This is a genomic window from Oceanobacillus salinisoli, from assembly GCF_009733865.1.
In the GTDB taxonomy this organism is placed as follows: domain Bacteria; phylum Bacillota; class Bacilli; order Bacillales; family Amphibacillaceae; genus Oceanobacillus; species Oceanobacillus salinisoli.
In genome coordinates, this window is the sequence record NZ_WOFB01000016.1 from 1 (window position 1) to 163,375 (window position 163,375).

139 protein-coding genes, 7 pseudogenes and 4 riboswitches are annotated in these 163,375 nt (G+C 37.6%); of the genes and pseudogenes, 42 read left to right on the forward strand and 104 right to left on the reverse strand.

Translation table 11 applies throughout. The features are described from left to right. Positions 1-675: 675 nt before the first annotated feature. Both GMJ66_RS11950 and GMJ66_RS11955 read right to left on the reverse strand, forming a co-directional pair. Positions 676-2,043 (reverse strand): hypothetical protein, encoded by a 1,368-nt coding sequence (locus tag GMJ66_RS11950; RefSeq protein WP_156290558.1) that lies wholly within the window; start codon positions 2,041-2,043, stop codon positions 676-678. A gap of 246 nt (positions 2,044-2,289) precedes the next feature. Continuing rightward, complete coding sequence (locus GMJ66_RS11955; protein WP_156290685.1) at positions 2,290-3,339, reverse strand: 2,3-butanediol dehydrogenase; 1,050 nt, start codon at positions 3,337-3,339, stop codon at positions 2,290-2,292. A gap of 153 nt (positions 3,340-3,492) precedes the next feature. On the opposite strand from GMJ66_RS11955, the gene GMJ66_RS11960 reads away from it, so the two are divergent. Further along, positions 3,493-4,077: a TetR/AcrR family transcriptional regulator gene (locus tag GMJ66_RS11960; protein ID WP_197046681.1), complete on the forward strand. Its 585-nt coding sequence runs from the start codon at positions 3,493-3,495 to the stop codon at positions 4,075-4,077. Positions 4,078-4,492: 415 nt separating this feature from the next. On the opposite strand, the gene GMJ66_RS11965 is transcribed toward GMJ66_RS11960, so the two are convergent. From GMJ66_RS11965 to GMJ66_RS12005, 9 genes are all read right to left on the reverse strand, one after another. After that, positions 4,493-5,296: an HAD-IIA family hydrolase gene (locus GMJ66_RS11965; RefSeq protein WP_156290560.1), complete on the reverse strand. Its 804-nt coding sequence runs from the start codon at positions 5,294-5,296 to the stop codon at positions 4,493-4,495. Between the two features lie 23 nt (positions 5,297-5,319). Beyond that, entirely contained in the window at positions 5,320-6,123 is an 804-nt protein-coding gene (locus GMJ66_RS11970; protein WP_156290561.1) for a sugar phosphate isomerase/epimerase family protein, read from the reverse strand. Then, positions 6,120-7,253, reverse strand: a complete 1,134-nt coding sequence (locus GMJ66_RS11975) for an ABC transporter ATP-binding protein (RefSeq protein ID WP_156290562.1) — start codon at positions 7,251-7,253, stop codon at positions 6,120-6,122. The genes GMJ66_RS11970 and GMJ66_RS11975 overlap by 4 nt, the downstream gene beginning before the upstream one ends. 11 nt (positions 7,254-7,264) lie before the next feature. Next, positions 7,265-8,089, reverse strand: coding sequence for a carbohydrate ABC transporter permease (locus GMJ66_RS11980; RefSeq protein WP_156290563.1), 825 nt, complete (start codon positions 8,087-8,089; stop codon positions 7,265-7,267). Next, complete coding sequence (locus GMJ66_RS11985; protein WP_156290564.1) at positions 8,079-8,993, reverse strand: carbohydrate ABC transporter permease; 915 nt, start codon at positions 8,991-8,993, stop codon at positions 8,079-8,081. Before GMJ66_RS11985 ends, GMJ66_RS11980 begins: the two co-directional genes overlap by 11 nt. Before the next feature lie 97 nt (positions 8,994-9,090). After that, on the reverse strand, positions 9,091-10,380 hold the full coding sequence (locus GMJ66_RS11990; protein ID WP_156290565.1) for an ABC transporter substrate-binding protein: 1,290 nt from the start codon (positions 10,378-10,380) through the stop codon (positions 9,091-9,093). 26 nt (positions 10,381-10,406) lie between these two features. Then, positions 10,407-11,312 (reverse strand): nucleoside hydrolase, encoded by a 906-nt coding sequence (locus GMJ66_RS11995; protein WP_156290566.1) that lies wholly within the window; start codon positions 11,310-11,312, stop codon positions 10,407-10,409. Positions 11,313-11,524: 212 nt separating this feature from the next. After that, positions 11,525-12,130: a glycerol-3-phosphate responsive antiterminator gene (locus tag GMJ66_RS12000; RefSeq protein WP_156290567.1), complete on the reverse strand. Its 606-nt coding sequence runs from the start codon at positions 12,128-12,130 to the stop codon at positions 11,525-11,527. Positions 12,131-12,234: 104 nt separating this feature from the next. Beyond that, positions 12,235-12,825: a TetR/AcrR family transcriptional regulator gene (locus GMJ66_RS12005; protein ID WP_156290568.1), complete on the reverse strand. Its 591-nt coding sequence runs from the start codon at positions 12,823-12,825 to the stop codon at positions 12,235-12,237. 172 nt (positions 12,826-12,997) lie between these two features. Here GMJ66_RS12005 and GMJ66_RS12010 point away from each other — a divergent pair, with 172 nt between their 5' ends. Further along, the gene (locus tag GMJ66_RS12010) at positions 12,998-13,768 is read left to right on the forward strand and encodes an SDR family NAD(P)-dependent oxidoreductase (RefSeq protein ID WP_156290569.1); all 771 of its coding nucleotides are present in this window, start codon (positions 12,998-13,000) and stop codon (positions 13,766-13,768) included. Between the two features lie 237 nt (positions 13,769-14,005). Here GMJ66_RS12010 and GMJ66_RS12020 read toward each other — a convergent pair whose 3' ends face one another. Further along, complete coding sequence (locus GMJ66_RS12020; protein WP_156290571.1) at positions 14,006-17,392, reverse strand: phosphodiester glycosidase family protein; 3,387 nt, start codon at positions 17,390-17,392, stop codon at positions 14,006-14,008. 456 nt (positions 17,393-17,848) lie between these two features. Between GMJ66_RS12020 and GMJ66_RS12025 the strand changes: the two genes are divergently transcribed. Together GMJ66_RS12025 and GMJ66_RS12030 are read left to right on the forward strand one after the other, a co-directional pair. Then, positions 17,849-18,982, forward strand: coding sequence for an Rpn family recombination-promoting nuclease/putative transposase (locus tag GMJ66_RS12025; protein ID WP_156290572.1), 1,134 nt, complete (start codon positions 17,849-17,851; stop codon positions 18,980-18,982). Positions 18,983-20,022: 1,040 nt separating this feature from the next. Further along, positions 20,023-20,140: riboswitch (SAM riboswitch) on the forward strand. Positions 20,141-20,363: 223 nt separating this feature from the next. Further along, entirely contained in the window at positions 20,364-21,764 is a 1,401-nt protein-coding gene (locus GMJ66_RS12030) for an LLM class flavin-dependent oxidoreductase (protein ID WP_156290573.1), read from the forward strand. 537 nt (positions 21,765-22,301) lie between these two features. Here the strand turns inward: GMJ66_RS12030 and GMJ66_RS21190 are convergent. The 4 genes from GMJ66_RS21190 to GMJ66_RS12050 all read right to left on the reverse strand — a co-directional run bounded on the left by GMJ66_RS21190 (position 22,302) and on the right by GMJ66_RS12050 (position 27,088). Beyond that, positions 22,302-22,505 (reverse strand): MaoC/PaaZ C-terminal domain-containing protein, encoded by a 204-nt coding sequence (locus GMJ66_RS21190; protein ID WP_156290574.1) that lies wholly within the window; start codon positions 22,503-22,505, stop codon positions 22,302-22,304. A 586-nt stretch (positions 22,506-23,091) separates the two neighbouring features. Next, on the reverse strand, positions 23,092-24,552 hold the full coding sequence (locus tag GMJ66_RS12040; RefSeq protein ID WP_156290575.1) for a CoA-acylating methylmalonate-semialdehyde dehydrogenase: 1,461 nt from the start codon (positions 24,550-24,552) through the stop codon (positions 23,092-23,094). A gap of 25 nt (positions 24,553-24,577) precedes the next feature. Beyond that, on the reverse strand, positions 24,578-25,714 hold the full coding sequence (ald, locus tag GMJ66_RS12045; protein ID WP_156290576.1) for an alanine dehydrogenase: 1,137 nt from the start codon (positions 25,712-25,714) through the stop codon (positions 24,578-24,580). An 18-nt stretch (positions 25,715-25,732) separates the two neighbouring features. Then, positions 25,733-27,088, reverse strand: coding sequence for an aspartate aminotransferase family protein (locus GMJ66_RS12050; RefSeq protein WP_156290577.1), 1,356 nt, complete (start codon positions 27,086-27,088; stop codon positions 25,733-25,735). Between the two features lie 208 nt (positions 27,089-27,296). On the opposite strand from GMJ66_RS12050, the gene GMJ66_RS12055 reads away from it, so the two are divergent. The 6 genes from GMJ66_RS12055 (at position 27,297) to GMJ66_RS12075 (ending at position 34,483) form a co-directional block, all read left to right on the forward strand. Continuing rightward, a complete protein-coding gene (locus tag GMJ66_RS12055; protein WP_156290578.1) occupies positions 27,297-28,943 on the forward strand; it encodes a PucR family transcriptional regulator in 1,647 nt (548 codons plus the stop codon). A gap of 669 nt (positions 28,944-29,612) precedes the next feature. After that, positions 29,613-30,902: a DNA methyltransferase gene (locus tag GMJ66_RS12060; protein WP_197046683.1), complete on the forward strand. Its 1,290-nt coding sequence runs from the start codon at positions 29,613-29,615 to the stop codon at positions 30,900-30,902. A gap of 13 nt (positions 30,903-30,915) precedes the next feature. Next, complete coding sequence (locus GMJ66_RS20720; protein WP_231514910.1) at positions 30,916-31,248, forward strand: DUF262 domain-containing protein; 333 nt, start codon at positions 30,916-30,918, stop codon at positions 31,246-31,248. A 397-nt stretch (positions 31,249-31,645) separates the two neighbouring features. Continuing rightward, positions 31,646-32,023: a hypothetical protein gene (locus GMJ66_RS20725; protein WP_231514911.1), complete on the forward strand. Its 378-nt coding sequence runs from the start codon at positions 31,646-31,648 to the stop codon at positions 32,021-32,023. Beyond that, complete coding sequence (locus GMJ66_RS12070) at positions 32,020-32,712, forward strand: MAE_28990/MAE_18760 family HEPN-like nuclease (RefSeq protein WP_156290580.1); 693 nt, start codon at positions 32,020-32,022, stop codon at positions 32,710-32,712. Before GMJ66_RS20725 ends, GMJ66_RS12070 begins: the two co-directional genes overlap by 4 nt. A 547-nt stretch (positions 32,713-33,259) precedes the next feature. Further along, complete coding sequence (locus GMJ66_RS12075) at positions 33,260-34,483, forward strand: YecA family protein (protein WP_156290581.1); 1,224 nt, start codon at positions 33,260-33,262, stop codon at positions 34,481-34,483. A 404-nt stretch (positions 34,484-34,887) separates the two neighbouring features. On the opposite strand, the gene hxlB is transcribed toward GMJ66_RS12075, so the two are convergent. The 3 genes from hxlB to GMJ66_RS12090 form a co-directional block, all read right to left on the reverse strand. After that, on the reverse strand, positions 34,888-35,448 hold the full coding sequence (hxlB, locus tag GMJ66_RS12080) for a 6-phospho-3-hexuloisomerase (RefSeq protein WP_156290582.1): 561 nt from the start codon (positions 35,446-35,448) through the stop codon (positions 34,888-34,890). Then, positions 35,449-36,090 (reverse strand): 3-hexulose-6-phosphate synthase, encoded by a 642-nt coding sequence (gene hxlA / locus GMJ66_RS12085; protein WP_156290583.1) that lies wholly within the window; start codon positions 36,088-36,090, stop codon positions 35,449-35,451. Between the two features lie 156 nt (positions 36,091-36,246). Next, positions 36,247-36,624: a winged helix-turn-helix transcriptional regulator gene (locus tag GMJ66_RS12090; protein ID WP_156290584.1), complete on the reverse strand. Its 378-nt coding sequence runs from the start codon at positions 36,622-36,624 to the stop codon at positions 36,247-36,249. A 168-nt stretch (positions 36,625-36,792) separates the two neighbouring features. Here GMJ66_RS12090 and GMJ66_RS12095 point away from each other — a divergent pair, with 168 nt between their 5' ends. Then, positions 36,793-37,323: a Uma2 family endonuclease gene (locus GMJ66_RS12095; RefSeq protein ID WP_231514912.1), complete on the forward strand. Its 531-nt coding sequence runs from the start codon at positions 36,793-36,795 to the stop codon at positions 37,321-37,323. Positions 37,324-37,473: 150 nt separating this feature from the next. Here the strand turns inward: GMJ66_RS12095 and acsA are convergent, their stop codons facing one another. The 4 genes from acsA to GMJ66_RS12115 form a co-directional block, all read right to left on the reverse strand. After that, positions 37,474-39,132: an acetate--CoA ligase gene (acsA, locus tag GMJ66_RS12100; RefSeq protein ID WP_156290585.1), complete on the reverse strand. Its 1,659-nt coding sequence runs from the start codon at positions 39,130-39,132 to the stop codon at positions 37,474-37,476. 12 nt (positions 39,133-39,144) lie between these two features. Then, positions 39,145-39,879 (reverse strand): ABC transporter ATP-binding protein, encoded by a 735-nt coding sequence (locus GMJ66_RS12105; RefSeq protein ID WP_156290586.1) that lies wholly within the window; start codon positions 39,877-39,879, stop codon positions 39,145-39,147. Positions 39,880-40,018: 139 nt separating this feature from the next. Next, positions 40,019-40,870 carry an ABC transporter permease gene (locus GMJ66_RS12110; RefSeq protein ID WP_156290587.1) on the reverse strand — a complete coding sequence of 284 codons (852 nt, stop codon included), beginning with the start codon at positions 40,868-40,870 and terminating at the stop codon, positions 40,019-40,021. A gap of 23 nt (positions 40,871-40,893) precedes the next feature. Then, positions 40,894-41,874: an aliphatic sulfonate ABC transporter substrate-binding protein gene (locus tag GMJ66_RS12115; protein WP_156290588.1), complete on the reverse strand. Its 981-nt coding sequence runs from the start codon at positions 41,872-41,874 to the stop codon at positions 40,894-40,896. A 426-nt stretch (positions 41,875-42,300) separates the two neighbouring features. After that, positions 42,301-42,410: riboswitch (SAM riboswitch) on the reverse strand. A 521-nt stretch (positions 42,411-42,931) separates the two neighbouring features. Between GMJ66_RS12115 and GMJ66_RS12120 the strand changes: the two genes are divergently transcribed. The 3 genes from GMJ66_RS12120 to GMJ66_RS12130 are packed head-to-tail and all read left to right on the forward strand — an operon-like array spanning position 42,932 to position 44,851. Continuing rightward, on the forward strand, positions 42,932-43,567 hold the full coding sequence (locus GMJ66_RS12120) for a zinc ribbon domain-containing protein (protein ID WP_156290589.1): 636 nt from the start codon (positions 42,932-42,934) through the stop codon (positions 43,565-43,567). Between the two features lie 9 nt (positions 43,568-43,576). Continuing rightward, on the forward strand, positions 43,577-44,512 hold the full coding sequence (locus GMJ66_RS12125) for a zinc ribbon domain-containing protein (protein WP_156290590.1): 936 nt from the start codon (positions 43,577-43,579) through the stop codon (positions 44,510-44,512). A 12-nt stretch (positions 44,513-44,524) separates the two neighbouring features. Further along, positions 44,525-44,851 carry a hypothetical protein gene (locus tag GMJ66_RS12130; protein ID WP_156290591.1) on the forward strand — a complete coding sequence of 109 codons (327 nt, stop codon included), beginning with the start codon at positions 44,525-44,527 and terminating at the stop codon, positions 44,849-44,851. A gap of 29 nt (positions 44,852-44,880) precedes the next feature. Here the strand turns inward: GMJ66_RS12130 and GMJ66_RS12135 are convergent, their stop codons facing one another. Beyond that, positions 44,881-45,552 carry an RDD family protein gene (locus GMJ66_RS12135; RefSeq protein ID WP_231514913.1) on the reverse strand — a complete coding sequence of 224 codons (672 nt, stop codon included), beginning with the start codon at positions 45,550-45,552 and terminating at the stop codon, positions 44,881-44,883. Positions 45,553-46,004: 452 nt separating this feature from the next. Next, entirely contained in the window at positions 46,005-46,172 is a 168-nt protein-coding gene (locus GMJ66_RS20440; protein ID WP_197046684.1) for a hypothetical protein, read from the reverse strand. Positions 46,173-46,487: 315 nt separating this feature from the next. Here GMJ66_RS20440 and GMJ66_RS21195 point away from each other — a divergent pair, with 315 nt between their 5' ends. Together GMJ66_RS21195 and GMJ66_RS21200 are read left to right on the forward strand one after the other, a co-directional pair. Beyond that, positions 46,488-46,595, forward strand: coding sequence for an IS3 family transposase (locus GMJ66_RS21195; protein WP_197046685.1), 108 nt, complete (start codon positions 46,488-46,490; stop codon positions 46,593-46,595). After that, positions 46,585-46,674: an IS3 family transposase gene (locus GMJ66_RS21200; protein WP_156290687.1), complete on the forward strand. Its 90-nt coding sequence runs from the start codon at positions 46,585-46,587 to the stop codon at positions 46,672-46,674. Before GMJ66_RS21195 ends, GMJ66_RS21200 begins: the two co-directional genes overlap by 11 nt. A gap of 59 nt (positions 46,675-46,733) precedes the next feature. Here GMJ66_RS21200 and GMJ66_RS12150 read toward each other — a convergent pair whose 3' ends face one another. Beyond that, on the reverse strand, positions 46,734-48,002 hold the full coding sequence (locus GMJ66_RS12150) for a Zn-dependent hydrolase (protein ID WP_156290593.1): 1,269 nt from the start codon (positions 48,000-48,002) through the stop codon (positions 46,734-46,736). 1,202 nt (positions 48,003-49,204) lie between these two features. Between GMJ66_RS12150 and GMJ66_RS12155 the strand changes: the two genes are divergently transcribed. The 4 genes from GMJ66_RS12155 to GMJ66_RS12170 are packed head-to-tail and all read left to right on the forward strand — an operon-like array spanning position 49,205 to position 53,634. Further along, positions 49,205-49,423 carry a hypothetical protein gene (locus GMJ66_RS12155; protein ID WP_156290594.1) on the forward strand — a complete coding sequence of 73 codons (219 nt, stop codon included), beginning with the start codon at positions 49,205-49,207 and terminating at the stop codon, positions 49,421-49,423. Continuing rightward, on the forward strand, positions 49,423-50,928 hold the full coding sequence (locus tag GMJ66_RS12160) for a sodium:solute symporter family protein (RefSeq protein WP_156290595.1): 1,506 nt from the start codon (positions 49,423-49,425) through the stop codon (positions 50,926-50,928). Before GMJ66_RS12155 ends, GMJ66_RS12160 begins: the two co-directional genes overlap by 1 nt. 31 nt (positions 50,929-50,959) lie before the next feature. Further along, positions 50,960-52,582, forward strand: coding sequence for an amidohydrolase (locus tag GMJ66_RS12165; protein ID WP_156290596.1), 1,623 nt, complete (start codon positions 50,960-50,962; stop codon positions 52,580-52,582). Further along, positions 52,579-53,634 carry a C45 family autoproteolytic acyltransferase/hydolase gene (locus GMJ66_RS12170; RefSeq protein ID WP_231514914.1) on the forward strand — a complete coding sequence of 352 codons (1,056 nt, stop codon included), beginning with the start codon at positions 52,579-52,581 and terminating at the stop codon, positions 53,632-53,634. The genes GMJ66_RS12165 and GMJ66_RS12170 overlap by 4 nt, the downstream gene beginning before the upstream one ends. 825 nt (positions 53,635-54,459) lie before the next feature. On the opposite strand, the gene argH is transcribed toward GMJ66_RS12170, so the two are convergent. From argH to GMJ66_RS12195, 5 genes are read right to left on the reverse strand one after another with little or no spacing between them, the layout of a single operon-like run. Further along, positions 54,460-55,857, reverse strand: coding sequence for an argininosuccinate lyase (gene argH, locus GMJ66_RS12175; RefSeq protein ID WP_156290597.1), 1,398 nt, complete (start codon positions 55,855-55,857; stop codon positions 54,460-54,462). Positions 55,858-55,911: 54 nt separating this feature from the next. Next, a complete protein-coding gene (locus GMJ66_RS12180) occupies positions 55,912-57,597 on the reverse strand; it encodes an ABC transporter permease (RefSeq protein WP_156290598.1) in 1,686 nt (561 codons plus the stop codon). Positions 57,598-57,604: 7 nt separating this feature from the next. After that, positions 57,605-58,702: an ABC transporter ATP-binding protein gene (locus tag GMJ66_RS12185; protein WP_156290599.1), complete on the reverse strand. Its 1,098-nt coding sequence runs from the start codon at positions 58,700-58,702 to the stop codon at positions 57,605-57,607. Between the two features lie 20 nt (positions 58,703-58,722). Further along, a complete protein-coding gene (locus GMJ66_RS12190; RefSeq protein WP_231514915.1) occupies positions 58,723-59,850 on the reverse strand; it encodes an extracellular solute-binding protein in 1,128 nt (375 codons plus the stop codon). Between the two features lie 17 nt (positions 59,851-59,867). Beyond that, positions 59,868-61,031, reverse strand: a complete 1,164-nt coding sequence (locus GMJ66_RS12195; protein WP_156290600.1) for an ROK family transcriptional regulator — start codon at positions 61,029-61,031, stop codon at positions 59,868-59,870. 368 nt (positions 61,032-61,399) lie between these two features. Here GMJ66_RS12195 and GMJ66_RS12200 point away from each other — a divergent pair, with 368 nt between their 5' ends. Both GMJ66_RS12200 and GMJ66_RS12205 read left to right on the forward strand, forming a co-directional pair. After that, complete coding sequence (locus tag GMJ66_RS12200) at positions 61,400-63,898, forward strand: NEW3 domain-containing protein (protein WP_156290601.1); 2,499 nt, start codon at positions 61,400-61,402, stop codon at positions 63,896-63,898. Positions 63,899-64,271: 373 nt separating this feature from the next. Next, positions 64,272-64,796 carry a gamma carbonic anhydrase family protein gene (locus GMJ66_RS12205; RefSeq protein WP_156290602.1) on the forward strand — a complete coding sequence of 175 codons (525 nt, stop codon included), beginning with the start codon at positions 64,272-64,274 and terminating at the stop codon, positions 64,794-64,796. Positions 64,797-64,864: 68 nt separating this feature from the next. On the opposite strand, the gene GMJ66_RS12210 is transcribed toward GMJ66_RS12205, so the two are convergent. From GMJ66_RS12210 to GMJ66_RS12415, 41 genes and pseudogenes are all read right to left on the reverse strand, one after another. Further along, positions 64,865-65,311 carry a hotdog fold thioesterase gene (locus GMJ66_RS12210; RefSeq protein ID WP_156290603.1) on the reverse strand — a complete coding sequence of 149 codons (447 nt, stop codon included), beginning with the start codon at positions 65,309-65,311 and terminating at the stop codon, positions 64,865-64,867. Beyond that, on the reverse strand, positions 65,274-66,314 hold the full coding sequence (locus GMJ66_RS12215) for an NAD(P)H-dependent flavin oxidoreductase (RefSeq protein ID WP_156290604.1): 1,041 nt from the start codon (positions 66,312-66,314) through the stop codon (positions 65,274-65,276). The genes GMJ66_RS12210 and GMJ66_RS12215 overlap by 38 nt, the downstream gene beginning before the upstream one ends. Positions 66,315-66,363: 49 nt before the next feature. Beyond that, the gene (gene paaX, locus GMJ66_RS12220) at positions 66,364-67,245 is read right to left on the reverse strand and encodes a phenylacetic acid degradation operon negative regulatory protein PaaX (RefSeq protein ID WP_156290605.1); all 882 of its coding nucleotides are present in this window, start codon (positions 67,243-67,245) and stop codon (positions 66,364-66,366) included. A gap of 19 nt (positions 67,246-67,264) precedes the next feature. Beyond that, on the reverse strand, positions 67,265-68,041 hold the full coding sequence (locus GMJ66_RS12225; protein WP_156290606.1) for an enoyl-CoA hydratase-related protein: 777 nt from the start codon (positions 68,039-68,041) through the stop codon (positions 67,265-67,267). Between the two features lie 21 nt (positions 68,042-68,062). Further along, on the reverse strand, positions 68,063-69,259 hold the full coding sequence (locus GMJ66_RS12230) for a thiolase family protein (RefSeq protein ID WP_156290607.1): 1,197 nt from the start codon (positions 69,257-69,259) through the stop codon (positions 68,063-68,065). A gap of 5 nt (positions 69,260-69,264) precedes the next feature. Then, positions 69,265-70,128, reverse strand: a complete 864-nt coding sequence (locus GMJ66_RS12235; RefSeq protein WP_156290608.1) for a 3-hydroxyacyl-CoA dehydrogenase — start codon at positions 70,126-70,128, stop codon at positions 69,265-69,267. A gap of 110 nt (positions 70,129-70,238) precedes the next feature. Beyond that, positions 70,239-71,756: an aldehyde dehydrogenase family protein gene (locus GMJ66_RS12240; RefSeq protein ID WP_156290609.1), complete on the reverse strand. Its 1,518-nt coding sequence runs from the start codon at positions 71,754-71,756 to the stop codon at positions 70,239-70,241. A gap of 16 nt (positions 71,757-71,772) precedes the next feature. Then, positions 71,773-72,546 carry an enoyl-CoA hydratase-related protein gene (locus tag GMJ66_RS12245; protein WP_156290610.1) on the reverse strand — a complete coding sequence of 258 codons (774 nt, stop codon included), beginning with the start codon at positions 72,544-72,546 and terminating at the stop codon, positions 71,773-71,775. Between the two features lie 12 nt (positions 72,547-72,558). Continuing rightward, positions 72,559-73,335: an enoyl-CoA hydratase/isomerase family protein gene (locus tag GMJ66_RS12250; RefSeq protein ID WP_156290611.1), complete on the reverse strand. Its 777-nt coding sequence runs from the start codon at positions 73,333-73,335 to the stop codon at positions 72,559-72,561. Beyond that, positions 73,328-73,630 (reverse strand): EthD family reductase, encoded by a 303-nt coding sequence (locus tag GMJ66_RS12255; RefSeq protein ID WP_156290612.1) that lies wholly within the window; start codon positions 73,628-73,630, stop codon positions 73,328-73,330. The genes GMJ66_RS12250 and GMJ66_RS12255 overlap by 8 nt, the downstream gene beginning before the upstream one ends. 2 nt (positions 73,631-73,632) lie before the next feature. Beyond that, entirely contained in the window at positions 73,633-74,157 is a 525-nt protein-coding gene (gene paaD, locus GMJ66_RS12260; RefSeq protein ID WP_156290613.1) for a 1,2-phenylacetyl-CoA epoxidase subunit PaaD, read from the reverse strand. 24 nt (positions 74,158-74,181) lie between these two features. Then, positions 74,182-74,973, reverse strand: a complete 792-nt coding sequence (paaC, locus tag GMJ66_RS12265) for a 1,2-phenylacetyl-CoA epoxidase subunit PaaC (RefSeq protein WP_156290614.1) — start codon at positions 74,971-74,973, stop codon at positions 74,182-74,184. Further along, positions 74,970-75,293: a 1,2-phenylacetyl-CoA epoxidase subunit PaaB gene (gene paaB, locus GMJ66_RS12270; RefSeq protein ID WP_156290615.1), complete on the reverse strand. Its 324-nt coding sequence runs from the start codon at positions 75,291-75,293 to the stop codon at positions 74,970-74,972. The genes paaC and paaB overlap by 4 nt, the downstream gene beginning before the upstream one ends. Before the next feature lie 35 nt (positions 75,294-75,328). Then, positions 75,329-76,309, reverse strand: a complete 981-nt coding sequence (paaA, locus tag GMJ66_RS12275; RefSeq protein WP_156290616.1) for a 1,2-phenylacetyl-CoA epoxidase subunit PaaA — start codon at positions 76,307-76,309, stop codon at positions 75,329-75,331. A 54-nt stretch (positions 76,310-76,363) separates the two neighbouring features. After that, complete coding sequence (locus GMJ66_RS12280) at positions 76,364-77,677, reverse strand: phenylacetate--CoA ligase family protein (RefSeq protein ID WP_156290690.1); 1,314 nt, start codon at positions 77,675-77,677, stop codon at positions 76,364-76,366. Between the two features lie 50 nt (positions 77,678-77,727). Continuing rightward, positions 77,728-77,970, reverse strand: a complete 243-nt coding sequence (locus GMJ66_RS12285; RefSeq protein WP_156290617.1) for a DUF362 domain-containing protein — start codon at positions 77,968-77,970, stop codon at positions 77,728-77,730. Between the two features lie 18 nt (positions 77,971-77,988). Continuing rightward, entirely contained in the window at positions 77,989-78,990 is a 1,002-nt protein-coding gene (locus GMJ66_RS12290; protein ID WP_156290618.1) for an NAD(P)/FAD-dependent oxidoreductase, read from the reverse strand. 1,385 nt (positions 78,991-80,375) lie between these two features. Then, positions 80,376-80,571: pseudogene (locus GMJ66_RS20915) on the reverse strand (hypothetical protein). Continuing rightward, the gene (gene dmpG / locus GMJ66_RS12295; protein ID WP_269321877.1) at positions 80,535-81,368 is read right to left on the reverse strand and encodes a 4-hydroxy-2-oxovalerate aldolase; all 834 of its coding nucleotides are present in this window, start codon (positions 81,366-81,368) and stop codon (positions 80,535-80,537) included. Before dmpG ends, GMJ66_RS20915 begins: the two are co-directional and overlap by 37 nt. A 2-nt stretch (positions 81,369-81,370) precedes the next feature. Further along, positions 81,371-82,253, reverse strand: a pseudogene (locus GMJ66_RS12300) (acetaldehyde dehydrogenase (acetylating)). A 14-nt stretch (positions 82,254-82,267) separates the two neighbouring features. Further along, positions 82,268-83,041, reverse strand: a complete 774-nt coding sequence (locus GMJ66_RS12305; RefSeq protein ID WP_156290619.1) for a 2-keto-4-pentenoate hydratase — start codon at positions 83,039-83,041, stop codon at positions 82,268-82,270. Positions 83,042-83,046: 5 nt separating this feature from the next. After that, a pseudogene (locus GMJ66_RS12310) lies at positions 83,047-83,894 on the reverse strand (FAD synthetase family protein). A gap of 37 nt (positions 83,895-83,931) precedes the next feature. Then, complete coding sequence (locus GMJ66_RS12320) at positions 83,932-84,411, reverse strand: flavin reductase family protein (protein ID WP_156290622.1); 480 nt, start codon at positions 84,409-84,411, stop codon at positions 83,932-83,934. A 503-nt stretch (positions 84,412-84,914) separates the two neighbouring features. Next, a complete protein-coding gene (locus GMJ66_RS12325; RefSeq protein ID WP_156290623.1) occupies positions 84,915-85,733 on the reverse strand; it encodes an alpha/beta fold hydrolase in 819 nt (272 codons plus the stop codon). Positions 85,734-85,871: 138 nt separating this feature from the next. Beyond that, the gene (locus tag GMJ66_RS12330; RefSeq protein ID WP_156290624.1) at positions 85,872-86,030 is read right to left on the reverse strand and encodes a hypothetical protein; all 159 of its coding nucleotides are present in this window, start codon (positions 86,028-86,030) and stop codon (positions 85,872-85,874) included. Next, positions 86,027-86,224 carry a hypothetical protein gene (locus tag GMJ66_RS12335; RefSeq protein ID WP_156290625.1) on the reverse strand — a complete coding sequence of 66 codons (198 nt, stop codon included), beginning with the start codon at positions 86,222-86,224 and terminating at the stop codon, positions 86,027-86,029. The genes GMJ66_RS12330 and GMJ66_RS12335 overlap by 4 nt, the downstream gene beginning before the upstream one ends. Positions 86,225-86,248: 24 nt before the next feature. Continuing rightward, positions 86,249-86,425 (reverse strand): hypothetical protein, encoded by a 177-nt coding sequence (locus tag GMJ66_RS12340; RefSeq protein WP_156290626.1) that lies wholly within the window; start codon positions 86,423-86,425, stop codon positions 86,249-86,251. Positions 86,426-86,490: 65 nt separating this feature from the next. Further along, positions 86,491-87,465 (reverse strand): catechol 2,3-dioxygenase, encoded by a 975-nt coding sequence (locus GMJ66_RS12345; protein WP_156290627.1) that lies wholly within the window; start codon positions 87,463-87,465, stop codon positions 86,491-86,493. 43 nt (positions 87,466-87,508) lie between these two features. Then, entirely contained in the window at positions 87,509-88,711 is a 1,203-nt protein-coding gene (locus GMJ66_RS12350; protein WP_156290628.1) for an acyl-CoA dehydrogenase family protein, read from the reverse strand. A gap of 550 nt (positions 88,712-89,261) precedes the next feature. Beyond that, on the reverse strand, positions 89,262-91,577 hold the full coding sequence (locus GMJ66_RS12355) for an arylsulfatase (protein WP_156290629.1): 2,316 nt from the start codon (positions 91,575-91,577) through the stop codon (positions 89,262-89,264). A 25-nt stretch (positions 91,578-91,602) separates the two neighbouring features. Then, a pseudogene (locus GMJ66_RS12360) lies at positions 91,603-92,567 on the reverse strand (formylglycine-generating enzyme family protein). 292 nt (positions 92,568-92,859) lie between these two features. Beyond that, positions 92,860-94,749, reverse strand: a complete 1,890-nt coding sequence (locus GMJ66_RS12365) for a XylR N-terminal domain-containing protein (RefSeq protein ID WP_197046686.1) — start codon at positions 94,747-94,749, stop codon at positions 92,860-92,862. 986 nt (positions 94,750-95,735) lie between these two features. Beyond that, on the reverse strand, positions 95,736-95,963 hold the full coding sequence (locus tag GMJ66_RS12375; protein WP_156290632.1) for a hypothetical protein: 228 nt from the start codon (positions 95,961-95,963) through the stop codon (positions 95,736-95,738). A 127-nt stretch (positions 95,964-96,090) separates the two neighbouring features. Beyond that, a riboswitch (cyclic di-GMP riboswitch) is annotated at positions 96,091-96,175 on the reverse strand. 205 nt (positions 96,176-96,380) lie between these two features. Then, positions 96,381-96,800 (reverse strand): VanZ family protein, encoded by a 420-nt coding sequence (locus GMJ66_RS12380; protein WP_197046687.1) that lies wholly within the window; start codon positions 96,798-96,800, stop codon positions 96,381-96,383. A 1,142-nt stretch (positions 96,801-97,942) separates the two neighbouring features. Further along, the gene (gene rihC / locus GMJ66_RS12385; RefSeq protein WP_156290634.1) at positions 97,943-98,857 is read right to left on the reverse strand and encodes a ribonucleoside hydrolase RihC; all 915 of its coding nucleotides are present in this window, start codon (positions 98,855-98,857) and stop codon (positions 97,943-97,945) included. A gap of 113 nt (positions 98,858-98,970) precedes the next feature. Continuing rightward, the gene (gene rbsK / locus GMJ66_RS12390; RefSeq protein WP_156290635.1) at positions 98,971-99,843 is read right to left on the reverse strand and encodes a ribokinase; all 873 of its coding nucleotides are present in this window, start codon (positions 99,841-99,843) and stop codon (positions 98,971-98,973) included. Between the two features lie 37 nt (positions 99,844-99,880). Then, positions 99,881-100,822, reverse strand: a complete 942-nt coding sequence (locus GMJ66_RS12395) for a nucleoside hydrolase (protein ID WP_156290636.1) — start codon at positions 100,820-100,822, stop codon at positions 99,881-99,883. 27 nt (positions 100,823-100,849) lie between these two features. Next, positions 100,850-102,079: a NupC/NupG family nucleoside CNT transporter gene (locus GMJ66_RS12400; protein WP_156290637.1), complete on the reverse strand. Its 1,230-nt coding sequence runs from the start codon at positions 102,077-102,079 to the stop codon at positions 100,850-100,852. A 140-nt stretch (positions 102,080-102,219) separates the two neighbouring features. Then, complete coding sequence (locus GMJ66_RS12405; protein WP_156290638.1) at positions 102,220-103,137, reverse strand: pseudouridine-5'-phosphate glycosidase; 918 nt, start codon at positions 103,135-103,137, stop codon at positions 102,220-102,222. Continuing rightward, positions 103,121-104,245 (reverse strand): carbohydrate kinase family protein, encoded by a 1,125-nt coding sequence (locus GMJ66_RS12410; RefSeq protein ID WP_156290639.1) that lies wholly within the window; start codon positions 104,243-104,245, stop codon positions 103,121-103,123. Before GMJ66_RS12410 ends, GMJ66_RS12405 begins: the two co-directional genes overlap by 17 nt. 206 nt (positions 104,246-104,451) lie before the next feature. Beyond that, on the reverse strand, positions 104,452-105,363 hold the full coding sequence (locus GMJ66_RS12415; RefSeq protein WP_156290640.1) for an EamA family transporter: 912 nt from the start codon (positions 105,361-105,363) through the stop codon (positions 104,452-104,454). Positions 105,364-105,711: 348 nt separating this feature from the next. Here GMJ66_RS12415 and GMJ66_RS12420 point away from each other — a divergent pair, with 348 nt between their 5' ends. Both GMJ66_RS12420 and GMJ66_RS12425 read left to right on the forward strand, forming a co-directional pair. After that, positions 105,712-106,797 carry a PfkB family carbohydrate kinase gene (locus GMJ66_RS12420; protein WP_156290641.1) on the forward strand — a complete coding sequence of 362 codons (1,086 nt, stop codon included), beginning with the start codon at positions 105,712-105,714 and terminating at the stop codon, positions 106,795-106,797. Between the two features lie 81 nt (positions 106,798-106,878). Next, positions 106,879-107,019 (forward strand): annotated as a pseudogene (locus GMJ66_RS12425) (IS3 family transposase); the annotation flags it as partial. Between the two features lie 20 nt (positions 107,020-107,039). Here GMJ66_RS12425 and GMJ66_RS12430 read toward each other — a convergent pair. After that, entirely contained in the window at positions 107,040-107,261 is a 222-nt protein-coding gene (locus GMJ66_RS12430) for a hypothetical protein (RefSeq protein ID WP_156290642.1), read from the reverse strand. A gap of 667 nt (positions 107,262-107,928) precedes the next feature. Between GMJ66_RS12430 and GMJ66_RS12435 the strand changes: the two genes are divergently transcribed. The 5 genes from GMJ66_RS12435 (at position 107,929) to GMJ66_RS12455 (ending at position 113,627) form a co-directional block, all read left to right on the forward strand. After that, complete coding sequence (locus GMJ66_RS12435; protein ID WP_156290643.1) at positions 107,929-108,384, forward strand: hypothetical protein; 456 nt, start codon at positions 107,929-107,931, stop codon at positions 108,382-108,384. 538 nt (positions 108,385-108,922) lie between these two features. Next, positions 108,923-110,107: a galactokinase gene (locus GMJ66_RS12440; RefSeq protein WP_156290644.1), complete on the forward strand. Its 1,185-nt coding sequence runs from the start codon at positions 108,923-108,925 to the stop codon at positions 110,105-110,107. After that, positions 110,104-111,099: a UDP-glucose 4-epimerase GalE gene (galE, locus tag GMJ66_RS12445; RefSeq protein ID WP_156290645.1), complete on the forward strand. Its 996-nt coding sequence runs from the start codon at positions 110,104-110,106 to the stop codon at positions 111,097-111,099. Before GMJ66_RS12440 ends, galE begins: the two co-directional genes overlap by 4 nt. A gap of 3 nt (positions 111,100-111,102) precedes the next feature. Further along, complete coding sequence (gene galT / locus GMJ66_RS12450; protein WP_156290646.1) at positions 111,103-112,581, forward strand: UDP-glucose--hexose-1-phosphate uridylyltransferase; 1,479 nt, start codon at positions 111,103-111,105, stop codon at positions 112,579-112,581. 8 nt (positions 112,582-112,589) lie between these two features. After that, complete coding sequence (locus GMJ66_RS12455; RefSeq protein ID WP_156290647.1) at positions 112,590-113,627, forward strand: aldose epimerase family protein; 1,038 nt, start codon at positions 112,590-112,592, stop codon at positions 113,625-113,627. Between the two features lie 218 nt (positions 113,628-113,845). Here GMJ66_RS12455 and GMJ66_RS12460 read toward each other — a convergent pair whose 3' ends face one another. From GMJ66_RS12460 to GMJ66_RS12490, 7 genes are all read right to left on the reverse strand, one after another. Further along, entirely contained in the window at positions 113,846-115,012 is a 1,167-nt protein-coding gene (locus GMJ66_RS12460) for an ROK family transcriptional regulator (protein ID WP_156290648.1), read from the reverse strand. Between the two features lie 222 nt (positions 115,013-115,234). Next, on the reverse strand, positions 115,235-118,384 hold the full coding sequence (locus GMJ66_RS12465) for a glycoside hydrolase family 2 TIM barrel-domain containing protein (protein ID WP_156290649.1): 3,150 nt from the start codon (positions 118,382-118,384) through the stop codon (positions 115,235-115,237). A gap of 82 nt (positions 118,385-118,466) precedes the next feature. Then, positions 118,467-119,294, reverse strand: coding sequence for a carbohydrate ABC transporter permease (locus GMJ66_RS12470; protein WP_231514917.1), 828 nt, complete (start codon positions 119,292-119,294; stop codon positions 118,467-118,469). Continuing rightward, positions 119,291-120,163: a carbohydrate ABC transporter permease gene (locus GMJ66_RS12475; RefSeq protein WP_156290650.1), complete on the reverse strand. Its 873-nt coding sequence runs from the start codon at positions 120,161-120,163 to the stop codon at positions 119,291-119,293. The genes GMJ66_RS12470 and GMJ66_RS12475 overlap by 4 nt, the downstream gene beginning before the upstream one ends. A gap of 74 nt (positions 120,164-120,237) precedes the next feature. Then, entirely contained in the window at positions 120,238-121,530 is a 1,293-nt protein-coding gene (locus GMJ66_RS12480; RefSeq protein WP_156290651.1) for an ABC transporter substrate-binding protein, read from the reverse strand. 671 nt (positions 121,531-122,201) lie between these two features. After that, a complete protein-coding gene (locus GMJ66_RS12485) occupies positions 122,202-122,609 on the reverse strand; it encodes a hypothetical protein (protein ID WP_156290652.1) in 408 nt (135 codons plus the stop codon). Positions 122,610-123,045: 436 nt separating this feature from the next. Beyond that, the gene (locus tag GMJ66_RS12490; protein WP_156290653.1) at positions 123,046-123,141 is read right to left on the reverse strand and encodes a putative holin-like toxin; all 96 of its coding nucleotides are present in this window, start codon (positions 123,139-123,141) and stop codon (positions 123,046-123,048) included. A gap of 541 nt (positions 123,142-123,682) precedes the next feature. On the opposite strand from GMJ66_RS12490, the gene GMJ66_RS12495 reads away from it, so the two are divergent. From GMJ66_RS12495 to GMJ66_RS12520, 7 genes and pseudogenes are all read left to right on the forward strand, one after another. Further along, positions 123,683-123,955, forward strand: a complete 273-nt coding sequence (locus GMJ66_RS12495; RefSeq protein ID WP_156290654.1) for a hypothetical protein — start codon at positions 123,683-123,685, stop codon at positions 123,953-123,955. A gap of 158 nt (positions 123,956-124,113) precedes the next feature. After that, positions 124,114-124,575 (forward strand): hypothetical protein, encoded by a 462-nt coding sequence (locus GMJ66_RS12500; protein WP_156290655.1) that lies wholly within the window; start codon positions 124,114-124,116, stop codon positions 124,573-124,575. 34 nt (positions 124,576-124,609) lie between these two features. After that, positions 124,610-125,671 (forward strand): extracellular solute-binding protein, encoded by a 1,062-nt coding sequence (locus GMJ66_RS12505; protein ID WP_231514918.1) that lies wholly within the window; start codon positions 124,610-124,612, stop codon positions 125,669-125,671. A gap of 90 nt (positions 125,672-125,761) precedes the next feature. Further along, positions 125,762-126,793, forward strand: a pseudogene (locus GMJ66_RS21205) (ABC transporter ATP-binding protein). Then, the gene (locus GMJ66_RS12515; RefSeq protein WP_231514921.1) at positions 126,786-128,243 is read left to right on the forward strand and encodes an ABC transporter permease; all 1,458 of its coding nucleotides are present in this window, start codon (positions 126,786-126,788) and stop codon (positions 128,241-128,243) included. Before GMJ66_RS21205 ends, GMJ66_RS12515 begins: the two are co-directional and overlap by 8 nt. 90 nt (positions 128,244-128,333) lie before the next feature. Continuing rightward, on the forward strand, positions 128,334-128,507 hold the full coding sequence (locus tag GMJ66_RS20740; RefSeq protein WP_231514922.1) for a hypothetical protein: 174 nt from the start codon (positions 128,334-128,336) through the stop codon (positions 128,505-128,507). A gap of 15 nt (positions 128,508-128,522) precedes the next feature. After that, on the forward strand, positions 128,523-129,371 hold the full coding sequence (locus GMJ66_RS12520; RefSeq protein WP_156290657.1) for a glycerophosphodiester phosphodiesterase family protein: 849 nt from the start codon (positions 128,523-128,525) through the stop codon (positions 129,369-129,371). Positions 129,372-129,439: 68 nt separating this feature from the next. Here GMJ66_RS12520 and GMJ66_RS12525 read toward each other — a convergent pair whose 3' ends face one another. The 3 genes from GMJ66_RS12525 to GMJ66_RS12535 form a co-directional block, all read right to left on the reverse strand. Beyond that, entirely contained in the window at positions 129,440-130,438 is a 999-nt protein-coding gene (locus GMJ66_RS12525; RefSeq protein WP_156290658.1) for a LacI family DNA-binding transcriptional regulator, read from the reverse strand. A gap of 746 nt (positions 130,439-131,184) precedes the next feature. Then, complete coding sequence (locus tag GMJ66_RS12530; RefSeq protein ID WP_156290659.1) at positions 131,185-132,672, reverse strand: sodium:solute symporter family protein; 1,488 nt, start codon at positions 132,670-132,672, stop codon at positions 131,185-131,187. 2 nt (positions 132,673-132,674) lie between these two features. Further along, positions 132,675-132,920: a hypothetical protein gene (locus tag GMJ66_RS12535; RefSeq protein ID WP_156290660.1), complete on the reverse strand. Its 246-nt coding sequence runs from the start codon at positions 132,918-132,920 to the stop codon at positions 132,675-132,677. An 888-nt stretch (positions 132,921-133,808) separates the two neighbouring features. On the opposite strand from GMJ66_RS12535, the gene bioA reads away from it, so the two are divergent. The 3 genes from bioA to GMJ66_RS12550 are packed head-to-tail and all read left to right on the forward strand — an operon-like array spanning position 133,809 to position 136,536. Beyond that, on the forward strand, positions 133,809-135,182 hold the full coding sequence (gene bioA, locus GMJ66_RS12540) for an adenosylmethionine--8-amino-7-oxononanoate transaminase (RefSeq protein WP_156290661.1): 1,374 nt from the start codon (positions 133,809-133,811) through the stop codon (positions 135,180-135,182). Further along, positions 135,163-135,909 carry a dethiobiotin synthase gene (gene bioD, locus GMJ66_RS12545; protein WP_156290662.1) on the forward strand — a complete coding sequence of 249 codons (747 nt, stop codon included), beginning with the start codon at positions 135,163-135,165 and terminating at the stop codon, positions 135,907-135,909. The genes bioA and bioD overlap by 20 nt, the downstream gene beginning before the upstream one ends. 21 nt (positions 135,910-135,930) lie before the next feature. Further along, positions 135,931-136,536 carry a biotin transporter BioY gene (locus GMJ66_RS12550; protein ID WP_156290663.1) on the forward strand — a complete coding sequence of 202 codons (606 nt, stop codon included), beginning with the start codon at positions 135,931-135,933 and terminating at the stop codon, positions 136,534-136,536. A gap of 361 nt (positions 136,537-136,897) precedes the next feature. Here the strand turns inward: GMJ66_RS12550 and GMJ66_RS20920 are convergent. The 10 genes and pseudogenes from GMJ66_RS20920 to GMJ66_RS12600 form a co-directional block, all read right to left on the reverse strand. Continuing rightward, a pseudogene (locus tag GMJ66_RS20920) lies at positions 136,898-137,039 on the reverse strand (HIRAN domain-containing protein); the annotation flags it as partial. Positions 137,040-137,217: 178 nt separating this feature from the next. Continuing rightward, positions 137,218-138,123: an N-acetylmuramic acid 6-phosphate etherase gene (murQ, locus tag GMJ66_RS12560; RefSeq protein WP_269321879.1), complete on the reverse strand. Its 906-nt coding sequence runs from the start codon at positions 138,121-138,123 to the stop codon at positions 137,218-137,220. A 33-nt stretch (positions 138,124-138,156) separates the two neighbouring features. Further along, positions 138,157-139,179, reverse strand: coding sequence for an ABC transporter ATP-binding protein (locus GMJ66_RS12565; RefSeq protein WP_156290664.1), 1,023 nt, complete (start codon positions 139,177-139,179; stop codon positions 138,157-138,159). Continuing rightward, positions 139,145-140,164, reverse strand: a complete 1,020-nt coding sequence (locus GMJ66_RS12570; RefSeq protein ID WP_197046688.1) for an ABC transporter ATP-binding protein — start codon at positions 140,162-140,164, stop codon at positions 139,145-139,147. The genes GMJ66_RS12565 and GMJ66_RS12570 overlap by 35 nt, the downstream gene beginning before the upstream one ends. 2 nt (positions 140,165-140,166) lie before the next feature. After that, positions 140,167-141,369 (reverse strand): anhydro-N-acetylmuramic acid kinase, encoded by a 1,203-nt coding sequence (locus tag GMJ66_RS12575; protein ID WP_156290666.1) that lies wholly within the window; start codon positions 141,367-141,369, stop codon positions 140,167-140,169. A 15-nt stretch (positions 141,370-141,384) separates the two neighbouring features. Further along, positions 141,385-142,218: an ABC transporter permease gene (locus GMJ66_RS12580; RefSeq protein ID WP_156290667.1), complete on the reverse strand. Its 834-nt coding sequence runs from the start codon at positions 142,216-142,218 to the stop codon at positions 141,385-141,387. A 25-nt stretch (positions 142,219-142,243) separates the two neighbouring features. Continuing rightward, positions 142,244-143,188 carry an ABC transporter permease gene (locus GMJ66_RS12585; protein ID WP_156290668.1) on the reverse strand — a complete coding sequence of 315 codons (945 nt, stop codon included), beginning with the start codon at positions 143,186-143,188 and terminating at the stop codon, positions 142,244-142,246. A gap of 58 nt (positions 143,189-143,246) precedes the next feature. Next, the gene (locus tag GMJ66_RS12590) at positions 143,247-144,839 is read right to left on the reverse strand and encodes an ABC transporter substrate-binding protein (protein ID WP_156290669.1); all 1,593 of its coding nucleotides are present in this window, start codon (positions 144,837-144,839) and stop codon (positions 143,247-143,249) included. A 14-nt stretch (positions 144,840-144,853) separates the two neighbouring features. Next, positions 144,854-145,918: a serine hydrolase domain-containing protein gene (locus GMJ66_RS12595; RefSeq protein ID WP_156290670.1), complete on the reverse strand. Its 1,065-nt coding sequence runs from the start codon at positions 145,916-145,918 to the stop codon at positions 144,854-144,856. A gap of 12 nt (positions 145,919-145,930) precedes the next feature. Further along, on the reverse strand, positions 145,931-146,779 hold the full coding sequence (locus GMJ66_RS12600) for a MurR/RpiR family transcriptional regulator (protein WP_156290671.1): 849 nt from the start codon (positions 146,777-146,779) through the stop codon (positions 145,931-145,933). Between the two features lie 292 nt (positions 146,780-147,071). Here GMJ66_RS12600 and GMJ66_RS12605 point away from each other — a divergent pair, with 292 nt between their 5' ends. Beyond that, positions 147,072-147,293, forward strand: a complete 222-nt coding sequence (locus GMJ66_RS12605) for a LysR substrate-binding domain-containing protein (RefSeq protein WP_269321880.1) — start codon at positions 147,072-147,074, stop codon at positions 147,291-147,293. Between the two features lie 566 nt (positions 147,294-147,859). Here the strand turns inward: GMJ66_RS12605 and GMJ66_RS12610 are convergent. The 11 genes from GMJ66_RS12610 to GMJ66_RS12660 all read right to left on the reverse strand — a co-directional run bounded on the left by GMJ66_RS12610 (position 147,860) and on the right by GMJ66_RS12660 (position 158,739). Further along, the gene (locus GMJ66_RS12610; RefSeq protein WP_156290673.1) at positions 147,860-148,594 is read right to left on the reverse strand and encodes an MBL fold metallo-hydrolase; all 735 of its coding nucleotides are present in this window, start codon (positions 148,592-148,594) and stop codon (positions 147,860-147,862) included. After that, positions 148,591-149,397: an ABC transporter ATP-binding protein gene (locus GMJ66_RS12615; RefSeq protein WP_156290674.1), complete on the reverse strand. Its 807-nt coding sequence runs from the start codon at positions 149,395-149,397 to the stop codon at positions 148,591-148,593. The genes GMJ66_RS12610 and GMJ66_RS12615 overlap by 4 nt, the downstream gene beginning before the upstream one ends. A gap of 10 nt (positions 149,398-149,407) precedes the next feature. Further along, entirely contained in the window at positions 149,408-150,217 is an 810-nt protein-coding gene (locus GMJ66_RS12620) for an ABC transporter ATP-binding protein (RefSeq protein WP_156290675.1), read from the reverse strand. Next, a complete protein-coding gene (locus GMJ66_RS12625; RefSeq protein WP_156290676.1) occupies positions 150,217-151,038 on the reverse strand; it encodes an ABC transporter permease in 822 nt (273 codons plus the stop codon). The genes GMJ66_RS12620 and GMJ66_RS12625 overlap by 1 nt, the downstream gene beginning before the upstream one ends. After that, on the reverse strand, positions 151,031-151,987 hold the full coding sequence (locus tag GMJ66_RS12630) for an ABC transporter permease (protein ID WP_156290677.1): 957 nt from the start codon (positions 151,985-151,987) through the stop codon (positions 151,031-151,033). The genes GMJ66_RS12625 and GMJ66_RS12630 overlap by 8 nt, the downstream gene beginning before the upstream one ends. A gap of 14 nt (positions 151,988-152,001) precedes the next feature. Then, entirely contained in the window at positions 152,002-153,567 is a 1,566-nt protein-coding gene (locus GMJ66_RS12635; protein WP_197046689.1) for an ABC transporter substrate-binding protein, read from the reverse strand. A 12-nt stretch (positions 153,568-153,579) separates the two neighbouring features. Next, the gene (locus GMJ66_RS12640) at positions 153,580-154,428 is read right to left on the reverse strand and encodes a MurR/RpiR family transcriptional regulator (protein ID WP_231514923.1); all 849 of its coding nucleotides are present in this window, start codon (positions 154,426-154,428) and stop codon (positions 153,580-153,582) included. Between the two features lie 9 nt (positions 154,429-154,437). After that, on the reverse strand, positions 154,438-155,133 hold the full coding sequence (locus tag GMJ66_RS12645) for an HAD family hydrolase (protein WP_156290679.1): 696 nt from the start codon (positions 155,131-155,133) through the stop codon (positions 154,438-154,440). Between the two features lie 491 nt (positions 155,134-155,624). Continuing rightward, positions 155,625-156,509: a DnaD domain protein gene (locus GMJ66_RS12650; RefSeq protein ID WP_156290680.1), complete on the reverse strand. Its 885-nt coding sequence runs from the start codon at positions 156,507-156,509 to the stop codon at positions 155,625-155,627. 108 nt (positions 156,510-156,617) lie between these two features. After that, positions 156,618-157,160: a sigma-70 family RNA polymerase sigma factor gene (locus GMJ66_RS12655; protein WP_156290681.1), complete on the reverse strand. Its 543-nt coding sequence runs from the start codon at positions 157,158-157,160 to the stop codon at positions 156,618-156,620. 448 nt (positions 157,161-157,608) lie between these two features. Beyond that, on the reverse strand, positions 157,609-158,739 hold the full coding sequence (locus GMJ66_RS12660; protein ID WP_156290682.1) for a YkvI family membrane protein: 1,131 nt from the start codon (positions 158,737-158,739) through the stop codon (positions 157,609-157,611). A gap of 503 nt (positions 158,740-159,242) precedes the next feature. On the opposite strand from GMJ66_RS12660, the gene GMJ66_RS12665 reads away from it, so the two are divergent. Together GMJ66_RS12665 and GMJ66_RS12670 are read left to right on the forward strand one after the other, a co-directional pair. Further along, positions 159,243-160,307: a C40 family peptidase gene (locus GMJ66_RS12665; RefSeq protein WP_156290683.1), complete on the forward strand. Its 1,065-nt coding sequence runs from the start codon at positions 159,243-159,245 to the stop codon at positions 160,305-160,307. A 1,066-nt stretch (positions 160,308-161,373) separates the two neighbouring features. Beyond that, positions 161,374-161,471: riboswitch (glycine riboswitch) on the forward strand. Positions 161,472-162,141: 670 nt separating this feature from the next. Then, positions 162,142-163,233 carry a PTS sugar transporter subunit IIC gene (locus tag GMJ66_RS12670; RefSeq protein WP_156290684.1) on the forward strand — a complete coding sequence of 364 codons (1,092 nt, stop codon included), beginning with the start codon at positions 162,142-162,144 and terminating at the stop codon, positions 163,231-163,233. The last annotated feature ends 142 nt before the right edge of the window (positions 163,234-163,375 follow it).

Here is a 163,375-nt window from a genome sequence, read left to right on the forward strand (position 1 = left end):
TTTTTTTGGATAGATACGGAACTTATATGCTTTGTTTACAATCATTATTTTCACCTCCCAGAAAGGAACGTTTGTTCTCATTATACTATACTAGAGATAATATTGGGAGATGAAAAATGGCGTTCAGTCGGACAATTGAGATAACTAAAACTATCCCTTGTCCGAAGGCGATTCATCCCCTCCCTACTCATTGGACTAAAGTCCTTCGCATTCCTTGAGGAAGGCGTATTCTCGCCTGAAATTGATAAAATTCTTCAAGGCTGATTTTTCTCTCTTGTGGCATACTCTTACATTCGCCTCCAGAACTTAATTTAAATTATTATAGCATAAATATCGGTAAGACTGATATTTATGTGGGACATAGGACCGGTAGAGGACACTGAAAAGCCGGTTTTATTTAGGATTAGTCATCACCGAATGCAACAATCCGTGTCTAATAGTTTTTCAGTGGTCTCGGACAGGTAACTTGTCTCATTATTTAGAGAGGACAAAAGGACAAGTGGACTTTTCTTCGTCCCTTCTGAATTCTGAGTTCATTCGGGCACCTAGAACCTTCCTATGTAACCTTTTGACTGATTCCCATGTTCATTCAGGCACGTTAAACCTATTTAGGCCAAAAAAGCACCTCTTTAGAAAAGGTGCTTTTTTCACCAGCCTATGCTCTACTTTCTTCCTCTAAACAAAAAACATCGCCATTCCAATCCCGACACTACCAAACACAAAGGTAAACAATAGATTCTGTAACGTTATTTTATATGGATTTTGGACAGTGTTCATCGCTGTAATAGTCACTGTTACGCCATATGTCGCAGAGGCGGATGTTGCTAGAGCGGCAACAATCATTACAATTCCAATCGCAGCTGGATTAATGAAGCCAAACAATGGTGTTAATACTTCCAGTAAAATGGCAATGGTACCAACCGGATGTATTCCGATCATAGCCATGACAAAATAGGTGACTAAAATAAGATATAGAATAATTACTGGGTAATCTGCGAAAATATGAAATGGTTCCTGTACGATATTTAACATATCCGTTTCATTTAAACTATTGGAAAAGAAGGAAAGTGAGATAAATAGAATGATAAAGTTCTGCTGGTGATTGGTCCGATTTTTCCATACTTCAAAACCAAACTTCTTAAACATCGTCCATCTTTTTATTAACATTGCCCAGATTGCTGAAAATGGCAGAATCACCAGTGTGACAGTTAATATGAAATTAAGATCAAACGTTTGATTGATAAATAGAATGGTACTCAAAAATAAACATAGAGCAAATAACAATTTGGCAATCCCAATCACAACACTTTTTACTGGGACCTGAGCTTCATCTTGTTCCACAGGTATGTAGGGAACGGAACGAAACTTCCACCAACCGATAAGAAGATCCCCACTCAGAACTAGCAGAGAAATCAACATGAGCCATGGTAAATAAAATAAATAGCTTACTCCTGTTGCTTCCACGGTCAAGGCAACCATTACTTCCATCGGACTCCAAATGAGAGCTATCGCAAAGGCACGTACGGTCGTTTGACTTATAAACGCATTACGCACTTTCGTCTTCATCTTTTTCATATTCTTGATAAGCATTTCCTGTGTTAATGTAACAGCGGAAATATTGAGGAACATCATTAGAATATAAGTGGTAATCGAGCTTCGTATGTACAAATTCCCGAGATGGTTCACGTTTCCTTTCATCAGTTCTTTCATTTGCGTGTCATACTTCCCTACATGGACAATACTATTAATCCACGGCAGGATAACAAGGTATGCAAGCAATGCCAAATTGGATGTAAAGAAGAGTGGAATCTCTCGAAAAGGAAGTCCTGCTGCCAGAAACATAATCGCTCCTGTTCCAATAAAAGCCCCTCCTAAGACCCGAAACAGGTTACTTGCCCAAATAAAGGAGATACCCATCATTGGAATCGCCAATAGACCAACAGCATATTCCAATGCCCGTACATCTGCGAATACATTAATTAGATAGAGAAGAAGAACCATAGAATAAAAGATATAAAGACGTTCGAAAATCCAGCTTTTCATAATATCTCTTCTTTCAATAATAAGAATATTTTAAAGGTTCATTCCTTTTATCATAAGAAGCATTTATGGATATGTCAAGGAAGTGGAGACGCAAGGACAGGCAGAGACCAATAAATAATTCGGTATCATTTAGGATTAGTTCCCCTTACCCCATTATGGTAAGCTTGGGCCAATCACTTGTCCGCAACCATTAAAAAAGCACCTTAAAAAGGTGCCTTTTTCAGTAGTCTTAAACCGCTACGTGTTTTACATTTCTCCACTTAATTGAACAAGAATTTTTGCTTGACTAAGGTCATTGGATAAGGAATGGAAACCTTCTTCTACAATATCATCTAGTTCTATTTTTTTCGTCATGATTGGACTGACATCTATTTTCTCATCCATTAGAATGGCAATCGATTTTTTAAATGTTTCGTGTTCATATCCTAAAGAAGAAGATAATTTAGCACCGGTCGTCATTAAGGAAATTGGGTTGAATTCGAAATCTCTGGCATGAATAGCAATGACTACTACATTTCCTTTTGGTTTGACGGTGTTAATTGCCTGGTCAAATGTTGGCTTAACCCCTGCTACTTCAAATGTTGCGTCCACCCCTTCCGGATATCTTTCTTTAATATAAGAAATAGCATCTACTTCTTTGGAATTAAGAGCTTGGGTTGCCCCAACTTCTTTTGCTTTTTGCAGTCGCTCATCCGATAAATCGAAAGCTAAAATCTCTTTAGCACCTGCCGCTTTTGCCGCTACAACCGCAAATAATCCAATTGGTCCACAACCAAAAATAGCAACTGTATCTCCTTCTTTAACTTCCCCTTCTTTTATTGCTTGAGCTGCTACCGACAATGGCTCTACTAGCGCTGCCTTGTCCAGTGGGAGCCCATCCGGAATGGACACTACATTCCCTTCTTGAGCGACAACATATTCAGCAAATGATCCATCTGCATGCAAGCCAGCTGAATAAAACTCATAATATCTATCAATTTCTGGAGAATGTTTTCCTGAAGTTACTACAGGATTTACAACAACTCTATCCCCTATTTTGAATTCGGTTACATTATTACCTACCTCTTCTACCACTCCTGAAAATTCATGACCTAATACAAGTGGTGCTTTTTCACCAGTTAATGCATTTGGAGTTTCGGTTTGTAGTAAAAGCGGTCCTATCTCATATTCATGTAAATCTGTACCACAAATACCCGACCAACTGACTTTAACTTTCACATCATGGTCCTTCACTTGCTTAACATCTCTTTCTTCTACTCTAACATCCTTTTGGTTGTACCAAACTGCAGCCTTCATTTTTCCACTCATGATGTTACCCCCTGAAATTTTATATAATCCATTTTCACTATATCATTAAAACTAAAAAATTCAGTAAACAAAATTAGTTTATTTGAGTGTTAAACAACAGTTATAATGATACTGTGGATTTACTTATAGGAGATGCATGTTATGGATCATAAAATAGATAGAAGAATTAGAAAGACTAGAATGGCATTAAAAAACGCGTATATTGATTTAATGGAGGAATACTCAGAAAAGGAAATCACCGTGTCGATGATTACGCAATATGCAGATTTAAACAGAGCTACTTTCTATGCCCATTATTCAAATAAAGCGGAGTTCCTTGAAGAAATTTTGTATGACACCCTAGAAGGGTTAAATGATGCAATCAAGAAACCTTTTGTACATCAGAATAAAATAGAAGTTAATACACTCACCCCTACAACGGAACGAATATTTACGTATATAGAAGACAATCAGAAACTCTTTTATGCGTTATATATTGGACAGAAAGATTTCAAGGTTCATTTGGAGAAACTATTCTACGACATCTTTTCAAAAGATATTTTTATTGAAACCGAATCTTTATATGGGGATGTAAACTATGAAATGTTTCTACACTACCAAACCAATGCAACTATAGGGCTTATTCTATATTGGATTCAAAGTAAATTTAACTATTCAGCAACATATATGATGAAACAACTAACCATCCTGTCCAATACAAAAGTGAAAAGTTTGAGGAAGTTTTGAAGTGTGGGGAGCGGTTCACGCGCTTCCACAATAATTAAAAAAAGCAGGGGATTTTTACCTCATGCTTCCTGAATGGATTTTAGTGCTTAGCAATTAATTTTTATGTGTTCTCGATTGTTTTTTCCTACTCCTATCGCGCGTTTTGCATGAGGCCTTGCACGTTTCTCCATCCCTGTCGCGCGTTTTGCACGAGGCCTCGCACGATTTCCCACCACTGTCGCGCGTTTTGCATGGTGCCTTGCTCGCTTTCCAACCCCTGTCGCGCGTTTTGCATGAACCCTCGCACGACTTACCACCTCAGCGGCTCTTTTCACTTAAGTCCTCGCACGTTCTCCCATCCACACCACTTCATCTACACTCCGATTCCCCACAAGCAAACTAAATTTAAAAGAAGCAGGAGAACTCCCTCTGCTTCTTAAACATAATGACTTATATACGTTGAAAAAAGACTGTCTAATTTTTCAATAATATAATCCGGCTTAATGACCGACGCTTCTATGTCTTTTTTATTGGAAACTCCTGTTAGTACAAGGCATGTACCAAAATCGTTTGTTTTGCCCAGTTGAATATCCGTTTCCAACCGGTCACCGATGACTAAAATTCTATTTCTGTCCAAACCGAGTATGTCGAGAATTTTGTTTCCGTACGTGTCAGAAGGCTTGCCGATAACTTTATTTATATTTTGCCCTGAAGCCACTTCTATTGCACTTGCAAGAGCCATGGTGTCTGGGATAAATCCATCGGGCACTGGACAAACTGGATCAGGATTGGTAATAATCAGCTTTTTACAATGGCGAACTGCATTCATCGCCATGTGTAAATCGTTATACGTGAAAGACCTGTCTAATCCAACTAACACATGAGTTGCTTCCGTCGGGTTATCTGTTATAGGGATAGAGAAATTTTCCAGTTCCTTTTTTATGGCATGTTCCCCAATGATAAAAACAAACACTTCTGTTGACATTTCTGCAAAATAAAGCGCCGATAAATAAGGGGCTGTGACCACTTCTTCTATGTGTGCTTCTACCCCTAAACGTTCCAGACGTTCCTTCCCTTCTTCCCTCGTTAATGTGGGGGAGTTGGTAATAAAAAGAACCTTTTTCTGATGGCTTCGAATAGTCTCCAATACCTGTTTTACGCCTGATAACAGCTGGTCACCAATATAAATCGTGCCATCTAAATCAAAGCAGTATGCATCGTAATGGTTAGGTGAAATCATGATGTAGTGGTGACCTCCCTAACTTAACCAACGAAAACGTTTTGTTCTAAGTAGTTTTTTCCTGTACGTAAAGCTTCTAATGAGGTACCGGGAGCGTATTCTAAAATTAATTCACAATCAATTTCTTCTTGATTCAACACATCCATGATTGCCTGCCAATCCATTTTCCCTTCACCAATCGGCAAATGATCATCGGAAGCTGCCATATTATCATGAATATGAAGAGCTATTAATCTATCTTTAATAATCTTGATTACATTTGGCACATTCCACCCATCCAATTGAGCATGTCCAATATCAATTAAATATCCTGCCGTTTCATCCACGTCCTCAAGAAATTCAACAAACTCTTCCTCCGTCAAAATCGCAGACCCATTATAACCTACATTTTCAATCGCCAATCGAACACCCAGCGGCTTTGCTATCTCACATAATTGGTTCATATACGCTTTTGCACGTTGTTGTGCGAGTTCTTTATTAAAGACAGGAGAAAAACAAAATCCTGGATGTATCACAACATGACTGGCACCAATCATCCCGGCAAACTTGATCGCTTTTTTATATTCATGAAAAGATGCTTCTCGTATTGCTTTATTTTCACTCGTTAAATTAATATCCCATGCTGGTGGGTGGATAGTAAATGAAACTGGCAGGTCCTTTAATTGGGTAGCAATTTTTTCAAAAAGCATCTCCATATCATTCCATTTCTCCCCATCTATCATTAACTCAATTTTGTCTGCGCCATGTTCCATTAACTGCTTAATATTTTCCATGATATCTTCATTTAATAGTGGTAAATCGGAATAAATGATTGTTCTCTTTGTCATACTAAAACCCTACTTTCTTCCTTATTTTTATCATTCTCGTCTAATAGTTCTTCCGGATAGCCTATGGAATCACCCGTTTCTTTTTCGAAAAGGTGAATACGCTCCATCATCGGACGGAAATATACGATATCTCCTTTATGCCAATGTTTATTCTCACTCAGAGCGACAACTTCCTTTCCTTCCAAATCCATATAAACGCTATAGCTGTTTCCTTGATTTTCAATATATTTCACCTTGCCTTGAAATCCGTTGGAAAATGGTGTGGTAGACAATTCAATATGTTCTGGGCGAATACCAAATAACAAGTTCTGCGTCTTCCGTTCCGCAATATGCTTCCTCCACATATCATTCAACTCCAACGACTGCTCGCCAATCGTGACAAAGCCATTGTGATCATCCATTTCCAAAATATTCGTTGGTGGGGTGCCAATAAATTTTGCCGTAAAGACATTGGCTGGTCGATGATACACATTGGTTGGGGTATCCAACATTTGTAACTCCCCATCATACATTAGCGCAATACGGTCAGCAAACGTCATTGCCTCAATCTGATCATGTGTAACATATACCATTGTTTGCTTAAACATCTCATGTATTTTCAGAAGTTCTTTACGAGCAGATACCCGAAGCTGCGCATCCAAATTGGATAAAGGCTCATCCAACAGGAAAAAGTCACTTCGCTTTACCGTCGCCCTTGCTAAAGCAACACGCTGACGTTGTCCACCAGACAAATCTTTCGGTAGGCGGTCCTCCAATCCCCTTAGTTGGAGCATGTCCAAAACGGAGTCTAGTCTGGACTGAATATCTTTTTTAAAAAGTTTTCTTACCCTCAAGCCATAAATAATATTCTGTTTCACCGTCATATGCGGATATAGGGCATAGTTTTGGAACACCATCGCTACATTTCGCTTCCCACTCGGAACATCATTCATCTTTTTGCCATTCATATAAAGACTACCTTCTGTAATATCTTCCAGTCCTGCAATCATCCGTAAAGTGGTGGACTTGCCACACCCTGATGGTCCGAGTAAAATTAATCGTTCTCCCTCTTTAATGGTAAAATTTAAATCTTTGACGACTTCTGTATCCCCGTAGGATTTTTTAACGTGTTCAAATTTAATTTCCTTCATAGTTACCTCCACTATTTAATTCCAGATGAAGTAAATGTGCCAATAATATACTTCTGGAAAGTTAAGTATAAAAGGAGTGGGATGATCATCGTAATGACCGATACAGCCATTGCAACCGTAAAGTTGGTTCCACCCTCTGAGCTGATATACATCTGCAATGCCAATGGTAAGGTATAATTTTCTGTTGTTTTCAAAATAAGAACGGGCCAAACAAATTCGTTCCATGAACTGATGAAAAACCAGATTCCAACAGAGGTTATGGCAGGTCGTACTAAAGGGAGGACAATATCTTTCATAATTCTCCCGTGCCCCAAATTATCCAGTCGTGCCACCTCTATAAGAGAAATCGGAATACTCCTCATCGATTGTGTAATCAAGAAAATACCTATTGCATCGGCCAGCTGTGGTAATATAACTCCCCATACACTGTCCAGTAATCCCAAATCCGAGACAATCAAGTAATTTGGAATCATGGTGACGGTAAAGGGAATGAAAATCGTACTAATGAGTAAAAAATACAAGACCTCTTTTCCTTTAAATTGAAAATAAACAAAAGCATATGCTGCCAAAAAAGAGGTAAGTACCTTGAAAACAGTGGCAACGGACGCAATAATAAAGGTATTCATCGTAACCTTTACGACAGGTAACGTATCAAAAAATGTAATATAGTTTTCCAAGGTAGGATGTAAAGGAATAATATTTAAAACATTGTTATACGCATCCTCCAATGGTGTAAAGGACATACCAACTGCATAGATAATCGGAAATACTAAAACGATGACCGTTGCCATAAAGATAACGTGCCAAGTGATTTCTACTGTTCGATTAATTTTCATAATAGATTCCCCGATCTACAAACTTAAAGTAAAGAAATAACAAAATAAGAAACAGTGCCATCGTTATAATAGATAAAGTAGCAGAGTGACCTGTTCGATAAACGACAAATGCTTCATGGTAGGCATGGTAGATTAAGTTCGAACTCGCATAGTCCGGTCCGCCCTGCGTAACAACCTTTACGGGGGTAAAAACATATTGCAGGCTTTGCACAATCGTCAGAATAAAGACATAAATACCCGTAGCGCTGCTCATCGGTAAAATAATTTGAAAGAAAATGCGCCACAATGGTACATTATCTAACCTTGCCGATTCAATGATTTCCCTTGATATCCCATTAATCGATGCATAAAGAAGGATAAAATTATATCCAAACACCTTCCAGGATGTAATCAGACTTAATACGAGAATGACCCACCCTTCCGATTTCGTCCAGTTGGGAATCTCCAAACCAATCCAACCAAATACAATGGCCAATGGTCCGGAAACAGGATTCAGAATCCAAGTAAATAATATAGAACCAACTACTAAGGATATAAATGCTGGTAAAAACAATGCACTTTTATAAAAACCATTCCACCGTTTTAAAACAATATCAATGACAAAAGCAAAGATATACGGAACCACACAATTAATGGCAAGCAGGATAACTATATAAAGAAATGTGTTCCCAAATATTTGATAGGTTCTTGGATCTCCGAGGACTTCCATATAATTTCGGATTCCGACAAATTCCTTCTCCGGACTAATCATATTCCAGTCAAAAAAACTTAAATAGACCGTGTACAAAAAAGGCCAGAACGTAAAGACAGCAAAGATAATAATCGAAGGGATTAATAGACCATAACCAATGGCATTTTCCCGATTTAGATGCAATGTTTTTCGTACTGCTGCTAGAGCACTCATTTATACGTCCTCCACTTACTTTTTCAGAATGTCACATGGTCAAGCTAAGGATAAATACACTCACCCTTAGCAAAGCCATGTATGTTTAAGATCGATATTAATCATTCAATAATTCGTTAATTTTGTCTTCTATTGACGTTAAACCTTCTTCTACGGATATACTTCCGCCAAGAATTTGGTCACGAAGATCTAACAATAATTGTTCTGCTTCTAATCCAGCATCTCCCGGGAAGGAAGCCCATGGAACAACCCCATCCATTTGCTCTACTGCTGCCGTCATCATTTCATTTTCTTCTAAATAGGTTTTCAGTCCGTTTTCTGCATCTGCCACATCGTTACGTGGAGGAACATATCCTGTACCCTTTGTCCACTCTGCCATCGACTCAATGCTATATAGATATCTCATAAATTCCCAAGCTGCTTTTTGTTCTTTTTCATTTGGAGCAGTAATGGTAAGCATCGCTCCTCCAGCTGGTAATTTCACATCTTTCCCTTCCCATGCTGGTGATTTCACTGCTGCTACATCAAATTGGGCATTATCTTGAATGTTGGATCGTTGCGCTATCGTTGTATATGCCATTGCTACGCTTCCATCAATAAAGCTTTGGACACCTTGATCCCAGCCAATATGTAAAGCCGTTTCATCTTCTAAAACCATATCAGCTAATAATTCGTACGCCTCTATTCCCTCTTCAGAAGCAAATGTCGCTTTTCCATCCGTAATAAATTGGGCACCATTACTTTCTAACAAGGCCTGTGTTGCCCAGTTATCCGCAGGCTCTTGGAAATAGAAACCGTATTTACCAGTTTCCTCTTTAATGACTTTCGAAAATTCTTTTACTTCTTCCCATGTTTGTGGACCATTCTCATCCAGACCTGCTTCTCTTAAAATATCTCTATTAATATATAAAACAGGGCTACTTAAGGAGTAAGGAATACCAACCTGTTCACCATCGGAATTCTTTGCTAAATCAAGGACATTTGGAAGAAATTTATCTTGTAAAAACGTTTCATCCTCTGGAAAATGCTGTTCAATCACTGTTTGTGGAGAAACATAACTAAAGTTGTCTGAGAAATAATTTAAAAACGACCAACCAACTTGAACAACTGCGGGTGCATTCCCTGCTGCTGCTTCTGCCTGCAGATTTTGCATCAATCCTTTATACATGTCAGGATTATATTTCGCCACAACCTCCACGGTTTCACTTTGTGCATTAAAATCTTCCACCAATTGTTTTACCGTTTGTCCTCCTTGTGTTTCCGCATTAACATGCCAATATTCTATCTTTGTTTTTCCATCCTCTGTTGTACCTGCTGCTTCTGAATTACATGCCACTAAGAAAAGCATAAGTGCAATAAAACAAATCGTTTGTAAAAATCGCTTCATTATTTTCCTCTCCTTTGAATATTGATTTAAGAAAAAATCCGATTTGAAATAAGTTCAAAAAATCGCTCTTTATCTACTTCCAATGCTACTTTGACTTTTCCATCTTCCTTTATTTCTCCGAGTGTGATTCCCTTATCGGTTTGTGGCTCATACAAGACGTCTATATGCATTCTCGTTGTTTCAATAAGACTTCGATCCAGCAATACAGCGATTGCCAGAGGATCACACAAGTAAGAATAATCCCGCATCTTATAATCCATAAAATCAAGCATCATCTTAGAAAGCTTTTTTACAATAGTAGAATCTCCGGATGCAAACTGTTCGACCAGTTGTTTGGAAATCATGAGCTGCCTTGTTACATCAAGTCCAATCATCGTAATAGGGGCACCACTCGAGAATACGACGGATGCTGCTTCGGGATCACATGTTACATTATGCTCGGACGTCTCCACAGATAGACGGTAACTGCCAAGGCGTGTGACCCCACCCATAATCACAATTTCTTTTACATTTTCAATGATTTTGGGTTCACGAATAATCGCTGCTGCAACATTGGTTAATGGACCAATTGGTACGAGCGTAATCTCTCCCGGATAGGTCATGATTGTTTCGATAATAAAATCGACAGCATGCTTTTGCTTTTCTTCAAGAGGAGACTTGCTATCGCTCAGATTCCCTAACTGCTCTTCCAATCCCGTCCAATAGACCTTTCGTTTACGAAGCAGTGGACGTTCAATCCCTTGATAGATTGGAATGGTATGACTATGGCATAATTCTGAAATTGCCTGTGCAATCTTTCCTCGAATTTCAGTGTCCCCGTAAACCGTTGTAACCCCCAGCAAATCTATCTCGGGAGATTTAATGGCTAACACATAAGCTATCACGTCATCCGGATTCGTTCCAATATCCGTATCCAAAATAACTTTCGACATTCCCCGAGCTCTCCCTTCCAAAGACTCTTTTCAAGTTAGCTGTATCACCTCCAAGGTACGGGAAAATAAAGAGACCAAAAATAGACAGTATACACATAGGTATATACTATTTATTTTTGGTCTCTCAAACCGCACCATTTTTCTATTCACTTTTCAATTATGATTATACCTTTTAATTGTTAATAACCTATAAAGTCCATGTAAATTTTTCTTTAAATAAGTCGATTGATGTCGTTTTTCCACATCTCTGAGTTTGATGTGGACACAGCGATAGCACCATTTTCTATTGCATTTTTTGCATGTTCTGCAGAAGACAATAGCCCACCAGTAATAATCGGAACATGGGATACTTTTGAAAGTTTGTTAATAAATTCGGGGACTCTACTGGGCATAATCTCAATTATATCCGCTGGGTTTTGGTCAATATCCTTTTCCAGGTTGATATACATATCTGTATCAACCATAAAGACACGCTGAATGACAAAAATACCTTTTGCCTTTGCTTTTTTTATAATCCCACTCTTTGTAGTAACGATTGCGGCGGGTTTAATGTGCTTTTTCACAAAATCCATTCCGTTTTTATCCATTTGCAGCCCACCAATACGCTCTACATGTAAAATCACCGGGAGACCATGAGATTGAATAAAGTCAACATATTTTTTGACATTTAAAATCGTTCCTGTCATTAACAATACAGCACTGATATGTTCCTTATACTTAATGGCCCTTTCTAAATTTTTCGGGTCTTTTACAGCCGCAACCATTTTATGCTTATGTAATCTTTCTACTAATACATCGCTGAAATTATCCTTTTCCATTGTTTAACCTCCTATAGGACACTGTGACAAATAACTTATCAAGTGATATTTGTAGTAAGTTTAGGACTCGTTCACCTTTCACTTTAGCCCACTATCATTTAATTTTAATTTTTAATATAAAAAACCTCTGTCGAAGTGAGCATAAGATTGACAATTTGCTTAGACATATACTCGGGCGAATCTGGGAAATCTTCTTCAATCCACCGAATAATGACTGCTGCTATTCCATGTGCACGATATATATAAAACCATTTAGTACTTAATGATGTCCCCTCTTTTAGTTCATACTCGTATTCCTCAATAAACATTCGTTCAATAGCCTTTGCCAATTGATAACGAAAATCCACACGAATATGATGGCTTAGCAATAGTTTATAAAGGTCTTCATTTTCTTGAAAATAGGTAAACAATGTTATATCTTCTGTATTTATATCCCTCATATTAACCTTTTTTATCGATTTATAAGGATGTCGAATTTGGGTAATCATATCCTGTAATACATCGTGAATAACCTCATCCAGTAAATGTTCCTTTGTTTCGAAATTGGCATAAAAAGTTCCTCGGTTATAGTCTGCTTCACGTACGATTTCTGAGATTGTAATCTGATCAAACGGCTTCTGATAAAGCAATTGTAAAAAGGTCTCTTTTATATCTGTTTTTGAGCGTTTAATACGTTTATCTAACATCCCTGTCATTGTTGTTCACCTCCACTCTAGTATGTCTGAACGATTTGGCATCTGCAATTTTTTACTATACAAAATTCACTGTTTTATACAGTAATGAACATTTCATTTTTTTTGCTGATTGAATAAAAAATTGGGAAATACTATATTTACAGTATAAAAATAATTAGTTGGAGGTATGTATATGACATTTCCAGTTTTAGAAGATAAGGTTGCCATTGTTACTGGTGCTGCAATGGGCATGGGGAAAGAAACTGCAAAACTATTTGCAGAAGCAAAAGCAAAAGTGGTTATCGCCGACTTTAATGAAGAAAATGGTCGTGCTGTCGTAGAAGAAATAAAAGCAGATGGCGGGGAAGCTTCTTTTGTTAAGGTCGACATTTCAAATTCCAATCAAGTACAGGCAATGGTACAATTTGCCGTAGACACTTATGGAAAACTTGATGTATCTGTCAATAACGCTGCATTAACTCCAGATGACAGACCTGCTGCCGAATTTGATGAAGATTATTGGAACCGTTTAATCTCTGTTGATTTAACTGGTACAGCACTTTGCATGAAATATGAATTACAACAAATGTTAAAACAAGGTCATGGTGGCTCTATTATTAACATTTCTTCTGTTAGTGGTTTCCGTCCACAGCCAAATAATATTGCATATGTAGCAGCAAAACATGGAGTGGTTGGCATGACAAAAGTAGCTGCTTTGGAAAATGGCCCACATAATATTCGTGTAAATACAGTTGCTCCCGGCGCAATAGATACTCCGATGCTCCGTGGCGCATTAGAACAATTTGGCTTAAAAGAAGAGGAGTATGCTCCACAGTTAAGTTTACTAAATCGTTTTGGCAAACCAAGAGAAATCGCAGAAGCCAGTCTCTGGTTAGCATCTGACGCATCATCGTATGTAACCGGCACAACGATTCACGCAGATGCTGGTTATACTTCGAGATAAGAAAGACCAAGGGGACAGGCTATATTAAGACTTGTCCCCTAAGTTTTTTAAAATTCCTACTGCAAGAGTATACCCACCATTAACGTGTTGCCTGTCATAAATGAAGAATCGTCACTTCCCATGAATAAAACAGTTTTTGCCATTTCTTCAGGATCCTGACCCCAAATCCACCAAAAAGACGGTTCCTCTACTCCAAATAAAGTAAAAGAACCGCCCAAGTATTTCCCTGTCTACATCCTACTCAATCACAACATCCACTTCAGCTTTCACATCATTTGCGATGACTTCTAATGAAATCACGCCTCTGTTCAGTGCAGTAAGCTCTCCTGTTTCCGGGTTAAATACAGCATCATGCTTATTCGATTTCTTTTCACGTTCTAATGCATCTCCAGAGCCGACAAATACATTATCACTGCCTTCCCAGATTACAGTTGCTGGATAGCGGAGTGGGAAATTCAGATTCCCCGCTTGATGACCAGTCGCAGAAATAATTATCGTATCGCCTGCTGCTACGGTTTCCGGTGAATCTATCGAGATGGATTCAAGAATTGGTCGAACTTCTGCTTGAATCCATTCACTACCGCTAGTATTGCTTTGTGTAGAAGCCTTTTCCGGGCCAAATGCCTGGTCCGGAATTGGTGTTGGATCGATTCCGAACATTGTCCAAGCATAAAATCCACCATTATTTGCTGTACCGTATGGTGGTTTTCCTGCAGACCCAACCACCATATATGGAACCCCTTCGACTCGTTCCAGATTTACGGTATGTGCATGGCTGCTAATGTACATCGCACCTTTGCCATTGGACTTCTCACGGAAATCGGTCAGCCAAGTTTCCAATAACTCCGCCTCTTTTCGATCTGCCAGTTGACTATTGTTCGTTGGTAATGGATCACGTGTAGGATGATGCCCAACCACTACTACATTGTTGATGGACGAATCTTTTTCAGCATCCACTAGCGCCTCTTTTAACTCAATCAGCTGATCGAAATCACTCGTACGAAAACTTCCTGTTGCTGAATCCAGTAATACAAATCGTGTTCCTTTGTGATCGAAGGTGTAACGATTTTCTCCAAAAGCATCTAGAAAATTATCCAATGTTCCAGGGCCAGCAATTTCATGATTACCGGGAGTATAATAGATTGGGATAGAATCTCCTACCTCTTCCTCCAGCAGTTGTTTTGCAAGGGCAAAGTCTTCCTCCCATGCTGTATCCACAAGGTCTCCATTGATAACAAGAAATTCCGGATCCTGTGCGACAATCTGACGTAATGCCTCCCGGGCCATCTCAACTTGCTGACTGTTTGGCGAGGCAGCAACAAATTGGGTATCCGATAAAACAGCAAATTTCCAGCTTTCCTCTTTAATGGTATCATTTTGAACAATCAAAGGATCTGGGGTGGACACCTGCTGTTCTCCTATGTCCACACTTGGCGGCACCTCAACCGTTAAATTATCATATACTAATTCTCCCGTGTATTGGTCATCTTTGCTCGTTTCAATTGCACCAATCGTCCGTAATTCCAATGGATACTGCACTCCATTTGGAATTTCCATTTCTATTTCTTCCCATCCTGTCCAAGTGACATATGGCCCGTAAAGGTAATAATACGATCCTGCAGCATCACGTAATGTAAAGGACATCCATTCCCCTTTACCAGATCCTTTGACAGATAATCCAATTTTCTTCGGTTCTCCAGGAAGGGTCAAGCTAGAAACAGGATGTGCATTTGCCGTACGTGTACCGGTAGATTGCGTAAAATCAAAAGCAACATGTAAGCCATTTCCTTCCAGCCCTTCTGCTGTTCCTAAACTTCCAGACCCACGGGCAGAAGAGAATCTCCATTCACCTGCATCCTCAAAATCAGAAATCACTACTTTTTCCAGTCCAATCGTTACCGGAAGCTGCACCGTCTTATCCATGACTGTGATGGATATCACGGTCGATTTCCCATCTTGTTCTGGTACGACCGAAAACGTTCCATCCGAATTCGTGTCAACATCAATGACGGAATCATCATATTCCAATTCCATATCTCTGGCTTCGATAGGGGCAGAAAAGCCTTCTTTGTCATATCCGAAAACAGTAAAGCTTCCATTTTTGCCCATTTCCAGACCGAGGTAAGAATGGGATGTTTCGATGCGGTCCAACTCACCAAGTACCGTAATTTCCTTTGTTCCTTTGGAGGATTGGATTTGTGCCTGTGCAACGGCAGAACCTGATTTTTTCGCATAAAAAACGCCTTTTTCGTCAAAATTCCCTACATCTGCAGGAAGCGCCTCCCATTTGATTCCCTCCACCTCTACAGGTGCATAGTTTTCATCATGACCAAGTCCGGCAAAACTTCTGCTTAATCCCGGGAAGACACGTTCACTATTTTGGGCCGCAACAACGGTATCTACCGCAAAGCTTTCCAATTCCCCGCTGCCTGATTCAGCAAAAACACCTATCCCATTTGGAACATAACGTTCACTTCCATCTGACGGAGCATTGACCACTTCGGCATCTGCTTCCCCAGGCATGCGCGCTACCATGGTAGAAGAGCCCCCGCCATCAATATTTAATGCCTGATATGCACCATATTCCTTCATTAACTCGGCCATTTCTTTATATGTCATTCCACGGCTGTCCAATTGCCGACCATCCACTACAGCGAGAATCATCGTTTCTCCATCCTCTGAAAATCCAACCGCCGACCTTGGGGCAGTAGTACTATCATCAATATTAGCAGGAACTTGCCCCTTATCCACTAAAATGACATTTCCGCCAATAGCGAAATCCATGAGGGTATCCCCCTCGATTTTCGGTGCATAGGATACACGTACTTTATCACCAATGAAGAGCGTTTTTAATGTTTCCGCACCCTGTTCACGGCCAACAAGAACGATGGTATCTTTTCCCATTACACCTTTGCCAGCCTTGTCTGAAACAGCAGCAACTTTACCATCACGAATCGTCACTTCATAAACAGGACTGCCATCATTTGCTCGCTGCGCTTCTCCCCATACCGATGTATAAAGCCCAATACCGTTACTTGGGATACTTGATTGGTTCAAAGCAGCTAGCGAAAATTCACCACTTGGAAGCTGAATCGTTCCTTCCAGCAAAATGTTGGTTATCACACCAATACCATCTTCATCTACACCGGCTGTTAAAGTATGCGATCCCTGTGGCCCCTTTAAAATATTCCCACCCTGAATCATGGACCCAGACGGAGCTTTCGTATTATTAATATCAAAAAAGTCCCCATTTACCCCAGCAACTGCTCCAGCTTCCTTCGCCATTTCAGACACGGGTTTGGAATCGGTGATAACCCCAGGATATAGCAAATCTGCGGATACTGCTTCATTCGACAAATCAATGGTCATAACTTCCCCATTCAACCATCCGCGCGCATCAAACCGTTCAAATTGTGTCAGTTCTATCCCTGGACCAATTGTCGTCGTCTCTTCATTCGATAAAAGCGTTTTACCAGATGGCCCTACCGTAATAATTGGTTCTGTCTTTTGCGATGATGCAGCACGCACATCTGATATAGGATTCGTTTCTGCATGTACTGCAGGCGTAACACATGAAGCAGCAAGAAGTACAGCTAATATCCCACTCGTCCATTTTTTATTCAACCTAATATCCCTCCAATAATTTAAAATTTTCTTGGAAGTATATCATGATGGAAACCACAATCCTCCTTTCTATATCTCTCTATCTTTTATACTAGCAAAGGTCTATTAAACACTTATTAGATTCCTGTAAAAATTTATAGGATAAAAGACTGATAAAAGTTTACCTGAACCATGGCCAAGAATTTTTTAAAAAACGCTTGAGGTGCCTGTCACTTCCCGAAAATTGTAATTTTTTGTCGAATTAATTTAGGGGTGGGCCAGAGGGATGGGTTCAACCGTCCAATCAGCTATCTTTGTAATGAATCGAGGTGCCTGTCTCTAAGTCCTTCCTGTAGCTACCTGAATTTTTATTTACAAAAATAAACAGAACACTTGTTTGCTATGAATTAATCTGATATACTTATTTTAGAAATACATCTCGGTTCCTCCTCATATAAAAAAGGGATGTGTGTTAAGATGTTATTAAAAGAAGCACTGCAGAAAAATACCTCAGAATGTACTTCACTTTATGCTGTCAGAGAAGATTCCACAAACTATACGAATAATGAATCCAAAGGCAATCTTAGAGCAAGGTTGCTGAAGCGAATTCCACTAGAGCGGCTGATGGATTTGAAAATAGATTACGCCTTCAAACAGCTGTTTGGAAATGAAAAAAACAAAGAGATAACGGTTGTGTTTTTGAATGCCATATTACAAAAAACGGGTAGGGATCATATAAAGGATATTTCATTCAAGAACACAGAATCTGGTGGAGAATATGTTGATGATAAACAATCAAGACTAGATTTATTGGTATTAACCAATGCGGATGAATGGATTAATGTCGAGATTCAGTTCACAAACAAATTTGAGATGATTAAGCGTTCTATCTATTATTGGTCTGGTGCATATCGTAGACCTTTTAAAAAGAAGATGGCTTATCAGGAATTACGGCCAGTTATTGCGATTAATATTCTTAACTTCAACCTATTTAGGCAGACTAACAGGTTTCATACCACTTATCATCTATATGAAGATGATGAAAAATACAAACTAACAGATGTAATGGAATTTCATTTTATAGAAATGCCAAAACTGCTAAAGGATTGGAAAGAGGAGGCACTGGATCCATGGAATGATGTGCTTGCAAGATGGCTATTAATGCTGGGAATGATAAACCATAGAAACGATGAGATTTATCATGATATCTATAAGGAATTGGAGGAGATTTCCATGAAGGATAAATCATTACGTTCCGCTTTTCAAAATTGGGAAGAATTGAGTATGACGCCGGAACAATACCTTGCTTATGAATCACGATTAAAACAGGTAATGGATGAGGAAGCAGCTCAACGTGAGGCAGAACTTCGTGCACAAGAAGCAGAGAAAGAAGGAATGGAAAGAGGATTAGAAAAAGGAATAGAAAGAGGAATAGAGAAAGGAATGGAACAGGGGATTGAAAAGGGAATCGAAAAGGGGTTAGAGAAAGGAGATAAAAAAGCAAGGGAGAAGGTTGCAAGACGTCTTTTAGCAAAAGGGATGGAGATTGATTTTGTAGCTGAAACCACGAGTCTTCCAAAAGAAAGGATAATTGAGTTGCAAAACATATGAAAAAGGAAGAAGAATAATTGGGACAGGGACCGTGAGACGGAAAGACACGTTCACTGTCCCAGATTCTAGTTGCATTATCCTATTTAGTAACAGCTTAGTATAATAAAAGATATAAATATTAGTATAATAAAAGATATAAATATATGTTATTATCTTTGGTATCTGTTTTATGATCATATGTTTCTCTAGCGTAATATAGAGATTCACTTGTTTCCTCACTCTCACCATACTGGATAGATACACCATTGTATATCCACCTGTGTATGATTCAAATACGTAGTAACCTTTCTCTACTTCTTCCACAGATGTCATAAACTTTCTTGTAAATTATCAATGAAATGCAATGACTTTCGGAGTTCTTCTAGGCCCATTTCTGAAATGTCTTTTGAATGGTTCATACTACTACACCCTCCCATTATAAATAATTACAGAAACTAAAAATGATTACTTTTTTAACAAGTTGAGGCCCCTCTCTACTATTTTAAATTTTAAAACAGTTATCTGCAATGATATCACGGATTTATTAGCTGATTAATACCTATGTGTAAATTATAAAAAACAATACTTTAGTAACAGTTCGAAAATAAGGGGGACGGGCATAGGGTATGTAGTTTTGCTTTAGTAAAGTAAATACTTAATAAATGACAGACTTTGTACGGTTCCAAGGTGATGTCGCTCGATTTAGTAGGGTCGCGCGGTTTTCGTGGGGCTGTTGCATGACTTGACTATTGATTCGCTCGATTTCATGCGTTTGCCGAACGGTTCTGGGGCTATAGCTCGATTTGATTTCCGTGGTGTCCTCGCTCATTTCATCCGCTTCCCCAGCACGTTACTCGATTTTGGATGTTAACAGATTCTCACCGCATCAGGAAGCACGGGGATTTTTCTATCTTAAAAACAGAGTAAATACCGAATCGATGACAAACTCATGTATTTCCAGGATTCTGCAGCAAACAACTGAATAATTTTTCTAAAATTCACTATTGACAGTTTTCTGTTCAAGTGGTACGATATGTCTAACTTTAAAAACTGAATATTTTTCCTTATCAAGAGTCAGGATAGGAATCTGGTCCGATGATCCTGCAGCAACCTTCACTTAAAGATAGTTTAAGTGAAAAGGTGCTAATTCCAGCAAGCACAAAGCTTGATAGATGAGGGAGAGTGTAGTCGATTGATATAAACCTCTTCCTCTATGGAAGAGGTTTTTTAGTATACTTAAATACCTCTACCTTAATCAATCAATGTCATCCATACCCTAAAACCAACTAATTCTATTGGTATACACCACATATGCAAGGGAGGTGAAATTATAGGAAGTTTTATAAAAGATGAACAGTAGTTACTTAGGAAAGTACTTATTATTTAAAGGGAGATGGTATTCATGAAAAAACAAATTCGTTTAAATGGTTTTACACAAAATTCTGTTGCTCCACATTCTCCAGGATTATGGAGACACCCACAAGATCAAGGACAAAGACACGGCGATTTGGATTATTGGGTAGACTTAGCTAAATTACTTGAACACGGTAAATTTGATGCTCTATTTTTAGCGGATGTACATGGTATTTATGATGTATACGGAGGAAGTCACAAAGCTCCTGTTGAACATGCAGTACAAGTGCCCCTGCACAATCCATTGCTACAAATTTCCGCAATGGCAGCTGTGACGAAACATTTAGGGTTTGCACCTACATATTCGGCGACCTATACACAGCCTTATAAATTGGCACGTGATTTTTCAACATTAGATCATTTAACGAAAGGGCGTGTCGCTTGGAATATCGTGACATCGTATTTAAGAAGTGAGGCCATAAATTTAGGGTTGGAAGAACAAATGGAACATGATAAGCGTTATGAACGTGCAGATGAATATATGGAAGTTGTATATAAATTATGGGAACAAAGTTGGGAAGATGATGCGGTTATTGCAGATGTAGAAACAGGAGTATATGCCGATTCCAGCAAAGTTCATCCCATTGATCATGAAGGTGAATTTTTTAATGTACCAGGTGTCCATCTAGTCGAACCTTCTCCACAACGTACACCTGTCCTTTTTCAAGCGGGAGCCTCTACTAGAGGAAGAAATTTTGCGGCCAAACACGCTGAAGCCATCTTTACTACATTAGCTAACGACATATCTGAATTAAAAGCGTTTGTAACGGATATTAGAGAACGAGCGAAAAAAGCTGGTAGAAATCCAGGAGATATTAAAGTTTTTCCAGGTATTGTCCCAGTTGTAGGTGCAACAGAAGAAGAAGCAAAATTAAAATATGAGGAATTAACTTCCCATGTTAGTTACGAGGGAACATTAGCCTTATTGTCTGGCCATACTGGAGTAGACTTTTCTCAATATGATCCTGATCAATATGTAGAAAATCTAGATACAAATGCTTCTCATGGCTTTTTACAAAAATATACTGTTGCAAGTACAAACAGGCTGTGGACAGTAAGGGAAGCTGTACTTCATCACGGATTAGGAATTGGTGCAACAAAAATTATCGGTACTCCCGAACAAATTGCAGATGAATTGGAGCTAATGGCAAACGAAGGAGATGCCGATGGATTTAATATTATCCAAGCAGCAAGTCCTGGTACATTTGAGGATTTTATTGAACATGTGATACCTATACTACAAGAAAGAGGAAGCTTCCGTAAAGAGTACGAAGGAACAACCTTACGGGAAAATTTATTTGGTAAAGGGCACAAGTTTTTACCGGACTATCATCCAGCGAAAAATGTTTCCATACCAGGGCTGAGGGAAAGGTCTGGTGTCTCAATCTGAATATTGGATCTCTGAGACCGCTGGGACATGTTTGTCAATCCACTTGAAATAATTTAGGGGGGCTATGCATCATGAGGAAGGTTCTTTTACTTCAAACATACTCGGACAAATAGATTAGTTCTGCTTCAACTAGTGCGGTCACTCAATCTTTTGGGGCGTTCCTCACTCGATTTCGGGGTGAGGGACACTGGATTTGATGTCAGCCTCACTCGATTTTGAGGTGGTGGCGCCCGAATTAGAGGTGAGGCCGCGCCATTTTTTAACCCGATGTAGCCTGATTCGGTATTCGACTCACTTGTTTTGATAAGCACTTCCCGCTCAATTTTGACACCCAGCCCGCGTTTCCGTGGTGCCTGGTACTTCCCGAATTTTGTTGAATTTTGTCGGTTATATTTTTAGGCGTTTCAATAAAAACAAATTTTTGAAGAACACAGCTCTTGAATGAAAGAGGCGATGGAGTTTGATATAAGTATACGTACTATCCATCTGCCTATCCCTTCTGATATCTCACCATTCCCTTTACCACTTTTTCTCCTGCTACTTCCCCTCTAATTTCAAGCCATGGGGAATGACTTTGCCCCTCCCAATTAGTTGTATCTCATCATTGACAAATACCGGTTTCAAGAAATTCATTTCATACTCGGATACGAAAAAACGGGGTTCAAAGAGGGTAAAACAGATTTCTGCGCCAACTCCCATGATGAGCATTCCATACGCAATCGGCCTCTTAAAAGCCTCCATTTCAATTTACAAGAAGTAAAGCAGTTTTCATATGGAGAATGACTTAGATTCCCCTCCAATTGTTTGTTATTTTATCTTTTGCATTGTGTATTCACGCCCGTTGTAATCTACCATTTTACCTTCCTTTGCGTATAATCCTATTACAAAACTACCCTTTTTCATTGCATCAGTAAGATTTTCTACAAATAAGTGGTAAGGAGATAAAAGACTTGCAAGTACTTTCTTTTCTAATGTGAAAATTATGGATCCAAATAATAAATTTCTCGTTTGGATAGATTTACTGCGACAAATACTCTAGGTTCTTAGCCATTCGTTCATCCCTATATTCGAATAACTTTGTAACTCTATATTGCGTATATTTTTCAATGTAGTCTAAGCGGTTTGGAAGGCTGTCGCACGATTTAGACGCTAGATTGCTCGTTAAGCTATTGAGCTATGCAAAACGCTTTCACCTACCATCCCTCATAACACACCGCACAAAAAAATCAAGCACTATCAAAGTGCTCGATTTTTTATGGTTTCAAACTGGACTACTCTCTCCTAACATAAAACACCACATGCTTTAATCCAACTTTTTATCTATATTTTAAACCCATTTCGTCGTAATAACTTTCTTCCTTGTAAAAAATTGCAACCCATCTTTCCCATTAGCATGCAAATCCCCATAGAAGGAATCTTTCCATCCAGAGAATGGGAAGAATGCCATTGGTGCAGGGACACCGATATTAACCCCAAGCATTCCAGCATCAATAGTTTCACGGAACTGACGAACACTTCCACCATCTCTAGTAAAGATACATGCACCATTCGCAAATCGGGATTGATTAGTTAAATGAACAGCATCGTCCAAATCTTTCACACGTGCAATGGATAATACCGGTGCAAAGATTTCATCCTGCCAAATTTTCATTTCAGATGTAACATGATCAAAAATCGTAGGTCCAACGAAGTATCCTTCTTGTTTAACCGCTTCATCTTTTCTACCGTCACGAACGAGTTTGGCTCCTTCTTTTTCACCCGTTTCAATATAATTCATTGTGCGTTCCTTATGCTGCTCCCGAATTACTGGGCCTAGGAAAATCCCTTCATCTAAACCGTTGCCGATTTTAATTTCATTCGCTTTTTGTGTAAGCAAGGAAATAAATTCATCCGCAATCGACTCCTCAACCGCTACGACAGAGGCTGCCATACAACGTTCTCCAGCAGAACCGAATGCTGCATTCATAATTTGCGTTGTAGCATTATCTAAATTTGCGTCACTTAACACGATAGAATGGTTTTTAGCACCAGCAAGTGCCTGCACTCGTTTCAAATTGTCCGTTCCACGTTTATAAACATATTCTGCTACTGGTTGTGATCCAACAAAGGAAATGGCCGCTACTTTCTTATGATCTAACAAACCATTTACAACATCATGAGCCCCGTGAACGATATTAAATACACCCGCAGGCAATCCTGCTTCCTCCAATAACTCTGCTAAACGATTAGCCAATAATGGTGTACGTTCTGATGGCTTCATCACAAAGGTATTCCCTGTTGCAATCGCCATTGGGAACATCCAGCAAGGTACCATCATCGGAAAGTTAAATGGAGTAATTCCTCCAATAACACCGATTGGATAACGATACACACCAGATTCTAAGTCAGTTGCAATGGACGGAAGTTGTTCTCCCATCATTAAAGAAGGTGCACCTGCAGCAAATTCTACATTTTCAATCCCTCTTTGCACTTCCCCATATGCTTCCGCAAAATTTTTCCCATTTTCAATCGTTATCAATCTAGCAAGTTCATCCCAGTTATCTACTAGTAATTGCTGATATTTAAATAGAATGCGAGCACGTTTCGGTACAGCAACTTCCTTCCATGATTCAAAGGCCTCTTCGGCTACCTTTACTGCGTAGTCGACATCTTCTTGTGAGGAAATTGGTACGTTTGCAATAACTTCCCCAGTTGCAGGGTTATATACAGGTTCCGTCTTGTCTGCCTTCGCTTCTATCCATTTACCACCTACATAGTTTTTCACTGTTTGTACTGTTGTTTGTGTCAATTGAATTCCTCCTAACTATTTTATCTTACTGAATTACAGTTTCCTTTTCTTCCAATAATTGTCTTGCATCTTGGTATGTGAGGCCATGTGCTTCTGCAACGGCTTTATAAGTAACTTGGCCATTTACCGTATTAATCCCCTTATAAATAGCTTCATTTCCTTCACTTGCTTTCCTTAGTCCTTTGTTTGCTATTTGCAATGCATAAGGTAAAGTTACATTGGTTAGACCAAGTGAAGCGGTTTGCGGAACGGCTCCTGGCATGTTTGCTACCGCATAATGAACAACCCCATATTTCTCATATGTTGGATTATCATGCGTTGTAATACGATCACTGGTCTCAAAGATTCCTCCCTGATCGATTGCTACATCAACAATAACAGCTTTGTCCTTCATCGCTTTTACCATCTCTTCTGTCACCAGTTTAGGTGCTCTCGTACCCGGAATTAGCACAGCACCAATCACTAGGTCCGAATCAGCAACAGCTTCAGCAATATTGAATGGATTGGACATAATCGTATTTACCTGATTTCCGAATAATTCATCCAACTCTCTTAAACGGGCAGGGCTCAGATCCAGAATACTTACTTCTGCACCAAGTCCAAGGGCGATCTTGGCGGCATTGGTTCCTACAACTCCCCCACCAATAATCGTTACTTTTCCTCTTTTCACACCAGGGATTCCACTTAGTAAAATACCCTTTCCACCACGAGTTTTTTCCAAAAATTGTGCACCAATTTGCGTGGCAATTCTTCCAGCAACTTCACTCATAGGTGCTAATAAAGGAAGGGATCCATCTTTTTCCTGAACCGTTTCATAAGCAATACTCGTAACCTTTGATTCTATTAGAGAATTTGTCAAATCCGGTTCTGCAGCTAAGTGTAAATAAGTGAATAATAGTAAGTCCTCTCGGAAATATTTATATTCCTCTGGTAATGGCTCTTTCACCTTCATCACCATTTCCTGAGACCAGACTTCTTCTGTCGTCCCAACAATTCTAGCACCAGATTTCTTATATTCTTCATCCGTAATGCCTGAGCCAAGACCTGCCCCAGCTTCGATAACCACTTCATGGCCTGCCTTAACGAGGGCATCCGCCCCTGATGGAGCAATGGCAACCCGATTTTCATTGTTCTTTATTTCTTTTGGTATACCGATTTTCATTACATTTCCCCCTTTTGCTTATACCTCATTTTCTTTAAAAACTTTCCTTAAAACAGCAATAATATAATCAATATCTTCATCTTTAGAAGATAATGGAGGGCTAAGGGTTAGAATGTTATTATGACCCGCAACGGTATCTCCATTTTTACCAATGATTAAACCATTATCTTTACATGCTGCGATTAGTTTTCCAACCCGTTCTTTAGGGGCTGGTTCTTTAGTCACTTTATCCTCTACCATTTCTATTCCAACTAATAAACCAAGGCCTCGTATATCACCAACCGTTGTATAACTTTTCAGCTCATCTAACCCATTTAAAAGACGATTACCTAATTCTACAGAGCGGTCAAATAAATTTTCTCTCTCCATAATTTCAATATTTTTTAGTGCCAACGCACAAGCAGCAGGATTTCCTCCAAATGTATTTACATGGCGAAAATAACTGTTATCTTCACCACTCTTAAATTTTTCGTAAATATCTTTTCGAACCGCGGTTACCGATAATGGTAAATACGCACTTGTTAAACCTTTTGCCATCGTAATCATATCTGGTTTTATATTAAAATGCTTATGCCCGAAAGACTTACCAGTTCTTCCAAATCCACAAATCACCTCGTCGATGATAAGAAGGACTCCATGACGTTTACAAATTCTCTCCACTTCTTGTACATAAACTGGATGGGGAATAAGTACGCCACCACCAGTTATTAACGGCTCCATGATGACTGCAGCAATGGTTTCTTTTTGTTCCCAAATAATCGTTTCTTCAATTTCTCTTGCTCTTTGTAAATTATATTCTTCTATAGATATCCCTTCTGGTTTCCGGTAATTATCTGGTGGTGCAACATGTAAAAACCCGGAAGAAAGCGGTTCGTACTTATATTTTCTTAATGCTTGCCCTGTGGCTGATAGCGCTCCCATTGAACTTCCATGATAAGCACGATACCTGGAAAGAATTTTATAACGATTTGTATCGCCATTCTGCTGATGATATTGACGGGCCATCTTAAATGCCACTTCATTAGCATCTGAACCACTGTTGGAGTAAAAAATCATATATTCATCATCAAGCATTTCATTTAACTTTTCAGATAACTGGATAGCCGGTAGATGACTTTGTGTCATCGGTGTATAAGCCATTTTCTTGATTTGTTCATAGGCTGCTTGTGCTAATTCCTCACGACCATAGCCAACATTAACACACCATAACCCGGACATTCCGTCTAAGTACCTGTTCCCATTATGGTCCGTAATCCAGGAACCTTCCCCTTCCTCCACAATCATCGGAGGATTTTTTTCACTATAAGGTGAAATATGATGCCAAACGTTTTGGCGATCTTTTTCAACCAGGGACTGCTTTTCTAACATTTCCATCCATACCTTCTCCTTTCATATGGCTCACTTTTTAACAAATCGTCCACTTTGTAATACCTGATATTCCTTACTTCAAGAATTCTACTTATTGGATTTGACACAGTTTTTATTATATTACATAATTTATTTTATAAAGTTTTGCAGAAGATAGCATTTTACATAATGTAAAATCATTTCATTTTTTCTTTTACGATGTGGAGGGCTTGCAATGGAAAGCTGGAAAGTAACGATAAAGGATGTACTGGCCAGAGACATATTTAATCACGCAAAATTAATTGCGGGACTAGGAGGTGGATACCGGGAAGTTAAGTGGACACATATTTTGGAAATGGATGATTTTGAGTCGTTTATAAATGGAGGCGAATTGATTCTAACTACCGGATCTAACATCCAATTTGATTCACCGGTTGGAATTCCAAAGATTAATAAACTGATTGAGAAAGATGTTGCAGGGATTTGTATTGAATTAGGAACAAATGTGACCGAGGTATCCCCTGCAATTATAGAATTTGCCAACCAACATAACTTTCCCATTATCACCTTTGAACAAATCGTCAAATTTGTAGATATCACCCAAGACTTACATACCATCCTTATTAACCATCATCATCAAATGCTGAATAAACTTCATGTACTTTCCAAGCAATTTAATGAACTTTCTTTAGAACCAAATGGCATTTTAAAAATCCTAAAAGAATTACATTACCATTTTGATAGTGCCGTTTTACTTTTGACCGATGACACAAAAACGTTCTATTATCCTCCTAAAATTAAAAATCGCACAGAGTCTATTCATTCACTTATGGATAAATTAATGAAAATAGAACCTTACAAAGAACATCTATTGGATAATGAATACTATATTTTCTTCCCGATTAAAGGACTTGGACACTCATGGGGAAATTTATGCTTACAAAAGAGGGAGAATGACTTGGATGAATTTTCATTTTCCATCATAGACCGTGCTGCCTTGGCCATCGCGCAAATCATGCTGCGAAATAGAACCATAGAAGAAAGAAAGCAAAACCAGGAGGAAGAAATCGTTCAAAAATTAGTGAATGGAGAGGAATACCACTCCTCGGAGATTAATAAAGTACTGCCTTCCCCTGCGAAAAACCTTTTTTATAGAGTCATTCTTATAGAGAGTAGCTCAAATAATAAAGATATGAAAGAAGAGGATTGGGAAGAAATAAAGCTGCAGCAATCAATCATTTTAAGGTCCTTATTTAAAAATTACGGATTTTTCCCTGCCATGTCCGTGACCAAAGATAAAATTGCAATTATCGCTTCTTTTTATAAAAATGGTAATGCCAAAAAAGATACAGAGAGCTTTATTCAGGTCACCAATGCAATGAAACAAATTCAGGAGAAAAATGTTCTTGTTGGAAATGATCTTTCTGTTGGTATCAGTAAACCTCAAAAGGATTTTTCATATATTGCGCAATGCTATCAGGAAGCAAACGACGTACTCTTTATACAGAAAACGAATATTTTGAATGCCTTGTTTTATGAAGAGATTGGGGTTTACCGGTTGTTAATTTCATTGTTTAATCATGAAGAATTGGAGTCGTTTGTATGGGACCACTTGGGACCTCTATTAGAATATGATCAAAAAATGAAAGGAAACCTGCTTATAACCCTTTCTGTTTATCTTGAAACAATGGGTTCCAAAAAGGAAACTGCGGACCGTCTATTCATTGTCCGACAAACACTGTATCATCGTTTAGAGAAAATCAAGGAGTTACTAGGAGAAGAATTTATGGAACCCGTAAACCGGCAGGCTATTGAGTTAGCTGTTAGTGCCTACTCACTCATCCATAATAATTCAGAAAATGATAATATAACATTACAATAAGCTTGCTAATCGTCCATTTCCCGCAAACCATAAGGAGTCATAGCAAATCTGTGATTCCTTATGATGGATATCGTAATCGTTGTCTAATGATCGTTTTTCTTATACTTAGGACCTTAAAATTTTAGCTACGGCGATTGTCATTCTTTGCTAAAATTTTATACTTTCCCAAAGTGAAAATAAGCCTGGTTTAACCAGAGCTTATTTTATTATGGAATTTTAACTGAATAACACCACCATCAGCAAAAATTTGTACTTCAGCTATCCTTTGAACCTCAAGCTTTTTAATAAAGGAACGCGATAGGTTTGCTAATGGCAGTCCGTATCCTTTCAGCCAGGAATTCGCCATCTATTTTTAGCATACCTTTATTATACTCCACAAAAATACCCACTTTTTCACTGACCTCGAACCGTCCCGATGCTTCTCATATTATTTTGATTATTCGAAGATGGGGAGTCTGTTACTTAGTTCTGGATGTTGGGCCTGGTAAGGTGCAATGTTTATGGAACAGAATAGAATTCTTAAGTGTAGCAAGATCGACACAAACGTTGAGAGGAATGTGCAGTTGTTTTTGAAATATTAATCATTGATGTATTAGGTAAATGAGTCTAATATATATTTATATAGTGTATTGAGATGAAATGAGGTTGAAAATAGTGGGAAGTATAAGATTGAGTAATCCGAAAAGAAATTATAATACTAAAAATTGTAAAGAGAATTGGTTTGATTATTATGCAGGATACTCACCAGAATTTGTTGAAGATACGATAAAATATCTAAATCTCCCTTCGAACTCAATTATTCTAGATCCATGGAATGGTATTGGTACTACGACACAAGTTGTTGAAGAGTTAGGATATAGAGCGATTGGTTATGACATCAATCCTGTAATGGTAATAGTCGCAAAAGCGAAGAGAATTGATTATATAAGTTTGGTAAATGCTGAAAAGGAAAGCAATGAATTAATTAATAAAGGAAAATCATACTATTTAACAGATGAGCATGTACAGACTGATCCACTCGGTGTATGGTTAAATCCATGTAGTATTTTACCATTTAGGAAATTGGAAAGGGCTATTTTGGAGAAAAATGAAATTCATGATAAAAAAAAATTGCAAGTAAAGAATTATGAAAACATATCAAATGAAGTTGCATTTTATTACTTAGCCTTATTTAAGACAATAAAGGAGCTTTTATCTGTATTTAGATCATCAAATCCAACCTGGGTAAAGAGACCAAAATTAGCAAGTGAAAGAATAAATGTTAATGAAAGTATAGTATATGAATCATTCTTAAATAATATATCTAAAATGGCATCCTCTGTTGATTTAGAAAGCCCAAATTTAATTAATAAAAAAAACAATGATATTATCCTATCTGTTAGTACATCTGAATCTTTACCTCTTCCTAATGATTCCGTAGATGCGATTATTGCATCACCTCCATATTGTACGAGAATAGACTATGCTATTGCTACCGTTTTAGAATTAGCATTATTAGGATTTTCTTCAGATGAATATTTTAGTACTTTAAGAAATAAGATGATAGGTACACCTACAATCTCAAAAGAAGAAATAGTAGTTAAAAATGAATGGGGCAAAACCGCTAATTATTTCTTGAAATTAGTTTCTGAACATGAATCTAAAGCATCTCTTTCATATTATTATAAAATATATCTACAATATTTTAATTCAATGTATAGGTCGCTTAAAGAAATAAATCGTGTCATGAAAAAAGGAAGTCACTGTGTTTTGGTAGTTCAAGACTCTTACTATAAGGATATATTGATAGATTTATCGGCTGTTTTTTCGGAAATGGTAGAAGAGGTATCTTGGAAGATTGAAAACAAGATAAGCTATCATAACAAACGGACTTTAGCCTCAATCCATCAAGGGACCAAAAAATACAGAAAAAACTCTTCTGTAAAAGAGACTGCATTAATATTCCAAAAAAAAGAATAGGGTGGTGTTTTATTTGTCAGGTGGTATCGATTTAGTGAATGCTGTTGATCAAAAAATAGAAAAAGTAAGAACAAAAAGTTTGGATTTGTCTTTTAATGAATTAATGGATATGTACGAGGATGGAGAACTTTTGATATCTCCAGATTATCAAAGGCTATTTAGATGGACTGAAGGGAGTCAGTCAAGATTTATAGAATCGTTAATTCTTGAAATGCCAGTTCCGCCTATTTTTTTCATTGAGCGAGAAGAGGGTGTTTATGAATTAATAGATGGCTTACAACGAATTTCTTCTTATTTACATTTTAGAGGAAAAATGAAGATGGTACTTTTAAAAGACTTGAATTAAGTGATTGCGATATTGTACCTGAATTAAATGGACATACCTATGATGATTTACCAAAAGCTTTGGCTATTAAGTTAAAGAGAAACTTTATTCGAGTGGAGATTTTGAGAAAAGAAAGCGACCAGCGGCTAAGGTATTATATGTTTAAAAGGTTAAACACTGGTGGTGAAAACCTTAAGCCACAGGAGATTAGAAACAGTACAATTAAATTATTGAATGATGATTTTAACCAATTTATTGTGAAAATGAGTAATGTGGATTCATTTAAAAATTGTATAAGTAATATATCCAGTGAAAAAAAGAGCAACGATATGATCAAGAGCTTGTACTTAGATTTTTTGCATTTAAAAATTACCGAGACAACTATAAACATGATGTGGGAGAATTCTTAACAGATTATTTGGAAGAAGTTTCTGACCCAGAGAACACCACTGTGGTATTCGATTATGAAAAAGAAGAAAAACTGTTCAAAAAGACATTTGAGATACTAAGTAAAACGTTAGATAATCAAATATTTTCAGGAACAAATAAGCATGGTAACTTGATAACTAGGTTTTTAACTTATCATTATGAAGCTTTTTCCTTGGGTATTCAGAAGGTTCTAGAGGAAGTTGATACTACCAACACAGATATGATTGAAAAACTAAAAAAAGAATTTATGAATATAAAGAATGATGCCGATTTTCGAAAGATGACAACTGGCGGAGGTAAGAATTACTCTGCACCTCTTAACGGAAGAATAAATTTTGTGGAAAAAAGAGTTGAGCGGTTACTATGAATATTTTAGATATCCGTGCACAGATTGAAGAAGAAATTACATGGAGATCAAATGAAATCCGCTTTTTAAAAAATCAGTTATCCAATATCTCTAAGGAAAGTGATAGGGAGAAATATCGTAAGTCACTTGTTGTTATGCTTTATTCACATTATGAAGGATTCTGCAAAACATTATTTCTGATTTACGTACACGAGATCAATATAAAAAGAATTTCTAGATCTCAAGTAAACAATTTTATTGCCACTGCTTCATTTGAGGAAGCATTTAGGGCTTATGATAACAAAGATAAAAAAAATAAATTCTTTAAAAAGTTATTGCCTGAAGATGAAAAATTACATAGGTATTCTCGTCAAGTAGACTTCTTAAGTGCTATGGACGACCTTTGGAAGGAAAAAGTAGTAATTCCTGAAAAGATAATAGATACCGAATCCAACCTAAAGCCTGTAGTTCTAAGGAAGTTACTTTTTAGACTAGGATTTCCATATGATAGTTTTGCGCATTATGAAGGTAAAATAGACCTTTTATTAAATAAAAGAAATAATATTGCACATGGAACTGAAAAAGAGGGTATTAATGAAGACGATTATAATAAAATTGAAAAAGCGACATTTGGTATTATAGATGAACTTAAAATCATGATTATTAAGGCACTGGAAAATAAGGTATACCTTAAAGAGGGGATAACATGATCTACCTTTATTAATTAAAATCAATAGTATTGGGATTAATTGAATCTTGGCTATGGGGTTGGCCATCGCTACGTAAATGTGCTTAAGTATATAATATATGAAAGGAGAGTAGGTTCCTGCGATCTACTCTCCTTAATTAATAGATAATATTATAGAATATAGCTATAATTATAAGTAAGGTAACTACATAAAGAGGATGGGCGGTTGGCCATCTCCCAAAGGAGCGATGTGGTTTGTAGGCTATGATGTCAGACCCCCATTGCCTGGGAGCCACTCTCCTTTTAGCCTTGTGCACTTTAGCACATTAACGCAGCTGGAAGCTGACCCATTGGCCCAAGCCGGGGTGCTTTAATGGTGCCTGTTACTTCCCGAATTTTGTCGAATAGAATCGATTTTTACTTACAATGCCCTCGGACAGGTTCACTGCCCCAATAATCAATCAAACACATTATGCCTTGGCCTAACTCAATCTATAATTCTATTCTCATAGACTCCCCCCTATCCCTCCATCTCAAAATCCTTTATAATAGTCTACGAGGTGTTTATAATGAGCAACAAAAACAATGCAAATAGAGAATTAGAAAAGAACATAAAGTATCCTTTAACTGGATTAGAAGATATGAGAACAGATCTCAGGAATAATTTAGAACAGAGATACTGGGGAAACGGCGTAAATGTTCCTTTTACGTTACATGAAGGATTAAGTAACTATAGGAAATACGAATTAGAGGATATAAGAAAGTTTTTCGAATTAAAAGGGGTAAGCAGTTTTAATAAAGCCAAACTCATCGCAGTATTAGAAGAAAAAATACCCGAGCTTCTTGAAGAAGTATGCCTTGGGTGGGATACCGAGCGCTTTAGGCTGTTAACCAAAATAGCGAAAAACGGTGGTTATATCCCTTCGCCTGATTTAGAATCATTTAAAATCCAATATCTTCGTAATAGCGGTATCATTTATACTGGAACGTTTCAGAATAAAAATGTTTTAGCATTGCCTGTTGAATTAATTGAACCAGTCCTTTCCCTGGAAAGAAATATGAAAGTAAGGGCTGCAGTAAAGAGAAATACAGAATGGATCAAGCTTACTAATGGGATGTTACATTATTATGGAACATTAAATGTTACACAATTAGAAAAGCTACTGGAATCTTATGTCACAGATCTCTTCACTTTTTCAGAATATATTTCCTTCATTTACAATGGAGAGGATTATTATAAGACGTACTATATTAATGAATATGGTTTGTCAAACGTGTATGTAACCAATCCGGAATTAGTGACAAGGGAACAACGGATGAGAAAAGATGTCTCCTTTTATCCCTTTTCGAAAAATCAGCTTCTCCAGGCCAGTGAACTAGACTTTATGGAAAAGAACGAAAGCTATATCCAATTATTCAACCACATCATGCAGCATTATGAAATTACGGAAGAGGGAGCATGGAGTATTTTAGAAGACTGTGTGCTTGCAACGAAGGATGGAGACAGTCTGCAAGATGTGATGGAATATTTAGCCGATACATTTGAATTTAATGGAATAGATGAGATGCAGGCATTCATGGACAAAGTGGTTAATTTAATGAATAACACGAAACAATGGTTTTTGAAAGGTTATTCATCATTGGAGTTAAGAGCACAGGAAGAAGGAACGCTACAGCCATTACCAAAAACGAAATTCAAATCTAGTAAAAGTAATAAAAAAGAAAAAGTTGGTAGAAATGATCCTTGTCCATGTGGAAGTGGGAAAAAGTATAAGAAATGTTGTGGGAGATAATTGTAGGTAGCGTTAGAGACACGTTAAATTCTTGGTGTAAGGTTGGGAGTCGCGCGATTTACGTTTATCTTCGTGCGATTTCATTCGGCTCTCGCGTGGTATAATTAAATAATTGATTATAAAGAACTGGGAATACGCTTATAACCCTACAACACACTAAAATTCGACATTTTTTGACAAAATCCGGGAAGTAACAGGCACCCATCCTCCAGACCCCAGCAACCATACCATATGATGGAGGGATGATAACATGGAAAGAGAAGCAAAACATCACGAGGTTGACCTTAAAAAAGAAGAAAAAGTATAAAAAAAGGAACAAGGTCTAATAAACACCCCGTTCCCTTTTTTTAATTTCAAACCTAAATCCTTTAACCATCGATACATGGCCAATGCGTCTAACCCATCTATTCTAAATTAGCATGCCTTCCATACATAGTTTTGGCGGTTAATCCTTTTTTGGACATTAATTTTAAAATTATCGCATCATACACCAATAAGAGCGATTGTTCAAATAAGGACCCCATAGGCTGTACGGACTCCTTGCTGTCATCATTTCCTTTTGTTTGCGCTTCTATTTTGATGCTTAAGTCTGATAATTGAGCAATTGTTGATTCCGGGTTAATCGTCATAACAGCTATTTTCGCCCCGATACTTTTTGCTTTTTCCGCCATCACGACAAGTGTTTTTGTTTCACCTGAACCACTGCCAATAATAAACAGATCATTTTCTTCTAAGTTCGGAGTCACGGTCTCTCCAACAACATAAGCATCCAGCCCCATATGCATCATACGCATTGCAAATGCTTTTGCCATTAGACCAGAGCGACCTGCACCAGCAACCATTACTTTCCCTGCTCGTAAAATCTCATCAGCAAATTTTTCCATTTCTTCATGATTGATAGTGTTGAGTGACTTTTCGATTTCCTTTAATATAGTAGTAGTGTAAGTAGTTTCTGAGAATACCATTTAAGCAATTACCCCTTGTTCCATTTGTTCCTTCATGCTTTTAGCTACTGCATTTTTATTTTCCTGGTTAGCAATTCCCCCACCAACAATAATCAAATCCGGTTTTGCGTTAATGGCTTCCTGCAGCTTTTCTTGTTTGATTCCACCAGCAATTGCTGTTTTAGCATTTTTGACTACTTTTTTAATCTTATGAAGGTCTGCAAATGAATCTTTACCCTCCGCTTGCAAATCATATCCCGTATGGACACAAATATAATCAGCTCCAAGCTTGTCAATTTCTTCCGCACGCGCTTGAATATCTTTGACACCTATCATATCTACTAAAATTTCTACTCCCTGTTTTTTCGCTTCTTCTATTGCCCCTTTAATGGAAGCATCTTCTGCCTGTGCTAAAATCGTGACAATATCAGCCCCTTCTTCAGCCGCTCCAGCAACTTCATAACCCGCTGCATCCATAATTTTCTCATCTGCCAACACTTGAAGATTAGGAAATGCCTTCTTCATTTCTTTCACTGCACGAAGCCCTTCTCTATTAATGACAGGTGTACCAAGTTCGACAATATCAATATATTCTTTAACCTCACTTACTATTTCAATGGCTTCCTCTGTATTAACAAGATCTAATGCTAATTGTAATTTCATGTATGTCTTCCCCTTCCTGAAAATGGTTTACCACTTTACTATAAAACGAACTATCTCAATTTAAAAGTACGCACTTTTAACTCATATAGTGATGAAAAGTATACTGTAAAAATGATTTGCTGCATAAAAAAAGGATAGTGTCTTTTCACACTACCCTTAATTTCTAGCACTGTCGTTGATCACAATCGAGTGGTCTAATGATTTATCTAGAAAATTTTTATACGACATTCCCCATTTATACATTTGTTCAAGGACCGGCATCAATGTTTCTCCTTGAGGTGTTAAGGAATATTCCACTTTTGGAGGTACAACAGGATAAACTTCCCTGCGAACAATCAGATCCGATTCTAGTTCACGAAGTTGCGTAATAAGCATCCTTTGTGTAATACCTGGTATCATTCTTTTCAATTGATTAAACCGTAAAGTACCTTCCTTACCCAAATGCCAAAGAATAATCATTTTCCATTTACCACCAATAACATCTAAAGTCAGTTCTTTTTCACAATTATATTCTTTCGCACATACATGTCCCAAAATTTCTTCTCCCCTTTCGAAGGTATACTTTTTAATACTATATATTCAAAAAGTAACTATTATCTTTTAGTATACTTGAAACCAGACCAAAAATGCACCTAGGTTAACTGTAGAATGTTCTTGATTATGTTAATATAATATTCAAATACACGTTGAAGGAATGATTAGATGGCTGCCCCAAACGAGAAAAGGAAGTATTCATATGGCGATTATCTGACATGGAATGAAGGGGAGAGGATTGAATTAATTGATGGAGAAATTTTCAATATGACACCTGCACCTTCACGTAGACACCAACAGATTCTTGGAGAGCTATTTACTGCATTTTCAGTTTTCTTGCGCGGGAAAGAATTTAAAGCTTTTTTTGCCCCTTTCGATGTAAGATTATTAACAGAGAACAAACAGGATGACGATATAAATAATGTAGTTCAGCCCGATTTGTCGGTTGTGTGTGATCAAAATAAGCTTGACGACCAAGGCTGTAATGGAGCGCCAGACATGATTATTGAGATTCTATCCCCTTCATCTGTCAAACTAGATCGCTGGAAAAAATATCAGCTCTACGAAAAAGCAGGGGTAAAGGAATACTGGCTTGTTGACCCGGTAAACGAATCTGTAGAGATACATCTTTTAACCGATGAACATTATAAATTCCAAGGAGTATTCACAAAAGAGATACTATTTCAGTACATGTTTTAACTGGTTTGGAAATAGAGTTATATCAAATATTTGCTTAAGGGATGTCCCTTTGTCCATCTACCCACCAGGGACAGGTTTGATGTGCCCCCCAAAAGTTAGAGTGAAAAACTAACTTTTAGGGTGCACTACATACCTATCTCCTTGTCCTTATCACCTAGCCTTTAATTCTCTTCTCAAAATTTTCCCGCTAATTTTTGTTTTTGGCAATTCGTCGAGAATTTCGATTTCTTTTGGCGCGACATGGGCTGCCAGATTATTTTTCACGAATAAACGAATCTCTTCCAATAATTCTTCCGACTCCTCATATCCACTACGGAGAGTAATAAACGCTTTTACAATCTCTCCCCGAATAGGGTCTGGTTTTCCGATTACACCCGCTTCACCAACAGCCGGATGTTCAATTAACTTACTTTCGACTTCAAATGGGCTAATTCTTTCTCCGGAGGAATTAATGATATCATCACTCCGGCTTTGGAAAAATACATAATCATCCTCATCTTGTATGGCTAAATCACCTGATAAATACCAGCCTTCGTATTTAAAATAATTATCAAATTTTTCTTTATTCCCCCATATTTCCTTCATTAATCCCGGCCATGGAGTACGAACAGCAAGCTGGCCAATGGAGCCGCGTGGCAATTCATTTCCTTCCTCATCTAAAATACCGACCTGAATTCCTGGAAATGGTCTTCCCATCGAACCGGGCTTGATGTCCTCGGATGGAAAATTCACTACTAAATGTCCACCGGTCTCGGTCATCCACCAAGTATCATGGATACGAACACCTAATTTTTCCCATGCCCAATAAATAACTTCAGGATTTAAAGGTTCCCCGACACTCAATACATGCCGGACTGAAGACAAATCATACTTTTCCAATAAATCCTCTTGAGATAAGAGCATACGGAAAGCAGTTGGAGCACTGTACCATATCGTTATTTTCAAATCCTCAATTAACTGATACCAAGCTTCCGCACTAAAACGTCCACCTTGAATTACAATGGTAGCTCTATTTAACCATGGTGCAAATAATCCATAAACACTGCCGGTTACCCAGCCTGGATGAGAGGTACACCAATACACATCATTATCCTTTATATCTAACACCCATTTTCCGGAAATATAATGATGAACGACCGCGCGATGAGCATGCAACACTCCTTTTGGTTTACCCGTTGAGCCGCTTGTATAATGAATGATTAAGCCATCTTCTGGATCAACCCATTCCACGATATTCTCAGTAGCAGCGTCAACCGGTACACTTTCTATATCTTCCGCAAACAATATCGTTTCTAGTGATGGAATTTCCTCATGCGGCACTCTTTTCACCATCTCTTTATCTGTAATAAGTACCTTTCCCCCACAGTCGTTAATTCGCTCTTTCACCGCTTCACGCATAAACGCCTCAAATAATGGACCAGCAATGGCCCCTATTTTTATGATGGCCAGTATGGAAATATAGCACTCCGGCGTCTTTGGCAAGAAGACAAACACTCTGTCCCCCTTTTTCACACCAATTTTTTTTAACACCCTTGCATAATGATCCGTCTTTTCTTTTACCTCTTTAAATGTATAGGTTTGCTTTTCATCGCCATTTACATAGTGAAGGGCGATTTTGTCACCATATCCTTCCTCAACATGCCGGTCAATCGTTTCATATGCAGCATTGACTTTCCCGTTTGCTCTAATAAAATCCCTTCCCATATCATCCCATGAAAATTCAGCTTTTATCTGATTATAATTGGATAAATTGTATAAATGACCTTTTAAGGGTGGAATCCGTTTACTTGCTTGAATAATCTCTGACATCGTTATCTCTCCTTATGAAGTTTTTACATTCAAATCAAGGCTTTCTAAAATCTCTGCTTTATAGGTTGCTAATTGCTTGCTTGCCCTATCACGTGGACGGGGGTCCTTGATCCTAATTTCTTTATGCAATTCCCCAGGCTGACCTCGTAAAATAATGATCCTATCACATAAATAGGTTGCTTCATCAATATCATGTGTTACTAAAACTATTGTAGATTTATAGGCTTTCCAAATATCTAACAGTAAATCCTGTAACTGCATTTTCGTAAAGGCATCCAGCGCACTAAATGGTTCATCTAATAAGAGGATTTCCGGAGAAGTGACCAGTGCTCGTGCAATTGCTACACGCTGAGCCATCCCACCGGATAATTGCCTTGGGTAAAGTTCCCCACTTTCCTCTAGACCAACATTTTTTAAATACTCTTTGGCACGGACAATTTTCCCCTTTTTATCTCCCTTCAACCCAAAGGTGACATTATCCAGTACCGTTAACCACGGAAATAATCGCGGTTCCTGAAAGATAAATCCGGTCGTGTCCTGGATTTCTTTTTCCGTATTTCCGTTAATAGCGATGTCGCCGTCATAGTCACTATCCAGCCCGGATATCGCACGCAATAATGTACTTTTCCCACAACCACTTGTTCCAAGGAGCCCAATAATTTCACCATGCTCTGCAAAAAAAGAGATGTTGTTCACTGCTTGCTTCCCGTCGAATAAGCGACTTACATTTCTTAATTCCAAACTCACCTAATCTACCTCCTATCCCTATGATTTTAGAAAAACTCGCATTCGCTCGTCCTTTTGCGAATGGGTAGTTTTTCTTATACTTAGGACGTTAAAATTTTTGCTACGTCGAAAAACTTCTTTGCTAAAAATTCACACTTTCCTAACGTGGAACAAAACTGTCCTGCCAGCTTAAAGCTCGTTTTTCAACCAATTTCAAAATCCAATCTGATAGTTTTCCGATTATTGCAAACAAAATAATACTTGCAATGATGGTCTCAGGGGAAAGTGTATTTTGACCGAGCACTAGCAAGTAGCCTAATCCTTTACTTGCACCCATCAGTTCAGCTGCAACGACAAACATCCATCCTAAGCCAAGACCGCTGCGTAACCCGACGAGAAAAGATGGTAATGCAGCTGGAAGGATAACCCTTTTAATTAATTGAAATGTATTTAGACCATACATTTTACCAACTTCAATTAATTTCCGGTCCACCCCAGTAATCCCACTTACAATATTTAAATAAACTGGGAAAAATACGCCAACTGCAATCATCGTTATTTTTGACGGTTCACCAATTCCCATCCACAAAATAAATAATGGAACCCATGCCAGAGACGGTATCGACCGAAACGCCTGAATCATCGGATCAAATAGCTGTTCAGCCTTTTTATAAAATCCAACAAAAGAACCTAAAATAACCGCAGCTATAGTTCCTAATACAAATCCTACTAACACCCGAAATGTCGTTATCCCAATATGATTCCACAAGCTGCCGTCCTGTGCCATTTCCCGTATCGTTTCTACAATTGCTGACGGTGCTGGGAGTTGGTAAGCGGGAAACACTCCTATCCTGCTAAAAATCTCCCAAACAATGACAAGCGTTATCGGTATAATACTTCCCAAAGCTACAGCCTCTCCACCTCTAAAATCCCGTTTTGTCCTTTCACCCTTCTTTTTATTTATTCGGTTCGTAACCGCAACAGGTGATGCGAGCTCTCCTTTATGCTTCATGATCTTCCCTCCTCCAAAATGTATTATTCACTCCCAATTACATCTTCTGCAAAGGACGAATCTATTAATTCAGTAGTAAGTTCCACAATATCAGCTGCTTCATCAATTACTCCACCCTCTTGCAGAATTTGACCTGCTTCCACTAGTGCTTCATGATGAATGTCACCAGGAATTGGTTCTGAAAAGTCATTCCGTTCCAATTGCTTCAAAGCAACGTCTATTTCAATATTTGCCTCTTCCGCTAAAATTTCTGCTGCTTCCTCCGGGTTCTCTATTACCCATTTTCTTGCACGCTCATAAACCTCAATTACCCGATGGACATAGTTGGGATAATGCTTTGAAAAATCCTCTCTCACATTTAAAAACCCGTATGTATTAAAATCAGGATTCCGGTAAAATAATTCAGAATCAGACTCCAGTTCCAGCCTTGCCATATGCGGATCAAGTCCTGCCCATGCATCAACAGAACCAGATGTTAATGCAGATGCTCCGTCTCCATGCTGAAGGTTTACTATCTCTACATCATCGGCTGATACTCCTTCTTCATTTAGGGAACGAAGCAAAAAGATATAAGGATCCGTTCCCAGCGTCGCAGCCACTTGTTTTCCTTCCAAGTCCTGAACGGTCTTCACACCAGAATCCGGATTCGTTACCAGTGCTGTCCATTCCGGCTTTGAAAAAATATACACGTTTTTAATTGGTGCCCCATTTGCTTTTGACATTAATGAAGCAGCACCAGCAGCTGAGCCAAAATCAATACTATTGCTATTGAGGAATTCTAGAGCCTTATTACTTCCCTGGCTTAAAACCCACTCAACCCCTATACCTTCCTCACTAAACTCCTCTTCCAACCAGCCGAATTCTTTTAAAACTAAACTCGTTGGCGAATAATACGCATAATCCAGTCTAATTTTCTCCGGGTTCTCTCCCGAACTCGCCTCCGAGCATCCTGCAAGCAATACAAAAGCAATGACACCAATACTTAAATACATTAATTTTTTCATTTTCCATAACCTCCTTTAATTATTGACCAAGGGAATAGATTGTGATCGCTTAAAAAGTCGACATTTTCAAAATTAAATAACTCTACCAGCTAACCTTTAGACCAACCTAATTAGAATCCACCTACACCTAGTAGTGGTATTGTTATCTTGTTTTATATTTTTTGGTACCTCAAACAGAGAACCATCCCCCTATTCCAATACAATGAAACCTTAGAAAACCTGCCGTTCACCAAACTTTTAGGTGAACGCCCCAGTTGCACTTATACAGATAAGAAAGTTTTATATTTTATTATCTGTTTAAATACGCTTACAATATGTCTTGTTAAATAAAAGAATACTTTCAGCCCACATACCAAATCCATCTTTTTTATACCAATTAAAAAACCCCCTTCCTATAAGAAGAGGGTTATCATCTACGTTCCACTCTTCTTATCTGTCAGGATCTTCTCCTGCAGGAATTAGCACCTTACTAAACTATTAGCCTAGTAGGTTGCCGGGCATCGTAGGGCCAGTCCCTCCGCCACTCTTGATAAGAAACACTAAATTATCTATTAATTTTCAATCTTGTGATACATATTATCACGAGTAATTTTTATTGTCAATAACTTTATGAAGGAGGATATATCCTTATTTGGAAAAGTCGTTTTTACCATTCTTATTTATTTCTTTCTCAATCGATTTCGGGGTTAGTGCTGCACAATTTGGTCTTTGGATCGCGTGATTTCAGGGTAGTGTTGCTCGGTTTGGTCTTTGGCTAGCGCGATTCCAGGGCGGTGCCGATCGGTTTGGTCTTTGGCTCGTGCGATTTCGGGACAGTGCCGATTGATTCAATCGGGTCGCGCACGATTTGACGCCTGACTCAATCGATTTCAGAAAGGTCACGCACGTTCAAATCGGCGGCTCAATCGATCCAAGGCACTACCCTACTGCCCTGAAAAATTTTCCCTAAATGGAATAATTTCTGGTAAAATAGTACTAATGAAGGGAGGACTTAGTAATCATTAAAACTAAGTAAAATAGAATCATAAATTTTTAGATCATAGGAGAACAACGAAATATGAGTTATTGTACAAATTGTGGAAATGAAATAAAGGCTTCTGCCAAATTTTGTGGGAATTGTGGTTCCAAGCGAATAGACTTAGAGCAAAACCCAGAAACTGTTACAGCTAGCACCCATTATTCAGAAACATCAGAGACTGAACGGAATCCTCAGCCTATTCAAAACGGAAGCCAGAAGCAAAGCCAAGCAAAAATTCAAAATAACAAAACACAATACCAACATATCAGCACTACCAAAGGAAAACCGATAACCATCGCTACTATTCTTGTAGCAATTATTCTAGGTATTATCATGCTTATTTCTGATAACGGGTTAAATTCGTATCTATCCTGGGGTGGTGGGGAATCATTTGTCATTACGACCCTGCTGATTATGATTGCTTTACAAATTCTATTACTCTTTTTAAGCAGCAAAAGAAAAAGCTATATCCTATTAATTCCTGCTATTATCAGCTTATTTAATATTATACCAATTTATACAACCTACATGGACTTTAAGAATTGGGCAGAATACCAAGGAATGTATACCCACCAAATCGTTGCAGGGGAACTGGCATTACTTTTAAGCTATCTGATATTTTTCATAGCAGCTGCCGCATTAAATATCATATTCTTATTTAAGAAAAAGAAATAGGGTGAAAGCATGTATTGTCATAATTGTGGGGAAAAACTTGTTGTCAACGCGAAGTTTTGCGGGAATTGTGGAACGAAGGTAATCAGCCAGCATCACCCCCAAAAGCCAAGCAGTGATACCAGCAATCTTTCCAAAACATTAAAAACAGAAATATCAGCCTTACCCATTGTGACTTTAATCGGTGACACGTTAAAAGGAGCATCCGGATTATCCGATTTGCAGGAAAAACTTGCAGCAGACCAAAAGAATCCATTGTTGTGGATGTTTTATTATGAAGGGTTTATTACTTATCAAAAAATGAATAAAGGCGTCAATGTTGCTAGAATTATTTATAATCCAGTAGGCTTTGCCGTATCCAAAGGGGTCGCATCTGGTTTGAATGCAATGGATGACGATTTTGAAGCGTTCGACCCTCGAAAATGTTTATCCACTGCTTTAGCTTTATGCATGGAAAAAATAAATAAGAAAGAAGTATCCTCAACCGATTTAATGATTACAGGAAAAGTACTCTTTTACATGGGAATTAATGAAGAATCAGCTGAACAACAAGAAGCATTTTATTTAAAAGCAATAAAATATCTAACTTCGGCCATCCAAGTAGAAAAGAATAATCACTATATTGCTGAGTACTTTTTCTATCTTTCTCAGGTCTATCAAATGGCTGGACAAGAGAAATTGCAATATCGAGCGCTGAACATGTCACGAAAACTTGGTTTCACACCTGCTTTAGAACTTTTAATCAAATATTTAAAAGACCATGGAATGACAGATGAAAAAATCGATGTCATGGTTTTGCAGCAACCTAAAGAGAATATTCAGCAATTTACTTTCACCTATCGCCCAGATACAACGAATCGAATTGAGAATTCACTTAAGTTTGCATACCAAGAACAAAGCAAGAAACTAAAAAATACTTCAGAACGTATTAAAAACTTTTTTTCCTAAGGAGGAAATCCAATGACATTTGATTTTGATCCGTTTTCACACTTAGATATGAATTTCGATCAAGTTGTCGATGCAACCGATTTAGAAATATATGAACTATCTAATGAAAATGGGATGGACTTATTAGATTTGAACCATGACATGGCCATGGATCAGTTCCAGAGTGACCTGAATTCAGATGGTCACATCGATACATTCCAAGCCGACCTCAACGGAAATGGGATATTGGACCAGTTTGAATTCAACCATATGGGGACTAATTTTGAGTATGATCTTAATCATGACGATCGCATAGACGAGTTGGATATGGCCTTGGCAACTACCTTATTTCCTAAATAACAAGAAAACACCCATCCACGGGTGTTTTCTTACTTTTTATGAACGACTGTTCCAGCAATCATATCGTGGATTGTTTGTTTCTTTGCCGTAAACAATGCCAGTAGATAACCTATTCCAAGAATAAACGCAGAAATATAAGAAGCGAAATATCTTCCCATCGCTCTTGCAAATGAGATTCTTTGTCCATGATCATCTGTTACTTTAATTCCCATCGCTAATTTGCCTAATGTTCCTTGGTACTTTGAACTTTCCATACCGGCTTTATATCCCAAGCCAATAATTAATCCCCAAAATTGTGCAGCCAAGTCTGATGTATACATAAGAAACAATAATGAAAAAATAAACATGAATGCGAATAAAATAAGAAAATCAATAATCGATGCGCCAACTCTTTGACCAAATGCCGCGTATGTCGAATTTATATTTGCATAGGATGTAGCTTGATTCGATGGATGTGCATTTGATTGAAACGTCGAATGATCCACTTGCTCGCTCGCAGCAGCAATGTAAGTAGAAGTGTCCTTACCCGCATAATGATACCCACAATCAGTGCAGAAATTCTCCTTGCCTTCTCTTTCCTGACCACATTGAGGGCAGAATCGGTTAGTTTCCCCTTGATGCATCTTTTCCAGTGACTCCCCACATGCTGTACAAAATTTCGAGCCAGTAATAACATCATGATTACAATTCCAGCATTTCAAAACGAACCCCTCCTTTTTAAAAAAATAAAAAAGCATTACAATTATACTATAAAAAAGAAGGCACGGGGATTATTCTTTTGCTTCCATGTAGGGACAAAGATGGAAGCATTCTTTAACGTTATAGATTGAAAAATCACCTTGTAGAGGTTCTGGCCTTCTTCTCGTTTGATTGTACTGTTATATAGTATTCTATTTGAATTTTTGAAGAAGCGGGAATGCTACCTTGGACTTACGTAACGTTTAGATTCATCTTTCTGATCATAATGTCGTTTCCATGCCCCCTGATTGAGGTGTGACATGTTATCAAGCTCTAACCGGATCCACATGATTTGAGGCTATAGGGAACCAATCTACTAATAAAAAAGGAGAAACAGGTCCATCATAAACCCATTTCTCCTTTTTCGACTTAACTCAAAACATAATTATAGGCACAGACGCCATTCTCTGGCCCACTACTTACTCTGAGACAACTGTTTATTTACACTCCAGAACCCTATACCAGATAAAACAGCAGTAATGGAGCCAATAGCTGCTGCAAGCCCAATATCACCAAACATCATACTAGATAGTAATAATCCAATAACACCGAAAACGATTAATAGAATAGCAATCACTCCCAACCATATGCCTTTACATCCACGGTTGCGATATCTTCAACTACATCTCTGGGAATCTCTGGGTAATTCAGCTCAAATCCCGCTTCACTACCAGGGTTGACTCCAACATCTACACTACCATTTAAAACACCAAGAATCCAAATTTTGAACTTGTCATGAAGCCTCTAGTAGAAAATCTAGAAATAGTAAAGGACTCAAAATATAGATTCATTCTGATCAAGGATGGTACTATCAATATAGAATATGGGTAGAAACACTGAAAGAAAATCCGATTTTCAAAGTATGTCTAGAAAAGGTAACTGTTTAGATAATCTACCAATGGATAACTTTTTTAGTTTATTAAAACAAGAGATGTATCATCGAGAAACATTGTGTTCATTTGAAGAACTAAAAAGCAAAATTGAGAGACATATAGATAAATTATAATAACAAACGTATCAAACAAAAATTGACTGATATGAGTCCAGTTCAATACCGTATTCACCCCAGCCAATTAACTGCTTAATATAAACTCTAACTTTTTGGGGTCACCTAGTTTTGAAGTTCATCGTCCCAGTCTTTCTACTAAAATAGAGGGGACAAGTTTGTCCCTAAGGTGCCTCTATTTGCTAAAACAAGTACCGTCTGCAATAGCACATTTACACCTTTTTCACAATCTTCCCATGAAGTCAACTCATCTTCAGCATGACTTTTCCCATTGACACTTGGTACAAATATCATTGCTGATGGTATATAGGTTGCAATAAACTGTGCATCATGCCCTGCCCCACTTGCCATTCGTTCATAGGAATAACCAAGGGTTTTAGAAGATCTTTCCAGTAAATCTACTAATTTATCATCAAACCACACCGTATCACGGTCCCATAATCTTTTTACTTTAACTTCACATTTTTCTCTAGCCTTCGAATTCGGAAGACCTTCTATTATTTCTGTTACCTTTTTAACCATGTTCTCGTTCTTGCGTCGAGCTTCTATAGTAAATACCACTTTGTCAGGAATGACTGTATGAATATTTGGGCTTACATTCATCCTTCCTATGGTATAAACGAGCTGATCGTCCAGCTTACTCATCTCTTTTCGTATTTCGGTTATTAAATTTGTCGCTGAAAACAGGGCATCCTTTCTCATTGGCATTGGAGTAGTTCCCGCATGATCAGATTCCCCCATTACTTCAATCTCATAGCATACCATGCCAACGACACAATCCACGACACCGATATCGAGAAGCTCTTTTTCAAGAACTGGCCCCTGTTCGACATGTAATTCTAAAAAAGCGGCTGCATCTTTCAATCGGTTTACTTCCTCTCCTTTAAAACCACTCTCCACTAATGCTTGTCCAAATGTAATCCCCTCACTATCTGTGGATGCTAACATCGCTTCTTTATTAAACCATCCTGAGAGTACACCAGAGGCCATCATGGAAGGCTCAAATCTGGCCCCTTCTTCATTTGTAATATTTGCAACAACAATCGATGTCCGAGGCTTGATCTGTCTTTCAACTATCGTTCGAACTATTTCAAGTCCAGCTACCACACCTAGCACTCCATCAAATCTTCCGCCTTTTTCCACAGAATCCAAATGAGAACCTAAGATAATTGGCGGCTTATCATTTTCAACCCCTTCTAATTTAGCATACATATTTCCCATATCATCCCAAGTGACACTCATACCAAGTTCCTCACTTATTGAACGAAAATAGGCTCTTGCCTTAATATCCTCCCCTGAGAGAGCCAAACGGGTAACACCATTATTTTCAGTTCTCCCAATATCCGCAAATTCCTCCAGCGTTTGTTTTAAACGTTCTCCATTAATTAAAACTTGTTGTGTTTCCATCGTATCCTCCTCTACATATGGCAAATTTTTTCTACATTATTACGAAATAGATTTAACTATAGAACTTAATTTTCGCAGACCGGATAGCTAGGTATAGTTTGGATCTATTTTGTTAAACAGCAATCCGGTACTGTAGTTGACTTTTGATTAAGATTAACTTTTCCATTTATTGTGCTCTTTTTAAAAGTATCTTCCGGATGCTCGATTAATTGCTGTAGATCTACGCCTATACGAAGTCATATAAATATCATTAACAGTTTATAAGACATACCGTCTAGATTCCGGTTTCTCTGTACTTCACCGTTTTTCCCATGGAGAGCACACTACTTCCGGCAGAGACTATGTTTTTGACGTTTAAGGAATAGTGGGAACAACCTTGGATTTCTTTTGTAGCTTCAACGAGGTTTGGCTGTTCTGAAAAGGCTGTTTTCTAATAGACACTTAATCTTAAAAATCCGAAATAGCTTTTATGTTGATTTCTGCTATGGACAGTCACACACCTTAGGTGACAGCTTCAGCAGCGTTACATCGAACAAAGAAAAAGTAATTATTTTTTTCGAGGGATCGACTACCGTCCACTCCAATCAACCATCATAAAAGTGAAGAATTATCTTTGGATTTAGTCAAATATAAATTATTGTTATAAAGTTGATAAAGCACCATGTCAACGGAGTAAAAGACATAGTGGAGACCGCAAAGCAAGGGGGCTCACCACCCGACCTAACGTCAAAAGTTGAGTTATACTATTATTATATGATTTTAAAAAGTAACATGTATTGGACTAATTGTTAAAATAACTGTGATTCTATTAACCAAAATGTACATAAATCTGTGAACTGTGGGTTAACCTCCACTACCATCCATTTTTAATAAATTAATTAAAAAGCTAACAAAAGCTGCTGTAATGCATTCATCTCGTTTTCTAACGTATTAAATAAACATTAGACATATCGTAAATTCCCGTTAATGTAAATTACACATTTTGTTAAATGCAAAATTTTATTAATGGAACTATAATAAAAAATATTCTATTAATTTTAACTCCATGCAAAGGAGGATTTATATTTACTTACAATAGTAGATAAAAAGTTAAAAAAGCTTAAATGAGAAGTAAAAAATTACATGCTGGGGTATCATTAATAGTGAGATTCAAACTTTTATTTGATTTTCTGTAAAAAATATAAAGAACCAGGAGGGTTTCAATGAAAGCTACATTTAAACGTCCAAAAACATCAAAAGGCTGGCTAAGTCTAGGCCTTATCGCCTTTATCATTCTATTAGGCAGCTGGCCGGTTATTCACTTGTTTAACAGAGAAGTTATTGTTTTCGGTCTACCTCTATTAATGGTATGGTCAATTGTGCTTATCTTTTTAACAACTTTTACTATGTTATTTATTAATAAGATTGGAGGGGTCGACTGATGTATGAATATATTCCCTTATTTATAACCATTTCATATATTTTCATTGCTATTTTACTAGGTTTTTTTGCAGGAAAAGGAAAGAACATGGATAGTGTAGAAGAATGGGGAGTCGGAAGCAGAAGCATGGGCCCTATCATGATGTATCTTTTAATTGGGGCTGGAGGGGTAAGCGCTTACACATTTATGGGATCTCCAGGATGGGCATATTCAAAAGGTGTCCCTGCATTATATGTTGTTGTTTATTTAACCTATATGGCCATACTTGCATGGTATTTTGGTCCAAAAGTATGGGAATTGGGTAAAAAATACAACCACGTTACCCAATCAACTGCGATTACTGACCGTTATGAAAGTAAAGCATTGGGTGGTTTAGCATCTATTGTTACTTCCATCGGAATATTAGCATATGCAGTCATTCAGACTACTGGGGCTGCTTATATTTTAAATGTCATGAGTTATGGATTAATTCCGACTTGGGTTGGTGTATTCCTATCATTAGGTGCGATTTCCATCTACCTGTATAGAAGTGGTTTAAAGGCCATCGGGTTAACCAACGCCTTTCAAGGGGGATTAATGATATTTGTCTCCTTTTTTATCGGCCTATGGGCAACCAAGCATTTTACTGGGGGTTTTTCATTTACACCTATTTTTGAGCGAGTAAGAGCAGATATTCCTGAGTTCTTTACACTTCCTGGTGGCTTAGGAGATATGAACATTACTTTTTGGACAACTTCCATACTAATTTCTTTCTTCTCCATTTGGCAAACCCACTGGATTCAGTGGATGGGAGCAAAATCTAAACAATCAATTAGAAGGTCTGCTACATTACTGCCAACATTTTACCTTGTTCTTATACCAATGATTGTAGTAGGGTTTATCGGAATCTTTATGTATCCGAATATCGGAAACCCTGATCATGTCGCTATTCAATTAGCAGTGGATACGATGCCAGTTGTTGTTGCTGGTTTACTTGGTGCTGGGACACTGGCGGCTGCAATGTCCTCTAGTGAACCTTGTATTCACGCAACAGCCCTTAGTTATAGTAAAGATGTACTTCAGCCACTATTGAAATGGGATGATGTAACAGTAGGGAAATGGACGAGACGATTAATTTTCCCAATTATGTTGTTGATTATAGCACCTATTTCCATTTTACAGCCTTCAAGTCTAGTATATATTTTACTGATTGGTTATGGATTTATCGCTCAGGCATTCCCTTCAATAATAGGTATCTTCTTATGGCCTAGAGCAACGAAACACGGTGCTTTCTGGGGATTATTTGGTGGTTTTATTGTTACAGTAATCTTTTCTTTTATCATCGCACACCCTCTTAATATCCATGCAGGTATATGGGGATTAGGAGCAAACGCGATAATATTTATCCTCGTTTCTTTAATTACGCAACCTGCATCGAAAGAAACGATTGAACGTTTCTTCCCTGAAATGGTTGATGATCTTTATGAAGATGAAGCGAACCCTTCATTCCAAGTTGAAACAAAATAAAACAATACAATACAATACAGGAGGGAATAATATGGAAAAGCAATATCTTTTCATAGATGGAGAAATTATTACAGTAAACGGACATAATCAAATAGCAGAAGCCGTAGCAGTAAAAGGAAATAAAATTATCGCAGTTGGATCAAATGAAGAAATATTAAAATTAAAAGACAAACAGAGTGAAATCATAGATTTAAACAAGAAAACATTAATACCTGGATTAATAGATTCGCATTTACATATAACTATGTATGGAACTAACTGTGTATCTATTTCATGTAAAAGCGAAGCCATTAACTCAATAGAGGACCTACTTCAGGAACTTAAGAATCAGGCAAATCAAACACCAAAGGGACAATGGATTCGAGCGTGGGGGTACAATGAAAATAGCATTTCTGACCAGCGCTTTCCAACCAAAGACGAACTGGATGCCGTTACTACCGATCATCCAATCATCATAACTAGAACATGCGGACATATTTCTGTAGTGAATAGCCAGGCATTTAAGATTGCAAATATAGATAAGAACACCCCAGATCCTGAAGGCGGCAGAATCGACCGAAATACAGCGGGAGATTTAACAGGATTATTAATTGAAAATGCTCACATGAAAATGTTTGCTACTATCACTTTTTCAGCTGATGAATTAACAAATGCCCATGAAATTGCTTCCAGACAATTTGCTGAAAAAGGAATCACTTCTATTCATGATGCAACAGGTTATGGCTTGAGTAACCTAAGAGCTTTACAGTCGGATTGTAAAAATGGTGTGGTTAAACAGAGGGTCTATGCAATGGTAGGTGCTTTAAGCGATGCACAAAATGTCGTTAAACACATGGTTAACGCCGGGATATTTACCGGGTTAGGTGATGAAAAATTTCGAATTGGTCCTGTGAAACTTTTCCTTGATGGCAGCAGCAGTGGTCCAACGGTTTGGACACGTGACCCTTATACAAATGATCCAGAAAATTATGGAATTCATTATTTCTCTCAAGAAGAGGTAGACGAACTGTTTATACCAGCACATGAAAAAGGATGGCAAATAACCGCCCACGCCCAAGGAGATGCAGCCATTGATATGCTGTTAAATACTATTGAGAAAGCAAATGAATTACATCCGCGCAAAAATACGAGACATCGGATAGAACATGCTGGAATAGCAGCACCCGACCTAATCGAACGGATGAAAGAGCAAGGTGTAGTGCCTATACCTAACCCAGCATTTCTTTATGAATATGGGGACGGATACGCTAAAAACTACGGAGAAAGAGCTACTAATATGTATCCAATGGGAGATTATAAGAAAGCTAACATTCCGGCTGCCATTGCTTCTGATTGCCCTGTTACAGACTTTAATCCGATGCGTGGGATACATGCTGCAGTTACTCGTAAGTCCAGCTCCGGTCAAGTTATTGGTGAAGACAAAACCGTATCCCTGCTTGAAGCAATACGTATGTATACCCTAAATGGTGCTTATGCATCGTTTGAGGAAGATACAAAAGGAAGCATAGAACCAGGTAAATTAGCGGATTTAGTTTTACTTGATCGTACTATTACCAAATCTAACATAGATGATATACCGGAAGTCCAAGTAGAATGGACGATGATTGATGGGGAAATCGTCTATACTAATACTAAAGAGGGGATCCAGGCATGAATGGATTCCTCCCTAAAACAGATACGATCATTACTTTGTCAGGGTCCGCTTATCAAATAGGTTTTAAACACGGTAATATCGCAAAAGATAAAGTGAATCAAAGTTTAGAAACCTATGAAAAGATGTTTAAAGAGACATCCGGAATCTCATGGAAAGATGCAAGAGAAAAAGCATTAACCCATGTCCCGGCCATAGAAAAATATCAATCTAATTATATAACAGAAATGGAAGGGATAGCCGCTGGAGCTGGTGTTCAATTTGAGGACATATTGGCTCTTAATGCAAGAAGTGAGATTTCCTTAATCCAAGCACCAGATGGTTGTACTTCCTTTGCTTTAACAAAGCCAAAGACGTCAAAAACTTGGTTAGCCCAAAATTGGGATTGGAAAGGTGCCCAAATCGACTCTTTAATACATCTTGAAATTCAGCAAAAGGGCTTTCCAACATTACAAATAATAACCGAGGCTGGAATCATTGGAAAAATTGGCTGCAATAGTGTTGGAATTGGTGTATGTCTCAACGCATTAGTAACCAACACTTGGCAGCCCAAGGTTCCTATTCATTTAGGATTAAGGGCAATTCTTGAATCTGAAACTTTTAATGAAGCCATTTCTAAAGTGAATCAAAATCAAATGGCATCTCCAGCTCATTTTTTAATCGCATCCAAATCAAACGAAGCAGTAAGTATGGAAGTTTCCCCTATTTACACGGAAAAAATAGAAGCCACTGATGGTATTACCTTCCATACAAACCACCTCTGCTCTCCGGAAATGAGGAATGTAATCGAAGAAGAGGTTGTACCTAATTCTTACAATCGGCTTACTGAAATAAATAAAGAAATTCAAGCACTGGAAGGAAAGAATTTAGAAGAGATAGATTTATTCCATATGCTATCCAATCATGAAAACTATCCATATTCCATTTGCCGCCATCCTGCCGATGACGAAAATGCTACGCTTAAAGGGATGGAGACAGTGTTCAGTATCGTAATGAATCTTACAGATAATAAATTATCTTGGATAAAAGGGAAACCTTGTGAGTATCTTAGTTAATAAATGTTTAGATACAAAGAAAAGGACTTCAATTTCAAGTCCTTTTCTTTGTGATCAATGAATTAATAACGTCAGCAACAGAAAAATCCCATCACATTTACAGTTAGTTATTCATAAAATTTGATACCGGCTAGCACCTAGATAGGTAGCATAAAAACATGAATAATATTCCATATTATGATACTAATTTTCACATAAAGAATTAAGGAGTATAAATAATTGAAGTCTAAACTACATGATAGGTGCAGTTGTACGCCGCATCCTGTGGTAACCTTGGAATGAGTGGTGCAGAAACTATATCAAGGAAAACAAAAAGCAATACGAGTATTCCTTTACAATTGGTGAGTTATTAATCATGAAGCGGAATTACACGCGCTAATCAAGAAACTGGAAATCTGCATAGAATTCCTTCCAAACGAAGTATTATCATTCCGCCCAGACTCTAAAATAGTCGTCGATAAGATGGAAAAATCTTTTATAGAATATTCCTTTTGACTTATGTTTCATGAGTCTATGTCATCTTCTTTTTTAGTACAAAAGTAACATATAAAAACATATTCGTTAACATAGTGGGTTACTTAAACAAGCTGTCTAATTGAATGCAGACAGCTTATTGCGTTTGATTGGACTGAAAGCAGAATCCTTCATTCTTTTTAAATTTTATCTTAGAACTAAAACGTACAAATATCCAAAAAGGATACAGAAACTTCCGTTATTTTGTATCAACACCTTATATTCCTAGTTACTTTATAAACATCTTCTAAACCTTACCCTAATAGACGACCTGATCGATGTTAAATCAGATAAACAGCAGAATATAAACATTTATTTCCTTTTTCGTATCATATCTTTTACTACATCAGGATTAGGGCCACCTGTAACTTTTCGCCTTTCCACAAAACATTTCGGATCTACAACAGCTTGCCAATCCTCACTACTTAACTGGACATCTCCGAGCCACTGATTAACCAAATCCACTGGTATATCATACAATTCCTTGTGCTTTGAAGCTGCCTTTTTTGCTATGAAACTTGCTTTTGAATGTGCCTTACGAAAAGAAACACCATAATCACGCGCTAGAACATCTGCAAGCTCCGTTATTGTTATCATATTTTCCCTAGCTTGCTGAGCGGCTCGTTCTTTATTAAAATCCATCGTAAGAATTACTGCTCGCATCAAGCGGAGTACTCGAATCGCTTTCTGATATCCACCATACAAATGCGGCTGTAAATCATCCTCCGTATCATTAATATCCCCATAGGGCGTATTATGAATCATATGAATAACAGCGAGACCTTCTGCGGCAGCACTGCTTGCAATTGCACGAGAATGTTCGATAGAAACGGGATTCCGCTTTTGTGGCATAATACTGCTTATTTGTACATATGGATCAGATACTTTGACTAATCCTACTTCCTTTGAAGTCATACGTAAAAATTCTTGGATCCATCTTCCCATATTCGTCATCAAACTAACTAAAGTTTGTGCTGCTTCTATTAAGTAATCCCCTGTTGCAATGGCGTCATACGAATTTTCTACTAATCCATCAAATTCAAGAATCTCTGCTACACGCTCTCGGCTAATAGGAAACCCTGAAGTTGTTATTGCAGCAGCCCCCATCGGAGATTTATTTACTGTCTTATAAGACTCTTTCAGTCTATGAATGTCTCGCTGCAAATTATCATAGATTGCAACAAGATAATGGCCGAATGTTGTTGGTTGAGCTGGCTGAGTATGCGTATGGGCCGGCATAATAGACTTTACATGTTGTTCAGCTTGGTAAAGTATGGCTTCACCTAACTTTTCGGCATTTTCAATAGCCTGATTCATATAATTTCTTATGACAATCCGATACATCGCTTCTCCCATATCGTTTCTGCTTTTAGCAATATGCATTTTACCTGCCAATTCTTCACCAATAATTTCTCCAATTTGGGATTCAACCAAGAAAAATAAATCCTCGTACTCTGTAGAGTATTCGATGGTTCTGTGTTCCATAGATTCTACCTGTCTAACACCATCTAAAATTCTTTCAGACTCCTCTTGAGAAATAATACCTTGCTCAGCTAGCATCTTCGTATGTGCTTTGTGAATCATAAACATAGATTCAAATAAATTCTCTTTTTGGTCATAAAAAACTGGTCTCAATAATTCCTCAACATATGTTTTTCCAGGGAACTTCTCACCCTCTACCAATACAAACTGTTCTTTTATTGTACCCATGAAATAAGCACCTCAATATATATGTGTAATTTTATTTTAAAGATGAACATCCATTTATAAAGCGTTCTCCGTCTTCACTTTAAAGAACTTATTGGAAATTATCATAACAATAGCAATTAAACCCACCTGAATCATCCCATAAGCTGCAGCCTGACCCATGTTAAACATTCGCAATTGATTCATAATTTCAATTGATATCGGGCGGTTCCCTAATGTATATAATAGAACCGAAGTAGGGAACTCCCCAACTGCCTGAACAAATGCTAGTAATGTACCACTTAAAACGCCGGGCAGGATAATCGGAATAACAACTCTTCGGAATGTATAAAACCATTTGGCACCTAAATTCTGTGCAGCCTCCTCAATAGAGTCATCCATTTGTTCCAATACAGCAGTAGTAGATCGGACCACTAAAGGAATAAAACGAACAAAATAAGCAAGTGGTAAAATCCAGAAGGTACCAACTAATACTTTTCCAAATGAAAAAATAGAAGGTTCGTTAAAAGCTAATACCATGTTCATCCCGACAACTGTTGCAGGCAGAACCCAAGGAATCATTACTAAAATATCCAACAGGTTTTTACCAAAAAACTTCCGCTTAACTAACGCATAGGAAGTAATAATTCCGAAAACAAATACACCTAAACTTGCAACAGACGCCATAATTAAACTATTTCTGACAGGATCCCATATATTTGGATTCTCAAATAATAAACGATAGTTTTCCAGGTTAAAGGCTTGAGGATAAGTTTGCCATGTCCATCCGCCCTCAGGTACTAGGGATAGAATCAGTAATGTAGCATGTGGCAATAGCAAGACAATCATTGCCAATATCCCAATTACTACCATAAACCATTTCAAAACTGGATTGCTAACCTCACTACGATGGGCTCCTATTCCCTTACTAGCCATACGATAATCTCGTCTGTTTTGGTACCAGCGCATAAATAGTAAAAATGATATCGAAACAGCAGTTAGAACGACAGACTGTGTTGCTGCCATTTCTAGGTCACCATTAATCTTAGAAAAATAGATTTGTAAACTTAAAACCCGAAATCCACCTGCTAATAGGAAGGGTGCACTAAATGATGCCATGGATACCATGAAAACAAGTAGTGACGCTGCAACCAATCCTGGAGTTAAAAGTGGAAACGTCACCTTCCAAAACACAAGGAACCGGTTGGCACCTAGATTATAAGCTGACTCTTCCAATGATGGATCAATATTGTTTAATGCAGATGATGTTGTCATATAAAAATAAGGATACATCGTATATGCATGAACGATTAATATACCTGAAATACCACCAATACTGAATGGTACTTCGGATAAATGAAACAAGTCTTTAATTATGTTAGGAACTAAGCCAGCTTCTCCATATAAATACATAAATGCCATTACACCGACGAGCGAAGGCAAAACAATTGGCATAATTGCAATACTTGAAAAGAATTTCCTTCCGGGAAAATCATAACGATTGAAAATATAGGCTAATGGAATTCCAATTAAAGCACTAAAAAAAACAGATAATAGCGAAATCCATACAGAGTTCCACAATGCTTCTAAGTTTGCCTCTGCTTTTTCACCAAAAAAATCATTATAATTTTCAAAGGTGAACACACCATCTTTCTTAAAACTTTCAATCGATGTTTCAATGGAAGGATATAAAACATATCCTATTAATACGACGATGATTGGTATTAAAAGCAGTATTGTTTTTCTTTTTTCAGCGTTTAACATGTGATTGTCACTTCCTTGCCTTTGGAATCACTCGTATTTGATTTGCTGGCAGCCTGACATTTACTTTTGTACCTTCTGTTAAATATGTACTCGGACCCTCATTTAAATCCGTAGTTCTAATAGTTACTTCATTATTTAATCGTACATAGGTATGGACAGAAGCACCGGTAAATTGCACAAGGATTACTTCCCCCTTAAGTACATTTTCACCACTTATATCTTCTTTTGATATTTGAACAGCTTCCGGTCTGATAGACATTAGCAGCTCATCACTTTCTTGATAGAAAGCAATGTTTACCTTACTGTTATTTACATGAATGGAAGTATCTAAGTCATTATTTCGATAAACTTTCTCTTTCTCTGTTTCCTCTTCAATCGTTACTGGAAGAAGATTGGTCTCCCCTATAAATTCAGCTACGAAGTCATTTACCGGCTCATTATAAATCTCAGTAGGTGTCCCAACTTGCTGACATACACCCATATTAAAAACAGCAATCCGATCACTCATTGTTAATGCTTCTACCTGATCATGGGTAACGTAAATCGTTGTAATACCGTAATCCCTTTGCAAACGCAGGATTTCATTACGCATCTCGTCTCTTAATCTAGCATCCAAATTACTAAGTGGTTCATCTAATAATAAAATATCAGGCTCGATAACCAGTGCACGTGCCAAGGCGACACGCTGTTGCTGTCCACCACTTAATTGACTGACTTGTCGCTCAATATATTGTTCCAATCGTACTTTTTGAAGAACATCTTCCACTCTCTTTTTCGTTTCACTTCGGTTTAATTTTCTTACCTTTAAACCAAAGGCAACGTTTTCAAAAACAGTCATATGTGGGAATAAGGCATAGTTTTGAAAAACCATGCCTGTATTCCTTTTTTCCGGTGGAATTGTAGTCATATCTTTATCATTGAATAATACTTTTCCCTTTGTTGGGTAGTAGAAACCAGCAATCATTCGAAGAGTTGTTGTTTTACCACATCCACTCGGCCCTAAAAAGGTAAAAAATTCACCTTCATTGATTAATAGATTTAATTCTTTAACTGCTGTTACACTACCAAATTGTTTTGTTATGGTTGATAAGTTCACTGTTGACATAACAACAACTCCCTTTTTATCTATTCTTCGCTTAAATCTTTTTCTGTATTTTTAATATTATTATCCCAGTATTCCATCCATTCTGTTTGCTTCTCTTCGAATACTGCCCAATCAATTTCCATAGGGTTAATTTCCGTTTCTGTGATCCATGCTGGAAGATTCTCTACATCCTCACGAGTAGGAATTCGATAATATGTTTCTGCTAATAGTTTCGCAGCTTCTTTTGTATTAACAAATTCATAAAATGCCTCTGCAGCTTTTGGATGCGGTGCATCTTTAAGGATTGCAATTCCTTCTGTTAATACCGGAGTCCCACTTTCAGGAATAACATAATCAAATGGATAACCTTTCTCTTCCGCTAGCATTACAGTGTCTGGCATATTCCAAACGGATAAGCTACCAACACCTTTAGCAACTTGGTTATACATAACCTCTGGATTGGCTGAGTATTCTTTTGTATTTTCGTCTAACTTTTTCAACCATTCATATCCTTCCTGTGGATCCTGTGTATCTTTATATGTTCTGTATATCATTGCGGAATAAATTGTTCGCATCGTACCTGAAGCTAATGGATAGCGAATAATAATTTCATCTTTCCATTTAGGATCAAGTAAATCATCCCAATCTTTTGGTACTTCCTCTTCTGAGATTTCTTTCGTATTATATAAAATAACTTCCGGTGTGATGGAGGTTCCAGTCCATGTCCAATCTTCATCATGATACATTTCATCGAGAGCATCAGCATAAGATGGTTTATATTCAGCTAGTAATCCATCAGACTTGGCCTGGTCAAAGTTTAACTGAGGTGCGCCCCACCATACATCCGCTTGCACATTATTCGCTTCAGATCGGACACGATCTAAAATTTCCTGTGATCCCATGTCTAGAAATTGCATATCAATTCCATACTCTTCCTCAAACAACTTCTCAAACTCTCCTAAAATATCGCTGCCATGTGGGGAATAAACAACCACAGAATCTTCTAAATCCGTGGATTCATTCTCAGTTGCAGTTTCTCCACTTGTACTTTCCTCTTGATTGGAGTCTCCACTAGCATCTTCTTCTGAACCACCTGCGATACAACCAGCAAGTACAATAGTTAAACCGAGTACAATTAAAAATAGCCAACTTTTTCTAAAACTTTTCACTAAAATACCCCTCTCTACTAAATGTCAAAAATACTGTCATACTCCTTTAAAAACAAAGCAACTGCCCCTATAACTCCTGCTTCGATACCAAAAGCAGTTTGTACTACCTCACATTTTTTCGGTGTGAATCGATCAATGATGCTTTGTACCTTGTCGCTTATTACATGGTACGATTCACTTACACCACCCCCTAAAATGATTAGTTCTGGATCCAGAATAGAAATATAATTAGCAATACCCAGTGATAAATTTTCAATAGCAAAATCAATTACTGTCACTGCATCTTTATCTTTTTTTAGATAAAGGTCAAAAGCATCTTTTGCTGTAACCCTTTTGCCTATTCGCTTGGATAACTCATTTCCTATAGATGATCCACTTGCAACACTTTCTAAAAAACCATACCCATCAAAAACGGGGCGATAGTTTTTAGCATAATCCCTATCCGTAACCATATAACCAATTTCACCAGCACTAAAGTTTCTTCCTCTATAGAGCTCCCCATTTATCATGATACCGCTACCAATTCCTGTGCCTATCGCAATATAAACCAAATTATCTCTTTTTTGCCCAATTCCTTTCCAATGTTCACCAAGTACACTAATATTTACGTCATTATCGACAAAAATTGGGTAGTCAAAGCGTTCCTTCAGTTTTTCCAAAATTGGAAAATTAGTCCATTTCAATGCAGGGGCTTCTATTACCAACCCACTAGCCATATTAATGACACCTGGTATTCCTACACCCATACCCAATAGCTTAGAATCGCTGAGATGCAACCGCTTTTTCAACGTTTCTACCCCTAGCTGAATTTCATTAAATATGCTGTCACCTTCATATTGCTGTGTAGGAAAAACAGTAAATTCACATACTTTGCCATTTAAATCGGTAATACCAATAGCCACTTTAGTGCCCCCGATATCAACTCCAACAATATATCCCTTTTGCGGATTAAATTTTAAGTTTACTGGTCTTCTACCACCACTAGCCGGGGATTCCCCATTCCCTGTTTCATAAATCCATTCATCCTCTAGTAACTGGTCCACGATGGAAGAAACGGTAGGTTTACTAAGTGATAACTTTTTGGAAATAGATGCACGCGAAATAGACTCTTCATTAATGATACATTCTAAAACTAATCTCTTATTTATTTGCTGTATGTACGATGAATTTCCCTTCAGCATTTCATAGGCCCCTTATTCATTCCATTTATCTGTTCATCTGTAATTAAGTTAGTAAAGTTTACTTACTAACTTAAACATTAATCTCATTATAATGAAATCGCTAACATTTGTAAAGTAATAATTTTTCGGAATATTTATAAGCGTTGATAATATAGTGGATATGTCATATAAAATCCGACTTTTTTCCTAATTCAATAAATGTAAATAGAACTTTCTTAATATTTACATTTTTGATTCCTGTGTTAATTTGATTACAGGCATATACTGGAGCCTATTAGTTAGTAAGTCTTACTAACTAATACTTTTTCAGAAGGGAGGCTAATTTGAAAACGGTAACAAACATATTATAATGGGAGGAGTAAAGTTTTATGAAAAAATTTTTTTATTTGTTCCTATCACTTCTATTAATAGCTGCTTTCCTTCCAATGTCTGGGTTAGCACAAGAGGAAAGAGAACCGGATGTTGAACTTTGGAACGCTATAAAACCCCTTGACACCACGATTACTTTCCTAAATACGGGAGCACATCCAGATGATGAACGTAGTGACCTACTTGCCTATCTTTCAAGAGGATTAGGAGTAAAAACAGCAAGTATGATTGCAAACCGGGGAGAAGGTGGGCAAAATGAAATCGGAAATGAATTAGGAAATGCATTAGGCATCGTTCGTTCCAATGAAATGATTGAGGCAGCAAAAATCACGGGGGTGAAGGCCTATCACTTAAGTGAAACAACAAACGATGCTATCTATGATTTTGGGTTCTCAAAATCAGCAGAAGAAACACTTGAAAAATGGGGAGAAGAGATTACTTATGAGCGATTAATTAAATTTATTAGAACCTATCAACCAGATATTGTTATGCCTTCTTTCCGAAATGTTGACAGTCAACATGGCCACCACCGAGCCATGACTATTTTAAGTAAACGCGCATTTGAAGATGCAGCAGATCCAAATGTTTTTCCAGAGCAATTAGAGAATGGATTATCTGTTTGGCAAATTAAAAAGCTTTATTTACCCGCTGAATCACAAGAAACAGCAACAACATCCATTGAAATTGGTGATTATGATCCTATTTATGGAATGACCTATCCCCAGCTGGGAGAAGAATCCAGGTATATGCACAAAAGTCAAGGAATGGGTAATAATATTCCTGCAGAACCGAGACAATTTCATCTAGAATTAGTCAACTCTGTTACATCTATGAATGATACAGATCTATTTACTGGAGTACCATATGATTTCAATGAATGGGCAGAGACTATAACTAATGAAAAAATACAAGTAGAATTAAAAGAGCTTCAACAGGATTTAGAATCAATTATTGAAGAATATCCAAACCGATCAGCAATTCTACCTAAATCACAAAAAGCTCTAAAAGACGTACAATCTATCACAAACCTCTTAGAAAAAGCAAATATAAAAGAAGCAACTAAAAATGACTTACTTCATAAACTAGAGCTAAAAGAAGAGCAATTGCAGCAAGTGAGTTTTGTTGCATCAAGCCTTAAAGTGGACACAACCATCGATAGCAATGTATTAACACAAGGTGAACAAACACAAGTTACAGTGAATATCACTAACCAAGGCAACAAGAAAGTACACGATATTGACGCATCATTGGTAACACCTGAGAACTGGAAAGTTAGCGGAGAAAATCAAGTGAAACATCTAAAACCAAATGAATCCAAATCCCTAACATTTACGGTTACTGTCCCAAATGATGCCGAATACTTCCAGCCATATAAAGAATCCATCATCCAGGCAAAAACTACCTTTAAAGAAAATGGAACAATAACATCAAAAACAATAGAATTCGATAACACAGTAGCAGTATTGCCAGAATTAAGTGTATCACTAGATCCAGTAAACCTTACAATAAATACTGCCGATATTGAAGATGAAGTTCCAGTTACTGTCAAAGTTAAAAACTATTTTAATGGTGAAAAGCAAGCAACGGTATCTTTAAATCTTCCGGACGGGTGGACAAGTGAACCTACACAAAGAGAAGTAAGTTTCTCAGATCGATTTGAGGAAAAGGAACTTTCCTTTACATTAACCCCACCTTCTGCTATTGAGGAAGGCGCTTTTGATATTGAAGCAGTTGCAGAAGCTGACGGAAAACAATTCAACATGACTGTACAAGAAATTTCCTATGATCATATTAATGATTCCTATTACCAATATTCATCGACAATTGATGGAGTAGCTTTTGAATTATTAAAACCAGGTAGCCTTAAAGTTGGTTACATTGAAAGTGGCTTTGATAAAGTAGCAGACTATTTATCTAATGCAGGGTTTGATATAACAAAATTATCAGAAGAGGACCTTGCTTCAGCCGATTTGTCACAATACGATACAATCGTGACAGGAATACGGGCTAGTCTGTCTCGTGAAGATCTGGTTCAAAATAACGACCGCTTACTAGAGTATGTTGAAAACGGTGGTCACCTAGTCGTTCAATATCATAAACCTTGGGATAACTGGGATAGTGAGTCATCGGCTCCATATCCATTAGAAATTGGCCAACCATCCATTGAATGGCGTGTAACGGATGAAAATGCTGAGGTTACAGTAACCAAACCAGAACACAGACTTTTCAACTATCCAAACCAGATAACAAATAATGACTGGGATAATTGGGTTCAGGAAAGAGGTCTATACTTCCCAATGAACTGGGATGACCGATACGAAACATTTGTTTCCATGGCTGATCCAGGAGAAGAACCTTTCAATGGCGGTATCTTATTAGCAGAATATGGGGAAGGAACCTATCTCTATACTAACCTTGTCTTCTATCGTCAAATTGATAACCAAGTTCCTGGAGGCTATCGAATCTTCACTAATTTAATCAGTTACGGTGCAGAATAACTAATAAAATTACTCAATAAGAATAAATCTTATTGGGTAATTTTTTGTTATAAATAATCTCGATAAGTTTCTAATAAAAGCCCAATATTTTCTTCAAAGACTACCTTTTTTAATTTTCCTTCTGCTGTAGGGTTATTAAAGTTTGTTACGTATTTCCTCGCTCGACTTAGCGGCCGGTTCGCGCGATTCACCTCTTGTCGCACATTGCAAGCACATCCCTGATTGTTTTCTGCGCGCCCCGCGGCTTTCATATAATTTGGTGTGAGTAAGGAATGTTATTGTTAAAAAATACAATTAATTAAATTTCTTTATTATCATCTTTGTTGCATGTTATAATATATATAATTATTAAAACTTTCAGAGGAGTTTGATTATGATAGTTCCTTATAATGAAAAACACCCTTCTATTCACGAATCAACATTTATTGCTCCTGGTGCCCATTTAATTGGGGATATTACAATTGGAAAGGAATCATCTGTTTGGTTTAATGCAGTGTTACGTGGTGACGAAGATTCTATTACCATTGGAGAGAAATGTAGCGTTCAAGACAATTCTACCATCCATTTATATGAAGGATGTCCGGTGACAATCGAGGATATGGTTACGGTAGGGCATAATGTGGTATTACATGGATGTCTTATTGGAAAACGCTCGATTATCGGAATGGGTTCAACGATTCTTGATAATGCAGAAGTTGGAGAGGAATGTATTATTGGAGCAAACAGTCTTATACCATCCGGTAAGAAGATACCACCACGTTCACTTGTTGTTGGGTCTCCTGGAAAAGTAATTAGGCAATTATCTGAGAAAGATTTTGAATTAATCAACCTTTCAATCAATACATATGTTGATAAAGGACAAAAATTCAAAGAAATATTACAAAAAGAAAAAGATTGAAAACCAAAAACTTAACATTTCAATCACAATAAAATGCTGTTCCCTGCAATGGGTACAGCATTCTTCCATCAATCTATTGATACAAAGTATTCGCTTTTTCGATAAGCTATAGCCTCAATGGAAGCAATTACTTCATTTCTGGTCTCAATACCAATTCGATAAAAACCCGTGCGGTAGTTTCTTCTAATTTCCCTTGCTGTTGCTGTCACCATATCTCCTGCTTGAGCACTTTTCATAAAATGAACAGTAGTTGATAGTCCTACTGATGTTTTTCCATATGAATTACAGGCTAAAGCAAAAGCATAGTCTGCAAGCGTGTAGAGAATACCTCCATGTGCGGTGGAATGCGCATTCAACATATGCTCCTCAAGTTTTAATTGTACAGTCGAACTTCCTGCCGAAAATTCGGTGATTTCGATTCCCAAAAAGCTAGCAAAACGGTCCATTTTCAGTTTTTCTAAAATTTTATCGTAGTGATCATGATGAATTAATATTTCTTCGTCTTTTTCCTTCATCTATAATCCCCCAATCCCCCTGGGACAATTCCTGTAATTTTTCTGTACTATTTTTTAATATATCCTTAGCCTCTTCTACCATTCTTTCCATTAACTCAATCACGTAAGGGCAATCATCAATCAGGCCAGCAATTTGACCACTATTTATAAATCCATTTTCCATATCCCCATCCAGTGCTCCAATTTCATGATATAGTTCACTGGACTTTTCATTAAATTCATTGAAACTAACGTTTTCATTTTCTAAGATTAATAACTTATCAGTATATTCACCCTTCATAATTCTACGTATTTTGTTATATTTACGTCCAATTATTACGGTGGAATCGTCAGTTGCATCTATAATGGCCTGTTTATAGATGTTATGAAAATTCGATTCTTTTACTGCAATAAATCGTGTACCCATTTGAATACCTGCAGCACCAAGAGACAACGCGGCAGCTAATCCCCTTCCATCTCCAATACCTCCAGCAGCTATCACCGGAACACTTACTTCCCTGGATAATTGAGGTATAAGAGTCATTGTAGTACTTTCATTTAAAGCATTTATTCCAGCTGCCTCATATCCTTCCCCAACAATTATATCGGCTCCACTTTCTTCAGCTTTTTTGGCCTGTTTAACAGATGCCGTAACACAAATCACTTTGATACCTTCATTATGAAACATAGGAATATATTTGGCCGGATTACCTGCGGATAAGGATACAACAGGTACTTGATTGTGTAAGACCTTTTCCATTACTTTTTCCACTTCTGGATGGACAGATATTGGTATGTTCACGCAACATGGTTTATCCGTATGTTCCACCATGATTTTTATTCTTCGGTCAACTTCTTCCGCCGGTAAAGTTCCAACTCCAATCGTTCCCAAGGCTCCTGCATTTGAGATTGCTGCAGAGAGTTTAGGATCACTAACATTCCCCATTCCACCTTGTACAATAGGGTATTTAATATTTAGCAAATCCGTGATGGAGTTTCCCAAATCTTTCACTTCCTTTCTCATTTTTATTTGGGCATTAATCCATCAACATATCGAGCACGCTAATCTCCATTTACAATAACGGATGATCATATACATCATAATCACTATCTATTTCCATATGGCTATACCCTTTTGAGAAAATTTCTTCAAAAAAAGCATTGGCCGGTTTTGCAAGAATCTTATAATAGTCTCTAAATAATTTAGCAGCTTTATCCCCAATCCAGTTTTCTGGTAAAAGTTCTTGAGGAAGGCCTGGGTCAATAAAAAGTGATTTCCGATAATAATGAACTAAATTGGTACGCCTTACAAAACATTCTTTATTCGTTAGTTTTCCTTCATTCAATTTAACAGTATCCTCTTCATACTTCTCCTTAGTGATTTTCAGAAATAGTTCATATCTTTCTATGATGTGATTAATATCCCAAGAATCTCTTATAATATTTGCGTTTGATTGTGGACCAATGTTCTCTGAAACAAAAAAATGTACATATTCAGAAATATCATATCTAGTGATGATGTCTTTTACTTGAGTAGATAAATCATTGGGAGTAATCCAGGTACTATTTGAGAGTAAACCAAACCCACTCCAGGATAACTCCTTTCTTAGTTCATCTCGAATATTACGTTTTTCTTCCGGAATGGTATAAATTAAAATCCTCCATTTTCCATCCCATTGTTGAGGTTCCAATCTATATACTCTACCTGCTGCCTCATCCATCCTTTTTACACCTTGCTCTGTTAAAGAATAAAAACTTTTGTTTCCCTCTTTTCTGTTCGCAATCCAGTTTTGTTTATTCATTCTTGAAATAGCAGCCCTTACCGCTTGCGCATTATGATCAAAAGGTTCTAAAAGTTCTATAAGACTACCAATCCAAATTTCATTTCCATAATATCTTATATAATCTCCATATAATGTAAAAATTAATGATCGGGTACTAGGTTTATTATTCATAGATGACTTCCTTTAATTATTATTTGCCTATAAACTTAGGAGACCTCTTTTCACTAAATGCTTGAAGAGCCTCGATCCTATCTTGTGTTGGAATTGTTAATTTATAGGCATTTGCTTCTATTTCTAAAGCAGTTTTTATGTCTGTATTCATACCATTCCTTACCGCAAACTTAGCCTGTTTCACAGCAATCGGTGCATTCTCAAGTATTCTTCCAGCTAATTCTTCGCAAGATTCTATTAACCCATCTTCTTCAATCACTTTGGATACAATACCATACTGAAGAGCCTCCTCAGCAGCCAAACGCTTAGCGGTAAGGATTAATTCCAGAGCTTTTGACCTTCCAATTAAACGTGGAAGCCGCTGTGTTCCTCCAGCACCAGGTATAATTCCCATACTTGTCTCAGTCAAACCCATCCTTGCGTGTGAAACAGCAAAACGGAAGTCACAAGCAAGGGCCAATTCAAATCCGCCACCAAATGCATAACCATTTATCGCTGCAATAGTAGGTTGAGGAAGGTTCTCCAACTGTTCAAAAACTTCACTTATTTTCTTTACGTTTCTATTTACTTCTTTATCACTTAGCGTTTTTCTTTCCTTTAAATCCGCTCCTGCGCTAAATGCTTTAGAGCCTGCCCCAGTAAAAATAACTACTTGAACTTCTTGATCAATATGCAAATTCTGAATAAGGGTTTCTAAGTCTTCAAGTGTTTGGTAATCAAAGCAATTTAATACTTCTGGGCGATTAATTGTCACATAAGCGATCCGACTCTTTTCTTCATATAATATATTTTCCAAATTTATTTTCTCCTCCCAATTTTATATATTTTCTACAATTGTTGCAATACCCTGTCCTACACCAATACACATGGTTGCAAGACCCTTTTTTACACCTCTTCGCTTCATTTCATGTACAAGTGTTGTAAGAATCCTTGCCCCACTTGCACCAAGCGGATGACCAAGCGCAATAGCTCCTCCATTGACATTGACAATTTCTTTATTTAATTCAAGCTGTTTCATACATTCTAACGATTGAGAGGCAAATGCTTCATTTAATTCGACGAGTTCAATTTCATGAATACTTAATCCAGAACGCTTGATAGCCTTTTTCGTAGCATATATCGGCCCAAGTCCCATTACTGCTGGTTTTACACCTGCCGTTGCACTGGCGACATAACGTACCATCGGCTTTATTCCAAGTTCTTTTGCCTTTGCCGCACTCATTAATAATACTGCAGATGCCCCATCATTCACTCCCGATGCATTTCCTGCTGTAACCGTACCTCCATTAAAAATTGGTCTTAATTTAGACAGTTTTTCCAAACTTGAATTCGGCCGAGGATGTTCATCAGTGTCCACAATAACTCTTTCTCCTTTTAGGGTATAGGAAATAGGAATGATCTCATCATTAAATATGTTTTTATCCATTGCCGCTTTTGCCTTCATTTGACTGTTATAGGCAAATTCATCCTGTGCCTCTCTTGAAATATTGTATCTTTTCGCGACATTTTCCGCGGTTTGTGGCATGCTATCTGTACCGTACATTTCTTCCAGTTTTGGATTTATAAAACGCCAGCCAATGGTAGTATCAAAAAGCTCCATATTTCCACGCGGGAACTCTGAAGCTGGCTTGGCCATAACATAAGGGGCACGTGTCATGCTTTCCGTACCACCTGCTATATAAATATCTCCATCTCCTACCATAATCGCGCGTGCTGCCATGTTTACCGCATCTAAGCCTGAACCACATAAACGGTTAATTGTTGTCGCACTTACATGAGTGGGAAGACCTGCAAGTAATAAGGCCATTCTCGCAACATTTCGATTTTCTTCTCCTGCACCATTTGCATTACCCAAAATAACCTCTTCTATTTCTTCAATAGGGAGATTAGGTTGTCTATTGATAAGCCCTTTAATAACATCTGCTGCCATATCGTCAGGACGTACATGTTTTAATGCTCCTTTATAGCGAGCAATTGGTGTTCTCACTGCATCAATAATTACAACTTCTTGCATCCTTTTCACTCACTTTCCTTTTTGGAATAATCATACACACCTATACCACTTTTTCTTCCAAGCCTTCCTGCCTTTACATATTTCTCAAGAAGCGGTGCTGGTCGATATTTTTCACCTAATTGACCATGCAAATAGCGAAGATTATTTAAGCGAGCATCCAAACCAACTAAATCAGCAAGTTCTAAAGGTCCCATCGGGAAATTCAATCCCAGTTTTACAGCTTTATCAATATCTTCAGCAGTAGCTACCCCTTCCTGGAGCATGTGAAATGCTTCATTTCCAACCAGACAACTGATTCTGCTCGTCACAAATCCTGGAAATTCATTAACAATTACGGTCTGTTTTCCCATCTTATTTGCTGCTGACTCAACATACTGAACGGTTTCATCACTTGTTTCCATTCCACGAATAATTTCAACTAACGGCATTTTATGAACGGGGTTAAAGAAATGCATTGCAATGACGGACGAGGGACGGCTCGTAAATGAGCCTATTTCCGTTGGACTCATCGTTGATGTATTCGTTGCTAAAATACATTTATCAGATGCAAACTTGTCAAGAGTTTCAAAGATACTCTTTTTTAATTCCCTCTTTTCTGGAACAGCTTCAATAATTAAATCTGCCTCTTTAGCAACTTCCGTAAAGTCTGTATTAAACTTCATCCTTTGCATGGCCTGCTCTGCATCTTCTCTACGAAGTTTTCCCCTTTGAATACCCTTTTCAAAATTACTGTGCACTTCTCTTTCAGCATTCTGCAAAACTTCCTCACTAACATCGACTAGACTAACTTGATAACCGCCAATCGCACTAACATATGCAATTCCTCGGCCCATCACACCAGCACCAATTACTACGGATCTTTCCTTCATTAGCCATTCCTCCTGACAGAGTTCTATAAAGTTAAGAGGCGAACCTTACCTTTTAAAGATTCAGTTCGCCATATTTCATTTCTATTAGACTGCTAATCTCTTACCTAGATCTATACGTTTAACGGATTAAGCGGTTTAGATCCTGAGTATGAAAGCACACTTTTCGTTTCTGTGTAGAGATCAAGTGTTTCAACGCTAAGCTCCCGACCAAACCCAGACTGCTTATACCCACCAAATGGGGTTCCAGGAAAAGCTGAGAATGGGCAATTTACCATTACGATACCTGCCTGTAACCCATCAGATACCCGTTTTATTAATCCTTGATCTTTAGCCCAAATAGACGCCGCTAATCCATATTCCGTGTCATTACCGAGTTTAATTGCTTCTTTTTCATCTTTGAACTTCATGACAACAACTACTGGTCCGAAAATTTCATCCTGTGCAATCCGCATATCATTCGTAACATTAGTAATAATTGTAGGCGCATACCAATACCCATTTTCATAGCCTTCAATCTCCAATGGGTGTCCTCCAGTAACGACTGTTGCTCCATCTTTCACTGCATTTTCCACATGCTGATGAATTTTATCTAATTGACTTTTGCTAATTATTGCACCTATATGGGTATTTTCAGAGAATGGATCGCCCGCAACCAGTTTTCTCGTTTTTGCAACAAATTGTTCCATAAACGTTTCATAAATATCCTCGTGCACAAATAAGCGAGATCTTGCTTCACAAGATTGACCCGTGTTATAAAAAATACCAAATAAGGAACCATTCACAGCTGCTTCTAAATCTGTATCAGGAAATACTAAATTAGGAGATTTCCCACCTAACTCCAACGTTACTCTTTTTAGCGTTTTAGATGCATTGGACATAATATCCTTTCCAGTTGCCGTTTCCCCTGTAAAGGCAACTTTATCTATCCCCTCATGCTCCGCTAAGTACGAACCAATCGTTCCACCAGGGCCAGTAATTACATTTACTACACCTTCCGGGACTCCAGCCTCATGGCATATTTCAGTCAGTATAATAGCTGTAATTGGCGTTAAACTTGCCGGCTTTAACACTACCGAACAACCCGCAGCAATAGCTGGTGCAATCTTCCATGCGGCCATCATCATCGGATAATTCCAAGGAATGATCTGTGCTGCAACCCCGACAGGTTCTTTCTGTGTATAGTTAAAGAAACGGCCCGGAACGTTATTTACTTCTCCACGATGTCCAACGATTGCCCCTGCGTAAAATTCAAAGTCCTCAATTGCCTGGGAAACTTGACCTTGCGCTGCAGCTAATGTTTTACCACTATTTAGGATTTCAATTTCTACTAATTCGTTAAAACGACTGCGCATAATGGAAGCAATCTTGTTCAATACTCTTGCACGTTTTCCAACAGGATACTTTTTCCACTTCCCATAATCAAAAGCATGACGGGCAGCTTCAACCGCTAAATCAACATCTTTTTTGCCTGCTTTTGGAACCTCTCCAATTGCTTCACCTGTCGCCGGATTATAGACAGTAAAAACTTCACCTGTTTCAGCATCTGCTAACCTACCGTTTATAACCATTTGATACGCATCTCGTTTTAACTCTGTTTGAAAAATACTTTTCTCTTCCGTTTTTAACATACTATCACTCCTTAAATTAATATCCTTTATACTCGGGAATTCTTTTTTCAAAAAATGCTTTTACTCCTTCACTGTAGTCTTTTGTTTGACCAGCTATTTTTTGACCGTTTGCCTCATAGTCTAACATTTGAGTTAAAGGTGTTTCGTAGGATTTTTGAAGATACCTCTTTATTAAACCAATTGCCTTTGTTGGCTTGTTTGCTAGTTTTTCTGCAAATTGCTGCGTTTCTTCATCTAAAGATTCTCCTGCAACAACTTTCGTTACCAGACCATAATGCTTTGCTTCACTAGCCTGTAATTTTTCACCCAGTATGGTTAGCTCCATTGCTTTTGCGATCCCAACTATTCGAGGAAGATAATACAGACTACCGGAGTCAGGAATTAATCCGATATTAATAAATGCCTGAATAAACGAAGCTTTTTCAGAAGCAATTCGAAAGTCACAAGCAATTGCTAAGCTAAATCCAGCACCCGCTGCGGCTCCATTTATTGCAGCAATGGTAGGCTTTTCAACCGATGCTAAAGTTTCAATCATGGGCTTATAACGACTCAAGATAATTTCTTTATGATCCGCATCAGCACTTAGCCCAGCTAAATCTTCACCCGAACAAAACGCTTTCCCTGCACCGGTAATAACAATTGCCCTGACTTCCTTATTTTGGTTCAGTAATTTTAATTCCTCCATGATTTCGCGATTCATCATCTCTGTAAAAGCATTCAGCTTATCTGGACGGTTTAGAGTTATCCAACCTACATGATTTTTCACTTCACTATGAATCGTTTCGTACATCATTATCACCCCCTACTTCCCTGTATAGTTCGGTAATCTTTTTTCCATAAAAGCACTCATTCCTTCTTTTTGATCCTCGGATGCAAAAAGGAGATAGAAATTTTTCCTTTCATATTGCATTGCTTCGTATACGGAAAGGTCTAATGCTTTGTTTACAGTATCTTTAACTAGTCTTAATGAAAGAGGAGGCTGTTCTTTAAGCTTCCCAGCAAAGGTGAGTATTTCTTCCATGAGAAGTTCAGGGGGAGTAACTTTGTTAATAAGTCCTAATTCACATGCTTCCGCTGCACCCATTCTCTCCCCCGTCCAAAGCCATTCTAGTGCTTTCCTGTATCCAATTGTTTTGGAAAGTTTGACCGTTCCACCCGCACTGGGCATAACACCAAGATTGACTTCAGGAAAACCGAACTTGGTTTGATCAGCTGCAAATACAATATCAGCGGATAACACCAATTCAAATCCTCCACCCAGGGCAAATCCCTGTACAGCTGCAAGAATTGGTTTTTTAATATTGGAAATTCTATCCCAATCTGCAAATTGATTTAACTTTTCCAATGATATTGGATCATCTTCTGCCATTTCTTTGATATCTGCACCTGCAGCAAAAGATCTACCGGCTCCTGATAGGACAATTACTTTTACATCATCCGATGTGTCAAAATGAGTTAAACTGTCTATAATCTCAGCTATCATCGAACGGCTTAATGCATTTAATACGTTTGGCCGATTTAGTTCAATTCTTGCAATCCCATCATCTACCCAGGCATTAATATATTGATAGTTATTCAATTTCCTCACCAATCATCATTGTGACAAGATTTCCAGCAAAAGACATTAAATCCTTTGCAGATGCTTTCGATTCTTCTGTTTTCATCGCACGTTTTAATGCGTCGTAATCGTCATAATACATTTCGCAAAGCAGGTAGTATTCGCTCTCCCCAGTTGGAGATCCGACAATTTTAGTAACTTCCATTTTCCTTAATCCCGGAATTTTCTTTGTAATTGGGGTATGCACATTTTTATAATGCTCATCAAACGCATTTTTGTCCTCTGGTTGTTTATACAAAGCAATTAGTTTTACCATTCTTATTCCACCTTTTCATTTAAATTAGCCACTGGCTTCATTGCCTCAAATGGATTCTTACAGTTGTTACAATAAAGAATACTTCTGCACGCTGTTGGTCCAAATATATTTTCCATTGTTACGTAGGTTGAACCACAGTATGGACAATCAATCTCCCAAGGATCGCCTTTCGTGTGTACAGCTGGTGGTGGGGTAATTCCATTTTTATTTAACTTTTTTCTACCGGTTTCACTAATTCGGTCTGTCGTCCATGGTGGGGAAAAACTAAAATCGACATCTATTTTTAACAAATGATCAAAGCTCTCAATTGCATCATGAGTTTTCCTTTTAACATCGCCTTTGATCATATCCAAAGCAGGACAACCACTAAATGTAGGTAATAACTTAACATAAACATAATTATCTTCTGCTATTACCTCCTCCACCATCCCTAACTCAACTATACTAATAAAGGGCATTTCAGGGTCTGTCACTTGCTGTAATATCTGATAAACCTTCCTTTCGAGATTAGAATGAACTCTTTGCATATTTGCACTTCCTTTTCAGTACGGTTACCAGCCAACTGCTTCCTCATCGGAAATATACACTTCACTTAAAACGTTTAAGGCATCTACTAAATCACTTGTGTGTTCACCATTTCTCCCGTTCCCCTTTTCCATCCCAGGATCATCTTTTATCGTAAAGTCTACTTCAGAAAAGAGCTGCTGTATTTGGTTCAGCCATTCCTCTTTTAACTGTGCCTCTGGAGCAATAAGTTTTAAGTCACTCATTTCTCCTCCATATTTTCCTAAGGTAAGGACACCACCAAAATCCCGCCATACACGATATATCGCTTGCTCCATTCTGCTCCTCGCTTCTTCTGTACTGGACATTAATTGGTAAAACCATGTCTTCCAGTGCATTAAGTGATAATATTGCTCCGTCTGAATTTTTCTTGCTGCATGAACAAGCGGCTCATAACTGGATTGATTTAAAGACTGTAGGCGAATATCCTTAAATATATTGAAGAACAAATGACGTACAACGGTAAATGCCCAATCGTATTTTGGACTGTTTAAATAATCTCCTGGTCCGTTGACCTCTTCCAAAAGAATGGCATTACGGAATTCTTCTGGTTTCCGATTATGAGAAATCTCATCAACAGGGACCTCTAGTAATTTCTCAAGTAACTGATAGTAAATGGATGCGTGCCCCATCGTATCTTGACTAATAGATGAGAAAGCAACATCCTCTTCAATGTGCGGCGCTAAGCCTAACCATTCTGAGCCACGGTAGGAATGAATAAAGTTGTCATCAGCCAATTGGTATAATAATTCACGAACGATTGTTTCATAGTGACTCATGGATTAACACCGCCTGTTTCCCTTTTCTCTTCAAAGTACTTCCAAAGCTTTGGCAGATTGGCGTACCCCTTTGTTTCACGATACGCTTTATTATCTAATTTTTTAAATCCTTCTCTTTCCTCTTGCGACATTAATCTAATATCGGAACGTTTAACCACCCACAATTCTTTAATAGGTTCACGGCGAAAAAAATTCTCTCTTGCCATAACAAAAGCCATCTCTCTATTAGGTGCTAGAAGACTGAATCGATGTTCCAACGAAAGTCCATCTTTCTTTCTACTAAACACTTCATATTCTTCATAAAACTGTTCCTTCCCCATATTTCATATCTCCTTCATTTGATAATAGATCCATCTTAGCCTACTAATGATTGATTTTTATTTTTATAGTCTGAAAGTGCTTCACGAACCCACTCACTTTCATCATAGGAGTCTCTTCTTAGGGAAATTCTTGCATCTGATCTAGGTCCATTTCCTGATACCACCTGTTTAAACTTCTTCCAATCTGGCTGTTGATAAATCCACTCTTGTTTTTCTTCATCGAAGCAGATGGTTTCATCTGGAATGGTTAAGCCAAGCAGTTGAATTTTCTCTACATATTTCGTCAAAAATTCCTGACGCAGCTCCTCATTTGTCTTGAATCTAATTTTATATTTCATATTAATATCTACACTTGAGTGCCCAATGTCTTTTGTAGATTTAGGACCAAAGAACATTAGCAATGGTTCCCACCAGCGATTAAGTGACTCTTGTAACATTTGCTTTTGTTTTTCTGTTCCTGAAGCTAGAGCTAATACAAGGCTCTCCCCATGTTTTGCGTGAAATGATTCCTCTTGGCAGATCCGCTTTAATGCTCTTCCATATGGACCATAGGAAGTTTTTAACAACATCGTTTGTGTGAGAATAGCTGCACCATCTACAAGCCAAGCGATAATCGCTGCATCAGCCCAAGTAGGTGATGGCATATGGAATACATTATGGAATTTTAACTTTTTCGAAAATAAATCCTGCAGAAGATCCTCTCTGTTTTTCCCCATTGGCTTTAACAAATCCTCTGCTACACGGAGCAGCAATTGACCATGTCCCATCTCATCCTGTACCTTTGCCATAATAGATAATTTCCGATCAATGGTTGGAGCCTTTGGGACCCATTCCTTCTCAGGCAAAGCTCCCATAATTTCACTTGCACCATGGCTTGAAATAAGTTTAATTAAAGCCTTTCTATACTCATCTGGCATCCAATCTCCCGCCTCAATTTTTTCGTCATTTTCAATCCTTTCCATAAAATGCTCGTATTTCTCTTCATCTGTCAGCTCCCTATAATGAATGACTTCCATTTTGATCTCCTCCTCTTTTAAAAATTTTTACCATGACAATAGTAAAAACTATTGTTAATTAGCAACAGAAGAAGTCTTTTTCTCTCTTACAATTCGAATAGCCTTTCCTTCTGTTCTTGGAATCATCCCAGGTGGTTCAATTTGTGTATTAATCGTTACAAGACAACTGCTTTTTAATTTCCTTGAAATCTTCTCGGAAAGATGTTTTACTTTCACATCTTCCAAATTTTGACCTATAACTTCATACATTTGTTCATCCATCTCAACCTTCAATAGCAATTTTTCCAGTGCACCATCCTGACTAATTATCAGTTTATAATGGGGAGCAAGCTCCTCGATTGATAATAAAACGCTTTCTATTTCGGATGGAAAAACATTCACTCCACGGATAATAAGCATATCGTCAATACGGCCTTTCACTCTGGACATACGAATGGATGTCCTACCGCACTTACAAGGTTCTCTAGTAATGGATGCAACATCACCTGTTCGGTATCGAATAATTGGTAAGGCTTCTTTCGTTAAACTAGTAAAAACAAGTTCTCCTTCTTCGCCTTCTGGAACTGGTTTTAACGTTTCTGGATTAATGACTTCTACATAAAAATGATCATCGGCTATGTGAAGTCCATCTTGAGCTTCTTTACATTCGATAGCAACGCCAGGACCCATTACTTCACTTAATCCATAAATATCCATTGCCTTTATATCAAGACGTTCTTCCAAGTTATTCCTCAATTCTTCTGACCACGCTTCAGCACCAAATATCCCATATTTCAAACTTGTTTTTCGTGGGTCTTTTCCCATTTTCTCCATTTTATCTACAATATTTAAGACATAAGTTGGTGTTCCTGTAATGACTGTTGGCTTAAAGTCTTCAATAAGGGTGATTTGACGTTCTGTATTACCACCGGAAACGGGGACAGTAGCCATTCCCAATCTTTCAGAACCGTAATGGATTCCAAGTCCCCCAGTAAATAAACCATACCCATATGCGTTATGAAGAACTCCACCTGGTTCCCCACCGCAAGCCCGGATAGCTCTTGCAACAATTTCAGCCCATACATTAAGATCATTTTCTGAAAAACCTACAACGGTTGGCTTACCACTCGTTCCACTGGATGCATGCATGCGTCTAATTTGATTGATAGGTCTTGCAAATAATCCAAAAGGATAGTTCGCACGAAGATCCTTTTTTACCGTAAAAGGCAGTTTCTGTACATCTGTTAATGATTGAATATCATCCGGAGTAATGTTGTTCTCGTTGAATTTTTTTCGATAGAAGGAGACATTTTCGTAAACGTTTTGGATAGTATCTTTTATCCTATTTAACTGCAATTCCTCTTTGGCATCCGGAGCAAGCGTTTCCATTTCCTCGTTAAAAAACACGTAAATTAATACCTCCTTTTATAATTATTTGATTAAGAAATCTCTTCAAAATACTTTCTGTTAAGTGAAATAAACTTTTCTTCCTCTTCAGGTACTTCTTCTTCCGCATAGATTGCCTGCACAGGGCATACTGCTTCACATGCAGCACAGTCGATACATACATCTGGATCAATAAAATACATATCGTCACCAGGATGGATTGCATCCACCGGACAAACCTCCACACATTCAGCTGATTTTTCATTTCGGCAAGGAGAAGTTATCACAAATGCCATTATCTATTCCTCCTATACTTAAGCTTTAATTTTCTCGAATAAACTCGTGCTATGCTGTGGCTGTTGTCTTGCTTTAGGATCAATATAAGTCTTTATACTACTTATTGCCGTTGCAGCATCACTAAATCCTGTTGCAATTAATTTAACTTTACCTTTGAAGGTGACAATATCACCTGCTGCATAGATTCCTTCTACATTAGTACGCATTGTAGAGTCGACAATAATAGAGTTTTTATGGAACTCCAATCCCCATTCCTTAATTGGGCCCAGTGAAGATACAAACCCATAATTCGTAATTAATTCATCCAATTCTACGGAAACGCATTCATTTGTTTCCAAATTTTGTATAGTAATGGATTGTATATATTCGTCATCACCGTGAATTTCCTTCAAATTATAAGGCTTAAGAATATTTACATCTGAATCCTCTAGCTTTCGAACACTTGCTTCATGAGCCCTAAAATTATTTCGGCGATGAATGATACTAACCTTATTTGCAATTGGTTCCATCATTAATGCCCAATCAACAGCCGAATCTCCTCCTCCTAAAATACAAATATCTTTATCTGCAAAGTGATTCAGGTCATTTATAAAATAATGGAGATTTTTCCCTTCATACTGTTTTGCATGTTCGAAGTTAAGTCTTCGTGGTTCGAACGCTCCTATTCCAGCTGAAATGAGGATAGTCTTGGAATAATGCATTTCTTTATTTGTAACCATTTGAAAATAGCCATCATCCGTTTTAACAACTCCCTCAACAGTTTGATTGAGTACAACGGTAGGCTCAAATTGCATTGCCTGATTCACTAGACTGTCCACCAAATCTTTTGCTTTTGTTTGAGGAAAACCAGCTATATCGTATATATATTTTTCAGGATACAACGCATTCAGTTGTCCCCCTAAATGTGGTAAGCTCTCGATTATTTTTACTTTTAGTTGTCGCATTCCACCATAGAAAGCTGCAAAGAGTCCGATTGGTCCCCCGCCAATTATGGTTACGTCATACATCTCCTTATCCATTGTTGACACCCCCTCCCCCAAATCCAAATAACGTTTATTTCATATAACGTTTTTTTAACGTCATATTATTAATTGATATATTAACAACCTATTTTTAATATGTCAATATTTTTTATAAAAAAATAATTCAGAAAACTATTTTTAGATAATTTTCGTTTTATCTTCTGATTTATAGGCCTCGGAGTCATAATTTTTATGTACCTGGTTAATGTATTTTAGGAGTTAATTATAAAATCCAATTTAATTCCGATACTTGTTTTGCATACAAAAAATAAACCGACATCAGAGAAGATGTGGGCTTATTAAAATATCTAGCTTAACAATATTTCTATCTTTTAAAAACAGACTGTCTTATTTCTTTATGTTTCTTTGTAGTAGTGAAGAATGGTTTTGCGAGTGTATGTGGGCTTCCTACCTAAAAGACGGACAGAAGGCTGAACTAAAAATAAAACCGAATATTTACAGGCTGTCTAACGTTAACTCCAGCTCAGATTGGTTTAAGCGTTTTTGAGAGGATTAATCTGCAAAAATAGACAGGAACCACAACCAAGCATTCCTGCCTTGCCATTTTCAAAACCGAGTCATCTTCCCTTTCCTCTTCGGTCCACTTATTTAATTAATATTACAATTAAGATTCCGTATTTCTTGCATTTGATTTGCCTTTGGATCTTCTTTGCTCATCTGGTCTTTTGGCATTTCCATTATGTTTTTTCTTTGGAGCATGACTGTCTTTAACCAATATTATTCCCTCCATGATAGAAGATTTAAAAATGAATGAATGCTTGATGAAAAAGAGATACTTAGCCCTTCTCCTCTACATGCAAGCAACAAATCAACCATTAATTAAAGTTACCTAGAAGCAGTGATTTATTCATGTTCTGAATCAACGCTAATTTTAACAAGAATCGGAATTGGCGTTCGAGCTGGCCGAGGGCACTTCAAAATGTTTAGATTTATAATAGGGTAACAGGTGGCTGTTGCTCAATTGGGTCTGAACTCAATCGGGTTGGCATTGGGCTCGCTCTACTTCGGTGGCTCGGCTATTTGGGAGATGCTCGCTCGAATTTATTTAGGTTGTCGCTCGATTCGAATCCTCCCTAGCGCGTTTGATGCCACTCACTGCTCAACTAAGTCGCCGGCTCGTGCAATTGAACTCTGCTGCAGCGCTATCTAAGCACATGCCCGGCGATTTCCCTGAATACCACTCGAATCACATGCTTTCTCGTGCGCTTCCACCTACAGTCTCTCAACTCCCTCCCCTCCCACAAAAAAAAGAACCAGATCAATAAACTGATCCGGCTATTTATTCTTATACTACTTTTATAAATCAAGAACCGAACCAAGGTACCTGTCCCCTGTCCGGTCGCGTGCCCGATGCTCCACCGCTATTTACTTGCAATCTTAGCCGCTACTTCATAAATAAGATCTTCCTGTCCTCCAACAGCTTTCATTTCACCAAGTTTTTCTTTCATCGATATGGAACTGCTTGGCAGCTTTTTCTGTATGTAGAAGGAAACTGGAATATACTCCGGAATACCCCATCATTACACTGGAACCAGTGACCTCTTGTGGGCGTGGCATATATTTGGCAACCACCTATTTGCAACATCCAAAATTTTATAAAGATCAATTCCTGTGTTGTAACCCATTTTTTCAAAAACAGCTACCATCACTTCTGTTTGTGTGTTACCGCTTCCCGCACCCAATGCACGTAAACTTCCATCAATATACGTGGCACCTGCTTTTACTGCAGTAGCAGTGTTTGCCATTGCCATCGATAAGTTGTTATGGCCATGAAATCCAATTTCACACGATAATTCATTTCTAAGTGCTGTAATTCTTTCTGAAACCTCATCCGGCAAGAGTGCACCTGCTGAGTCGGTTAGATAAACAACTTCTGCGCCATAGCTTTCAAATAATTTTGCTTGTTCAACGAGTTTTTCAATTGGTGCCATATGGGCCATCATTAAAAATCCTACCGTTTTTAATCCAAGTTCGCGTCCTAATTCAATATGCTGCTTGGCTACATCCGCTTCTGTCACATGGGTTGCAACACGTACCATATTCGCGCCTGCTTTTACCGCTTCATTTAGTTCCTTTTTCGTTCCAATCCCAGGAAGAAGTAGAACAGAAATTTTTGCCTGACTGCATTCAGCTGCAGCTGCCTCAATTAATTCGAGCTCATTCACTTTGGATAGACCATATTGCAATGAGGATCCACCTAAACCATCTCCATGTGATACTTCGAAATAATTTACTCCAGCCTGGTCCAGACCTCTTGCCGTTTCTCTTACTTGCTCTTTTGTAAACGCATGTTTCATGGAATGGCTTCCATCGCGGAGGGTTACGTCAACTATTTCAAAACTGCGATTCATCATCTTTATTTTACTCCTTCCTGAGCGATGCGTTGTAATGCTAATTCATTCGCTACCCTTGTTGCCGCTGCTGTCATGATATCCAAGTTACCGGAATAAGTAGGGAAAAAGTCTCCGGCCCCTTCCACTTCAACAAAGACAGAAATTTGTTTTTCGGAAATGAGTGGTTCTGTATTCATTCGGTAGCCAGGTACATATGTTTGTACTTCCTTCACCATATCATGAATAGACTCGAGGATTTCTGCTTCTTTTCCTTCTTCTTCTACCATTGCATGAATCGTATCGCGCATAATAACAGGTGGTTCAGCAGGGTTTAGAATAATGATTGCTTTTCCTTTTTTCGCACCACCGACCTTTTCAATTGCATTTGCTGTCGTTTGTGTAAATTCATCAATATCCGATCGTGTTCCTGGACCTGCACTTTTGCTTGAGATGGTCGCAACAATTTCGGCATAGGAAACAGGGGACACGATGAATCGCATGAATCATTGGAATCGTAGCCTGACCACCACAAGTAACTAAGTTAACATTTGGTTCACTTTTTAATTCCTTCAAATTCACTGGAGGAACAACGAATGGTCCAATAGCAGCAGGGGTTAGGTCAAGTACTTGTTTTCCAATTGCCATCAGTTTTTCACTATGAGATGGATGTACTTTCGCAGATGTTGCGTCAAACACCATTTCAAATTGGTCCGGATGCTTGAGAAGTCCATCAACACTTTTGGTTGTTGTCAAGTATCCGCGTTCACTAGCTAGACGCAACCCTTCTGAATCAGGATCAATTCCCGCTACCATGGTTAATTCCAACGCATCTGATCGTTCAATTTTATACATTAAATCGGTTCCAATGTTTCCGGAGCCAAGAATTGCAACTTTGCATTTTGACATAAAAAAATCCCCCTTTACTTTTTAAACGTCGCTGAAACAGTTCCAAGGTTTTCAAATTCAGCTTTAAACGTATCCCCGCCTTCAATTGGAAGCGCCTTGGACAAGGCCCCTGCTAGAATAATCTCTCCAGGGTTCAGTGAAATATCATAGGTACCAACCTCATTTGCCAGCCATGCAACAGCTTCAATCGGATTGCCCATTACAGCAGATCCGTACGCAGAATCAATAAATGCTTCGTTTCTATATAATGACATTTTCACTTCTGGAAGGGCGATTTCACTTAATGGTTTGGAGTCTTTTCCGATGATTGCACCAGCTGATGATCCGTTATCTGCAACGGTATCTTCAAATTTAATCTTCCAATCTCGTATCCGGCTATCGATAATCTCAACAGCTGGTACAACATAATCCGTTGCCTTTACAACATCTTCTATCGTTACTCCGGGACCTTGGAGTTTTTCCTTTAAAACAAACCCAATCTCGAATTCTACTTTCGGTTGAATAAACTCATCTAAAGAAATGGCCGTCTCTTCTCTGTAAATCATATTGTCCAGAAGATGACCATAATCCGGAATACTGACTCCTAACATGTCCTGCATGGCTTTACTCGTTAGCCCAATTTTTTTACCGACCACTTTCGCACCATTTCTTTTCTTATAATCAATCATATCTAATTGAATCTGGTAGGCTTCATCTTTGGTAAGATCGTTACTTGATGTAAATGGTTCAATCGTTTGTTTGGTTTTTTCTGCTTCAATGAGTACCTGAGCCGCTTCTTTTATGTTCATCGTTTTCACCCTTTTATCTGTAAAATAGATGCACTTTCAGCATGCAGTTTTTGTGCATGACGTACTTGATGTAACCAAATCATGTTACATTTCCCGTTTGGAAGAAACCTGTGTTTTCGTTTTTCAGTTAGATAGATTCCGTCCTGATTTGTAGGAATGAAAACTTCTATTTCCTGACGTATCCCTTGCATGATAAGTGCTACTTTATACAATCCTTGGGCGGGGAGCATATAATACGGTGATAATTGAAAGCATTCCCCGTCCCAGTACACTTCGGTTTCATATTTTCTGCCGAGAATATTGGATAGTAATTTCATTTCCCCTTTTAAGATGAGCTCTCTTATCCAGGTTGAGCTTATCTTTTTCCTCTGAAACTCAATCTTAGCCACTTTTGTGACATCAATTCGATTAGAAGAATCCCTTTTTAAGCGATCAATATGGCCAGCTGCCCTATGGCCATAGGAAAAATCAAATCCAGCTACTGCATGCATAACACACATGTCAAGCAGATAACTAGAAACAAATTGTTCCGGAAGAATGGAAAGAAAATCCTTATCACATTTCACCAATAAAACGTATCAACACCCAAGGACTCTAAAATGGAGGCTTTTTTTGAAAGTGGCATTAAATAGTCAAATTCTTTGTTGTCTTTGGATAGAATGGTTTTTGGATGTGAAAAAAAGCCCATTACTGCAAGGGAAAGTTTTTTCTCATTTGCGATATCCCTGGCAGTCATGATCACATTTTTATGTCCGTTATGAACCCCATCAAAGAATCCCAATGCCATGACATTTGGTGTTGAATGGTTTTTCCAGTATTCAAGATTACTGGAATCTAAGTGTACTATTTTCATAAGGATTTTCTCCCACCTTCTTTTTTCTAATAGTTTGTTAGGATTGTGTAGTTACTGCTTTTTCCAATGTGCGATATTTCCCTTTAGAGAAAATAAGTGGTTCTCCGTCTTCAAAATGAATATCTGTTACTTGACCAACTAAAAGCGTATGGTCGCCCTCTACATATTCAGATTTAACATTACAAGCAACTTGTGCAAGAGCACCTGGAAGCACCGGCTTTCCGTCCAGATAATCAAAGTCGATTTCTTTGTCACTCTTCTTCTGACCAGCAAAAATCATGGATAAATCCTGTTGCTCTTCGGATAGGATGTTAACGGAAAACTGCCCACTTTCCTTTACTTTTGTTAACATATACGCATCTTCTTTTAATGAAATAATAATCAGTCTTGGATTCAGTGACTGTGACATGAAAGCATTCGCAGTCATTCCATGTGTATCTCCATTCGATTCAGTCGCAATTACAGTAACCCCAGTTGCAAAGCTTCCCATTGCATTACGGAATTGACGATCATTCATATTTAAAACCTCCTCAGTATGATTCATTCAGTTTCTCCCATCCCAAATTTTTAAACCACGATTATAAAGCACAGCGCCCAGCGGAACGTTTGGTCTCTCTATGGAGTGGTCAAACGAATCTTATCGCGTATCTTAAGAGATCCAGTCTATATCGCTATAGGCGCTTTGGGCTTTATCATCTTATTTTGATTGGAATTGTTTCATCCAATTTTTGTTAAGGCTGTTTTCTCTAAAAGAATGTTGCTTTTGCGGGAAAGTTTTATTTCGTATTTGATATATAATCCGTCATATCTTTTTATAATATTAGATCTAATCTATCGCTACGGAAAGCGACTGCCCGGAGCGAAAATCAACCGCGCTTAACTATGCCGTAATTTATATAAATTCAATAACAACAAACTCTACAAAAAACGCCTTTGATAATTACTGTTGTTTTACTGCTGATTTGCTCTTCCAGTTGTTTGCAATCTCTTAGTTATAACATTCAACTATCTTGCTAATCACTAATCCAAAAATAGCTTCACCTGCTTGCAGAACTCATCCGTTTTTTCGATTTGAATCCAGTGACCGCATTTACTGAACAGATGAATTTCCACGTTCGTAACTGATTGGAATACCTTCCAGCTATTTTCCACCGGTATGACCTGGTCTTCCCTTCCGTGCAGCGCCAGGACAGGATGCTTAATTTCCCGAAGCTCCTCCTCACTCAGGGCGAGCTTATTCACATGTACCTGTCGAGGTGCAGGAAACATAGATTCAAATGCTTCCTGATTTTCTTTCTCCAATGTTTGTTTATAGCGAAGTTCAATTAAGTCTGAATCATTCGCATACTTATCATCATAAGAGAATATATCAATCAATTCCGCCATGTTTTCATAGCTTGGGGTATAGCCCCATACCTTATCAAGTCCTTCTGTTAGCTTAAAAGGAACACCGACTGTACCCATTAACACGATTTTATGGATCCATTCAGGCTTCCTTTTGGCAAGATGCAAAGCAATTGCTCCTCCAAGGGAATTACCGACAATCGATACACGTTCCAGCCCCTTATTTTCTATCATGGCAGAAAGCTGATTGACCCAGACATCCATTCCATAGTTTTCCTCATCCAATTTTTCAGTAGACCCGAATCCTGCCAAGTCCGGTGCAATTACGTGAAAATGTTTAGAAAAATACGGAAGAACCAGCCGCCAGTTTGCCCAGGCGGATACCCCCGGCCCGCTTCCATGAATAAAGAGCACCGGTACTCCCTGTCCCTCCTCGTAATAATGCGTGTTAATTCCTGCAAATGTCGCTCGCTTTCCTTCCATTGTGACGCTCATAAATCATCCACCCTCCTGATTGTTTCTTTAAGTTCGATTTAATCGTTTAACAGTTTGATATTTTTTCCATAAGCCAATTTACAGCATCTGCCCGATTGACTTCCCCTATTTCATGACCGGTCGGATAGGTTTGAGAAACTACTTTTGCTCCTTCTTCTTTAAAAACGCAGCATTTTTTCGGCCGATTTCTCTCGGAAAAATGTTATCTTCCGCTCCATCTGATAGGAATACATGTAAATGACCTATTGGCCGAACCGGAAACCTATCTTTCAGAAATTCAGGAACATAGCCATTCATGGAGACAATCCACGAACACGTTCTCCAAGTACCATTGCCAAAGAATTAGAAAGGATTGCTCCCTGGCTGAACCCTGCCAAATAGATAGAATCCCGTTCCACCGGATATTTCCCCACCACATCATGAATAAACTTCTGTAGCTTCCCCATACTTGCATCAAACAGTTCGATATCTGGTTTTCCATAGTCTTTCAAATAATAATAAGCGAACCCTTCCTCTTAAGAAAGATTACCCCGCGGTGCAATTAAAATGAAATCATCCGTTACTGGATCAAATAAGGACATCATGTCTTGTTCGCTGTAGCCTATTCCATGCAAAGCAATCAACAGCGGATATTTATGATCTACCTGGAAATTTCCAGGTGTCTTCACCTCATAATGAAAAATGTTGTGCAATGCCCATCCCCCTTCTCATGTAAACAGGGTATTACCGTAGATAATACCCTGATTAAACTGGAACTCTATCTGGAAACCAATGGCTTTTTCATCTGTGGTGTGCCATATGCAAAGAAATCTTCCGGCAGCTGGGAACCATACCAGATGATTCCTTTTTCCAAATCTTCCTCATTCCAGATAACCGGATCCCAGTCCGGGTCGAAAATAAGGTACCCAGGATCACCGAAAAGTTCCACCCGATTACCACCAGGTTCAATTACATATAAGAAGTATGCCTGACTGACGCCGTGTTTCCCTGGTCCTGCTTCAATTTTTATATCATGTTCATTTAGAATTTCCGAAATATCCGAAATATGTTGTGGGAAGCCATACCAGTAACAAACATGGTGCAGGCGCCCTTTTCCTCCCAATGGGTCCTGCATCATCGCTATTTCGTGAACCAGCGCACTGACACTCAGCCAATCCGCAATATTCTTACCGTCATTCTGCTGAATCCGCTCCCTTAGCCGGAAACCGAGCTGTTTCTGCATGAAGTCACTACTCGTTTCCAGGTCCCCAGCCATTAGATTGACGTGATCCAGACGTCGAACAGGGACCCCTCGGACAGGACGCTTCTGTGGACGATTCAAGAGCGGTGTCTTTAACCGATCTGGTGTTTGATAGTACTCAACCTCCCACAGTAACTCCATATGATGCCCATCAGGAGTCGCAAACTGATAAGCAGCTCCCTGCCCGATATCATTCTCCAACCATCCTTTACCTTGCCCGGTTGCTTCAATCGCTTTTACCCGGCGGTCCAATGCCTGTTGAGATGAAGTACGCCATGCGACATGCCCCAGTCCCGGCTCCTTGCTTTCTGTTACTTTCAGCGTGTGATGATAAAAGTCTTCATACGCTCTTAAATAAGCGGACTGTCCTTCCCTTGTTGTCTCCTCCATGCCAAGCAATTCCTTGAAAAACCATAATGTTTCATCCGGTTTCGGCGTCAAAATCTCCACGTGTGCTAACTGTGCTACATCAAAAATTGGTTCTGGTTTCATCTTTCTTCCTCCTCTTTTTTATAAAAATGATAGATTCATTGCTTTACCACACAGGATCTCCAGGTAATCCAAAGTTCGTTCTGCCAAATGCGGCCATGGAATCCTCAAATGAATGATTAGGATGTGCCGCAAAGGCCAGGATGTCTCTTGTAAACCTTTCCACAGGATCACCTTTATAAATAGAAGTTCCTCCAAGGTTCAGCATAATTTCAACTATCATATTGCAAGCTTTTCTTGCCACCTGTCCTCTTAAAGCGAAAAATTCCTCCCGCTCCTTGTCACTGATTGCAGTCTTTCCTTCCTTTTCATATGCTTTTAGTTTCTTCACATATATATCAGTCAAGCCTTCCAGGGAACTTAGCTCGGTTTGCATAATTGCGTACAGTCTTTGACTGCTTGGGGATTCTTTTTCTTTCACCCCTTGTTTGAAAACCCTTACCCTGTTGGACGTTTTCTCATGAAACAGAGACATCATTCTGTCTACCCCACCCATGGCTACAGGAAGGAAACCAAGCAGGAAAAATGGAATAAATGGCATCCGTAAAATCGGATCATTTTTGTCATAATCCCCTCCCATTGGTTCTCCTAGTTTCATCAGGTACTTCGTCGGAAGGATACGGGAACGCGGTATATAAACATTGTCCAAAGACACGCCGTTACTACCGGTAGGACGTAAGCCTAGCGTATCCCAATTCTTAATGATGTTGAACTCTGACTCGTGCGCCGCGACTAAGCAAACCTCTTCCCCCTGGCCTTCCTCCAACTCCACTAATGCCCCAAGTCCAGTCCATTCACTCCATAGAATGCCACTGCAAAAGTTCCATTTCCCAGTAACTCGGAACCCATCACCATCTTTTTTAGCTCTTCCAACAGGGGCAAGAACATCAGCTAACAGTCCACCTGTCCCCAATACTTCATCTCGACCTTCTGGTGGTAAATAATGTGCCCAAACATCATGAATGGAATAGAAGTAGGTAAGCCATGCGGCTGGAATACTATAAAAACCGACAGTACGGACAACTTCAACATACAAGCCTAAATCCAAATCCATCGAATACCCGCCATACCTTGGGGAACGCATTAATTTATGAATTTCTGCCTCTTCAATCGCTTTAGCTACCTTATCCGAGAACTGTCCATTTTTATCTGCTTCCAGTGATTCTGCTTCTGCTGTCTCTCCAATCATTTTTGCACGCCTTATCCACTCTTCTCTTGTAATTGTCGGCCTGGTTTGTGTTACAGACATATAACACCCTCCTCTAATAAGTTAATCGCTTTCATTTTTTGCTTTATAAACACTTTGATCTTCGCTGTACGAGAACAACCTTTAGTATTCCGGTGTTCATGTTTGATTCAATGAAAATTGGTGGATTACCAGTTTTCATTTGAGATTTCTCCTTTCTCTTAACTTACATACATCATACCAGGCTGAAAATTCGGAATATAGAACTAATCCATACGAATATAAAGAAAAATAAAGATGTATTTTCACATGATATGATTGAACGTTTATATACCTTTCCGCAAAAAAACAGGTGAACGCTTTCATACCAGCGTTCACCTGGTTTTCCTTCCTACTACTTTCAAATAAAACTATATTTCATTTTATTTTTTCATTAAATACAATTCTTTCTCTAATCGTCAAGAAAACTCTTCACTCAAGGCTTATAATATAGAATGGAGTCATTTATTTCACCCTTCTGTAAAATTAACTGATAGAAACTCCACAAGTTATTTTTTTGAAAGTAAATCCTTTTGTTAGAGAAAGGGAGTGGTTTCTAGCCACCCTATTGTTCCTATTCAAATAATATATATTCAGGTTCTTCAAACTCATAGAGAACTTTTTCAATTTTACCAGTGAATGGGAAGCTTCCCTCATCGACATATTCGGGACTGACAGGGTAAAGTAAATCTTTTCCAATATCCAATCCTTCGAAAGCGGTTTTTAGCGGTAATGTTTGAATTTCCGTTTCTCCAACTGGTTCATCATTAATAAACACTGTACCTATTCCGCGGTTCTCACCCGTATTTTCAAAGTTAAATGTGATGATATGTTCCCCCTCATCTAACTCTTTGCCTGGGGTGATAGTAAATCTTTCTTTTCCATTATGATACTCATAGTAAAGCTTATTCTCTTTCAAATAGAAAGTATATCCACTCTTGTCATTACCTAACGCTAATAACACCCCTTCATCCTCTTCATCCAAGACTATTGGGATGGTAATCTCATGGTTACGGTCCAATGTCAATGGTGCTGCTGATTCACTTAAATGGGACATTTCTGGGTAATACGTAAAAGATTTCCTTGCTCGAATACTGTCACTAGGTAAATTTGCAAACCCTCCCAGGAAATTTTCTGACAATGGTAAAACATTATTCTCTTCTGCCTCCTCGTACCATAGGTCAATAAGTTGCTCTATTAGTTCTGGGTTTTCATCTGCCACATTGTTTAACTCTGAAAAGTCATCTGTTATATTATAAAGTTCCCATTCATCTTCTTCAAAATCAGTGCCTGGTTCATGATTGGCAATAGCTTTCCACCCATCATGATAAATCGTTCGCATTCCACTATGTTCAAAGTATTGCGTATCCTTACCTGTTACTGCATCTGGATTATCAAACGTATCAGCGAAACTAACACCTGTTATTTCCATTTGTTCGACTCCGTTTAATTGCTCTGGTACATCCACTCCAAGCACATCATATACCATTACCGTAATATCACTTATATGAGTAAATTGCGTTCTAACTTCTCCTTTTGCTTCCATTCCGTTTGGCCAATGTACGATCATTGGTGTACGTAACCCACCAGCATGTGTTGTACCCTTAAAGTTTGGAAAAGGTGTATTACTTACTTGTGACCAACCTATTGGATAATCACTTGAAGTACCTTCTCCACCAATTTCATCAAAATTCTCTGCTATATAATCAAAGTCTTCAGTTATTTTATTGTAAGCAAGAGATTGGTTTGTTGCTCCATTTTCCCCTCCTGAAAAACTTGCACCGTTATCAGAGATTAATACGATTAATGTATTATCCAGTTCTCCAGTTTCTTCAAGCGTATCGATTAATTTTCCTATTTGTTCATCCGTATGTGTTAAGAATCCTGCATACGTTTCCATAAATCTTGCATAAACTTTCTTTTGTTCTTCACTTAAGCTATCCCACTCTTTAATCCCTGGTTCTAGCAGTGACAGCTCTGCATCTTCTGGAATGATCCCAATCTCTTTTTGTTTTTCAAAGCGCTGTTCCCGTATGACTTCCCAACCTTTATCATATACACCTTCGTATTGTTCGATATACTCCTTAGGAACTTGATGTGGCATATGTTGAGCACCAAAGCCAATATACATGAAAAACGGATCGTCTGGCCTTATAGAAACCTGATCTATAATACATTGTCTAGCATTTTGAATGATGTCTTCCGAATAATGATAGTCTTCTACATCAGGTAATGGTATTGTGCTATTATCCCGAACTAATTCTGGACGGAACTGGTCAGATGAATCTTCTAAATTACCATAATAGCGATGAAAACCTCTTCCAAGAGGCCATCTATCATACGGACCCGCTGGAGAAAGTTCTACGGTTGGGGCAATATGCCATTTTCCAAGACCAAAGTTTGTATACCCATATTCCCCAAGTACTTCGGTTACGAATCCAGCCTCTTCGGAAATTTCCGCTCTTCTACTCGGATTATCTTCTCCAAAATCAAAATTTGCCACATTCCCCATCCCAACTGCATGATTATTTCTTCCTGTTAATAAAGAGGCACGTGCCGGGGAACAAACAGGAGCTGCATGGAAGTTATTATACCTTAATCCATTTGCAGCTAATTCATCCATATGGGAGGTATCAATTTCTGAACCAAAGCTTCCTAAGTCTGAAAAACCTGCATCATCCAGTACGATATACATCACATTCGTTTTTTCTTCCACTTTTGCTTGACTTTTTGCATTCTCTTTTGGTATAATATCCGCATCAGTTTCTTCTGCCTGTGGTTGACAAGCTCCAAGAATAGCAGTTGCAGCTAAAGCCGCTGTACTGAACATAGAAAATTTCCTTACATACTTCGACCATGGCTTTTCACTATTTTTCTTGTATTCTAACAACCTTTTACCTCCTTTTTTTCATTCATTAAACATCTCTAACACAACGAAAGCCAATATTTCCTGATGCACTATCAGGGGTATTCTTTGATCTTGCCGCGACTCGATAACGGTTACAGTAAGAATGATGACAGAGGTATGATCCTCCACGCATAACATGATGATTCCCGGATTTCGGTCCCCTCGGATTCTTTCTTCCACCACGATCACGAACAATTCGAGCAAACCAATCCGAACACCATTCCCATACATTTCCTACAACATTGTACAAGCCGTAACCATTTGGTGGGAAAGATATTGCTGGTGCAGTCGCTTTATAACCATCTTCCTTTGTGTTTATTTTTGGAAACTCACCTTGCCAAACATTGCAGCGATGCTCTCCATTTGGTATAAGTTCATCTCCCCATGGAAATCTTTTCTGTTCTAATCCCCCACGTGCTGCAAGTTCCCACTCTGCTTCAGTTGGTAGTCTTTTTCCTGCCCATTTACAATAGGCATTTGCATCATTCCACGAAACATGTACTACTAGATGATCCACCTTATCATCAATGGTTGAGTCCGGGCCTTCTGGGTGTTTCCAAGATGCTCCTTGAACGACCAACCACCAAGGAGTCTGCCTAACCATTTGCTTCACTTTTCTTTTTGTCTGGTTACTTACAAATGAATAAAAAACAAAAGACCAACCATATTGCTCTGAATCTGTTCCTGGACAAACTCCTGAAATTCAGCATTCGTAACAGTATGAGCATCCATATAGAACGGGTCTACTGTTACTTTTCTAACCGGACCTTCTCCATCTTCTTTGTATCCCTCTTTATCTTTTGTTCCCATAAAAAAGCTACCACCGGGGATATAAATCTGTTGATTAACTGATTCTGCTTTTCCAGACGATAAACAGTTATCCTTAGAATCTAATTCTTCTGTTATATTATCGTTTTCTTGTACAATATCCCTACGACTCATACTGCAACATGCTGGTGTCTCTCTAGTCATTTTCGTTCGCTCACCTGATACACTCTTCTCTTGTAATAGTGGACCTGGACATCTAACACCCTCCCTCAATAGGTTAAACGCTTTCATTTTTTTATTCTAGATGCCTCCTATCTCTTAAATTACGTACATAATAACAGGCCAAAAATTCAGAATATAGGACCGTTCCGTACGAATATAAACCAATCCAAATAGGGATTTTCGTGTGATATGATTGAACGTTTATATACCTTTCCGCAAAAAAACAGGTGAACGCTTTCGTACCAGCGTTCACCTGGTTTCAGAATAATTAAATCTATACATCCTGTTCTTCCAGCAAATTGATATCCATGTCAATTTCAAGTTTTCCAAGAAAAATCAGTGCTTTTAATGCCAAAAATAGTTGGTAAGTGACATTTGGATTATTCACTTTTGTTTCAAGTAATTCATTAATTCGCTGCAGACGATATCGCAAACCACTAACCGAAAAATTCATACTCCTTGCAGTCTGGTGCACATTGCACCCATTTTTAAGATAAAAATATAGCGTCTTTGTTAATTCCATATCTTTATCTTCACTTAGCAGCTTTCCAAGACTTTTATCGATCATCTTATTCATCATTTTATTTTCTTCAAGCTGGAACAATATTCCCTCGACACCTAGACGCTCATAGCTGATGATGGGACATTTTTCGCTTGTTACCTTCAGAGCTGCAAGGCTTTCCCTGTACATAGCAGATGCTTCATTCAGTGAATCCGAACAGGAACTGATCCCACCACTGATAAGATAGGCTCTAAAACGCTGTTGACAATATTTTATTATCTCCTCCAGCATTTTTTCTTTCTTAGAGCAACTATTCAGGGTGGCATCCTGATAGCAAAGAATCACAATTTTCTCGGCCTTTTGTTCAATAAGAACCCTTCTTCCTTTCCCTCTCCTGCCGCTTTCAAAATAGAAATATATTTCATCAATGATTTTCTCGTTTAATTCTATCTTTTCTCTAACCGATAAGGAAACGCTTACACCCAAAGTGATAATAAAGAATGGAGTCATCTTTTCAAAACCTAAATAGTATGCACGTTTATTCAATTCTGCTTCTGATATTTTACCGGACAGAATCTCCTCAAGAAAGTCGCCACCTATTTTTTGTTTGGTATCCAGACTGGTCTTTTCATTCAATAGAACACTTCCACAAACTATTGCAGCCCTTTCCAAAATCATTCGGTCCAACTCAGTGGGGATAACATTTTCGTGAAAAATTAAACAGCAATATCCGACAATCTGTTGTTGTACATAAACAGGAGTGATCATCCTTTGATAGCCATTACACAGCAATAATTCCGTAGTAGAAATATCATCATTATCCATACGTATACTACTCTCCATGTCGAATTGGTCCTCGCCCACGGCAGCAACAATTTTTCCCTCGAAGTTATCAATCATCATTGCCGGTTTATCGACTATTTCATTTAATAATCTGATGACTGTGGGAATATTATTACTTGAGTTCACTTCATTCATCATCAATTCGTGGGCCTGGTATGCCTTTTTTAAGTTATCCCTTTCCACTTTCAGTTCGTCGTACGCCAATTGGAGCTCACTAATTAAACTATTTGGTTCAAAATACTTAACCTCGCTTGCGATTTCCTCTCCCCATTCTTCCACTGTCCTGCAAATACACTGACAATAGTCGTCTCCTTTTGCCTCACACTTTTCCTCCACCACGATAACCTGATGATTCAGAATGGTGGAAAGATACCCACTGGCATAACCGGCCATCGTATGACATACGGTATGATTGCTTTCCCCAAATGTATTTTTATATTCTTCCGCTTCATAGGATTTCTTCCATATGGCTTTTAGTTGCAGCTTTTTATAGTCATAATCTATATTATTGATAAGAATATCTATATCCTCAGTCCAACCATGTAACACATGCATTTTCGGTCCGGCCCTTGTTAGTTCTTCCGCTTGCTCACCAAAATAGGTGATCATTTTTCTTGCATCCGTTGCGCCGGCATGCCATCCATAACGTAATAGAAAACCTTTTGTTCGATCTTGACCTATTGTATCCACAAGTTCTTTTCGAAGGGTACCTATCGTATTTGTCGTAATTGAGATGATTCTTTCATGGTCTTTCCTGTGAAAACCTGGGTCCGTTATCCTTTTATAGAACTTTTCAATTTTTATATCTTCTAAGTTCATCGAAACACCACCTCTTATTTTTATAAAGACCAGCGACTGCATTTGAAAGAAACAGGACAAAGAACTAGACGATGAAAGAAAATCACTCCATCTCCCCTCTCGATGTATTGGCTTTTACCTATAATAGAAAATAATTTTCATAAATTAACTAAAATTCGCTTTATTCCTCAGTTTATATGTAATTTTTTGAAAAATCAATAAGCAATGAATACTAAAATAGAGCTAATTGATAGCAAATTTTAAACGGAACCGTACGAAACAGAAGTTTTATTAAAAATGGTTGATATAAATTTCAAAAGGATTGGTACGGGCATGCGCGATTTGACGCTCTAAACAAGCTATATGATCAATATCACCGTGAAATTTTAACCCCGTGTAAAATAAACCCAAACCAAAATCCAGTACCTATGAGTAAATGTAGAGTGTTCCTGATTATGTTAATATAATATTTAAATACAAGTTAAAGTAATGATAAGATGTGCTCCCCAAAACAAGGAACTATTCGTATGCTGATTATCTGACATGGAATGAAGGGGGGAGGATTGAATTAATTGATGGTAAAATTTTCAATATGTCTCCTGCACCTTCATTTTTACACAATAAAAGGGACTTGACTAAGGCCTGCTCTATTTGGCGTGACACTCACTTAATTTAATCCTGCGTCCGCTTTTTTCTTGCCGCTTCTAAAACAACACTAATCGTGTATTTATATAAACCAATTCACAATCCAAACATGATTACACTAATAGAAGTAAGATGCTCGGATATTGAGCCAATACACTTTTTCATTAAAAAAGAACTCAGGCTTTTTATCGAGATTATATATATCCAAATCCCGTCCACATATATTGAAAAAACAATAGAACGTACACCAAAATGTAGTATTTAAATTTAAAAATAATAGTGCAGTAATAATCCAAGCAAATGAAATCCAAAAAGGAGCTGGAACAACTTCTCCCACCTCCTTCTACTTAACAATTAACCATTTAAATATAATGTTCGTTTCTTTTAATATATTTTTTTACTTCTCTCATTATATTTTTATACTTAATGGTGCCTGCATTGTCTAGATATTCACGTAAGGTCATTACAAGCGACCTTCCGTAACTATCAATGACCTGCTCCCTCTTTTCCTTTGTATCTACTAAAGTATACAACTTGTTCTCTATTCTTTTTATAGTTCCTCTTTTTTGTGATGGTAGTATCGCTAACATATATGTACTCCCCTTTTTAAATAGATTGTTTCACTTTTCCATAAAGCCATATATCCAGTTTTTTACATTAACGGAATATTCTTTCAATTATTTGTAAAATTAAAGCCTAATTAAACGAACTCAGTCCTCTTAATTAGGCCGGTTGCACCACTAACTTCATACGACCCTGGTGCCCACATTATAGATCGTACTTTACAGTTTCCCAAGCACTATTTAGTTATATAGTACTATTTTAAATCATTATATTTATTTGTCAATGACTTTTGAACCATTTCCGAATTCACCTTATTCAGAACACAGGGACAGGCACCATGGTCTGCTGTTATTGATTATATCCTCTACAAATCAAACATGGAATTTCTTTTTGAAAACTCTCCCCACTTCTCTCTGTAAAACGAGGAAAAATTCTTAGCATCATCAAGCAGTCCGCCTATATTCCCGTTCCCTCTTCCTCACCACGATTTTACCAAAAACAACCATTCCCAAAGCAAGCGTAACCCCTATCAAATTAGCAATGATATCGTAAAGTTGAGCACCCCTACCAAAATGCATCTGTACGTACTCCGTTAAAATCGTATAACTCACCGCTATTACTATTGAAATTCGTAGTTTGATAGAAGCTGCAAGGAGTAAGGTAAAGATAAAAAACATGAAAAAGTGCCCGATAACTTCAAACAAACTCACTTGTTCAATCGGTTCAAAAAACGCGGAAATCTTCCAATTTGGATTAGATTCAAATGTAAAAGATACATTAAAATCATGTACAAAAGCATGAACATCACTCGTGCAAGTTACAATAAAGATAAAGACTGCCCATAAAATTGCTAGTAAAATCAATTCAACCCTCCTCCTACACTCTTTAGCATTATGGACAGGAAAGGGATGAGCTATAATCAGGTAATTCTTGAAATACATTTGTGGATGTTTGCCCATTATGGTGAGATGCCTGATTGGTTTACTGATAATTAAATCGGTTTCGAAGTGCGCTCAACCGTTTTAGTCGAAGCATGGGGGTTCTATTGCTTCACTATCTCCTCAAACTCCCACACACTTAAAGCAAAAGAACCATCCGAGGCTGGTAAAAAAAGCACGTTTTTTAAAGAGGTGCTTTTTTCTTGGCCTCATGAAAGGTTCAACGTGTCCGAATGAGATCAGGAATTATTTGAAAGGTCACGTAGGAAGCTTCTAGGTGACCGAATGAACTCGGAATTCATTCAAAAGGTCACGTAGGAAGCTTCTACGTGCCCGAATGAACTTGGGATTCATTCAAAAGGTAACGTAGAGAGGTTCTAGGTGCCCGAATGAACTCGGAATTCATTCAAAAGGTCACGTAGGAAGCTTCTAGGTGCCCGAATGAACTTGGGATTCATTCAAAAGGTAACGTAGAGAGGTTCTAGGTGCCTGAATGCACTCGGAATTCATTCAAAAGGGCACGTAGGAAGCTTCTAGGTGCCCGAATGCACTCGGAATTCATTCAAAAGGGCACGTAGGAAGCTTCTAGGTGCCCGAATGCACTCGGAATTCATTCAAAAGGGCACGTAGGAAGCTTCTAGGTGCCCGAATGAACTCGGGATTCATTCAAAAGGTAACGTAGAGAGGTTCTAGGTGCCTGAATGAACTCGGAATTCATTCAAAAAGTAACGTAGGAAGCTTCTAGGTGCCCGAATGAACTCGGAATTCATTCAAAAGGTCACGTAGGAAGCTTCTAGGTGCCCGAATGAACTTGGGATTCATTCAAAAGGTAACGTAGAGAGGTTCTAGGTGCCTGAATGAACTCGGAATTCATTCAAAAAGTAACGTAGGAAGCTTCTAGGTGCCCGAATGAACTCGGAATTCATTCAAAAGGAAGAAAAGAAATTCACTATCCTTGTGTCCTCTCCAAATAATGGGGCAAGTTACAGTCCGATACCACTAAAAAAAGCACCTTTTTTTAAAGTGCTTTTTTCAGTGGTCTTAAGCTTTCCCCACTTTCCTATCTCTCACCCAATCTTTCCAACGACCTCCAAAAACCATTGATTAAAAAAGTCAACATCGATATCTACACAAACTTTTGTATTCGGATTCTTGTGATATTTTCGTTGAATATCTGCTACCGTTGCTCCTATCGCTGGTCCTTCTGTGGCTACTTCTACAAATAAATCCTCTGTTTTTATTTTTTCTGGATATAGAAGATAAAACAACGTACATACATCATGCATCTGTAAGCCTTTATCTGGTGTGCCTCCTCGATAAGAAGAGAATAAGCTGTGCAGCATGGTTCCACTTCTACCAAGGCTTGGTAATGTTTCAAAAGACTTAGGAGATAATAACGCTTTTAATGTAACATCTAAGCCTGCCATTACAATTGGGACTCCTGATTGAAATACGATTTTAGCAGCATGTGGATCAGCATAAATATTAAACTCTGCTGCACTAGTTACGTTACCTGATGATAGCGAACCACCCATGATTACTAATTCTTTAATCTTTCTTTTTAGTTCAGGATATTCCATTAGTAAAAGCGCTACATTCGTTAGTGCTCCAACAGCTACTAATGTTACTTTCTCGCTATTCTTTTCCAATACCTCTTTCATCGCTTGTACAGCATGAAGGTCGATTTCCCTTCTTTGATGAGGTGAAAATTCATACTCCCCCATACCAGATTCTCCATGAATATAACTAGAATCTTCATAGTTACGTAGGAGTGGTTTATCCGCACCTTTTGCAACGGGAACATCTTTGTGATAGAACTCTACCAATTTCAGGGCATTTAGTGTAGTTTTATCAACGGTAACGTTGCCCGCCATCGTTGTAATAAGCTGAACATCAAACTCAGGACTGTTCAATGCAACCGTAATTGCAGCAGCATCGTCAATTCCAGGATCCGTATCCATAATAATAGGGATTTTATTCATTACGTATGTCACCCTTTCCATATGAAAACAACCATTACCATTAAAGGTAATGGTTTTTCCTAAATAAAATTTCAAAAGTAAAGCTGGAAACAGCTTATAAAACATCGGAATTATTACTGAAGAAAGGATTGAACCTCTGACCTAGTAGGCATTCCACCCTGTGCACCAAATTTTTGTATGGATAATGCGGCAGCTGCATTCGCAAAATTTATCGCGGATGGCAAATCAAGTCCTTCTGAAAGGGCCACAGAAAGTGCTCCATTAAAGGTATCTCCAGCACCTGTCGTATCTATAGGTTCCACGGAGTAAGACGGAACAATAAAACGCTCATTATTCATAGAATAAGAAACACCATGTTCCCCTTTGGTTATAATTAATTTGTGATTCAGATTCGAATCCTTCTCACTAAATAATCGTTCTGCTTCCGTTTCGTTTGGTGTGATATACGTAGCCATAAGCCAATACGCTTCAGGCATTTCCCTAGCTGGTGCTGGGTTAAGCACAACAGGGATATCATATTCCTTACAAAGATCCAGACAATACATCACCGTTTCGAGAGGTATTTCAAATTGTAACAACACAAGATCACTTTTTAAAATTTCCTCTTTATATTGTTTAACATATTCCGGGGTTACTTCATTATTTGCACCTGGTACAATGATGATTCGATTATCATGATTAGAAAGGATAATATTAGCAATTCCGGTACTTACATTCGAAACACTTTCAATCATAGTAGTAGAAACATTTTCCTTTTCTAACGCCTTTAACATATCTTCCCCATTGCTATCCTGGCCAACCTTCCCAATCATTTGAACATTAGCCCCAAGGCGTGCAGCCGCAACTGCTTGATTGGCACCCTTTCCACCTGGATTAATATGGAACTGATTACCTAATAACGTTTCACCTTGATCAGGTAAATTATCCGTAACGGTTACCAAATCCACATTAATACTTCCAATCACCATAATAGTAGGATTACTCATCTATTAACCTCCCTTCCCCATCAATATACCATTCATATTAATTGTATGATTCCAGAGCTCTAGTTAATAGGTTCCAAAACTTTTCAGAATCTAATTTATATGCAAAATGAGTATTGGGTTCTTTTTTCGTTACACCTAGTGTATCTACACTCGTCATACCATATGTGAATTCACCTTTTGTCTCCACATCAACATGAACATGTTGTAATTCAAAAATAGTAGGATCGATTAAATAGGCAACTGTACACGCATCATGAATCGGTCCACCTTCAAAACCGAAAAACTCTTTATAAGTCTGAGAGAAAAACTTCAATAGTTCAACGACAAATTCCGCAATAGGATTGTCTATTTTTGAAAGGTCATTCACAATATCATCCGTTGCAATGGCTTGGTGTGTAACATCCAATCCAAACATTTTAATCGGGACTCCACTCTCAAAGACCACTTTCGCTGCTTCTGCATCTACATAAATATTAAACTCAGCCGCAGGACTCCAATTTCCAAACGTTCCTCCACCCATTAAGACAATTTCCTTAATTTTAGGGATGATTTTCGGCTCTTTGATCATCGCCATGGCAATATTGGTTAATGGCCCTGTTGGAACTAAAGTAATATCATTATCAGATTCTAATACTTTTTCAATAATGAGATCAACCGCATGCGTTTCCATTGCCTTTCGGGACGGAACTTTTGGTAATAAAGGACCATCTAGACCTGTTTCACCATGAATTTCCTCCGCTATTTCAGGCTCTTTTACTAAAGGTCTTTCTGAACCTTGGGCTACAGGAACATCATCTAACCCAATAATGTCACATACCTTTAAGGCATTGAGTGTATTTTTTTCCACTTCTACATTTCCTGCAACCGTTGTGATTGCCTCAATTTTCAAATTACTGACTTTAGAGGCAGCTAGTATGATTGCTATGGCATCATCATGTCCTGGATCACAATCCAGTATAACCTTTGTATTCTTTTCCATTATAATTCCTCCCAATTTAAACAAATTTTAAATAATAAACATTCCCGCTATAGCAGCATTTAATAAGGAAGCAAGTGTACCAGCAAGCATTGCTCTTAGCCCTAATTTCGATACATCTTTTCTTCTATCCGGAGCAAGTGCACCTATTGCACCAATCTGAATAGCGATGGATCCAAAGTTAGCAAATCCAGCTAAAGCAAAACTTAAAATTATACCTGTTTTAGCAGAAAGTGTATCAATGATCTCACCAAATCCAGCATAGGCCACAAATTCATTGACTACTATTTTTTGACCAATAAATTGCGCTGCGGTTATCGCTTCGTCCCAAGGAACCCCTATAAGGAAAGCTATAGGTGAAAGAATAACTCCCAAAATAAGTTCCATCGTTAGGTTTTCAATTCCAACGAAATTACCTACTATACCAAAAATACCATTAAGAAGAGCAATCAAAGAAACAAATGCTAAAAGGATACCAGCAATCTCGATTGCCATCTTCAAACCTGTACTTGCACCACTTGCAGCAGCATCAATAATATTAGCTGCCCGATCCTCTTCATTATTTTCAATTTTAATATCCTTTTGCTCTCCGATATTTTCTCTAACTTCTTTTGGAAGCGGAAGAACAATTTTTGCCATTAATAAACTTGAAGGTGCAGCCATAAAGCTTGCTGCTAATAAATATTCTAGCGGTATCCCTAACAGGGAATATCCAACAAGAACAGAACCTGAAACAGATCCCAAACCACCAACCATGATAGCAAATAGCTCTGACTGGTGCATTTTATGAATAAATGGTTTTACTACCAATGGCGCTTCCGTATGACCAACAAAAATATTAGCTGCTGCAGCTAAGGATTCTGTTTTCGTTGTTCGTAATAATTTGGATAAAGCTCCTCCTATAATGTTAATAATCCATTGCATAATTCCTAAATAATATAGAATGGAAATTAAAGATGAAAAGAAAATGATGATCGTTAATACTTCAATAGCAAAAACGAAACCATCGCCGCCTACTAGACTTCCAAATACAAATGATATACCTTCATTTGCATAATTAATAATACCTTGTACAACTTCCGTGAACCATCCTAAAACAGCTCGTCCCGTAGTTGATTTCAAAGTAAGAAATGCAAATATCAATTGAATGGCTAATGCTCCAAAAATGGTTCGCATATAAATTTGTTTTCGATCGACACTCAATAGATATGCCAGAGCCAATACTGTTAAAATCCCCATAATTCCCCATAGAATATTCATAATTAGAAAACCCTCTCCCCTTACTGTAATCGGTTACAAATTAACTCTAAATTTTCCATATTTCCACTTTTTTGTAAAAAAACAACTTCTATAAAAGATTTATAGATGCATGGTATAGAAGTTGCTTTTTTCACTAAATATTATTTAGTTTTGTTATTAAAACTTACCGCAATCTGGCTACCGACCTTAGCATTGTGTTTCACTAATTCGATATTTACATCCAGGCTCTTACCACCTGTTAGTTCTTTAACTTTTGCTAGTAAGAATGGTGTGGAATCTTTACCAGTAATATTATTTTCTTCTGCCTCTTGAATTGCTTCATTAATGATTCCATTAATATATTCCTCATCCATTGCGTGTTCTTCAGGTATTGGATTCGCAATGACAAGTCCACCATCAAGATTTAAATCCCATTTTGCCTTCATTGTATCAGCAATGACATCTACAGAATCCGCAGAGAAGTTTAGTTTGAACTCACTTTTTCTTGTATAGAACGCTGGAAGAACTTCTGTTTCATATCCAACTACAGGAACTCCTTTTGTCTCAAGGTATTCTAAAGTAAGTCCTAGGTCTAAGATTGATTTAGCACCGGCACATACAACAGCCACATTGGTTTGTGCTAATTCTTCTAAATCTGCTGAGATATCCATCGTTGTTTCTGCACCACGATGAACTCCACCAATTCCACCAGTTACGAATGTTTCGATTCCTGCCATTTCCGCACAAATCATTGTTGTAGCAACAGTTGTCGCGCCTAATTGTTTGGTTGCAATAATTTGTGGTAAATCGCGTCTCGAAACTTTAGCAACTCCTGAGCTATTACCAAATAGCTCTAATTCGTCATCCGTTAAACCAATTTTAATTTTCCCATCGATAATTGCAATGGTTGCAGGTACCGCTCCATTATCACGAACAATTTGTTCCACTTCACGAGCCATTTTTACGTTTTGTGGATAAGGCATTCCATGAGAAATAATGGTTGATTCTAATGCAACAATTGGTTTACCTGCTTCTTTTGCTTCCTGTACTTCCTTTGAAAATTCAAGATATTTTTCCATCAAATATTGCCTCCATATCACTTTTTATTTGGTTTTCTGATAATTCTTTTCTAACGGTGTGCTTGGAAGTGATTGTTTTATGTGAATTCACTAACCCTGACCGAATGATATAATCGATATCTTTCTTCTTTAGCCAGGAATGAACAACTGCCGAACAGAATGCATCTCCAGCACCGGTAACATCTACTACTTCCGGTGTTGCAATGGCTGGGTAATGACGGAAAGTTCCATTTTCATCCCCAAGAACAACACCTTCAGCTCCATGAGTTACAATAACATTCTTTGCACCCAATTTTTGCCAACCCTCTACAGACTGTTTCCAATCCTCCATATTGGTAATTTTCATGCCCAAAAATGTTTCGGTTTCATCTTTATTTACAATAAGCCAGTTTACCGCTTCCAAGGAATTCGGAAGTCTGTCCATTTTTGGAGAGGAGACTGGAATCACAACCAATGGTATAGTATGTTCCATTGTGAATTGGCTAAGAAACTCAACACTTTCTCTCGGGCAATTTAAATCAACGATGATACATTTTGCTTGTTTAAGAATGTCTCTTTTTGTTCTTAACAATTCAGGTGTTATTTCATCAAAGACATCCATATCTGCCAAGGCTATTTCTAAATTACCGTGAGGATCCAATACAGCTGTATACGAACCAGTTGCAGCATGTTCCAATTTTGTAACATGTTCTAGATTCAAAAATGGTGATGATACTTGATCGATTTCTATCCAATCTGAATCATCTCCAACTGTTGAAATGAAGGTCACTTCATTTTCTAGTCTACCCAGATTCTCAGCTATATTTCTCGCAACTCCTCCAACCGTTGTCGAGGAGTTAACAGGATTTGATGTACCTGACATAATGGCTTGTTTTGCATAAAATTTTCTATCAATCGTAGCTCCCCCAATACATATGATTGGTTGCTTTTCATTTGTGTTCTGGGATAGATTTTTCCCTTCAGCTATTTCAACCACTGTTTTATCACTCGAAGATTTCGGTTTTTCTAATTTCGTCTCTTCTTTTTTTTTTGAAATGGATGATGTATCACCAAACTCATCTAAAATGAAGTCGCTACTAAATTTATTGTCATGAGTTATCTCAATCACCTACTTTCACCGGAATAAACAAAAGTTTATCCTTTAAACTTAAGTCCAGTATACGTTTTCATATTATCGATGTCAACAATAAACATCGTTAATTTTAGCTTAGGGTGTAATATTTATACTTTATATCCACCTAAAAAGGAAGATTCCGGTTCAACAGAGACCTGTTTTTGGAATGACGTAATATCTTTTTACAAGTCCTGAATATCCTATGAAATAAATTCCTTATAGCCCTTTTTAACGGGGATAAAGGCATGACTCTTTATAGTCGGTAGTACAACCCCTATGATAATGGTCACAATACCTACTATTTGCAAGAATGTAACGTTTTCTCCAAGTAAAAGTATCGATGCTGTGACGGCAACAGGCAATTCAAACGCACTGAGGATAGAGGAAATGCCAGATCCGACTCTTGGAATGGCAATAGAAAATAGAAAAACTGGAACAATAATCCCAAATAGTCCTAATGCTAATCCATAAATCCAGAGTCCCTCACCTAATAAAGTACCGTTCCACATTATTTCTGGTGATTGGAAGATAGCGGTTGTTATAAAAGCAAAAAGGGAAACGAATAGCAAGCGATTCGAAGTTTTCATCCCTTCAATTTCTTTTCCGTTAATATAAATAAAAAATGAAAAACTGACTGCTGCAGCAAATCCCCATATCCATCCTTGAATCGGGATTCCGCTTAAATCAACATCGATTAAACCCGCAGCTGGAATCGTACCTGCAAATAATACGATTAATGAAATACATTCCACTCTACTTGGTAGTTGCCGTTTAGCGATACAGGAGATGAGCATCCCTATCCAAGTAAATTGAAATAAAAGCACTACAGCTAACGAAGCTGGTAAATAGATAAGAGATCGACCATATAAAATATTCGTGACGGCAGTAAGTACTCCGGCCAAAATAAGAATTTTTATTCCGTTCAAACTTATTTTTCCCCGGTTGGTAAAAACAAAAATACATAAGGAAAGTAAAAATCCAGCTAAGAACATACTTGTAATTGCCTCTGATGATGTGAATCCGGCTTGCATAGCAAGTTTCACAATCGTTGATAGAACACCATAACTACTGGCCGCTATGACAACTAACAATGAATAAACCCATGTTTTCATACGATTTCCTCCATTTTCTATTTAGTTGAACTTTCCTCCAGAGATGATGGTTTCAACTAAACTATGAATTAAAATCTCTTTTTTATTTACTTTTTGATGACTTTACTAGTATTAAAATCACACTAGTTCATGCACTTTAGACAAATGTCTTATTTATAAACTTTTGTCTGTACTCAAAAAGTAATAGCTTACATTATAAAACCAGATTGGACTTTTTAGCAATAATTAATTATCATAAAAACAAAATAACTCTTTGTATTTTTCAAATGTAAACGTTTAAAAAAATCCGCAGAATACTAGAAAACTTTACTTTTAATAGATGTTTTTTAGTAGAAATGAGGTTGCTTTATGAATAAGGAAAAACAAATTTTACACCATATAAAATTAAACCCCTATATTACACAACAAGAATTGGCAATGAAGGTTGGGCTATCGCGATCAGCAGTCGCGAACTATATCGCTAACCTAACGAGACTTGGGGAGATTAAAGGGCGTGCTTATGTTCTTAAAGATGAATCATCCATCGTATGCATTGGTGGAGCCAATACAGACCGGAAAGCCAAGTCTGAACAGAAGGTACATCTACATTCATCCAACCCAGTCAAAATAACAGAGGTTTGTGGTGGAGTTGCACGCAACCTTGCAGAAAATTTAAGTCGACTTGGACATAACACTTCATTAATGACTTGTGTTGGGAATGATAGGGAAGGAGAATGGCTATTAAGTGAATCGAAAAAACAAGGAGTCGATGTCAGCCAGGTTTGGATTTTAGAAACGAAGCGAACGGGGACATATACTGCTTTAATTGATGTTAATGGGGAAATGGTCGTTTCTATGGCTGATATGAATATATACGAAAACATTACAATAGAAATGATTGAAGAAAAGTGGTCTCATATCGTGGCATCACAGGCTGTCTTTTTGGATACGAATATTCCTGAAGATTGCATTCGCTTCTTAATTGAACGGTGTAAAGAGGAAAAAATCTCATTGTACATAAATCCAGTATCTTCTGCAAAGGCGCAAAGACTCCCTTATAATCTTAAGGGAGTGGAATTATTAATTCTTAATCAACAAGAAGCAGAGATGCTGGTTGAATCAACAATTGATTCGGCAGAAGGATTTCAATTGGCCTGCAAAACCATCCAGAAACGTGGAGTGAAAAATGTCATTATTTTGCTACCTGATTACGGTGCCTACTATGCTTCACCGGAAGAAATTGGACATTTACCACCATTTAAAAAGGAAACGATTGACGAAACAGGTGCAGATGATGCATTTGCATCATGTGTCATTCACGGAATCATGAACGGGGATTCTCTATTACGGGCCTGCCAATTGGGACTTGCTGGGTACTCCCTTACACAACAAACCGAGCGCTCTGTCTCTACAGAGCTAAGACCAGAAAAGATTTATGCTTTGATAGAGGAGTAGTTGTAGGGCCAGAGGGACAGGTTTACTGGTCCAATCAGCATCTTAGGAATGGACCGTGGTGCCTGTCCCCGTGGTCCCTAAAAAATAAAGAGTTATATGACGTACTACAACAAATTCAGGTATCAATGGAACTTAAAGAAGATGACTCCTGTTCAATACAGAAACCATCTTCTCCTAGTGGCATGGCCCTTTAAAAATGTCCTTTACAAAGGTATACTTTAAATGACTCTTTATTATACTGGTTATACCACGTTTCCGTTTCCGTTACCATTTCCGTTTCCGTTACCATTTCCGTTTCCGTTACCATTTCCAATGATTTCATCAACTAAAAGTTCGAATACAATTTCCTTTTTAATAATTAGTCTCAAAATCCTCTCAACAGCGTCTTGATCCCCAGCATCAATGGCCACTTGTAAAGCGGCTGTTAGCGCGGCTTCTAATTCTACAAATACATCCTCAAACATGCTTTCACCTCCCTTTCTTTATGGTAGTTTATGTTTGTGTCGAGTTAGTGTATAAACTTTTATACTAATAGAAGATATTTATTAAAATTTGGGTATGTAGTCATATTAGAATATTTAGAAGTGATGGTATGAACACTTGTAACAATTATATGAACAACAACTGTCATCATGGCGACAACACTTGTAATTCACAGGTGGTACTTCCTCGCATTTTTCACAAACTTTTTCTTGTCATAAAAACCATTTTCCCTTTCAAATGAATACATCATGGTCACCTTCCTATTAAAAGTTAAAAGGAAGAAGGGATTCGAACATCTAAGCAAAATGGGGTTAAATTTAGGAGAAAGAAAGACGAGATATATGATACCTTTTGTATCCGTTTACCCGAAGTGAAAACAAAATAAAATCACAGCTGGAGAATTCATGAATTGAGTGGCATGAAAAGCAACACCTTTTACAGAAGGGTTTAAAGAATATGAAGCCAATCTTTAACTGTTTAGCAGCAATTCAACTTGTAAGTTGTTGCTTTTGCTTATCCCACCTTTTCGGGGGATGGTCAAACACTCTATTATTATTTTCTATTAGCCTTTTTTAAAACAAATATGGCATCCCCCCAATCATATGTGTATTTACTTTCATACTAAAGTATAGAAAGGAGTGAATAATCTTGATTTATCGAAGTAAACGCAAACGTTTTGACTTTGAAAATCATCACAGTTATAAATGCGACTTCAATTCTTGTATGTCGAAATGCAAATGCCATCATAACAAGCATACATGTGACTGTAATCACGAATACTGTAAGGAGGAATGTAAATACAAACCTAAATGTAAGTGTGACTTTTGCAAGGAACATGATCAAAAATCATGCAAAGAGGTCCTTACTGAACTCATTGCATCTGCCGTTAAAATTGAAAATTCTCTTGCAGAAGCTATCAGCGCCGAGTCTCGAGTTTTGAAGGAAGGCGATTTTACTGCAGAAGAATTAGTAGTACTAACAAACAATTTGGAAAATCTGTTAAAACACGCTATCAAAAAAGAAATCGTTTTGGAACTTTTAATTGAGGATGCTACCAAAGCTTGCAAACCATTAAAAAAACACAAACATTCATGCTTAGAATAACAATATAGTTATATAATTTACAAAGTTATATTCTATCGTTTTTATAAACAACTTTAATTGAGAGAATCAAAATCCTTACTCACGTAAGAATGCACTGGAACAACTATTTTTTGAATGACTTATTGTCACTACACACATTACCGGTAAAATTATATTATCTTAGTATTACCAATATTAACAGTTATATCGTTTTGAAGTTGCTATAACAGAAAAGTGTGATATGAATTTATGTTGGTTGTTATTTATCAAGACCTAAATTAAAAAAAGATTGATAAATTAAAAGCATAACATATTTTATATGACTAATATGTTATGCCTTTTCTTATTCAACTAACGCTGTAACCGCTAGATTGCTGAATAAGAGGAACCTTACATGCATAGTACTCTATTATCCGGGAAGTGACAGGCACCAATAGTAAGGCTAATTTTCACACTACACCATTGCACTTTTTTATAAAAAATAGTAAACTTAACTTAATTAATTAAATTAATTAATATAAATTTCCATAATAACCATAAATTTAGGAGGATACCACATTTGAAGACATCTTTTTTACAGCAATCATTTAAAAATATATTTAATACTACCCTCATCCCCTATGTTTTCTTCGCCCCTGGCCGAGTCAATTTAATCGGGGAACATACAGACTATAATGGAGGTCATGTCTTCCCTGCCTCGATATCATTTGGGACGTATGCACTTGGAGCTAAACGAGAAGATCATAAATTACGCTTTTACTCTATGAATTTTCCTGATAAAGGAATCATTGAATGTGATATTACTAATTTAAATTATGATAAATCCCATGATTGGGCCAATTACCCAAAAGGAATGTTTTTATTTTTGATGGAGATGGGATATGACATTACCCATGGGGCCGATATTTTGTTTTACGGAAACATTCCTAATGGAGCCGGCCTCTCTTCCTCTGCATCCATTGAACTCGTTACGGGCGTACTATTTGAAGGACTTTTTAAAAAAGATATTGACCGTATCGAAATGGTTAAGCTTGGCCAAAAAGTGGAGAATGAATACATTGGTGTCAACAGCGGTATTATGGATCAATTTGCCATTGGGATGGGGAAAAAGGAACATGCAATTCTATTAAACTGTAACACTTTAGAATACAGCTATGCACCAATAAATTTAAATAATCACGTTATTATGATTATAAATTCCAATAAACAGCGGATCCTTGCTAGCTCCAAATATAATGAGCGGCGCTCTGAATGTGAGAATGCTTTAAAAGACCTGCAGACCAAACTTCCGATTCAAAGTTTAGGTGAGTTAAGAAAGGAGGATTTTGAGAGTAATAAGCATCTCATAACCAATCAAATAAACCAAAAACGTGCAAAACATGTTGTTTATGAGAATGCTCGCACCATAGAAGCACATAATCAATTGAAGCTGGGTAAACTAGAAAACTTCGGGGCACTTATGAATGAATCTCATATTTCACTCCGAGATGACTATGAAGTTACTGGATTTGAACTAGACACGATTGTGGAAGCATCCTGGGAACAAGATGGGGTATTAGGTGCTCGAATGACCGGTGCTGGATTTGGAGGTTGTGCTATTGCCATTGTGGAGGATGGAAAAGCGGAAATGTTTAAGGAAAATGTAAACGCAATCTATAAAGAAAAGGTTGGTTACGATGCTACATTTTATATTGCTACCATTGGTGATGGGGCAATTCAATTAACAGAAGAGGTGGTTAAATGAGTGTATTAGTTTTAGGTGGAGCTGGGTACATCGGCTCCCATGCCGTTTATCAATTAGTGGAACAAGGTGAAAAGGTAGTAATCATAGACAACTTGGAGACTGGCCATAAAGAAGCTATACATCCAAAAGTAACCTTCTATGAAGGAGATATTCGTAAGCTAGACTTTCTTCGTACCGTTTTTGAAAAAGAATCAATCGATGCGGTTATGCACTTTGCAGCTAATTCCTTAGTGGGAGAATCCATGGAAAGACCACTAAAGTATTTTGATAATAATGTATACGGAACACAGGTTCTACTAGAAGCAATGGTAGAAGCCGGAGTAAAGCATATCATTTTTTCTTCAACTGCAGCAACATATGGGGAGCCAAAATCGGTACCAATAACAGAAACAATGCCCACTAATCCAACAAGTACGTATGGAGAAACTAAATTAATCATGGAAAAAATGATGAAATGGACAGAAAAAGCACATGGCATCAAATTTGTCTCTCTAAGATACTTCAATGTTGCTGGAGCCAAGGATACTTCAGAAATCGGTGAGGATCATCGCCCAGAAACCCATCTTGTTCCAATTATTTTACAGACAGCATTAGGTCAACGTTCTCATATTACCATTTTTGGAGATGACTATGACACAAACGATGGCACCTGTATTCGGGACTATGTCCATGTAGATGACTTAGCCCATGCTCATTTATTAGCACTAGATTATTTAAGAAAAGGCGGAGACAGTAATATTTTCAACCTTGGAAGTAATGAAGGATTTTCGGTGAAAGAAATGATTGAAACCGCTCGAGAAGTTACCGGAAAAGAAATTCCTGTGCAAATAGGAAAACGACGACCTGGTGATCCCAGTATATTAATCGCAAGCTCTGAAAAGGCCAAGAACGTACTCGGTTGGAATCCAACAAGGACTTCTGTTATGCAAATTATTCAAGATGCATGGAACTGGCATTCTTCACATCCCCAAGGATATGGAAAGGAAGGTTAAAGCATGATTTATCAACATATTGCTGGTCTCATTCAACAAGCAATTGAAAGCGAGTTAATCGAAAAGGAAGACAGCATTTACGTAAGAAATCAAGTCATTAATTTACTTCATTTAGATAGCTTTCCTAAAGAAGTGGAAACTTCAACAGTCGATACGATTCCAAATATCCTGGAAAACATCATTACCTACGCAGTCGAACATAACATCATTCAGGATATTTTCGATGAAAAGGAAATTTTAACAGCAAATATTATGAATTGCTTCATAGACAGACCGTCTGTTATCAATCAAAAATTTAACGAAAAATACAAGCAATCACCGGTAGAAGCCACAGATTATTTCTATGACTTAAGTAAAAGTAGTAATTATATTCAAATGAATCGAATAGCAAAAAATATCTCTTTTAAAGTAAAATCTCCTTATGGCGATATGGACATCACGATTAACTTGTCTAAACCAGAAAAGGACCCAAAGCAAATTAAGCTAGAGCAGGCAATGAAACGGGATGTCAACTATCCAACATGCCTACTTTGTAAAGAAAATGAGGGATATGCTGGTAGAATCGGACATCCCGCAAGAGCAAACCACAGAATCATCAAGATTCCTCTTTTAGGAGAAAACTGGCATTTACAGTATTCCCCATATGTTTACTATAACGAACATAGCATTTTGCTTTCTGAAGAACATCGTGACATGAAAATAGATTGGGATACCTTTAAGAGACTACTAACGTTTACAGAGAAATTTCCTCATTATTTTATCGGTTCAAATTCTGATTTACCAATTGTAGGAGGATCTATTTTAAGTCATGATCACTATCAAGCTGGAAGATATGAATTTACTATGACAAAAGCAGAAGATGCATTTGCGTTTGAATTAAATAAATTCCCCGAAATTGATGCATCTATTTTAAAGTGGCCGATATCTGTAATTCGTTTAAAAGGGGACCAGATAGACCGTTTGGTAACAGCAGCAGACTACATTCTAAATACATGGCGCCATTATTCCGATCCAAGCGCTCATATTCGAGCATTTACAGAAACGACACCACACAACACGATCACACCAATTGCTCGATACCGGAACGGAAGGTTTGAACTGGACCTCGCCTTGAGAAACAACCGAACTTCTGATGAACATCCTCTAGGAATCTTCCATCCTCATGAAGATGTTCACCATATTAAGAAGGAAAATATCGGATTAATTGAAGTGATGGGCTTAGCTGTATTGCCCGCTAGATTAAAAGATGAATTAACCGAAATACAGAAGTATTTACTTGGTGAACCAAGTAATGTAGCTGATTATCATCATGAATGGGCTGAGCAATTATTATCTAAATATAGAAACATTACGGATACGATGCAGGCAGGAAAAATAATACAAGATGAACTCGGTAGCAAATTTGTAAAAGTACTAGAAGATGCAGGGGTATTTAAAGAACGTGCAGCATTCGAACGATTTATTGCTACGTTGAATAAGTAGGTGAACCAATGCAGATAAGCGAAAAAACAATATTAGGAAAATGGAAAGAGTATACCCTAAAAAATGATATGGGCATGTCTGTTAGCATCCTAAACTATGGTGGTATTATTACCAAAATGATGGTTCCTGATAGGAATGGAAAAAAGGAAAATATCGTTCTTGCTTATAGAGATTATCAGGGTTACGAATTAAATCCTCATTATTTTGGAGCATTAATTGGAAGAGTAGCTGGAAGAATTAAGGGAGCAACTTTTACATTAAATAATGAATACTATTCATTAGAAAAAAATGACGGAGAAAATCATCAACATGGTGGTTCAGACGGATTCCACCAAATAATCTGGGAAACTGAAACTTTTCAACAGAAAAATACAGTCGGTTTAATTCTTAAGTATAAAAGTAAAGATGGGGAAGCCGGTTATCCAGGTAATTTGGATGTTGTGGTCACCTATACCCTAACCAATGATAATCAATTGCGTCTTCATTATACTGCTAATAGTGATAAAACGACTCCTATCGCATTAACAAATCACTCTTATTTTAATTTGAGTGGCAATTTAAAGGAAACAGTTAAGAATCATGAGGTTATGATAGATAGTAGTCAATTTGCAGAGCTAGATAAACATTTAATTCCAACAGGAAGATTAATGAAGGTGGAAGGAACTTCTTTTGATTTTCGTACAATTCGAAAGCTTGGTACCGGTTTTAAAGGAGATTTCGAACAAAATAAAATAGCTGGAAATGGTTATGATCATTATTTTATTTTTGATCATACAAAGGAATATAACGTTGTTTTAAAAGATCCTACTAGTGGACGCGTTCTAGCTGTAAAAACAAATCAACCTGGAATGGTGATGTATACTTCCAATTCATTAGATGAAGGGCAGGAGTTAACTGATATATCCTCCAGCAAATATCTTGGCATCTGTTTGGAAACGCAAGAATCGCCTGCATCTTTAGAGCAAAAAGGATTTCCAACTGTCATTTTACAAGCCGGAGAGATTTATAAGAGAGAAACCATTTTTTCATTTAAAATAGAACATTAAATTCAAAAAGAACTGTGCAAAACCACAGTTCTTTTCTATATAGTCGATAAATTAAATTTTAAGTGCATGTTCAAAAAGGAGGATAAAAAGGACCGAGAAGTTCGAGGCGGCGTAGCTTTGAGCACCGGAGTGTACATAAAAGGTACATGAGGAGCGGAAAAGCAAGCCAACGAAGAAATTCGAAGTGTCATTTTTACCGGACTTTTTGAAAATCCTCTTTAACTAACCGGATCAAATAATTCTACTAATAGCAGCGACACAGCTCCTAATAATGTAGCATCATCCCCTAATTTTGTTACCATTACGGCTGTTTCTTTTGATTTAGAGGTTAACGCTCGATCTTGAATCGTTTCAAGGATAGTAGGCATCAAAAATTTCTCGCTTTTCATGACCCCTCCACCCAAAACAATTTTACTAGGATTAATCAGGTGGATTAAATTGGTTAATCCAATACCAATAATATTCCCTGTTTCCCCTAAAATTTGAACACAAGCTGCCTCCCCTTGCAACGCCCGTTCATAAATCTCTTTAGCTGTTATTTCTTCTACATCGTTATACTGTTCTTTCATCCTTTTTACAATGGCATCACCGTTTACGAATGTCTGCAAGCACCCCCGGTTACCACACATACAAACATCTCCATGCAAATCGATTGTCATGTGACCTAGTTCACCTGCCATGTCATGTGATCCATGATACAGTTTTCCATTTATAACAACCCCAGCACCAACACCATGGCCAATATTAACAGCAACCATGCTATCTACGTCCCCGTGCCCACCAAACCAAGACTCTCCCAAAGCCATCGCTCGTGCATCGTTTTCAACCTTAATAGTCAGGTCAAACTCTTTACTTAGTTCATCTTTAATAGGAATATCTCTAAGATTTAAGTTTGGGGCAATAAGTGATCTTCCACTCTCCACGTCAACTACACCATGCATTGCTATCCCTATACCGATAATCTTTTCAAGCTCTATTTTAGATAATTGCAAAATTGCATAAATATTTTCCTTTAACAGGCTTAAAAACCGCTCATTTGACAACTGACCTTTTAACGAGCTAGACGTTCTCTGATAGATTTCCCCTGTTAAATCAGTTAGTACACATTCCACCATTTCAGGACCCGCATCCACTCCAATGACATAGAATGCATCACTATTGATATGTAACATCGTTGGTTTTCTACCACCACTAGATTCACCGAGTTTACTTTCCTTCACAAGCCCCTCATCTACCAACTCTTTTACAATGCTACTCACAGTGGGAGGTGTAAGACCTGTCTCTTTTGCAATCTGCGCTCTGGATATAGGCTCTGAAGTACGAATTTTATTTAAAATAATTTTTTTATTTACTGTTTTCATTAATTGAAATGTACCGCGTTGCAAGGAAATCCCCCCATTCATTCCTAATCTAAATTATTATGCTAAAGTTAGTTAACTTAATTAATGATTTGAAAGTTATTTAAAAGCTTAGCATGGGCATCTGAGTACTTTTACATGAAGAAAGATTATTGGAAGGCCGACATTTTGGTGAAGTTCGTTTAGAATTGGATAAAGGACAAACCTTTTACAGCTCCCCTTTATCCATTGTTATTCACATATTATACACTATCTAATCATTTTAGCTAAACGGATTGGTGTAGTCTCATTTTTGGAATAGCCAATCAACGATATAGTAAAGTGGAAATCATCATTTTTCAAATGATAAGCATCCAGCACACCAGGACCACAACTGGCAGATCCTAACCCGTGTTGCTTGTAATCAAGATTCAACAAAATATAATCCTCTTTCATTAAATCTGTCGTATGGCGAGCATTCTCCAAGTTTTCAATAGTATATGGATAGGCACTATAATTAAATAAATTACCCGCAGCCAAAATACCTGTTCCATCTTCATTTGTTAGAGATGTCCAATATACATCTGTTCTATTTCCATTCTCCTGCGGGACAGCATATGGCGTAAATAATTCATCCACTTTTCTAGACCAAACCCTAAAACGATTGGCAAGTTTACTGTCACTATAGGATTCACCAGGCCCACGACCATACCAGTCTACTTTTTCAAAAATATTTGGTACTTGCATTTGTAATCCAATTCTAGGTAAAGTATCTGATCCCTTTCCATACTTTTCTCCCTTAACATCTATCTTGACAGCTCCAAGGGAATCGATGGTATAGGTCATTGTTGTTTCAAATCCCCAATCTACACTTGGCGGTGAATGCTTTTGTTGTACCATAATCGTAATAACATCATCTGTTTTGGATAATTTATATTGAAAATCAATCATGCGTGACTGAATCATATGAACATGATTATTTTTCCACTCCTTCTCCACGGAACGAGTATTAAATTCCTCTAGTCCTAATCGATCATTATCGATTGGTGCCCGCCAGAAGTTAAGAGAAGGCCCTTGTTTCATAAGCGCTAATCCACGTAATTTCCATGATTCTATCAAACCTCGTACTTTGTTAAACGTAATTTCAAAGTCTTGCCCTTCTACTATAAGTTGATTAGATTCCTCTTTTACGATTAATGGGAAATGTTTCTTCAAGGAAGACGCGATAGAATTGGATTCTTCTATATCGACAGGCAATAAAAACTGCTCCCACGCTACTTCGTGTCCAGCGCTTGCCCATTTCGTGTTTGCCTTTTCAACGAATTGTATCGTTAACCAGTAATCTGATCCATTCTTGTCTTTGTACACCGTATCAAATGGTAGTTTGATATCCTGATAGGTTCCCGCCTCAATTACCGGAATATCTAAATTTCCTGTTTCTTTTATGACGCCATCTTTTTCAATGGTCCATAACACTTCCAAATGATCTAATCCACTGAAATTATAGCGGTTATGGATACGAACGATTCCTTCTTCTAATTCCATTGCTTCAACTTTAACAGGTTCAATTACTTTTTTATATTCTGCTAAAGCTGGAGATGGCATTCTATCTGGCATTACCATACCATCAATAACAAAATTAGAGTCATGTGGCTGTTCACCAAAATCGCCGCCATACGCAAAGTACTCTTCTCCTTCTAAAGTATACTGACGAATACCATGGTCTAGCCATTCCCAAACAAATCCACCCTGCAGACGTTTATGTTTATAGAAAGTTTCGATATATTCTTTGAATCCACCAGGGCCATTTCCCATTGCATGAGCATATTCACATAAAATATGTGGCTGTTTCAAATCAGTTCTCTCGCCTAACTGATCCATCGTCTCCACATCCGTGTACATAGTGGAGAACATATCTGCTGATACATTTAATTCTTGTGGATTGTTATTTGTTCGAGTCATAATATCACGAGTTTCACCTTCATAATGAATCAACCTAGTCGCATCTCGGTCTTTTGCCCATTCCGCCATTTTCACATGATTTCTTCCATAGCCAGATTCATTTCCTAATGACCAGATGATGATGGATGGATGGTTTTTATCGCGTTCTACCATTCGTTTCATTCGATCCACATACGCATGTTCCCATTGCGGATCATCACTAAGCATATTCCATTCCCCAATCAGGTCAAACCCATGACATTCCAAATCGGCTTCATCAATGACATATAAACCGTACTCATCACAAAGGTCATAAAACCGAGGATCATTCGGATAATGCGCAGTGCGAACTGCATTAATATTATGCTGCTTCATTAACTGAATATCTTTTTCCATCCAGTCGATTGGCACGGCTCTACCTAAATCTGGATGATGATCATGTCGGTTAACTCCCTTAAACATAATCGGTACACCATTCACCTGTATTAGTCCATCTTTTAACTCTACCTGGCGAAAGCCAACTTTTACCGGAATAACTTCCACCACTTCATTTCTGTCATCTTTTAACGTTATAAGTAGATGATACAAATACGGTGCTTCTGCTGTCCATTTATAAGGAGACTTTACAGGTATATCAATCTCTACTTTCTTTTCCCTATTAATCGTAAACACTTTATTTTCTTCTGTAACAACGTTATAATCTGCATCCATTAAGTAGAAATCAAGACTATATCTGGATGTAACATCTATCTGGGACTCAATGACAGTCTCAACTTGTAAATTAGCATTCTCATATTGCCCATCCAAATTAATCTTTACAAAAAAATCATGCACATGAACGGTAGGTTTGGTGATTAAATACACATCACGAAAAATACCACTCAACCACCACATATCTTGATCCTCTATATAACTTGCAACCGACCATTGATAAACACGAATCGAGATGGAATTCTTTCCTTCTATTAAATAGCTCGTAACGTCAAATTCTGAAGCTAAACGACTCCCTGTACTATAACCTACAAAATGTCCGTTTACCCAAACATGAAACGCACTATCGACGCCCTCAAAACGTAAAATAACCGACTCGGAAACCATTTCTTCCGTTACATAAAACTCTCTTCGGTAAGAGCCTGTTGGATTTTCACTTGGGATGTGGGGAGGATCAACAGGGAATGGATATTGAACATTAGTATAATGCGGATTTCCATAACCATTCATTTGCCAATTAGAGGGGACTTTTAAATCACCCCAACTACTTACATCATAATCCACTTGATAAAATTTCTCAGGGGCCTCTTCAGGGTTTTGGTCATAGCGAAACTTCCAAATACCATTTAATAAAAGAAAGCCATTTGCATATTTTCTTTCATAGGTAAGTGCATCCTCTACATTCTTATAAGACATAAAATAAGAACGTTCTTTCAATCTATTCTTTTCTAGTACGGATAACAACTCATAATCATTACGTTTAACCATAATAGCCTCCCAGTATTTATCTACTAACCTTCATGTTGCACCTAGTATAAATAAGATTGAGAACATGTATTTCTTCATATTATTATCCCTTTACCGAACCAGTCATTCCTTCTACAAAATACCTCTGTAAGAAAAAGAAGATTAATGCTGTTGGTATTGTCCCTATAACGATTGCAGTATAAATAACTCCATAGTCTGGAGAATAACCGGAACCTAAATTTGAAATTAATAATGGAATCGTTTTAATATCAGGCGATTGTAAAACAACCAACGGCCACAAATAGTTATTCCAATTATTCATAAATGAAATAATTCCAGCCGCTGCAAACGTATTTTTCATAGCAGGCATGTAAATGCGGAAAAAAATACCAATTTCACTTAATCCGTCCATTCTTGCTGCTTCAATTAATTCTCTAGAAAACATTTTTGTATTTTGTCTAAATAAAAAGATAAAAAATGCTGTCGTTACATAAGGCAAAATAACTGCATATAACGTATCAATTCCAATTGCCGGAAATACTTGAGAAATTCCACCGAATAGCCTAAACAATGGAACCATTAATGCTGCAAATGGAATCATTAAGGATAGTAATAAGATATTAAAAACAATATCCTTTCCTTTACTTCTGTATATTTCGAACCCATAACCTGCAAGAGAAGAAATGATCAAACATAATACTGTAGCTACCACCGCAATAAAGAAAGAATTAAATAATGCAGAACCAATATCATAATTCTCAAATAGTTTACTAATATTCTCAAAAAGGTGACCACCCGGTAATAACCGCCCTTGTGAAATATCGACTGATTTATTAGTCATACTTATTAACATCCAAAGAAACGGAAAGAGTGAAATAAATGCTACCATACTTAGCAATGTATAGATAAAACCTGTCTTTAATTTATTCAATCTTTTTCACCACCTATCTTAAATTGGATAATAGAAAAGACAACTGTTAGAATTACGATAATAAACGAAACTGCTGCTGCATAACCGAAATCCGGTGTATACTCAAAAGAAATATTATAAATATATTGTGATATTGTCAGTGTCTCATTCCCTGGACCACCACCAGTAATATTCATCGGTTCATCAAATAATTGAAGCGTTCCAATAGTGGAAGTGATTGCAGTAAATAGAATAATAGGTTTTAACATTGGTATTGTAATATAGAAGAATTGCTGTATAGAATTAGCCCCATCAATTTTAGCCGCCTCATAAATAGATTTATCAACATTTTGTAGACCAGCTAAATAAAAAATCATATTATAACCTGTCCAACGCCAAGTAATAGCAATAATAATAAGGACTTTTGCCCAAAACGGATCCATTAGCCATTCTATTGGTTCAGAAATAATAGATAGCTTTAATAAAAAGTCATTAACTATCCCTTCTGTTGAAAATAAGTATTTAAAAATTACAGAATAAGCGACAAGTGAAATGACACTTGGTAAGAAGATAGCCGTTCTAAAAAAGCCTCTAAATTTCAAATTAGGATTATTCAGTAAAACTGAAAAGAACATAGCAAGTAAGATCATAAAAGGGACTTGGAATATTAGGTAAATAAAGGTATTTCTTAGAGCAATCATAGCTACTGGATCATTAAATAAGCGAACATAATTATCTAATCCTGTAAATTCTAAATTTGCTCCCATTCCTGATTTAAATGATAGAATAAGAGCTTGTAACATAGGATAAAAGTAAAACATAGAAATTAAAAGTATGGATAAGGAGGCAAAAAACCAACCTATTATACTCCTATTCAATTTTAAGCCCATTTTAATCCACTCCAAACATGTAGTTAAATGTTTGGGACCTCTCTTAGTTTGAGGTCCCAAACCTATCGTATTTATTAATTCAATTGTGCCTCAGCTTGTTGTTGGGCATCGTTTAAAACTTCATCTATATCTTTTCCGCTTCTATAATTTTGCAGTTCACCTGTAAAAATATCCATGATAGCATACGTATGCATTCCATAGTTAACATTCGGAATTTCTTTCATCCATTCAACGAGATCTGCTGTTACTGTTTGATTGGCGAAAAATTCATCAGTTTGGTTAAATGCTTCTCCATCCAATGCTGGTAAATAAGTTCCTATAGCACCTACTTCCGTAACCAATTCTTCATAAAAATCATTATCAGAACCGAAAGTGCTTGCTAAGAATTCAGCTGCCTTTTCTTTACCAGGAATGTTTAATACATAGAGAGAGCTCCCACCTAGGTTTGAAGCATTAACAGCACCATCAACTGATAATCTTGGGATAGGTACAACTGTCCATTTCCCTGATTGAGATTCTTCTGCTTTTATACTTGGAGTCATCCAATTTCCTGTTGCTACACTTACAACTTTTCCACTATTAAAGTCTGCAAGTCTTGAACTCCAATCTGAGTTAGTCTTAGCAATGCCTTCTTCCAACATAGTTTTATAGACCTGTAAAGCTTGTTTTACTGCCTCGTTACCAGCTATATCAATAGTTTCACCATCTTCTTTCGTAAACCATTGTCCGGTTGTTTGAATCATATGTCTAAGATGATCCGGATCATTTGGATTCAATGAAATCATAGATTTTCCTGTTTTATCCACAATGTCTTTTCCAACTTCTATAAATTCATCCCATGTGATATTAGTTAAATCCTCAGGTGTATAGCCCGCTTCTTCTAAATAATCGGTTCTCAAATATAAACCAGTAACACCTGTATCAAATGGTAATCCGTACTGTTTTCCATCAAAACTTGTTGGAGCTTTTTTATAATCCGCAAAATCATCTATGTTGATGTATTCGGATATGTCATAAAAAGCATCTGGATACGCTTGCAAAAAACTTTGTGCTCTATAGTCTTCAATTAAAACAATGTTTGGCATTCCATTTAAAGTACCGGAACTCAATCCAGTATTTAACTTTTGCACAATATCCTTTTGTGCGTTCTCAATTATTTCAAGTTGAAAATCCTCATCTACCTGATCATATCGCTTTTCTGCTAATTCTAAAGCAGCTATATTAAACAATGGATCCCAAGCCCAAGCAGTAATAACATCAGGTTCCAGATTCCCTTCAGCATTACCATTACTTTGATTTTCTGATGAACACGCTGCCATAACTACCATTAATAATATTGCAGTAAATATAATTTTCCACTTCTTCATTTTTATACCCCCTAAAATTTAAATGACACTTAATTTTGTAATGATATTTATTATATTTGGTACATAAAAAAGTTATATTATTGCTTATTTATCTAGAGAAATAGATGCTTTTCATTAGTTTGGTAATACTCCAAAAAACCGAATATAACCTAGTGCTGATAGCGCTTTCTAAAAAAATAAAAAACACCTTTAACTGATAGTTCAAACAATACGATATATTTTATCAGCCTCTAAAAATAAGTTATTGAATAAATAGATGGATTCCTCCTTTGATTCTAGTAATTAAATCAAGATCTTATTGATTTTGATTTCAATGATCTATTGTATAATATTCGTTAAAAATAAAGCGCATAAAGTTAATTAAATTAATTAACTTATATGATAATACGATTATACTATGCATTACAATTGATTTGCAACATTTTTTATAATTTTTTTATCGCTCACTATATTCATTATCATAGCAGGCGCCTCCAACAAGATACTAAACTGTTTTGAGTTAAATATATATTTATGATAACCAGATGCCCCCTTCAAGGGCCATCTGGTTATGCCTTATTAAGCTGACGATATTCCTATCCCCCCAACAACCACCTCACATTCCCCCTCCTCCAATTCCACCTTCACCATCGACAATCTCCAATACCAATATCCATGCCTAATAATCTGCCTTATCGTGGCCAAATAAACTCTTCAGAAAAGCTAGGTTGATATTCTTCAATATGCCAACCCTTCTCCACTTCTCTGATATATGCCTCAGCATGTTGAGGCATATACATCCAAAACTCCCTAGTATTATTTTTTATATGATTGCTGACATACAACCTTCTATACGATTCACTCATTTTATTGATCCTTTCCGATAATTCACCTGTATATAGGTCAAGAAACGCACCTATATCATCTCTATAAAAATCCCCAAATAATCCCTCATCATGAAAGGAATCAATAAAATCTTTCACCATTTCATTCCCCATCTGATTTTTAGCAAATATCCACCACGCCTCCTCTTCCGATTTGGCTTTTACTAACGCACAAATAGAAGTTTCCTCATGAATAAAATATAAATAATACATCATCCTTCTCCCCCCTTTCGACAAAACCTGACAAAAACCGGGAAGTGACAGGCACCTCCACCAATGAGGTGACCCCAACTTTCTACAGGTAGTTCGTTTGGTAGAATTGGGTTATTTGTCTGAAATATTTTTTGAGAATTGATACCATACCAAAACCACTGGAATACTGTAATATCTTTATTCTTTTCATTACCGAAAACATAATCTTTTCAAAACAAATTTGTGAGGCAATATCAAACACTTGGGGGATTAAAAATATCTCCCCCCTAATTTGATTACAAGCACCTATTTATGTATAATAATCTATATAAAAGTATACAAATAAAAGAAAGCCGAAGTGTTGGTAGCACTTCGACTTTAACAGCATATCCATAGTGGTACGGCCACTGTGGACTAGAGTAAATAATCCACCCTTTGTTCGGCAGTGGTGACGGGTGGATTATTTTTTATTTATTTCTTTAATTAACACGACTACTAGATTGATGAAAGCAATGATGAATATACCTGTTGTTAACGCAATCTGTAAATCCGTCATACGGTCACCTCATATCTCCACAGAGGACTTGACCGCTCCACCCGTAATAGCTGTCCTTCTTAATTTTAGCATAAATGAGTATAACGATAACTTTAAAAGTTCTATAATATTTTGAATAAAAAAACCTTTCCTCACTTTGTTGCATTTCAAGAATGTTTTCCATAGTTATCACCTCTTTTCCCAAAAGGAAAGAAGAGCACAACCAACCACCCTAATAATATTCAGTTGCTACTTTCATCACCCGGACAGGTTCGAGAACATGGTTCTCCTCTCTTTCATTGAATGTATCTCTCCATATTTTACGAAAACAAATGAATAGAACATTAGCATGCACATACAGTTTTCCAGCATTCCCCCAACAGAGCTGCTTATAAAAAATTAAAAACAACCCCTCCGAAATATTTCGACAAAATCCGGGAAGTGACAGGCACCATCGACAATAATTTACATAAAATTAATTTTATCTTTATATTAAGTTAACTATATGATGTTACATTGTATATGTAGCTCAAATGACACCGGTGTCTATTTTGGGGGGGGGGTGAACATAATAAAATCGAAAAATAATAGAAAAATTAGGTTCTCGGGGGGATTTCATAAGAAAGTTATTTCTATTGTCGAAGAAAAATCTGTATCCAAATCCGGAGATGAGAATTTAAATGAAGATAGAGTCATAGTTACAGACCATTTTATAGCGATTGTTGATGGGATGACTCCAAAAGATAAAGATTTGTATGAAAATAAATCATTAGCGGTGATTGCTGGAGATTTAATAGAAGAAACATTATTACAATTATCAAAAGAATACATTTAGAAGCTGCGGAGAAATGCACGATAGCGGTAAATAGTTTTTATAAAGAAAACGATATTTTATCTATTGTTTCGAAAGAACCTAGTAAAAGAGTTGCCGCCAGTCTCATCATCTACAGTTTTTATCATGAGGAGATATGGTTCATTGGGGATTGCCAATGTATGGTAGATGGCACTATACATAAAAATGAAAAATTAATAGATCATTTTATGGCGGAGTTAAGAGGGAATTTATTAAAAGAATACTTGAAGGACTATACCGTCGAGCAATTGTTGCAAAATGATAGAAGCAGGGAGGACCTCCTTCCTTTCTTGAAAATACAACAATGCTTTCAAAACGCGAGACATTCCTCCCCCCTATCCTATGCAGTTGTTGACGGATTTCCTATTAATACGGAACAAATAAAAATAGTAGATGTTCATGGGGCTTCTGAAATCACATTAGCCAGTGACGGCTATCCAGTTCTAAAAGGAACATTGAAAGAATCTGAGCAGGAGTTAGCATCGATATTAAACCAGGATCCATTATGTAAAGATTTAAACCCATCTACAAAAGGGCTGCAAAAAAATAATCGATCTTTTGATGACAGATCGTATATAAGAATGCAAATTAATAATCAATAAAACAATCATAGCGAAATTTAAGGAGGACATGTTCATGAAGAGAATTCTATTTTTAACGATATTAGTAATGATATCGATCGTAGCTGCTGCTTGTGGGCAAACGGAATCTAACGGTGATGCAAAGGGGAATTCCAGTTCAGATGAGACATTGGTTATTTATACAAACTCTGCTTCTGACGGCCGTGGGGATTGGTTGACTGAAAAAGCTCAAGAAGCAGGTTTTTCAATCGAAATTGTTGAAGGTGGCGGTGGAGAAATCATCAATCGTCTCATTGCAGAAAAGAATAATCCTTTAGCAGATATTGTTTATGGTCCAACTGAAGCAGATTTTAACCATCTTAAAGATGAAAATGTTTTATCATCATATGAAATTGATTGGATCGATGGTATTCCAGAAGGTTCTTATGATGAAGATGGATATTTTTATCCGCTAGTTAGTCAGCCGAAAATATTACTTTACAACTCAGACATCTATTCGAAAGAAACAGCTCCACAAGATTTTACGGATTTATGGAAAAATGAAGCGTTTCATGGAAAATATCATGTAAATATAAACATGGGAAGTAATTCAAACCGTGCAGTTATAGCCGGAATTCTAGTAAGATATCTTGACCCAGAAGGTGAACTTGGTGTGTCACAAGAAGGTTGGGATGCGATTCAAGCATACTTTGATCATGGATACAAAACTCCAGAAGGAGAACACTTTTTTGGTAATCTAGCATCTGGTGATGTACCGATTTCCTTTATTTGGGCTAGTGGGGTGAAAGGAATGAATGAAGAGTTCAATCATCAAGCAGGAATTGTCTATCCTGAAATTGGAATGCCAACAACAGTGGAGCAGGTTGGAATTGTACAAAATAATCCAGATAAATTTGAATTAGCTCAGGAGTTTATTGAATGGTTTGGAAGTGGAGAGGTTCAAGGACAGTGGGCACAAGAGTTTGGTAGTCTACCAATCCATAAAGAAGCATTAGAACAGGCTGTACCTGAAATGATAGAACTTGGAGAAAAAGGACATGCTCAAGATATTGACTGGCAATTTGTAAATGACCATATTGATGAGTGGGTAGAAAAAATAGAATTAGAAATATTATAAAAGGCTAGTCTCTTCACCATAAGTCCTGTATATGAAAGTGCCAGGATTTATGGTGAAGAACATTTTCATCCTAAAAAGGAGCGGACAGACATGATTGATTTTAAGGACATTCAAATAAAATTTGATAATTTCATAGCCATCCACCACCTCTCTCTGCATGTTAAAAAGGGAGAATTTTTCACGTTACTCGGACCTTCAGGATGTGGAAAAACAACCACACTTCGCTCGTTGACAGGATTTATTTCACCAACAAAGGGAAAAATTTATATTGATGGAGAAGATGTAACGGAAAAACCGGTGGAAAAACGAAATATCGGAATGGTTTTTCAAAGTTATGCACTGTTTCCAACGATGACCGTATATGAAAATATTGCTTTTGGTCTTAAAGTGAATAAGAAATCGAAACAGGAAATAAAAGATAGAGTTTATGAATTAAGTAAGATAGTTGATTTAGATGAAAGCCACCTTCACAAAAATGTTTCGGAACTATCAGGCGGACAGCAGTAGCGTGTAGCGATTGCCAGAGCATTAGCATTGGCACCAAAAATTCTTGTGCTGGACGAACCCTTATAGAACCTCGATGCAAAATTACGAAAACAGCTTCGTATTGAATTGAAGAAGTTACAAAAAGAGCAAGGAATTACGATGGTTTATGTGACACATGACCAAGAGGAAGCACTTACATTATCTGACCGGATTGCTGTATTTAATAATGGCAAGGTAGAGCACGTGGGAACACCAGAGGAAATTTATAATCAATCCAAAACAGAATTTGTTTGTACATTTATTGGCGATGCGAATCGGTTAGACAGTAAGATGATACGTGAAATCAATAACGCTAAGCCACCGATCGATTCAGAGAAAATTTCTTATATACGAACAGAAAAAATTAAGACGATAAAGCCGGAAAATGATCATAACTATAAGAAAATGACAGCAGAGGTTATCTCTAAGGAATTTTATGGTACCTATTCACGGTATACCTACAAGGTGGGAGAATCTAGCTTTATAACAAACATAGAGAAGGAAGATGGAGAAGTTCAATTTCATATCGGCGATAAAATAAATCTTTACATCCATCCACAAGACATTCTTCAGTATCCGGGGGAAAAAGATGTTTAATGCAAAGAATCTGTACATGAATACATATAAGGGCAAAAGAAATGTTTATTTATTGATCATTGGAGGATTGCTGGCCTGGTTCATTACTGCGTTTTTAATTTTACCAAACCTTAATTTAATCTATACTGTATTTTTTAGTGAAGGTTCTTTTTCACTAAGTACTTTTGAAAAAATATTGAATTCCGAAAGAGCAATGGATAGTTTGAAAAACAGTTTCCTTCTCGCCTTCTCCATGATCATCACCGTTAATGTCATCGGAGTGTTTATTGTTTTAGTAATGGAGTACTTTGATATTAAAGGAGCAAATATACTGCGGTTAGGGTATTATACAACGCTTATATATGGCGGATTGATTGCAGTGTTCGGTTTTACCTATATTTATGGAAAAAATGGATATATGACCAACTTCTTAACTGGGATATTTCCAGGAATGAATGATCAGTGGTTTATTGGGTATCCGGCAGTATTATTTGTGATGACAATTACTGGAACGTCTAATTATGTTTTGTTTTTAACCCAGAGTGTCAGAAATATTGACTTTCAGACGATTGAAGCAGCAAAAAATATGGGGGCATCCACTTTTCGGATTCTATGGAGTGTTGTATTACCGGTCCTAAAGCCCATTTTAATTGCATTATCGATTCTTGTATTTCAATCGGGACTAGGTGCACTTGCTGTACCATTAGTTGTCGGTGGAGAGGATTTTCAGACGATTAATCCAATGATTTTATCCTTCTCACAAACGATTGGTTCCAGAGATCTGGCCGCATTATTGGCTATTTTTTTGGGCCTTACACAGATTTTGCTTTTATATATTTTAACGAAATCTGAAAAGAAGGGTACTTATTTTTCCATTTCAAAAGTAAAAACGAAAATCCATAAACAAAAAATAAAGAATAAATTCGGCAATATCATCGTTCATTTTTTTGCTTATTTATTATTTGCTATTTACGTATTGCCTGTTATTTCCATTATCGCTTTCTCGTTTACTGACGCTTACAGCATTACCACAGGAACGTTATCACTCGAGCGCTTTACATTGGAAAATTATATGAAGATTTTTATGGATGGATCTGTTGTAAAACCATTTTTAACAAGTGTCGTGTACTCAGCTTTGGCTAGCGGAATTGTTGTTACTGCCATTTTATTTATTGCGAGATTAATCCACAGATATAATAACCGACTAACAGAGATGCTGGAGTATCTTCTGTATATACCTTGGCTATTGCCTTCTACGTTGATTGCTTTAGGTTTGATGATGACGTATGATGTGCCACGAATGATTATAAATAATAATGTTTTAACTGGGACACTTGTAATTATGCTCATAGGCTACATCATCATTAAAATTCCTTTTACATTACGAATTATAAAAGCTGCTTATTATTCGGTTGATCCATCCCTTGAGGATGCGGCTAAAAATCTTGGAGCTAAATCAATCTATACATAATTTAAAATTATTCTTCCGACCATTTTACCGACTGCACTTGGAATTTTAGTTTTAAATTTCAACAGTCTGCTAGATGATTATGATCTGTCTGTGTTTTTATATCATCCATTCTTTCAGCCGTTGGGAATTGTCATAAAAAACGCAACACAAGAAGGAGCAGATGTTTCTGGGGTAGCTATGACATTTGTGTATACCGTATTTTTAATGATTATTGCAGCAGTGACCATTTACTTTGTTTATGGAAGAGGAAGTAAAATTAAATAGTTTAGGAGTTTATGAATGAGACAACATGATACATTTACGGAGCTATATAATCAATTATTAAATAAACAGTTACAGAATTATCCAGTTGCACATCGAGGAATTATCCGGTTGCATGAACCAATTCCGGAAAATTCACTCGCTGCCCTTCACCATTGTATACGTCAAGGGGTGCTGTTTATGGAAATCGATCTGCAGAAAACAAAGGATGGAGAGCTTGTCCTCATGCATGACACAACGGTAAATCGCATGACAAATGGTTCTGGTAAAATTAGTGATATGACACTTTCAGAAATTAAATCCTTATATTTATATGAAGGAAGTGGAAAAAATAAAAGGACGACCAAGGAGAAAATTCCAACATTTGAAGAGGCACTGGATGTGATTAATGGAAAAGCCATCGCCAATGTGGATAAAGGCTGGGAGTACCGTGAAGAAGTATTCCATATGCTGAAAAAGAAAGATATGTTTCAACATGTATTAATAAAGAGTGATAAAACAATCAAAGAGGTACAACAATTTTTAAAGGATACAAAATATGACATTTACTATATGCATAAAGTATTTAATCGGGATGTTGAGAATATGGAGGAAATCCTTCATACCCTTTGCCCACTCGCACTGGAGGTTTCCTTTTTTAAGAAGGAAGACACGATTGTTTCGAATTCTCTTATTCAGGAACTTCAGCAAAAAACGAATGTTTGGTTGAATGCACTAGATGTATCCAGTAATGCAGGGGTAAATGATAGTCTTTCTTTAGTAGATCCTAGTAAAGGATGGGGTTGGCTAATGGAAAAATCTCCAAATTTGAATCAAACGGATTATTCACTTATATTTAACGATTTTAAAGAAACTAATCTTAAGTGAGCAGTTAAGTACAAGTTTAAAAAGATGCCATCTAAAAGGTAAGGTGGCATCTTTTTTTATGTGTTTGATTATTTCTTTTCCGTACTATTCCTAATGAATAATTTCGTATCAATTTTATAGGATGAAACAGAATGGCCATTAATCATTTGCAGCAGCTTTTGTACAATAACGGTACCTATTTTTTCAAAATCCTGTTCTACGGATGTAAGTTCTGGATATACTTCCTCACTTAATGAAGTATTTCCAAAACCGATAATTTTGATATCTTCCGGGCAATTCAGCTTGTATTTGTTGACTGCTTTAATTGCACCAAGAGCTAAAAAATCGGACTGAATAATCGCACCTTCAAACAGAGTTCCCTCTTCTACTCGTTTTTCAATGAACTTAAATATATCTTTACTTGTGTTTTGATGGGTGATGATAAAATCTTCCTTAAAATCTAGCTTGTGTTTGGAAAGTGCACGTTTGAAACCCTCTATTTTATCGGCATGAGTTGGCCATAAAGGGTTATCAACAAATAAGCGTATATCCCTTAATCCCAGTTCCAGCAGGTAATCAGTTGCCAGATATGCACCCATTTCATGATCGGTACCGACATATTTGAACTTATCATTTTTTCCTGAGACGATAACAGGTACTCCTAATTTTTCAATGGTACCAAGCAAAGAATTATTTAATGGTGAGTTTAGAACAATGATCCCATCATAATACCCTCTTTCAATGACTCCCATAAAATTTTTCTCAAGCTCCACTAAATTATTTACTAATATAACTTTGTATCCGAACTTTTGGGCATTACTAATAATACTGTCAACGATAAGACTTGTGCGATGGGATGGATAGATATCATTATCAATATCTGAAACAACAAGAATTTGATTGGATTTGTTTTGAGATAACATTTTTGCATGCATGTTTAATCGGTAATCTGTTTCTTTAATAACTTTTAAAACCTTTTCTCTTGTTGAATCTTTTACACCTTTTTCGTTATTAATCGTTCGTGAAACGGTTTTTAGTGATACACCTGCGATTTCAGCTATATCTCGTAATGTATAATTCTTTTTCATCGTATTTCCCTCACTAACTCAAACGAATGTTTGTATTATTTATTATAGCAGGGAATTAAATTTTATTTTGGTTAGAATATTAAATTTAGGAAACTTTTAAACTGGTTTAGTAATGTTGGATTTGTTTGAGGATGGGGCTTCTTAGGGGAGGGTCCAACTAGATTGAGTACTCGAAGTAGAACGAGAGTAATTTAGAGTTGAGTAGGGATACCTTAGTATCAATTATCAAAATGAGCAGGATTACATCAATAACAAGCGCTAACCTTACCAAACGAGCATTCATCTTGACCATGGTGTCTTTTCCTGTACAACTGTTATTCCTGGTTAATGAGTTCATTGATAGATATCCTCCCAATAGCATCACTGTAATTTCCTTTTCAGATGATTCTTTACGTCTTCAGTCTCACCGAGAAACTTTAGTTGCTTCCCCCTCCCTAACTATCATCGATTTTTTCTCCTAGTTTTTTTAGGGATTGTTGCTTGTCACTTTTACTAGTCATTTCACCACTTACAGACGCCCCTCTTCCAACTATACGTTGGGCATATGGTTTTCCAATTTCATCTCAAGGTTTAACGTTCCTCCTGGAGATAGTGAATCAAGACCTAAAACAATAGAACAAAATAGAGACCCTACGCAAAATACTCCGCGAAGGATCTCTTCAATTAGCACTTCTTTGTAAGGAAAAGAGCAAAAATTTCCTTATAAATATACACTTTAGCACATTAACACAACAGGCCGTAACACCCTACCCTATACCTACCTCTTCCATCTTTTCCTTCTCGATATCTACCTTACCAAACATTAGGCTGCCGCTAATATAGATCACTAAATTAACGATTAACCCCCAAATGCCGCTAAATATTCCAAGTGGAGTAAGTCCTGCAAGTGTCAAACAGGCTGCAAGAATTGTTCCGACTAACATCCCTGTAAATACAGACTTAGCATGACTCCGTTTCCAATAAAGCCCTAAAATGATAGCTGGAGCTGTTTGGATAAGAACCTCAAGCTTCAGAACAAATATTTGATAAAGCGTACCAGGAGGGTTCCAAGCAATGATTAACAGAATACCAATTGCAATAACACCTGCTATTTTTCCGACCATTATTTTCTTATTATCTGTCGCGCCAGGGTTAATATACCGTCCATATATATCCTTTGAAATAATGGATGAGAAAGTCAATAGTACCGAATCCGCAGTCGAAACAATTGCCGCAATGATTCCGCCAAATAATAAAATCATTGCAACATAAAAGAACAGATTTTGACTGGCAACTGCACTGGCCATCATACCTACAAGTTGTTCCGATTCTTCCGTATTTAAATCAGGAAATGCATTATAACCGATAATCCCAATAATAAAAACAACTCCTGCTGTTAAAAATGGCATCCATGACATTTGAGTTAACGAACGTTTCAGTGCTTTTTCACTTTTGGCCGAAAAAATCCGTTGTATCGCATTTGGGTAAACCGCTGCACCAATACCAACAAGTACCAAAAAGTTTAACCATCTGACAAGACCGCCACCTTCTGGAACTCCTAACTTCTCCGGGGAATAACTTTGTATATATTCTCCCGCCGATGAAATTCCTCCAAAATAAATCATCGTACCAACCAGTAGTAAAAATACACCGAGCAATAGAGAGATTCCTTGCATCGTATCTGTATACGCGACAGAACGCATTCCTCCAAGCCAGCCATAAAGGACCATAATTATAATGAAAAAAATGACCCCAACTTGATAAGGAACCGTGCCACCCGTTAACCCGGATACACCTTGTCCGATAGCAACAAGCTGCTCCAGTAAAAAATTCGCTAATGCATATAACATTAATACAGCTGCCAGTATGGAAACCGCTCTTGATTGAAAAAGCAATTGAAGCCAATCAACGGGGGTAACAATATTGTGTTTTTTACTTAACATATACATCCTTGGCGCAAATAACAAATAAACCAGAATGATCATGATAAAAAATGGAACACTTACAAGATTGCTATATCCAGCCCGATATGCTTCAGCCGAATATCCAATAACTGTATTTCCACTATATTGTGTAGCGAAAAATGTAAAAAAGAGTACCAAAGTCCCTAATCCACGGCCACCCAAATAATACTCACTAAGACTACTATGAACACTTTTATTTCTTACATATGTAATCATGCCTATACCAAGCATCAGTAACCCATAAAACAGCATAACGAGTATTCCCGATAATCCAGAAAAAGTCAACTCCATTTCTAATTTCCCTCCCTTGTTTGCTCATCATCCTCTTCCAAATACCAATGAAACTTTATGACATAAGTGATATAGCTGGATAATCCAACCGTTACCCCCATAATTACCAAAGCCCATAAAGGTATTCCAAACATCAAAATCGGCTCTTCTCCAGAGGGAAAATACCACGGAGTTAATAACGCAAAAATAATACCGAAACCAATCCAAATTTTGTAATTTCTAATCGGCTCTTTTTTCTTTTTATCCATTCTTCCACCCCAATTAAAAAAGTATATAGTCAGTATAATACAATATATTGCATAATCAATAGATTAATTTGAATTATATACACTTTTTAAATAGTTTTGTCAAAGAAGGTTTTTAATAAGGGGCTGACCAATAATCAAAATGATGCTTAAATGTGGTGGGGGTTGTAATATGAATACACTTCTGTCTTAATAAAAATTCGCCGGGCTGCACTTTTCTCTGCTTCAGAAGAATCTACTCATATCACCGGCTAGAACATAACACGATTCAGAACAAAGGACAGAATAATTCCACCTATGTTCCTTTTGCGGTAGAACATTGACAATTTCCCGGGAAATATATGCTGATTTGTCGAATGCCTGATTATTGATAAAAAATAAAATAAAAATAAACAGAGTGCTACCAACACCCTGCCTAAGCAACATACATGCTGCATGAGAAGCGGCTGATCTAAAGTATTGCTGTATTATTTACTTAAAAGTAGCCATTCTAACCTTTGGACTGGGGAGGGACGGTTACTTTTTTCTTTGTAAGACAATCGTCACAATAATTGTTACGGCTCCTATCACTATTATTTTTTCAGAAAGAATACGCACTAAGTTCCCACACGAGCATGGGAAAAAGAAAATGAGTTAAAGAAATTATGAAGAAGCATCTTATCCCCTTTGGCTAGTGCTGTCCCTGTGGTCCATTAACTAGTGGAGCTCTTCTTATAAGGTGCCTGTCACTTCCCGTCGAAAGGTATATATAGCTTTGGCTCTTGTCTATTTAGGGTTACAGCTGTGAAACATGTTTCACCTCCGTCCCATTGACAATACGTTTCTGGTAAAGTAAACTAATTGTTAACCAAATTCTAAATTTGGTTAACAATTAAAATAGGAGGAACCATTATGGGGTATCATGAAGATTTAATTAAAAAAAGCAAGAAGTATTTGTGGTTGCCGTTTACACAGATGAAAGATTATGACGAAGATCCGCTTATCATTGAAAGTGGAGAAGGTATCAAAGTGAAGGACACAGAGGGAAAAGAATATTATGACGGTTTCTCTTCTGTCTGGCTAAATGTCCATGGTCACCGGAAAGAAGAATTGGACGACGCCATTAAAAAGCAACTTGAAAAAATCTCTCATTCCACGTTACTTGGGATGAGTAATGTGCCTGCAACGGAACTTGCGGAAAAGTTAGCACATTTTACACCAAAAGGATTGGACCGTATTTTCTATTCGGACAGCGGGGCAGAAGCTGTTGAAATTGCATTAAAAATAGCTTTCCACTACTGGAAAAACAAAGGTTATGAAGGAAAAAACAAGTTTGTGACGTTGACAAATGGCTATCATGGCGACACGATTGGAGCTGTTAGTGTTGGTGCGGTGGAGATTTATCATAAAGTCTATCAACCACTCCTCTTTGATAGTTTCAAAGTTCCCTATCCAAATGTCTATCACCATCCGAGCCGTGACCCAAAAATTTGCCGTGACGAATGTTTGGATATGCTGGAAGACGTCCTCGCCAAACATCATGAAGAAATCTGTGCCGTGACAGCGGAATCCATGATGCAGGGTGCTGGCGGAATGAACCCTATGCCAGAAGGATATTTATCCAGTGTCGAAAAGTTATGTAAAAAGTACAATGTCTTCCTCATCCTTGATGAAGTCGCCACTGGGTTTGGCCGGACTGGTAAAATGTTTGCCTGTGAACATGAAGGAGTGACACCGGATATTTTAACTGCAGCCAAAGGAATCACGGGTGGCTACCTACCTATCGCCGTTACTATAGCGACCGAAGAAATTTACCAGGCATTTTATGATGACTATGTCAACCTGAAAACATTGTTTCACGGCCATTCTTATACAGGGAATCAACTAGGATGTGCTGTTGCCCTTGCTAATCTGGAACTGTTTGAAAAGGAAGATATCATTGAAAATGTCCAACAAAAATCAGCAATCATGAAAGAGGAATTAGAAGGCCTGCTTGAATTAAAACACGTTGGGGACGTCAGACAATTAGGTTTCATGGCCGGTGTGGAACTTGTTAAGGATAAAGAAACACGAGAAAATTTCCCTTTTGAAGAACGTATAGCCTATCGTGTCACATTAAAAATGCGCGAACTTGGAATGCTGTCCCGTCCGGTTGGGGAAACGCTTGTGTTAATGCCGCCTTTGTCCAGTACAGAAGCAGATATTCGGGCGATGGTCACCATCATGAAATCAGCAATCCAAAGCGTGACGGAAGGAAGTCAGGCATATGCGGGAAAAGCAAATTAACCCAACATCTCAAGACAAGAACAGGAAACAAGGAGGCTTGTTCATCACCGGAACAGACACTGGAATCGGGAAAACGTTCGTTACAGCTGGAATTTCCTCCTCATTAAAAAAGCAAGGAGTGGACGTTGGAGTATTTAAGCCTATGTTAAGCGGAGAAGATCGAAATAACCAAGGAAGTGATGCCTGGATTTTAAAAACCATGGCAGAAGACAGGAACTCGATTGAGCAAATTACCCCTTTCCAATTTAAAGAGCCTCTCTCCCCTTATCAAGCAGCCAAACAGGAAGGGAGAAAGGTGTCATTGGATGATATCATGTTTGCGTGGGACAAGATTCGTTTCAAGCATGACTTTTTCCTTGTTGAAGGTGCCGGCGGGCTTGCCGTCCCATTAGGTGAGAATTACCTTGTCGCAGATTTAGCAAAAGAAATCGGATTTCCACTGGTAATTGTGGCAAGGCCGAATCTCGGTACAATCAATCACACATTATTGACCATTTCCTATGCACAACAGCAAGGGTTAGAAATATTAGGCATTATCATCAACGGAGTCAATGAAAAAACAGAGGATCCTAGCGTGGAGACCAATGCAGAAACCATCAGCGAATTCACCGATGTTCCTGTACTTGGGGAAATTCCACGGGTCCAAACACCCAATCAGGAAACAATCTGTAAAGCGATCGAGAACCATGTTACTTTTCCGGCATGGAAACGTCCATCTCATTCATAAATAACGGATCACAAGGAGGGAATGATTGTGAAGTCCAAACCAAGATACCGAGCCATTGACTTAACGAGGATTAGTATTTTTGTGGCTTTAACCGCAGTCGGGGCAAACATCACCGCTTTCGCCCCTTTCCTACAAATAGGCGGTGTACCAATCACATTGCAAACCTTTTTTGCTATTCTGGCAGGCGCCATTCTTGGTAGCCGACTCGGAGCCATTGCCATGATAGTCTATTTGCTGTTGGGTCTGGCTGGCTTACCCATTTTCGCTGGCTTCAAAGGTGGCCTAGGTTCTGTCATGAGTCCTACGTTCGGATTCATCCTGTCTTTCATTCTAGTAGCCTATGCAACTGGAAAGTGGATCGAATGGAGAAAAAGTAAAAGACTTGTAACTTTTATTACGGCGTCATTTATCGGACTCATTTTTAACTATGTTCTTGGCACAGGACATATGTATCTTGCCTTAAACTTTTTGCTTGACGCGGGAGGTATCAGCTATGCACAAACCTGGATTATCATGGCCGCATACTTGCCCGTAGACGCACTAACCATTTTAGCAGCCGGACTCGTAGCACCTAAAATTCATCATGCATTCAACAGGAGGTCAGAAGGTAAATCGACTGCGGCATAATGGACAGCGGAAATATGAGGTGCCTGTCACTTCCCGAATTTTGTCGAAAAGAAGCATATTCTTGAGCCAACGATGGATATCAGCGTAGCGGGGGCCTAAACCCAAATTCTACTGCTCATTGCACTATCACTTGGAATGTAAGTGTTGTCCTTGTGGCAAGAACCTGAATTAAATGATATTAAATTAGGCAGAGTGCTACCAACATTCTGCCTAAGCAACATACATAGCCGCATGAAGAGCGGCTGACCAAAATGAACGTTGTTTTTAAAAAAGTAGTAATTACCCTACTCTGGCTAAGAGCGGAGGGCGACTTACTTCTTTTTTCAATTAGTGACAAGAGCGATAATCGCTACTACAAATGATCATCCAAAATACTAGTGGGAGCTACAAATTCATATGGATCAGTAGCTAAGCGTCCACCAGTAGCACGCAATAAGTCCATTTCTGTATAGTCTGGAGGTAGTCCGTAACCCTTTAATTTCATTAAAGTCTGGCCTTCTTCTTCAGCAAATTACCTGACTTTTCACGAAAACCATTGCTTATTCAGGTGCATCATGATAATTGAATAGTTCAGATCCCTTTAACACCTGTTGTTGAGGATTATTTCTCATGTCCGAAACTTGAGTTATGTAATTACCTAACTACCAAAAAGACAACCAGCTAACCGGTTGCCTCCTCACCCTACACCAAATACTCAATTGCTTTCCTTACATATCCCTTACATTTATCAAGGGCATCCTTTGCCTTCTCATAATCCACTTCCGCTTCAATCATCACAATCGCAGGCTTTACTTCATTATTTGTTTTATCGAGCACCGCTCCCGCTTTCTCATAGGAAGCATCAGTAATTTCCATAATGATTGATTTTGCCCGTTCTTTTAACTTATAGTTACTTGCATGTAAATCTACCATTAAATTTTCATATACTTTTCCTAATTTCACCATCGTACCGGTACTAATCATATTCAATACCATCTTATGGGCGGTTGCCGATTTCATTCTTGTGGATCCAGTCAGTACTTCCGGCCCAACCACCACTTCTATTCCTGTATTTGCATAACGAGATATTACTGAATTCTTATTACAAGTTAAACTAACCGTATACGCACCAACAGTTTGCGCATATTTCAATGCTCCAATTGGATATGGTGTCCTCCCGCTTGCGGTAATTCCGACTACAACGTCCTTATCAGTCAAACCTCGAGATTGTAAATCTTTGCCACCTTGCTGTTCATTATCCTCAGCTCCTTCAACGGCCTGAAAAAAAGCACCGTTTCCTCCTGCCATCACTGTCTGGATCATTTCTGGATCTGTCATAAAGGTTGGTGGGCATTCAGATGCATCGATAATTCCGATGCGGCCACTGGTCCCAGCTCCAACGTAAAACAGTCTCCCACCATTACGAAGAGCTTCATACACTTTTTCCACAACCACGGCAACTTCCGGTAGCACTGTTTCTACAGCTTCTGCCACTTTCTTGTCTTCACTATTTATTACTTGAAGTATTTTTAATGTAGATATTTGATCCATATTTACACTAACTGGATTTCTTTTTTCTGTGGTTAGTTTTGATAATTCCATTTCCATCATATGCTCCTCCACCTTAAAGATGTGTCCCTACTATATGAATTGTTCTTCTAGCTTTTTATCTTTATCTGTCTGGTTCCTTTCATCATATAAATGACAGGCAACCCAATGATTTTGTTTTACTTCCTGATATACAGGTTTTTCTACACTGCATCGTTCATGCACCTTAGGACATCGAAGTCGAAATGGGCAGCCAGATGGCGGATTAGATGGGTCAGGTACATCACCCTTTAAAATAATTCTCTCTTTCTTTTCCCTTGGCTTTGTAGAGGGAATAGCAGATAATAACGATTGGGTATAGGGATGTAAGGGTTTATTATATAATTCATCCGTACTCGACATTTCCATAATCTGTCCTAAGTACATGACACCAACCCGATCACTCACATGTTGTACCACATTTAAATCATGAGATATAAATAGATAAGTTAATTTAAATTCTTCCTGCAAATCAATTAATAGATTTAAAATTTGTGCTTGTATGGATACATCCAATGCAGATACGGCTTCATCCAAAATAACAACTTTTGGATTTAAAATGAGTGATCTTGCAATACTGATACGCTGACGCTGACCACCACTAAATTCATGAGGATACTTACTAACCTGTGGTTTTGTTAATCCTACCTTCACCGCAATATCATAAACCCGTTTCTCTGCTTCCTTCTTGGAACAAATATGATGGGTTAATAAAGGCTCCATCAATAATTGCTTTACAGTCATTCTAGGGTTCAATGAACTATATGGATCTTGGAAAATCATTTGAAGATCCTTCCGATAACTTCGGAATTCCCCTTTGGAAAATTCTAGTATGTTTTTCCCTTGATAAATAATTTCTCCAGAGGTTGGCTCATGCAATCGCAGAATAGAACGGCCAGTTGTTGACTTTCCACATCCACTTTCCCCAACTAAAGAAAATGTTTCTTCTTCATAGATTTCAAAGCTAATATCATCCACAGCACGAACATGATTTTTTGATCGTTTAAATAAGCCCAACTTTTGTGGAAAGTACTTTTTCAAATTAGCTACTCTCAGAATCGGTTGTTGCGTACTCATACGTACTCCCCTCCTCCATATCATGCAGCCAGCACTTACTATAGTGACGATCCTGTACCGAAAATAACTCTGGTTCCTTTTCCCTGCATATATCCATTACAAATGGACATCTTGATGCGAAACGACATCCCGCATCCTTTAATTCAACCGGAGATGGAACATTCCCTGGAATCGCGTATAACTTCTTGGTTCGGTCCCCTAATGATTTCACCGAGGAAAGTAACCCCTTCGTATAAGGATGTGCTGGATGATCAAATAAATCTTTTACACTTGCTTCTTCTACAACTGTCCCAGCATACATAACAGCTACACGTTCACAGGTCTCCGCAATAACACCTAAATCATGAGTGATCAGAAGAATGGAAGTATCATAGTATTCCGTTAACTCATTCATAAGATCTAGTATTTGGGCCTGAATCGTAACATCGAGTGCCGTTGTTGGCTCATCAGCAATCAATAGTTTCGGCTTACAAATTAAAGCCATTGCTATCATTACACGCTGACGCATTCCACCAGATAGCTGATGTGGATAGCTTTTTAAAATTTGCTTTGGTCTAGCAAATCCTACTTGCTCAAACAACGTCATCATTTTATTATGCATTTCTTTTTTAGAAGTCTCACCATGAAACTTTAAAACTTCAGATACCTGATGTTCTATCGTAAATAATGGGTCTAGTGCTGTCATTGGTTCCTGAAATATCATGGAGATTTCATTTCCACGAATGTGCCGCATATCTTTCTTAGAAACATTCACTAGATTTGTATCATTATTCAGTAAAATATGGCCATTTCCAACCTCTATTCCCTCAGGCAATAAGTTAAGAATTGATAAGGAAGTCAAACTTTTTCCACTTCCAGATTCCCCAACAATTCCATACTTTTGTTTTTTCATAATTGTCAAATTCAAATTATTTACGATGTGCAATCTCTCTTTATTTTTTATTAAATCAATGGATAAGTCCTTTATTTCTAAAACATTCGTCATATTCATACTCTCCTTACACGATTAAGGCGTTCATATGAATCCGGATTAGTGTAAGCCGTTTTCCCCATAATCACTTGTTGAGTAGCCCCTGTTGCAGATGGAAGTTGATTATAATTACCTCGAATGCATTGATAACCCAACACAGCAAATGCAATTGCTTCTTTTAAATCACTAGACATTCCAAAATCTTCAAGCGTATATACCTGAATAGGAGCCAAATGCTTTTTCAACCTTTCAATAAGATATGGATTATTACTACCTCCACCACTAACAATTACTTCATCAACTGGCTTTCCTTTTTTGATCAAAAAGTCTTGATAACCTTGGGCAATGGAAACTGCCGTCCAATCCGTAACCGTAGCTACAAGTTCTGCTTCAGGGAGGTAGCCATATCCCTTAAAGATTTCGTCGACAAACATCTTTCCAAATAATTCTCTTCCCGTTGTTTTCGGTGGTTCCATAAAAAAATAATCATGACTCAACAAGTTACTTAATAGGGATTGATTAATTTTTCCTTTATACGCAATTAACCCTCCCTTATCATAATGCCATTTTCCTTTCGTCACTCTAAATACTATTTCATCAATCACCATATTTCCTGGCCCTGTATCAAATGACAGTACATCATCACCAGAGGCATTTGCTCCAAGGTATGTAACATTTCCAATTCCACCAATGTTTTGCAAGGCTCGTGATTTATTGGCTGATTGGAAAAGTATATAATCAACATAGGAAACTAGTGGGGCACCTTGACCACCTGCAGCCATGTCGGCTGTTCGAAAATCACCAACTACTCCAATCCCAGTCTCTTCTGACAATACCGACAAGTCACCAATTTGCAACGTTCCGGGAACATCCACAACGCTTTCTCCTAAAAAAGGCTGATGATAAATCGTTTGACCATGCGAACTAACAAACTGAATTTCTTCCTTTTTTATTCCTGCTTGTTTTAATAGATTATTAACCACCTGACCTAGCTCTTTACCTAAATAAATGTTTAAGGAAGATATTTTTTGTATTGTTGCTTTCGCTGGTGTACATACTTCCATTAGTTCTTGACGCAATTCTTCCGAGTATGGGCTGGTAAGGGAGTCGATTAATTGAACATCAACTTTTCCATCTTTTTCTACTAAATCTACAATGACTGCGTCAATTCCATCTAAGGAAGTTCCTGACATCAAACCTATTCCTCGTGTTTTCACCATGTTTCCCTCCCTCTCTTACTCTTTATTTAACTTCGGATCAAGAATATCGCGTAAACTATCACCTAACAGGTTAAAACAGAAAATTGTAAGGACGATAGCAACAGTTGGAAATATTATCGTCCATGGTGCAAATTCCATATAGGTCCGGCTTGCATCCAACATTCCACCCCAAGAAGGGTTTGGCGGCTGTACACCTAAACCTAAGAAGCTTAAGGATGCCTCAGTTAAAATTGCTCCTGATAACGCCAAGGTAATTTGGACGATAAATGGGGCCATAATATTCGGTGTGATATGCTTAAAAACGATTTTAAACGGTGAAACCCCAATTGCGACAGCATTGGTAATGTATTCATTCTCTTTCACACCAATAACCGCACCTCGGACAATCCTTGTAAAGACCGGTGTAAATACGATGCCTATTGCCACCATTGTATTAACCACACTTGGTCCCAATACAGCAACAATCGTTAATGCTAAGAGAATATCTGGAAAAGCAAAAAAGACATCCATGATACGCATAATAATTTGGTCTGTTTTTCCTTGGAAATACCCAGCGATTAATCCAAATATTAGTCCTAATGATGCCCCTATCCCAACAGCGATTAATCCTACCTGTAAGGAGACTTGGGCACCATATATGATTCTTGAAAATATATCCCTTCCAAATTCATCCGTTCCTAAAAGGAATTCCCCACTTGGTCCTTCCAATGCATGTGCTGTGAACATTTCATCTGGGCTATATGGAGCAATAACCGGAGCAAATATGGCAATAAAAATCACAAGTAAAATGCCAATTGCGCCTAACAAACCCACTTTATCTTTATATAGTCTCTTAATAAACTGTCTCATGGAATCACCTTTTTCAGAATTGAATCTATTTATAAGAAATCCTCGGGTCAATATACGCATATAAAATATCTATCAATAAATTAACCAATACAAATATAAAAGCAATAAACAGCACGGATCCTTGCACTACCATGAAGTCTCTTTGGTTAATCGCAGTTAGCACTAACTGACCTAAACCAGGCAGAGAAAATATTTGCTCCACAATGACGGCACCACCTAATAAGGTCCCCACTTGTAAACCTATAATCGTAAGAATGGGAATCATAGCGTTTTTTAATGCATGCTGGAATATAACTACTCTTTCTTTGGCACCTTTTGCCCTTATTGTTCGAATAAAGTCCTGCATTAATATTTCTAAAACGGAGGAACGCGTCATCCTCATCACTGCACCTGCCATGCTGGTTCCCATAACAATGGCTGGAATAATCATAATTTCAAGGTTTTTGAATGGATCTTCAAAAAATCCGACATAGCCAACAGGAGGACTATAGGAAAATACCAATGCTAAAACAAGAATAATGATCGTTGCTAAAGCAAAGTTTGGAAAAGAAACACCTAATAAAGAAACAATACGTACACCGAAATCAGTGTTGGAATTACGTTTCATGGCCGCTATAATTCCCATTGGTATTGCGATTATCCAAGCTATTAAAGCAGAGATTAATGTTAATTCAAAAGTAACAGTAAACCTGCTTAAAATATCAGGAAGTATTTCTTTCCCTGTCCTCATGGATTCCCCAAAGTCTAGCGTTAATACACCAGACATCCAATTGAAGTATTGAATATGTAATGGTAGATTTAAACCAAAATCTTCACGGAGCTGCTGTAAAGCCTCTGGTGTCGCGTCCGTACCTAATATTGTTTGAGCAACATCCCCTGGTATTATTCGCATGACAAGAAAAATCAGTACGGATACTCCAAATAGAACTGGAACTAACATAAGGATTCTTCGGATAACATATGTAAACATCTTCATTCACCCTTGTAAAAAAATAGAGGAGTGCTGCGTGGAAGCAGCACTTCTATTTTTATTTTTTAAATACTTCATCTAAATCTTCGGTACTATGAGCATATGGCACATAATCAACGACGCTATCTCTTACAGCTACATAATTTTTTGGAGATACCATAAATAAGTTTGGTGACAATTCAAGCAACAGATTCTGAGCTTCTACATAGATTTCTTTTCGTGCATCCAAGTCAATTGTGCGTCTTGCTTCTTCGACAAGAGTATCGTATTCATCGCTGGAGAAATTCCAAACATTGGCTGAACCTTCTGTATGGAAGAAATAGTTCATCGCACGGTCTGGGTCAGAACCAGAGCCATTTCTTCCAACAAGGATATCCGCAGAAGTATTGGACCAAATGTCAATATACTCTCCCCACTCAACCTGTTGAATTTCTGCATTTACGCCAATTTCTTTCCATTGTTGCTGCAATAATTGTGCAGTATCTACCATATCTGGATAACTGGAAGCTGTAGTGATTGTGATATCAAATCCATCCGCATATCCCGCCTCAGCAAGTAATTCCTTCGCTTTATCTACATCATTGGAATACAACTCATGTGCCTCTACATCAATCGACCAGTCAGCCATGGAGGGAGCAATCGGCCCTGTTACCAAACCTTCTCCTTTCCATGCAATATCCACGATTTCTTGTCGGTTCGTTGCAAGACTTAATGCCTGTCTAACTTTTACATCACTTAAAATCTCATGTTCAACATTGAACCCAACATAACTATATTCTAGAGATTGATAGTCTTTAATCTCTACACCTTCTTGTCCACTAAGAAGTTCTGCACTTTGGGCATTCACTGTCGTCATATCTATTTCGCCCGTACGAATTGCGGATAATCTGGATGCCTCTTCCAGCATTGTGTAATATTCAATCCGATTTAGTTTAGGAATCCCATCCAAATAATAGTTTTCATTTTTAGTAAGCGTTACAGAGTTATCTGGTACCCATTCTTCAAAAACAAACGGTCCTGTTCCTACTGCAACCTGCTGGAGGTCTCCATTTTCCTCTACTACTTCTTGCGGAACAATCACTGCACCGGAATGTGTTAGGTTGGATAAGAAAGTTGCATCGGGTTCTGCTAATTTAAATTGAACCTGGTAATCCCCAAGTACTTCTATGCTTTCAATACCAGCAAAATAAGAAGCAATATGAGATGCTGTTTCTTCATCTAAAATACGTTCAAAGCTGTACTTAACATCTTCAGCAGTCATTTCTCTTCCATTATGGAATTGAACCCCTTCGATCAAGTTAAAGAGATACGTTGTGTCATCAGGTTGCTCCCAACTCTCCGCCAATTGACCTTCCACTTCCATGTTTTCATCAAACGTCACAAGCCCTTCGTATATTTTAGAATAAACACGTATGGATGATGCAGCAGGTGTTTTATGTGGGTCTAACCCCGCTGGTTCTTGATCATTTGCAATTTTAATAACCTGCTCTACGTCACTTGCCGTTTCTTCACTTACAGATTCTTCTGATTCGTTTTCTGTCTCCGTCGTTGTATCATTTCCTTCTTCTGTTTCAGAACTTTCGTTAGAACAAGCTGCTAACAAAAGAATCAAAGCTATAAATAAAACATACATGTACTGTTTCTTAAACATCCTACTTCCCCCTTTTAATTCTTAATTTCTGAATGAATAGCAGAAAAAATTTCTCTTCTAAAAGGATTAATGTTTCTTGGCTGTGTGACATGTAATCTATTGGTGAATAATCCAACTGAAATTTTCCTTTTTGGTTCAATCCATAAAGCTGTACCTGTAAAACCTGTATGACCAAAACCTTCTGGATAAATAGCGGATTTTTCCCAGCCTAACCCACGATTCCCCACCTGCTTTGTTAGAGCCCCATTAACTACAGATTCCAGGATCAATTGCTCCCCGTTAAGCACTCCCCCTTTCAAGTACAATTCGCCTATTTTAGTAATATCTTTTACATTGGAGAATAGTCCAGCATGACCAGATTCTCCATTAAAAAAATAATAAGCATTTCCATCATTTGGTTCTCCGGAGATCGGCAAATCCCCCCTTCTCCAGTTAAAGAAACTAATACCTCTTTCCCTACACATTTCTTTTTCAATCCTGTTTCCATATTCCGTAGCAGCTGTCAACTCCTTTTCTATAGGATGATAAGAAAGAGTCTCCAAACCAAGTGGTTCTACTACCTGCTTATTTACAATTGATTCCAAGCTGCTTTGAAAGTATTCTTTCAATATTTCCCCAAGTAACATATAGTTCAAATCACTATATACAACCTTTTCATCTAAATCATGATAAATATCTATTCTTTCTATAATAGAAAAGAAATCTCTGTCGTCTTTTTCTGCGTAAAACGGATACCAGGCAATTAATCCACTGCTATGGGTTAACAACTCATATATCGTAATCTGAGCTAATGGAGTGTTTTTTGAAATACGTGGCAAACATTCGCCTAGTCGGGTAGATAATGATAAAGAGCCTTCCGATATAATCTTTAAAAGAATCGTAGTTGTTACTAGTTTAGTGACACTTGCTATATCAAATATTGTATGTTTTTCGCACGGGGTTTTCTTTATTCGATTTGCTTTCCCATACCCTTTATGAAAAACGGTTTCTCCATCAATCGTGATATGGCATACCCCGCCAGAAAAAAATTCATTCTCTATGTAATTTCTAAAAATCCTATCTATTCTATGAAACTCCATATCTAACCCCTTTCATTTCTCTCTTTCCTGAATGGCCTTCCTTGTTTTATCTAAATAATCAACGGATTGGTTGTAATTCAAGGAAGCTAAGCCTGTAAATAAAATATCAATGACACTTAACTGCGCAATCCTTGATGCGGTAGCCCCACTTCGTATACTTTTCTCAATTGGTGAAGCGAACAAATTCACCTTGGCCATTTTTTGCACCGTATTTGTACCATATCCTGTTAATGAAATAATTGATGCCTGATTGGCGTATGCCACTTGTAGTGTTTCAATGACTTCCTTTGTTTCACCGGAATAGGAAATGGCTAGAACTACATCATTTTCCTGTAGATGAACAGCAGTGGTCAGTTGTGTATGACTATCAATTAACGCCTCACACCACTTATTAATCCGTTTTAATTTTTGTTCAAAATCAAGCGCTACAATGGCAGATGCACCAACACCAATAACAATAATCCTCCTAGCTTGGTCCAGTAATCGGATAGCTTCTTCGATGTTATTTGGATCCGTAATCGCAAGTGTACTCTTAATGGAGTGCATATTATTATTGGATATCGATTTAATAATCTCTGTAAGACTGGCATCAGCAGATATATCGTGATATTTATTAACCTCTGAATCCTCCTGATTTACGAAAGCCGATATACTTAACTTCAATTCCCGAAAGCCTTTAAAATGCAACGACCGGCACATTCGTATGATGGTTGCTTCACTCGTGTTCGTTTTTTCTGATAGTTGGGCAATAGGCATCTCCAAAATCTCCTGTGGATTCTGTAATATGTACTTTGCCACTTTTTTCTCCGACGGGTTTAATATCTCAACTCCCTGTCGAATACGCTCCATTCCATTTTGCATAATGTACTCCTTACGTTTTATGTAGTTTTACTTCAAGTAAACATAATTATCATAGAAGTTTAACTACATTTTATTTTAAAAAAATTTAGATGTCAATATAATAATGGTAATTTTCCAAATATTATTGTAAGGAAATCTGGCATGTCTTCTATTTTTTATAAAATCTCTCCAGGAACATTCCAAGTTTAATTCCATTAAAAGTTCGTGATCATTAAGCCATGATTCCTATTTACCTATATTTCAACTAGCTATAAGTCGCCAAAGTATCGATATATATTTCGAGAAATTTCTATTGCATAACATTTTTAAAAATGAAGATTTCATTATGTCTACTCACAATCATGAACCTGGTTATTATGACACGATTATTTCTATTTGTAATAGAGCTGGTTTTTCGGCTAAAATCCATCAAGAAGCTGAAGGATTAACTACCATATTATCACTAGTATCCGCTGGTATTGGTTACTCCCTTGTTTCTAAATTATCCATGGGAACGAAAAGAATTGACATATAGGGAATTCAGAGGATATAACCCCTTCTATCGATTTATTTTTAGCATTGCGAATTAATATTGACCTTCAATTCGTTCATAATTTCGTTGATATATCGAAAAATACCTCGTAGGACAAAGCTGAGTTACTATCGCGATAAACTTTCAATATTGGTCTTTTGTGCTTTAATAGATTGTTAGTCACTCACTTTTCACCATTCAATTCAGCAAATTTTATTCGCAAAATCGAAAAGCCTCTTTCGATGAGGAAGAGGCTTATATACGTCTACACTACATGCGTAACACTCTATAAAGTTGTCAAAAGAACTATTTCCATAATTTACTAGTTTAAAAACATACAGCGAGAGATTGTGGTTTAGGCAAATAAAAAAGTAACCGCCCCCTAAGCGACTACTACTCTTAAATAATACATATCTCCACTCAATAAATCGACTTCACATACCATAAAAACGTAATTCAAAAGAGTTTGCCCATTTCCAAAATTGGAACCTTCCTGTGCCTTCCCGATTAGCCTATCTTAGCAGTGGTACATGACATCCCTTGCTCTCCAGTGTGTCCCCATGGTCCTCCTAAACCTCCACCTCCATCCCAACCTCAGCTAACATAACACAGTCATTTCCTTCCCCCTTCGCACTATCCAATAACTCTTCCAAATCCCCATAGTGTGGCAAATGACTGAGAATCACTTGTTTTGCATGAGAACGGTTAGCTAATACACCAGCCTCTCCAGCTGTCATATGACCGGAGGCAGCGCCATTCATTCCATCATATAAGCTACACTCCGTAATCAATAGATCCGTACCTTCCGAAAAAGTTACAAGATCTTCCGTAAAACCAGTGTCTGAGGTATAGACAATCGTTTTCCCTTCGTCACATGTTATTTTCATCGAATACGCTTCAACAGGATGGAGGTTGCAAAGAAATTCGATTGTAAAAGGGCCGATGGTTAGCGAACATTCTTCTCCATACGGATGGAAATCAGAGTAAGGAACCTCTCTTACTCTCCTAGCCATCTCGCTATCATCCGGTCCATAAATATGTAAAATTTCATTCGTCTGTCTAAGTTGTGTGTTCACTAGCCTCGAAAACAATAAAACACCGACATCACTAAAATGATCATAATGATAATGCGATAGGACAACATGATTCACATCATTTAAATCTACATAGTTTTGCATCTGTGATACCACACCACTTCCACAATCCACTAATAATGAAAAACCGTTCTTCTCAATAAGATAGCCGGAACATGGGCCATTCTTTTTCGGAAATCCGCCCCACATTCCAATTACTGTACACTTCATACTACTTCATCCTCTTCTATGGAAAAAGAACTTTGAATAAGGGTTTTCGTATACGTATGCTCAGGATGAAGCAATACTTGTTCCGTTTCCCCTTCTTCTAACACTTTTCCCTGATTCATCACCATCACATAGTCCGACATTTTATAAACAGCACCAATGTCATGGGATATAAATACATAACTCGTTCCAAACTCAACCTGTAATTCCTTTAATAAATCCAAAATCTGGGCTTGGATAGATAAATCCAACGCCGAAACACATTCATCACAAATGATGACCTTTGGCTTTAATAATAATGCACGAGCAATTGCAACACGTTGAGCCTGGCCACCACTTATTTCAGATGGGTGTTTTTTCAAGATTGATTCATCCAAGTTGACCTTCCCTAACAACTCTGTAACTTCCTTAAGTGCGTCATCCTTGTTATAAGTGGAAGAAGAGACCTTCAGCGGCTCGAGTAAATTTTCCTGAATCGTATAAAATGGGTGAAGGGAATCTTTTGGACTTTGAAAAACAAACTGGACTCCTCTTCTAAAATCTTGATACTCTTCCTTCGTCATTGTCCCAATATCTTTTCCAAAATACTTCACTGTTCCAGAGGTCGGCTTTTGCAAATCACCGATAATTTCAGATACAGTAGATTTTCCTGAACCAGACTCCCCAACAATGCCAATCGTTTGGCCTTCCTTTACTTGAAAACTAATGTGATCCACCGCTTGAACAAACGTTTGTTTTTCAAATAGATGCTGTTTTTTCAATTTAAATGCTTTGACAATATGACGAGCTTCTAAAATTGTTTTCATCACGCCCCTCCTATACCGTTTCTGCCATATGTTTGTCCTTCGATAAGGTCGGAAGAAGGCTTATTAATTCCTTTGTGTAAGTATGCTTTGGATGTTGGAAAATTTCTTTTGTTTTCCCTGCTTCTACGACATTGCCTTTATACATCACATACACACGATGACAGAACTGCTTCACAATTTTTAAATCATGGGAAATGAACAGGATGGAAACACCGTCTTTGTCATGAACTTCTTTCAATAATTCCAGCACTTGTTTTTGAATGACAGTATCCAGTGCAGTAGTAGGTTCATCCGCCACAATTACCTTTGGGTCAGTCATCAGTGCCATCGCAATGTTCACACGCTGCTTCATCCCACCACTTAGTTGAATCGGATAGGAATTTAGTACACGTTTAGGCTCTCTAATACCTACTTTTTCTAGTAAATGAATGGCCTTCTCCTTTGCCAGCTTTTTATTTCCCATACCATGAGTGATAAAAGCTTCCCCAATTTGATGTTTGATTTTAATAAGTGGATGTAAGAAGGCAATCGTATTTTGTGGAACAAATCCAATTCCACTTCCTATTAGTCTTTTTCTCTCTTTTCCACTTAATTTTAAGAGATTCTGACCAAGCACCTCATTTTTCGAACATGTCATATTTAATTCTTCCGGCAAAAGGTCCAAAATGGCTTTCACTGTCATCGTTTTCCCGGAACCAGACTCCCCAACAATGCCAACAAATTCATTCTCAAACAACTCCATCGAAGCTTGGCGGATGATGTCACGGCCATATGCATCTGACACCCGTAAATCTTCTAAATGAATCCATTTATTTTTCATTATGCCGCTGCCCTCCTTTTCACCATCGAATCATTGACGGCATCCCCAATCAAATTAAATCCAAGCACCGTAATGACTAAAATAATCCCTGGTGGTACAGAAAGAAAAGGATATGTTAAGGTATACTGTCTAGATTCACTAAGCATGAGGCCCCAGCTTGCATCTGGTGGTTGCACTCCTAACCCTAAGAAGGATAAGGAAGATTCAATTAAAATCGCATTCCCAATACTTGCGCTAAATTGCGTAATAATTCTTGGCATAATCGTTGGTAAAAGATGTTTAAATATAATCCGCGTTCTACTTGTACCATAGCTCTGTGCCGCTTTAATATACAGTTCATCTTTCTGATCGAGAACAAGCGAATAAGATAGGCGTGCAAAAACAGGAATCATAAAAATTCCTATAGCAAGAACCGCATTCCATAATCCCTCACCTAACACAGCAACAAGCATCATGGCTAACAAAATGCCAGGGAATGCCATCAATCCATCAATCATACGCATCAGTAAACCTTGAATAATCCCTTTGGATGTAGCTGCAATTGCTCCAATGAATAGTCCGATGGCAGCGCCAATGGACACAGACACTAATCCAATAAAAAGTGCATAGCGCGATGACACCATGATGCGACTTAGAATATCCCTACCAAATTGATCAGTCCCCAGTAAATACTCTACACTCGGACTTAATAACCGTTCCTTTGTGTTCATCACATTAGGATCATGTGGAAGATAAAAGAAAGAAACGGCACATAATCCAACAACCATAGACACCAGAATAATCCCTAAAACGAACAACTTATTATTTCGTAACCTACTCATGATTACCTCCAAAGCGAATCATCGGATTGACAAGCCTGTACAGAATATCCGTGATAATGTTGACAATCACGACTGCACTCGTGATAAAAAATACAACTCCCTGAAGTAAAATTAAATCCCTCTGTTCGACAGCCATAAGAAGCAAACGACCAATACCAGGCAATGCGAAAATACTTTCCACTAGTACCGCCCCACCCAATATTCCAGCTAATTGCATTCCGACAATGGTAAGAGGTGCAATAATCGCACCTCTTAAGGCATATTTACCAATTGCTCGTGTTCTCGATAACCCGTTCACCCTCGTCATTAACATGTAATCCTGTTCCAATGAACTTAGCATCGAGCTTCGAATAATCCGAATCAATGGGCCAACCTGTCCAATCGCTAAAACAATGGATGGGAGGAGGATACTATGAACACTCACCCAAAAACCTTCTTCCATTGGGGTAAATCCAGCTACAGGGAACCAGCCATAACCCGCCGCGAAAAAGACCAGAAATAAAAGCGCCAGCCAAAACTGTGGTACCGCATCACCTAACTGCATAAGACTTCTTGCCATATAGTCAATCCACTTGTTTTGGTATAAGGCAGAGATTACTCCAAACATAACAGCAAACGGAATGGCAATCGTTAAAGAAAGAGCCGCTAATGATAAGGTGACCGGAAGTCTTTGTGTGATAAGAATTAATATTTCTTCCCCAAAAACATAGGAAGTTCCCCAATCTCCTGATAAAAAGCCAATTAGCCAGTTTATATATTGTTCATACCAAGGTACATGGAGTCCCATCGATTCCTTGAGTGCCTCAACTTTTTCAGGTGTTGCATCCGTACCTAAACTTAATAATGCAGGATTGCCAGGAATCCACATTAGGACTACAAAGGTAATAATGGAAATAAAAAACAAAACACCAATTCCACTTAGCAAACGTTGTATGATAAAGTTCAGCATACGATACCTCTTTTTTAGTTAGTAAAATAAACATCCTTCATTTCATAAATATCAATTGGATATGTTTTAAAACCAGCAACATCACTTGCGGTAACCATCAATATAGTTGGAGACTGGATATACAATGCAGGAACTTCTTCCGCTAGAATTTCTTGCATTTCCTGATACAATGCTACACGTACATCTTCATCACGCTCTTTTTGTACAAGTGTTAAAATCTCATCTACCCGCTCATTAGAGTAGTTAAAATAGTTCTCTCCGCTTTCTGTATGGTACCTGGATAACAGAACATAAGGATCCAATCTTCCCGTATGACCAACCACCGTTAAGTCATATTGACGATTCGTATACACGTCACTTAACCATGTTGCCCATTCGACAATTTCAATGTTGGCTGTAATTCCAACCTTACTTAATTCATCTGCGATTACCTGACCAGCATCTACATATGCCTGATAAGAAGCAGGTAAATACATATCTAACTCTAATCCCTCAGCATATCCAGCCTCAGCGAGTAATTCCTTCGCTCGTTCTGGATCATACGTTATCGTGTCATTTGTATCCACATATTCTTTTAAAATCGGTGGATAATGGGAGCCAATTTCTTCTCCATATCCCCACCATACTGCTTCAATTAATGCTTGTTTATCTACTGCAAGATCTATCGCTTGTCTCACTCTTACATCTGATAATGCTTCATTTTCTAGATTCATTGCCATTAATTGAATCGAGTTTGCTTGGTTTTCTAAGATTGTAAATTGATCATTTCCTTCAAATTGACCAACAAGATCACCAGTTAACCCTATAACATCTAACTCACCTGCTTGGAGAGCAGAAACTTGGGAAGTTGCATCTGGCATCATTTTAAATGTGACTTTTTCTAAGTGAGCTGGATCATAGTAGTCTTCATTTTTCACTAATACTAAGTGCTGTTGTGGAATCCACTCTTCTAGTTTGAATGGACCAGTACCTACAGGATTATTTCTTAAATCATTACTCGCCTCCTCAGGAACAATTGCCGTCCACGGGTAGGCAAAATTAGAAAGCAATGCCACATTTAATTCTTCGGTAACAAATTCCACTGTTTTTTCATCGATTACATTGATTTCTACTATATTCGCAAAATCTCCAGCTCTTGGACTTTCTTCCCCTTTTAATCTTTCAAAAGAGTATTTTACGTCTTCCGCAGTCATCTCACGCCCATTGTGGAAAACCACTCCGTCACGAAGGGTAAATGTAATCGTTAATCCATCATCAGAGGTTTCCCATGATTCAGCCAGACCTTCTTCAAACTCTCCATCTGGTGTCACCTTCACTAATGTATCGTAAATATTATTCGTTATTTGAAAAGTAGAAGCAGCCGTTGTCCGATGAGGGTCTAAGCCGTCTGGGTCAACAGATAATGCCATATTTAATTCGGTCTTTTCACTATTCATCTCTGAAGAATCACCAGTTTCTTCATCACCAGTAGGATTACTACTCGATTCATTTGGCTCCGAGCCAGTCTCTTCTTCTCCACCACAAGCAACCAGAAAAACAACCAACATTGCAACAAATAACGTTATTTTGAAATGTTTCATAATAGTCTCCTTTTATTCATATTTCCAGGCATAGCCCTGTTGAAAAGTAACAAAATTCTCTTCTATTTGTTTAATATTGTTTTTTACCTTATCTTCTCCAAGATAGGAAATCGCTTGAACAATCGCATTGCAAACAGAAACGGAAGCAGTATACGAATCTACAAAACCTTTTGACTTTATCTTTACTGTCAAGCATAGATTGGTATATTCCTTAATTGGCGCAACAGGGGAATCAGTTATTCCAATCACATAGGCACCTTTTTCTCTAGCAATCTTCGCAATCTGAAGCACCTTTACGTCATATCTTGGAAAAGCACTGAGAAATACGACATCCTCTTTTTTTATATAGGCTGCATATTCCGCTACTTCCCCTTGTGGAATAGACGTGCTATTCCCTAACATATATTTCAGGATAAATTGTAAGTAGGATGTCACGGAAAGCCCCATCCGCCAACCAGCGACCCAAATATGGGAAGCTCTTAAAAATGCTTCTGCCGCAATATTTATTTCTTCCTGCTTAATTTGTTTACTCGTATGAATAATGTTCTCTGCTTCCTGAACAAAATGTCCTTCCAACCAATTTTCTTCCTTTAAGGTTGTGGAAGATAATAGATTATTAACGGACCGATAATCATTTCGAATAAATTGTTGGATATCCTTTTTCATATTCCGAAAGCTTTCATACCCAAGTTCCTGTGCTAATCGATGTACGGTTGCCTCACTTACATCAGAAAGACTAGCGATTTCGTTGGCTGACGAAGAAAACACCTCTTCTAAATTCCCCAAAAGGTAATGAGCAACCTTTTTCTGTGAATGACTTAAGTTAGAAAAATTATCTTTAATACGTTCATGTATTTGCATCATTAACACCTATACATGGACTGCTTGGATGATTGGCAAAATTTCTTTCACATTTGTAATCAATGGCACATCGTTTTTCAGTTCTTCCATGCCAACTTTCCCAAATGGATTAATAACCACGCTATCCATCCCTACTTTCCTACTACCAATCACATCATCATAGTAATTATCACCAACATATAAACACTCATCGACTTGGACATTGGCTTCATTTAACGCATATTCGAAAATTCCCTTATCCGGCTTCTCCATGCCTACCTCTGAAGAGACTATTATGTAATCTAGTAATGGAAAAATGTTAGTTTGCTTCAGTACATCCCTTGCAGATAGATCCCAATTCGATATCAGCCCTAGACCAATCCCCATTTGTTTTAACTGCTGTAAGGTTGGGAGCGTTTCTTTGAAAGCCTTCCACTTCACTTGATTTTTATTTCGTGTAGCTAAGGCCTGTACCTGTAGTACATCGTCTTCCAAACGCAAATACTCATGTAGCTTAGACTGGTAATATTCCGCATATAGCTCACGGTCCTTCGCCAATAACCCTGGATGCTCCCGCATAAAAAATTTATCAGTTAGATGATAAGCAAGCGTAATTTCCTCTTTTGTCTTGGAAACCCCAACATCTGAAAGCCTCTCCTGATAAACCTCCTCCCTGTTTAAATAAACCAATGTATAGCCTAAGTCGAACCATACAAAATTGATCAATCCATCATCCCACCTTACTCTTCGTAGTTTTTTCGTCTTTTTTATAATAGTTGAAGTATTTACTTCATATTCTCATTGTAGCGACTTAATATTTTGAACAATTAAACCTATCGTAAATAAATTGTAAACTTGTGTAGGATGGAAGAAACAACTAACCGTCCAAACTGGATTTCGAATTATCTCCCCTCATCATGTTTTCGAATATTTACTATATCAATAGATTTAAAAACACAAAGTAAAGGGCGATTCTCAGTTAGGATTAAGAGAATCGCCCTTTTTCTGTTGATATAGTGACGCACTTAGAACTTCGTATGTTACTATATCAACTCCTCCTTTCATTTAAGGAGTGCCAATCGTCAACCGTTTTTGTCGTGGTCTGAGCCAATAGGTCCTATCCCTATCCCTCACATTCCCCTCAACATACTACCCCATCTCTACTCCACCGACAAAGTCCGACAAAATCCGGAAGTGACAGGCACCACCACTCCACTCTACCCATCATTTCTCCCTTTTATCTCCTCCCTCAGTCCCTCTATCTTCTCTTTCATTGCAGCCGCTTCTTCAGGATCCGTATGCGGAGCCTGCGATTGCTGTTTCTCCTTCTGCTTCAGCTCCACAAACCAATCTGGTACAATCTCTTTCCTCCCATTCTCCCCATTAACCCCACTCGACCTCTTCTTCCCTCGCTGATTCCTAAACGCCACTTCTTCAGCCCGAACATCCTCAAGCGTATGTAAACCTTTCTTCCCCCATGACTGCAAGATACTCTTCACATATCCCCAGTTCGTCCGATTTCGTTCCAGCGCCCGTTTCATCGCCTCTAAAACTAACTCCTCCCCAACCTCCCTCACCCAATCTACCAATGAATCCGCAACAAACGGACTAACCACCCCAAAGTTCTCCTGATAAAATACAAACGCATCTGATATATTATTTATTTCGTTTTCTTTCTTTTTGTTTCGTTTAATTAATGTGACACTACCTTGGTTCTCAGACTGGTTCATAGACTCGTTACTATAGTGGTTATCGAGGTGGTCCGCTCGGTCGGCCACATCCCGGTCCGCTTCCTGTTCCTCGTCTACATCATAATCATCATAAGTCAATGAAATCATCTGATAAATCGGAGCTTGATTATGGTCACGGGATTGATAGTCAATGTATCCTTTTTCTTTTAGCTCCTTCCTCGCACGTTTAAAGCTGCTCTCCTTTAATCCCGCCTTTAAACATAACACCGCTGCAGAGGCAGTAAACTGTTTCTGCCATCTGGTCTTGTTATTAATATGCATAAGCGCATGCCATAACGCAGTTGCAGAACCAGATAATGGCACAATTTCAATCCGATCATATAAAGCATTCAACTCTTTAATATAATTCATGTCCCTCTTCCCCTTTATAATATAGTTGGAAACACGGGGATAGTTCTCCCGCTTCAAACTGCTCGCACATGAAGTAAAAGAACCCTCCCCATGCTTCCCGTCATTTTTTCAGTCTTTCAATGCTTCTTTTAATTTCTTCCTTGCCTGTTTCCCCCAGTCTTTTACCGCCTCTACGCTGGTACCTTCTTGTTTGGCGATTTCCTTCAGGGACATGTCACGAATAATGTAGTAATAGACCCACTTCCTTTGCTTTTCGGAAAGCTTAGAAAATGCTTGTTCCCATAGTTTTTCATCTTCCACCTTGATGTCGGACCAATCCATCACTGGCAATTTCGAATCTCCATAGTGATTTCCATTGGACAGGGTTGATTTTTCCTTTTGGATATAGTCATCTTGTTGTTGCTCGTCCGTTAGTTTCTTACGGAGCAAATCGATGAGGCGGTTGCGGATGGTGTAATTGAAATAAGTGGAAAGCGGCCCCTTCTCCGGTTCGTATTTCTTATAAGCCAGCCACATGGCATATAATCCTTCTGTATAAAATTCCCGTGCTGGATCACGAATACCTAATTGGTGAATATGAAAATGAATACGGTTTTCGTTCTGCTTAAAAATTTCCTCAAACGTAAATTTCCCCGGCTCCTTTTCTTTCATGATTTAACCCCTTTCTTCTGGAATGACCTACTGATTTCTCCTTGGTGCATCTCTACCATAGGAAACATAACGAAACTTGTCGAACAAGCTAACTTCAAAAAAACAGCTCCAAAATTGAATTTTGGAGCTGTTTTCATGTCGAAAACCGTGCTAAAATTTCGTTTCTATGATTGTTTTAGAAGTTAGTAACTTTTTAACAAAAAAGCTTTCCTTAACCAACAAAATGGCTACTTACACAACAAGTGTTTCTCCTGCCCATCGACAGACATCTTTCCCTAAAACGTGGGTTTTGTCACTCTGGCTCCAGTTTACTTTTCTCCCATTATACTTCGTTAACGCAAAAATCATTCCCCAATGAAACAAACCTGGTCTGAACACTATCTAACAAGATCCCCACAATAAATTCCCTTAAAAATTCGCTATCTACATTAACTAATCCAGAAATCTCTCACCTTACATTCGTTTCAAGCGACCCGCCATCTCTATTGTTTTCATTCTTTTTACCCCCGACAACATTTCTTATGCTCTTAATAATCATTAAAGCTAGTAAGAGTATCCCTACATACCCGTTAATGACATAAACAATATTTACAAGCCTGTCAAACGGAATGTTTAATGCAACAAATGTTCCTATAATCGCTAGTATTATCGTAGCAGATTTAAACTTACTACTCTTTTCATCTGCAATTCTGGATGAAACCGTCCAAAGTAACGGTACAGATGTAGTGTAGATTCCTGCTACAACTGTCAAAGCAAATATGACTGCTATACCAGGATGTATATTTCCTGCTAAAATTAATGTAGGCACTAAGGATCCTTCGACTTGCTCAACATTCACCATAAGTCCTAAGGCCATCACGATAACACCTGCTGAAAAACCAAGCGCTCCAAAAATGGCACCAAAAGATGCCGTTTTTTTGTTTACTGCTGTTGCTCCCATTGTAGACATAAATGCAGCCAGCCACAGCATACAAAATCCTACATAAGAACCCGCTGCGAATATCCAATTACTTGATGCACTTAATAAATCTAAATTAGGTATAATCTGAGCAGCCTTACCTAAACCAGAAGGATTCATAATAATCGCTGAAATTCCTAAAAGGATAGCCATAACACATATTACTGGTCCAACCTTACCGATTACATCAATTATTTTTATAAGTCCAAACATTACCGTAACTCCTGCAAGTACGGCCAATCCTATACTGCCTATTAATACAGGAAGATCATATTGTTGATTTAGTGTTGCGCCCGCTCCCCCAATCATTACAATAAATGATAAATAAATAAACAATATGGAAAAATAATCAAAGAATTTACCTATTGTTTTTCCGCAATAATATGTGTAAATATCATTAGGTTTCGGAAATTTACGCTCATACCCTGTTGTTATAAAACTAATTCCCACATACAAAAATAGAAGAAAAACTACTATTGCTCCAACAATGCCCATAAATCCATATGCAACAAAATACTGCATGATTTCCTGTCCCGTTGCAAATCCTGATCCGATTAAAAATGCTATAAAAGCTCCGCTAAAAAAAATAACTTGTTTAAAATCTACTTTATTACTATCCATATGCCCACCCCTCCGCTTTTTAAAGTATAATACCGGACTATTGCCAACCCCTGCCCTACCAATGAAAACCGAAAACATTTCTAAAAAATTTAAATGTTCAATAAAGTAAGCGCTTGCATTTTTATTATAAAATGTTCTTAAAACCATGTGAAATGATTAATAGTGATAGTACCCATCTTTTTTATTTATACATTTAAATTGAGAGGGAACAGAGAGGCTGGTTCTCCATTCCCTTCAAACTATCTTTACAGTGGACCACTGCCCGTTTCTGTAGTAGTTGGGTTAATTGGAAGAGCTTCCGCCATAAATTTTCACTTTAACTTCATTTATCACAGGTTAATCGGAGAAGAGTTATCTAAAATCATATACAGCAATTTCGAGATAGCGCATTTAAGTTAAAAATTTACATAACCGGAAATATTTTAAAAGAAGAAAACGCATAGAAAAAGACATTTCAAAGAGAATATATTTTGAGTTAAAAATATAAAAAAGGAGATTTTCTCATGATAAGTCAAGCGCTTTGGAATGTTCGCAAAGTGTTCATTGTCTTACTTGCCATTGGATTTTTTATTAGTGGTGCCATCCCTGTTCATGCTCAGTACCAAAATGTCCCGACAGCCGAAATTGCAATAAACGGGAAAGCAGTGGATGGAATAAATCCAATAAAGATAGATGGTGTTTACTATTTACCATTTGTCAAATTGGCAAAGACCTTAGGATATAATAGCATTAAATTTGAGAACAGCACAAAAACATATGAAGTGACAGACGGATCGACTACGATTAGAACCACGATGGGCGGATCAAGAGCGAAAAAAGGTAATGAATTTATAAACATTAAACCGCCACGATGGATCAATGAAACAGCATATATTTCTTTGCACGCCGGTGGAGCATTATTTAATTCCTATATCTATTTCAAAAAGGAAAATGGTTCCATCCAGGTACAGCAGCCAGCACAAAAATATATTGTGCATCCAAATGACACTTTATGGAATATTGCACGCATTCATCATACGTCCGTTGCAGACTTAAAGACTGCAAATAATCTAACTTCGAATACCATATTCGATGGACAAACATTGAAACTACCGTCACGGGATAAGGCGAAAGAAATGGAGCCAATCCGTGAACAGGAACCAATTCAAAAAAATAATAATGCCAGTGTCACAACACAGAGGCAGGAATTGATTAACAAGGCCAAAAAGTATATCGGTGCAGGTTACAAATTTGGCGCAACTCTGAATGAAGCACCTAATCTGTTTGACTGTTCCTCCTATACCATGAAAGTCTTTCAGGAAATAGGGATCACGCTCCCAAGGGTGTCCAGAGACCAAGCGAATAAAGGGGTATCCGTGAATAAAAATGATTTAAAAACAGGAGATCTCATGTTCTTTACAGACAAAGACTTGTACTCAGACGGTCGGGTCGGGCATGTCGGCATTTACATGGGCAACGGCAACATGATTCATGCCTCCTCTTCCCTTGGTGTTGATATTACAGACAACGTTCTGCAAAATCCATATTGGGGGAAAAATTATCTATTTTCCAAACGGGTTATTCGTTAGAAACAGCGGGATGGATCTTATAGGAGACAATCAGAAGTTTTGCGTAAAAGAAGGCACGACTAGCGGATTTATTCTGCTTGTTGTGCCTTTTTGCATTTCTCATTAATTAAGGTTTAGCCACGAAGCAAGCTTATGGAGTTTTCATTATTAAAAGGAAATTCACTGTATTTCATTAATGTCCTTACTGATACTCCAGGAGCAAGAACAGGATTTTGTTCAATGCAGAGTATTTTGAATGTTTTCCCATTCATGAAGTGAAGCTGAAATTGGGATATAGTGAAGAAAAAATCTGTTTACAGAATCCGGCGGCATGTTTTGGATAAGCTGCAGATTTCACTTCATAATTTATTAACTTTGAAATAGAAAGACGGCTTCAATGGATATGTTAAAAGGACACAAGGCAGATTGGAAAATTTACAGCAAAAATGGTTATTTCATCATTACTTTGAATTGCTTATATGACAGCAATGATTTTTTAGCTGAAATGCGCTTGGTGGAAAAAGTGATGATCATATATTTTGATTTCATAAATTTCACCCCGTAAAAAAAACATCCACCGCTGTGCACCAATTAAATTAGGGCTGATATGATCAAAATAAATTTATATTTTTTTATAGATGTAATCTGTGAAATCTGTTAAAATTAAAATTACAGAAACTAATGTAAAGTTGGAAATTTCATTCAATCTGTTTAACCAATATAAGATGAAACTCCTTTGTAGAAGACAACCCTATTTTTCGCAGTATATTCTTCTGGAAAAAATTATTTTAGCGACAAAGAATTACAAATTTTAACATTGTGAAAGCCTTATTATCACATATATAATATAATTATAATTCATCTGAATATTTGTAAGATTGTATTACAGGATACGTTTTTTACTATTTAAACAGTACTAGTGTTTGAAATGACATTTTTGAAAGCGTTTCCCTTTTAACTAAAAGGCACCGGGATTATCTAAATAGTGGGTGAAAGTTGCAGGAAAGCATATATGATCAGTCGCCGAAGGAGCAAACTCCAATAAAGACCCTTGGGGTGAATCTCTCAGGTAGAAAAAACTGCAACCGGACACAACTCTGGAGAGAACGTATGATATAAATACGTCACCGAAGGGGAAGGCTCTATTGAGCTAAACTCTCAGGTAAAAAGGACAGAGAAGGGCAGAGAAAAGCACATGATGTTTTCTCTGTCCTTTTTGTTGTGTCTAAAATTATCATCACTGAAGAGTTATAGTACGTTCAATGGAACAGTTAATAAAAAGGGGATGTTACATGGAAGCAAGCTATAAAGGTAATAACACAATGATAACGAGGATTGTATTAGGAGTTCTTACTTATTGGCTTTTCTCACAATCACTCGTAAACGCGGTACCGGAAGTTCAAGTTAGATATGTGAATTTTATTAGGGGCACTGAATACAGCATTTAGTTTAACCTTGACTCTTGCATTTTTCAGAAATACACCTAAAAAGGGCATACGGATAATGTGAAGCGATTTTTTATTTAAACCGCTTTAGCTTTCTTTCAGCACATCCATTAGGTTGTTTTTTCGATAATGCCTGTTCATATGTCCTTTTTAAATTTTCGTAAACGACAGAGTTTATATGCATGCAGAGGTTTCAGATAAATTTCGATATGACAAACTTTTTGCAAGAGTTTAGTTAATGATTTTATCTTGTTTGACAAAGTAAAGAAGTATTTATGCAATCCCTAACTAATGGTTATATATAATAAAAACAAAAATTATCATTTAATTTCACCTTTATGAAAGGGTTTTCTTTTCTTTGATAAATTTAATTCACATAAAAAGTTATTTAATTATAGGAGGAATATTTGATGGATGTATTGATAGGTACAATTGCTCTTTTAGTCGTTTTAGCGTTATTCTCTTTATTTACGTTTAAGGCACCGTATGGATCTAAAGCTATGAGTGCTTTGGCAGCTGCTGCGGTAGCTAGTTTCTTAATTGAGGCTTTAATCGGTTCTGTTTTAGGGGATATGTTGGGAATTGCTGCCTTTCAGGAAATTGGTGATTTAGCAGGAAGTTTATCCGGTATTGCAGCAGGTGCGCTGGTTGCTATGGCATTAAATGTTCAACCAGGCTATGCATTAATGATATCGCTTCCGCTGGCTAATATGGGTATTTTACCCGGTTTTATTGCCGGATATCTTGTTTCATTCCTTGTAAGATGGTTCCAAGAAAGAATCCCTAATGGAATCAATTTACTAGCTATTATTTTTATTGCAACACCATTAACTTATTTCATTGCTGCTCTGATTGCTCCATCAGTTGACGGAATACTGTTGAATATAGGAAGTATCTTAGAAAGTGCACAATCTCAATCATCTATTCTAATGGGAATTATCTTAGGTGGAGTACTGACTGTTACTTCTACAGCTCCGCTTAGTTCAATGGCTTTAACTGCTATTATGGGTCTTACTGGTCAACCAATGGCTATCGCTGCAATGGCCATTTTTGGTTCTGGATTCTTGAATTACACATTCTTCCGTAGAATGGGATTAACTACACCGCAAGAAACTATTTCAGTAGCGATTGAAGCTTTAACAAAAGCTCATGTTATTTCAGCCAATCCAATCCCAGTATACGTGACAAACTTTATTTATGGTGGAATAGCAGGTATTATAATAGCTTTATCAGGTTTGGTAAACAACTCTCCAGGTACAGCTGCAGTTGTTCCAGGACTTGCATCAACATTTGCTTGGAACCCGCCTATACAAGTCATCCTTGTCGGCGTCATTGTCGCCGTTATAGGAGTCACAGTTGGATTAATTTGTTCATTTATATTTAAAAACTATCCAATTAAAACTGAAGAGGAGCTGTTAACTAGTGATGATGAGGAATTAGAAGAAAAAGATGAAGCAATAACTAAAAAATCAAATTTAGAAGCTGAAAGTGTGAATGCCTAAGCTTCAAGAGAAGGTGTTAGCTCCCCCATCACTTTAAAGTGCAAATCGCAGAACGATATTATGATCTAACGTGGTGGAGGGCTGATTCCATAGACATGGAACTTTTAAAAGGAAAGTAGATTTTTAAAAATCTACTTTCCTT

Coding starts and splice junctions, on each gene's coding strand:
- GMJ66_RS11950 (WP_156290558.1), bottom strand. CDS start 2,043: ATGAAAAGCTGGATTTTCGAACGTCTTTATATCTTTTATTCTATGGTT.
- GMJ66_RS11955 (WP_156290685.1), bottom strand. CDS start 3,339: ATGAAGGCTGCAGTTTGGTACAACCAAAAGGATGTTAGAGTAGAAGAA.
- GMJ66_RS11960 (WP_197046681.1), top strand. CDS start 3,493: ATGGATCATAAAATAGATAGAAGAATTAGAAAGACTAGAATGGCATTA.
- GMJ66_RS11965 (WP_156290560.1), bottom strand. CDS start 5,296: ATGATTTCACCTAACCATTACGATGCATACTGCTTTGATTTAGATGGC.
- GMJ66_RS11970 (WP_156290561.1), bottom strand. CDS start 6,123: ATGACAAAGAGAACAATCATTTATTCCGATTTACCACTATTAAATGAA.
- GMJ66_RS11975 (WP_156290562.1), bottom strand. CDS start 7,253: ATGAAGGAAATTAAATTTGAACACGTTAAAAAATCCTACGGGGATACA.
- GMJ66_RS11980 (WP_156290563.1), bottom strand. CDS start 8,089: ATGAAAATTAATCGAACAGTAGAAATCACTTGGCACGTTATCTTTATG.
- GMJ66_RS11985 (WP_156290564.1), bottom strand. CDS start 8,993: ATGAGTGCTCTAGCAGCAGTACGAAAAACATTGCATCTAAATCGGGAA.
- GMJ66_RS11990 (WP_156290565.1), bottom strand. CDS start 10,380: ATGAAGCGATTTTTACAAACGATTTGTTTTATTGCACTTATGCTTTTC.
- GMJ66_RS11995 (WP_156290566.1), bottom strand. CDS start 11,312: ATGTCGAAAGTTATTTTGGATACGGATATTGGAACGAATCCGGATGAC.
- GMJ66_RS12000 (WP_156290567.1), bottom strand. CDS start 12,130: ATGGAAAAGGATAATTTCAGCGATGTATTAGTAGAAAGATTACATAAG.
- GMJ66_RS12005 (WP_156290568.1), bottom strand. CDS start 12,825: ATGACAGGGATGTTAGATAAACGTATTAAACGCTCAAAAACAGATATA.
- GMJ66_RS12010 (WP_156290569.1), top strand. CDS start 12,998: ATGACATTTCCAGTTTTAGAAGATAAGGTTGCCATTGTTACTGGTGCT.
- GMJ66_RS12025 (WP_156290572.1), top strand. CDS start 17,849: ATGTTATTAAAAGAAGCACTGCAGAAAAATACCTCAGAATGTACTTCA.
- GMJ66_RS12030 (WP_156290573.1), top strand. CDS start 20,364: ATGAAAAAACAAATTCGTTTAAATGGTTTTACACAAAATTCTGTTGCT.
- GMJ66_RS21190 (WP_156290574.1), bottom strand. CDS start 22,505: ATGGAGGCTTTTAAGAGGCCGATTGCGTATGGAATGCTCATCATGGGA.
- ald (WP_156290576.1), bottom strand. CDS start 25,714: ATGAAAATCGGTATACCAAAAGAAATAAAGAACAATGAAAATCGGGTT.
- GMJ66_RS12050 (WP_156290577.1), bottom strand. CDS start 27,088: ATGGAAATGTTAGAAAAGCAGTCCCTGGTTGAAAAAGATCGCCAAAAC.
- GMJ66_RS12055 (WP_156290578.1), top strand. CDS start 27,297: ATGGAAAGCTGGAAAGTAACGATAAAGGATGTACTGGCCAGAGACATA.
- GMJ66_RS12070 (WP_156290580.1), top strand. CDS start 32,020: ATGAATATTTTAGATATCCGTGCACAGATTGAAGAAGAAATTACATGG.
- GMJ66_RS12075 (WP_156290581.1), top strand. CDS start 33,260: ATGAGCAACAAAAACAATGCAAATAGAGAATTAGAAAAGAACATAAAG.
- hxlB (WP_156290582.1), bottom strand. CDS start 35,448: ATGGTATTCTCAGAAACTACTTACACTACTACTATATTAAAGGAAATC.
- hxlA (WP_156290583.1), bottom strand. CDS start 36,090: ATGAAATTACAATTAGCATTAGATCTTGTTAATACAGAGGAAGCCATT.
- GMJ66_RS12095 (WP_231514912.1), top strand. CDS start 36,793: ATGGCTGCCCCAAACGAGAAAAGGAAGTATTCATATGGCGATTATCTG.
- acsA (WP_156290585.1), bottom strand. CDS start 39,132: ATGTCAGAGATTATTCAAGCAAGTAAACGGATTCCACCCTTAAAAGGT.
- GMJ66_RS12110 (WP_156290587.1), bottom strand. CDS start 40,870: ATGAAGCATAAAGGAGAGCTCGCATCACCTGTTGCGGTTACGAACCGA.
- GMJ66_RS12115 (WP_156290588.1), bottom strand. CDS start 41,874: ATGAAAAAATTAATGTATTTAAGTATTGGTGTCATTGCTTTTGTATTG.
- GMJ66_RS12120 (WP_156290589.1), top strand. CDS start 42,932: ATGAGTTATTGTACAAATTGTGGAAATGAAATAAAGGCTTCTGCCAAA.
- GMJ66_RS12125 (WP_156290590.1), top strand. CDS start 43,577: ATGTATTGTCATAATTGTGGGGAAAAACTTGTTGTCAACGCGAAGTTT.
- GMJ66_RS12130 (WP_156290591.1), top strand. CDS start 44,525: ATGACATTTGATTTTGATCCGTTTTCACACTTAGATATGAATTTCGAT.
- GMJ66_RS21195 (WP_197046685.1), top strand. CDS start 46,488: ATGGATAACTTTTTTAGTTTATTAAAACAAGAGATGTATCATCGAGAA.
- GMJ66_RS12150 (WP_156290593.1), bottom strand. CDS start 48,002: ATGGAAACACAACAAGTTTTAATTAATGGAGAACGTTTAAAACAAACG.
- GMJ66_RS12155 (WP_156290594.1), top strand. CDS start 49,205: ATGAAAGCTACATTTAAACGTCCAAAAACATCAAAAGGCTGGCTAAGT.
- GMJ66_RS12160 (WP_156290595.1), top strand. CDS start 49,423: ATGTATGAATATATTCCCTTATTTATAACCATTTCATATATTTTCATT.
- GMJ66_RS12165 (WP_156290596.1), top strand. CDS start 50,960: ATGGAAAAGCAATATCTTTTCATAGATGGAGAAATTATTACAGTAAAC.
- GMJ66_RS12170 (WP_231514914.1), top strand. CDS start 52,579: ATGAATGGATTCCTCCCTAAAACAGATACGATCATTACTTTGTCAGGG.
- argH (WP_156290597.1), bottom strand. CDS start 55,857: ATGGGTACAATAAAAGAACAGTTTGTATTGGTAGAGGGTGAGAAGTTC.
- GMJ66_RS12180 (WP_156290598.1), bottom strand. CDS start 57,597: ATGTTAAACGCTGAAAAAAGAAAAACAATACTGCTTTTAATACCAATC.
- GMJ66_RS12185 (WP_156290599.1), bottom strand. CDS start 58,702: ATGTCAACAGTGAACTTATCAACCATAACAAAACAATTTGGTAGTGTA.
- GMJ66_RS12195 (WP_156290600.1), bottom strand. CDS start 61,031: ATGCTGAAGGGAAATTCATCGTACATACAGCAAATAAATAAGAGATTA.
- GMJ66_RS12200 (WP_156290601.1), top strand. CDS start 61,400: ATGAAAAAATTTTTTTATTTGTTCCTATCACTTCTATTAATAGCTGCT.
- GMJ66_RS12205 (WP_156290602.1), top strand. CDS start 64,272: ATGATAGTTCCTTATAATGAAAAACACCCTTCTATTCACGAATCAACA.
- GMJ66_RS12210 (WP_156290603.1), bottom strand. CDS start 65,311: ATGAAGGAAAAAGACGAAGAAATATTAATTCATCATGATCACTACGAT.
- GMJ66_RS12215 (WP_156290604.1), bottom strand. CDS start 66,314: ATGAGAAAGGAAGTGAAAGATTTGGGAAACTCCATCACGGATTTGCTA.
- paaX (WP_156290605.1), bottom strand. CDS start 67,245: ATGAATAATAAACCTAGTACCCGATCATTAATTTTTACATTATATGGA.
- GMJ66_RS12230 (WP_156290607.1), bottom strand. CDS start 69,259: ATGCAAGAAGTTGTAATTATTGATGCAGTGAGAACACCAATTGCTCGC.
- GMJ66_RS12235 (WP_156290608.1), bottom strand. CDS start 70,128: ATGAAGGAAAGATCCGTAGTAATTGGTGCTGGTGTGATGGGCCGAGGA.
- GMJ66_RS12240 (WP_156290609.1), bottom strand. CDS start 71,756: ATGTTAAAAACGGAAGAGAAAAGTATTTTTCAAACAGAGTTAAAACGA.
- GMJ66_RS12245 (WP_156290610.1), bottom strand. CDS start 72,546: ATGTACGAAACGATTCATAGTGAAGTGAAAAATCATGTAGGTTGGATA.
- GMJ66_RS12255 (WP_156290612.1), bottom strand. CDS start 73,630: ATGGTAAAACTAATTGCTTTGTATAAACAACCAGAGGACAAAAATGCG.
- paaD (WP_156290613.1), bottom strand. CDS start 74,157: ATGCAAAGAGTTCATTCTAATCTCGAAAGGAAGGTTTATCAGATATTA.
- paaC (WP_156290614.1), bottom strand. CDS start 74,973: ATGAGTCACTATGAAACAATCGTTCGTGAATTATTATACCAATTGGCT.
- paaB (WP_156290615.1), bottom strand. CDS start 75,293: ATGGGGAAGGAACAGTTTTATGAAGAATATGAAGTGTTTAGTAGAAAG.
- paaA (WP_156290616.1), bottom strand. CDS start 76,309: ATGGAAGTCATTCATTATAGGGAGCTGACAGATGAAGAGAAATACGAG.
- GMJ66_RS12280 (WP_156290690.1), bottom strand. CDS start 77,677: ATGGAAACGCTTGCTCCGGATGCCAAAGAGGAATTGCAGTTAAATAGG.
- GMJ66_RS12285 (WP_156290617.1), bottom strand. CDS start 77,970: ATGGCATTTGTGATAACTTCTCCTTGCCGAAATGAAAAATCAGCTGAA.
- GMJ66_RS12290 (WP_156290618.1), bottom strand. CDS start 78,990: ATGGATAAGGAGATGTATGACGTAACCATAATTGGCGGGGGACCAATC.
- dmpG (WP_269321877.1), bottom strand. CDS start 81,368: ATGATGAATCGCAGTTTTGAAATAGTTGACGTAACCCTCCGCGATGGA.
- GMJ66_RS12305 (WP_156290619.1), bottom strand. CDS start 83,041: ATGAACATAAAAGAAGCGGCTCAGGTACTCATTGAAGCAGAAAAAACC.
- GMJ66_RS12320 (WP_156290622.1), bottom strand. CDS start 84,411: ATGAATGATCGTCAATTCCGTAATGCAATGGGAAGCTTTGCAACTGGG.
- GMJ66_RS12325 (WP_156290623.1), bottom strand. CDS start 85,733: ATGAGCGTCACAATGGAAGGAAAGCGAGCGACATTTGCAGGAATTAAC.
- GMJ66_RS12330 (WP_156290624.1), bottom strand. CDS start 86,030: ATGAATGGCTATGTTCCTGAATTTCTGAAAGATAGGTTTCCGGTTCGG.
- GMJ66_RS12345 (WP_156290627.1), bottom strand. CDS start 87,465: ATGAAACCAGAACCAATTTTTGATGTAGCACAGTTAGCACACGTGGAG.
- GMJ66_RS12350 (WP_156290628.1), bottom strand. CDS start 88,711: ATGTCTGTAACACAAACCAGGCCGACAATTACAAGAGAAGAGTGGATA.
- GMJ66_RS12365 (WP_197046686.1), bottom strand. CDS start 94,749: ATGAACTTAGAAGATATAAAAATTGAAAAGTTCTATAAAAGGATAACG.
- GMJ66_RS12375 (WP_156290632.1), bottom strand. CDS start 95,963: ATGTTAGCGATACTACCATCACAAAAAAGAGGAACTATAAAAAGAATA.
- rihC (WP_156290634.1), bottom strand. CDS start 98,857: ATGAATAAAATCCCTATTATTATGGATACGGATCCTGGAATTGACGAT.
- rbsK (WP_156290635.1), bottom strand. CDS start 99,843: ATGAGTAATCCTACTATTATGGTGATTGGAAGTATTAATGTGGATTTG.
- GMJ66_RS12395 (WP_156290636.1), bottom strand. CDS start 100,822: ATGGAAAAGAATACAAAGGTTATACTGGATTGTGATCCAGGACATGAT.
- GMJ66_RS12400 (WP_156290637.1), bottom strand. CDS start 102,079: ATGAATATTCTATGGGGAATTATGGGGATTTTAACAGTATTGGCTCTG.
- GMJ66_RS12405 (WP_156290638.1), bottom strand. CDS start 103,137: ATGGAAAAATATCTTGAATTTTCAAAGGAAGTACAGGAAGCAAAAGAA.
- GMJ66_RS12415 (WP_156290640.1), bottom strand. CDS start 105,363: ATGAAAACATGGGTTTATTCATTGTTAGTTGTCATAGCGGCCAGTAGT.
- GMJ66_RS12420 (WP_156290641.1), top strand. CDS start 105,712: ATGAATAAGGAAAAACAAATTTTACACCATATAAAATTAAACCCCTAT.
- GMJ66_RS12430 (WP_156290642.1), bottom strand. CDS start 107,261: ATGTTTGAGGATGTATTTGTAGAATTAGAAGCCGCGCTAACAGCCGCT.
- galE (WP_156290645.1), top strand. CDS start 110,104: ATGAGTGTATTAGTTTTAGGTGGAGCTGGGTACATCGGCTCCCATGCC.
- galT (WP_156290646.1), top strand. CDS start 111,103: ATGATTTATCAACATATTGCTGGTCTCATTCAACAAGCAATTGAAAGC.
- GMJ66_RS12455 (WP_156290647.1), top strand. CDS start 112,590: ATGCAGATAAGCGAAAAAACAATATTAGGAAAATGGAAAGAGTATACC.
- GMJ66_RS12465 (WP_156290649.1), bottom strand. CDS start 118,384: ATGGTTAAACGTAATGATTATGAGTTGTTATCCGTACTAGAAAAGAAT.
- GMJ66_RS12475 (WP_156290650.1), bottom strand. CDS start 120,163: ATGGGCTTAAAATTGAATAGGAGTATAATAGGTTGGTTTTTTGCCTCC.
- GMJ66_RS12480 (WP_156290651.1), bottom strand. CDS start 121,530: ATGAAGAAGTGGAAAATTATATTTACTGCAATATTATTAATGGTAGTT.
- GMJ66_RS12485 (WP_156290652.1), bottom strand. CDS start 122,609: ATGATGTATTATTTATATTTTATTCATGAGGAAACTTCTATTTGTGCG.
- GMJ66_RS12490 (WP_156290653.1), bottom strand. CDS start 123,141: ATGACGGATTTACAGATTGCGTTAACAACAGGTATATTCATCATTGCT.
- GMJ66_RS12500 (WP_156290655.1), top strand. CDS start 124,114: ATGGTAGATGGCACTATACATAAAAATGAAAAATTAATAGATCATTTT.
- GMJ66_RS12505 (WP_231514918.1), top strand. CDS start 124,610: ATGAAGAGAATTCTATTTTTAACGATATTAGTAATGATATCGATCGTA.
- GMJ66_RS12515 (WP_231514921.1), top strand. CDS start 126,786: ATGTTTAATGCAAAGAATCTGTACATGAATACATATAAGGGCAAAAGA.
- GMJ66_RS12520 (WP_156290657.1), top strand. CDS start 128,523: ATGAGACAACATGATACATTTACGGAGCTATATAATCAATTATTAAAT.
- GMJ66_RS12525 (WP_156290658.1), bottom strand. CDS start 130,438: ATGAAAAAGAATTATACATTACGAGATATAGCTGAAATCGCAGGTGTA.
- GMJ66_RS12530 (WP_156290659.1), bottom strand. CDS start 132,672: ATGGAGTTGACTTTTTCTGGATTATCGGGAATACTCGTTATGCTGTTT.
- GMJ66_RS12535 (WP_156290660.1), bottom strand. CDS start 132,920: ATGGATAAAAAGAAAAAAGAGCCGATTAGAAATTACAAAATTTGGATT.
- bioA (WP_156290661.1), top strand. CDS start 133,809: ATGGGGTATCATGAAGATTTAATTAAAAAAAGCAAGAAGTATTTGTGG.
- bioD (WP_156290662.1), top strand. CDS start 135,163: ATGCGGGAAAAGCAAATTAACCCAACATCTCAAGACAAGAACAGGAAA.
- GMJ66_RS12550 (WP_156290663.1), top strand. CDS start 135,931: ATGATTGTGAAGTCCAAACCAAGATACCGAGCCATTGACTTAACGAGG.
- murQ (WP_269321879.1), bottom strand. CDS start 138,123: ATGGAAATGGAATTATCAAAACTAACCACAGAAAAAAGAAATCCAGTT.
- GMJ66_RS12565 (WP_156290664.1), bottom strand. CDS start 139,179: ATGAGTACGCAACAACCGATTCTGAGAGTAGCTAATTTGAAAAAGTAC.
- GMJ66_RS12570 (WP_197046688.1), bottom strand. CDS start 140,164: ATGACGAATGTTTTAGAAATAAAGGACTTATCCATTGATTTAATAAAA.
- GMJ66_RS12575 (WP_156290666.1), bottom strand. CDS start 141,369: ATGGTGAAAACACGAGGAATAGGTTTGATGTCAGGAACTTCCTTAGAT.
- GMJ66_RS12580 (WP_156290667.1), bottom strand. CDS start 142,218: ATGAGACAGTTTATTAAGAGACTATATAAAGATAAAGTGGGTTTGTTA.
- GMJ66_RS12585 (WP_156290668.1), bottom strand. CDS start 143,188: ATGTTTACATATGTTATCCGAAGAATCCTTATGTTAGTTCCAGTTCTA.
- GMJ66_RS12590 (WP_156290669.1), bottom strand. CDS start 144,839: ATGTTTAAGAAACAGTACATGTATGTTTTATTTATAGCTTTGATTCTT.
- GMJ66_RS12595 (WP_156290670.1), bottom strand. CDS start 145,918: ATGGAGTTTCATAGAATAGATAGGATTTTTAGAAATTACATAGAGAAT.
- GMJ66_RS12600 (WP_156290671.1), bottom strand. CDS start 146,779: ATGCAAAATGGAATGGAGCGTATTCGACAGGGAGTTGAGATATTAAAC.
- GMJ66_RS12610 (WP_156290673.1), bottom strand. CDS start 148,594: ATGAAGTGTACAGTAATTGGAATGTGGGGCGGATTTCCGAAAAAGAAT.
- GMJ66_RS12615 (WP_156290674.1), bottom strand. CDS start 149,397: ATGAAAACAATTTTAGAAGCTCGTCATATTGTCAAAGCATTTAAATTG.
- GMJ66_RS12620 (WP_156290675.1), bottom strand. CDS start 150,217: ATGAAAAATAAATGGATTCATTTAGAAGATTTACGGGTGTCAGATGCA.
- GMJ66_RS12625 (WP_156290676.1), bottom strand. CDS start 151,038: ATGAGTAGGTTACGAAATAATAAGTTGTTCGTTTTAGGGATTATTCTG.
- GMJ66_RS12630 (WP_156290677.1), bottom strand. CDS start 151,987: ATGCTGAACTTTATCATACAACGTTTGCTAAGTGGAATTGGTGTTTTG.
- GMJ66_RS12635 (WP_197046689.1), bottom strand. CDS start 153,567: ATGAAACATTTCAAAATAACGTTATTTGTTGCAATGTTGGTTGTTTTT.
- GMJ66_RS12640 (WP_231514923.1), bottom strand. CDS start 154,428: ATGCAAATACATGAACGTATTAAAGATAATTTTTCTAACTTAAGTCAT.
- GMJ66_RS12650 (WP_156290680.1), bottom strand. CDS start 156,509: ATGAATTATATTAAAGAGTTGAATGCTTTATATGATCGGATTGAAATT.
- GMJ66_RS12655 (WP_156290681.1), bottom strand. CDS start 157,160: ATGAAAGAAAAGGAGCCGGGGAAATTTACGTTTGAGGAAATTTTTAAG.
- GMJ66_RS12660 (WP_156290682.1), bottom strand. CDS start 158,739: ATGGATAGTAATAAAGTAGATTTTAAACAAGTTATTTTTTTTAGCGGA.
- GMJ66_RS12665 (WP_156290683.1), top strand. CDS start 159,243: ATGATAAGTCAAGCGCTTTGGAATGTTCGCAAAGTGTTCATTGTCTTA.
- GMJ66_RS12670 (WP_156290684.1), top strand. CDS start 162,142: ATGGATGTATTGATAGGTACAATTGCTCTTTTAGTCGTTTTAGCGTTA.